General features: G+C 45.1%; 239 protein-coding genes and 2 pseudogenes (2 of these 241 running past the window's edge). 224 read left to right on the forward strand and 17 right to left on the reverse strand.

The genetic code is table 11. The annotated features are described in order from the left end of the window. The 13 genes from fabF to NST33_RS10820 all read left to right on the forward strand — a co-directional run. Positions 1–1,130, forward strand: partial view of a beta-ketoacyl-ACP synthase II gene (fabF, locus tag NST33_RS10760; protein ID WP_062833763.1) — the 3' portion only. It extends 109 nt beyond the left edge of the window; the window shows 1,130 of its 1,239 coding nt (coding positions 110–1,239); its start codon lies beyond the left edge, outside the window; it ends in the stop codon at positions 1,128–1,130. A gap of 13 nt (positions 1,131–1,143) precedes the next feature. Then, entirely contained in the window at positions 1,144–1,848 is a 705-nt protein-coding gene (rnc, locus tag NST33_RS10765) for a ribonuclease III (RefSeq protein WP_036670338.1), read from the forward strand. A gap of 409 nt (positions 1,849–2,257) precedes the next feature. Beyond that, positions 2,258–5,827, forward strand: a complete 3,570-nt coding sequence (gene smc, locus NST33_RS10770) for a chromosome segregation protein SMC (protein WP_221824201.1) — start codon at positions 2,258–2,260, stop codon at positions 5,825–5,827. Positions 5,828–5,935: 108 nt separating this feature from the next. Then, positions 5,936–6,949, forward strand: coding sequence for a signal recognition particle-docking protein FtsY (gene ftsY, locus NST33_RS10775; protein ID WP_221824200.1), 1,014 nt, complete (start codon positions 5,936–5,938; stop codon positions 6,947–6,949). A gap of 147 nt (positions 6,950–7,096) precedes the next feature. Beyond that, the gene (locus NST33_RS10780; protein WP_221824199.1) at positions 7,097–7,744 is read left to right on the forward strand and encodes a hemolysin III family protein; all 648 of its coding nucleotides are present in this window, start codon (positions 7,097–7,099) and stop codon (positions 7,742–7,744) included. A 261-nt stretch (positions 7,745–8,005) separates the two neighbouring features. After that, entirely contained in the window at positions 8,006–8,356 is a 351-nt protein-coding gene (ylxM, locus tag NST33_RS10785; RefSeq protein WP_017689221.1) for a YlxM family DNA-binding protein, read from the forward strand. A 64-nt stretch (positions 8,357–8,420) separates the two neighbouring features. Further along, on the forward strand, positions 8,421–9,797 hold the full coding sequence (gene ffh, locus NST33_RS10790) for a signal recognition particle protein (protein ID WP_221824198.1): 1,377 nt from the start codon (positions 8,421–8,423) through the stop codon (positions 9,795–9,797). 53 nt (positions 9,798–9,850) lie between these two features. Beyond that, positions 9,851–10,123 (forward strand): 30S ribosomal protein S16, encoded by a 273-nt coding sequence (gene rpsP, locus NST33_RS10795; RefSeq protein WP_017689219.1) that lies wholly within the window; start codon positions 9,851–9,853, stop codon positions 10,121–10,123. A gap of 23 nt (positions 10,124–10,146) precedes the next feature. Further along, a complete protein-coding gene (locus NST33_RS10800) occupies positions 10,147–10,377 on the forward strand; it encodes a KH domain-containing protein (RefSeq protein WP_017689218.1) in 231 nt (76 codons plus the stop codon). A 302-nt stretch (positions 10,378–10,679) separates the two neighbouring features. Further along, positions 10,680–11,192, forward strand: coding sequence for a ribosome maturation factor RimM (rimM, locus tag NST33_RS10805; protein ID WP_091031941.1), 513 nt, complete (start codon positions 10,680–10,682; stop codon positions 11,190–11,192). 1 nt (position 11,193) lies between these two features. After that, the gene (gene trmD / locus NST33_RS10810) at positions 11,194–11,961 is read left to right on the forward strand and encodes a tRNA (guanosine(37)-N1)-methyltransferase TrmD (RefSeq protein ID WP_221824197.1); all 768 of its coding nucleotides are present in this window, start codon (positions 11,194–11,196) and stop codon (positions 11,959–11,961) included. Between the two features lie 186 nt (positions 11,962–12,147). After that, the gene (locus tag NST33_RS10815) at positions 12,148–12,519 is read left to right on the forward strand and encodes a VOC family protein (protein WP_221824196.1); all 372 of its coding nucleotides are present in this window, start codon (positions 12,148–12,150) and stop codon (positions 12,517–12,519) included. A 152-nt stretch (positions 12,520–12,671) separates the two neighbouring features. Beyond that, positions 12,672–13,919, forward strand: coding sequence for a hypothetical protein (locus NST33_RS10820; protein WP_221824195.1), 1,248 nt, complete (start codon positions 12,672–12,674; stop codon positions 13,917–13,919). A gap of 3 nt (positions 13,920–13,922) precedes the next feature. Here NST33_RS10820 and NST33_RS10825 read toward each other — a convergent pair whose 3' ends face one another. Continuing rightward, complete coding sequence (locus NST33_RS10825) at positions 13,923–14,888, reverse strand: polysaccharide deacetylase family protein (protein ID WP_221824194.1); 966 nt, start codon at positions 14,886–14,888, stop codon at positions 13,923–13,925. Between the two features lie 352 nt (positions 14,889–15,240). Between NST33_RS10825 and rplS the strand changes: the two genes are divergently transcribed. From rplS to NST33_RS10875, 10 genes are all read left to right on the forward strand, one after another. Next, on the forward strand, positions 15,241–15,582 hold the full coding sequence (gene rplS / locus NST33_RS10830; protein WP_024630190.1) for a 50S ribosomal protein L19: 342 nt from the start codon (positions 15,241–15,243) through the stop codon (positions 15,580–15,582). A gap of 304 nt (positions 15,583–15,886) precedes the next feature. Beyond that, positions 15,887–16,507 (forward strand): signal peptidase I, encoded by a 621-nt coding sequence (gene lepB / locus NST33_RS10835; protein WP_017689211.1) that lies wholly within the window; start codon positions 15,887–15,889, stop codon positions 16,505–16,507. Between the two features lie 30 nt (positions 16,508–16,537). Further along, complete coding sequence (gene ylqF, locus NST33_RS10840; RefSeq protein ID WP_221824193.1) at positions 16,538–17,401, forward strand: ribosome biogenesis GTPase YlqF; 864 nt, start codon at positions 16,538–16,540, stop codon at positions 17,399–17,401. 464 nt (positions 17,402–17,865) lie between these two features. Beyond that, complete coding sequence (locus NST33_RS10845) at positions 17,866–18,567, forward strand: ribonuclease HII (protein ID WP_260632959.1); 702 nt, start codon at positions 17,866–17,868, stop codon at positions 18,565–18,567. 30 nt (positions 18,568–18,597) lie between these two features. Beyond that, positions 18,598–20,655 carry a DNA ligase gene (locus tag NST33_RS10850; protein ID WP_339307885.1) on the forward strand — a complete coding sequence of 686 codons (2,058 nt, stop codon included), beginning with the start codon at positions 18,598–18,600 and terminating at the stop codon, positions 20,653–20,655. Beyond that, positions 20,652–20,963 (forward strand): EscU/YscU/HrcU family type III secretion system export apparatus switch protein, encoded by a 312-nt coding sequence (locus NST33_RS10855; RefSeq protein ID WP_036609395.1) that lies wholly within the window; start codon positions 20,652–20,654, stop codon positions 20,961–20,963. The genes NST33_RS10850 and NST33_RS10855 overlap by 4 nt, the downstream gene beginning before the upstream one ends. Further along, a complete protein-coding gene (locus NST33_RS10860; RefSeq protein WP_339307887.1) occupies positions 20,957–21,355 on the forward strand; it encodes a YraN family protein in 399 nt (132 codons plus the stop codon). The genes NST33_RS10855 and NST33_RS10860 overlap by 7 nt, the downstream gene beginning before the upstream one ends. A gap of 322 nt (positions 21,356–21,677) precedes the next feature. Beyond that, positions 21,678–21,839 (forward strand): paeninodin family lasso peptide, encoded by a 162-nt coding sequence (locus tag NST33_RS10865; RefSeq protein WP_139331839.1) that lies wholly within the window; start codon positions 21,678–21,680, stop codon positions 21,837–21,839. Positions 21,840–21,898: 59 nt separating this feature from the next. After that, positions 21,899–23,089: a carboxypeptidase-like regulatory domain-containing protein gene (locus NST33_RS10870; RefSeq protein WP_339307889.1), complete on the forward strand. Its 1,191-nt coding sequence runs from the start codon at positions 21,899–21,901 to the stop codon at positions 23,087–23,089. Positions 23,090–23,378: 289 nt separating this feature from the next. Continuing rightward, entirely contained in the window at positions 23,379–23,930 is a 552-nt protein-coding gene (locus NST33_RS10875) for a nitroreductase (RefSeq protein WP_221824188.1), read from the forward strand. A 249-nt stretch (positions 23,931–24,179) separates the two neighbouring features. On the opposite strand, the gene NST33_RS10880 is transcribed toward NST33_RS10875, so the two are convergent. Continuing rightward, positions 24,180–25,790 carry a YifB family Mg chelatase-like AAA ATPase gene (locus NST33_RS10880; RefSeq protein WP_339307891.1) on the reverse strand — a complete coding sequence of 537 codons (1,611 nt, stop codon included), beginning with the start codon at positions 25,788–25,790 and terminating at the stop codon, positions 24,180–24,182. Positions 25,791–26,273: 483 nt separating this feature from the next. Here NST33_RS10880 and NST33_RS10885 point away from each other — a divergent pair, with 483 nt between their 5' ends. From NST33_RS10885 to NST33_RS11410, 106 genes are all read left to right on the forward strand, one after another. Then, entirely contained in the window at positions 26,274–26,729 is a 456-nt protein-coding gene (locus NST33_RS10885; RefSeq protein WP_076208912.1) for a MarR family transcriptional regulator, read from the forward strand. A 243-nt stretch (positions 26,730–26,972) separates the two neighbouring features. Further along, positions 26,973–28,133 carry an ADP-forming succinate--CoA ligase subunit beta gene (gene sucC / locus NST33_RS10890; protein ID WP_036609384.1) on the forward strand — a complete coding sequence of 387 codons (1,161 nt, stop codon included), beginning with the start codon at positions 26,973–26,975 and terminating at the stop codon, positions 28,131–28,133. Between the two features lie 63 nt (positions 28,134–28,196). Then, positions 28,197–29,126 (forward strand): succinate--CoA ligase subunit alpha, encoded by a 930-nt coding sequence (sucD, locus tag NST33_RS10895; protein WP_221824186.1) that lies wholly within the window; start codon positions 28,197–28,199, stop codon positions 29,124–29,126. Between the two features lie 244 nt (positions 29,127–29,370). Then, on the forward strand, positions 29,371–30,501 hold the full coding sequence (gene dprA / locus NST33_RS10900) for a DNA-processing protein DprA (protein WP_339307894.1): 1,131 nt from the start codon (positions 29,371–29,373) through the stop codon (positions 30,499–30,501). 116 nt (positions 30,502–30,617) lie between these two features. Further along, positions 30,618–32,717: a type I DNA topoisomerase gene (topA, locus tag NST33_RS10905; RefSeq protein WP_221824184.1), complete on the forward strand. Its 2,100-nt coding sequence runs from the start codon at positions 30,618–30,620 to the stop codon at positions 32,715–32,717. A 62-nt stretch (positions 32,718–32,779) separates the two neighbouring features. Further along, the gene (trmFO, locus tag NST33_RS10910; protein WP_076208908.1) at positions 32,780–34,117 is read left to right on the forward strand and encodes an FADH(2)-oxidizing methylenetetrahydrofolate--tRNA-(uracil(54)-C(5))-methyltransferase TrmFO; all 1,338 of its coding nucleotides are present in this window, start codon (positions 32,780–32,782) and stop codon (positions 34,115–34,117) included. A 26-nt stretch (positions 34,118–34,143) separates the two neighbouring features. After that, positions 34,144–34,686: an ATP-dependent protease subunit HslV gene (gene hslV / locus NST33_RS10915; RefSeq protein WP_062833786.1), complete on the forward strand. Its 543-nt coding sequence runs from the start codon at positions 34,144–34,146 to the stop codon at positions 34,684–34,686. A 116-nt stretch (positions 34,687–34,802) separates the two neighbouring features. Continuing rightward, the gene (hslU, locus tag NST33_RS10920; protein WP_076208906.1) at positions 34,803–36,203 is read left to right on the forward strand and encodes an ATP-dependent protease ATPase subunit HslU; all 1,401 of its coding nucleotides are present in this window, start codon (positions 34,803–34,805) and stop codon (positions 36,201–36,203) included. Positions 36,204–37,189: 986 nt separating this feature from the next. Then, positions 37,190–37,597, forward strand: a complete 408-nt coding sequence (flgB, locus tag NST33_RS10925; RefSeq protein WP_076208905.1) for a flagellar basal body rod protein FlgB — start codon at positions 37,190–37,192, stop codon at positions 37,595–37,597. Between the two features lie 6 nt (positions 37,598–37,603). Further along, positions 37,604–38,053 (forward strand): flagellar basal body rod protein FlgC, encoded by a 450-nt coding sequence (flgC, locus tag NST33_RS10930; RefSeq protein ID WP_017689191.1) that lies wholly within the window; start codon positions 37,604–37,606, stop codon positions 38,051–38,053. A gap of 57 nt (positions 38,054–38,110) precedes the next feature. Beyond that, complete coding sequence (gene fliE, locus NST33_RS10935) at positions 38,111–38,422, forward strand: flagellar hook-basal body complex protein FliE (RefSeq protein WP_017689190.1); 312 nt, start codon at positions 38,111–38,113, stop codon at positions 38,420–38,422. 137 nt (positions 38,423–38,559) lie between these two features. Next, complete coding sequence (gene fliF, locus NST33_RS10940; RefSeq protein ID WP_076208903.1) at positions 38,560–40,143, forward strand: flagellar basal-body MS-ring/collar protein FliF; 1,584 nt, start codon at positions 38,560–38,562, stop codon at positions 40,141–40,143. Positions 40,144–40,154: 11 nt separating this feature from the next. After that, entirely contained in the window at positions 40,155–41,171 is a 1,017-nt protein-coding gene (gene fliG, locus NST33_RS10945) for a flagellar motor switch protein FliG (RefSeq protein ID WP_047842476.1), read from the forward strand. Beyond that, positions 41,164–42,027, forward strand: a complete 864-nt coding sequence (locus NST33_RS10950) for a FliH/SctL family protein (RefSeq protein ID WP_221824183.1) — start codon at positions 41,164–41,166, stop codon at positions 42,025–42,027. The genes fliG and NST33_RS10950 overlap by 8 nt, the downstream gene beginning before the upstream one ends. Continuing rightward, complete coding sequence (gene fliI, locus NST33_RS10955; protein WP_221824182.1) at positions 42,014–43,333, forward strand: flagellar protein export ATPase FliI; 1,320 nt, start codon at positions 42,014–42,016, stop codon at positions 43,331–43,333. The genes NST33_RS10950 and fliI overlap by 14 nt, the downstream gene beginning before the upstream one ends. 11 nt (positions 43,334–43,344) lie before the next feature. Beyond that, positions 43,345–43,797 carry a flagellar export protein FliJ gene (gene fliJ / locus NST33_RS10960; RefSeq protein ID WP_076208901.1) on the forward strand — a complete coding sequence of 151 codons (453 nt, stop codon included), beginning with the start codon at positions 43,345–43,347 and terminating at the stop codon, positions 43,795–43,797. Positions 43,798–43,840: 43 nt separating this feature from the next. After that, positions 43,841–44,782 (forward strand): DUF4088 family protein, encoded by a 942-nt coding sequence (locus NST33_RS10965; protein WP_221824181.1) that lies wholly within the window; start codon positions 43,841–43,843, stop codon positions 44,780–44,782. A gap of 39 nt (positions 44,783–44,821) precedes the next feature. After that, positions 44,822–46,210, forward strand: a complete 1,389-nt coding sequence (locus tag NST33_RS10970; RefSeq protein WP_221824180.1) for a flagellar hook-length control protein FliK — start codon at positions 44,822–44,824, stop codon at positions 46,208–46,210. Positions 46,211–46,229: 19 nt separating this feature from the next. Then, the gene (locus NST33_RS10975) at positions 46,230–46,787 is read left to right on the forward strand and encodes a flagellar hook capping FlgD N-terminal domain-containing protein (protein WP_221824179.1); all 558 of its coding nucleotides are present in this window, start codon (positions 46,230–46,232) and stop codon (positions 46,785–46,787) included. Beyond that, the gene (locus NST33_RS10980; protein ID WP_221824178.1) at positions 46,784–47,167 is read left to right on the forward strand and encodes a TIGR02530 family flagellar biosynthesis protein; all 384 of its coding nucleotides are present in this window, start codon (positions 46,784–46,786) and stop codon (positions 47,165–47,167) included. The genes NST33_RS10975 and NST33_RS10980 overlap by 4 nt, the downstream gene beginning before the upstream one ends. Positions 47,168–47,248: 81 nt before the next feature. Continuing rightward, on the forward strand, positions 47,249–48,064 hold the full coding sequence (gene flgG, locus NST33_RS10985; RefSeq protein ID WP_047842482.1) for a flagellar basal body rod protein FlgG: 816 nt from the start codon (positions 47,249–47,251) through the stop codon (positions 48,062–48,064). A 68-nt stretch (positions 48,065–48,132) separates the two neighbouring features. Further along, a complete protein-coding gene (locus tag NST33_RS10990) occupies positions 48,133–48,354 on the forward strand; it encodes a flagellar FlbD family protein (protein ID WP_076208897.1) in 222 nt (73 codons plus the stop codon). After that, entirely contained in the window at positions 48,354–48,815 is a 462-nt protein-coding gene (locus tag NST33_RS10995) for a flagellar basal body-associated FliL family protein (RefSeq protein ID WP_221824177.1), read from the forward strand. Before NST33_RS10990 ends, NST33_RS10995 begins: the two co-directional genes overlap by 1 nt. A 39-nt stretch (positions 48,816–48,854) precedes the next feature. Further along, on the forward strand, positions 48,855–49,853 hold the full coding sequence (gene fliM, locus NST33_RS11000) for a flagellar motor switch protein FliM (protein ID WP_221824176.1): 999 nt from the start codon (positions 48,855–48,857) through the stop codon (positions 49,851–49,853). Then, positions 49,843–51,117 (forward strand): flagellar motor switch phosphatase FliY, encoded by a 1,275-nt coding sequence (gene fliY / locus NST33_RS11005; protein WP_150367668.1) that lies wholly within the window; start codon positions 49,843–49,845, stop codon positions 51,115–51,117. The genes fliM and fliY overlap by 11 nt, the downstream gene beginning before the upstream one ends. 28 nt (positions 51,118–51,145) lie before the next feature. Further along, positions 51,146–51,511, forward strand: a complete 366-nt coding sequence (locus tag NST33_RS11010; protein WP_017689175.1) for a response regulator — start codon at positions 51,146–51,148, stop codon at positions 51,509–51,511. Positions 51,512–51,522: 11 nt separating this feature from the next. After that, entirely contained in the window at positions 51,523–52,059 is a 537-nt protein-coding gene (locus tag NST33_RS11015; RefSeq protein WP_143760270.1) for a flagellar biosynthetic protein FliO, read from the forward strand. Then, positions 52,056–52,811: a flagellar type III secretion system pore protein FliP gene (gene fliP / locus NST33_RS11020; protein ID WP_017689173.1), complete on the forward strand. Its 756-nt coding sequence runs from the start codon at positions 52,056–52,058 to the stop codon at positions 52,809–52,811. Before NST33_RS11015 ends, fliP begins: the two co-directional genes overlap by 4 nt. Positions 52,812–52,836: 25 nt before the next feature. Next, positions 52,837–53,106, forward strand: coding sequence for a flagellar biosynthesis protein FliQ (fliQ, locus tag NST33_RS11025; RefSeq protein WP_047842485.1), 270 nt, complete (start codon positions 52,837–52,839; stop codon positions 53,104–53,106). Positions 53,107–53,116: 10 nt separating this feature from the next. Then, entirely contained in the window at positions 53,117–53,905 is a 789-nt protein-coding gene (fliR, locus tag NST33_RS11030; RefSeq protein WP_036609353.1) for a flagellar biosynthetic protein FliR, read from the forward strand. Between the two features lie 23 nt (positions 53,906–53,928). Further along, positions 53,929–55,011, forward strand: coding sequence for a flagellar biosynthesis protein FlhB (flhB, locus tag NST33_RS11035; protein WP_179088479.1), 1,083 nt, complete (start codon positions 53,929–53,931; stop codon positions 55,009–55,011). A gap of 25 nt (positions 55,012–55,036) precedes the next feature. Next, positions 55,037–57,070: a flagellar biosynthesis protein FlhA gene (gene flhA / locus NST33_RS11040; protein ID WP_091017288.1), complete on the forward strand. Its 2,034-nt coding sequence runs from the start codon at positions 55,037–55,039 to the stop codon at positions 57,068–57,070. After that, positions 57,067–58,419 (forward strand): flagellar biosynthesis protein FlhF, encoded by a 1,353-nt coding sequence (flhF, locus tag NST33_RS11045; protein WP_221824175.1) that lies wholly within the window; start codon positions 57,067–57,069, stop codon positions 58,417–58,419. The genes flhA and flhF overlap by 4 nt, the downstream gene beginning before the upstream one ends. Next, positions 58,416–59,303: a MinD/ParA family protein gene (locus NST33_RS11050; protein ID WP_076208891.1), complete on the forward strand. Its 888-nt coding sequence runs from the start codon at positions 58,416–58,418 to the stop codon at positions 59,301–59,303. Before flhF ends, NST33_RS11050 begins: the two co-directional genes overlap by 4 nt. 32 nt (positions 59,304–59,335) lie before the next feature. Further along, positions 59,336–60,778 carry a chemotaxis protein CheB gene (locus NST33_RS11055; RefSeq protein WP_221824173.1) on the forward strand — a complete coding sequence of 481 codons (1,443 nt, stop codon included), beginning with the start codon at positions 59,336–59,338 and terminating at the stop codon, positions 60,776–60,778. Between the two features lie 32 nt (positions 60,779–60,810). Continuing rightward, positions 60,811–62,883 (forward strand): chemotaxis protein CheA, encoded by a 2,073-nt coding sequence (locus NST33_RS11060; RefSeq protein ID WP_221824171.1) that lies wholly within the window; start codon positions 60,811–60,813, stop codon positions 62,881–62,883. Positions 62,884–62,924: 41 nt separating this feature from the next. Next, positions 62,925–63,386, forward strand: coding sequence for a chemotaxis protein CheW (locus NST33_RS11065; protein ID WP_036609340.1), 462 nt, complete (start codon positions 62,925–62,927; stop codon positions 63,384–63,386). A 10-nt stretch (positions 63,387–63,396) separates the two neighbouring features. After that, entirely contained in the window at positions 63,397–64,017 is a 621-nt protein-coding gene (locus NST33_RS11070; protein WP_091034987.1) for a chemotaxis protein CheC, read from the forward strand. Further along, on the forward strand, positions 64,010–64,507 hold the full coding sequence (locus NST33_RS11075; RefSeq protein WP_017689162.1) for a chemotaxis protein CheD: 498 nt from the start codon (positions 64,010–64,012) through the stop codon (positions 64,505–64,507). The genes NST33_RS11070 and NST33_RS11075 overlap by 8 nt, the downstream gene beginning before the upstream one ends. 4 nt (positions 64,508–64,511) lie before the next feature. Further along, positions 64,512–64,955 carry a hypothetical protein gene (locus NST33_RS11080; RefSeq protein ID WP_076208888.1) on the forward strand — a complete coding sequence of 148 codons (444 nt, stop codon included), beginning with the start codon at positions 64,512–64,514 and terminating at the stop codon, positions 64,953–64,955. A gap of 15 nt (positions 64,956–64,970) precedes the next feature. Further along, complete coding sequence (locus tag NST33_RS11085) at positions 64,971–65,759, forward strand: FliA/WhiG family RNA polymerase sigma factor (protein ID WP_017689160.1); 789 nt, start codon at positions 64,971–64,973, stop codon at positions 65,757–65,759. 62 nt (positions 65,760–65,821) lie between these two features. Continuing rightward, complete coding sequence (locus tag NST33_RS11090) at positions 65,822–67,231, forward strand: FapA family protein (RefSeq protein WP_221824169.1); 1,410 nt, start codon at positions 65,822–65,824, stop codon at positions 67,229–67,231. A 52-nt stretch (positions 67,232–67,283) separates the two neighbouring features. Then, complete coding sequence (locus NST33_RS11095; protein ID WP_076208886.1) at positions 67,284–67,598, forward strand: hypothetical protein; 315 nt, start codon at positions 67,284–67,286, stop codon at positions 67,596–67,598. 65 nt (positions 67,599–67,663) lie between these two features. Continuing rightward, positions 67,664–68,248 carry a hypothetical protein gene (locus NST33_RS11100; RefSeq protein ID WP_339307902.1) on the forward strand — a complete coding sequence of 195 codons (585 nt, stop codon included), beginning with the start codon at positions 67,664–67,666 and terminating at the stop codon, positions 68,246–68,248. A gap of 3 nt (positions 68,249–68,251) precedes the next feature. Continuing rightward, positions 68,252–68,878 carry a hypothetical protein gene (locus tag NST33_RS11105; protein ID WP_221824165.1) on the forward strand — a complete coding sequence of 209 codons (627 nt, stop codon included), beginning with the start codon at positions 68,252–68,254 and terminating at the stop codon, positions 68,876–68,878. Positions 68,879–69,174: 296 nt separating this feature from the next. After that, positions 69,175–69,873: a 30S ribosomal protein S2 gene (rpsB, locus tag NST33_RS11110; RefSeq protein ID WP_017689155.1), complete on the forward strand. Its 699-nt coding sequence runs from the start codon at positions 69,175–69,177 to the stop codon at positions 69,871–69,873. 115 nt (positions 69,874–69,988) lie between these two features. After that, the gene (gene tsf / locus NST33_RS11115) at positions 69,989–70,639 is read left to right on the forward strand and encodes a translation elongation factor Ts (protein ID WP_036609326.1); all 651 of its coding nucleotides are present in this window, start codon (positions 69,989–69,991) and stop codon (positions 70,637–70,639) included. 232 nt (positions 70,640–70,871) lie between these two features. After that, a complete protein-coding gene (gene pyrH, locus NST33_RS11120) occupies positions 70,872–71,600 on the forward strand; it encodes a UMP kinase (protein WP_076208883.1) in 729 nt (242 codons plus the stop codon). Beyond that, on the forward strand, positions 71,600–72,154 hold the full coding sequence (gene frr / locus NST33_RS11125) for a ribosome recycling factor (RefSeq protein ID WP_017689152.1): 555 nt from the start codon (positions 71,600–71,602) through the stop codon (positions 72,152–72,154). Before pyrH ends, frr begins: the two co-directional genes overlap by 1 nt. Positions 72,155–72,243: 89 nt before the next feature. Continuing rightward, positions 72,244–73,011 carry an isoprenyl transferase gene (locus tag NST33_RS11130; RefSeq protein ID WP_017689151.1) on the forward strand — a complete coding sequence of 256 codons (768 nt, stop codon included), beginning with the start codon at positions 72,244–72,246 and terminating at the stop codon, positions 73,009–73,011. A gap of 16 nt (positions 73,012–73,027) precedes the next feature. Then, positions 73,028–73,822, forward strand: a complete 795-nt coding sequence (locus NST33_RS11135) for a phosphatidate cytidylyltransferase (protein WP_339307905.1) — start codon at positions 73,028–73,030, stop codon at positions 73,820–73,822. A 69-nt stretch (positions 73,823–73,891) separates the two neighbouring features. Then, positions 73,892–75,031, forward strand: coding sequence for a 1-deoxy-D-xylulose-5-phosphate reductoisomerase (locus tag NST33_RS11140; RefSeq protein WP_221824161.1), 1,140 nt, complete (start codon positions 73,892–73,894; stop codon positions 75,029–75,031). Positions 75,032–75,144: 113 nt separating this feature from the next. Next, complete coding sequence (gene rseP / locus NST33_RS11145; RefSeq protein ID WP_221824159.1) at positions 75,145–76,416, forward strand: RIP metalloprotease RseP; 1,272 nt, start codon at positions 75,145–75,147, stop codon at positions 76,414–76,416. A 62-nt stretch (positions 76,417–76,478) separates the two neighbouring features. Further along, positions 76,479–77,933, forward strand: a complete 1,455-nt coding sequence (gene proS, locus NST33_RS11150; protein ID WP_091031854.1) for a proline--tRNA ligase — start codon at positions 76,479–76,481, stop codon at positions 77,931–77,933. 152 nt (positions 77,934–78,085) lie between these two features. Next, positions 78,086–82,405: a PolC-type DNA polymerase III gene (locus NST33_RS11155; protein WP_221824157.1), complete on the forward strand. Its 4,320-nt coding sequence runs from the start codon at positions 78,086–78,088 to the stop codon at positions 82,403–82,405. Positions 82,406–82,661: 256 nt separating this feature from the next. Then, a complete protein-coding gene (gene rimP / locus NST33_RS11160; RefSeq protein WP_047842499.1) occupies positions 82,662–83,123 on the forward strand; it encodes a ribosome maturation factor RimP in 462 nt (153 codons plus the stop codon). A gap of 123 nt (positions 83,124–83,246) precedes the next feature. Next, positions 83,247–84,344, forward strand: coding sequence for a transcription termination factor NusA (gene nusA / locus NST33_RS11165; protein WP_062833827.1), 1,098 nt, complete (start codon positions 83,247–83,249; stop codon positions 84,342–84,344). A gap of 25 nt (positions 84,345–84,369) precedes the next feature. Further along, positions 84,370–84,675 (forward strand): YlxR family protein, encoded by a 306-nt coding sequence (locus NST33_RS11170; protein ID WP_017689143.1) that lies wholly within the window; start codon positions 84,370–84,372, stop codon positions 84,673–84,675. Further along, the gene (locus NST33_RS11175) at positions 84,668–84,997 is read left to right on the forward strand and encodes a ribosomal L7Ae/L30e/S12e/Gadd45 family protein (RefSeq protein WP_017689142.1); all 330 of its coding nucleotides are present in this window, start codon (positions 84,668–84,670) and stop codon (positions 84,995–84,997) included. Before NST33_RS11170 ends, NST33_RS11175 begins: the two co-directional genes overlap by 8 nt. Beyond that, a complete protein-coding gene (gene infB, locus NST33_RS11180) occupies positions 84,990–87,575 on the forward strand; it encodes a translation initiation factor IF-2 (protein ID WP_221824155.1) in 2,586 nt (861 codons plus the stop codon). The genes NST33_RS11175 and infB overlap by 8 nt, the downstream gene beginning before the upstream one ends. A 25-nt stretch (positions 87,576–87,600) precedes the next feature. Next, complete coding sequence (gene rbfA, locus NST33_RS11185) at positions 87,601–87,960, forward strand: 30S ribosome-binding factor RbfA (protein WP_017689140.1); 360 nt, start codon at positions 87,601–87,603, stop codon at positions 87,958–87,960. A gap of 19 nt (positions 87,961–87,979) precedes the next feature. Next, positions 87,980–88,957, forward strand: coding sequence for a bifunctional oligoribonuclease/PAP phosphatase NrnA (locus tag NST33_RS11190; RefSeq protein WP_221824153.1), 978 nt, complete (start codon positions 87,980–87,982; stop codon positions 88,955–88,957). Beyond that, positions 88,951–89,874 carry a tRNA pseudouridine(55) synthase TruB gene (gene truB / locus NST33_RS11195; RefSeq protein ID WP_221824151.1) on the forward strand — a complete coding sequence of 308 codons (924 nt, stop codon included), beginning with the start codon at positions 88,951–88,953 and terminating at the stop codon, positions 89,872–89,874. The genes NST33_RS11190 and truB overlap by 7 nt, the downstream gene beginning before the upstream one ends. Before the next feature lie 82 nt (positions 89,875–89,956). Further along, the gene (locus NST33_RS11200; protein ID WP_221824289.1) at positions 89,957–90,883 is read left to right on the forward strand and encodes a bifunctional riboflavin kinase/FAD synthetase; all 927 of its coding nucleotides are present in this window, start codon (positions 89,957–89,959) and stop codon (positions 90,881–90,883) included. Positions 90,884–90,930: 47 nt separating this feature from the next. Continuing rightward, positions 90,931–91,065 (forward strand): hypothetical protein, encoded by a 135-nt coding sequence (locus NST33_RS11205; RefSeq protein WP_260632958.1) that lies wholly within the window; start codon positions 90,931–90,933, stop codon positions 91,063–91,065. Beyond that, entirely contained in the window at positions 91,043–91,312 is a 270-nt protein-coding gene (gene rpsO, locus NST33_RS11210) for a 30S ribosomal protein S15 (protein WP_056700672.1), read from the forward strand. The genes NST33_RS11205 and rpsO overlap by 23 nt, the downstream gene beginning before the upstream one ends. A gap of 259 nt (positions 91,313–91,571) precedes the next feature. After that, the gene (pnp, locus tag NST33_RS11215) at positions 91,572–93,674 is read left to right on the forward strand and encodes a polyribonucleotide nucleotidyltransferase (RefSeq protein WP_101313440.1); all 2,103 of its coding nucleotides are present in this window, start codon (positions 91,572–91,574) and stop codon (positions 93,672–93,674) included. 175 nt (positions 93,675–93,849) lie between these two features. Continuing rightward, on the forward strand, positions 93,850–94,845 hold the full coding sequence (locus tag NST33_RS11220) for a polysaccharide deacetylase family protein (protein WP_047842504.1): 996 nt from the start codon (positions 93,850–93,852) through the stop codon (positions 94,843–94,845). Between the two features lie 99 nt (positions 94,846–94,944). After that, on the forward strand, positions 94,945–96,228 hold the full coding sequence (locus NST33_RS11225) for a pitrilysin family protein (protein WP_062833834.1): 1,284 nt from the start codon (positions 94,945–94,947) through the stop codon (positions 96,226–96,228). After that, entirely contained in the window at positions 96,188–96,634 is a 447-nt protein-coding gene (gene dut, locus NST33_RS11230; RefSeq protein ID WP_221824149.1) for a dUTP diphosphatase, read from the forward strand. The genes NST33_RS11225 and dut overlap by 41 nt, the downstream gene beginning before the upstream one ends. A 157-nt stretch (positions 96,635–96,791) precedes the next feature. Further along, a complete protein-coding gene (dpsA, locus tag NST33_RS11235) occupies positions 96,792–97,691 on the forward strand; it encodes a dipicolinate synthase subunit DpsA (protein WP_076208873.1) in 900 nt (299 codons plus the stop codon). Beyond that, positions 97,688–98,284, forward strand: coding sequence for a dipicolinate synthase subunit B (locus tag NST33_RS11240; RefSeq protein ID WP_076208872.1), 597 nt, complete (start codon positions 97,688–97,690; stop codon positions 98,282–98,284). The genes dpsA and NST33_RS11240 overlap by 4 nt, the downstream gene beginning before the upstream one ends. A 303-nt stretch (positions 98,285–98,587) precedes the next feature. Further along, a complete protein-coding gene (gene dapG, locus NST33_RS11245; protein WP_017689129.1) occupies positions 98,588–99,805 on the forward strand; it encodes an aspartate kinase in 1,218 nt (405 codons plus the stop codon). Between the two features lie 47 nt (positions 99,806–99,852). Next, complete coding sequence (dapA, locus tag NST33_RS11250; protein WP_221824148.1) at positions 99,853–100,731, forward strand: 4-hydroxy-tetrahydrodipicolinate synthase; 879 nt, start codon at positions 99,853–99,855, stop codon at positions 100,729–100,731. Positions 100,732–101,207: 476 nt separating this feature from the next. Then, on the forward strand, positions 101,208–102,887 hold the full coding sequence (locus NST33_RS11255; protein WP_076208870.1) for a ribonuclease J: 1,680 nt from the start codon (positions 101,208–101,210) through the stop codon (positions 102,885–102,887). A 221-nt stretch (positions 102,888–103,108) separates the two neighbouring features. Next, on the forward strand, positions 103,109–103,882 hold the full coding sequence (locus NST33_RS11260) for an ATP-dependent Clp protease proteolytic subunit (RefSeq protein WP_223869123.1): 774 nt from the start codon (positions 103,109–103,111) through the stop codon (positions 103,880–103,882). Then, a complete protein-coding gene (locus tag NST33_RS11265; RefSeq protein ID WP_221824146.1) occupies positions 103,879–104,109 on the forward strand; it encodes a YlzJ-like family protein in 231 nt (76 codons plus the stop codon). Before NST33_RS11260 ends, NST33_RS11265 begins: the two co-directional genes overlap by 4 nt. Before the next feature lie 90 nt (positions 104,110–104,199). After that, entirely contained in the window at positions 104,200–106,938 is a 2,739-nt protein-coding gene (locus NST33_RS11270; RefSeq protein WP_339307911.1) for a DNA translocase FtsK, read from the forward strand. A 198-nt stretch (positions 106,939–107,136) separates the two neighbouring features. Next, positions 107,137–107,964 (forward strand): spore cortex-lytic enzyme, encoded by an 828-nt coding sequence (gene sleB, locus NST33_RS11275; protein WP_047842506.1) that lies wholly within the window; start codon positions 107,137–107,139, stop codon positions 107,962–107,964. A 126-nt stretch (positions 107,965–108,090) separates the two neighbouring features. Beyond that, on the forward strand, positions 108,091–109,371 hold the full coding sequence (locus NST33_RS11280; protein WP_221824142.1) for a pitrilysin family protein: 1,281 nt from the start codon (positions 108,091–108,093) through the stop codon (positions 109,369–109,371). A 3-nt stretch (positions 109,372–109,374) separates the two neighbouring features. Further along, positions 109,375–110,655, forward strand: coding sequence for a pitrilysin family protein (locus tag NST33_RS11285; RefSeq protein ID WP_221824140.1), 1,281 nt, complete (start codon positions 109,375–109,377; stop codon positions 110,653–110,655). Between the two features lies 1 nt (position 110,656). Further along, complete coding sequence (fabG, locus tag NST33_RS11290) at positions 110,657–111,427, forward strand: 3-oxoacyl-ACP reductase FabG (protein ID WP_076326809.1); 771 nt, start codon at positions 110,657–110,659, stop codon at positions 111,425–111,427. Positions 111,428–111,590: 163 nt separating this feature from the next. Beyond that, complete coding sequence (locus NST33_RS11295) at positions 111,591–111,854, forward strand: DUF3243 domain-containing protein (RefSeq protein ID WP_076208865.1); 264 nt, start codon at positions 111,591–111,593, stop codon at positions 111,852–111,854. Between the two features lie 197 nt (positions 111,855–112,051). After that, positions 112,052–112,819 carry a DUF3388 domain-containing protein gene (locus tag NST33_RS11300; protein WP_047842510.1) on the forward strand — a complete coding sequence of 256 codons (768 nt, stop codon included), beginning with the start codon at positions 112,052–112,054 and terminating at the stop codon, positions 112,817–112,819. A gap of 66 nt (positions 112,820–112,885) precedes the next feature. Then, positions 112,886–113,959: a RodZ domain-containing protein gene (locus NST33_RS11305; protein WP_221824138.1), complete on the forward strand. Its 1,074-nt coding sequence runs from the start codon at positions 112,886–112,888 to the stop codon at positions 113,957–113,959. A gap of 73 nt (positions 113,960–114,032) precedes the next feature. Further along, complete coding sequence (locus NST33_RS11310; RefSeq protein ID WP_167350848.1) at positions 114,033–114,197, forward strand: hypothetical protein; 165 nt, start codon at positions 114,033–114,035, stop codon at positions 114,195–114,197. A gap of 155 nt (positions 114,198–114,352) precedes the next feature. Further along, positions 114,353–114,844 carry a YajQ family cyclic di-GMP-binding protein gene (locus tag NST33_RS11315; RefSeq protein ID WP_017689115.1) on the forward strand — a complete coding sequence of 164 codons (492 nt, stop codon included), beginning with the start codon at positions 114,353–114,355 and terminating at the stop codon, positions 114,842–114,844. 320 nt (positions 114,845–115,164) lie between these two features. Then, on the forward strand, positions 115,165–115,752 hold the full coding sequence (gene pgsA, locus NST33_RS11320) for a CDP-diacylglycerol--glycerol-3-phosphate 3-phosphatidyltransferase (protein ID WP_221824136.1): 588 nt from the start codon (positions 115,165–115,167) through the stop codon (positions 115,750–115,752). A 107-nt stretch (positions 115,753–115,859) separates the two neighbouring features. Beyond that, positions 115,860–117,116, forward strand: coding sequence for a competence/damage-inducible protein A (locus NST33_RS11325; protein WP_036670416.1), 1,257 nt, complete (start codon positions 115,860–115,862; stop codon positions 117,114–117,116). 243 nt (positions 117,117–117,359) lie between these two features. After that, positions 117,360–118,424, forward strand: coding sequence for a recombinase RecA (recA, locus tag NST33_RS11330; protein ID WP_036609261.1), 1,065 nt, complete (start codon positions 117,360–117,362; stop codon positions 118,422–118,424). A gap of 281 nt (positions 118,425–118,705) precedes the next feature. Continuing rightward, entirely contained in the window at positions 118,706–119,443 is a 738-nt protein-coding gene (locus NST33_RS11335; protein ID WP_221824134.1) for a regulatory protein RecX, read from the forward strand. A 310-nt stretch (positions 119,444–119,753) separates the two neighbouring features. Next, on the forward strand, positions 119,754–121,295 hold the full coding sequence (gene rny, locus NST33_RS11340; protein ID WP_036670418.1) for a ribonuclease Y: 1,542 nt from the start codon (positions 119,754–119,756) through the stop codon (positions 121,293–121,295). A 154-nt stretch (positions 121,296–121,449) separates the two neighbouring features. Then, a complete protein-coding gene (locus NST33_RS11345; protein ID WP_036609256.1) occupies positions 121,450–122,244 on the forward strand; it encodes a TIGR00282 family metallophosphoesterase in 795 nt (264 codons plus the stop codon). 117 nt (positions 122,245–122,361) lie between these two features. Further along, positions 122,362–122,622 carry a stage V sporulation protein S gene (locus NST33_RS11350; RefSeq protein ID WP_007430104.1) on the forward strand — a complete coding sequence of 87 codons (261 nt, stop codon included), beginning with the start codon at positions 122,362–122,364 and terminating at the stop codon, positions 122,620–122,622. Between the two features lie 86 nt (positions 122,623–122,708). Next, complete coding sequence (locus NST33_RS11355) at positions 122,709–123,710, forward strand: dipeptidase (protein WP_260632957.1); 1,002 nt, start codon at positions 122,709–122,711, stop codon at positions 123,708–123,710. Positions 123,711–123,901: 191 nt separating this feature from the next. Further along, on the forward strand, positions 123,902–124,474 hold the full coding sequence (locus NST33_RS11360; RefSeq protein ID WP_221824132.1) for a phosphate propanoyltransferase: 573 nt from the start codon (positions 123,902–123,904) through the stop codon (positions 124,472–124,474). Between the two features lie 312 nt (positions 124,475–124,786). Further along, a complete protein-coding gene (gene miaB, locus NST33_RS11365; protein ID WP_221824130.1) occupies positions 124,787–126,343 on the forward strand; it encodes a tRNA (N6-isopentenyl adenosine(37)-C2)-methylthiotransferase MiaB in 1,557 nt (518 codons plus the stop codon). Positions 126,344–126,363: 20 nt separating this feature from the next. After that, on the forward strand, positions 126,364–126,549 hold the full coding sequence (locus tag NST33_RS11370) for a hypothetical protein (RefSeq protein ID WP_221824127.1): 186 nt from the start codon (positions 126,364–126,366) through the stop codon (positions 126,547–126,549). A 57-nt stretch (positions 126,550–126,606) separates the two neighbouring features. After that, on the forward strand, positions 126,607–127,056 hold the full coding sequence (locus tag NST33_RS11375) for a YlbF family regulator (protein WP_036609251.1): 450 nt from the start codon (positions 126,607–126,609) through the stop codon (positions 127,054–127,056). A gap of 209 nt (positions 127,057–127,265) precedes the next feature. Further along, on the forward strand, positions 127,266–127,670 hold the full coding sequence (locus tag NST33_RS11380; protein WP_221824125.1) for a PaaI family thioesterase: 405 nt from the start codon (positions 127,266–127,268) through the stop codon (positions 127,668–127,670). Positions 127,671–127,748: 78 nt separating this feature from the next. Continuing rightward, complete coding sequence (locus NST33_RS11385) at positions 127,749–128,552, forward strand: NUDIX domain-containing protein (protein ID WP_062833857.1); 804 nt, start codon at positions 127,749–127,751, stop codon at positions 128,550–128,552. Between the two features lie 63 nt (positions 128,553–128,615). Continuing rightward, positions 128,616–129,173 carry an isochorismatase family cysteine hydrolase gene (locus tag NST33_RS11390; RefSeq protein ID WP_221824123.1) on the forward strand — a complete coding sequence of 186 codons (558 nt, stop codon included), beginning with the start codon at positions 128,616–128,618 and terminating at the stop codon, positions 129,171–129,173. 197 nt (positions 129,174–129,370) lie between these two features. Beyond that, the gene (locus NST33_RS11395) at positions 129,371–130,825 is read left to right on the forward strand and encodes a nicotinate phosphoribosyltransferase (protein WP_221824121.1); all 1,455 of its coding nucleotides are present in this window, start codon (positions 129,371–129,373) and stop codon (positions 130,823–130,825) included. Between the two features lie 275 nt (positions 130,826–131,100). Continuing rightward, positions 131,101–131,754 carry a hypothetical protein gene (locus NST33_RS11400; RefSeq protein WP_221824119.1) on the forward strand — a complete coding sequence of 218 codons (654 nt, stop codon included), beginning with the start codon at positions 131,101–131,103 and terminating at the stop codon, positions 131,752–131,754. 109 nt (positions 131,755–131,863) lie between these two features. Next, on the forward strand, positions 131,864–132,883 hold the full coding sequence (locus NST33_RS11405; RefSeq protein ID WP_221824117.1) for an oxidoreductase: 1,020 nt from the start codon (positions 131,864–131,866) through the stop codon (positions 132,881–132,883). Positions 132,884–132,957: 74 nt separating this feature from the next. Continuing rightward, positions 132,958–133,512: a hypothetical protein gene (locus NST33_RS11410; RefSeq protein WP_221824116.1), complete on the forward strand. Its 555-nt coding sequence runs from the start codon at positions 132,958–132,960 to the stop codon at positions 133,510–133,512. Positions 133,513–133,587: 75 nt separating this feature from the next. On the opposite strand, the gene NST33_RS11415 is transcribed toward NST33_RS11410, so the two are convergent. Further along, on the reverse strand, positions 133,588–134,106 hold the full coding sequence (locus NST33_RS11415; RefSeq protein ID WP_221824113.1) for a MogA/MoaB family molybdenum cofactor biosynthesis protein: 519 nt from the start codon (positions 134,104–134,106) through the stop codon (positions 133,588–133,590). Between the two features lie 171 nt (positions 134,107–134,277). Between NST33_RS11415 and NST33_RS11420 the strand changes: the two genes are divergently transcribed. The 8 genes from NST33_RS11420 (at position 134,278) to NST33_RS11455 (ending at position 141,107) form a co-directional block, all read left to right on the forward strand. Then, positions 134,278–135,396, forward strand: coding sequence for a GTP-binding protein (locus NST33_RS11420; protein WP_221824111.1), 1,119 nt, complete (start codon positions 134,278–134,280; stop codon positions 135,394–135,396). Between the two features lie 73 nt (positions 135,397–135,469). Continuing rightward, on the forward strand, positions 135,470–135,805 hold the full coding sequence (locus tag NST33_RS11425; RefSeq protein WP_036609230.1) for a four-helix bundle copper-binding protein: 336 nt from the start codon (positions 135,470–135,472) through the stop codon (positions 135,803–135,805). 121 nt (positions 135,806–135,926) lie between these two features. Further along, positions 135,927–136,061 (forward strand): hypothetical protein, encoded by a 135-nt coding sequence (locus tag NST33_RS11430; protein ID WP_260632956.1) that lies wholly within the window; start codon positions 135,927–135,929, stop codon positions 136,059–136,061. Positions 136,062–136,339: 278 nt separating this feature from the next. Further along, the gene (gene argS, locus NST33_RS11435; RefSeq protein WP_339307918.1) at positions 136,340–138,070 is read left to right on the forward strand and encodes an arginine--tRNA ligase; all 1,731 of its coding nucleotides are present in this window, start codon (positions 136,340–136,342) and stop codon (positions 138,068–138,070) included. Between the two features lie 90 nt (positions 138,071–138,160). Next, positions 138,161–139,132 carry an ATP-binding cassette domain-containing protein gene (locus NST33_RS11440; protein ID WP_339307920.1) on the forward strand — a complete coding sequence of 324 codons (972 nt, stop codon included), beginning with the start codon at positions 138,161–138,163 and terminating at the stop codon, positions 139,130–139,132. Continuing rightward, positions 139,129–139,839 (forward strand): hypothetical protein, encoded by a 711-nt coding sequence (locus NST33_RS11445; RefSeq protein ID WP_221824105.1) that lies wholly within the window; start codon positions 139,129–139,131, stop codon positions 139,837–139,839. The genes NST33_RS11440 and NST33_RS11445 overlap by 4 nt, the downstream gene beginning before the upstream one ends. A 99-nt stretch (positions 139,840–139,938) precedes the next feature. Beyond that, the gene (locus tag NST33_RS11450) at positions 139,939–140,484 is read left to right on the forward strand and encodes a hypothetical protein (RefSeq protein ID WP_053061520.1); all 546 of its coding nucleotides are present in this window, start codon (positions 139,939–139,941) and stop codon (positions 140,482–140,484) included. Next, a complete protein-coding gene (locus NST33_RS11455) occupies positions 140,481–141,107 on the forward strand; it encodes a YdcF family protein (protein WP_221824103.1) in 627 nt (208 codons plus the stop codon). Before NST33_RS11450 ends, NST33_RS11455 begins: the two co-directional genes overlap by 4 nt. Before the next feature lie 188 nt (positions 141,108–141,295). Here NST33_RS11455 and NST33_RS11460 read toward each other — a convergent pair whose 3' ends face one another. Both NST33_RS11460 and NST33_RS11465 read right to left on the reverse strand, forming a co-directional pair. Continuing rightward, on the reverse strand, positions 141,296–143,383 hold the full coding sequence (locus NST33_RS11460; protein WP_221824101.1) for an ABC transporter ATP-binding protein: 2,088 nt from the start codon (positions 143,381–143,383) through the stop codon (positions 141,296–141,298). 12 nt (positions 143,384–143,395) lie between these two features. Continuing rightward, on the reverse strand, positions 143,396–145,141 hold the full coding sequence (locus tag NST33_RS11465) for an ABC transporter transmembrane domain-containing protein (RefSeq protein WP_221824099.1): 1,746 nt from the start codon (positions 145,139–145,141) through the stop codon (positions 143,396–143,398). 486 nt (positions 145,142–145,627) lie between these two features. Between NST33_RS11465 and NST33_RS11470 the strand changes: the two genes are divergently transcribed. Next, positions 145,628–145,924: a HesB/YadR/YfhF family protein gene (locus tag NST33_RS11470; protein ID WP_036609218.1), complete on the forward strand. Its 297-nt coding sequence runs from the start codon at positions 145,628–145,630 to the stop codon at positions 145,922–145,924. A gap of 99 nt (positions 145,925–146,023) precedes the next feature. Then, complete coding sequence (locus NST33_RS11475; protein WP_221824097.1) at positions 146,024–146,473, forward strand: NUDIX domain-containing protein; 450 nt, start codon at positions 146,024–146,026, stop codon at positions 146,471–146,473. Between the two features lie 102 nt (positions 146,474–146,575). Here the strand turns inward: NST33_RS11475 and NST33_RS11480 are convergent, their stop codons facing one another. The 3 genes from NST33_RS11480 to NST33_RS11490 form a co-directional block, all read right to left on the reverse strand. Beyond that, the gene (locus tag NST33_RS11480; protein WP_036609214.1) at positions 146,576–147,088 is read right to left on the reverse strand and encodes a hypothetical protein; all 513 of its coding nucleotides are present in this window, start codon (positions 147,086–147,088) and stop codon (positions 146,576–146,578) included. Positions 147,089–147,280: 192 nt separating this feature from the next. Further along, on the reverse strand, positions 147,281–147,724 hold the full coding sequence (locus NST33_RS11485) for a DUF441 domain-containing protein (RefSeq protein ID WP_036609212.1): 444 nt from the start codon (positions 147,722–147,724) through the stop codon (positions 147,281–147,283). Positions 147,725–147,729: 5 nt separating this feature from the next. Further along, positions 147,730–148,728, reverse strand: coding sequence for a YpdA family putative bacillithiol disulfide reductase (locus tag NST33_RS11490; RefSeq protein WP_221824095.1), 999 nt, complete (start codon positions 148,726–148,728; stop codon positions 147,730–147,732). 178 nt (positions 148,729–148,906) lie between these two features. On the opposite strand from NST33_RS11490, the gene NST33_RS11495 reads away from it, so the two are divergent. The 7 genes from NST33_RS11495 (at position 148,907) to NST33_RS11525 (ending at position 155,629) form a co-directional block, all read left to right on the forward strand. After that, on the forward strand, positions 148,907–149,500 hold the full coding sequence (locus NST33_RS11495; protein WP_221824285.1) for a metalloregulator ArsR/SmtB family transcription factor: 594 nt from the start codon (positions 148,907–148,909) through the stop codon (positions 149,498–149,500). A gap of 426 nt (positions 149,501–149,926) precedes the next feature. After that, entirely contained in the window at positions 149,927–151,060 is a 1,134-nt protein-coding gene (gene rsgA, locus NST33_RS11500) for a ribosome small subunit-dependent GTPase A (RefSeq protein WP_260632955.1), read from the forward strand. 56 nt (positions 151,061–151,116) lie between these two features. Beyond that, positions 151,117–151,455, forward strand: a complete 339-nt coding sequence (locus tag NST33_RS11505; protein ID WP_076249779.1) for a L,D-transpeptidase — start codon at positions 151,117–151,119, stop codon at positions 151,453–151,455. A gap of 92 nt (positions 151,456–151,547) precedes the next feature. Beyond that, positions 151,548–152,087, forward strand: a complete 540-nt coding sequence (locus NST33_RS11510) for a GNAT family N-acetyltransferase (protein ID WP_339307925.1) — start codon at positions 151,548–151,550, stop codon at positions 152,085–152,087. A gap of 170 nt (positions 152,088–152,257) precedes the next feature. Then, positions 152,258–153,733, forward strand: coding sequence for an aldehyde dehydrogenase family protein (locus NST33_RS11515; RefSeq protein WP_221824091.1), 1,476 nt, complete (start codon positions 152,258–152,260; stop codon positions 153,731–153,733). Between the two features lie 245 nt (positions 153,734–153,978). Beyond that, positions 153,979–154,131, forward strand: a complete 153-nt coding sequence (locus NST33_RS11520) for a hypothetical protein (protein ID WP_164783094.1) — start codon at positions 153,979–153,981, stop codon at positions 154,129–154,131. Between the two features lie 164 nt (positions 154,132–154,295). Next, positions 154,296–155,629, forward strand: a protein-coding gene (locus NST33_RS11525) for an IS3 family transposase (RefSeq protein WP_339183318.1) whose coding sequence is annotated in 2 segments (ribosomal slippage) — positions 154,296–154,698 and positions 154,698–155,629 — 1,335 coding nt in all. Because the reading frame shifts where the segments join, the coding sequence is not laid out codon by codon here. 94 nt (positions 155,630–155,723) lie between these two features. Here the strand turns inward: NST33_RS11525 and NST33_RS11530 are convergent. Continuing rightward, on the reverse strand, positions 155,724–155,963 hold the full coding sequence (locus NST33_RS11530) for a hypothetical protein (protein ID WP_074094612.1): 240 nt from the start codon (positions 155,961–155,963) through the stop codon (positions 155,724–155,726). A gap of 422 nt (positions 155,964–156,385) precedes the next feature. Between NST33_RS11530 and NST33_RS11535 the strand changes: the two genes are divergently transcribed. The 11 genes from NST33_RS11535 to NST33_RS11585 all read left to right on the forward strand — a co-directional run bounded on the left by NST33_RS11535 (position 156,386) and on the right by NST33_RS11585 (position 171,344). Beyond that, a complete protein-coding gene (locus NST33_RS11535) occupies positions 156,386–156,706 on the forward strand; it encodes a hypothetical protein (protein WP_221825192.1) in 321 nt (106 codons plus the stop codon). Between the two features lie 54 nt (positions 156,707–156,760). Beyond that, positions 156,761–160,765, forward strand: coding sequence for a type VII secretion protein EssC (essC, locus tag NST33_RS11540; protein ID WP_221825189.1), 4,005 nt, complete (start codon positions 156,761–156,763; stop codon positions 160,763–160,765). A 16-nt stretch (positions 160,766–160,781) separates the two neighbouring features. Further along, positions 160,782–161,612 (forward strand): hypothetical protein, encoded by an 831-nt coding sequence (locus NST33_RS11545; RefSeq protein ID WP_221825187.1) that lies wholly within the window; start codon positions 160,782–160,784, stop codon positions 161,610–161,612. A 6-nt stretch (positions 161,613–161,618) separates the two neighbouring features. Continuing rightward, entirely contained in the window at positions 161,619–162,167 is a 549-nt protein-coding gene (locus NST33_RS11550; protein ID WP_017689072.1) for a WXG100 family type VII secretion target, read from the forward strand. 188 nt (positions 162,168–162,355) lie between these two features. Further along, the gene (locus NST33_RS11555; RefSeq protein ID WP_017689071.1) at positions 162,356–162,631 is read left to right on the forward strand and encodes a WXG100 family type VII secretion target; all 276 of its coding nucleotides are present in this window, start codon (positions 162,356–162,358) and stop codon (positions 162,629–162,631) included. Between the two features lie 158 nt (positions 162,632–162,789). Next, on the forward strand, positions 162,790–164,865 hold the full coding sequence (locus NST33_RS11560; RefSeq protein ID WP_221825185.1) for a hypothetical protein: 2,076 nt from the start codon (positions 162,790–162,792) through the stop codon (positions 164,863–164,865). 255 nt (positions 164,866–165,120) lie between these two features. Next, the gene (locus NST33_RS11565) at positions 165,121–165,873 is read left to right on the forward strand and encodes a vWA domain-containing protein (protein WP_124114120.1); all 753 of its coding nucleotides are present in this window, start codon (positions 165,121–165,123) and stop codon (positions 165,871–165,873) included. A 10-nt stretch (positions 165,874–165,883) separates the two neighbouring features. Then, entirely contained in the window at positions 165,884–166,726 is an 843-nt protein-coding gene (locus NST33_RS11570; RefSeq protein WP_221825183.1) for a hypothetical protein, read from the forward strand. Between the two features lie 183 nt (positions 166,727–166,909). Next, positions 166,910–167,716: an SDR family NAD(P)-dependent oxidoreductase gene (locus NST33_RS11575; RefSeq protein WP_221825180.1), complete on the forward strand. Its 807-nt coding sequence runs from the start codon at positions 166,910–166,912 to the stop codon at positions 167,714–167,716. A 153-nt stretch (positions 167,717–167,869) separates the two neighbouring features. After that, complete coding sequence (hrpB, locus tag NST33_RS11580; protein ID WP_221825178.1) at positions 167,870–170,389, forward strand: ATP-dependent helicase HrpB; 2,520 nt, start codon at positions 167,870–167,872, stop codon at positions 170,387–170,389. Positions 170,390–170,738: 349 nt separating this feature from the next. Further along, positions 170,739–171,344 carry a general stress protein gene (locus tag NST33_RS11585; protein WP_221825175.1) on the forward strand — a complete coding sequence of 202 codons (606 nt, stop codon included), beginning with the start codon at positions 170,739–170,741 and terminating at the stop codon, positions 171,342–171,344. Positions 171,345–171,521: 177 nt separating this feature from the next. On the opposite strand, the gene NST33_RS11590 is transcribed toward NST33_RS11585, so the two are convergent. Continuing rightward, positions 171,522–171,914 (reverse strand): DUF202 domain-containing protein, encoded by a 393-nt coding sequence (locus tag NST33_RS11590; RefSeq protein ID WP_339307929.1) that lies wholly within the window; start codon positions 171,912–171,914, stop codon positions 171,522–171,524. A gap of 72 nt (positions 171,915–171,986) precedes the next feature. Here NST33_RS11590 and NST33_RS11595 point away from each other — a divergent pair, with 72 nt between their 5' ends. The 7 genes from NST33_RS11595 (at position 171,987) to NST33_RS11625 (ending at position 178,409) form a co-directional block, all read left to right on the forward strand. Next, positions 171,987–173,135, forward strand: a complete 1,149-nt coding sequence (locus NST33_RS11595; protein ID WP_221825173.1) for an acyltransferase — start codon at positions 171,987–171,989, stop codon at positions 173,133–173,135. 512 nt (positions 173,136–173,647) lie between these two features. Then, positions 173,648–174,022 (forward strand): helix-turn-helix transcriptional regulator, encoded by a 375-nt coding sequence (locus NST33_RS11600; protein ID WP_036609188.1) that lies wholly within the window; start codon positions 173,648–173,650, stop codon positions 174,020–174,022. 2 nt (positions 174,023–174,024) lie between these two features. Then, positions 174,025–175,032, forward strand: coding sequence for a Gfo/Idh/MocA family oxidoreductase (locus tag NST33_RS11605; protein WP_221825171.1), 1,008 nt, complete (start codon positions 174,025–174,027; stop codon positions 175,030–175,032). A gap of 269 nt (positions 175,033–175,301) precedes the next feature. Further along, positions 175,302–175,742: a ribonuclease gene (locus NST33_RS11610; protein ID WP_076318556.1), complete on the forward strand. Its 441-nt coding sequence runs from the start codon at positions 175,302–175,304 to the stop codon at positions 175,740–175,742. Between the two features lie 14 nt (positions 175,743–175,756). Continuing rightward, a complete protein-coding gene (locus NST33_RS11615) occupies positions 175,757–176,032 on the forward strand; it encodes a barstar family protein (RefSeq protein ID WP_221825169.1) in 276 nt (91 codons plus the stop codon). 261 nt (positions 176,033–176,293) lie between these two features. Continuing rightward, positions 176,294–177,583, forward strand: coding sequence for an MFS transporter (locus NST33_RS11620; RefSeq protein ID WP_221825168.1), 1,290 nt, complete (start codon positions 176,294–176,296; stop codon positions 177,581–177,583). A 133-nt stretch (positions 177,584–177,716) separates the two neighbouring features. Then, entirely contained in the window at positions 177,717–178,409 is a 693-nt protein-coding gene (locus tag NST33_RS11625) for a helix-turn-helix domain-containing protein (protein WP_221825167.1), read from the forward strand. A 189-nt stretch (positions 178,410–178,598) separates the two neighbouring features. On the opposite strand, the gene NST33_RS11630 is transcribed toward NST33_RS11625, so the two are convergent. Next, positions 178,599–179,165, reverse strand: a complete 567-nt coding sequence (locus NST33_RS11630) for a TraR/DksA C4-type zinc finger protein (protein WP_036609176.1) — start codon at positions 179,163–179,165, stop codon at positions 178,599–178,601. Between the two features lie 199 nt (positions 179,166–179,364). Here NST33_RS11630 and NST33_RS11635 point away from each other — a divergent pair, with 199 nt between their 5' ends. The 26 genes from NST33_RS11635 (at position 179,365) to NST33_RS11760 (ending at position 197,693) form a co-directional block, all read left to right on the forward strand. Next, positions 179,365–179,742, forward strand: a complete 378-nt coding sequence (locus NST33_RS11635) for a DivIVA domain-containing protein (RefSeq protein ID WP_017689054.1) — start codon at positions 179,365–179,367, stop codon at positions 179,740–179,742. A 42-nt stretch (positions 179,743–179,784) separates the two neighbouring features. Further along, complete coding sequence (locus NST33_RS11640) at positions 179,785–180,219, forward strand: Rrf2 family transcriptional regulator (RefSeq protein WP_017689053.1); 435 nt, start codon at positions 179,785–179,787, stop codon at positions 180,217–180,219. 34 nt (positions 180,220–180,253) lie between these two features. After that, complete coding sequence (locus tag NST33_RS11645; protein ID WP_221825166.1) at positions 180,254–180,751, forward strand: metallophosphoesterase; 498 nt, start codon at positions 180,254–180,256, stop codon at positions 180,749–180,751. 342 nt (positions 180,752–181,093) lie between these two features. Then, positions 181,094–182,008, forward strand: coding sequence for a sugar phosphate isomerase/epimerase family protein (locus NST33_RS11650; protein WP_339308672.1), 915 nt, complete (start codon positions 181,094–181,096; stop codon positions 182,006–182,008). After that, complete coding sequence (locus tag NST33_RS11655; RefSeq protein ID WP_221825164.1) at positions 182,005–183,177, forward strand: Gfo/Idh/MocA family oxidoreductase; 1,173 nt, start codon at positions 182,005–182,007, stop codon at positions 183,175–183,177. The genes NST33_RS11650 and NST33_RS11655 overlap by 4 nt, the downstream gene beginning before the upstream one ends. Before the next feature lie 58 nt (positions 183,178–183,235). Next, positions 183,236–184,333 (forward strand): Gfo/Idh/MocA family oxidoreductase, encoded by a 1,098-nt coding sequence (locus tag NST33_RS11660; protein ID WP_221825162.1) that lies wholly within the window; start codon positions 183,236–183,238, stop codon positions 184,331–184,333. A 283-nt stretch (positions 184,334–184,616) separates the two neighbouring features. Beyond that, positions 184,617–185,516 (forward strand): GIY-YIG nuclease family protein, encoded by a 900-nt coding sequence (locus NST33_RS11665; RefSeq protein ID WP_221825160.1) that lies wholly within the window; start codon positions 184,617–184,619, stop codon positions 185,514–185,516. Positions 185,517–185,769: 253 nt separating this feature from the next. Next, positions 185,770–186,396, forward strand: a complete 627-nt coding sequence (locus NST33_RS11670) for a Type 1 glutamine amidotransferase-like domain-containing protein (RefSeq protein ID WP_221825157.1) — start codon at positions 185,770–185,772, stop codon at positions 186,394–186,396. Positions 186,397–186,633: 237 nt separating this feature from the next. After that, positions 186,634–187,413 carry a Cof-type HAD-IIB family hydrolase gene (locus NST33_RS11675; RefSeq protein ID WP_221825154.1) on the forward strand — a complete coding sequence of 260 codons (780 nt, stop codon included), beginning with the start codon at positions 186,634–186,636 and terminating at the stop codon, positions 187,411–187,413. Between the two features lie 201 nt (positions 187,414–187,614). Beyond that, positions 187,615–188,382: a nucleotidyltransferase domain-containing protein gene (locus tag NST33_RS11680; protein ID WP_221825152.1), complete on the forward strand. Its 768-nt coding sequence runs from the start codon at positions 187,615–187,617 to the stop codon at positions 188,380–188,382. Positions 188,383–188,648: 266 nt separating this feature from the next. After that, a complete protein-coding gene (locus tag NST33_RS11685) occupies positions 188,649–188,972 on the forward strand; it encodes a hypothetical protein (protein ID WP_221825150.1) in 324 nt (107 codons plus the stop codon). Positions 188,973–189,171: 199 nt separating this feature from the next. After that, positions 189,172–189,672: a resolvase gene (locus NST33_RS11690; protein WP_260633028.1), complete on the forward strand. Its 501-nt coding sequence runs from the start codon at positions 189,172–189,174 to the stop codon at positions 189,670–189,672. 86 nt (positions 189,673–189,758) lie between these two features. Next, positions 189,759–190,160: a GNAT family N-acetyltransferase gene (locus NST33_RS11695; RefSeq protein WP_076249971.1), complete on the forward strand. Its 402-nt coding sequence runs from the start codon at positions 189,759–189,761 to the stop codon at positions 190,158–190,160. A gap of 102 nt (positions 190,161–190,262) precedes the next feature. Next, a complete protein-coding gene (locus NST33_RS11700; RefSeq protein WP_079346583.1) occupies positions 190,263–190,466 on the forward strand; it encodes a helix-turn-helix transcriptional regulator in 204 nt (67 codons plus the stop codon). A 199-nt stretch (positions 190,467–190,665) separates the two neighbouring features. After that, entirely contained in the window at positions 190,666–191,190 is a 525-nt protein-coding gene (locus NST33_RS11705) for a DNA topology modulation protein FlaR (RefSeq protein ID WP_221825149.1), read from the forward strand. Positions 191,191–191,495: 305 nt separating this feature from the next. Further along, positions 191,496–191,705, forward strand: a complete 210-nt coding sequence (locus NST33_RS11710; protein ID WP_339307936.1) for a hypothetical protein — start codon at positions 191,496–191,498, stop codon at positions 191,703–191,705. A gap of 53 nt (positions 191,706–191,758) precedes the next feature. Continuing rightward, complete coding sequence (locus NST33_RS11715; RefSeq protein WP_221825147.1) at positions 191,759–192,160, forward strand: NUDIX hydrolase; 402 nt, start codon at positions 191,759–191,761, stop codon at positions 192,158–192,160. A gap of 300 nt (positions 192,161–192,460) precedes the next feature. Further along, positions 192,461–192,988: a YfiT family bacillithiol transferase gene (locus NST33_RS11720; RefSeq protein WP_221825146.1), complete on the forward strand. Its 528-nt coding sequence runs from the start codon at positions 192,461–192,463 to the stop codon at positions 192,986–192,988. 182 nt (positions 192,989–193,170) lie between these two features. Then, entirely contained in the window at positions 193,171–193,725 is a 555-nt protein-coding gene (locus NST33_RS11725) for a helicase (RefSeq protein ID WP_221825145.1), read from the forward strand. A gap of 42 nt (positions 193,726–193,767) precedes the next feature. Further along, positions 193,768–194,424, forward strand: a complete 657-nt coding sequence (locus NST33_RS11730) for a DUF4367 domain-containing protein (protein ID WP_221825144.1) — start codon at positions 193,768–193,770, stop codon at positions 194,422–194,424. A 31-nt stretch (positions 194,425–194,455) separates the two neighbouring features. Beyond that, a complete protein-coding gene (locus tag NST33_RS11735) occupies positions 194,456–194,938 on the forward strand; it encodes a DinB family protein (RefSeq protein ID WP_221825143.1) in 483 nt (160 codons plus the stop codon). 53 nt (positions 194,939–194,991) lie between these two features. Further along, complete coding sequence (locus NST33_RS11740) at positions 194,992–195,531, forward strand: AAA family ATPase (protein ID WP_221825142.1); 540 nt, start codon at positions 194,992–194,994, stop codon at positions 195,529–195,531. A gap of 84 nt (positions 195,532–195,615) precedes the next feature. Beyond that, positions 195,616–196,404 carry an AAC(3) family N-acetyltransferase gene (locus NST33_RS11745; RefSeq protein ID WP_339307939.1) on the forward strand — a complete coding sequence of 263 codons (789 nt, stop codon included), beginning with the start codon at positions 195,616–195,618 and terminating at the stop codon, positions 196,402–196,404. Positions 196,405–196,439: 35 nt separating this feature from the next. Then, on the forward strand, positions 196,440–196,919 hold the full coding sequence (locus NST33_RS11750; RefSeq protein ID WP_339307941.1) for a DinB family protein: 480 nt from the start codon (positions 196,440–196,442) through the stop codon (positions 196,917–196,919). Positions 196,920–196,931: 12 nt separating this feature from the next. Beyond that, positions 196,932–197,066 carry a hypothetical protein gene (locus NST33_RS11755; protein WP_260633027.1) on the forward strand — a complete coding sequence of 45 codons (135 nt, stop codon included), beginning with the start codon at positions 196,932–196,934 and terminating at the stop codon, positions 197,064–197,066. A 45-nt stretch (positions 197,067–197,111) separates the two neighbouring features. Next, entirely contained in the window at positions 197,112–197,693 is a 582-nt protein-coding gene (locus NST33_RS11760; protein ID WP_339307943.1) for an HAD-IA family hydrolase, read from the forward strand. A 39-nt stretch (positions 197,694–197,732) separates the two neighbouring features. On the opposite strand, the gene NST33_RS11765 is transcribed toward NST33_RS11760, so the two are convergent. Continuing rightward, positions 197,733–198,182 (reverse strand): DUF1569 domain-containing protein, encoded by a 450-nt coding sequence (locus NST33_RS11765; RefSeq protein ID WP_339307945.1) that lies wholly within the window; start codon positions 198,180–198,182, stop codon positions 197,733–197,735. Positions 198,183–198,339: 157 nt separating this feature from the next. Here NST33_RS11765 and NST33_RS11770 point away from each other — a divergent pair, with 157 nt between their 5' ends. The 7 genes from NST33_RS11770 (at position 198,340) to NST33_RS11800 (ending at position 201,864) form a co-directional block, all read left to right on the forward strand. Then, entirely contained in the window at positions 198,340–198,510 is a 171-nt protein-coding gene (locus NST33_RS11770) for a hypothetical protein (protein WP_339307947.1), read from the forward strand. Positions 198,511–198,576: 66 nt separating this feature from the next. After that, positions 198,577–199,329, forward strand: a complete 753-nt coding sequence (locus NST33_RS11775) for a methyltransferase domain-containing protein (protein WP_339307949.1) — start codon at positions 198,577–198,579, stop codon at positions 199,327–199,329. A gap of 34 nt (positions 199,330–199,363) precedes the next feature. Then, positions 199,364–199,654 (forward strand): hypothetical protein, encoded by a 291-nt coding sequence (locus tag NST33_RS11780; RefSeq protein ID WP_339307951.1) that lies wholly within the window; start codon positions 199,364–199,366, stop codon positions 199,652–199,654. Between the two features lie 127 nt (positions 199,655–199,781). Beyond that, on the forward strand, positions 199,782–200,303 hold the full coding sequence (locus tag NST33_RS11785; protein ID WP_339307953.1) for a hypothetical protein: 522 nt from the start codon (positions 199,782–199,784) through the stop codon (positions 200,301–200,303). Positions 200,304–200,486: 183 nt separating this feature from the next. After that, positions 200,487–200,933, forward strand: a complete 447-nt coding sequence (locus NST33_RS11790) for a GNAT family N-acetyltransferase (RefSeq protein WP_339307955.1) — start codon at positions 200,487–200,489, stop codon at positions 200,931–200,933. A 45-nt stretch (positions 200,934–200,978) separates the two neighbouring features. Further along, positions 200,979–201,302 carry a hypothetical protein gene (locus tag NST33_RS11795; RefSeq protein ID WP_339307957.1) on the forward strand — a complete coding sequence of 108 codons (324 nt, stop codon included), beginning with the start codon at positions 200,979–200,981 and terminating at the stop codon, positions 201,300–201,302. 37 nt (positions 201,303–201,339) lie between these two features. Next, the gene (locus tag NST33_RS11800; protein WP_339307959.1) at positions 201,340–201,864 is read left to right on the forward strand and encodes a GNAT family protein; all 525 of its coding nucleotides are present in this window, start codon (positions 201,340–201,342) and stop codon (positions 201,862–201,864) included. Positions 201,865–201,998: 134 nt separating this feature from the next. Here the strand turns inward: NST33_RS11800 and NST33_RS11805 are convergent, their stop codons facing one another. Genes NST33_RS11805 through NST33_RS11815 form a run of 3 tightly spaced genes read right to left on the reverse strand, consistent with a single transcriptional unit; the run spans position 201,999 to position 206,363 of the window. Continuing rightward, positions 201,999–202,964 carry a substrate-binding domain-containing protein gene (locus tag NST33_RS11805; RefSeq protein WP_339307961.1) on the reverse strand — a complete coding sequence of 322 codons (966 nt, stop codon included), beginning with the start codon at positions 202,962–202,964 and terminating at the stop codon, positions 201,999–202,001. Next, positions 202,957–204,546 carry a response regulator gene (locus tag NST33_RS11810; RefSeq protein ID WP_313771521.1) on the reverse strand — a complete coding sequence of 530 codons (1,590 nt, stop codon included), beginning with the start codon at positions 204,544–204,546 and terminating at the stop codon, positions 202,957–202,959. Before NST33_RS11810 ends, NST33_RS11805 begins: the two co-directional genes overlap by 8 nt. 5 nt (positions 204,547–204,551) lie before the next feature. Continuing rightward, complete coding sequence (locus NST33_RS11815; protein ID WP_221825126.1) at positions 204,552–206,363, reverse strand: sensor histidine kinase; 1,812 nt, start codon at positions 206,361–206,363, stop codon at positions 204,552–204,554. A 243-nt stretch (positions 206,364–206,606) separates the two neighbouring features. Here NST33_RS11815 and NST33_RS11820 point away from each other — a divergent pair, with 243 nt between their 5' ends. From NST33_RS11820 to NST33_RS11860, 9 genes are all read left to right on the forward strand, one after another. Beyond that, entirely contained in the window at positions 206,607–207,629 is a 1,023-nt protein-coding gene (locus NST33_RS11820; protein ID WP_221825125.1) for an ABC transporter substrate-binding protein, read from the forward strand. An 85-nt stretch (positions 207,630–207,714) separates the two neighbouring features. Further along, complete coding sequence (locus NST33_RS11825; RefSeq protein ID WP_221825124.1) at positions 207,715–209,226, forward strand: sugar ABC transporter ATP-binding protein; 1,512 nt, start codon at positions 207,715–207,717, stop codon at positions 209,224–209,226. 4 nt (positions 209,227–209,230) lie between these two features. Continuing rightward, complete coding sequence (locus NST33_RS11830; protein ID WP_083657362.1) at positions 209,231–210,274, forward strand: ABC transporter permease; 1,044 nt, start codon at positions 209,231–209,233, stop codon at positions 210,272–210,274. Further along, positions 210,264–211,238 (forward strand): galactofuranose ABC transporter, permease protein YjfF, encoded by a 975-nt coding sequence (yjfF, locus tag NST33_RS11835; RefSeq protein WP_017689006.1) that lies wholly within the window; start codon positions 210,264–210,266, stop codon positions 211,236–211,238. Before NST33_RS11830 ends, yjfF begins: the two co-directional genes overlap by 11 nt. A 73-nt stretch (positions 211,239–211,311) precedes the next feature. Then, positions 211,312–212,364 (forward strand): ABC transporter substrate-binding protein, encoded by a 1,053-nt coding sequence (locus NST33_RS11840; RefSeq protein WP_221825122.1) that lies wholly within the window; start codon positions 211,312–211,314, stop codon positions 212,362–212,364. 220 nt (positions 212,365–212,584) lie between these two features. Continuing rightward, complete coding sequence (locus NST33_RS11845; RefSeq protein WP_339307965.1) at positions 212,585–213,649, forward strand: polysaccharide deacetylase family protein; 1,065 nt, start codon at positions 212,585–212,587, stop codon at positions 213,647–213,649. A 190-nt stretch (positions 213,650–213,839) separates the two neighbouring features. Beyond that, on the forward strand, positions 213,840–214,370 hold the full coding sequence (locus NST33_RS11850; protein WP_221825117.1) for an AAA family ATPase: 531 nt from the start codon (positions 213,840–213,842) through the stop codon (positions 214,368–214,370). 240 nt (positions 214,371–214,610) lie between these two features. Next, positions 214,611–215,096, forward strand: coding sequence for an N-acetyltransferase family protein (locus NST33_RS11855; protein WP_313771520.1), 486 nt, complete (start codon positions 214,611–214,613; stop codon positions 215,094–215,096). Between the two features lie 12 nt (positions 215,097–215,108). After that, positions 215,109–215,639 (forward strand): AAA family ATPase, encoded by a 531-nt coding sequence (locus NST33_RS11860; protein WP_221825111.1) that lies wholly within the window; start codon positions 215,109–215,111, stop codon positions 215,637–215,639. A 109-nt stretch (positions 215,640–215,748) separates the two neighbouring features. Here the strand turns inward: NST33_RS11860 and NST33_RS11865 are convergent, their stop codons facing one another. Then, positions 215,749–216,336, reverse strand: coding sequence for an SMI1/KNR4 family protein (locus tag NST33_RS11865; protein ID WP_221825108.1), 588 nt, complete (start codon positions 216,334–216,336; stop codon positions 215,749–215,751). Between the two features lie 290 nt (positions 216,337–216,626). Between NST33_RS11865 and NST33_RS11870 the strand changes: the two genes are divergently transcribed. The 18 genes and pseudogenes from NST33_RS11870 (at position 216,627) to NST33_RS11955 (ending at position 228,278) form a co-directional block, all read left to right on the forward strand. Further along, the gene (locus NST33_RS11870; protein WP_221825105.1) at positions 216,627–216,998 is read left to right on the forward strand and encodes a hypothetical protein; all 372 of its coding nucleotides are present in this window, start codon (positions 216,627–216,629) and stop codon (positions 216,996–216,998) included. Between the two features lie 125 nt (positions 216,999–217,123). Next, positions 217,124–217,480 carry an NIPSNAP family protein gene (locus tag NST33_RS11875; RefSeq protein WP_221825102.1) on the forward strand — a complete coding sequence of 119 codons (357 nt, stop codon included), beginning with the start codon at positions 217,124–217,126 and terminating at the stop codon, positions 217,478–217,480. 25 nt (positions 217,481–217,505) lie between these two features. Then, the gene (locus tag NST33_RS11880) at positions 217,506–218,006 is read left to right on the forward strand and encodes a GNAT family N-acetyltransferase (protein ID WP_260633026.1); all 501 of its coding nucleotides are present in this window, start codon (positions 217,506–217,508) and stop codon (positions 218,004–218,006) included. A gap of 2 nt (positions 218,007–218,008) precedes the next feature. Then, a pseudogene (locus NST33_RS11885) lies at positions 218,009–218,539 on the forward strand (GNAT family protein); the annotation flags it as partial. A gap of 575 nt (positions 218,540–219,114) precedes the next feature. Next, entirely contained in the window at positions 219,115–219,573 is a 459-nt protein-coding gene (locus tag NST33_RS11890) for a GNAT family N-acetyltransferase (protein WP_221825100.1), read from the forward strand. Between the two features lie 108 nt (positions 219,574–219,681). Continuing rightward, a complete protein-coding gene (locus tag NST33_RS11895; RefSeq protein WP_221825098.1) occupies positions 219,682–220,158 on the forward strand; it encodes a GNAT family N-acetyltransferase in 477 nt (158 codons plus the stop codon). Between the two features lie 82 nt (positions 220,159–220,240). Next, positions 220,241–220,741: a serine hydrolase gene (locus NST33_RS11900; RefSeq protein ID WP_260633025.1), complete on the forward strand. Its 501-nt coding sequence runs from the start codon at positions 220,241–220,243 to the stop codon at positions 220,739–220,741. Next, positions 220,738–221,082: a serine hydrolase gene (locus tag NST33_RS11905; RefSeq protein WP_260633024.1), complete on the forward strand. Its 345-nt coding sequence runs from the start codon at positions 220,738–220,740 to the stop codon at positions 221,080–221,082. Before NST33_RS11900 ends, NST33_RS11905 begins: the two co-directional genes overlap by 4 nt. Before the next feature lie 145 nt (positions 221,083–221,227). Beyond that, positions 221,228–221,584, forward strand: a pseudogene (locus NST33_RS11910) (NUDIX domain-containing protein); the annotation flags it as partial. 172 nt (positions 221,585–221,756) lie between these two features. Continuing rightward, positions 221,757–222,290, forward strand: a complete 534-nt coding sequence (locus NST33_RS11915) for a GNAT family N-acetyltransferase (RefSeq protein WP_221825096.1) — start codon at positions 221,757–221,759, stop codon at positions 222,288–222,290. Then, positions 222,287–222,922, forward strand: a complete 636-nt coding sequence (locus NST33_RS11920) for a hypothetical protein (RefSeq protein ID WP_221825094.1) — start codon at positions 222,287–222,289, stop codon at positions 222,920–222,922. Before NST33_RS11915 ends, NST33_RS11920 begins: the two co-directional genes overlap by 4 nt. 51 nt (positions 222,923–222,973) lie before the next feature. Beyond that, the gene (locus NST33_RS11925) at positions 222,974–224,002 is read left to right on the forward strand and encodes an alpha/beta hydrolase (protein ID WP_221825092.1); all 1,029 of its coding nucleotides are present in this window, start codon (positions 222,974–222,976) and stop codon (positions 224,000–224,002) included. Positions 224,003–224,028: 26 nt separating this feature from the next. Next, positions 224,029–224,445, forward strand: coding sequence for a hypothetical protein (locus NST33_RS11930; RefSeq protein WP_221825090.1), 417 nt, complete (start codon positions 224,029–224,031; stop codon positions 224,443–224,445). 207 nt (positions 224,446–224,652) lie between these two features. Continuing rightward, positions 224,653–225,840: a glycoside hydrolase family 5 protein gene (locus NST33_RS11935; protein ID WP_221825088.1), complete on the forward strand. Its 1,188-nt coding sequence runs from the start codon at positions 224,653–224,655 to the stop codon at positions 225,838–225,840. A 204-nt stretch (positions 225,841–226,044) separates the two neighbouring features. Continuing rightward, complete coding sequence (locus NST33_RS11940) at positions 226,045–226,584, forward strand: GNAT family protein (protein ID WP_221825084.1); 540 nt, start codon at positions 226,045–226,047, stop codon at positions 226,582–226,584. Positions 226,585–226,748: 164 nt separating this feature from the next. Then, positions 226,749–227,024: a hypothetical protein gene (locus tag NST33_RS11945; RefSeq protein WP_091031581.1), complete on the forward strand. Its 276-nt coding sequence runs from the start codon at positions 226,749–226,751 to the stop codon at positions 227,022–227,024. 11 nt (positions 227,025–227,035) lie between these two features. Continuing rightward, positions 227,036–227,836 (forward strand): aminoglycoside phosphotransferase family protein, encoded by an 801-nt coding sequence (locus tag NST33_RS11950; protein ID WP_339307974.1) that lies wholly within the window; start codon positions 227,036–227,038, stop codon positions 227,834–227,836. Positions 227,837–227,855: 19 nt separating this feature from the next. Further along, positions 227,856–228,278, forward strand: a complete 423-nt coding sequence (locus tag NST33_RS11955; protein ID WP_221825082.1) for a DUF1801 domain-containing protein — start codon at positions 227,856–227,858, stop codon at positions 228,276–228,278. Between the two features lie 243 nt (positions 228,279–228,521). On the opposite strand, the gene NST33_RS11960 is transcribed toward NST33_RS11955, so the two are convergent. Continuing rightward, a protein-coding gene (locus NST33_RS11960) for an FAD-dependent oxidoreductase (protein WP_339307976.1) crosses the window boundary here: on the reverse strand, positions 228,522–230,686 show its 3' portion. Its footprint extends 100 nt past the window's final position; 2,165 of the gene's 2,265 nt are visible here — the last part of the coding sequence; its start codon lies off the right edge, out of view; it ends in the stop codon at positions 228,522–228,524.

A 230,686-nucleotide genomic window follows, 5' to 3' on the forward strand; every position in this document is an offset into this window, starting at 1 on the left:
TTGAGGCGTTTGATGTTAGTGAATACACGACACAGATTGCAGCCGAGATCAAGGATTTCAACCCGGAAGAATATATGGATCGCAAGGATGCTCGCAAAATGGACCGTTTTGTACAGTTCGCTGTGGCAGCCGGCTTCAAAGCCGTTGAAGACAGTGGTCTGAAAATTAACGAGAATATTGATGCAGAGCGATTCGGTGTATCCATCGGATCAGGTATTGGTGGATTGGGTACGTGGGAGGACCAACATAACGCATTGTTGCAAAAAGGTCCAAAACGGGTAAGCCCATTCTTTATTCCCATGATGATCTCCAACATGGCTTCAGGCCAAATGTCCATTTCTCTTGGTGCCAAAGGTCCTAACATTAATGTTGTTACTGCTTGTGCAACAGGTACACACTCCATCGGAGATTCCTTCAAGCTGATTGCGAATGGTGATGCAGATGCCATGATCTGTGGTGGTGCGGAAGCAACAATCAGACCAACGGGTCTTGCAGGGTTCTGTGCGATGCGCGCAATGTCTACACGTAATGATGATCCTGCGAAGTCAAGTCGTCCTTTTGATACAGAACGTGATGGTTTTGTTATGGGCGAAGGCGCTGGTGTTCTGATTCTGGAATCCCTGGAGCATGCTCAAAAACGTGGTGCACGCATTTATGGTGAAGTGATCGGTTACGGTCTGACAGGTGATGCACATCACATGACAGAACCAGATCCGGACGGAGCAGCACGTTGCATGAAGATGGCACTTCGTAATGCGGGTATTGAGCCTGAAGAAGTAGACTACATTAATGCACACGGAACTTCGACGCCTGTAGGCGACAGATCCGAAACGCTTGCAATCAAAAAGGCGTTTGGTGATCATGCGTACAAGCTCGCCGTGAGTTCCACTAAATCCATGACGGGCCACATGCTTGGCGCTGCTGGTGGTGTAGAAGCGGTCATCTGCGGATTGTCACTGACACATCAGACACTGGCTCCAACGATTAACCTGGAAAATCAGGACCCAGAATGTGATCTGGATTATGTACCAAATGTTCCACGTCAAACCAAAGTTAATATTGCCATGTCCAATTCATTTGGATTCGGCGGTCACAATGCCACCATTATTCTCAAAAAATTTGAAGCATAAGGGGCTAGTTCGTTTGAGTGAAGATCTGAAGCAGTTACAACATAAACTTCAAATCAAATTTGACAACAGGCAGCTTTTAAAACAAGCGTTTACCCATGCTTCTTATGTAAACGAACACCGGTTCAGTCAGCATCAGGACAACGAGCGTCTGGAGTTTCTGGGCGATGCCGTGCTGGAACTGACTGTATCGGAGTACTTGTATCATTTGTATCCTAACCGTCCGGAAGGTGAATTAACTAAGCTGCGGGCATCCATTGTCTGTGAGCCTTCCCTCGTCAAATTTGCTGAAGCGTTGGGTTTTGGGCAGTATGTACTTCTTGGTAAAGGTGAGGAACTAACTGGAGGACGGACACGGCCGGCTCTGCTGGCAGATGTGTTTGAATCTTTCATTGGTGCATTGTATCTGGATCAGGGGCTTGCGCCTGTCCGGACATTTCTCGACCAGCATGTCTTCCCATTAATCGTATTGGGCAGCAAGCTGCAAATGAGTGATTACAAAACGGAACTGCAGGAACTTACTCAGCATCACAATATGGGAGCTTTGGAATACCGTATCGTTGAGGAACGGGGACCTGCCCATGAACGTGAGTTTGTCTCGGAGGTCCATATGGGTCAAGAACGGCTTGGCAGAGGTACAGGACGTTCCAAAAAGGAAGCGGAACAACAGGCTGCATCTGCAGCACTTGATCGACTGAAGCTTCCGGAAGCCGGAGCTTAACCGATAGCGCATAGACAAACGAAGAGCAAAGAGCAGCCCGCGGGTCCGCCCCGGCGGAAGTAATCGGCCGGACTGCTTTTTGCTCTTTTTTTTGTAAAGAGGTTCAGGGGGAGTTTGCCTGATCGTTAACTCATAAGTTGAATCTTATTTTACACAAAACGAAGAGTGCAGAACCAATCTGAAGAAGCGAAGCTAAAAGCTTTCTGAAAGAAAGCTACATCGGAAGCATATGCTCTGCATTTATCAACGGATTTTTCCCTTGGATAAGGGAATCAAGAAAATCTGGGGATAAGAGCGATCGGAGGATGGTACTGCAATTGGAGTGATCATGTGTAATGACAATTGTTCAATTTATTTAGCGCTTGAATGCAATACTTGAAATTTGCAAGAGGAGGTGACGAGAAACCCTATGTTTTTAAAACGGATTGAATTGGGTGGATTCAAGTCATTCGCCGACAAAACGGAGATGGAATTCGTTCGTGGCATTACGGCTGTTGTAGGTCCGAACGGAAGTGGCAAGAGTAATATATCGGACGGAATCCGTTGGGTTCTGGGGGAACAGAGTGCCAAGTCGCTGCGTGGTGGCAAGATGGAAGATATCATCTTTGCAGGCAGTGACGCACGGAAGGCCGTTAATTTCGGTGAGGTGTCGCTAACACTTGATAACGAGGATCACGCACTTGCATTGGATTTTGGTGAAGTGACGGTGACTCGTCGTGTACATCGCAGCGGAGATAGTGAATATTTTATTAACAAGCAATCTTGTCGTTTGAAGGATATTACGGAGTTGTTTATGGATACCGGCATCGGTAAGGAAGCCTACTCGATTATTGGACAGGGGCGAATCGAAGAGATTCTGAGTACCCGTTCAGAGGATCGCAGAGGCATCTTTGAAGAAGCTTCAGGTATCGTTAAATATAAATCCCGCAAGCGGGATGCGACGCGCAAACTGGATGAGACAGAGCAGAATTTGCTGCGGATTCATGATCTGGTGACTGAACTGGAAGATCAGATTGGACCGCTAAAGGAACAATCGGAGAAAGCGATCCATTATAAGGAACTTCGTTCACAGCTCAAATCACAGGAAATTTCCATGTATGTGTACCAGATCGAACAGATCCATGCGTCCTGGAGTAAGGCGAATGAGCGACTGCAATCCCTGAAGCAGGAAGAGGTTGGACTGGCAGCGATTGTCTCTACGCATGATGCCAAGCTGGAAAATGATCGGAATGCGCTGCGTATCCTGGAAACAGAGACAGAGCAACTGCAAGCCGCTTTATTGCAATTCAGTGAAGCGACTGAGAAAAGTGAAGGGCTTGGGGAATTGCTCAAGGAGCGCTCACACCATCTGCAAACGAATCAGGAGCAGCTCAAAGTAACGCTTGCCGCCAGTGAAGAGAGACATCGCGAACGGGAAACGGAGCTGCTTGCACTGCGTGAGAAGTTTGGCAAGCTTGAGCATGAACTGAATGATGTGAGAAATCAGTTGTCTCAGGAAGAAGCCAAACTCATCGGTGTTACAGGTGGCATTAGTCAACAGCAAGAGGAAAGCCTCAAAGGCAATTTGCTGGAACTGATGAATCAGATGGCTCAGACACGAAATGAAATTCGTTATGTGGATCAGCAGAAAGAAACGCTGGAGCGCAGGATGAATCGCGCGGCTGAAGAATCAGGCAAATGGGAAGATCAGAAAGAGACACTGGAAAGTCGCAAAGCGGACATTGAGAAAAAAGTTGTTCGTTTGGGCAAAGAAATCAGTGATCTGCGTGGTGGTTACATTACGGAAAGTGAACGACTTCAGTCGTTGCAGAAGCTGCTCGAAGAAAGTCGAGGCACGGTCCGTAAATGGGAACAGAAGCGTGAAGCTCAAGTCTCCCGCCGCGATACGATGAAAGAGATGCAGGATGATTTTGACGGATTCATGCTGGGTGTCAAGGAGGTCCTGAAGGCTTCACGTAAAGGTACGCTCAATGGTGTTCATGGAGCTGTGGCTGAACTTGTTAAAGTTCCCGAGAAGATCGAACTTGCCGTAGAGACTGCAATGGGAGCATCCTTGCAGCATGTGGTCATGGAAAATGAATCAGTTTCCAGACAGGCAATCGCTTTCCTGAAGCAACGCCAGTTGGGGCGTGCAACGTTCCTGCCTCTGGATGTCATTCGTCCTCGTGCCATTGGAGCGGCTGAACGTTCCATGATCGAAGGTATGGAGGGTTTTGTGGGGATCGGTGCTGATCTTGTACAATTCGAATCCAAGTACGCTTCGATCATTGGCAGCTTGCTCGGTAATGTTATTATTGCCGAAACGCTGGAGGTTGCCAATAAAATTGCGGCTCGTTGCCAGTATCGTTTCCGTGTCGTGACCCTTGAAGGTGATGTGGTCAATGCCGGTGGTTCCATGACGGGTGGTAGCCAGCACAAGAAAAATGTGAGTCTGCTCAGTCGGAAACGGCAGCTGGACCAGCTCGACCAGGATATTTTGGATACCGAAAATCAGATCGTGAAACTGCATCGCAGTGTGGATGATGTAAAAGTTCAACTGGAGCAGTGTCAGGACAAACTGGATGAACTTCGTCAGTCCGGTGACGATACCCGAAATGCAGAACAGCAGGCTTCGATGGAAATGAAGCAGGTAGAGCATGAGCTTCGCCATGTGCTTGAACAGGTTGCCGTTGCCGGGCAGGAGAAGAGCGGCTTCACCGAAGAGATCAAAGAGCTGGATACGGCTCGTATCGTCGCTGTGAAGAAGCTGGAGCAGCTTGAAGAGGAAGAAAAAGCGACCCATCGTGCCATTCATGCAGCTGAGTTTGCTCGGAAAGCCAATGAATCCGCGAAGGAAGAATTGCAGAGCCAACTCACCGAATTGAAAGTGCGCGAAGGCAAGCTTGATCAGGAGCGATTCTCCAATGGAGAACAATTGCGACGTTTGGAGCGGGAAGTGGAGTCGTTGGTGAAAGATCTTCGTCAGAATCGCACGTTGCTGGCTTCGATGGAAGCAGATCTCAAGAAAACACAGACCGAGAGTGTTAAGCAGATTGAAGATCTGAACCAGTACAAGCTGAAAAAAGCGGAAGCTTCCCAGGAGCTGGACTTCAAACGTGCTGCCCGAAGTGAGTTGTCGAAGAAGCTTGAGCTTGCCGAGAGCGAAACGAAGGAACAGCGCACGCAGTTAAAAGCTGTGGAAGAGCAGATGCGACAGACGGAAATTTCCGTGAACCGGCTGGATGTTGAGCTGGAAAATATACTTCGAAAACTGACGGATGAATACGAACTGGGCTATGAACTGGCCAAAGAGCGTTATCCTGTGCCGGAAGACGTGGAGCATACACAGGCAGAGGTACAGAAGCTGAAGCGCAGTATATCGGCCCTGGGTGATGTGAACCTGGGAGCGATTGAGGAGTTCCAGCGAGTCAATGAGCGATACGAGTTCCTGAGTGAACAGAAGAATGACCTGGTGGAAGCTAAAACAACGTTGTATCAGGTTATTCGGGAAATGGAAGACGAGATGGCGAAGCGATTCAAGATCACGTTTGATGCCATCCGCCGTGAGTTTGGTACCGTGTTTAGCAAGCTGTTTGGCGGGGGACGTGCTGACCTTGTTCTGATGGACCCGGAGCGCTTGCTTGAAACGGGAATAGATATTGTGGCTCAGCCACCAGGCAAGAAACTGCAAAACCTGCAACTGTTATCCGGTGGGGAGCGAGCTTTGACGGCGATGGCTTTATTATTTGCCATTCTGCATGTCAAACCTGTACCATTCTGCGTGCTGGATGAAGTAGAAGCAGCACTGGACGAAGCTAACGTGGTACGTTTTGCTCAGTACTTGCGTGAATTCTCCGAACAGACACAGTTTATCGTTGTTACCCATCGTAAAGGTACGATGGAAGAGGCAGATGTGCTGTACGGTGTTACAATGGAAGAGGGCGGAGTATCCAAGCTCGTTTCGGTTAAACTGGAAGATGAGGAAGCAGTAATTGCCTGATCTGATCCAAACCTGCGAGACAAATGAACTCATTGTAATCATTGAAAATCATTCAGATTGAGCATTTTTGCAAAAGCGCTTAGATTATGGACACGATGGAGGGGCTTTATGAGTTTTTTTAAAAAGCTGAGAGACAGCATTGCAAGCAAAACGGAGTCGGTCACCAAACAGTTCAAGGATGGATTGGAAAAGACACGTAAAGGGTTAGTGGAAAAAGTGTCGGATCTCGTAATCCGCCGCAAAAAAATCGATGAAGAGTTCTATGAAGAACTGGAAGAGATTTTGATCGGAGCAGACGTTGGCGTGAATACAGTCATGAATCTGATCGAAGACCTGCGCGTTGAGGTGAAAAAACGCAAAATTGAGGACGCGGCTGAGCTGCAGCCTGTATTGTCCGAGAAACTGACGGATCTTCTTCGCGGTGAACAGAATAACGAATTGAAAATGAACCCGGATGGCATTACCGTCATTTTGTTCGTTGGTGTTAACGGTGTTGGTAAAACAACAACGATTGGCAAGCTGGCACATCGATTTAAACAACAAGGTAAAAAAGTCATCATGGCTGCTGGAGATACGTTCCGTGCAGGAGCTATTGAACAGCTGGAAGTATGGGGACAACGTGCTGGTGTCGATGTTATCAAACAGCAATCTGGTTCTGATCCAGCAGCGGTTATGTATGATGCGGTACAAGCAGCGAAACAACGGGGTGCGGATGTTCTGCTCTGTGATACAGCAGGTCGTCTGCAAAACAAATCCAACCTGATGGACGAGCTTAACAAGATCTATCGTGTCATTCAGCGTGAGATTCCGGATGCTCCGCATGAAGTACTGATGGTACTGGATGCAACAACAGGTCAAAATGCTTTAAATCAGGCTAAACTTTTCGGTGAGAAAAGCGGTGTAACTGGCCTCGTATTGACGAAACTGGATGGAACAGCCAAAGGCGGGATCGTTGTTGCGATCCGTCAGGAGCTGGACTTGCCTGTGAAGCTTGTAGGACTGGGTGAGAAAATTGATGATCTGCAGCCGTTTGATTCGGAGCAATTTGTGCATGCTTTGTTCGCCGGATTGATCCAGGAACAGCCAGCTGAAAGTGTTGAAGAAGAGGAAGCAAATTCCTAGAACCATTAATAAGTAGGATGAATTAATAATGTTAACCGTATTGCCAGTGATATACGTGATAAGTGTCACGTGTAATGTCACTGGCAATACGTGTATAATGGAGGTATAAAGAAGGCAATGTTAAAGGGTTAGAAAGGACGGTTGAAAATGGCCAATACGTATACCTATTCTCGCCGTGAAGAAGTCGCCAATGCGGTGACACATGGAATCGGCGCTGCACTCAGTGTAGCTGCACTGGTGATATTGATTGTATTTTCAAGTATGAAAGGCACGGCCTGGCATGTGGTCAGTTTCACGATCTACGGGATCACCATGCTGCTGCTCTATACAAGCTCTACACTCGTGCATGCATGGAAAGATGGAAAAGTGAAAGATTTATTTGAGATTTTCGACCATTCTTCCATATATTTGTTTATTGCCGGATCATATACTCCGCTTTTGTTTATTGCTGTTCGCGGTACACTTGGATGGACCCTGTTCGGTATAATCTGGGGAATCGCATTATTCGGCGTGATCTTTAAGGCATTTTTTACGAAAAGGTTTCTATTCATGTCCACGATTTTCTATATTGCGATGGGCTGGCTCATCGTTATTGCCTGGCAACCGCTTATGGCTGCCATTCCTACAGGCGGCATTGTGCTGCTGGTTGCTGGAGGCCTGATGTATACACTGGGTACGCTCTTTTATGTATGGCGTGGATTTCCGTACCACCATGCGATTTGGCATCTCTTTGTGCTAGCAGGCAGTATTCTTCATTTCTTTATGGTACTGCTGTACCTGACGCCACTTCGTTAGAACACCATAAACGGATGCATCTCCACGGACTGAGACGCATTCGTTTTTTCTTCTACATAGAGGTGGGTCGCAGAGATACAGATTGGATTTGCTTGTTGTAAAAAGGGTATAAACCACCCGTTAAACATCGAAATAACATATCATCAGAGCTGTTTTTATTGTGACAAGTATTTTTGCTTGACAACCTGATTTGTTTTAGGTATTATTAGGAACGTTGCAAGAGTGTAAAGTGTTTTTCCTTGACGAAGGGAGTGCCCCGATGTGAGTCAAGAAAATCGGCTTGAGAAGACAAACCGGATTAACTTGCTGTTTGCTTTTTATGAATTGTTACTTACCGAGAAACAGCAGACTTTTCTAAAGTATTACTTTCATGACGATTTCTCACTTGGTGAAATTGCAGCCGAGTTTGAGATCAGCCGCCAGGCGGTATACGAGCATATCAAGCGTGCCGAACAAGTGCTGGAAAATTACGAAAGCAAGCTGGGCTTGCTGGAAAAGCATGAACGGCGTAATCGCAATCTTGAAGATTTGCAAAATGCATTGGAACGCGCAGGCGTCTCCATTGATAACAACAAACAAATACACGATATCGTTGCTCAGCTTAGTGAATGAAAAAACTGGCTGAGCGGAACGTATCGGTCTTGAAAACAGTATTAAAGCTTAAGGAGGTGGGATCATGGCATTTGAAGGATTAACGACCCGATTACAGAATGTGTTCAGCAAGCTGCGCGGCAAAGGCAAGGTGTCTGATGAAGATGTAGCCGAGGCTATGCGCGAGGTACGTCTGGCATTGCTCGAAGCGGATGTAAACTTCAAAGTGGTCAAGGAATTCATCGCCAAGGTGAAAGAGAAGGCTGTTGGCAAAGAAGTGATGGAGAGCTTCACGCCAGGAATGGTCATCATCGACATCGTTAACAAGGAACTAACGGATTTGATGGGTGGAAGCCAAGCGAAACTGGCTAAAGCGAACAAACCGCCTACGGTGCTGATGATGGTTGGTTTGCAGGGTGCTGGTAAAACAACCACATCCGGTAAACTGGCTAAAATGCTGCAAAAGCAAAACAGCAGACCATTGCTGGTTGCAGGAGATATTTATCGTCCGGCAGCGATCAAACAGTTGCAAGTACTTGGCGAGCAGATCAAAGCGCCGGTATTCTCACTGGGAGATCAGACAAGCCCTGTGGAGATCGCACGTCAAGGTCTCCAACATGCCAAAGATAACGGTAATGACTATGTCATTATCGATACAGCTGGACGTCTGCATGTTGATGAAGAACTGATGGAAGAACTTCGCCAGATTCACAGCGTAGTCAATCCGGATGAAGTACTGCTTGTCGTAGACAGCATGACAGGTCAGGATGCGGTTAACGTAGCAGAACACTTTAACCAGCAGCTTAATCTGACCGGGGTTGTCCTGACGAAACTGGATGGCGATACTCGTGGTGGTGCTGCACTTTCTGTCAAAGCAGTTACGGGTTGTCCAATCAAGTTTGCTTCCCTTGGAGAGAAACTTGACGCTTTGGAGCCGTTCCACCCGGAACGTATGGCTTCACGGATCCTCGGTATGGGTGATATGTTATCTCTGATTGAGAAAGCACAATTAAACATTGATACTGATAAAGCCAAGGAAATGGAACGGAAGATGCGTAATGCAGAATTCACGTTTGAAGATTTCCTGGAGCAGATGGATCAAGTGAAAAAGCTGGGACCAATCGATCAGATCATGGATATGATTCCTGGCATGGGCAAGATGAAACAAGCCAAGGATCTGAAGGTTGATGATAAACAGATGGGCCGGATTGAAGCGATCGTTTACTCAATGACGACCGAGGAGAAACGCAACCCGGACATGATCAACCATAGCCGCCGGAAGCGTATTGCTACCGGAAGCGGAACATCTCTGGCTGAAGTAAATCGTCTGATCAAGCAATTTGATGAGATGCGCCGCATGATGAAACAGTTCTCGGATATGATGGGACCTAAAGGCGGTAAAAATAAAGCGATGAAGCAGCTTAAAGGTATGGGTAAAGGAATGAAGTTTCCTTTCCGTTGATTTAAGCGAAGCTGGATCATATACAGATTTCATTGAAGGAGGTGAATTTTCAAATGGCAGTTCGTATTCGTCTGAAACGTATGGGTGCTCACAAAGCTCCTTTCTACCGCGTAGTGGTATCGGATTCCCGTTCCCCACGTGACGGTCGTTTTATCGAGGAGATCGGTTACTACAACCCGGTTGAACAACCGGCTGTTGTTAAGATCGATGAAGATAAAGCATTGGCATGGCTTCAAAACGGTGCACAAGCATCTGACACTGTCCGCAACTTGCTTAGCAAAGCGGGCGTGATGAAGAAGTTCCACGAGTCTAAATTATCTAAATAAAGTGCTGATTCGGAGGGTCATCTATGGAAGAATTAGTAAGCATAATTGCTAAGGCTTTAGTCGATCATCCGGAAGATGTGACGGTTCGGACGGTTGAGAAAGACCGGCTTGTCGTTTATGAATTAACCGTTCATCCTGACGATGTCGGGAAGGTAATTGGTAAACAGGGACGAATCGCGAAATCACTTCGTACGGTCGTCACATCAGCAGCAGTTAAGATGGATAAACGGGTTACCGTTGATATCATATCTTAAAGATATACGAAAGGGGGTTAGGATGCATGTCCTAGCCCCTTTTCGTGCATGCTGAACTTAATACGTTGGATTAGATATTGAATTAAAATATTTTTGGGTATGAGTGAGTTCGAAGCAGTGCAGGGGACGGGATCGATTCGGGAGAAGCGTTAGCGTTCGCCTTTATCACCTCATTTTCACCTTTTAAAGTAAGTTCGAAAAATGAGGGGGTAACAGCGATCGAAAGAACGAACCGTCGCCGGAACGACCGTACGAGAGTCGAAGTAGCTGCTTAGTTTGATTTAATTTCGTAGGAGGAACGTATGGCAGAGTTTATGAATGTAGGTAAAATCGTTAATACGCATGGAATTCGCGGTGAGGTGAGAATCATGCCTTTAACCGATTTCCCGGAAGTGCGTTTCGCGAAAAATGCAGAGTTGTTTTTCTTTACACCAGATAATCATCCAGTCATGGTTAACGTGGAGTCTTCACGTTTGCATAAAAATATGTATATTCTTCGTCTGAAAGAGTACGGCAATATTAATGAAGTAGAAAAGTTTAAAGGCGGCATGGCCAAAGTGTTAAAAGAGAACCTGGCAGAGCTGGACGAAGGTGAATACTACTTCCATCAAATCGTTGGGTGTTCGGTCATCACCGAAGAGGGTGAAACGCTTGGAACCATCTCTGAAATTTTGACTCCGGGTGCCAATGATGTATGGGTTGTCAAAACGCCAGCAGGTAAAGAAGTGCTGATTCCCGTTATTGATGATGTAGTGCTTGATGTGGACATCGAACAGAAGCAAGTGAAGATTCACCTGATGGAAGGGCTGCTGTAACATGAAAGTGGATGTATTAACGCTATTCCCGGAGATGTTTGACGGTGTATTTGGAGCAAGCATTTTGGGTAAAGCCCAAACGAAGGGGCTGGTGTCCCTCGGTGCAACCAACTTCCGTAATTATGCGACCAATAAACATAATACAGTAGATGATGCCCCTTATGGTGGAGGTGGAGGCATGGTGCTAAAACCAGATCCGATCTTTGCTGCTGTAGAAGATGTTCTGGAGCAACGCGGAGAAGCTGCGGCATCGATGAAACCTCCACGTATCATTCTAATGTGTCCGCAAGGTGAGACGTTTACACAGAAGAAAGCAGAAGAACTTGTGCAGGAAGATCATCTGATTTTTATATGTGGACATTATGAAGGTTACGATGAGCGCATCCGCGAATTTCTCGTGACGGATGAACTATCCATTGGTGATTACGTACTCACGGGTGGGGAGTTACCTGCTATGGTTGCGATCGACAGCATCGTACGTCTTATACCCGGTGTGCTTGGCAATGAGACAAGTGCCGTGACGGATTCCTTCAGCACTGGACTTTTGGAATACCCACATTACACACGTCCACCCGAGTTTAGAGGCATGAAAGTACCGGACATGCTGTTGTCAGGACATCACCTGAACATTGAGGCGTGGCGCAGAGAGCAATCTTTGCTTCGTACGCTGGAGCGCAGACCGGAGATGTTGGAAACAGCGGATTTGACGGACAAAGAACGTATTTGGTTGAAAAAGATACGCTCAAACCGTGAAAATGGCACAGAGTAAGTATAATGGTATAAACACGTAAATATTAAATATCCAGAGTTGCAAAAGGCCAACCTTGATACCCACAGGTTGGCTTTTTTTGTGTACATTGAAAAGAATACTGGATTTTTATTGGTATATTCTATAAGATAAAAATATAATTAATGAAACTAGGTTTCATTAAGTGAAACGAAAGGCGGTGTATGAATGTACAATATTATTGGTCTTGATCATATTCAGCTCGCAGCACCAGAAGATTGTGAAGTGCAGGCGCGTCATTTTTTCAATAAAGTACTGGGCTGGACGGAGATTCCTAAACCTGAAATTCTGAGAAAACGTGGTGGTGTATGGTTCGAGTGTGGCAGACACCAAGTGCATATTGGAGTACAAAGAGACTTTATTCCCGCCACAAAAGCTCATCCGGCATTTCATGTACAACATTTGGATCAGTTGCGTGAACATCTCATTCATAACCAAATTCATATTGTCGATGACGAAGCAAGGGCAGATGAAGGTGTAAGACGTTTCTATATAAATGATCCTTTTGGCAATCGCCTTGAGTTTTTAGAGTGGGTTTAAAATCATTCGTTTACATCGTTTAATTACGTAGGCACTTTTTTGCAGCTTTGAACTTTTTTGCATGATTCTAAATGGGGTTGTAAAAGAAAGGGATTTTCTTTATGGTGAACTCAGCTGGAATTCAATAATAAAGATAGCTGAGGAGGAAGGTTATGAATCATCAGCCTTATGAAATCGCCAGAGTAGATATTAGCCAAGCCGGAGAACGCTGCAAAATGCTTTTGGGAGATCTGAATGGGGACGGTAGACTTGAAATGTTGCTGGTACAGGCAGATGGGGGTATAGACGATCGGTATGTTCCGCATCAGGTATGTTGTTTGACTGTGTTTGATCTGGAAGGAACATTACTATGGCAGGTCGGAACTCCCGATCCCGATGCAGGTGGTCCGGGTTCAGACTATCCCGCTCAGGTCGCAGATTGGGATGGAGATGGAAATAATGAAGTATTGTGTGTGATGGACAAACAATTTCTCGTATTGGATGGCCGGACCGGAGAGATCAAAGAAACACGTGATCTGCCAGGTGATGAAGCACATGACTGTATTATTCTCGCCAATCTGACGGGTAACCAGCAGAGAATGGACATTATACTGAAAGACCGCTATAAGACGTTATGGGCACTTGACCATGATTTTAATTTGTTATGGAAGCATGAAGGGAATCCAGGACATTTTCCATGGGTATATGATATCGATGGAGATGGGAAAGATGAAGTGATGGCCGGATATGACATGTTGGATCATGATGGGACGTTATTATGGTCTTGTCTTAATCTCGATGATCATGCTGACTGTATATGGTTTGGAGACGTTGACGGTGATGGGGAAGTTGAGGTTGTTATCGGTGGCAGTGTTACGGTCATGATGGACCGCTATGGTAATGAGAAGTGGCGTTATGAAGATTCGATTGAATCACAGCATATTGCGTTAGGTCATTTTTGTACTGGAATGGAAGGTTTACAGATTGCAGGTCTGGACCGGATTGTCCGTGGGGATGAGAATGGTAAGGATGGAATGTTCATGCTGGATAGCGCAGGGAGAGAAATTTGGAAAGAAAATCGCACGACTCGTGGTTGGTTAACCATTATAGAGCCTGTTTGTAAATGGGATGAAGGTGGACTCGATTATATTTTGGCTTATCGCCGAGGTGGAGATGTGTTGCCTTCTTTGGTGGATGGAAATATGAAAACGGTTACTGAATTCCCGAAAGAGGGATATGTAGTACATGCAGATCTGGTTCAGACCGGACAGGAACAGATCATCATCTATGACGCAAAGGAAGCAGTGATTTATTCCAGTTCTCCGATGACATTATCACTTACCGATGCAAAAAGAGCCAAGCCACAGCTCAAAAGGCTGTATAGCTCGACTCTGTATCCAGGCGGTGAAGTTAAACTCTAGGTTTCACTGGTCATTCTCCGATGCAGGTAATTCGTTCTGCGGACTGGATTCGGGTTGAAGCAAGGACGCCAGATCAGTACCTGTCGAGACCGTCAAGCGAGGCAGCTTCATGGGATGATCTCCTGGATGCACAAATCCAGACTTTACGGTAAATGCCATGCGATATCCATGTTGTTGTAACTTGTAGATCATCTGTGTGCTGGTATAACCAAATGGATAGGCCAGATAAGGTGTGTCGATTCCGGTTTGCTTCATATGCTGGATATCATCATCCAGAAGGCTGGTGTCCAGACCGACAGGCACACTGTTACCACAGCGCATAAATCCCTTGTGATGCAGGTTATAGGTGTGGCTGTTAAATTCAAATACGTCAGTTGCCGCCTGCATCTCTGGCTTGGAGATGAAACTGTTAATGGCGGGCTCAAATTCCGAAGGTTGATCTTGAATTTTACTGCCTATGACAAACAGCGAGGCGTGAAAATTATATTTCTGAAGCACAGGGTAAGCTAATGTATAATTGTTCTGGTATCCGTCATCAAAGGTAATGACAATGGACTTCTGTGGTAGGGAAATTCTCCCGTTAACATATTGTTCAAGCTGATTCAGTGTAATCGTTTGGTAGCCTTCATCATGCAGGTATTTCATATTTTGCTCAAAATCCTCCAGATTAATGATGGATTTATTATCTGTCTCGTGATTATTCAATTTGGGCTCTATGTAATGATACATCAGTACAGGGACTTCTGTAGCCGTACCTTGTTCAATCTTGAAGGTAGAACGATCCAGCGCAGATTGGTTAGAGAAGTCAGTGTGTGACAGCTCGAATGCTTTGCGTTTGACTATGTCCCAGGATGTGCAGGCTTTGTGTGACAGTGCATTCGTGGGATGAGTTACGGCATATGCATATAGTGTAATGGAGCATGTGAGCATGGCAAGTAGGGCCAGTGTGATCTTATTCCAATATTTCATGAGTCTTTGGATTCTCCTTTTAAAGTGGTCAATAAGTTATATCATAGACGATATTGCTACACGGGAAGTTACAGTATTTTTTCCTGCATCAGGTTGACTTGCAGATGAGAACGTTGATTCATGATCCATATGAGAGAATGTATTTTAGAATGAGGTCAACATGAGATGGAGATGAGTATCAGCGTTGCTGATTGAACAATAGGCATTCTGTCTAATTTCTCTTGTGTTTTGATATGCTGCGTGATACAATAAGTCTGTTATGTGGAATACGGCGGTCCTCTATGGATAATGAAGGAGACAAGGTGATCTCTGGAAGAAGTATGAACGCCTGTACGGAAGGAGGGAGTCATAGATGAATATCGTTCAAGCGATTACACAAGAACAACTTCGTAAGGATATTCCGAGTTTTCGTCCTGGTGACACTTTGAAAGTGCACGTTAAGGTAATCGAGGGAACTCGTGAGCGTATCCAATTGTTCGAAGGTGTTGTGATTAAACGCCGTGGTGGTGGAATCAGTGAGACTTTTACAGTTCGTAAAATTTCTTACGGTGTAGGTGTGGAAAGAGCTTTCCCGCTTCATTCCCCAAAAATCGATAGAATCGAAGTGGCTCGCCGTGGTAAAGTTCGTCGTGCGAAGCTTTATTATCTTCGTGAACTACGCGGTAAAGCAGCGAGAATTAAAGAAATTCGTTAATATAACGGATACCGGGAAGGGCTTGGAGACAAGCCCTTTTCGTTTTTGTCCGGGAAAAGTTGAACCGGAGGTACACTTCCGAGTAAAATGGTATGGCAACGCATGCGGGAATAGTCCGGGAGGCTTGTAAAATCAGTTATTGGAAAACATTTGAATTGTGGATTAAATGTACTGTAATGCTTGGTGAAAGATTACATAACTGATGTGAATGTTTTGTATCCATCCATTGAGTTATTGGAACGATACAGAATGCTGGATGTGTGTACTGCTATAAACATGTACTGTGAAGAGAGGAAGATCTTGAATGGAACAAGAAGTTCAACATGACCGGGGCAATCCTGCCGAAGAGAAAAACAGTCGATCCAAAAAAGCCAAAAATGAAATTGTTGAATGGCTTAAAGCCATTGTTATCGCATTAGTTCTCGTCATTCTCATTCGGTGGTTGCTCTTCAAACCGTTTGTTGTGGACGGTCCGTCCATGCAGCCGAATTTTGAAACGGGTGAACGTGTGATCGTCAACGAGATCTTATATGATATCAGAGAACCAAAGCGCGGTGAAGTTATCGTCTTCCACGTACCATCCGAAGGTCGGGATTTCATTAAACGTGTTATTGCTGTAGAAGGTGATACCGTTGAGGTTCAGGACGATACCGTGATGGTTAACGGTAAAAAGGTTGATGAAACGTATATTCAAGGAGCCATTGATGCAGCTGAAGCAAATGGTGGAACCTATAACGTGAAGGATTTCCCGAATGAGCAGTTCCCTGATGGCAAAGTGCCTGCAGGTCATGTGTTTGTCATGGGAGATAACCGTCCAAATAGTACAGACAGCCGTATGATCGGTTATGTTTCGTTAAAAGATATTATTGGTCGTGCAGATGTGATTTTCTGGCCGATCGGTGAGATCAAGTGGATCAACCACTGAAATTGAAGTAAATAATGAGGTGAAGACAAGGTGACGATACAATGGTTTCCAGGTCATATGACTCGAGCCAGACGCCAGATTCAGGATAAGTTAAAGCTCATCGACGTGGTCATCGAACTATTGGATGCCCGTCTGCCTGTCTCCAGCCGTAATCCGATGATTGACGAAATATTGCTGGATAAACCCCGGATGATTTTGTTGAACAAATCGGATTTGGCAGATGCCAAAGTGACGCAAGAATGGATTGAATATTTCAAAAAAGAAGGAATTACTGCTTTTCCTGTAGATGCTTCGACAGGCACTAATGTTAAAGACATTCCGGTACAGGCGAAGCTTCTTCTTAAAGAAAAAATTGACCGTCAAATTGCTAAAGGGATTAATCCTCGTGCGGTTCGCGGGTTGATCGTAGGGATTCCCAATGTAGGAAAATCAACACTGATTAACCGACTGGCTGGACGGAGTATTGCGTTAACAGGAGATCGTCCTGGTGTGACGAAGGGGCAACAGTGGATTAAGGTAGGCAAAGAAATGGAGTTATTGGATACTCCAGGTATTCTTTGGCCTAAGTTCGAAGATCAAAATGTAGGTTATCGTCTTGCCGTAACTGGTGCGATCAAAGAAGAAATTCTGAATGCAGAGGATATCGCCTTTTTTGGAATCAGTTATCTGATGCGTTATTACTGGGACGCTTTGGAAGAGAGATACGGACTTCAGGAGTTCTCCAGGGATGCAGATGATTCGGACAGTGTTATTGCGATTATGGAACAAGTCGGCCGTATCCGTGGTTGCATTGTAAGCGGTGGACGCATTGATCTGGAAAAGGCATCACGAGCATTTCTGCGTGAACTGCGGGCGGGTAAAATGGGACGTTTTTCTATGGAAGCTCCCTATTAAAAAAATGGACTTTACACGATGAAGATCATTATCTTTATCTGTTCATTTCATATATACAAGTGCCGAAAGAAGCGGCCGTTACCGGATTACCGGGAGCGGTCGTTTTTTTGTGTATACCAACGTGGGAGTAGAGCTGGAACATACGTCGAAAACGATAAAATGGAAGAGGATTGAAGAACAGTGCGCTTTATGGAATTGGCAGACCTATATATCAGGTGCGTCAGAATCGTGCTATGATGAATGGTGGTGCAAATTAGAATACACGAGGTCTGATATATTCAATTTAAACCATCAAATACCGATAAATGAAGACATCACTATCTTTATATTGAAAACCCTCAAGGAAAAGTTTTGCTGTGAGAGACAGGTTGTACAGAACAAAAGACAGAGGATATACGTCTATATTATAAAAAATTGTAAGTGATACACATGCTGAAAAAGCGTGGGTAGAGGAGATGAACGTTATGGTTGAAAATAAAGAAGAGATCGGGTTGAATCTACTGGAGAACCCAATTGGACCAAAGAAGAAAAAAGAAGCCAGTGAACCTCGAGATCTGTTGCTCTATGAGCGGGAGTATTGGGACAGTGGATTTGAACGTATTGCTGGTATTGATGAGGTAGGACGGGGATGTTTGTTTGGGGATGTTGTCGCAGCTGCAGTTATTTTACCGAAGGATCTCATCCTGGAAGGTGTGAATGATTCCAAGAAATTAACGGAGAAAAAACGTGATGCATTATATGACGTCATTATGGAAAAAGCGCTGGCGGTAGGTATCGGGTACGCGGATGCCGAGACAATTGATCGGCTTAACATCAAGCAGGCTGCGAGACTTGCGATGAAACGAGCTGTTGAAGCATTGGGAGAAACTCCTGATTATATGCTGGTGGATGCCGAGAAGGTGGATGTGAATGTACCTCAACTGTCCATTATTAAAGGTGACGCCAATAGTCAATCGATCGCAGCGGCATCTATTATTGCCAAGGTAACGCGAGATCGGCTGTGCAAGGAAGAATGGGATACGTTATATCCGGAATATGGTTTGTCGATACATAAAGGATATGCAACAAAAGTTCATCGGGAGCAAATTATGGCATTGGGGGCAACCCCGATGCATCGGCGCAGTTTTCTGGGCAACCTGCTTGGAGAGCAGCAATCGTTGTTTTAACACAGGTTTAAAGAAAGGAGGGGGAGAGATTTGAATATCGGTTCCATGATAAAGGGGTTAATGGGAGATAGTAAACCCGGCAATGCCAAACCGCTTGAATTAAAGGAAGGTCAGGTGGTTCGTGGCTCCGTCGTTAGTGTATCCGATGATGGGGGAGAAGCAGTTCTGCAGATTCAAGGTGTGCAGGTGCGCGCCAAGTTGGAGACTCCACTCCGTCCGGGTGAGACCACGTTACTTCAAGTGCAGCCTTCAGGTGAAAATGGCATAACGGTAATGAAACCTATGTCCGGAACACTTGCTGAGCTGCCACAAGCTTCGCTGAACAACCTGCTTAAGGATGTAGGACTACCGGATACAAAAGGGAACCGGGAACTGTTACTTGCCATGCAGCGTAGCGGAGTGCCGCTAACGAAAGATAATGTGGCAATGGTTCAAAATATGATGACTGCCAAACCTGCACAGGTCCCTGTGGAAGAATGGGTGCAGGCGACAGGAATTGCTTTTCAGCGTGGCCTTCCGGTTACGGCGGAAACAGTAAAAGGATTACACCAGACGGTGTTTGGCCCCCCTCTGCATCAGTTATTAAGCGGGTTGGCTGACCAGTTGGAAACGATGCTGACACAAACAACAGGTAAACAGGTACTGACTGGAGAACAATCTGCTACGTTGAAACCAGCAGTCATGGCTGGTGCACCTGTAGTACCGAATGCATCACAGACAGAAGAAGGACTGGCTACATCAGGCAATGGTCGTCAGATGACTGGAACCGGAACACCTACTTTGTCAACGCAACAAGGACAAGCGGCATTGGCAGGATCTATATCCATGACTGATAGTGGGGCAGAGGATGCAGGTACTGCGGTGAAAGGAAACATGCAGACTGGCGGAGGTACAGGAAATGCTGAAGCCGGGGCAAAGGCAGTTGCCAGCAACGTTGAAACGGCTGGCAAAGGAGGTGCCGGTATTCCGTCTGGAACCGGAATACCTGGCGAGAGCCCGCGCGGGGCTGACGCGGGGCAAGCTGTGAGCCGCCCGGGAACCCCAGGCGCGGCTACAGAATCTGTGGCTGGCCGTGCAAGTGCAGGCCAGCCTGAAGCAGGCGCGGCCGGGCGAACTGACGGCCGCGCTGAAACGCCTGCTGCTGCGGGGACTCCGTCCGCAGCAGGCCAGGCGGCGCCAGCAGCGCCTACGGCAGCGCAGCTGGCGCCCAAGCTGCTGACGCTGCTGGACGCCCTGCGCAGCGCGTCCACTGCCGCACCGGCACAGCCTGGTGCGGCAGCACAGGCCGCCCCTGCATCGCAGGGCGGCCAGGCGGCTGTGGCTGCCGGAGGCGTGCCGCAGCCGTTGCCAGCCGGCGCTGATGCGCCGCCGGCTGGCGGTACTGCCGCAGCACCTGCGGGAGCTGCGGCAGTGCACGCGCCTGTCACCCACGAGGGGGACCCGTGGGTGGGGCGCGTGCTGAAGCTGCTCGGTGCGGAGCACGAGCAGCAGGCCGTTCACGGCGCGGTAGCGCAGCCGCGCGTAGGGGATGTGGCGAGTCCGGCGAATGCGGACACGCTGAAGGGCTTGCTGCTGCAGCTTGCCAGCAGCGAAGGTGCACCAGCAGCGCTTAAGGATGCCGCCGGACAGGCCGTGCAGTATCTGACAGGTCAGCAGTTATTGCTAACGACAGATCGCAGTGCTACTTTTGCACAGATGCACTGGTTTATTCCGATCACTGGACCGGACGGGGAAGAAACGGCGTCTGTTCAGATTCAGTCTCGCAGAGGTCAACGTGGAGAGCTGGATGCGTCCAACTGCCGTCTATGGTTTGATCTGGACATGAAAAGTCTTGGGCCTACTCTGGTAGATGTGCATGTGGTTAATAACATTGTCAGTCTGCGTGTATTGAATGATCGCGAAGGAATGGGACCGCTCCTGGAGAGTGGACGAGAGGTAATCCACCAGGCATTGGACAAGCTGGGCTATCAACTGCTGACCTTCAAGGCGGAACCGTGGCCTGCCGGCCAGGAGCCGGGCGCGGAACGAAAAACGAGGGCCTCGGACTATAGTCCTGAACGATACAAAGGGGTGGACTTGAAGGTATGAAAGACGAGTCGTCACAACCGGACCTGCTCTCCAAAAAGGCGGTTGCCCTAAAATATGTCCCTGGAGAGAGCGAAGCGCCTGTTGTTGTAGCCAAGGGGCGCGGCAAAGTGGCAGAAGCCATTCTGGATAAAGCCAGAGAAAACGGCGTGGCTGTTCAGGAGGATGCAGCACTTGTGGAGGTACTCTCCAAGTTGGATCTGGATGAACAGATTCCGGCAGAACTGTATCAACTGGTCGCAGAGGTGCTAACGTACGTCTACCGTGCAGATCGCATGGCCTCAGGACGTGAGGAAAATGAGTCATGGTAGAACGTAGATTGGGTCAGGAGCCAGGATTAAAGCTCACACGACAGCAGAAAGGCCGATTAGGTGAAGAGGCTGCCTGTCAATGGTTGCGAGAGCACGATTATCGGATCATTAGACAGAACTGGCGTTGCCGTAGCGGTGAGATTGACATCATTGCTTCCAGCGAGGGCCTGATTATCTTTGTGGAAGTAAGAAGCAGAAGTGGAGCCGCTCAGTACGGTACACCTCAGGAATCGGTTGATATGCGTAAAATGCAGCAGGTGCGTTCAACCGCATCCGTGTATTTGCAAATGACGGGAGAGACGGAACTTCAGATCCGTTTTGATGTAATTGCCGTAATGCTTGATCAAGCAGGAGAGATTGTCTCTCTGAATCATATTGTTAATGCTTTTTAAGAATTACACTCGAAGTTATTGCTGTATCAATAGATACGATTTGTATCATTTTAGTGTGAGTCGGTCAGTGATTTCGAAGTACAAGTTTAATTATGTCTTATCTTTGCATTGTTTTAGTTTTGAAATTAGTTAATATACTAAAGCCGCAATTCCTATTTATACAGGAACTGCGGCTTTTTTTGATTTAACTATGAAATCACAAAACGGAGAAAATAGAGCATTGATAATAAAATCATTGTATTTCAGAATTTTTAGATACAAATCGTATCATTTGTAATAAAATAAGAACGTTGAAAAATTTAAAGAGAGGTTGGTGGGATGTATGAAAGAGCTTCAGAATACTTCGAACAACACAGTAAAACAAGTATGGGAGTGCCCTCGGATGGAAGTGCTGGATATCAGCGAGACCATGAACGGTGGACAGGGGATTTGGCAATATGTTTGGGACGGAGAATTCTGGAAGCTTGAACTTATGGTCAGTTAATTTAAGAGGTTAAAGAGGAATGTTTGATCAATAAAATAAATGGTGAGGTGTAGTGGAAGATGCAGACAAGTATCAAATGGATCATTCGACTAAGTACACTATCTTTATGTTTCATTTTGTTTGGAATCATGTATTCCGGAGTTTCTTATGCTGCTGAATCTGACAATGCGGTTAGTGTGTCAGGTAAAGTGATTGATCGTCAGGGATTGCCTGTCAAGGACGCCACAGTCAAGTATTGGCTTGATTATGGGAATAAGGAACACAGCGTGGAGACAGATGAGAGTGGGAATTATCGTATTATTGAATCCGTTGAGAACTATACTGTATTTACCTTTTCAGTTGAAGCAGAGGGGTATGTGCCGTATCGACATCACACTTACTATAGTTTAAGGGGTGGAGAGCAAAAACAGCTTGATTTTCATATTTATGAACCTTCCACGATTGTAGGAACAGTCAAAGATCAGGCGGGCAGACCTGTTCCAGATGCTCGTATAAAAGTAACAAGTGTCTTTGATCGTATAGTGAAAACTGATCAGCAAGGTCGATATGCGGTTACAGGAATTGATTACGCCTATAATCCGAACATTGCAATATGGATAGATGCCGATGATTATATGCTATATGAACAGGATCGCTTGGGTGTCCGGGAGGGGGGAACCTTGAGAAAGGATGTTGTTTTGGCAGAGGCGGCACACGTGCGTGGAAAAGTAATAGATGAAGCGGGCAATCCGATAACTGGTGCTAAAGTTTATGCTGGCGGTTCGGCAACGACAGATGCTCAAGGCGATTATTTTATAAAGCGCGTACCAACAGGGGCCAGAACGATAACGGGAGAAGCAGCAGGATATCTAAAAACGAGCCTAAGCGTTACTCTTGTAAAAGGAGATCATAATACGTTTAATATCGTACTTAAGAAGGATGCAGATATTACACCTCCAGTAACCAAGTACAGATTAGTTCCTATTACAGATACTGTGAACGGGAAAATATACATCAAAGGATTTACATTCAGACTTCAGGCAACAGACGAAGTCAAAGGTTCGGGCGTAAAAACAACGCAATATCGAATCAATGGGGGAGAATGGAAGAACTATGAAGGACCCGTCAAGTTTTATGCCCCTGATGTCAAGGTGGTAGAGTACTATAGTACAGATGTTGCAGGTAACCAGGAGAAGTACAACAAAATGGATTTTGTTAATGGCACATTTGAAGGGAATGGCACGTTTGAAGGGGCGAGTTATGACGATTGATTACTTGTTGATAAGATATGTGAATGAATAACAACATGAGAATAAAAGACGGTTCTGACTTGATGATCCCTCGTGGTGAATCAAGATTCAGAGTCGTCTTTTCTGTTCGTAATGAACTTAACGGTAATGACCTCTGCCGCCCCTTTGAATCTCGTGATCAGATGGGTGTATAATCAAGAAGGTAAACTGGAATTTATTTTTTATGTCATAAAGAAATTATAATGAGTGTACTAGGCCGCGAATCACTATTGCGGTTGCAAATGATTTTATAATCAGGGAGGTACGGCCGATGAGTAAAGCTACGAAAACAACAAATGAAGTCAGAAATGCGATTCAAAACCGTCGTACGGTGAAAAAATTCAAAAAAGAAGCTGTTCCTACACAGCAGATTATAGAATTGCTGGATACGGCAGTCTGGGCTCCTAACCATAAACTGCGTGAACCTTGGAGATTTTTGTTGTTTACCGGAAATGGACGGAAGAAACTGGCCGAGGCTATTGATGCAGAAATGGGAGAAGACAACAAATTTTCACCCAATATTATGCAAGTTCCATCCGTTATGCTTGTCGTGCTGGAAGAAGATCCAAGACAGAATATCTGGGACGAAGACTTTGCTGCGGTCAGTGCATTGGTTCAGAACTTTATGCTTGCAGCCTGGAGTGAAGACATTGGAACGTTCTGGGTGACCAAGCCATTCTTGTACGCTCCCAAATTCCGCAAATCGCTTGGAATAGAGGCGGGAGAGAAGATTGTAGGTATGATTTATATGGGATACCCTGATGTTATTCCTTCTGCCAAAGAACGCACACCAGCTAAGGAGAAACTCACTCTTTTCGAATAAAAAATTATTAAAAACCTTAGCTACCTACGATCCCCGTATGTTTATGTTTCAGGAAACTCTACGTACAAGTACCTTTCTCCACAGAAGAGAAGGGCTTGTACGTTTTTTTGTCATGTTGGTGTATCCGGATTGTAGAATCTGCATAAAGAATCCTTCTCGATCTTCCTCTGTTGTTTACAGTTTCATGCCCATTTCACTACCTTTGGGTAAATCGGCCTGTTCTTTCCTCCATATGCTTCTAAAATAGCTTCAAAATAAATTAAGATCCAATTGACGATACTGGATGGCTTCAGCCACATGAGCTGTCACAATTTCACCTTCATGGTCCAGATCGGCAATTGTCTGTGCCATCTTGATAATTCGATCATGTGCACGCATGCTCAGGTTTAACGTTTGCAGCGTTTGCTCTAACAGTTGCTCTGCCTCTTGAGGGAGTTGGATTGTACGTCGCAAAAGCGTGCCCGAAAGCTGGCTATTCCAACGGACCGAACTTTGAGCATAACGTGAAGCCTGAATTTGATGAGCGTGGATTACTTTTGCCTGCATTTCTTCAGATGAAGGGGAAGCAGCAGACTTGCGCCACTCACCTGGTGGAGGAACCTCGACCTGAAGGTCAATGCGGTCCAGCAGTGGTCCTGAAATTTTGGCTCGGTACGCGGCAACACGGGCTGGACTACATATGCATCGTTGTTCCTCCGAATGAGCGGACAAATATCCGCAGGGACAGGGATTCATGGAACATGCAAGCATGAACTGGGCCGGAAAGGTGAATGCAGCGCGAGCCCGACTAATTGTCACTGTGCGATCCTCTAACGGCTGCCTTAATACCTCCAGCACTTGGCGCTGAAATTCAGGTAATTCATCCAGAAACAATATTCCCCGATGGGCAAGGCTCACTTCACCTGGTTTTGGGATACCACCGCCTCCAATCAGACCAGAGGAGGATATCGTGTGGTGAGGGGAGCGAAAAGGTCTGTCTGCAATCAGGCCTTGAGGCGCTTCTTTTAATTTGCCTGCAGCACTTAATACTTTGGTTACTTCCAACGCTTCATCTTCTGACAAAGGAGGAAGGATGGAGGGCAGACGTTTGATTAACATCGTTTTGCCCGTGCCTGGCGGTCCAACGAGCAGTATGTTATGCATGCCTGCTGCAGCAATCATAAGCGCGCGTTTTACATGGTGCTGCCCCAGAACATCGCTATAGTCGTCTGCAAATAATGGTGTTTGTCTCGGCTTCCTATCCGCCATCTTATGAGTCTTATCCGTTATAGGCGCAGCGAGGTGTGCATAATTTTTCAACACGACTGGTCCTGCATTCGAATTATTGGGTATTCCAACCGAACTTGCAGATTGATCTAAATTTTCCGGAGCAATATCCTGTAAATGTCGAATGCCAAACACCTGGATACCTCGAATCAGTGACGCTTCCTCTACGTTATCCAAAGGCAGGAGCACAGAAGTAAAGCCTTGTCGTTTGGCCAGGTCCACCATGGATAAAATGCCGGGCACGGACCTGATCGAACCGTCCAACGCCAGTTCGCCAACCACTAGTGTCCGTTCCTGGGGAGGCAGTACAAGCTGACCGCTTGTCATAAGTAAACCAATAGCAATGGCCAGATCAAAGGAAGATCCTTCCTTGCGCAGATCAGCGGGGGCCAGATTGATTGTGATCCGCTGTAAAGGGTACTGATATCCGCAATTTTTAATCGCTGCACGGACACGCTCAACGGCCTCACGAATAGCTGAATCCGGTAAACCGATGATGGATGTCTGTGGCAGACCATTGGATAAATCGGTTTCCACCTCGATCAGTACACCATCGATTCCGTACAAACACGCACTGTGTAATTTTCCATACATAACAAAGAAACACCTCACTCGATTCTTGACTCCGCAAAATACGGGCCAGTCTACGAATTAAGGTGCTTCCTCAGCTTCTATTAAGCATTTTATATAAAAGGAATCATGGAGTCAACCTGTCATTCTCATTGCTGTAGTCATCTTTCCTGATCCCTGAATTTTATTTTTGGAAGGAAATCATTAAATAGCTTTGGCGAAAATGGTTACGTATTAAACTTTCATTATGATTATCAAATTTGGCCCGAGAAAACGCGAATGTATTCCATGGACCTTATGTAATATTTTTATCGAATTATGAGATGTACTTACGGCTCATCTATTCGTTTTTTTATATTTCACACAATCTAATTTATCATAATTAAATTGAATAGTAAAATCATTTGTGCTCAATTATTCTGTTTTTTTTCTAATTTGTGATAAGATAGATTTATAGTTCCTTTTTTATAAGGAATAGAATGCACAATAGGCAGGTGAGAAAGATATATGCAGACTGACAGTTTGAAGCTGGATAACCAATTATGCTTTGCCATATATGCTTGTTCACGGGAGATTACGAAGATGTACCAGCCTTATCTCGAGGTGCTCGGCGTAACGTATTCACAGTATCTGGTTCTGATGGTATTGTGGGAACGTGAAGAATGTACGGTTAAGGAGATCGGGGAGGCACTCTATCTCGATTCGGGAACGTTGACACCACTTCTCAAACGGTTACAGTCAGCAGGACTTATTAATCGCGAACGCTCTGCTCAGGATGAACGAAAAGTATTAATTACATTAACCGACTCCGGCCGTGAGCTGCGGAACAAGGCATTATCCATACCTGAATCCATTCAGGGTGATGCGTGTTTGAACAGTACAGAGTTTGAAGCTTTGCTGGGTCAGTTCAAAGGGTTGCTGGAGAAAGTTCACCAAACCAACACGAACGCAGCCAAAAAATAAAATGTAGTTTTAGATCAAGGAAACCTTAGCTTTTAGCTGAGGTTTTTTCCATATATACCCAAGCATTCACAATATGGGATCATACTCATATCAAAATACTGTCTATTAACCATTAATTTTTTAAGGAAAGCGTTTTAAAAACGTGTTACAATGAATTGGGTTTAAGTGAAAATAGTCAACATTTGTCTTTTGTTAGTCTACCAACCCGCCTTGTTGCAGTCATGTTGATAGGAGGATTCGAGAATGAATATCCATGAATATCAAGGAAAAGAAGTACTGAAACAGTATGGAGTTACCGTTCCAAACGGAAAGGTTGCTTATACAGTCGATGAAGCGGTTGCGGCCGCAGAGGCACTGGGCAGTCCGGTGACTGTTGTTAAAGCGCAAATACACGCAGGTGGCCGGGGTAAAGCCGGCGGCGTAAAAGTGGCGAAGAGTACGGATGAAGTTCGTGCCTATGCTTCCGAAATTCTGGGCAAAGTATTGGTAACACACCAGACTGGACCAGAAGGCAAAGAAGTGAAACGTCTTCTGATTGAAGAAGGATGCGATATCCGCAAAGAGTATTATGTGGGTGTTGTTGTGGACCGTGCCACAGGCCGTGTAGTTATGATGGCTTCCGAAGAAGGCGGTACTGAGATTGAAGAAGTAGCTGAAGCTACACCTGAGAAAATTTTCAAAGAAATTATTGACCCTGCTATTGGATTGCAAGTGTTCCAGGCCCGTAAACTGGCTTACAGCATTAAGATTCCGAATGAACTGGTGAACAAAGCTGTTAAGTTCATGCTCGCGCTGTACACTGCATTTGTCGAAAAAGATTGCTCTATTGCCGAGATCAATCCTCTCGTTGTTACCGGAGATGGAAACGTTATCGCGCTAGATGCAAAATTGAACTTTGACTCCAACGCCCTGTTCCGTCACAAAGACATTTTGGAACTGCGTGATCTGGATGAAGAGGATGAAAAAGAAATCGAAGCTTCCAAATACGACCTCAGCTACATAGCACTTGATGGCAACATCGGCTGTATGGTCAATGGTGCGGGACTTGCGATGGCAACGATGGACATTATCAAATACTACGGTGGAGACCCGGCCAACTTCCTTGACGTTGGGGGCGGTGCGACAACGGAGAAGGTGACTGAAGCATTTAAGATCATCTTGTCCGATGCCAAAGTAGCTGGGATCTTTGTTAACATCTTCGGTGGCATCATGCGCTGTGATGTTATCGCCAATGGTGTTGTTGAAGCCGCGAAGCAGCTTGGCCTGACCAAACCGCTGGTTGTTCGTCTTGAAGGAACTAACGTGGAGCTTGGCAAACGTATTCTGGGTGAATCTGGCCTGAATATTGTTCCTGCTGATTCCATGGCCGATGGTGCACAGAAAATTGTTGCCCTCGTAAAATAAGTTCATTCCTTAGTACCGGAGCTGTCCGGGAATTGAAAAATAACCGTAAGGATGTGAAGCAACGTGAGTATTTTGATCGATAAAAATACAAAAGTCATTACGCAAGGCATTACGGGTTCAACGGGAATGTTCCACACGAAGGGCGCATTGGACTACGGAACCCAGATGGTAGGCGGAGTTACACCGGGTAAAGGCGGAACTAATGTGGATATCACGTTGGAAGACGGTACAGTAGCTAGTCTGCCGGTGTTCAACACTGTGGAGGAAGCGAAGGAAGCTACAGGCGCAACAGCGAGCGTCATTTACGTTCCTCCTGCATTTGCAGCAGATTCCATTATGGAAGCTGTTGATGCTGAGCTGGACCTCGTAATCTGTATTACAGAAGGTATTCCGGTTCTTGACATGATCAAGGTTGACCGCTTCATGGAAGGCAAAAATACCGTCCTGATCGGACCAAACTGTCCAGGTGTCATTACACCAGGAGAATGTAAAATTGGTATCATGCCTGGTTATATCCATATGGCGGGGCACGTAGGCGTTGTTTCCCGTAGTGGAACACTTACCTATGAAGCCGTTCATCAACTGACGACACGTGGCATTGGACAATCCTCTGCTGTAGGAATCGGGGGAGACCCTGTAAAAGGCTCCGAGTTCATTGATATCCTCAAACGGTTCAATGAAGATCCACAGACTCATGCGGTCATCATGATTGGTGAGATTGGTGGTACAGCTGAAGAGGATGCTGCAGATTGGGTACGTGAAAACATGACCAAACCGGTTGTTGGCTTTATCGGTGGCGTAACAGCGCCTCCAGGCAAACGGATGGGCCATGCTGGCGCTATTATCTCTGGTGGTAAAGGTACAGCCAAAGAGAAAATTGCGAAGCTGGAATCATGTGGAATCAAAGTAGCACCAACTCCTGCTGAGATGGGTTCGACTTTGGTGAGTGTACTTGAGGAACGCGGTATTTTGAATTTGTGCACGACACATTAATTCTTTTTCGTTATAATAGAAGAAACGGCTCGGAAATGATCTATTTCTGGTAGACCGACTATTATGGTTACGGAAAAGGTAAGCAACCTTTTGTCCTTAAACAGGGCGAAGGGTTGCTTTTTTGCGTTTTTTTTACGGCAAAAAGGGTAGGAATTGTCTCCCACCTGCGTAAACGCTTGCATTCCGTGGTCACTTAACACACAATATGAGGGAAGATCTCTTCCCGCTTTGGGAGGTTTATGGTATGGAAGAACGATGGATCTTGTTTGGGTTACATGAGATGGAGGGTATTGGCAAGAAAACGATCTCGAAACTGATTCTGGGACAACATGAATTACCCGATCTATTGAATTATGGGGAAAGCGACTGGGTCGCAGCAGGCTTGCGCAAAGATCAGGCTGCACGTTTGGCTAGCCAATTTACTATCGATTGGATTGAGAGTAAAAGAGAACACGTTTACAATCTGGGGATAGAGGTTATTACTTATCTGGATCAGAATTATCCCATATTAATGAAGGAAACCGTTCAGCCTCCCTGGGTAATGTATGCTCGAGGGGATGTTAGTTTGCTACACAATTCGTCTATTGCCATGGTGGGAACTCGTATGCCAACCGTGTATGGGCGCAAAGTTGGAGAGAAGCTGGCAGAACAATTATGCAATGCAGGACTGACGATTGTAAGCGGGCTTGCCCGCGGTATTGATAGCGTATGTCATGAGGTAGTACTACGTGCTAAAGGAAAAACGATTGCCGTATTCGGAACAGGGATTGATCATATATACCCACCCGAAAATACAAGCCTCGCAGAGCGAATCGCGGAGACAGGTCTGCTTTTGTCGGAATATCCACCAGGTACAAGAGCACGCCAGGGATTATTTCCGGAACGGAATCGAATCATTGCCGGTCTGACACTGGGAACATTGGTTGTTGAGGCTGACATTCGCAGCGGCTCACTCATTACAGCAGATGCTGCGCTTGAAGCAGGCAGGGATGTATTTGCAGTCCCTGGACCTATCACATCACCGAAAAGTCAGGGAGCACACAATCTTATCCGTCAAGGGGCCAAATTGGTCACTTGTGCAGCAGATGTATTGGAAGAGTATCGATTGGGCTTGCCAAATGCAGAACAACTTCCTTACAATAGAGGACGTTCGACCGAAACAACCGAGTCTTCCGGGCGAGGGATATTCGCTGAGGTTAAGCTCTCTCCAGATGAACAACGTGTGATTTATCTGTTGGAACAGGGAGAACAATCATTGGATCAACTAGTTGAGCTGCTTGGTTGGGATTTTGGACATTTGCATTCAGTTCTGTTATCTTTAATCATAAAAAAGCAGATTAGCCAATTACCAGGCACTAAATACGCGAGGGTATGACGAAGCTACAACCTACGCAGTGTGTGGAAATATATAATTAGCAGAAGTTATTAATTATGCATAAGCTTACAGAAACAGTTTCATGACAGTTTCATGACTGAGAGGAGGATGAACCTATGGCGGATGCACTCGTAATCGTGGAGTCGCCCTCAAAGGCGAAGACGATAGGCAAATATTTAGGCAGCAAGTTCATCGTAAAAGCTTCGATGGGGCATGTTCGCGATTTGCCAAAGAGTCAGATCGGCGTTGAGGTAGAGAATGATTTTAATCCGAAATATATTACGATCCGCGGCAAAGGTTCAATTTTGAAAGAACTGAAGGATGCACGGAAGAAAGTGAAAAAAGTGTATCTCGCAGCTGACCCGGATCGCGAAGGTGAGGCTATCGCATGGCATTTGGCCCATGCCCTTGAACTGGACGATACGGCAGATTGCCGGGTTGTATTTAATGAAATTACAAAACAGGCGGTCAAAGATGCGTTCAAAACGCCGCGGAAAATCAATATGGATTTGGTTAACGCGCAGCAGGCAAGACGTATTCTGGATCGACTCGTTGGATATAAAATTAGTCCGTTATTATGGAAGAAAGTGAAAAAAGGTTTGTCTGCAGGCCGGGTTCAGTCCGTGGCTGTAAAAATCATTTTAGATCGTGAAAATGAAATTGATGATTTTGAGCCGGAAGAATACTGGAGCATTACCGCTAAACTGACAGCAGACGGCAATCCGTTTGAAGCCAAGTTTCATAAACTGAACGGGGCCAAAACAGAGCTGGGTAGTGAAGCGGAAGTGCAAGCGATCTTGAAACAGATCGAAGGAGCCGACTTTACGATCAAGGAAGTTAAAGAGAAAGAACGGAGCCGTAACCCTTCCGCCCCGTTTACGACGAGTTCTCTGCAACAGGAAGCGGCGCGTAAATTGAATTTCAGAGCTTCCAAGACGATGTCGGTCGCCCAACAACTATATGAAGGTGTAGACCTTGGAAAAGAAGGCACAGTAGGTCTCATCACGTATATGCGTACGGACTCCACACGAATTGCGGCATCTGCACAAGAAGAAGCCAAAGAATATATCGTTGGTAAGTATGGTGAGCCATTTGCACCTGAGTCTCCACGAAACTATTCCAAAAAAGCAGCTAATGCTCAGGATGCGCATGAAGCAATTCGTCCAACTTCAATTCTGCGTGATCCTGACTCAATCAAGTCATTCATGAGTCGCGATCAGTTCCGCTTGTATAAACTGGTATGGGAACGTTTTGTAGCGAGCCAGATGTCTTCGGCTATCCTGGATACACTCTCTGTAGATATTGCTGCGGGGGACACCATTTTCCGTGCAGCAGGTTCGAAGGTGCGGTTCCAAGGTTTCATGAAGGTATATGTTGAAGGAAACGACGATGGTACAACCGATGAAGATCGTCTGCTGCCTCCGTTGAAAAGTGGAGATGTGCTTGATAAGCAGGAGATTGAGCCAAAACAGCATTTTACACAACCGCCACCCCGATATACGGAGGCAAGGTTGGTTAAGACGCTTGAGGAATTGGGTATAGGGCGTCCGAGTACATATGCGCCAACACTGGAGACCATTCAGAAGCGCGGATATGTTGCGATAGAGGAAAAGAAATTCATGCCAACCGAGCTTGGTGAACTGGTCATCGAACAGATGGAAGAGTTTTTCCCGGAAATCCTGAATGTAGAATTTACCGCAAACATGGAAGGTGATCTTGACCATGTTGAGGAAGGTTCCGAGGATTGGGTCAAAGTACTCGCAGAATTCTATGAATCTTTTGAGAAACGCCTTGAGTTTGCGGAAGAAGAAATGAAAGAAATCGAGATTGAAGACGAAGTATCAGATGAGATCTGTGAGAAGTGCGGCAAACCGCTGGTTTATAAACTCGGGCGTTTTGGCAAGTTTCTTGCGTGCTCTGGCTTCCCTGATTGCCGGAATACCAAACCGATTATCAAGGATATCGGCGTGACTTGTCCGAAGTGTAAGGAAGGTCATGTTGTTGAGCGTCGTAGCAAAAAAGGACGTATTTTCTACGGTTGTGACAAATATCCTGAATGTGATTTTGTCTCATGGGACAGACCTTCAGCCAAACCATGTCCAAGTTGCGGATCGCTAATGATTGAAAAGCGGAACAAAAAGGGAGCACGATTGCAGTGTACTTCATGTGATCATCAGGAGCCGGTGGATGAACCGGATGACGAATCAGCGGATTAGTATATATGTGAATCAATTCAATTATAGTGAAATATGAAATTGCTTTATGGGGGTAAATGATTTTGACAAATGAACAACAAGTAACCGTTATTGGTGCCGGGCTTGCAGGAACAGAAGCGGCCTGGCAGATTGCAAGTCGCGGCGTACGCGTAAAATTATACGAGATGAGACCTGTTGTGAAAACGCCAGCTCATCATACGGATAAATTTGCAGAGCTGGTATGTAGCAACTCGCTGCGTGCGAATGGATTGACCAATGCAGTGGGTGTGTTAAAAGAAGAAATGAGAATGCTCAATTCTCTTGTATTGTCAGCAGCAGACAAACATGCAGTTCCTGCAGGTGGGGCACTTGCTGTGGACCGGGATGGATTTTCAGGTGAGATTACATCCACGTTGCACCAGCATCCGCTCATCGAAGTGGTGAATGAGGAACTAACTTCTCTGCCGGAAGATGGCATCGTTGTTGTTGCAACGGGGCCGCTGACTTCACCCGCATTGTCTGAGCAAATCAAGGCACTAATGGGAGAAGAGTATTTCTACTTCTATGATGCAGCTGCACCGATTATCGAAAAAGATTCAATTGATATGAACAAGGTGTATCTGGCTTCCCGTTATGATAAAGGCGAAGCGGCATATCTGAACTGTCCCATGACAGAAGAAGAGTTTGATGTCTTCTATGAAGCTCTCATTACTGCTGAGGTTGCTCAATTAAAAGAGTTTGAGAAAGAAATCTACTTTGAAGGCTGTATGCCAATCGAAGTGATGATGAAACGCGGAAAACAGACAGCTCTGTTTGGTCCAATGAAACCGGTAGGTCTGGTTAACCCTCATACAGGAGAGTTACCACATGCGGTTGTTCAGCTTAGACAGGACAATGCAGCTGGAACCCTGTATAACTTGGTTGGCTTCCAGACGCATCTGAAATGGGGAGAACAGAAACGAGTCTTTTCCCTTATTCCTGGACTTGAAAATGCAGAGTTCGTTCGTTATGGCGTAATGCACCGTAATACATTTATTAATTCTCCTAAACTGCTTCTTCCGACGTATCAGTTTAAAGAGCGTCCTAACTTGTTCTTTGCAGGTCAGATGACGGGTGTAGAAGGTTATGTGGAATCTGCTGCATCAGGGCTTATTGCCGGCATGAACGCAGCCAAAGCAGCACTTGGGCAGGAACTGGTGGTATTGCCCGTAGAAACAACACTTGGGAGTATGGCTCAGTATATTACAACGGCTGACTTCAAGCACTTCCAACCAATGAACGCAAACTTTGGTTTGTTGCCGAAGCTTGAAACGAAGATTCGTAACAAAAAGGAAAAAAATGAAGCTCTTGCACAGCGTGCACTGGATGGCATCACGAGTTTTGCTGAGGCAGAAGGTCTAACTGTTCCGGAACGCGTATAAATTATTCGTGGGAGGATGCTGATATCATGGATATGTCATTTCATGCTACAACGATCTGTGCTGTTCGTCATAATGGTAAGGCTGCAATCGCAGGAGATGGTCAGGTGACCATGGGCCAAAGTGTTGTGATGAAGAATACAGCCAAGAAGGTAAGACGTTTGTACCGCGGACAGGTTGTTGCTGGCTTTGCTGGTTCTGTGGCGGATGCGATCACCCTGTTTGAGAAATTCGAAGGTAAGCTGGAGGAGCACCATGGTAACTTGCAGCGTGCTGCTGTAGAGCTTGCCAAGGATTGGCGTCAGGATCGGATCTTGCGCAAGCTTGAGGCGTTGTTGATTGTAATGGACAAAACAGGCATGTTGCTCATCTCAGGTGGCGGCGAAATTATTGAGCCTGATGATGACGTTATCGCTATCGGATCAGGTGGAAACTTTGCCTTATCTGCTGCGCGTGCGTTGAAACGTCATGCAGTAAACCTGGAAGCAAAAGATATTGCGCGTGAATCGCTTCAGATTGCCTCGGAGCTATGTGTATATACGAACAGTAATATTATTGTAGAAGAGTTATAAGCCAAAGAAATCTCCCGTAGTGGAGCATGATTCTGTAATCTGCTCCAGGACGTCTAGGGGATTCTTTGTCCTTGTTAGGTAAAATAAATTCAACATACTGGTAGGAGGGAAGCAATATGAATACTCAAGCGTTAACACCGAGACAGATTGTTGCAGAGCTTGACAAGTATATTGTAGGTCAAAAGAAAGCTAAAAAATCGGTAGCGGTAGCCCTTCGTAATCGTTATCGGCGTAGCCTTTTGCCTGAGCATACTCAGGACGACATTGTGCCTAAAAATATCTTGATGATTGGACCTACCGGTGTGGGTAAAACGGAAATCGCCCGTCGCCTCGCTAAACTGGTAGGTGCGCCATTTGTGAAAGTGGAAGCTACCAAGTTCACTGAAGTGGGTTACGTTGGCCGTGACGTTGAATCGATGGTACGTGATCTGATTGAGACATCACTGCGGATGGTGAAGCTGGAGCGCACTGAAAAAGTGAAGGACAAAGCTGAAGAAGCGGCCAATGAGAGAATTGTACATATTTTGGCTCCTTCACAGTCTAAGTCCAAGAATCAGCGTAATCCCTTTGAGATGATCTTTGGGAATAATGGCAACAACGTTCAGGAACAGGATGAGCCAGAACCGGATACCGGGGTTGCCGAACGCCGCCGTAAGATCAAGTTTGATCTGTTATCTGGCAAGTTGGAGGATGACATCATTGAAATTGATGTCGAAGACACTGCTCCTAACATGATGGACATGTTTGCTGGTCAAGGTAATGATCAGATGGGCATGAACATGCAGGAGATGTTTGGTAGCTTGTTGCCACGTCGTACAAAAAAACGTAAACTCGCTATTAAAGAAGCGCGTAAAGTGTTGATTCAGGAAGAAGCAGGGAAATTAATCGACATGGATGATGTTACCCAGGAGTCCATTCGCCGGGCGGAGCAGACAGGTATCATTTTCATCGATGAAATCGACAAGGTTGCCAGTCAAGGACGCGGTAGTGGACCCGATGTATCCCGTGAGGGTGTGCAACGTGACATTCTGCCTATCGTAGAGGGCTCTACAGTAATGACGAAATATGGCCCTGTCAAAACGGATTATATTCTGTTTATGGCAGCTGGCGCATTTCATGTCGCTAAACCCTCTGATCTCATTCCCGAGCTTCAGGGACGCTTCCCAATTCGTGTGGAACTAAGCAGTCTAACACTGGAGGAGTTTGTATCCATTCTGACTGAACCCCAAAATGCACTGACCAAGCAGTATGTGGATCTGTTGCGCACCGAGAATATTGAGATTGAGTTCTCGGATGAGGCCATTCGCGAGATTGCCAAATTGGCTGAATCCGTCAATCAAAATACAGAAAATATAGGTGCTCGTCGATTGCATACAATTCTTGAAAAGCTTTTGGAGGATTTATCCTTTGAGGCACCTGAGCTTACATTGGAACGTATGGTGATTACTCCGGAGTATGTCCGTGAGAAATTGAATGATATTGCACTTGATCGTGATTTAAGTCAGTATATCCTGTGATATAGGGTTGCAATGTAATTGCTAAAAGGTCGAATGAATGAACGATATGCACTGGACCGTAGAGAACACTTACGAGATCGACGAAGGATAATCATTCCTTAGACGAATCGTAAAAGGTTCTCTCTCCGACCGGTGACATATCGTTTATTTTTGTTTCTATCTAAAGGATTTCGATGAGATAGCCGATAAAAGATGTGTGGTTGTTGTCTGGATCGACAAAACCTAGGACTTGTGCCGCATGCAAAGCGTGTTAAAACCTATCGGAGTGGTAGTTATTTCTGATTTTTATATCCAGTCATTCCCATTAAAAGAATGTTTCTTATTCCAAGTCTGGGCATCGGTTTAGTTGACAGATTGGTAAATGTTGCGTAAATGCGCAAAAAAAGAATTTATAGAAGAGTGCGAAGTCACCAATTGTTTTCTGGGGATTAAAATACGTAAACCCTACTTAATTGTTAAGAAAGTGTTGTGTAGAATTGGTGAGAAATCTTAATTCGTGAAAGATAACTTGTCAATTGATTAATACACAGCTTCGTATGCATACCTATCATGTAGTCGCTAAACCCTTAATCTAACGGCAAAAAATTCTAACATTATCAACGATGAATATTTCGAAAATATACATAATTACAGGCTTTATACAGTGCTGCCGAGACGAGAAAGGTTTTTTTTATTTTAAGAATGTTTAAGAACAATCAGGGAGAGTATTAACATACTTTTGTTTTGGGCCTGAACATTTACGAAAAAATTCATAATTTGCAGAAAATACACAAAAAGCCCTGTCTTTCAGAAAAGATAGGGCTTTTTTCTTATTGTAATATATCCCAAACTCGAAGAAACTTATGTTATACGACAACATCAGAGTTAATTCTACTTAAGTCCTAGAAAACCGTGTAAAGACGAATGTTTTTGTCGAAAAAACATTAGGATTTTCAAGGAAGAAGATTCAATCTTTTTCCATAACTTCTAAAGAGAGGAGGGGGATTGTGAATCTTTTAAACGATATCAGTTTTAAAAGATTGCAAGGTGCACTCGATGCGTCCAATATCAGACAGCGAACAATTGCTGACAACATCGCGAACGCCGATACCCCGTATTTCAAGCGCTCGAACGTTTCTTTTGAAGAAATGTTACAAGGGCAAATGAATGGAGATATGCCTGTTCTTAAGGGTAAAGTAACTGATGCAAGGCATTTTGTCATAGGTCCTTCCTCTTCCGTACCAACGCCAGTAGTTAATATGGACCAGTCAACCTCCATGAATAACAACGAAAACAATGTCGACATAGACAGAGAAATGAGTCTTCTGGCGGAGAATCAGTTGCGTTATAACGCTTATATTCAGCAAGTGAACGAACAAATTAAAATCATGCGTGTTGGCGTGGAAGGGAGATAACCTAAATTGAACATTAGTAATAGTTTTAGTATCAGTAGCTCAGCTCTGACAGCCCAACGGTTGCGGATGGACGTTATATCTTCCAACATTGCCAACGCAGAGACGACGCGCGCGAGCGTATCCAATGGTGAAGCGGTCCCTTACAAACGTAAAATGGTTGTGCTTGAGCCGAATAAAACGTCATTTGGTACGATGCTGCAAAATCAGATGAGAGGTAGCGGTTCAGGAGATGGCGTGAGAGTAACGGAGATTCGCGAGGATCAGTCACCTTTGAAGCCTGTGTATGACCCTTCTCATCCGGATGCCAATGCAGAAGGATATGTATTTATGCCTAATGTGGATATTGCGAAAGAAATGGTCGACATGATCTCTGCTTCCCGTTCCTATGAAGCAAACGTAACAGCACTGAATTCAACCAAAGCAATGATCTCCAAAGCTTTGGAGATTGGAAGATAAGTTGCTTTGAAATGAAAATAAGAAAAATACAAACCAGGATGAAGGGGAGGGACATTAATGATTCAGAACAACATGTTTAGCACACAGGGGATACAACCGCTACAGATGAAGAGTGCAACCGAAAGTAAGCCTTCTACACCAGCCGAAACCATTCAGAGCTTCGGTACATACTTACAGAATGCATTAGGGTCCGTTGCAGCACAGGAGGCTCAATCTCATGAAATGTCGAATCAATTTTTGGTCGGCAAAGCGAATGTGGATCAAGTGATGATTGCTTCAGAACAGGCCTTGTTAAGCCTACAACTCACAACTCAAGTCCGAAACAAAGTGGTTGAAGCATACCAGGAAGTTATGCGAACGCAGTTATAAAACAACCTACTTGCGCTTCGATAGTAGCGCTGATCATTACAACAAAGCAGCTGCGATGCTGCTCCTGATCGTCAACCTATGAAACGGATGGGGTTGAGTAAGGACAGACTAAGCAAAGTTTCGGATGGGGTGACAGAGTGAATGAGAGAATCGCCCAGTACAGGGATAAGGCATCCCAGTATTGGAATAGTTTTAGCAAAAAGCAAAAAGTATTATTTATATCCACCTTCCTGTTTCTGATTTTGGCTGCAGTTGTGCTCACGATGCAGTTGTCCAAGACGGAATATGAAGTTGCTTTTACAGATTTGAATGCAAGTGATTCAGCGGGCGTGATCAGTTATCTAGATTCATCTAGCATTCCATACAAATTAAGTTCAGATGGCAAGACCATATCCGTACCGAGTACAAGTGTTGCAATCGCAAAGGTCAACGTTGGATCTCAAGGGATTATTCAAAATGGTTCATTAGGGTATAAGTCATTTGAGGAGTCATCATCACCTATCGGGATGACGGATAAAGAGTTTGATGTAAAGTACAACAACGCTATAAACGGAGAAGTTGAACAGTTACTTCAGCGGATGCAAGGGATACAGGATGCTAAAGTACTCGTTAATATGCCGAAAGATAACATTTTTGCTGGTTTAGAAGAACAAGACAAAGCATCAGCATCGGTAGCTCTCCAATTCAAACCGGGTTATCACCCAAATCAGGCAGCGGTAGATGGCTACTTTAACTTGGTTAAGACTGCAATTCCTAATCTGCCTGTTGAGAACATCACGATTACGAACACAGATGAAGCAGAATTGATTCCAACTGCCCGAGGTGGCAGTGGCGGGTTGTCTTCCGAAGTTCAAGAAAACATGGCTTTACAGAAAAAGTTTGAAAACGATGTCCGTAATAACGTAAAGCAATTCCTTTCCCAGATTGTAGGGGAAGACAAAGTTAATGTTTTGGTAGCCTCCAAGCTTAATTTTGACAAAGAAACACGTAAGGAAAATCTGGTCACACCTGTTGATGTAGATAATATGAAAGGCATCGAGATCAGTGTGCAGGAGATTCAAAAGAGCTACACTGGCGCAAGCAACCCAACAGGTGGTGTTGCTGGCACAGGACAAGAGGAAGTTCCGGGTTACCCATCATCTGATGCAACCGGTAATTCTACCTCTGAAGAATCATCAAGCACTATAAACTACGATGTTAATCGAATCGCCAAGGATATCATTTCCAGTCCATATACTGTAAAAGACTTAACCATTAACGTTGCAGTTGAACCACCAAATGGAGAAACAGAATTACAGGGACCGGTTCAGGACGCAATTGAAAACATTTTGGTTAACATTGTTCGTGCTTCACTGGCAGACTCAGGCACTGTAATAAGTGACGCCGATCTGACAAAGAAAGTTTCAGTCATGTCACAAGGATTCCAGTCTGCCTCTGCAGACAATACAGGTTTCCAGCTTTCCTCAACGATGATGTGGGGTGGAGGCGCACTCATAGCGGCATTGATCGCAGCGGTAGTTATTTTGTTAGTACGCCGTCGCCGCAAACAAAACGAAGTCGAAGAAGAAGAGATTCCTCTTCCAATAGCAACAGAGTTCCCGTCCATTACGCTGGACAGTGTAACGAACGAAAGTCAGGTGCGCAAACAATTGGAGAGTTTGGCCAAGAAAAAGCCAGACGAATTCGTCAATCTGCTGCGTACATGGCTGGCTGACGAATAGAGGTGAACGCATTGGCGAAGGCAAGCAGTCAAGGTTTGACTGGAAGACAAAAAGCAGCAATTTTGTTGATTACATTAGGTCCGGAAGTATCGGCTCAGATCTTCAAACATCTGCGTGATGAGGAGATTGAGCAACTTACGTTGGAGATTGCCAACGTTCGCAAGGTTGATTCTTCCGAAAAGGACATGATCATGGCCGAGTTTCACCAGATCTGTCTGGCGCAGGAATATATCTCTCAGGGCGGTATCAACTATGCGAGAGAAATCCTGGAGAAAGCTCTGGGTTCATCAAAAGCACTTGAAGTCATTAATCGTTTGACAGCTACGCTGCAAGTTAGACCATTTGACTTTGCGCGCAAAGCAGATCCGAATCAAATTTTGAACTTTATTCAGAATGAAAGCCCGCAAACGATTGCCCTGGTTCTGTCTTACCTGCAATTCGAACAGGCAGCAGCGATTCTATCATCCTTGCCACAAGAGAAACAGGCAGATGTCGCTCGCCGGGTGGCTGTTATGGATAGTACTTCGCCAGAAGTTATCTCTCAAGTGGAGCGGGTTCTGGAACAGAAGTTATCTTCTACCGTAACACAGGATTACACCAATGCGGGTGGTATCGAATCGATCGTTCAGATTCTGAACGGAGTCGATCGGGGTACAGAGCGTACCATTTTGGACTCGCTTGAAATTCAGGATCCAGAGCTTGCAGAGGAAATCAAAAAACGTATGTTTGTATTCGAAGATATCGTCAATGTGGATGATCGTTCGATCCAGCGTATTATCCGGGATATCGACAACGCAGATCTGCAACTCGCACTCAAGGTGGCAAGCGAAGAGGTTCGGGATGCTGTGTTCCGGAACATGTCGAAGCGGATGTCCGAAACATTCAAAGAAGAGATGGAGTTCATGGGGCCTGTGCGATTGCGTGATGTTGAGGAAGCTCAGACACGCATTGTAGGAACGATACGGAGATTGGAAGAAGCCGGTGAGATCATTATCGCACGCGGTGGAGGAGATGATATCATTGTCTAATTTGATTAAATCTTTCCAGTATGTACCGGTTGATGACCGCAAAAAACTTGAAAATCACCATCATTATGGTGGTGCTGAGGAGTCTGAAACGGAATTATACGGTGATAGTGCTGAAGGTTCTGAGGCAGAAACGCTTCAAGCACGCGTGGACGAAGAAACACAACGTCTTACCGCAGAAATGCTGGAAGATGCCAAGGAGTTTGCAGAAAAGCAAGTACGTGAAGCTTCAGAAGAGGCAGAACGCATGCTTCAAGAGGCCCGTGAACAGATCGACAGCTGGTGGCAGGAACAACGACAACAGGATGAACATCTGACCGAAGCGCTACGTTCACAAGGTTTTCAACAGGGTTTTGATGAAGGCAAAGTACAAGCTGAACTGGATCTCCAGGTGCAGATCGAAAAGATGATGATTGAAGCCCAGGAAGTGCTCAAGGAAGCTTATGTAGCTAAAGATCAGATCATTCAGGAAGCCGAACCGTTCCTCGTGGAGCTCGCTTGCGGGATCGCTGAGAAAGTCATTGATAAGCAACTTACCATTGAACCCGATCATACATTGGAACTGATTCGTCAGAGTTTGTCACGTAAACGGGAGCAGGGTTTGATCACACTCTGTGTGGCACCTGATCAGTTTACATTTGTACAGGCAGCTCGTGAAGAATTGTCTCTGTCTATTGACTCTCAGGCAGAATTGCAGATTTTGCCTGATTCAACGGTCAAAGATAAGGGATGTGTCATTCGTTCTTCGTTTGGAAGTGTAGATGCGAGAATTGATACACAGCTTGCTGAGATTAAAAAAGAACTGGTCCGCATAGCACTTGAGGATGAGGAGCGAAGAAATCAACATGAAGGTTCTTAGTTCACAGCGATATATGGAACATTTGCGCCAATTCGATCCTGTTCGTATTAACGGTAAAGTTACTCAGGTCATTGGTCTTATGGTGGAGTCAGAAGGGCCAGATGCAAGTATCGGTGACGTATGTTATATCTATCCTGGTAAATCGGCCAAGCCTCTTCAAGCCGAAGTTGTTGGGTTTCGAGATAACAAAGTGCTGCTTATGCCACTGGGTGAACTTCAATCCATCGGCCCTGGTTGTGATGTAGTAGGTACGGGTAAGCCACTTGGTGTTCAGGTAGGCTCCGAATTGCTCGGTAAAGTATTGGACGGACTTGGACAGCCGCTGGACGGTTCCCTCCTTCCATCCAGAATGCCGATGTATTCTACCTCCAATACTCCGGTCAATCCAATGGATCGTCCACGTGTACTTGAAACGATGGGTGTTGGTGTAAGGGCTATCGATGGATTGCTGACCGTAGGTAAGGGACAGCGTGTGGGTATTTTTGCCGGTTCTGGTGTTGGTAAGAGTACTTTGATGGGCATGATCGCTCGTAATACCGCGGCGGATGTCAATGTCATCGCGCTTGTAGGTGAGCGTGGACGTGAGGTTCGCGACTTTATTGAACGGGATCTGGGTCCGGAAGGATTGGAACGTTCCGTAGTCATTGTTGCAACATCAGATCAGCCTGCTCTGATTCGGATTAAGGGAGCAGTTATTGCAACTACCATTGCAGAGTATTTCCGAGATCGTGGAATGAACGTGATGCTTATGATGGATTCGGTTACTCGATATGCGATGGCTCAAAGGGAAGTCGGTTTGGCTGTAGGTGAACCTCCGGCAATGAGAGGATATACGCCATCGGTATTTGCGAGTTTACCCAAACTGCTTGAACGGGCAGGCACAGGGCCTACGGGTTCGATTACAGCCTTTTATACCGTTCTGGTTGATGGGGATGACATGAACGAACCGATCGCCGATGCGGTGAGGGGTATATTGGATGGCCACATTGTGTTAAACCGATCCATTGCGAATAAAGGTCATTTTCCAGCGATCGATGTACTAGCCAGTATAAGTCGTGTCATGAAGGATATTGCTCCGGAAGAGCAGCTGGAAGCCGTTAATAATATGAAACGTTTGATGGCTGTGTACAAAGAGTCGGAGGATTTGATCAATATTGGAGCTTACCAGCGGGGATCAAATGCAGCGATTGATGAATCCATAGACCAGATTGATAGTATATGGAACTTTACCAAGCAGAAAGTTGACGAGAAAGTCACCTTAAATGAAGTGCAGGAACGTTTGATTCTTGAATTTGCAAGGAGATGAATGGTTAAGCGATGAAATTTCGATATCATTTCCAGAAAGTTGTTGACCTGAAGAGTAATGAAAAAACACAGGCAGAGTGGATGTTATCCACAGCGATCGGTAAACTTCAGACGGAGGAAGAGCATCTGATACAACTTCTGAACGATAGAAATAATCTGGTCGGGATTATCCAATCTGCTACGGAAAATACAGCGTCTGTAAACAGTCTGCAGGAGATGCAGCGATATGTACATCATCTTGACGAGTGCATTTCACGTAAAAACAATGATGTTAAACATGCTCAGGTCAATGTGCAGCGGAATCAGACGTTTCTGAACGGTAAGATGGTTGATGAAAAAGTATGGCTTGGAGCGAGAGACAAGGCCAAGATCAAATTTCAGCAGGATATGCTCCTCCGGGAACAGAACGATCTGGACGAGATGGCTACTGTACGCTTCGCTGCCAAAGCCGGACGCGCGAATTGATGTGAGCCGGACGCGAAGTTGTCTCGTGAAGGAGGAATGAACGATGGCTGTTAAAGACGATAGCGACATGGAAAAAGAATCGGGAGGCGGCTGGGAAAAATTTCTCATGATTTCCATCCCGATTGTATTCACCGTAGTATTGCTGGGCGTATTGCTTACGCTTTTTAATGTAGATATTCGTAATAATTTGTTCGAATTCGCCAACAAGATCCCGGTAGTTAAGGAATGGGTACCTGATCCTGTGCTGGACCCTGAGAAAGATAAGCTGGAGAAAAGTGAGCAGCAGGTTGAAAGTGCTGAAGCCACAATCGAAAAGCTGAAATCCCAAGTAACTGCCAAAGAAACAGAACTTAAGGCAGCACAGGAAGCGACAACAACTGAAGCGAAGAAGGCCACGGACCTTCAGAAGAAGTTGGATGATGCGGAAAAAGCGGCTGAAACAGCTACGGCAGCAACGCCAGAAACGGAATCCGATTATCAAAAGCAAATCAAAGATTTAGCAAAAATGTATGCGGACATGAGCCCAAGCAAAGCTGCACCGATTTTGCAAAATATGACGAATGAGGAAATGGTATTGTTGTTGAATGCCATGCAGTCATCTGCTCGGACCAAGGTGCTTGAAAAGATGGACCCGAAAACAGCAGCCGATGTCACCATGATGATGAAGGATGCCAAACCGTCTGGGGATCTGGCGCTGGATGCGCTGCAATCCAGATTGAAGAAAGAAACCGCAGCAACTTCAACCGCATCCACAACCACAAGCAAAAACCTGGATAAAAACCAGCTTAGTCAAACATTTGCTTCGATGTCTGCTTCAAGTGGTGCCAAGCTATTATTGGAAACATACAAGCTAAGTCCTGACAAAACATTGACCATCCTGAATTCAGTAGATGATGCAACACGCTCTCAATTGCTTGAGAACATGTCTTCAGAGGACTCGGTTGAAACTGCAAAAATTTTGAACAAATTAATGGGCAACAAGTAGAACTGATTACACTGTAGAACCGAGAGGAGGTGAAAATAAATGTCGATTGTATATCAAATGGCATCCACAGCATCTGCAAAAGCAACAGGGGCAGTTCAGACAACCGGAGCACAATCGAAAGGTTCAGCTGCAGGTGCTAGCGGTGAATTTCTCCAAACTCTTGCACAATCGTTATCTGGAGGAAACACAGAAGGTGATAGTTCAAGCGCTACTGGAAGCTTAACTGCCAATCCGTTGGTCTTTTCCTTTGCTACAAGTGAAGAAGGAGAAGCGGCATCAATCACAGCTATACTGAATTCGTTGTTCACGGACTTGGATTCACTTGACGAAGCTTTGGAAAATGACCCAGCTCTACTTGCAGGTTTGCAAACTCTGATTCAACAGATGTATACACAATTAAGTAAACCTTCAGGTACTGATGCAGAAGGTTCCGACGAGTCTTCGAACGGAGCGGAAAGCGCAAAAACAGTACCCGCAATTGAACTGTCGCAGCATCCGGCAGCAGTACGTTTTGTTCTGCAAGATATGCTTACACAATTAGTAGCTGGAATGAATGATCCTGAGAGTAATGTTGCGAAGAACGCTCCTGAATTCAAACATCTGTTACAATCTCTGCAGAGTCAGCTTCAAGAGGCTGGAGTGGATACCACTAGTAACAAAGGATGGACTGAACTGAAATCCATACTGGATACATTGACTGCAGTTAAGGATCAGACTGCACAAGTCGCTACAAGTACTTCGCTTCAAACATCTAAACAGGATTCTGTTGTGCCACAAGTTATTGTTGCGGCAGTGGCGAATTCTGGAACCCAGGTGAAAGCTGAGGCTGAGACAACATCTGCTTCAAATGCAGGTGGAGAAGCGGAACACTCAACCATCATTACTGCAGGAGAGCTGTCTTTGCGTTCATCAGGTACAACAGCAGGAAAGCCGGCTGAACCTGTAATGCAAACATCACAGTTTGCCAAGGAAATGACACAGTTTGTTGTTAACAAGCTGGATATTGTCCAGCAAAAAGGATTTTCCGAGGCGACCATCTCACTTCGGCCTGAGCATTTAGGTAAGTTGGACGTTCAAATTACCATGCAGAACGGGCAGTTGGTTGCACGGTTTATGACTGAACATACGATGGCTAAAGACATGCTTGAACAACAAATGACGCAGCTACGTTCTTCACTTCAAGCCCAGGGAATTCAAGTGGAACGACTTGAGGTTACTCAGAACAGTTCAATCGGATCACAGATGTATCAGGACGGAGGCCGTCAGCCGGGAAGTAATTCTCAGCAACAACGCCGTTCGCGTGAGCGTGAGGAACAATCGGATGATGCTATAGCTACAGCAGGAATTCAAGAAGAATTGCGTAACTGGCGTAGCGAGCAAGTCGAAGGAAATGAATTACAGAGAGATACATTTAGTGCTAAGGCTTAAACAGAAATGAGGTGAGCAAATGGCTAATGAAATTGTTTCAACGAATAATACCTGGCCGAACTATTCGGCAGCCAATAAAGCAACTACAAGTGCTGCAACAAAAGAATTGGGTAAAGATCAGTTTCTAAAAATCCTGATTACCCAGCTGCAAAATCAAGACCCGATGCAGCCGATGGAGGATAAGGAATTTATCGCTCAAATGGCACAGTTCAGCTCAGTGGAACAACTGGTCAATATTTCTACCCAGCTCAAAACATTGAACCAGTCACTTGGTGCTGTATCCGGCATGATTGGCATGGAGGTAAGTTGGCTTTCTTCTAATAAAGATGATAACGGAACTCTTCGCCAGGGTATTGTAGATTCCATCATTGTAAGAGATAGCGTTCAATACGCAAAAGTGGGCAAAGACGAGATTAAGCTGGATGAGATCATTCAGGTGAATTATCCAAAACAGGCAGAAGAGAGTCAAACTCCGGTACAGAACGTTCAGGACGTAACCCCTGAAACGAACGAGAGCCAGCCAGTTGAATCATCCACTGAAACGGGTGACACGGAAGATAGCGGGAAAACGATATGAGTGATCGCATAACGGTTGGACAATTATACGCAGGCCCGATTACACCGAATATGCTTCAAAGACCCAAAACGGGAGAAGCTTCGGTCATACCCGAAAAACCTTTTGCAAAGGTGCTGGAAGATAATCTTCTGAAATTGAGCAATCATGCTGCCAAACGATTGGAACAGCGTGGTATTGAACTCAAGACCGAGCAAATGGAACAGATTGGTTCTGCTTTGGACAAAGCTGCTGCTAAAGGAGCCAAAGAGTCATTGATTTTAATGCAGGATATGGCTTTTATCGTCAATGTCAAAAATCGTACTGTGGTTACAGCTATGGATAGTGAGAGCATGAAGGATAATGTGTTCACTCAGATTGATAGTGCCGTAATCATTTCTTAACCGGCTGGCCCTTCTCGGGAGCCGGAATGCCGCTGACCGACTGATGCGGTAACCAAATGAAGACTGGGAGGATTTTTTAAAATGATAAAATCAATGTACTCAGGCGTTTCCGGGATGCGGGGTTTCCAAACAAAACTCGACGTAATAGGTAACAATATTGCGAACGTAAACACGGTTGGCTTCAAAGGCAGTCGGGTTATGTTCAAAGATATTATGAGCCAAACAACGGCAGGGGTAACTGCCCCTGGCGATGCAAGTGGTGGTGTCAATGCGAAACAAATCGGTCTTGGTGTAACGGTAGGTTCAATTGATACGCTGCATCTGGCAGGTAGCCCAATGACAACGAATAATCCAACAGATCTTCGGATTAATGGAGATGGATTCTTCTTGGTACGTTTGAGTGAAGATCAGGAAATACCTTACCTGACTCGTGCAGGGGATTTCCATGTGGATGCTGCACGTAACCTTTTGACTTCGGATGGATTGTTTGTTCTGGATAATGGTGGTGGAAATATTACGATACCGGATGATGTGGTTTCCTTCACGATAGGTCAGGATGGAACAATTAACCAAACCATGGCAGACGGAACCATCGAAGCAGGTCCACAGCTTGGAATAGGTAAAGTTGTCAATCCAGAAGGCCTTGAGAAAATTGGGGGCAACTTGTACCGTATGACAGCAAACGCGAATCCGGATGGGGCGCTGGAACCATTAACAGCGAACAGTGCTGAGGACGGAACAGGAGCAATCATTGCTGGACAGCTCGAGATGTCTAACGTGGATCTGACAGGAGAGTTTACTGAGATGATTGTAGCTCAACGTGGATTCCAGGCAAACTCCCGGATCATTACAACGTCGGATGAAATACTTCAGGAAGTTGTTAACCTGAAACGTTAATAGCTGATTAATGAATTTTTAAAACGTGGGGGAGCTTGCTCCTCCCACTCTGATCAAGGGGGCTTAGCATGATTTCGGTTACGCGGTTAAATGGTTCTCCCATGTGGTTAAATGCGCTGATGGTTGAAATTGTGGAAGAGACGCCGGATACGTATATTACTCTGGTAACTGGAAAGAGACTGATTGTGCTTGAAAAAGCCGATGACGTTATTTCCAAGATTAAAGATTACAACCGTGAAATCGGGGTTCAGGCAGCCACTATTAAAGTGCAGCAAACGGAGGAATCCTGATGAAAAAAATGATGCCCTGGCTTGCAACAATGTTGCTGGCGATAACACTCATTGTGGTGGTTGTGTTTGTATTTATGCAAGGACAGAACGGAAATAAGGACGACACACATACGGCGGCGGCTTCAGAAGCCAAGAAGATGACTGCGGATGAGATTGTAGAGGTTTCCTCTGAGCTTGGAGAAATTAAAACCAATTTGGCTGATACGGATCATGTTGTAGTTGTCAGCTTCTCATTCAAGTTGTCAGACAAAACAGCCAAAGAAGATTTCGAGAAAATCAAAGAAATTACAGTGAAGCCTATTATCATTCAGACGTTTGCGGATACAAAGTCTGAGGAGCTGGCTACAGCGAAGGGCCGCATACAATTTAATGAGAGATTGACGGGACTAATTAATGAAGCTTTACCTGAAGGTAAGTTGAGCAGCACCAGTTTTTCAGCTTTTGTAATGGCGCCAATGTAATGAACAGAACACGCTGTAGACCTGTAAGGGGGTGAGAACATGGTGGATGTATTATCACAAAATGAGATTGACGCCCTATTAGCAGCCCTTTCTTCTGGTGAAATGGACGCAGAAGAATTGAAGAAGGAAGAAACTCAGAAGAAAATTAGATCGTACGATTTTAAGCGGGCAGTGCGTTTTTCCAAAGACCATATCAGAAGCTTGACACGTATTCACGAAAACTTTGCACGCTTTCTCACCACTTATTTTTCAGCCCAACTGCGGACGTTCGTTCAAATCAATGTCGTTCAGGTCGAACAGTTGCCTTATGATGAGTTTATCCGTTCTATTCCTAAGATGACGATATTGAACATTTTTGAAGCGGAGCCACTACAGGGACGAATGGTGATGGAAGTCCATCCAAACGTGGGATATGCTATGTTGGATCGCCTTCTTGGTGGAACCGGGAGTGCTCCAACAAAGATTGCATCGATGACGGAGATTGAAACGACCATCATGGAACGAATATTCAGCCGTGCATTTGAAAGTTTGCAAGAAGCATGGAAGACCGTGTTGGATATTACCCCGAGGATGGAAGCGCTCGAGACCAATCCGCAATTTATGCAGATTGTATCTCCCAATGAGACCATTGCTCTGATCTCGCTCAGTACCAAAATTGGTGACACGACAGGCATGATCAATCTATGTATACCGCATGTCGTTCTTGAACCTATTATGTCACGGTTGTCAACTCATCAGTGGTTTGTTTCGGAGAAGAAAACGAGAGCTCCGGAGGAGTATGATGCTCTAAAAGAGCGTGTGAACAAAGCCAAGTTACCCATCGTTGCGGAATTGGGAGAATCCAGAATTTCAATTGCAGAATTTCTGGGTCTGTCGGTTGGCGATGTCATTACGTTGAACAAACCGGTTGATGAGGGACTTTCCATTAAAGTGGGTGACAAACTGAAATACATGGGCAGTCCGGGGACAATCAAGGACCGTGTGGCTGTGCAAATAGACGAGATTGTCACCGAAGGAGTTGAAGAATTTGACGAGTAAGGATTATTTATCCCAGGAAGAAATCGATGCTTTGCTCAGGCAATCGGAATCGATAAACAGCTCGGAACCCGCCGAAAAGACGGTTGATGATTTTTTGACCGAGCTGGAGCAGGATGCCTTGGGGGAGATTGGTAACATCACATTTGGTAGCGCGGCAACAGCCTTATCCACGCTATTAGGCCTCAAAGTAGATATTACAACACCTAAAGTTTCTATCATTAGTCGAACGCAGTTTGAAGAAGCTTTTCCTAAGCCGCATGTTGCCGTTCATGTGAATTACGTGGATGGATTCGAAGGCATTAACTCACTTGTTATCAAGAAGAGAGATGCTCAAGTCATCGCTGATTTGATGCTGGGTGGTGAAGGAAATCCGGTCGATGAAGAACTGAATGAAATCCATATTAGTGCGGTACAGGAAGCGATGAACCAGATGATGGGTTCCTCTGCAACCTCAATGTCCACGATTTTTAATCGTTTTGTGAATATTTCCCCTCCGGGTATCGATATTCTCAATCTGGAGAGTGGAGAGGGTGTAAGTAATCTTCCAGCAGATGAGACGCTCATCCAGGTTTCATTTCGCTTATTAATCGGGGATCTGATCGATTCCAATCTGATGCAGTTGCTACCAGTGCATTTTGCCAAAAACATGGTAGACATGCTGATTGGAGGCGCTCAGGAGTCAACTGCCAGCGCACCAGTGGCATCAACACCTGAACCTGCGCCAGCAGCTGTACCAGCAACGCCGCCACCGGTTGCAGAGCAGCCGCCCGTTCAACACCAACAGGCTCCACAGGCTCCACAACAGCCTGCTCAGGACTATAACGGATATGGACAGGCCCCGATGGGTATGCCTCAAGGAATGCCGCCACAGCAGCCGTATGGCATGCCCCCGCAGCAACCTTATGGTGCACCTCAACATTACGGTGGAATGCCAAATAGGAATGTTAACGTACAACCAGTTCAATTCGCCAATTTGCAAAACGGGGCGTATGGTCAGGTAGACGAAAACAATTTGAATTTATTGATGGACATTCCCCTTAAGGTCACCGTAGAATTAGGAAGGACCCAGAAGCAAATTAAAGATATTTTGGAACTGTCACAGGGTTCGATTGTCGAACTGGATAAGTTAGCCGGGGAACCTGTCGATATTTTGGTGAATAACAAACTGATCGCCAAGGGAGAAGTTGTCGTTATTGACGAAAACTTTGGTGTTCGTGTTATAGATATCGTTAGCCAATGGGACCGAATTCAGAAATTACAATAAGCACAATTTAGGGAGGACTTGAATCAAGATGGCAAACCGAATTTTAGTCGTAGACGACGCTGCATTTATGAGAATGATGATCCGGGACATTTTGTCCAAAAATGGATATGAGGTTGTTGGTGAGGCACAGGATGGCTCACAAGCAATTGAGAAATTTAAAGAGCTTCGTCCGGATCTGATCACAATGGATATTACGATGCCTGAGATGGATGGCATTGCAGCTTTGAAAGAAATCAAGAAGATTGATGCTAACGCTAAAGTAATTATGTGCTCCGCGATGGGGCAACAAGCGATGGTAATCGACGCTATTCAAGCAGGTGCCAAAGACTTTATCGTTAAACCGTTCCAATCGGACCGGGTTATCGAAGCGATCAGCAAGACACTGGGCGTTTAAGAGACATGATGATGGCTCAGGGTGATATTCCAGGAGGAGCTGGCGTGGGAACCAATTATTATTTACAGCTTGTATGGGTGATTGTTGTCCTGGCCGTCATCCTGGCCCTTATTGTTTATCTGATCCGTTTTTTAAACAAACGGAATCAGCAAATGTTCCGGCACGGCACAATTCGTACCCTGGGCGGGGTTGGACTGGGGCAAAACAAGTCGCTGCAAATTATTGAAATTGGTGGAAGTGTATATCTGCTTGGTGTAGGTGAAGACATTCAGTTGGTAGATAAGGTTTCAGATCTGGAAGAGGCGCAAAGAATCATTGATTCCTTCGAACGAGATGCTGCTGCACAACAAGGGAATCTCTCACCTCTCATTGCCAAGCTCACAAAACGTTTCCGTAGAGAAGAACCGCCGCGGGAAATGGAACTAGAGGACACAACTTCTTTTCACGAAATGTTTGAATCCAAACTTCGGCAGATGCCTAACCGTAAAGAGAAGATGGAAAAGCTCCTGGATAAAGACAATACTACAGATCGGTCGAGGGATTCATGAAGAAAAAGATTTGGTTAGCGTGTTGTTTATTAGGACTTATCAGTCTGGCATCTGTAACGGTTGCCTTTGCCGAACCCATTCCGAATATTGATATTCAGATTGGAAACGGTGATGGAGGGACACCAAGCACGAGTTCACTGTCCATCATTCTGTTAATTACGGTGCTTAGTATTGCTCCAGCAATGCTTGTACTGATGACCAGTTTTACTCGGATTGTGATTGTGCTCGGTTTTATACGTACATCTTTAGGTACACAACAAATGCCACCGAATCAGGTGCTGGTCGGTTTGGCGCTATTTCTGACACTTTTCATTATGTCGCCGACGTTGTCTTCCATAAATCAGGTAGCGCTTCAGCCCTATCTCCAGGGAGAGCTTACGCAAACCGAGGCACTTGAAAAAGCAGCTGATCCCATAAAGAAATTTATGTTTAGTCATACCAGAGAAAAAGATCTGTTACTGTTTATGAAGTACAATCAGACTGAACAACCAAAGACCTATCAGGATATCCCAATTACTGTTATGGTGCCGGCATATGTAATCAGTGAGTTGAAGACAGCATTCCAGATGGGGTTTATGATTTTTATTCCGTTTCTGGTTATAGACATTGTTGTCGCGAGTACACTCATGGCAATGGGGATGATGATGCTTCCGCCGGTCATGATCTCATTACCTTTCAAAATACTGCTCTTTGTCCTTGTAGACGGGTGGTATCTGGTTGTCAAGTCACTGTTACTGAGTTTTAATACTTGATCCGGAAAGTTAAAGGAGGACGGTCATGACTTCGGAATTTATTATCGGTCTGGCCGGGAAAGCGGTATACACGTCATTGCTGGCCAGCGCACCCATGCTTATACTAGCTCTGGTTGTAGGACTTGCAATCAGTATTTTTCAAGCGACAACTCAAATTCAGGAACAAACATTAGCTTTTGTGCCCAAGATTGTTGCCGTACTTCTGGCAGTACTTTTGTTTGGACCTTGGATCTTAAATATCTTGGTCGATTTTACGTTTAACATTCTCGATAATCTATACAGATACATAGGGTAGGCTTTAGCAGATGGAGACATTGTTGCAAAGTTTCCCTGTCGCTCTGCTTATGTTTTGTCGAATCACATCATTTTTTGTAACTGCACCAGTTTTTTCGGCTCGAAATGTGCCGGCTTCAGTTAAAATTGGTATCTCTGCATTTGTCACATTGTCTGTCTATCTGATCTATGGAATAGACCAGACCGTGCCTACAGACCTGAGCTATGTCTTATTGATCATCAGAGAGATTTTAATTGGCCTGCTTTTAGGTTTTGTGGCTTATCTGTTGATGACGGCTGTCCAGACTGCGGGGACCTTTATCGATCTACAGATCGGTTTTGGTATGGCTAATGTATATGATCCAATGACAGGTGCTTCAGCTCCACTTACGGGTAACTTGAAGTATGCATTTGCAATGCTTCTGTTTCTGACGATGAATGGACACCATTATTTGCTGGATGCGATAGTTTACAGTTACCGGTGGGTACCATTATCGAATGTGTTTTTCCTACGGTTGGCAGATGGAAGTATTGCTGAATTTTTGATTCAGACCTTAGGTCAATCATTTATGCTGGCTTTTCAGATGTCGGCTCCAATTGTAGTTGCGTTGTTTTTGACGGATGTTGGATTGGGTTTTTTGGCCAAAACTGCTCCTCAATTTAATGTATTTGCAGTTGGGTTGCCGCTTAAGTTACTCGTTGGTCTTGCTATTTTGCTTTTGCTGGTTCCCAGTTTCTCCTTTGTATTTAGTCAATTGTTCGAAGCGATTTTCAGATCGATGGAAAAATTGCTTGGAACCATTGGACAAAGGCCCGGCTGAGTGAAACGGAGGAAAAGACACGGATGAAACTTCAACTCGACCTCCAGTTGTTTTCAGGGGAGAAGACGGAGAAAGCTACCCCGAAAAAGAGACAGGATACACGAAAAAAAGGACAGGTTGTAAAAAGTGCTGAACTATCTGGCGCATCCATTCTCCTAATCGCGTTTTTGATCATGATGGTATTCAGCAATTTCTATAAAGAACGTATAGTTCGTCTGTTTACAGATATCTTTATCAATCGATTGAGTATGGATATCACCGGAGAGAATGTGATGGCGCTTATGATGCGCTATGGCATTGAAGTTTTGTTACTGATCGCTCCCGTTTTGCTGGGTGCGTTATTGGTTGCTTTGATCGTTAACTACATGCAAGTTGGTTTTCTTCTTGTAGGGGAAGGTTTGAAGCCAAAACTTGAGAAACTGGACCCGATTAAAGGTTTCAAAAATATATTCTCTCTCCGCTCATTAGTGGAATTTGCTAAATCCATTTTGAAAATGTCGATTATCGGTTATCTCGTTTACAGTACAATTAAGGGCTACCAGTCAGATATTGCTTCACTTTCTCATTTTTCATTGGATGCTATTTTACATTTCGCTGCGTCGATCACTTTAAGTCTTGGTATCAAGATTGCAGTGGCATTAATGATACTTGCGATATTTGATTACATGTATCAGAAGTATGACCATGAGAAGAAGATTCGCATGTCCAAGCAGGACATTAAGGATGAGTACAAGAAAATGGAAGGCGATCCGCTGATCAAAGGTAAAATCCGGGAACGTCAGCGTCGTATGGCTATGCAGCGTATGATGCAGGAAGTGCCGAATGCGGATGTAATCATCACGAACCCGACCCACTTCGCGGTTGCGCTAAAGTATGAAGGTTCCGAGATGGAGGCACCGCAGATTATTGCCAAAGGTCAGGATTATGTCGCCTTGCGTATTAAGGAAATTGCCAAAGAAAACGGTGTTATTACGATGGAAAACAAGCCGTTAGCACGAGCATTGTTCCAGAGAGCCGAGATTGGTGACGCTATACCGGCCGATTTGTTTCAAGCGGTAGCCGAAGTGCTGGCTTATGTATATAAACTAAAGGGCAGAACGAAATAAAAGGGGATCGGAGGCCGTACATTCATTGAAGATTAAAGATATAGCTGTCCTTGCGGGTATCATTGGCATTGTGTTGATGATGATTCTCCCGATCCCGCCCTGGCTGTTGGACTTGTTGCTGGTCGTGAATATTTCAATTGCTCTGATGATACTCCTTGTTGCCATGAACAGCAAAGAAGCGTTGCAGTTTTCTATTTTTCCAGCTTTGCTGTTGATCACTACACTATTCCGACTGGCACTGAACATTTCGACAACCAAGCTAATCCTTGGTGATGGGGATGCCGGAGCTGTAGTTGCTACCTTTGGTAGCTGGATTGCTGGTGGGCAAATTGCGATTGGATTTATCGTGTTTTTGATCCTCGTTGTCGTTCAGTTTATCGTTATTACAAAGGGGTCTGAGCGCGTAGCTGAAGTTGCTGCCCGATTCACCCTCGATGCGATGCCTGGTAAACAAATGAGTATTGATGCGGATCTGAATGCGGGTCTGATCAACGAGCAACAAGCTCGTGAGCGTCGTTCCAAAATTGAACGTGAAGCCGATTTCTATGGAGCGATGGATGGAGCAAGTAAATTCGTAAAAGGTGACGCAATTGCAAGTATTATCATCCTCCTGATCAATCTCATTGGTGGATTTATAATCGGTATGACTGTGCATGGGATGGCTTTTGCAGATGCAATGTCAACGTACTCTGTACTGACGATCGGAGATGGATTGGTAAGCCAAATCCCTGCTCTGCTTATTTCTACAGCAGCAGGACTTATCGTCACCAGAGCGTCATCCGAAGGAAACCTGGCAGATGATATTACAGGGCAACTGTTTACATATCCAATACTTATTTATATCGTAGCTTTCGTTATCGCCATGCTCGGTTTCTTCACACCCATTCATGTTATTACTACGCTTCCGTTGGCAGGTGTGTTGGCATATGCCGCGTGGCGTATGCAGAATAATCTGAATTTGAAACAAGTAGCGGAAGAACAGTTGGAAGAAGAACAGCAGATTGAAGAGGTTAGAAGTCCTGAAAGTGTAATTAACCTGCTTCAGGTGGACCCTATTGAGTTTGAATTTGGTTATGGTTTAATCCCGCTTGCTGATAATCAGCAGGGTGGGGACTTATTGGATCGGATCATTATGATTCGGAGGCAGTGTGCTCTTGAACTGGGGTTGGTCGTACCGGTCATACGGATTCGAGATAATATCCAGCTTAGACCCAATGAGTATGTTATCAAAATTAAGGGTAATGTGGTAGGCGGAGGAGAACTGTTGCTGAATCATTACCTTGCCATGAGTCCTGGCTATGATGAGGAGTCTGTGACAGGTATTGAAACGACGGAGCCTGCTTTTGGACTTCCGGCACTATGGATTGATGAAGTAACCAAAGACAGAGCTGAACTTGCAGGATATACGGTCGTTGATCCGCCTTCCGTTGTGGCTACACATCTGACTGAACTGATCAAGAAACATGCGCATGAGTTACTTGGAAGACAAGAGACAAAAGCACTTGTGGATAATCTCAGAGAGAACTATTCTGCCCTTGTGGATGAACTGATCCCTTCGCTACTTTCCATTGGTGATGTACAGAAAGTTCTTGCCAAGTTATTGCGTGAGAAAATATCTATTCGGGATATGGTTACCATCTTCGAGACACTGGCGGACTATGGTACGTATACGAAGGATCCTGATGTGCTGACTGAATACGTCAGACAATCCCTCTCACGTCAGATTACTCAGCAGTTCTCTCAAAAAGGTGAGACACTTCGAGTGATCACGGTTGGACCTGGTCTTGAGAAGAAAATTGCTGAAAGTGTGCAACAATCGGATCAAGGCAGTTATCTTGCGCTGGACCCTGTATCTACACAAAGTGTATATCAGAAGCTCAGTGAACAAGTGAACCGTTTGATTCAATCAGGTCAGCAACCTGTTGTATTAACTTCTCCAACCATTCGGATGTATCTGCGTCAGGTTATTGAACGTACTATGCAGGACATTCCTGTGCTTTCCTACAGCGAGTTGGAGCCGAATGTTGAAATTCAAAGTATCGGGGTGGTGAACTTATGAGAGTAAAACAATACGTTGTTGAGACCATGCCCGAAGCTATGCTTCAAATTCGCAAAGACCTGGGAAGTGATGCCGTTATTCTGTCCACCAAAGAGATTAAGGTGGGCGGTGTAATGGGAATGTTTCGCAAAAAACGGATCGAAGTTGTAGCTGCAGTGGATAAGGAAGAAAACAAGCAAACAACAAAGCCAGTACAAAATCAATTCACACCTGTACCTCGTGCATTTGTACCTGAGGCTTATCGGCAAACAGCTCGTTCGTTTGTTGCGGCTTCTGATGAGTCGGCGACAATGAGTACAGGTGATCAAAGTGCACAGGACCAATCTGCGGCTGCGCCGTCTGTGTTTGAATCGCGTAATATCGGTTCAGACATAGACAGCGGCTCTGGTTCTTCGAGCACGGATCATAAACCGCGACCGCAAGGGGCGGATTTTTCGGGTTCAGCAACTGGTCCGAAGCCAACAGGTTCAGACCTGCAGCAGGATAAGTTGATGACTGAATTGCAGGATCTTAAACAGATGGTAACCAGGCTTTCAAAGCAAGGTACTTCTGCGGATCCTGTGCCAGAGGAACTGCATACGATCCGAGAACGTTTGACAGAACAAGATGTTTGGCCTGAAGTATGGGAATCCTGGTTTGATTCAATTCAAGCAAAATGGTCTGAGGATGGATTGAAAGAACAGGATGTAGAGCAAATAGTGAAGCTTGAGGTTATGCACTTTTTGGAGCAACGTATTGAAGAAGGCATTCTTCCTACCACGCGAATCGTCTATGTAGCTGGACCAACCGGTGTAGGGAAAACAACGACAATTGCAAAATTGGCTGCTGAACAAATGTTCAAAAAACAGCGTAAAGTTGGATTCATTACATCAGATACGTATCGGATCTCGGCGGTAGAACAGCTTAGAACATATGCATCTATACTGAATGTTCCACTTGAGGTGGTACAATCACCCGGTGATACACAACGTGCCATTTCTCGATTAGAGAATTGTGATTTGATTTTTATGGATACAGCGGGTAGAAACTACAGAAATGAATTACTTGTTTCGGAATTGCAAAGTTTGCTTGCTCCTGTAGAGAATAGCGAAACCTTTCTGGTCATGAGTATGACTTCCAAAAGTGCTGATATGGTTCAGATTACGGAACATTTCAGTAAATATGGTCTAGATAAGGTGATTTTCACCAAAATGGATGAGACTGGGAGTTGCGGTCCGTTATTTAACTTGTTACACCGTTTTCCACTCAAGCTCGCATATGTGGCAAATGGACAAAATGTTCCGGACGATTTGTTGAAGCCGGATGCAGATTCGTTGTCCAAACAGTTGCTGGGAGAATGGTCACAATGAAGGATCAGGCAGCTGCACTTCGAAGTATGGTCTCCGCGCCATTGGAATTGGAAGGCATTGAGCGAGATATTCGATCCTCGAAAATCATTACTGTGGCCAGTGGTAAGGGAGGTGTTGGTAAATCCAATTTCACACTGAACTTTGCCTTGGCATTGCAGGCTTTGGGGCAAAAGGTACTTGTATTTGATGCTGATATTGGAATGGCTAATATTGATGTTCTTATGGGTACGTCTTCTTCCTATAATCTTTACCACCTGTTGTACCGACATAAATCCATAAGGGAAATCATACAACTGGGTGCCAGTGGCTTGCCTTACATTGCTGGGGGATCAGGCATGAAAGAGTTGTTCTCATTGTCTGATCGTGATCTGGAGTTTTTCGCCAGTCAAGTCGAGGATATTGCCCAGGAAATGGATTATGTCATCTTTGACACTGGGGCAGGACTCTCCAGAGAGAATATGAAGTTCATCGGTGCTGCTGATGAATGCCTGATTATAACTACACCTGAACCGACTTCAATAACCGATGCTTATGCTTTAGTCAAAGTTATGCACGGCCAGGAAAATGCTACGCCCTTTCGGATGATCGTTAACCGGGTGGAAGACGAACGAGAAGCGGAACGGGTGGCAGATAAAATAGCTGGAGTGGCGAGGCGGTTTTTGCAGACGGATATTCCGCTACTTGGGTATATTTCAGAAGACGCCCAGGTAGTCAAGGCGGTTAAAAGGCAAATGCCCTATAGTCTGGCTTATCCCAATGCCAAAGCCTCCAAAGATATAGAGAAACTTGCTCTTCGTTATCTGGCTGTACCTGCAACTCCGGGATCCGGAACCTTGACAGGAATCAGGGGATTTATGAATAAGTGGCTTAAACGAACAACATGATTTCTGAATAAAGGAAACAGGGGTGACACAACATGGCGGTGTATCAAGTATTGGTTGTCGATGATTCCGCTTTTATGCGTAAGATTGTTACGGATTTGATCCAAGCGGATCCGGAATTCAAGGTTACGGCAACGGCATCAAACGGTAGAGAAGCGATTCAAAAATCACTAGAATTGAAACCAGATATTATTACAATGGACGTTGAGATGCCCGAAATGAATGGGTTGGATGCTTTAAAATCAATTATGAAGGAATCTTTCGTTCCTGTGATTATGCTCTCTGGTATCAATGAACAAGGTATGAAAGAAACCATTATGGCGCTTGAAGCCGGGGCATTTGACTTCATTCGCAAACCATCTATTTCACATGACCAGGATATTGCTCAAGTCGGTAAAGCCTTGGTTGAGCGCATGCGTGCTGCGATGAATGAGATCAAAAGAAAAGCTGATCGTGAGTTATCCATGAAAAATAGAGACATGTTGCGAGGAGCAGTTGCTCCCCCAACTCAGCCAGTGCAGAAAGAACTGCCGGCTAGGGATCGAGCGGAACCTGTGAAAAAAACGATCGAACCTGTCCAGACGAGTCAACACTCTCTTCGAGAGCGGACTGAAGCTTTTCAGGCCAAGTCAAAGAAAACAATTGAACCATTGTCACCTTCAAAACCAAGTCGCGTAGAGAACAAATCAGAGCCTTTGCCGAAGGCTGAGCGTAATCTGGGGACGAAGGCAGAAAAAGCAGTGAGGTCAGCTAATACGGTACAGACTCCAAAGGAAGTTCGACTACCTAATGCAGCTAGAGTGGCAGCCGATCAAATAGCGGCAACTTCTGCCTCTGCAAAAGCCAAGGATGTAATCAAGCCTAATCCTGTCCCCAAAGGTGGAGGGGGGCTGGAAGGACCATTCAACAAACTTGTGGCAATAGGTTGTTCTACGGGTGGACCGAGGGCTCTCAAAACATTGCTTGAGCAGTTGCCTGCTGATTTGCCTGCACCGGTTATTATTGTGCAGCATATGCCGCCCAACTTCACACGTTCTCTGGCTCAACGATTAAATACATTCAGTCCACTGCATGTGGTTGAAGCTGAAGAGGGCATGGTTCTGAAAAAAGGAACTGCCTATATAGCACCCGGCGGATTCCATGTGAAAGTTAACAAAACAGCAGACGGGAAGTTTATCGTGAAGCTGACTGAAGATCAACCAGTGAATGGCCATAGACCTTCAGTGGATACGATGTTTGAGTCACTTCTGCCGTTTACATCTTTACAAAGGCATCTTGTTTTGCTCACGGGAATGGGAAGTGATGGAGCACGTATGATGAAGAGATTATACGAAGCTGGAGTTACATCAACCTTTGCCGAGAATGAAGAAACATGTGTTGTATATGGTATGCCGCGTTCTGCTGTAGAGCTGCAATGCGTTCGTCATCTTCTGCCATTGCAGGAGATTGCGTCTAAACTTGTTCAAGCAGTGAAATAACGGAGTGTAACTCACGGAGGAGGTGCCTCACAATGGACATGAACCAATATTTATCCATGTTTATTGATGAGTCTAATGATCATCTGCAATCGCTTAACGAAAACATGCTTCAACTCGAAGGCAATCCGGAAGACCTGGGCATAGTTCAGGTTATATTCCGCTCTGCTCATACCTTGAAGGGTATGGCAGCAACTATGGGCTTTGAAGATTTGGCATCACTGACACATAAAATGGAAAATGTGTTGGATCTGGTTCGTAATGAGAAGTTGAAAATGCAGGATTACATTTTTGATACCATGTTCAAGAGTCTGGACGCTTTGGAAACCATGGTTCAGGATATTACCGAAGGTGGACAAGGTAAAGCAGATGTGTCGGCAATCGTAGCTTCACTTCAGGCCATTGAAAATGGTGAAATGACAAACGGAGACGGACCTGCTACAGAAACAAACAAGCCAGCTAACGCTTCAATTTCTTCGGCTGTGGAGCTGGATGAATTCCAATATTCAGTGCTGGATCAGTCGATCGCCGAAGGTCATCGTGTGTTCTACGTGGATGTGCTTGTTAGCGAGCATAGCCAGTTAAAAGGTGTACGGGCTTATATGGTCTTTGATATGCTGGAACGTTCAGGTGAAGTCGTTAAGGCTTACCCATCCGTTCAGGATATTGAGCAGGAGAAGTTTGAGCGCAGTTTCTCGTTGTATTACATAACAACTAAAGAGGCGCACGAACTGGAAGAAGGCATCATGAGTATCTCTGAAATTGAAAGTGCGAAGCTCATTCAACTGGATCAGGAGACTCTTCAGCAGATGGCCAATCAGGTAGCAGCTACAGTTGAAGCGCCACCCGCACCAACAGCTGTAGCTGAGGTTGCTTCGCCGGATAAGAATTCTGTACCGAAAGAAGAAGCCACAACGGTACCAGCTAAAACAGCTGCACCGAAGCAAGCTGCTGCACCTTCACGTACCATTCGTGTGGATATTGAACGTCTCGACGTATTGATGAACCTGTTCAGCGAATTGTTGATTGACCGTTCACGTCTGGAGCAACTGGCCAGTGAAACAGGCAACAATGATTTATCCGATACAGTAGCTCATTTAAGTCGAGTTAGCACAGATTTGCAAAATATTGTACTGAAATTGCGGATGGTTCCGGTAGATACTGTATTTAATCGATTCCCGCGCATGATCCGTGATCTGGCTAAGACACTTGATAAAAAAATCGATCTGGTGATTACAGGTGCTGAGACGGAACTGGATCGTACGGTAATTGATGAGATTGGTGATCCGCTTGTGCATTTACTGCGTAACGCGGTTGACCATGGTGTGGAATCCATTGCAGAGCGTGTAGCTGCAGGTAAACCAGAGATGGGAACAGTAAACCTGCGTGCCTTCCACAGTGGGAATCACGTATTTATCGAGATTGAAGATGATGGTAAAGGTATCTATCGCGACAAGCTTTTGAAAACCGCGATCAAACGTGGTGTTGTAACCGAAGAACAAGGTGCCAAGATGAGTGACGATGAAGTAAATCAACTGTTGTTCGCACCTGGTTTTAGTACTGCTGATATTATCTCGGATATCTCTGGCCGTGGCGTTGGCTTGGATGTAGTAAAATCGAAGATCACTTCGCTTGGCGGTAATGTAACCATTCATTCAACTCCAGGCAAAGGCACGAACTTCTCTGTTCAGCTTCCATTGACTCTATCCATTATTGCTGCAATGCTTGTACGACTTGGTTCAGAGAAATACGCTGTTCCGTTGTCCTCCATTGTAGAGACGGCCATTGTACAACGTGAGCAAGTTCGTAATATTCACGGCAATAAAATGATCACGTTCCGTGAGTCACTGATTCCGTACTTGTCCTTGAGCGAAGTTTTCTCCGTACCGGATTTCAATGACGCTGATGAGCCGGAAACAGAAATTGTCGTGATTCGCAAAGGCGACCGTCTTGCAGCCGTAGCTGTTGAAGAATTTATTGGACAGAGTGAGATTGTTCTCAAATCAATGGGAACCTATCTTCCTGCTATTGAAGGAATCTCTGGAGCAACCATTCTCGGAGATGGACAAGTAGCCCTGATTCTTGATCCTAATGCATTTATTAAATAAGCATAGAGCTAAGTCTTACATTTAATAGGGAGGTTTTTTACATGGAAGAAGAGTTGAAAGTCATCGTCTTTAAATTGGGTTCCGAAGAGTATGGTATTGAGGTAGATAAGGTTCAGACGATTGAGCGCATGATGCCAATTACCCGTGTTCCCAAGACACTTTCCTTTGTAAAAGGAGTTATTAATCTACGCGGTGTTGTAATTCCGGTCATTGATCTACGCGGTCGTTTCTCCCTTCCGGAAACGGAATACACGGATCAGACTCGTATTGTTATCGTAGGTGTAGACGACATGCAAGTTGGCTTTATCGTAGATTCTGCCAATGATGTTATTGATATCAAGAGCAGTGCAATCGATAGCCCACCAGAAGTGGTTGGCGGCGTCAAAGCAAGATACCTGCGAGGTGTTGCTAAATTGGAGGATTCACGCTTGTTGATTATGCTCAACCTAAACGAAGTATTAAATAAAAGCGAGATTGTACAGCTGGAAAGTGTTGAGGGCTAGTACCGTGGAGATGTTCAACCGATTTGAGGTATTCCAGATGGATGTGCTCAAAGAGGTCGGTAACATTGGAGCAGGCAACGCCGCAACGGCGTTGTCTCAACTCCTCAACAGACCGATTGACATGGGTGTACCTACAGTACAAATGCTCCCTTTTGAAGAAGTTGCCGAAAAAGTGGGCGGAGATGAACGCATCGTGGTTACCGTGTTTCTTCGTGTAGAAGGCGAAGCACCGGGAAATCTTTTCTTTATGATGACACCAGAGGCTGCTAAAATGTTGTTGAATAGACTTGCCGGGTTTGATCTAAAAGAAGGACTCGCTTTTACAGATATGGAACAATCAGCGCTTTCCGAAATTGGAAATATTTTGGCTGGATCCTATCTTTCTTCTTTGGCAGATTTCACGAAGTTGTCTATGTATCCAACTGTTCCTGGACTTGCCATCGACATGGCGGGTGCCATTCTAAGTTATGGCTTGCTGCAATTTGGCGAGATGGGTGACGCTGCATTGTTGATTGACACATCTTTCTTTGAAGGTGAAGATCAAGTTGAGGGTCAGTTTTTCCTCATTCCGGATCCACCATCCTTTGCAAAGATATTTGAATCGCTAGGGGTGCCACTGAGCCATGATTGAGGACAAAAGCGTCGTTAAAGTCGGTATGGCGGATTTAAACATCGCTCATCTTCCTGGTGTAATCCGTACGACGGGCTTGGGCTCGTGTGTGGGATTAACAATGTATGACCCACATTTGAAGCTGGCTGGAATGGCGCATGTCATGCTTCCTACTTCAGAGATCGCCCGTGAAGGGAAACTGAACACTGCGAAATATGCGGATACGGCGTTGCCTGAGCTTTTGGAAAAGATGATAAAACTAGGCGCTTCTCACTCACGTATTGTGTCTAAAATGGCCGGGGGCTCTCAGATGTTTGCCTTTGCTGGCGCAGGAGATACAATGCGCATTGGACCAAGGAATGCAGATTCTTGTCGAGAGTGGCTTCAAAAACTCAATATCCCTCTTCTAGCAGAAGATACGGGTGGGAATTATGGACGAACGATTGAGATGGACTGTGAAACTGGACTTTTGACTATTCGAAGTGTACAAATGGGTGTAAAGGAATTATAAGACTATGATAGGAAACTACCGCATTAATCTTGGAGCAGGCATCGTTGGGTTTATTCTTACTTTTTTTGTAGCATACAGCAGCAATGTGCTGATGACCAGTTTAATTCGCGGATTGATCGGATTCGTAGCCTGGTTTGTCCTTGCATATGGTTTACGCTGGGGATTGGGATTGCTGCTGAACCCTCAGATCGAGGGAAATGGGTATGGTTATGATTCACCAAATGCTCAAGATCAAAGAGGTTCACAGGTGGACATTAAAATCGAAGACGATGGACAAGAGCTGAATGATTTGCTCAAGAGTGGACAGAACGCTTCATCTGGGGACGATCTTCCGCCATCTGAGACGAAAGCTCCAACGGGATTCGCCCCTTTGGATCCGCCTAAACTTGTCCGGACCAAGGATCCGGAGGAATTGGCGCAGGCCGTTCGTCACCTGACAGACAAATAAGGAGGGTGAAAGCAATTGAACGAGCGTAAAGCTTCACATTTGAACCATTCTGATCTGTGGGAAAAGTGGAAAGAACATGGAGATCTTGAAGCCAAGAAAACGTTGATTGAAAAGTATCTTCATATTGTAAATTATGTATCCGGTCGACTGGCTGTTGGTTTGCCCAAAAATGTTCCCAAGGATGACCTGGAGAGCAATGGCGTTATGGGGTTAATTGATGCATTGGAGAAGTTCGACTATGAACGTGGTCTGCAATTTGAAACTTATGCATCATGGAGGGTCCGCGGAGCCATTCTTGACGGTCTGCGTCAAGGTGATTGGGTTCCGCGTTCTGTGCGGGAGAAGGCCAAGCGAATTGAAGACGCCTACCAACAGCTGGAACAAAGTTATCTCAGGTCTGTTAGTGATGAGGAAATGAGCGAGTACCTGGACGTGTCCACTAAAGATTTTCAACATATGCTTCAGGAAGTGGCAGTCATGTCACTTTGCTCGCTGGAGGACCCAATTCGTGAGGAAGAGTCTGAGACTCGTCTGTCTTTGATGGTGGATGAGAAAGCCAAAAACCCGGATTATAAAGTGAATGAGTTTTATTTGAAGGAAGCTTTGGTGCAAGGGCTTGACAAGTTGACGGTAAAAGAGAGAACGGTTGTTTCACTCTTGTATTACGAAGATCTTTCTCTTAGTGAAATTGCTGAGGTTATGTCTCTTTCTCCGTCTCGTATATCCCAGTTACATTCCAAGGCAATATTACGATTACGCGGCACGTTGGACAAACAGAAAGATTTGTTGATGCGTAAAGATTAATAGAGAGAAGTAATATCATTGGAGTTTGGGGAGTGGAAAGTCTAAAAGGGGGAAGAATTGCAGTGACACAGCGGACTGCTTTGGAACAATGTTTAAACATTGTTTTATCGGACGACAAATGCACAGCCTACCTTGAATTTTCCAAAGAGGAAGAAGGCTTTGCCTGCACGATCGATGAACTTGAACAATTTGTGGCGAACAAGGGCATCAAACAAGGTGTATCGCGAGAGGCATTATTACTTTTTGTGAGCAACCCTGAAACCTACTTGAAAGATAAATACAAGATTGCAGAGGGTGTCGCTCCCATTCAAGGAACAGATGGCTTCATCAAGGTTCTGGTTGGAATGGACGATACGAATGAACGACGACCATTGGAATCGGAAGATGGAACCGTCGATTACAAAGAAGTGACCCGGTTAAACAATGTCCGTAGTGGTCAGATCATTGCAGAGCGGATCGCTCCTAGCGATGGCATACCAGGCAGGGCAGTAACAGGTGAGGAAATTCCTTATCGTCCGGGAAAAGAAGCTCGGTTTAAAGTTGGGAAAAACGTTGTGATTAACCCGGATGGTTCTGCGATGTATGCTGCACTGGATGGGCTGGTTACCAAAACGGACGGTAACAAACTGAATGTGTTTCCGGTCTATGAAGTCAATGGTGACGTTGACTACAATAACGGTAATATCGACTTTGTAGGCACAGTTGTCATACGAGGCAATGTACTTACCGGATTTAAAGTAAAAGCAGCAGGTGACATTCGTGTTGTCGGAGGTGTCGAAGGAGCTGAACTGGAAGCAGGCGGCTCAATCGAAATTACCGGTGGTATTATTGGTTATAACAAAGGACTGGTACAAGCAGGCCATAATGTTAAATGTACTTTCATTCAAGAAGGTAACGTAGATGCCGGTGAAGATGTTCTGGTTTCCCAAAGTATTATGCATTCCAATATTCGTGCTGGCCATGGTGTCATCTGTGCGGGCACCAAAGGTCTAATCGTAGGTGGCTCCATCCAGGCTGGTCAGAACGTCTCAGCGCGTGTTGTAGGCAACAGCATGTCCACGGTCACTTCCATTGAAGTTGGTGTGCTACCAAAGCTACGTAACGAACTCAATGATTTGCGCAAGGAAGTCAGAGAGCAGATGGATTCCTTGGATAAAACGAAGAAAGCTTTGACGTTGCTGGATCAATTAGCTGCCGCTGGACAACTCACTCCAGATAAGATGTCGATGCGAATCAAGCTGAATGCTACGCAGAAATCTGCTCTTCGTATAAGTGAAGAAACGAAAACGCGTATCTTTGAAATTGAAAAGGCACTTGAAGATACAAGTAAGGCTCGTGTTGATATTCTGAAGATGATTTATGGAGGCTCTAAAATAGTTATCGGCAGATACACGAAATTTATTAAAGATCCAGTGAGTCGAATTTCATTTTATTATCACGATGGTGATATTACGATGGTTCCATACGTTTAAGTACAGCATTCAGGCACAGGAAGAAATCCATTCGAAACCGTGAGGTGAGCGTATGAGTTTCAAAGCAGTGGAGTTGCAGATTGCGGTACCACGAACAAGTGAAGCGGGACGTTATCAAAGTGAAGCCCAGCAGCGACCGATTACGGATCAGAATCTTTTGGCAGAGCAAACATCGAAAGAAGCAAATGAAGCAAGGCAACGAAGTGAAGCAATGGACGAAACTTCACAGACTTCGGTGCGTGATGGTCATAACCATGATGGGGATCAGCAGAGTGGTTCCGATGGACAGGAGTCTGCTCAGGCTCAAGAAACTGTCAAACCTGCAGAGCACCCGTACAAGGGAAAACACATAGATCTGTCTTTATAATAAATGGTTGTTATGGATATGGAATCTTGCGCACCGATGGTTGAATCAGAAGGAGAGAACCCAATTTGTCACCATGGATCATTATTGTCATATTAGGGGCCTGCGCCATCGCCTATGCTTGTATTATGCCTCGGAAAAACAAGGCGCAAGAGCCTGGGCATCAACTGGTGCAGGAGATGGAATCTACGCTTGAACACTACATGACCGAGATCGAAAATGATAATGATGCTCTTATTCAACGTGTAGCTGAAATGAAGGGAGAAGCGACAGCAGCCGATCAACGTATGCAATTGCAACTTCAGGAATTACAGCAGCGGTTGGATCAGCTGGAACAGAGCAAAAAGAACGAACCTGTCGCTGCACCTGTTCCACACTCCGGTAATGTATCCGTACCATTTTCCGAAGGTTTGCAAGCACAAGCGCTCGTGAAAAGTGTACAAGCAGAGGCGGCCCAGCAGGCGTTAGAAGCAGACGAACAGACCAGTGAAGTCGAATCTTTGCCTGGGAGTGAGTCGATTAAAGATCGATATGCAGAACTCTTTAATCTACATGCTGAGGGTAAGTCGATGGATGCCATATCCAAGCAGACAGGCATTCAGCGTGGTGAGGTACAGTTAATACTGCAACTGGCAGAACGGGAGGAAAGCTAAGTCATGGACAAGCGATCCTTATGGATTGGTATAGGGAGCGGCTTGATTATTGGTGCGGTTTTGCTACAACTGGCCACAGTTGGACAAAATGCATTATCGGATAGTAATCTGGACCCTGAGCAGACCGCCAATATGACCAAAGAACAGCTTGAAACAGTCGCAAAAAGCCTGGATATGAAGGTGGTTGGTTCTGAAGAGGGATTGTTCACAGAAGCTGAGTGGGTAGAGAAGAAAAAGCAAGAAAGCAGTGAGTTGCAAGGGGAAACAGCAACACCGCCGGAGACAGTAACCTCTACGGAAACACCCGCAGAGCCTGAGAAGCCACAAGAGCCTGCTGCAAGTGAAGGTGAAGGGCAAAAAGAGATAACTGAGCCGAAGACAACAGAACCTGTAACGCCGAGCAATCCGAAAGGCGCAACAGTATCATTCAAGGTACGCTCAGGCAATAGTCTGGCGATCGTTGCAGCAAACCTAAAAACCGCGGGAATCGTAGATGATGCTCAAGCGTTCATCAAGGCTGGCAAAGCTGAGCGAATCAATACGAAAATCCAAGTGGGTACCTATGCGCTTGAAAAAGGCGAAAGTTTCAAATCCATTATCGCAAAAATTACGAAAGAACCGTCAAACTGAGCATGCTCGGACAGGACGGTTTTTGCGTATTAAACGGTGCATTTTCAAAGCTTGATAATAATTAGCGCCTGAGTTACATATCAAGTTTAAAATGATTCGATACTAGCAAAAAACGAAAAGTAGATTTTAGCTTTAAAGACTGTTGCATCGGACAGTCAATTATGCTATATTAGATAACGGTGTTAAAACACACGCATGTGCTAATTTTGTTGAGGGTGCTTTCCTTATGGAGAGTCTTGGCGAAAAATGATGCCGGCGGAGGACACAATAAAAACCATATTAGGAGGTGTGTGAAGATGGCAGTAATCTCCATGAAGCAGCTTCTCGAAGCTGGGGTACACTTCGGTCACCAGACTCGTCGTTGGAACCCAAAAATGGATCGTTATATCTTCACTGAAAGAAACGGAATTTATATCATCGACTTGCAAAAGACGGTGAAGAAAGTCGAAGAGGCTTACAACTTCGTTAAAGGAATCGCAGGAGAGAATGGTAAAATTCTTTTCGTGGGTACTAAGAAACAAGCTCAAGATTCCGTTAAAGAAGAAGCTGAACGTGCTGGTCAATTCTACATTAACCAACGCTGGCTTGGCGGTACCCTGACTAACTTCCAAACAATTCAAAAACGTATTGATCGTTTGAAACAGTTGGAAGCTTGGGAAGAAGACGGTACATTCGCTGTATTGCCTAAAAAAGAAGTTATCTTGCTTCGCAAAGAAAAAGATCGTCTGGAGAAATTCTTGGGCGGTATTAAAAATATGAAAGGCCTGCCAAGCGCCCTGTTCATCATCGATCCACGCAAAGAGCGTATCGCTGTTGCGGAAGCTCGCAAATTGGGTATCCCAATTGTAGGTATCGTTGATACTAACTGCGATCCGGACGAGATCGATTATGTTATCCCAGGTAATGACGACGCGATCCGCGCTGTTAAATTGCTGACAGGTAAAATGGCTGATGCAGTAATCGAAGCTAACCAAGGCGAAGAAACTTCCGCTTAATAGATTCGAACATATGTTATAAACTAAATGAAAAGGGTGGTTGGCAGGTGGATAACCTCTCACTGCCCTTTTTTTAGAGTGTACGTACAATACTTAATGTTGGAGGGAATTTATAATGGCAGTTAATGCGAGTGCGGTAAAAGAACTTCGCGAAAGAACGGGCGCTGGTATGCTCGATTGTAAAAAAGCACTGGAAGAAGCAAATGGTGATGTAACAAAAGCAGCTGAATTGTTGCGTGAGAAAGGTCTCTCTGCAGCAGCAAGCAAAGCAGGCCGTGCAGCCACTGAAGGCGTTGTAGAATCTTACATCCACGCTGGTGGACGCATTGGTGTCTTGGTTGAAGTTAACTGTGAAACTGACTTCGTTGGTAAAACGGATCAATTTAAGGATTTCGTTAAAGATGTAGCTATGCAAATCGCTGCAGCTAATCCTAAATTCGTTACACGCGAAGAAGTTCCTGCAGATGAGCTGGAAAAAGAAAAAGAAATCCTGAAAGCTCAAGCTCTTAATGAAGGCAAACCAGAGAAAATCATTGAAAAAATGGTTGAAGGCCGTATCGGTAAATACTACGAAGAGTACTGCCTGCTGGAACAAACTTTCGTAAAAGATCCAGACAAAACGATTTCTCAATTGTTGAACGAAAAAATCAGCCAAATTGGTGAAAACATCTCCATCCGTCGTTTCGTTCGTTACGAACTGGGTGAAGGTCTTGAGAAAAAAGTAGACAACTTCGTAGAAGAAGTAATGTCCCAAGTAAACAAATAAGACGGTTTCTATAAACCGGCGAGCAAAATTGATTTTCGAAGATATAAGAATGATGAAACTTCGAAGCGTAAACTCCCTTATATCTCAGAAAAACAGTGCCTTACCGGTTAAACGTTTTTCCTAAAAGAGCGGAACACAACTGTGTTCCTTTCTTTTTAAGCAGGAGGCCATGCGCGAGAAGTTTTGTTGGTTGAACACCAAGCGTGTTCAATTCAAAGTGGAGGGTGAATAATTGGAACAGCCAGTATTTAAACGTGTAGTCTTAAAGGTCAGCGGAGAGTCTCTTTCCGGTCAAAACGGCTACGGTATTGATGCAGATACGATCTCGTCGATTGCCCAACAGGTAAAAGAGGTTGTTGCACTTGGTGTACAGGTTGCTATTGTTTGTGGCGGCGGAAACATCTGGCGTGGAATTGCCGGTAGCGAAAAAGGCATCGATCGTGCAACTGCCGATTATATGGGTATGCTGGCGACAGTGATGAACTCGCTGGCACTGCAGGATGCTTTGGAACAGATTGAAGTGCCTACGCGTGTACAGACATCTATTGCAATGCAACAGATTGCAGAGCCTTATATTCGTCGTAGAGCTATTCGCCATCTGGAGAAAGGCCGGGTCGTTATTTTTGCAGCAGGTACAGGTAACCCGTTCTTTTCCACGGATACAACAGCAGCACTGCGCGCAGCGGAGATTGAAGCAGAAGTTATCTTGATGGCCAAAAATAAAGTTGATGGTGTATACTCAGCAGATCCGTTTAAGGACAGTACAGCTGTGAAATTTGATCAGTTGACTTACATGGATATTCTTAACAAAGACCTTGGTGTAATGGATTCAACGGCATCCTCGCTTTGTAAGGACAACAACATCCCGTTGATCGTATTTGCCATTACGGAACAAGGTAACATCAAACGTGTTGTTCTGGGCGAACGTATCGGAACAATCGTTAAAGGGAGTGTAGATTAATGCCACAAGCGGTTAAACAACATGCCGAAGAGCGTATGGAAAAAGCAATTCAAGCATTGCGTCGTGACCTGGCTACTTTGCGTGCAGGCCGTGCAACTCCAGCTCTTCTGGACCGAATCCAGGTAGAGTATTATGGAGCAATGACGCCATTGAATCAACTCGCTAATATCAGTACTCCGGATTCCCGTACACTGATGATTCAGCCTTGGGACAAATCCTCCATGGGTGACATCGAGCGTGCCATCATGAAATCGGATCTGGGTCTTACTCCAGCCAATGATGGTAGCATGATCCGTTTGTCTATTCCGGCATTGACGGAAGAACGTAGAGCGGAACTTGTTAAGCTGACGAAGAAATTCGGTGAAGAAGGTAAAGTAGCGATTCGTAACATTCGCCGTGATGCGAATGATGACATCAAGAAAATGGAAAAGTCAGATATTTCCGAGGATGAATCCCGGAGACATCAAGATGATATCCAAAAATCGACCGACAAGTTTATTGCTGAAGTCGATAAGGTACTCGCTGCCAAAGAAAAAGAAATCATGGAAGTGTAAGACAAGCGCAGCCCCTCCAATACGGTGGGGTTTTGTCTCTTTTTCCAAGCTTCAGATAAAGAAACTTCAGGGATTTTGGAGGAACAGGAATGATCAAACGGGTTCGGTCGTGGTGGAATGGGGCTGACAAGCAGGAAACGCTGACTATATCCGAGGACAATATCCCGCAGCACGTCGCCATCATCATGGACGGCAATGGACGATGGGCCAAACGTTTGGGACTCCCGCGTATAGCGGGGCACCAAAATGGCATGAAGGCGGTCAAACGTGCGACCATCGCGGCGGATGAACTGGGCATCAAATATCTGACGATGTACGCTTTTTCGACAGAAAACTGGACGCGTCCAAAAGAAGAAGTGGATTTTCTGATGCGACTTCCGCAAGAATTTCTAGCCATAGAGCTGGATGAACTTATAGAAAAAAATGTGCGCATTCGCATGATGGGTCAAGAGGAACATTTACCTTCTCATACCATTAATGCCTTGCGGGAAGCCATTCGTCTTACGGAACATAATACAGGTCTCGTTTTGAACTTTGCAATGAACTATGGAAGTCGTCGTGAAATGACGGACTGTGTTAAACAGATCGCTCTGCAGGTGAAATCGGGGGAACTATCGGCAGAGGACATAACACCTGAACTCATTGATAGACATATGCTGACGGTTGACATGCCCGATCCGGATCTGCTGATCCGGACGAGCGGAGAGTTGAGATTAAGCAACTTTATGCTCTGGCAGCTTGCATATAGTGAATTATGGTTTACGGATATATACTGGCCCGAATTTGGCAAAAAGCATTTGCTTGAAGCAGTAGCCGAATATCAGCGCAGAACAAGGCGTTACGGCGGTTTGAAATAGATGGAGGATGAAGCCGTTGAAACAGCGATTAACGACAGGAATCATAGCAGGTGTGTTGTTTTTAGGTTTTTGCATGCTGGGCGGACCCTGGTACCATGGTTTGGTATTGCTTATGGCTCTCATCGGTTATTATGAATATGTTAAAATGACCGGGGTGATGCCTTTTTCAGGTGTGGCCCTGATTGGATATGCTGGTGTTTTTGCCATTGTGTTTCCTTGGGAAATGCTTTGGGAGGCAAGACCGTTATCCTTATTTCAGGTCATCTGGATAGTAATGCTTGTGCTGATGACAGCTTCGGTTGTCACCAAAAATAAGCTTCCCGTGAATACAGTGGCGATGCTTTTCCTCGGCGTGTTGTATATAGGGATCGGTTTCTATTACATTGCAGAATCCAGACATCTGCATCATGGATTGTTCTGGACGTTCCTGTTGCTGGGTTCCATATGGGCCAGTGATGCAGGAGCTTATTTTGTAGGGAAACTCATTGGTAAAAACAAACTGTGGCCTTCCATCAGTCCAAACAAAACCGTGGAGGGTGCACTGGGTGGCATCGTGATTGCAATTGTTACTTCTGTTATTTTTGCATTAGTATCAGATGGTTTGCTTTCCTGGCAGAGAGCGATTGTGATCGGAATTGCCTGTGCAGTTGTAGGTCAGATGGGTGACTTGATCCAGTCTGCATACAAACGTGTATATAATATCAAGGATTCAGGCAGTCTTCTCCCAGGGCATGGAGGCATTCTTGATCGGTGCGACAGCTGGATTGTTGTTTTTCCATTCGTACATATACTAATGCTATTGCCCTACTAAAGAAGAACATGAGTCTGAGATAACAGCATTGTTCGTTGTAGGCATTGATAATTAAAGATGAGGTGCAGCATGAAAAAAATTGCGATTCTCGGGTCAACCGGTTCCATTGGAACCCAGACACTGGATGTAGTTGACATGCATCCAGAACTCTTTCAAGTGGAGGGACTGGCTGCCGGAGGCAATACAGACCTGCTGATCGAACAAACCAAACGTTACCGGCCGAAGAAAGTATCGGTGGGGTCCAAAGAATTGGCGGAGAAGGTAGCTCCACATTTGCCGGCAGGAACGCAACTGTTTTATGGCACTGAGGGACTCGTAGAAGTTGCGGCAGGAACCGATGCGCATACGGTTGTTACAGCGGTGGTGGGGAGTGTTGGATTGGAGTCAACGCTTGCTGCCATAGACGCAGGCAAACAGATCGGGCTGGCCAACAAGGAGACATTGGTTACGGCGGGGCATATTGTTACTACAAGAGCGGCTGCCAAAGGAATCTCTTTGCTACCCATCGATAGTGAGCACTCTGCGATATACCAATGCTTGAATGGTGAAAACAGAGAACGCTTGGCAGGCATTACGCTCACCGCATCAGGCGGATCATTCCGGGATCTTACACGTGAACAGTTGAAGAGCGTGACTATTGAGGATGCGCTTAAACATCCGAATTGGTCAATGGGGTCCAAAATTACGATAGACTCGGCAACGATGGTTAACAAGGGTCTCGAGGTCATTGAAGCACATTGGTTATTTGGTCTTCGATATGATCAGATTAATGTATTGCTTCACCCAGAGAGTGTTATTCATTCCTATGTGGAATTTGATGACACCAGCATCATCGCACAACTGGGGAATCCGGACATGCGAGTTCCCATTCAATATGCACTGACTTACCCTGACCGCTTGCCATCACCAGCACAGCGTCTGTCTCTTGCTCAAGCTGGAAAATTACATTTCCGTGAGATGGATATGGAACGGTTTCCGTGTTTAAGAATGGCGTATGAGTGTGGTAAAATGGGAGGAACCGCAACAACGGCGTTTAATGCAGCCAACGAGGTTGCTGTAGCCCGTTTCTTGCGTAAAGAGATTTCATTCCTTAAAATAGAAGATATTATTGCTTCTGTGCTGGAAGCACACCACAATGTGGACGAGCCTGATCTGCAGGAGATCGCGCGTTGTGATCAGGAGAGCCGTAAGCTTGCGGCCAGTCTGTAATCTCTTTTTTCATAACAAATTGGAAGAAGTGATTCTCTTGTGCGGCATCAGAGAATAATGATAATCTAGAGGGACAGACTGCGGTATGTGCCGTGAAGGAGGATGGATAGGGATTGGAAACCATACAAGTGGTATTTCTAACGGTGCTCATGTTCTTTGTCATCGTGACGGTTCATGAATGGGGGCATTATTATTTTGCCAAACGCGCCGGTATTCTTGTACGGGAGTTTGCGATCGGTTTTGGTCCCAAATTGTTCTCATATAAAAGAAACGAGACCCAGTTTACATTGCGTTTGTTGCCTTTTGGTGGATATGCACGAATGGCAGGGGAAGATCCGGAACTGGTAGAGATCCAGGAAGGACAGACCATCGCGGTAAGATCAGCGGATGACCAGGTGAAGATGATCTATCTGGATCAGTTGGATAACCGTAAAAATGTAATACGTGGTGAAGTCATCTCCATTGATATGGAGAACGCCCTGAAGCTTCAACTGGATGTAGATGGTGAGATTCAGGCGTATCGTATTCATCCTCAAGCAATGTTGGTAAGTCGTGGTAAACAAACGCAGATTGCACCGAAAGATCGTCAATTCGGCAGCAAAACCGTTGGACAGCGTGCATTAGCTATTTTTGCGGGCCCACTCATGAACTTTATCTTGGCCTTTGTGTTGTTTGCTGTATATGCGCAGATGGCAGGAGTTCCGGTGGAAAATCCAAAAAATCTTCAAATTGGTGAAGTGCTTGAAGGTGGGGCAGCCGATCAGGCGAACCTGCAAAAGGGCGATATTATCGAAACCATCAATGGTACTGCAATTGGTACGGATTCACAAAAAATGGTGTCGATGATTGCCGATTCCAAAGACAAGCCGATGGAATGGACGCTGCGCCGGGGTTCGGATACGTTTAATATAACGATTACTCCACGTGCTGTAGAAGGACAAGAGGGCGGTAAAGTGGGAATCGTACCTACGCTACCAACCCGATCTGTTGGATTTGTAGAGACATTTAAAGTCTCTGGCGTGGCCATGGTTGATACAACCAAGATAATATTTGAAGGTTTCAAACATCTGATCAATCAATTCAACATGGATGATATTGGTGGCCCAGTTCGTACATTTGAAGTGACAGGGCAAATTGCTAAACAAGGGATTGAGCAGTTAACGAGATGGGCAGCGATTTTGAGTCTATATCTTGGGATATTTAACTTGCTACCAATACCTGCACTGGACGGCAGCCGTCTGGTATTTTTGGGAATTGAAGCGCTGCGCGGCAGACCTGTTGATCCCAATCGCGAAGGCATGGTGCATTTTATCGGATTTGCGATGTTGTTTGTGTTGATGCTGGCAGTAACTTACAATGATATATTACGTTTAATTAACGGATAATTACGGTTGGACTACGCTCTGGAGATTCAGAGATAGTCGTTATGGGAGGACGCTGGAGTCTTATGTCAAAGGAAAATGATAAACAGTTCGTGACTGAAATCACACCACAGGGTGAGGATTTCTCACGCTGGTACATTGATGTTATCAAAAAAGCTGATCTCATGGACTATGCACCCGTACGCGGTTGTATTGTGTTCAAACCAGACGGCTTTGAAATCTGGGAACATATTAAGGATGAGTTGGATCGTCGTTTCCGGGAAACGGGTCATCGCAATGCGTACTTCCCGATGTTCATTCCTGAGAGCTTCTTTCAAAAGGAAAAAGAGCACGTGGAAGGTTTTAACCCTGAATTACCATGGGTTACTGAAGCTGGCGGAGAGAAGCTGGAAGAACGTCTGGCAATCCGTCCTACATCCGAAACGATTATCGGTCACATGTATTCAAAGTGGATTCAGTCTTATCGGGATCTTCCGGTACTGATCAACCAGTGGGCTAACGTAGTTCGTTGGGAAAAAAGAACGTTGCCGTTCCTTCGCACAAGTGAGTTCCTGTGGCAGGAAGGTCATACAGCGCATGAGACGGAAGAAGAAGCACGTGAAGAAACGATGAAAATGCTTGAAATTTATCGTGAAGTGGTTGAGGAATACTTGGCTATTCCTGTAATTGTGGGTCAGAAAACCAAATCCGAGAAGTTTGCGGGTGCGGTGGATACGTACTCGATCGAAGCCATGATGAAGGATGGACGTGCTGTACAAGCAGGTACATCTCACTATATGGGGACGAACTTTGCAAAAGCATTTGAAATCCAGTATCTTAGCCGCAATAATGTGCTGGAGCTGGCTTACACTACTTCATGGGGAGTAAGCACACGTTTGATCGGTGCATTAATTATGGTTCACGGAGATGACCGTGGTCTCGTACTTCCTCCTAAAGTGGCACCAACACAAGTGGTCATGATTCCAATTGGACCTCCGAAAACGCGTGATGCTGTTGTTGGGCGTGCAGATGAGTTGTTCACTGAGTTGAAAAAAGCTGGAGTCCGTGTGAAAATGGATGATCGCAGTGATGTTCGCCCAGGTTGGAAATTCAATGAATACGAGATGCGCGGTGTTCCGATTCGTCTGGAGATTGGTCCACGTGATATGGAAAATGGCGTTTGTGTACTCGTATCACGGATCACAGGTGAGAAGAAAGTGGTAGAACAAGCGAACCTGGTAGAGGAAATCCAGGCTATGCTGACACAGATCCAGGTAGATATGTTAGAGCGTGCTCGCACATTTATGTCGGATAACTTCTACTCCGTGGATACACTCGATGAGATGAAAGAACTGATGGAAAATAAACGCGGGTTTACACTGGCTGGATGGTGCGGTTCAGAAGCTTGCGAAGATAAAGTAAGAGAAGTTACAGGTGCAACAAGCCGTAACATTCCGTTCCAGCCTGCGGAAGAAAAGCATACGTGCCTGGCTTGTGGTGAACAGGCAGAACACACGGTTGTGTTTGCAAGAGCATACTAAGTCAGGATCACTTGACGAAAAGCACTTATTCACCGTTTAAGTAATGAATGGAGAGCTTCTGTCGGATAAAATGAGTCGGTGCGAGTTCGGATCGGTGACATTTTTGAATGCAGGGGCTTTTCATGCTTTAAGGGGGTACAAGGAGGAACACGATGAGCGGATTCGAGGAGAAGAGAAAACGGTTTGAGTTGCTGATGAAACAGGCAGAGCTTCCGGCTGGTCTGTTAGAGCCCTATTTTTTGGATGGATGGATTGAACAAGTAGAGACCAATCGAAGTAATCGGGAATGGAATATTCTGATTGCGAAGGATACGTTGGTACCAGCTCCAATCTATCGCACATTTTGCCTGCATATTCAAGAGAAGATGAATCATATCGCCAAAATTTCATTTGGCTTCAAATACACGGATCAAGTACAAAATGGTGATATCGTCAGTGAATATTGGAATCTGTTTCTGGAGTGGGTTACCCGTGAGATTCCATCTGTAAATGGTTGGATGAACCGGACAACCTTTGAATGTGAAGAGGATCTTCTACAACTGACAATGAGTGATGCAACGTCAATGGAGTTGGCTCGTAAGAAACAGATTGATCAGGCTATTACAAAATTCTATGATAAGTACTTTCATTTACCTCTTCGCATCAAGATGCAAGTGGGTGAAGTGGGAAGTAATAAAGAGGCCATGGAACAGTTCCAGGCCCAAAAACGTGTAGAGGAACTTGAGGTCATCGAGAAGATGATGAGTGAAGTGGACACAGAAATCCCGGTGGATGAGGAGCAGGGTGATCTGCGTTTGCAAATGGGTTACGATATTAAGGAGCCACCAGTACCCATGCAGGAAATCCAGGATGAAGAGAAAAAGGTCACGCTTCAAGGTTCTGTATTTGGTCTGGATCGCAAAGAATTGCGAAACGGAAATACGTTGTTTACCTTCTACCTGACCGACTTCACGGACTCCATGCAAATGAAGATGTTTGCCAAAACAAAAGAGGATGTTAAAATTCTCAGTTTGCTGGCTAACGGTAAATGGGTGAAAGTGCGTGGCCGTGTAGAGTATGACCGGTTTATGCAGATTCCTGAACTCGCCATGATCCCTTCAGATCTGATAGAAGTCAAAGCACCGCCGTCTCGCAAGGATAATGCACCAGAGAAACGGGTAGAGTTCCATTTGCATTCTACAATGAGCACGATGGATGCTGTAACTTCGATCGACAAATACGTGAAAATGGCAGCGGAGTGGGGACACAAGGCGATTGCTGTCAGTGATCATGGTGGGGTGCAGGTATATCCTGAGGCTTCCAAGGCTGCCAAGAAAAATGGGATTAAAATGATCTACGGCCTTGAGGCCAATGTCGTGAATGACTCTGTTGCCGTTGTAATGGCTCCTCAGCCATTGGATCTCCAAACAGCAACATACATCGTATTTGATATCGAGACCACAGGTTTGTCGGTAACACAGAACAAAATCATTGAGATTGCAGCAGTGAAGATGCAAGATGGTAAGGAAATCGATCGGTTTGCAACATTTGTGAATCCGCATGAACGCATTCCCTACAACATTCAGCAGTTGACCAATATTAATGATGACATGGTAAAAGACGCACCTGAGCTGGAGCCTGTTATCCGTGACTTTGTGCAGTTTGCTGGTGATGGTGTGCTTGTTGCGCATAATGCACGTTTTGACATGGGCTTTATCCAGGCTTCCCTGAAGCAAATTGGATTGCCAGAGCTTCCTAACCCGGTCCTTGATACATTGGAACTGGCGCGATTGTTATTTCCCAAAAATAAGAACCACCGTCTGAATACGATGGCGGATAAATATAAGGTTGGACTCGAAAGTCATCACCGTGCCATAGATGATACGGTTGCACTCGCGGGTATACTGATCGGATTATTAAATGATGCTGCTCAGATGAAAGGTTTAACAAGGCTTGATCGCTTGAATGATTATGTAGGTGTCGACTTGTCGAATACAAGACCTTTCCATTGTGGAATCTATGCATTGAATGATGTCGGCAAGAAAAATCTATATAAGCTGGTATCTCTCTCTCATACGGAACATTTCAAGCGGGTACCGTGCATTCCCAAATCGAAACTGATTAATTTGCGTGAAGGTCTTGTTATTATTTCGGGCTGTGAAAAAGGGGAATTTTTCGAAGCGGTGCTTAACAAATCGCTCGAAGAAGCAGAAGAGATCGCTGAGTTCTATGACATACTGGAGATCCAACCGCTTACCATGTATATGCATTTGGTGGATAAAGGGTTGGTGGCTACGCCCGAAGAAATCAAAACAGCGATCCGTAAAGTTATCGATATAGGTGCAAAACTGAATAAACCGGTCATAGCCACAGGTAACGTGCACTATTTGGAACCACGTGACAAGTTATATCGGGATATCACCATTCACGGAATTACAGGATTTAGTCCACTGAAAGATCAGCGTAAACCGGATGCACATTTTAGAACGACAGAGGAAATGCTGGAAGAGTTCCAGTTCCTGGGCCAAGATAAAGCTTACGAAGTCGTTGTTACAAATACGGTGGAGCTGTCTGATCGATTTGAGGAAATTAAGTTATTCCCGGACAAACTGTTTACTCCGATTCTGGAAGGTGCAGACGAAGAGATCCGTAATACCTGCTATGAAACTGCCAAGTCCATCTATGGCGAGGAGTTACCGGAAGTAATCGTGGCACGATTAGAGAAAGAACTCATTCCAATTATTAAATACGGTTTTTCTGCCAACTATCTGATCTCGGAGCGCTTGGTTAAAAAATCGAATCAGGATGGTTACCTCGTAGGTTCACGGGGATCAGTAGGCTCCTCTGTTGTTGCTACATTCCTGGGGATATCCGAGGTTAATCCACTACCTGCTCATTATATTTGTGTGAATTCGGAATGCAAACACAGCGAGTGGTTCCTGGACGGCAGTGTACGGAGTGGATTTGACCTTCCAGAGAAAGAGTGTCCGGATTGTGGTGGCACACTTAAAGGAGAAGGCCAGGATATTCCGTTTGAGACCTTCCTTGGATTTAAAGGAGATAAAGTTCCCGATATTGACTTGAATTTCTCTGGTGATTATCAGCCTCATGCCCATAACTATACGAAAGTACTCTTTAGTGAGAAGAGTGTTTTCCGTGCGGGGACCATTGGTACGGTGGCTGAGAAAACAGCATTTGGTTTTGCCAAGAAATATGAGGAAGAACATCACAAGAAATGGCGCGGAGCTGAATTGAATCGTTTGGCTTCGGGATGTACTGGGGTGAAACGGAGTACTGGACAGCACCCCGGCGGTATTGTCGTGGTACCTGATTATATCGAGGTGGAAGACGTTACACCTGTTCAGTTCCCAGCTGACGACGTTAATGCGGAGTGGAAAACCACACACTTTGATTATCATGCTTTTGAAGAAAACTTGCTGAAACTTGATATTCTGGGGCATGATGATCCAACTATGATGCGGATGTTGCAGGATTTGACAGGGGTCGATCCAACGAGCATTCCGATGAATGATCCCAAAGTCATGAGCATGTTTAACTCAACCGACGCTCTGGGTGTTACACCGGAACAGATTAGGTCGCCAGTCGCGACGTTTGGCGTACCAGAGATGGGAACGAAGTTTGTACGTCAGATGCTTGTCGAATCCCAGCCGACGTCTTTTGCCGATTTATTGCAGATTTCCGGACTCTCCCATGGTACAGGGGTATGGCTTGGAAACGCTCAGGATCTGATTAAGAACGGAACGTGTAACATTAAGACGGTAATCGGTTGTCGGGATGATATCATGTTATTCCTGATCTATAAAACGGGAATGGACGCAAGTCTGGCATTTAAGATTACCGAGAGTGTTCGTAAGGGACGGGGCCTGCCGCAGGAATGGATTGACGAGATGAAGAATTGTAAAGTGCCTCAATGGTACATTGATTCATGTCTCAAAATCCAGTACATGTTCCCGAAGGCACACGCGGCCGCTTATGTTATTTCGGCAGTACGTACGGCGTTCTTCAAGCTGTATCATCCGATTGAATATTACGCAACTTACTTTACCGTTCGGGCGGATGAGATTGATATCGAACTGATGTGTCAGGGATATGACGCGATCTATCGCAAAATTACGGAAATTGAGCAATTAGGTTTCCAGGCACCTCCAAAAGAGAAAAACATGTTACCTGTTCTGGAAATGGGTCTGGAAATGGCAGCACGCGGATTCTCGCTGAAATCCATTGACTTATACCGTTCGGAAGCGACAAAGTTCATCGTTGACGGAAAATCACTAATCCCTCCATTTTCGGCGTTGGCAGGAATCGGGGATAATGCTGCTCGCAACATTGCTGCAGCAAGAGATCATGGTGAGTTTCTATCGGTTGAGGACTTCCAGCAGAAGTCGAAAGCAAGTAAGACCATTGTTGAACTCCTGTCCAATATGGGATGTTTCCGTGGCTTGCCAGAGAGCAATCAGCTTTCTCTTTTCTAGGATTGAATTTGGATCTAAACATCGCGATTGCTGGGGGAACGTAATTTTTCCTTCATTAGTAAGTAAACTGCCAGAACCATCGCTTACTTGTCACTATTACCAGACTATGTTATAATTTTTGAAGTGAACGAGATAGTACGAATTTCTAAAGAGTGGGGAAACCCACTCTTTAGTCTTTGGTATACAAGAATCTTGGGTATTGAATAATCTGCCAGTGCTTTTTTGCTGGTGTAACCTAAGTTGGAGGTTATTGGTTTTGAGCACAACGAACATTAAATCTACCGTGGAAGAAATGATCCAACCCTACTTGAACGAACAAGGCTTCGAGCTGGTTGACATCGAATACGTCAAAGAAGGCAGCAACTGGTTTTTACGGGTGTATGTCGACAAAGAGGGTGGCATCGACATCGACGATTGCGTCTTGATCAGCGAAAAGCTGAGCGCCAAGCTGGATGAGAACGATCCGATTCCAACCATCTATTTCCTTGAAGTGTCTTCTCCCGGTGCGGAGCGTCCACTGAAAAAACCTGAGGACGTTACCAAAGCTGTAGGCAAAAATGTTTTTGTTACAACCTACGAGCCGGTGAACGGATTGAAGGAATTTGAAGGCAAGCTGCTTTCCTTTGATGACGAGGAACTCGTGATCGAAGCAGGCAAAAAACAGCATGCCATTTCTTATGATAAGGTTGCCAGTGCGCGCCTAGCTATTTTGTTTTAAGTGCCTTGTTCACTTTATTAATGAAAAAGACACATCTCACGATAACGGCAAGGTGCTCATGAGTTCAGAGCCTTTCGCCGTTTTACGTATGAGATGCCATGTTTGAAAGGGGGATCAACATTCATGAGTATGGATTTTATTGAAGCAATGAATGAATTGGAACGGGAAAAAGGGATCAGCAAGGATGTGCTGTTTGAAGCGATCGAGGCTGCACTAATTTCCAGCTACAAGCGGAATTTCAACACGGCCCAGAATGTGCGTGTTGACATGAACCGTAATACGGGAGTTATTCGAGTGTATGCCCGTAAATTGATCGTGGAAGAAGTCCTGGATTCACGTACCGAAATTTCATTGCCTGCTGCACGAGAAATCAACCCACACTTCCAGCTGGAAGATATTGCGGAGATTGAAGTTACGCCGCGTGATTTCGGACGTATCGCGGCACAAACTGCCAAACAGGTAGTGACCCAGCGGATTCGTGAAGCCGAACGCGGCCTGATCTACAACGCTTTCGTAGATAAGGAAGAAGATATCGTTACGGGAGTGGTGCAGCGTCAGGATTTGCGCAATATCTACATCGATCTGGGCAAAATCGAAGCGGCTTTACCGCTGACCGAATTGATGCCGAACGAGAAGTTTGTTCATGGTGACCGTATTAAGGCGTATATCACCAAGGTCGAGAATACGACGAAAGGGCCGCAAATCATTTTGTCCCGTACCCATCCGGGCCTCTTGAAACGTCTCTTTGAACTGGAAGTGCCTGAGATCTTTGACGGTGTAGTTGAAATTCGCTCCGTCGCTCGCGAAGCAGGGTTCCGCTCCAAGATTGCCGTACATTCCCGCAACGAGGAAGTTGATCCAGTTGGATCTTGTGTAGGTCCTAAGGGAATGCGCGTGCAGACCATTGTGGGTGAGCTGCGCGGTGAAAAAATCGACATTGTTCGTTTCTCCGATCAGGTAGACGAATATGTTGCTAATGCACTGAGTCCTTCCAAAGTATTGGAAGTTCATGTATTTGAGGAAGAAAAGATGGCTCGGGTTATCGTTCCGGACTATCAACTGTCGCTCGCAATTGGTATCAAAGGCCAAAATGCCAGATTGGCAGCCAAATTAACCGGCTGGAAAATCGACATTAAGAGCGAGAGCCAGGCGGAACAGGAATTCGGCAGAGAAAAAGATTCTTCTTCTGAAATGCATCAGGATTCCGTCTCCGTCGACTAAAGTAAAGTACGGGGGGCGCTGACGTATGAAACCAAAAAAAGTGCCGCTGCGCAAATGTGTGGCATGCCAAGAAATGATGCCCAAAAAGCAGCTGATTCGCATTGTTAAAACGCCAGAGGATGAAGTGCTGATCGATTTGACTGGCAAAAAATCCGGACGTGGTGCCTATTTATGCGGCAAAGAGTCCTGTTTTAAGCTCGCACTCAAAAACCGGGCTTTGGATCGGGCGTTGAAAGGCAAAGTCTCACCTGAAATTTACGAGCAATTAGCAGCTGACTTCATCGCGGTTGAGGATGAATTCAAAGCAGCACAGGAGCGTGAACATGACTAATATTAAAACGCTGTCTTATTTGGGACTCTCTATGCGTGCAGGTAAACTTGTAACAGGTGAAGAAATTGTACTTAAAGCGATCCGTTCTTCCGAAGCTAAAATGGTTATTGTTGCGGGTGACGCCTCAGCCAATACACAAAAGAAATTTCGCGATAAATGCGGAACTTATAAGGTTCCTCTGTTGATCGGATTTGACCGGGATAGTTTGGGTTCAAGTATCGGTAAAGACACGCGTGTTGTTCTTGCAGTAACGGATCGAGGGTTTGCAAAAATGATCTCCAAGCAAGTCGGTATAATGTCGGAGGTGGAGTATATTGAGTAAACAGGAAAACAAGGATAAATTGCGAGTTTATGAATATGCGAAGTCCCTTAATATGAGTAGTAAAGAAATTATAACCATTCTTAAAAAGCTGGAAATTCCCGTAAACAATCATATGAGTGTCATGGAGAATGGTTCAGTCGGTAAGGTGGAACAATTTTTTAAAGATATAAAATCCACTGCTGCTTCGAAACAAAGTAACGATGCAAAACCAGTTGCTACTTCGGCAGTGCGCAGTGACAAACCAGTGGACAGCAACAAGCCGGCCGGCGGAGTGAACACGCCGAAGAGCAGTAACCCATCCGGTAGTCCCGTACAAACAAAAATACAACAGGAAAAGCAGGTAGGTATGAACAATAGACCAAATTCCAACAATAACAATGGCACCCAAAGACCCAGCGGCCAAGACAGCCGCAACAGAACGAACTCTTCCCAAGGCTCAAGCCAAGGAGGACAATCAACTAACCGTCCAAGACCAGCTCAAGGTGGACAAAGCAGTACTGCATCCCGTCCGCAAGGATCGGGTCAACGTCCGAATAACAGCGGTGGCGGTCAGGTAAGAACTTCAGGACCTAACAGCGGTGGTAATACAGGTACTGCTGGCAACCGTAGCGGTGGCCAAGGTCAGAGCCAAGGACAAGGCCAACGTAGAAGCGGCCCAGGTGGCACTACTGGCAGCAACAACAATAGTGGTAACCGTTCGAACAGCGGTGGCGGTGGACGTCGTTATGATGACAACCGTGGCGGCAACTTCCGTGGTAACCGTGGTGGCAAGAACAACCGCAACAGAAATCAACAACAGTACCAACAACGTGAAAAAATTGATAACACACCTAAGAAAATCATCGTTCGTGGTGATATGACTGTTGGTGAAACAGCGAAGTTGCTCCATAAGGATGCTTCCGAAGTTATCAAAAAGCTCATCGCTATGGGCGTTATGGCAACAATCAACCAAGAGCTTGATATCGAAACGATCCTTCTGCTTTCAGGTGAATTCGGTGTTGAGGTTGAAGTGAAGATTGTGCTTGAAGATGACCGTTTCGAAACACTGGAAGAGAATGATGATGCTGCTGACTTGCAGGCTCGTCCACCAGTAGTTACGATCATGGGTCACGTTGACCATGGTAAAACTACTTTGCTGGATGCTATTCGTTCAACGAATGTATCCGATGGCGAAGCAGGCGGAATCACGCAACATATCGGTGCATATCAAGTTGAAATCAACAACAAAAAGATCACGTTCCTGGATACTCCGGGTCACGAAGCGTTTACAGCGATGCGTGCACGGGGCGCACAAGTTACGGATATGACGATTATTGTCGTAGCTGCGGATGACGGTGTTATGCCACAGACAATTGAGGCGATTAACCATGCCAAAGCTGCTGGGCTACCAATCATCGTGGCTGTCAATAAAATTGACAAGCCGGGTGCTGATCCAGACAAAGTGAAACAAGAACTAACTAGCTATGAACTCGTTCCTGAAGAGTGGGGCGGAGATACCATCTTTGTTAACGTGTCAGCGAAACAAAGAATGGGTCTGGAAGGTCTGCTTGAAATGATTCTGCTGGTTGCAGAAGTGAACGAATACAAAGCGAACCCGGACAAACGTGCCCGTGGTACAGTGATTGAAGCCGAGCTGGATAAAGGACGTGGCCCAGTTGCACGTATCCTCGTACAGCACGGTACATTGAAAGTCGGCGATGCTTTCGTAGCAGGTAACTGCTTCGGTCGTGTCCGTGCGATGGTCAATGACAAAGGTCGTCGTCTGAAAGAGGCTGGACCTTCAACACCTGTTGAAATCACAGGTTTGACTGAAGTTCCAGGTGCGGGAGATCCATTCATGGTGTTTGAAGATGAGCGCAAAGCGCGTTCCATCGCTGACAAACGTGCGATTACGCAACGTGAATCCGATCTGGGTACACATACTCGCGTAACGTTGGATGATCTGTTCCAACACATCAAAGATGGCGAGATCAAAGATCTGAACGTAATCATCAAAGGTGACGTACAAGGTTCGGTTGAAGCATTGAAAGGTTCCCTTGCGAAGATCGAAGTTGAAGGTGTACGCGTGAAAATCATTCATAGCGGCGCTGGTGCAATCACGGAGTCCGACATCATTTTGGCAGCAGCATCCAATGCCATCGTGATTGGTTTCAACGTTCGTCCTGATAACCAGGCGAAAGCAACTGCAGATCAAGAGCAAGTAGACATTCGTCTGCATCGCGTAATCTACAGTGTTATCGAAGAAATTGAACAAGCGATGAAAGGTATGCTTGATCCGATCTACAAAGAAAAAGTTATCGGTCATGCTGAAGTTCGGAGCACGTTCTCCATCAGTAAAGTGGGTACCATCGCTGGTTGTATGGTTACCTCGGGTAAAATTACGCGTTCTGCGGAAGCACGCCTGATTCGTGATGGCATTGTCCTTTACGAAGGTAAGCTGGATTCCCTGAAACGTTATAAAGATGATGCCAAAGAAGTAGCCCAAGGTTACGAGTGCGGTATTACACTGGATAAATATAATGATCTCAAAGAGGGCGACGTTATCGAAGCCTTCATTATGGAGACAGTACAACGATAAGCAAGGAAGCATGAGGTGAACAACGATGGCTAAGATTCGTACAGGTAGAGTGGGCGAGCAGATCAAGAAAGAAATCAGTCTGCTCATCCAGTCTGAACTGAAAGATCCACGTATCGGCTTTATTACGGTAACGGGAGTCGAAGTGACAGGAGACTTGTCGCAAGCCAAAGTTTATCTGAGTGTCTTCGGTGAGCAGGAACAAAAAGATAACACGCTCAAAGCTCTGGCAAAAGCAAATGGATTTTTGCGTTCCGAGCTGGGCAAACGTATCCGGTTCCGGCATGTTCCCGAGTTGATATTTAAGATTGACGAATCCATCGCTTATGGCAGCCGAATTGAGAAGCTGCTTGGCGATATTGGTTCCGACAAGAACGAATCCCAGTAACAGAATAGAGGAGACGGCAATGCACACTTATGAACAGGCGCTCCAGGCCGGAAAGCAATTTCTGCTGGAGCATGATGATTACCTGGTCGTGTCGCATGTACAGCCGGACGGTGACGCAGTCAGCTCGACGGTAACGGTGGGCTGGCTGCTGTCATGTCTGGGTAAGACATTCACGATGATTAATGAAGGCGAAATTCCCGGGCGTATGCATTTTTTGTGGGAAGCAGGCAACATTGTGAACATGACCGAACAACCACCGCAGCGAAAATATAAAGCTGTTATTTGTGTGGATTGTGCAGACTTTGCCAGAGTAGGTTTGACACGTCATTATTTCGAAGACGATGCTGTTATTTTGAATATTGATCATCACCCTACAAATGACGGTTATGGTACAGTCAACATCATTAAGTCAGATGCTGCTGCAACCGCTGAAATTTTGTTCGATTTTCTTAACCTGTTCCAAGTAACATGGGATAAAGATGTTGCGACGGCAGTTTATACAGGATTGCTTACGGATACAGGTGGCTTCCGCTATGCCAACACCAGCCCAAATGTAATGACAACGGCCTCCAGACTGCTTGAACATGGCGTGGATGGACCCTATCTTGCCCAGACCTTGTTGGAGCAGGTGACTCTTCCGCAAGTTCGGATTTTGAATCAGGCACTATCAAGCCTGCAGATGACGGATGATGGAAAGATAGCCTGGGTTGTTATTACACCAGATGATATGGTGGCTTGTGGAGCAGCTAATGAAGATCTTGAAGGGGTAGTGAATTATCCGCGTAACATTCAGGGCGTGGAAGTTGGTATCTTTTTCAAAGTCATCAACGAGAATGCGGTCAAGGTTTCTTTGCGTTCAGCTGGCAAGATTGATGTTGCTGCACTAGCCCAGACCTTTGGCGGAGGCGGGCATGTGCTTGCAGCCGGATGTCGTCTGGAAGGCAGACTTGATGATATTGTCACAAAAGTACTGAAGCAGGTGAACTCACAATGGTAAAGCCATTTGAAGGTGTACTTCCGGTATATAAACCGGCGGGATTTACTTCTCATGATGTTGTAGCCAAAATGCGTCGCATTCTCAAAATGAAGCGCATTGGGCATACGGGCACACTTGACCCACAAGTTACAGGCGTTCTGCCGCTCTGTCTTGGACGGGCGACACGTGTGGTGGAGTACATGCAGGAGCTTCCGAAGGAATATCTGGCTACGCTCAGATTGGGACTCTCTACTGACACAGAGGATATGACAGGGGAAGTCATTGAGCGGGCTGAAACGACTGTGGAAGTAACACAGGAACAGGTTCAACAGGTGCTAGAGCAGTTTCTGGGCACGATCTCTCAAGTACCACCCATGTATTCTGCGGTAAAGGTAGACGGCAAACGTCTTTATGAGCTTGCTCGTGAAGGTAAGACGGTAGAGCGTAAGAGTCGTGAGGTCACAATCTATGAGCTCGAACTTACAGGGATTGAGACTCAGGGTGAGACCACCGATATATCTTTCCGGGCTTTATGTTCAAAAGGTACCTATATTCGGACATTGTGTGTAGACATTGGCCGGCAACTCGGATATCCATCGACCATGGTTCAACTGGAGCGTACAATATCGGCAGGTATCTCTGCAGATCGTTGTCTTCGTATTGAAGAAGTGGAACAACTTATGGCTGACGGGACTTTAGCGGAGGCGCTGATTCCTGTTGACGAGGCTATTTCTTCAATTCCGGCCCACAAGGTTGGAGAAGAACAGACCAAAGGAGCACTTCAAGGTCAGAAACTGTCTGCACGTCTTCTGGAACCACCTGTAGAGCAACCTGGGTTAATGCGGTTGTATGCTCAGGATGGTACGTTTCTGGGGATATTTGAGCGGGATGAACTAAAACCAACGGTGAGGGCAGTTAAAGTCTTTTTGCCGGAATAAAGAGGTTTCGGGCTTGGAGTTGTGGTGATGCTCAAGCTTGGCCTATCTAGTGAAATGCAGGTGAATGATTGTGAAAACCGTAATGCTAACCTATCCGCAGACGTTACATTCGACTGAGCTGAGCACACTGCCCCAAGTGCTTGCGATTGGTCAATTCGACGGACTGCATCTCGGACATGCAAGTGTCATTTTATCAGCTGTCCGCATTGCGCGGGAAACGGGCATGCAGGCAGCGGTCATGACCTTTCATCCACATCCGAAGGAAGTTATGCGCAAAGGGGATTACGAGGGTTATTTAACTCCCTTGAGAGATAAAGAAGATATCTTGGCAGGAATGGGCGTTGATGTACTCTATGTGGTGGAGTTCAATGAAGATTTCTCACGGTTGACGCCGCAACAATTCGTACACGACCTGTTGATTCCTCTTCAGACACGAACAGCGGTGGTGGGTTTTGACTTCCGTTTTGGTCACAAGGGTGCAGGGGATGAACAACTTCTTCGTACTTTGGGAGAAGGAGAGATGACGGTGGAAACCGTTCCTCCGTTCTTGTTAAATGGTGAAAAAGTGAGCAGTTCTCTCATTCGTGGCCTGTTGAAGCGTGGGGAGATGGATGAGGCCAGTCAGTGGCTTGGTCGACCTTACAGCATCAGAGGAACCGTCATTCATGGGGAGAAGCGTGGACGAACGATTGGATTTCCTACAGCCAACCTTGAACTCACGGATCATTACGTTACCCCGTCGAAGGGTGTTTACGCTGTTCGTGTGCAGTATGGCAAACAGGAACTGCATGGCGTAATGAATCTTGGTGTGAAACCTACGTTTCACGAAAGCGGGATGAAACCTACGTTTGAAGTGCACCTGCTTGATTTTGATGGACACTTGTATGACCAGGAACTAAAGGTTGAGCTCGTTCACTATATTCGTGCAGAACGAAAGTTTGACTCCATTGATGCATTGATTAGCCAAATTCGTGAAGATGCATTAACTGCCGGCCGCCTGTTATCTTAAAGGTTCAGGATTAAATGCATGTTTACATTTACTTTAACTAGGCAATTATGATATACTATACTACGTTGTCGATTAAGACAACATTAACCTTGGCTTGGTTGCTTGCTCTCACCGGCGGTGACGAGGCTAATGGCGATTATATTGAAGGAGGTGAACAGGATGGCATTGACTCAAGAACGTAAACAACAACTGATCGACGAGCACAAAACTCACGAGTCCGATACAGGATCTCCAGAGGTGCAAGTTGCTATCCTTACGGAAAACATCAGAAGTTTGACAGACCACTTGCGTACGCATAAGAAAGACCACCACTCACGTCGTGGACTTTTGAAAATGGTAGGTCAACGTCGTAAGCTTTTGGCTTACGTGAAAAACAAAGATGTTAAACGTTACAGCGCACTGATCGAAAAACTCGGATTGCGTCGTTAATTATCGTACATGTTTTCAAAACCAACCTGGCTGTTATCCGTCATTCTTTTGTCTAAAAGGACAAGCGGAACCTACAGCCGGGTTGTTTTGTAGATGAACATGTTGCCATATATTTGTAGATGGGGCTCCGTGAGGAGCTTTTGTTGTGCAGGTTAGCATGTTGAAAGTTCCATACATAGCTAATGAATGCAGGACAAGCAGGAAATACTGTAAATATGCAGAATCCATTGAATTAGGAACGAATATAAGGAGGGGTTTCATGGAACAGCGTGTTGAAATGCAGCTTGGTGGAAGAAAGCTTACGCTTGAGACCGGGCGTTTGGCCAAGCAGGCTAATGCTGCCGTTAAGGTAACATACGGGGATACCGTGGTATTGTGTACCGTGACAGCATCAAGTGAGCCGAAAGATCTGGACTTTTTCCCATTAACGGTGAACTATGAAGAAAGATTGTACGCCGTAGGTAAAATCCCGGGAGGATTTATTAAACGTGAAGGCAGACCGAGTGAGAAAGCCATTCTTTCAAGCCGTCTGACAGACCGTCCAATTCGTCCTTTGTTCCCGGAAGGCTTCCGGAATGATGTACAAGTTCTGAATATCGTTATGAGTGTGGATCAGGATTGCGAACCGCAAATTGCTGCAATGATTGGTACATCGGCAGCATTGAGTATTTCGGATGTTCCATTCAGCGGACCGATTGGTGGCGTGAAAGTTGGACGTATTGATGGCGAGTTCATCATTAACCCAACGATTGCACAGCTTGAAGTCAGTGATATTGAACTGGTCGTTGCAGGAACCAAAGATGCCATCATGATGGTTGAGGCGGAAGCAAACGAAGTGCCGGAAGAAGTGATGCTCGAAGCAATCATGTTTGGACATGATGAGATCCAAAATATTATTGCTGTAATCGAACAACTTGTGCAAGTTGCTGGAAAAGAAAAAATGGCTGTTAAGTTGCGTACCGTTAATACTGAAGTTAACAGCAGCGTGCGTGAATTCGCCAGCGCTCGTCTGGTCGAAGCGGTTAAAATCGCCGAGAAACATGCTCGTCAAGATGCAATCGATGTAGTGAATGACGAAACCGTTGCTCACTTTGAAGAGAAATATATTGAAAGTCCGGAATTGTTCAAAGACGTGAAGGAAGTTCTGCACGATATCGTCAAAGAAGAAGTGCGTCGTCTGATTACGCATGATAAAGTTCGTCCGGATGGACGTGGACTTGCTGAAATTCGCCCAATTGAATGTGATACATCTCTGTTGCCACGTGCACATGGTACAGGACTGTTTACGCGCGGTCAAACGCAAGCACTTAGCGTTTGTACACTGGGTGCACTGGGTGATGTTCAGATTTTGGACGGAATCAGTCTTGAAGAAACGAAACGATTCATGCATCACTATAACTTCCCACCATTCAGCGTAGGTGAAGCTCGTCCATTACGTGCTCCAGGCCGTCGCGAAATCGGACATGGTGCTCTGGGTGAGCGCGCGCTTTCCAAAGTGATTCCTTCCGAAACGGATTTCCCATACACGATTCGTTTGGTATCTGAAGTTCTGGAATCCAACGGTTCATCATCTCAGGCAAGTATCTGTGCCAGCACTTTAGCTATGATGGATGCAGGTGTACCAATCAAAGCTCCAGTTGCGGGTGTAGCTATGGGTCTGATCAAAGATGGAGATCATGTATCCATTCTGAGTGATATTCAAGGTATGGAAGATCACCTCGGTGACATGGACTTTAAAGTAGCTGGAACACCTGAAGGTGTAACTGCAATCCAAATGGACATCAAAATTGCTGGTATTAATCGTCAAATTTTGTCTGATGCATTGGCGCAAGCCAAAGAAGGTCGTATGCACATTTTGGGCAAAATGAACGAAATTTTGAAAACTCCACGTGAGCAGTTATCACAATATGCACCTAAAATTACAACGATGCATATCAACCCGGACAAAATCCGTGATGTTATCGGTGCAGGTGGTAAAATTATCAATAAAATCATCGAAGAAACCGGTGTTAAAATTGATATTGAACAGGATGGACGTGTCTTTATCGCTTCTTCCAACCAGGAGATGAATGATAAAGCCAAAGCGATCATCGAAGGTATTGTGCGCGAAGTATTGGTCGGCGAGATTTATGTCGGCAAAGTAAAACGCGTAGAAAAATTCGGTGCATTTGTTGAAGTACTTCCGAACAAAGAAGGTCTGGTACACATCTCGCAACTGTCAACTGAACGTGTTGCCAAAGTGGAAGATGTTGTAGCTATCGGTGATTCCATTACGGTAAAAGTAACGGAAATTGACCCACAAGGTCGAATCAACTTGTCCCGTAAAGCAGTTTTGACTGCTGAAGCTCCGGCTCAATCCTAGGATACCGAAGCGACAGGTTATAAATGGATAGATTGAATGAAGAGACAGAATGTGAATTTCTGGCTCTTTTTTTAACGTTTAAATACGTAAAGCAAGGATGAAAACATGGCTTAGCATTCATATTCTTGCCCTTGTCCTCATATGATGGGGACAAAGACGGCGGGAGGATGGAGCTGTGGGAAACCAATCCAAAAAGCTGGCGGCTGTTCTGGCGGGTGTGACTGCGGTCATATTGATCGGACAAGTTGGCAGTGTACGTACATACATTACGGAGATCCGTGATGGGCCAGGTACGCAAAATGCTTTTGACATGTTTAAGGAAGCAACTGGAGAAGATGCGCTGTTGTCTGCGATTCGGGATAAAGCGGCTGAAACGAAAATTGCTCCGGTGAATGCCAGAGTGGATCGGGTATGGAAAGCAATTCCTGGTTATAATGGCATGGAGATTGATGTGGAAGCGACATACCGTAAGGCGCTGAGTGGAACGTTGAATACCAAAATAGCGTATGTCTACCGTCAGATTGAGCCGGAGATTCAGCTTAAAGATTTGGGTGCACATCCGATCTATCGGGGAAATGCAAACAAACCGATGGTTTCTTTTATGATTAATGTGGCCTGGGGGAACGAATACATTAAACCGATGCTGGATACGCTCGATGCCGAGAAAGTGAAGGCTACTTTTTTTCTGGATGGAAGTTGGTTAAGCAAAAACGTTGAACTGGCCAAAGAAATTCAGAAGCGTGGGCATGAGATGTCCAATCATGCGTATTCTCACCCGAATATGAGTCGATTGAGCGCAGAACGGGCCAAGCTGGAAATTAGCAAAACCCAGGATCTGCTCCATAAAACACTGGGTGTAGAGAATCGTTGGTTTGCTCCGCCTTCCGGTGACTTTAATCAGAAGACCGTTGACATTGCTTCATCCATGGGGCTGCAAACCGTGTTATGGACAGTAGATACTGTGGATTGGCGTAAGCCAAGCCCGGATGCCGTTGTTGCTAAAATTGCAAAAAATACCGAGGCAGGCACGTTAATTCTAATGCACCCTACAGCTGCTTCTTCGGGAGCTTTAAAGGGCATGATTCAATCCATACGGGCCAAAGGTCTGGTGCTCGGAACAGTAAGTGAGACGTTGTCTTCGGAACGTGTAAATACGTCTGCGGTTGAGTGAACGTTGTTTTTTTGTTAATATCAAACAGTTGGAACCAAATGTCGATTTCAATTTCAAGGTTGAGATCAAGGCAATTATAGAGATGTAGGAGGGCCAACCATGAAAAAAATTCAGCTGGGCAATGGCCTCAGAGTTGTCATGGAACAGATACCGACCTGCCGTTCTGTGTCTTTCGGAATATGGGTCAAGACAGGTTCGCGCAATGAGCAACCTGCAAGTAACGGAGTATCACATTTTATTGAACACATGTTGTTCAAAGGAACAGATCGTTATGATGCCAAGGCGATTGCAGAGCAGTTCGATGCGATTGGCGGTAATGTGAATGCGTTCACTTCCAAAGAATACACGTGTTATTATGCTAAAGTGTTGGATGAACATTTGCCGATTGCGGTTGATGTATTGTCTGATATGTTTTTCCGCTCCAAAATGGATGATGGTGAATTGATCAAGGAGAAAAACGTCATTCTGGAAGAAATCTCAATGTATGAAGATACGCCGGATGATATGGTTCATGATCTGATGGCCTTGGCCGCCTATGGTGAGCATCCACTCGCATACCCAATCCTGGGTACGGAAGAACGTCTCAAAGCGATGGATTCCAGTCATCTGCGTGCATATATGAAGGAGCACTACACGATTGAGAACACGGTCATTAGTATCGCGGGTAATATTGATGACAGTGTAATCGATCTGATGGAGAAGCATTTTGGTGCTTTTGATGTAAATGGGGTAACGGAAGCAGTCACGATGCCAGCCTTCCAAAGTGGACAGCTCTTTCACAAAAAGAAAACGGAACAGAATCATATCTGTATTTCGTTCCCGGGCTGTAAAATCGGAGATCCGCTGCAATTCGCTATGGTTGTTCTGAATAACGCCATTGGTGGAGGCATGAGCTCCAGACTGTTCCAGGAAATTCGTGAGAAACGGGGTCTTGCGTACTCCGTGTATTCCTATCATAGCTCTCATGCGGACAGTGGACTTTTCACGATATACGCGGGTACAGCACCGAAACAGACCAAAGAAGTGCTTGACCTGACCAAAGAGGTTCTGCGCGACCTGGCTGTAAACGGCTTGTCCGAAGATGAACTTCGTAAAGGAAAAGAACAGCTGAAAGGCAGCTTGATTCTGAGCTTGGAAAGCACAGGCAGTCGCATGAATCGTTTGGGTAAAAACGAACTCATGCTGGGCAGACACCATACGCTGGATGAGATGATCACCAAAATTGAACAAGTTACCATGGACGATATTAACGCGGTACTTGATCTGATGTTTGCTGAGCCTTTTGCACTTGCTATGGTTGGCGCTTCAGATAAGACGATCGCTGGATTGAGAAGGGATGATTTTGTTGCATTACGTTCAAATACAGAAACTGCCGGGCAATGAAGATATTAAACTGCCTCAAAAAATGTCGGAGCTGGCATCCGGCTTTGATGTAGTAGCTGCACTTCAGGAAGATGTTGTATTGCACCCGGGTCAGCGTACGCTGATTCCTACCGGACTTGCGATGGCAATGCCAGCTGGATTGGAAGCACAGATCCGTCCTCGGAGCGGACTGGCATTCAAACATGGCATTACCTGCCTTAACACACCGGGGACCATTGATGCGGATTATCGCGGAGAAGTTAAAGTGCTGTTGATTAATCTGGGTCAGGAACCGTTCACGATTGTACGGGGAGAGCGCATCGCACAGATTGTCTTCCAGACCGTGCCTGCGGTTGAATTGACGGAAGTGAATGAACTTTCGGAAACGGTACGTGGCGAAGGCGGATTTGGTCATACCGGGAAATAAGCAGCGTAAATATACCCATTCTTTAGAGTCGTCCCTGACAGGGGCGGCTCTTTTTTACATTCGAGAAACGGACGGTGGAATGCAATTATTGTTTTCACCCCCCTGTGGGCCCTTGCATACGATAAGGCATACATGTGGTGAAAGGAGTGACGTCCCGATGCTGACCGGAGTCCGGATTGTAGTCCTGGGCGGAGATGCGCGGCAGCTTGAAGTCATTCAAAAGTGCGCTGAGCTGGATGCAACGGTAAGTGTGGTGGGTTTCGATAAAATAGAGCGTTCCATTCCAGGGATTGAGCACCAGGAACTGGAGGACGAAGTGTTTGCTTCCGCAGATGTACTGGTACTGCCTGTCGTCGGTTGCGATGATCAGGGGAAAGTAAGTACTTCATTCAGTGACACACCGATCTATTTGAAAAAGGAACATATTGCAGCATTACCAGAGCATTGTATTGTGTTCACAGGTATGGCAAAGCCGTTCCTGCGCGAACTTTGTCTTGAAAATGGGCTGCGACTTGTTGAAGTACTTGATCGTGATGATATTGCACTTTACAACTCTATTCCAACAGCTGAGGGAGCCATCGCCATAGCTATTCGGGAGACGGACTTCACAATCCATGGTTCGGAATGCATTGTGCTTGGCATTGGTCGAACAGGATTCACAATGGCCAAAACATTGCAGGGACTTGGAGCAAATGTACGGGTGGGAATCAGGCGGGAAGAGGATGCTGCCCGCGCTACAATAATGGGCTGGAAGCCTTTCATGACAACGGATTTGGCCGCTCAAACCGGGGAAGTTGACTTGCTTTTTAATACGATACCGACTATGATAATCACAGCACAAATCCTGTCCAGAATGCCGCAAAAGGCTGTCATTATCGACCTCGCATCCGCTCCTGGCGGCTGTGATTTCAGGTATGCTGACAAACGCGGTATCAAAGCGCTACTTGCGCCTGGCCTCCCCGGCATTGTTGCTCCCAAAACGGCTGGCGGCATTATTGCCGACGCGTTGATCCGTTTGCTTTTGGAAGAACAGAACGCACGGGAGGTTAAATCATGAACTGGCAGGGAAAAACGGTAGGTTATGCAATTACGGGTTCTCATTGTACGTTTGAAGAGGTTATGCCGGTAATTAGCCGCTTCGTAGCTGAAGGTGCCAACGTCATTCCGATTATTTCGAATTCGGTTCTGACGACGGATACACGCTTTGGTACGGCGCAAAATTGGCAAAAACAGTTGAAAGATATAACAGGTAATGATATCATTTCTACAATTGTTGAAGCGGAGCCATTAGGGCCTTCCAAGTTGCTTGATGTGCTGGTGATTGCTCCATGCACAGGGAATACAACAAGCAAGCTGGCTAATGCGATGACCGACAGTCCAGTGCTAATGGCCGCCAAAGCGCAGATGCGCAATCAGCGTCCGCTTGTGCTCGCGATTTCCACGAATGACGGTCTGGGCTTGAATGCTGCGAATATCGCCAAATTGCTCGTGGCCAAATATTTGTATTTTGTGCCATTTGGGCAGGACGATCCAATGAAAAAACCAAACTCGTTAGTCGCCAAAATGGAATTGATTCCAGAGGCTTGCTGGAGTGCTCTTGAGGGCAAACAGTTGCAGCCGATGATTGTGGAGCGTTCTTCACAGGCTTGATGGAACAATGATTCGGTGACAACGTTTATGCGCTTGGAGAAATGAAGGGGTTCGAGAGACAAAGAAAATCATGGGGGACGATATGCTGGATTGAACAGCTACTATGTCCACGTTCCTGTATATAAGGCATTCCTGCTTGCGGGCAGTACAGGTTAAGCAAGCGGGAGAGGTCTATTGTGAATGTATGCGTCATGACCTCGTATAAAATGCTGAAATTATCGCATCAGAACGCTCCCTAGAGTGATCCATTTGTTGATTTGACCCGTGTCCAGTCTTCTTGCGTACACAAATGGAGGAATAAAGATGCGTATCATGGTACAGAAATTCGGAGGCACGTCTCTCTCCACTGTTCAGGCGAGAGAGCATGTGCTCCGTCACGTTAAACGTGAACTTGAAGCAGGATTGAGTCTGGTCATCGTTGTGTCTGCGATGGGCCGCCGCGGCGAGCCATATGCGACTGATACATTGCTGGACTGGGCTGCACAGAACGGAAACGCACTATCCGCACGCGAAAAGGATTTACTGCTGTGCTGTGGTGAAATCATATCTGCGACAACGTTGAGCAGTTTACTCGAACATGAAGGCATTCCAACTACAGTGCTGACCGGCGCACAAGCAGGTTTTGTGACGGACGACAATTTCGGGAATGCCCGGATATTGGATGTCCGTCCTGTTCGTGTGTTGGAGCAGCTTCAGCTCGGCCGTGTCGTTGTTGTAACCGGATTCCAGGGGCAGACAGAGAACGGAGACTTCACGACACTGGGTCGTGGGGGAAGTGATACGTCTGCTACAGCTCTCGGTGCAGCATTACGTGCTGAAATGGTGGATATCTACACAGATGTGAACGGGATACTTACCGCTGATCCGCGAATTGTTGAGGATGCACGTCCACTGACTGTTGTGAGTTATGCAGAGATCTGTAACATGGCCCACCACGGGGCCAAGGTAATCCATCCACGTGCGGTTGAGATTGCGATGCAATCCCAAATTCCAGTGCGGGTAAGATCTACTTTTGCAGACACGGAAGGAACGCTGGTTACGCATCCGGAAGGATTTCAGGATGTGCAGACAGGCATTGTTGACCGTTATGTAACAGGCATCGCCTACGTGAGCAATGTAACGCAAATTACGGTGGATGTGCCTGGTGGTGCAGATCGATTGCAACTTAAAGTGTTCAAAACCATGGCAGAGAATTCAATCAGTGTTGATTTTATTAATGTTACCCCCTCGGGAGTTGTCTATACGGTTTTTGACAGTGATTCCGAGAAAGCCATACAGGTATTGCAGGAGATAGGTCTCAAGCCACAAAGCTTGTCCGGTTGTGCCAAAGTGTCCGTCATTGGCGGAGGCATTAATGGTGTACCTGGAATTATGGCTCGAATCGTGGAGTCCTTGACACTGGCAGACATTCAGATCCTGCAATCGGCAGATTCGAATACAACGATCTGGGTACTCGTAAAAAAAGAAGATATGGTTCAGGCCCTGAGGGCACTTCACGCCTCATTCGAACTTCATTTGTAAATAACTGAAGTTAGAGGAGCCAAACCTGTTTTGAAGGAGGAATCGAATTGGACTTTGGAAGATTGATTACAGCAATGGTCACTCCGTTCAATGAACAAGGAGAGATTCATTGGGAGGAAACGGCACGTCTAATCGACTATCTGATTGCAGATCAAAAGTCGGAGACGCTTGTGGTTTCTGGAACAACAGGGGAGTCTCCAACACTTAGTGATACTGAGAAAGTTCAATTATTCGAATTTGCAGTGAAACATGCGGCCGGTCGGTGCAAAATTATAGCCGGAACGGGAAGCAATAACACGGCACATTCCATCCATTTGACACAGGAAGCTGAACGTGCCGGAGTGGATGGCATATTGTTGGTTGTTCCGTATTACAACAAACCTAGCCAAGAAGGTTTGTTCAAACATTTTGAAGCGATTGCAGGCTCCACCAAGCTGCCAATTATGCTCTACAACGTGCCTGGGCGTACTGTAACCAGCCTGTCAGCAGCGACAACACTTCGTCTTGCGCAGATACCTAATATCGTCGCTACGAAGGAATGTGCGTCTATGGAGCAGGTTACGCTGATTGCAGCAAGTGCTCCAGAGAATTTCAGAGTCTATTCCGGTGATGATGCTTCAGGCTTACCAGCGATTGCGGTTGGAGCACATGGAATTGTCAGTGTGGCCAGTCATGTCGTAGGGGCAGAAATGAAGAAAATGATTGACGCCTTCTATGGCGGAGCACCTCTTGAGGCTGCTCAGATTCATCAGCAGTTGTTCCCAGTGTTCAAAGGCCTGTTTGAGTGTCCACAGCCTCTACCAAACCCGGTAGCGGTGAAATATGCGCTGACATTGCGTGGTCTAGACGTTGGTTCTGTACGATTGCCCCTTATTCCACCAACGGAAGAGGAGCAGGTTTATATCAAAGGTTTGCTTAATTTGTAATCATTTTGGCTGCATAAGGACTATTTTATTAATCATGGGAATATTCTTCAGATCAGCAAAAGAACCGCTCCTCTTCGTCGAGGCTGCGGTTCTTTTTTTTACGAGTATTGTGAGGTTTCTTTTCGAATGCTAAGGGGAAACCTACAGGTTAACGAGAGAGTGACTTGTTTTTTTTGTTTTTAATCATGTATAATGATGTCAAGTGACTGGGTGCGGTATTTTTTTGAAATTGAAAGCGACATCGTTTCGTGGTGTAGCTTTGCGGTGAAAAAGGAAGGAACGGCTAAGAGGGAATTTCAAATCCAACTTGTTGGTCAAAGGGAATAACTTCGAAGAACTTCTTCCAAATATCGTGAATAAAGGTGTTCTTTTGCATTCATCCCGATAGGTGGGTATGTGATGTATGGACTACTTTTCTTAACTTACAATAAATAATAAGGTACGACGTCCAACTACCATAGGAGGTTTAGATTCATTTGTCTAAGAAAAATAATAACGATAAACTGATGATTTTTGCTTTGGGCGGCGTAGGCGAGATTGGTAAAAATATGTACGTCATCCAATACGCCAACGACATTGTAGTCGTAGATGCTGGTCTTAAATTCCCGGAAGAAGATATGCTTGGTATTGATATTGTCATCCCTGACATTTCTTACCTGACTGAGAACCGTGACAAAGTAAGAGGAATTATCCTTACTCACGGACATGAGGATCACATTGGTGGTCTGCCATATGTTCTCAAACATCTGAATGTTCCTGTATACGGAACAAGACTTACGCTTGGACTTGTAGAAAACAAGTTGAAAGAAGCGAATCTGCTGGGTGAAACAAAACGTATTCTGATTGATGCTGATTCCGAGATCCAACTTGGATCTGTTCTGAAAGCATCGTTCTTCGCTACTAACCATAGTATTCCGGATTCTGTTGGTGTATGTGTCGAAACACCGGAAGGTGCAGTTGTTCACACAGGTGACTTCAAATTCGACCATACTCCAGTCAATGGTCAATATGCAGATCTTCAGCGTATGGCACAGATCGGAACAAATGGCGTGTTAGCGCTGTTGTCCGACAGTACAAACGCTGAGAAACCTGGATTCACACCATCGGAGAAAAATGTGGGTATCGTTCTGGAAGATATCTTCCGTAAAGCTAGTCAACGTGTTGTTGTAGCGACATTTGCTTCCAACGTACACCGTATCCAACAAGTGATCAATGCAGCAGAAGTGACTGGACGTAAAGTTGCAGTTATCGGACGCAGCATGGTGAATGTGGTTGGTATTGCTTCAGAACTGGGTTATCTTGAGATTCCGGATGGCATGATCATTGAACCTGAAGAAGTAGGTAAGATGGCAGCTGATCGTGTCGTAATTCTCTGTACAGGAAGTCAAGGAGAGCCAATGTCAGCACTGACACGTATGGCTCGTTCCACACACCGTAAAGTGGACATCCTGCCAGGTGATACCGTTATTATCGCAGCAACACCAGTTCCAGGTAATGAAAAATATGTAGGCCGTACGATTGATGAACTGTTCCGTCTGGGTGCTAACGTGCATTACAGCGGTGCTAACAGTGGCGTCCACGTATCTGGTCATGGTAGCCAGGAAGAGCTGAAACTGATGCTCAACCTGATGAAACCGAAATTCTTCTTGCCAATTCACGGTGAATTCCGTATGCAGCGTCGCCACGCGGTTCTTGCTGAATCTGTAGGGGTAGAACCTGAGAACATTTTCATCACGGATATCGGTGAAGTGATTGAAATTCAAGGTGGAGCAGCACGTAGAGCGGGTAAAGTTACTGCAGGTAATGTGTTGATCGATGGCTTGGGTGTAGGCGATGTGGGTAACATTGTACTTCGTGACCGCAAATTGTTGTCACAAGATGGTATCCTTGTTGTTGTGGTAACCCTGAGCAAACAGGATGGAAAAATTGTTTCCGGTCCTGACATCATCTCTCGCGGATTTGTGTATGTACGTGAATCGGAAGGACTACTGGATGAGGCCAACCGGATCGTTAGCAGCACATTGCAGAAGTTGATGAGTGAGAACGTTAACGAGTGGGCTTCACTCAAAACGAATGTTAAAGATGCATTGGGACGCTTCCTGTATGAGCAAACTCGTCGTAGACCGATGATTTTGCCAATCATTATGGAAGTTTAAAATAAGCTAAACAAAAACATATATTCAGGCACACAGTCGCCCCTTCTCTACGAGTAATATTGGACGGTTCCTCGTAGAGAAGGGGCTTTTTTTGCGTTTTCAGGAAGATCTGCAATAGGGTCAATATGTGAAGCAATTTGATGTAGCGGGTATAAGGCGGTTGGAAAAATCCCCATACTAAGGAAATACATTAAATGTTTCTGGAGAAGGGGATTATTGAAATGAATGAACGTATGAATGGCAAACAGGCGTCAAGATCCAATCAACCGGAAGTTGAAGCGCCGGAGATTCCGATTCAGGAGGACAAGGCCATCTCTCCCGTGACAGAGACTATTCAGCAATTTGGGCAGACACAGTCGCCTGCAGGTGAGTCGAATATTTTCTGTATGACCATTATTGGACAGGTCGAAGGGCATTTGATTTTGCCGCCACAAAATAAAACAACAAAGTATGAGCATATCATTCCACAGCTGGTGGCTGCGGAACAGAATCAGCGCATTGAAGGTATACTGATCATTTTGAACACGGTAGGTGGGGATGTAGAGGCGGGTCTGGCCATTGCAGAGATGATTGCTTCTCTAAGCAAACCTACGGTTACTGTGGTCATTGGAGGTGGGCATAGCATTGGAGTACCGATTGCTGTTGCTTCAACATATTCCCTGATTGCGGGAAGTGCAACGATGACGATCCATCCGATTCGGATGAACGGCCTTGTCATTGGTGTACCTCAAACGTTTGAGTATATGGAGAAAATGCAGGAGCGGGTTGTTCGGTTCGTGACTTCGCATTCGAATATCTCTGAAGAGATGTTCAAAGAACTAATGTTTAAGACCGGTGAGTTAAATCGGGATATTGGTACAGCTGTAGGAAGCGCAGATGCAGTGAAATATGGATTGATGGATGCGGTAGGCGGAATTGGACAAGCCATTGCTCAGTTAAATCAGCTCATAGGAGACAAGAGACAGACTCTGCAAGCGGGAGGTTACACCCAATGACATTATATACCGTGATGCCCCCTGAACAATTATGGTCAGGCATGTGGAAAGAGAGTGAAGATACGAGAGAGATCAAGATGAATGGATTATTAATGCAGGTGAGACCTGTTAATGACAATGAAGCCGTTATTGTACGTTTGCTGGATTGTCCACTTGAAGCCTATCTGAATCCTGCTAATATGCCCGGTTCGACCATTCCGCTTTCGGGTAACTTGGGACCAGCATAACGCGACGAATTCAGACAAATTGAGCAGAAAAAGAACATATGTACGGATTATATTTGTATGGTATAATATTCTTCTGGGGGTGACCTGATTTTGGCCAGAAGAAAAAAGAGGAAAAAAAAGGGCGCTGGTTTTAGTGGCGTTTTAAAATATGAAATTTACGGGATTGTGCTTATTACCCTTGCTGTCATAGCATTATCGGGTGAAGCCACCGTTGGACGTTCGCTTTCCAAGATGTTCGGACTGATGCTTGGTAAGTTTTATTTTGCGATTCCACTTGTTGGTATTTATTATGGTCTCATGGTGATGATTCACCGGAAATGGCCGAGTGGCTGGACCACACGCAAGACAGGACTTGTTTTGCTGGTCTTTGCTTTAACTCTCATGAGTACTGTTTCTGCAATGCACCAGAAGCTCATTCCGGTTGGTGCGCTTGAGCCTGGTGCTGTGATTACGCAGGTACATAATGATATGCAAACCGAGTTGCTAACCCCTGCTGCGCCAGGTGAGAGGGACTCCATGCTGAACAAGGACATCAGCGGTGGTTATCTTGGAGCTGGGCAATTTGCTCTTTTCCTGTGGCTGTTCGGCAGTCTTGGGGCGAGACTCATCATGATTGTCATGTTTATCATCAGTTTTATGCTGATTACAAGTCTATCTTATGTGGATCTGATTCGAATATTCCGAACCAAGATTTGGGATGCCGGGAGTTCGATGTACAAGAAGCTGGAGTCGAGGCCCTCTGCACGTTCTGCTTCAGCATCTGATGGAAGGAAGAAAGGTAACGCTCGTAAAGTGGTGCCTGTTCCTGTTGAAGATGACGAAGACGAGTATGAGGATGAATTAGAGGAACAGCATCTGCCAAAACGAAAAGCGCCCATATTCTTCCAACTTTTCGGAAAATGGGGAGCTAAACGGGAACAGGCGACATCAGGACGTGAAATGGATGAGGTCGATTCGGCAGAAACAGAACAGATTGTGTACCGCGCCGAACAAGATCACAATGTAGAGGCGTGGCAGGATGCGACCGAAGACGTAGTGAACAAATCAGCTTCATCACGTGTTCCTGTTCAGGCTAAACCTAACTCAGCGCCGATCATTCGAGACTTTTTCGAGCACGTCAGAACAGAAGAGGCAAGCATTGAAGATGATCTGGACGATGCTTATCCTTTCCCGGATAATCTGGCCGATCCAAACGTAGTACAACAGGACGAGCATGCCATTAAAATAACGGATGAACTGGTAGAGACGGAGTGGTCTGCATCCGATGCGGGTACAAACGGGATGAATGCTGTGGATGAGATTCAGAGTGGAGAAGAAGTACCTAATGATGCAATGCAGGGAACAGATACTCCAACTCCTGAAGGGCAGGACACACAACCGGTGAAACCACCACCGCCACCTCCTAAGCCGTACAAGCTGCCATCATTCCGTCTCCTTGCCAAGCCAAACAATGGGGGCAAGGCGGGTGACCAGAAGGATTATATGCAGACAGCACGCAAGCTGGAAGCTACACTGGAGAGTTTTGGTGTTCGTGCCAAAGTGCTTGAAGTGGTACGGGGCCCTGCTGTTACAAGGTATGAAATTCAACCTGATATTGGTGTTAAAGTCAGCAGAATTGTCAGCCTAACTGATGATATCGCGTTGGCTCTGGCGGCAAAAGATATTCGGATGGAAGCACCGATTCCCGGAAAGTCTGCGATTGGTATCGAAGTACCTAATGGTGAAGTATCGGTTGTAACGATGCGTGAAGTAATGGAGACAGCAACGTTCCAGGATGCAGAATCCAAAGTGACCATTGCCTTTGGCCGAGATATCTCGGGACAGACGATTATTGGTAACTTGGCTCGTATGCCCCATTTGCTGGTCGCGGGTGCTACAGGTTCCGGTAAGTCGGTGTGTATTAACGGAATTATTACCAGCATATTGTACAAAGCCAAGCCGGATGAAGTGAAGTTTCTGATGGTCGATCCCAAGATGGTTGAGTTGAACGTATATAACGGAATTCCACATCTGATGGCACCAGTAGTAACTGATCCTAAACGAGCGTCACTTGCTCTTAAAAAGATTGTGGTTGAGATGGAGAAACGATATGAACTGTTCTCCAAATCAGGCACACGTAACGTCGAGGGTTACAATAATCTGATGAAAGATAATCCTGCGGCTGTTCTGCCTTATATCGTTGTCATTGTGGATGAGCTGGCAGATCTGATGATGGTTGCAGCCGGAGATGTAGAGGATGCCATTGCACGACTTGCTCAGATGGCTCGTGCAGCCGGAATCCATCTAATTATTGCCACACAACGTCCTTCTGTTGACGTTATTACCGGGGTAATCAAGGCTAACATTCCATCGCGGATTGCCTTCGGCGTATCCTCCCAAGTCGATTCCCGAACGATTCTGGATATGGGTGGGGCTGAGAAACTGTTGGGCCGTGGAGACATGTTGTTCATGCCAATGGGCGCATCAAAACCGGTTCGTGTACAAGGTGCATTTATGAGCGATGAAGAAGTCGAGAATATTGTAAACTACGTACGTGGTCAAGGTGAAGCACAGTATGATGAGTCCCTTGTACCTGAGGTGGATGACTCTATCCAGGCTGAAGATGAAGTACAGGACGAGTTATACGAAAAGGCAGTACAGATTATTCTGGAGGCCAAGCAAGCGTCTGTTTCTCTGCTACAACGTCGAATGCGAGTAGGATACACCCGTGCCGCACGTTTGATTGACTCCATGGAAACCCGGGGCGTTATTGGTCCTTACGAGGGTAGCAAACCAAGGGAAGTACTGATTTCACTTGAACAGTATCAGCAGAATAAAATAAGCTCGTAGTGTAACATGTAACATGGTTACAACGAATCGTTTAAGCCCTCAACCGTATTGGTTGAGGGCTTTTTGCTTGCTCAGTAGACTGAAGTTTTGCCATCTACTCCAAAGATCGGATGATTTGGTGCATAGGAAACAAGCAGGCTTGTCATAATAACCTTAGCGATTCTGTTAATCCCACAAGAGAAAGGTAGAGCACAGTCGATGCGAAAAATGAACCTATGGCTTTTCACTGCTATTTTGCTGATATCCGCATTGGGAATTCGTTATTTGCTTCCTGGGAATACAGCAACTGAAAGTTCAGCCGAGCGTACACCGCAGGTAGAAGAAAAGGCCTTGCCTACGTTTAGCAGCAATACAGTGAAATATGGAAGTTATGGTCAGGATGTATATGAGCTTCAGGGGCGTCTGAAGTACCTGGGATTTTACAATGGTAAAATCGACAGTAATTTTGGCAGCAGCACACTGAAATCCGTTAAATGGTTTCAATCCGAGTTTGGCATGAAGGCAGATGGTGTGGTTGGAGCTGAGACCAAGCTCAAGCTGTACAATGCGTCAACTAAATGGTCGCCAACAGAGCCGCCGCTACACAAGGAGTCCTCAGGTGGGGGTGGAGGCAGCAACAATACGGCAGATAAAGAGCAAGATAATATGGGATCTGCCAATGCCCTTGGTCTCTCAGAGAATGAACTCAAGATTATGGCTAACGCTGTATATGGTGAAGCCCGGGGTGAACCGTTTGAAGGTCAAGTCGCAGTAGCAGCAGTAATTTTGAATCGCGTAAATTCACCAAGTTTTCCAAGTACACCTTCTGGTGTAATTTTTCAACCAGGCGCATTTACGGCTGTAGCGGACGGACAGATCTATCTGGAACCGAACGCACAAGCCAAAAAGGCAGTTGAGCAAGCCCTGAATGGATGGGATCCGTCCGGTGGATGTCTCTATTATTTTAACCCGAAGACAGCAACATCCAAATGGATCTGGACCCGCCCGCAAGTGAAAACAATCGGACAGCATATCTTTTGTATGTGATGATGTTGGAAGCAACCAGAAGGCGTGACTTCGGTTGCTTCTTGCCTTTTGAATGGGTTAAAATGGTTGTTACGTTTAGCATAATACGATTGCATGATAAATGACGCCGTAAAGGGGTTTTGACATTTGAATACATCAGGATTCGAACGAGGTAACAAGAGAGAGTTTCGTATACATGTGCTTCCGACTAAACGTTTCAAAACGTTTGCTATATCGCTATATGCAGGAGTTCCCTTACGGGAAGATACAGTAACCAAAGTAGCGCTGACACCTTTTGTTCTGCGACGCGGCACGGAGTCCTATCCGGAAACAACGCAATTTCGTGAGCAACTGGAGCATCTGTATGGAGCAGGTTTTGGTTTTGATGTCTATAAACGCGGGGATTATCAGATTGTACAGTTCCGAATGGATACCATTAATGATTCCTTTGTTGGAGGGGATGAGCAGCTACTGGATCGTTCATTTGCCTTCCTTGGAGAGGTTCTTACACGACCTGCACAGGAGAATGGACATTTCAGGACGTCTTATGTACAAGCAGAGCGAGAGACTGTTCGTAAAAAGCTGGAGTCCATCGTGAATGATAAAATGCGCTATGCCGCTGAACGCAGTATTGAGGAAATGTGCAAGAACGAGCCGTACCGTCTTCACCCACTGGGTGAGCGAAAGGCTCTGCCCGGAATCGAGCCTGACACACTGACTGCGTCTTATCAGGAGTGGCTGCAAAAGGCGAGTATGGATCTATACGTGGTAGGGGATACGACACTGGAGGAGGTCGAGAACCTTGTTCAGCGTCATTTCAATGTAGATCGAACGTCCTCCTCTGATTATCAGACACAGGCAGCGGTTCGAGGAGATAAGGAAGTGGAGACCGTTGTGGAGCGACTGAATGTGAGTCAGGGAAAACTCAATATGGGACTCCGTACATCTATCACTTATGGAGATCCTCAGTATGCCGCAGCACTAATGTACAACGGGATTCTCGGTGGTTATCCTCATTCCAAACTGTTTGTCAATGTTCGTGAAAAAGAAAGTCTGGCGTATTACGCGTCTTCGCGTTATGACGGACATAAGGGTATTGCAACGATTCAATCCGGGATTGAAATCCCTAATTATGAGAAGGCTGTCACTATCATCAAGCAGCAGCTGGAAGAAATGAAAAGTGGTACAATCAGTGATCTGGAAATGTCCCAGACCAAAGCAATGATCCGTAACCTGCTTAAGGAAATGCAGGATTCTGCTTTTGAGATGATCGCTTATGACTTCAATCGACAGTTGTCCGGCAAAGAGAGAACGGCTGAAGAATTGTTGGCTCAGGTAGAACATATTAGCAAGGAAGATGTGCGTGAGGCGGCAGAACAATTCCGCCTGGATACGATTTATTTCTTGCGGGATGAGAAGGAGGAATAATCGGTGGAGAGCATTCGGTATGAGCATTTGCAGGAGACACTATATTACGAAGTAATGGATAACGGACTGCATGTCTATATTTTGCCTAAACCGGGATTCCAGAAAACGTATGCTACGTTTGCAACCAAGTATGGATCGGTGGATAATCATTTTCAGGTTGAAGGAAAGGAAGAAGTGAAGGTTCCGGATGGGATTGCTCATTTCCTCGAGCATAAAATGTTCGAAGAACCAACAGGAGATATTTTTGCCACGTTTGCGTCTCATGGTGCTTCAGCTAACGCATTTACGAGCTTTGATCAGACGGTTTATTTGTTTTCAGCGACTGAATATGTGAATGAAAATATACAAACATTAGTCGACTTTGTGCAAAATCCTTACTTCACGGATCAAAATGTTGAAAAGGAAAAAGGCATTATCGGACAGGAAATTGATATGTATGCTGACAATCCGGATTGGCGTGTTTATTTTGGATTGATTGAGGCCATGTATCAGAAACATCCAGTGCATATCGATATTGCAGGAACGGTGGAGTCCATCCGTACAATCACCAAAGAGATGTTATATGAGTGTTATAACACCTTCTATCACCCGAGTAACATGCTCTTGTTTGTGGTGGGTGGTGTAGATCCACAAGAAGTTATTGATATGGTTCGATCGAACCAGGAGCAGAAGGATTATAAGCCACAGGGGAGTATTCAACGTTTCTTCGAACCGGAGCCTGAGCAGGTAGGAGAAGCCAGACGGGAAGCAAAACTGGCTGTTTCACTGCCCAAATGTCTGTTTGGATTCAAGGAGACGGACGTTGGACTTACCGGGGAACAATTGTTACGGCGAGATATGACCACGCAGCTGATGATGGATCTTTTGTTTGGCTCAAGCACACGATTATTCCAGAAGCTCTACGATGAAGATCTGATCTCGGACAGCTTTGGACATGAGTATAACAGTTCGCCGCAATATGCGTTTTCAGCCATTGGTGGTGATACAAAAGACCCGGATCAACTGCTTGCGCGTATACGTGAAGAAGTGGATGCCATTGTAGAAAAAGGGTTCGAATCCACAGATTTTGAACGTGCACGCAAAAAGAAAATAGGCGGATATTTGCGTATGCTCAATTCTCCGGAGAACATTGCGCATGAATTTACACGTCAGCAATTCCGTGGCGGTGAGTTTTTCAATATGCTCCCGCTCTATGAATCGATTACACTGGAAGATGTAAATCTCAGACTGAGAGAGCATATTCGCTGGGATCAACTGGCTGTATCGCTAGTCGTGAGTCCTTGATATGGAGAGGGGAACAGGACAATTGAAGGCAATCGGGGAAATGACTGTACTGGTAACTGGCGCAAGCGGTGGTATTGGAGCGGCGATCGCAGAACGCTTCGCCAGAGTGGGAATGAATGTTGTTATACACTATATGAAATCGCATGAAGCAGCGAATGAAGCCGCTAGACGGTGCATGGAACAGGGCAGTGGAAAAATCATGACCGTGTCTGCGGATCTTCGCAGCCGTGAACAGATTGAGCGCATGCGTGAGAAGCTCGAGTCGCATAATCTTATGCCTGATATTCTTGTGAACAATGCAGGAATCTCACACTACGGAATGTTGGCTGATGTTACAGAGGAGATCTGGGATGAAGTGATGGCGATTAACCTCAAAGGCACGTTTATGTGTACACAGGAAATGATGCCTCACATGATCTCCCAAAGGTATGGCCGAATCATTAATGTATCGTCAATCTGGGGACTGTCTGGTGCTTCTTGTGAGGTGCTGTATTCCACAACCAAGGGTGGGGTGAATGCATTCACCAAAGCGCTTGCGAAAGAACTCGCACCTTCCGGAGTAACCGTAAATGCCGTTGCTCCTGGAGCCGTTCAGACATCCATGCTGAACCATCTGGATCAGAGTGAACTGAAGATGCTGGAAGAGGAAATTCCGGCAGGAAGGCTTGCTCAACCTGATGAAATCTCATCACTGGTTTATTTTCTGGCCCTCCCTGAATCGGGTTATATCAATGGGCAGATCATCAGTCCAAATGGCGGTTGGTTAACGTAAAAAAGCAAGAAAACTTGACTGGCTATGAACGAAACAGGTGAAGGTTGCCGAGAAGCGGCCGTCTTCCGGATTATTTTCAAATTGCTCGTATATAAAATGTCTCGAAAGCACATATTACAACTGTTGATTTTAAATCTCATGCGTCATCTAAGGAGGATTTATCATGTCAACAGAAAAAACAGTGCTCTCCAGTTTTGACACATGGAAGAAGTTCCTGGGTGACCGCGTACTGCAAGCAGAGAAGATGGGGATGAGTGAAGAAACCATCAACAAACTTGCGTATGAAATCGGCGACTTCCTTGATGAGAAAGTCGATCCGGCGAACCATTCCAACCGGGCATTGAAAGAGTTATGGGATGTCGGCGATGCAGATGAGCGTCGTACGATTGCGACCCTGATGGTCAAATTGGCCAAACAAAACGCATAAGATTACAGATGAAGAGCTCCCGCAAGGGGGCTTTTCTCTAATGATTACAAACGGATTACAGAGCTGTTCTTGTAATTCATTTTCATTTTATATATCATTAACGTGACCCATTTTTAGAAGATGTCTCAGATTGTTGTCCAGTGGACACGTTCTGTTGCTGTCGAATAATGTGGAATAATGCATTACGGGGTGTTGAAATGGAATCTAAACAATGGTACATGGAATATAAAATACATAAGAACAGACCTGGTTTGTTAGGCGATATTGCCTCTATGCTGGGGATGCTTGAAGTGAATATATTGACCATTAACGGTGTTGAAGGCAAAACTCGAGGCATGCTGCTTGAATCGGATGATGATGAAAAGATCCGTTTGCTTGGTGAAATGCTTGGCAAAGTAAACAGCATCACCGTCTCGGCTTTGCGTCAACCTAAATTGGTGGATATTCTGGCCGTGCGTCATGGCAGATACATTGACCGTGACTCGGATGATCGCAAGACATTTCGTTTCACACGAGATGAACTTGGGTTACTTGTGGACTTTTTGGGTGAAGTATTTAAGAGGGAAGGCAATCAGGTCATCGGTTTGCGCGGAATGCCTCGTGTTGGCAAAACGGAGTCTATTATTGCGGGCAGCGTATGTGCAATGAAGCGATGGACGTTTGTTTCCTCCACACTTCTTCGTCAGACGATAAGGAGTCAAATGTCCGAAGACGAATTGAACCCGAACAATGTGTTCATTATCGACGGAATTGTAAGTACGATTCGTTCAAGTGAGCGGCATTACAATTTGTTGCAGGATATTATGTCCATGCCTAGCACCAAAGTTATTGAACATCCGGATATTTTTGTTCAGGAATCCGAATATGATTTTAATGATTTTGATATTATAATTGAACTTCGCAACAATCCGAATGAAGAAATTATTTATGATACGTTTACGGCTAGCTACACCGATGAATTGTAAGGAACCGTACGGAATCATGGAATAGATTAGCAACAACTCAAGAGATAAACATAAGGAGGAGATGGCATGTCTGAACTGGGTCAGCAGTTAAGGGAGGCCCGGCTGCAAAAAGGGATGAGTCTTGACGATGTACAGGAAATGACAAAAATTCGCAAGAGGTATCTGGAGGCCATAGAAGCAGGAGACTATAAAGTGCTGCCGGGCAGCTTCTATGTGCGTGCTTTCATCAAAACCTATGCGGAGACTGTGGGACTGAACCCTGATGAGCTGCTGGAGGGACACAAAAAAGACGTACCCGCAGAAGAGACGGAAGCAACGATGGAACCGGTTATTCAGAAGCGTTCCAGCCGTCCGGTTGAGCGAAGTAATCGGTGGATGTCTGTTGCGCTGATGTGGACATTCCCTGTTTTGATCGTAGTGCTGTTGTATGTATACGTGGTGTATAACAATGGTGATGAATCAGATAATCAGGGGCTTGATTCAGTCAAAATTACAGACAGTCAACAACAGCCTGAAGATAAACCGGATCAACCTGCCGACAACGGACAGGCATCTAATCCGCCTGCGACAGATTCAGGTACTGACGGTACTGGTGAAGGCGACGCTGGCGGTAACGGTGGCGGTACTGACACAGAAGGACAGACGGACGGTCAAACTGATGGCCAAACTGATGGTCAAACTGATGGTCAAACGGACGGACAGACGGATGAAACTGAGGAAAAACCAACTGACAATTCACCGTCTAATGTGACTGTTGCAGAAGATGGGAAATCAGGGAATATTACGAACTTTAAAGTTAACGGTAGTGCAGGGCAACCTGTAACGGTTACGATCAAAGCAACAGGTAATAGCTGGCTGGAAGTGTATAAAGGCGAAAACTCCAGTGGAGAGAAGTTGGAGTATGGTAACACAGCCGAAGGTGACAGCTATACCTTTGAGTTGGATAGTGTAGGCATGTATATTAAGTCTGGTTACGCTGCAGCGACCACGATTGAAGTTGGCGGGCAAGTTGTTACGGATGGCAAGGCGACCAATCGGATCCGTTTGAAGCTTGGTGAAGACAGTAGTAGCACTACTTCTTCCACAGGTGTTGAAAATGGATCAACGGATGCTACAGGGGGTACCACGGGTAGCGAATAACCCGGTCAACTGCAGGAGACAATAATCGTGTCTTAACTTGCAGTTAACTTTTGGTGAAGTGAGGTGGATGGCTGTGACAGTCAGCTGGATCGTAACAGGTTTAGGGATCATTGTCAGCCTCCTGGGTTATTACCTGACTCCAAGTGCTTGGGGTTACGGAATATTGGGTTTTGGACTTGCACATGTACTTTTGGGTGTGCTCGATATGTTCAGACAGCCCAACCGCAGCCGCTATTAGTTGGAAGCTGGACCAGCAAAGCATTTTTGGCAGCCACTTCAAGTGGAAGCCAAAAATGCTTTTTTTCTTTGTGTAAACAGCTTGAAATTAGACTTTTGCTTAAGGTATCCTCTATAATGTTACAGAACATACGATTAACTGAAAGGGTGACTGGTTTGAGCTCAGAAAATTCATTTGATATCGTGTCCAAAATGGACTTGCAAGAACTGACAAATGCCGTTACACAAACCGAGAAGGAAATTGGCACTCGTTATGACTTCAAGGGCAGCAAGAGCAGCCTGAAACTGGATAAGGATGCGTTAACGATCGTATCTGATGATGAGACCAAACTCAAGGCTGTCATTGACGTGCTGCAATCCAAAATGGCGAAGCGTGGTCTACCATTGAAAAACATCGATTACGCAAAGGTAGAGCCAGCGTCTTCTGGTACAGTCCGCCAGCGTCTGAATTTTAAACAGGGGATTGATCAGGACATCGCCAAGAAAATCAATATCCTGATTCGGGATTCCAAGATGAAGGTGAAGAGTCAGATTCAGGGAGACCAACTCCGGGTAACTGGTAAGAGTAAAAATGATTTGCAAGCTGTCATGCAGCTGTTAAATGGTGCTAACCTGCCTCTGGATTTGCAATATACAAATTTCAAATAATATGGCCTTTCTGTAGCCAACGTGTTTTTTGACACGGTATTGGGCGTATATTATACTAAGTGTGCATTGCTGGCAGTCAAGCATCAAGTCCAGTCCTCATCGTTTGCTGACTTTGTGAAAAGCAGTACATCTTCTGGAAGTCACCGGAACGTTTAAAGCGTTTTGCTTTTGAGCGGTTGACTTTATTTTTTGCGTTTCTACATAGTGGGATCATGTTAATATGGATTGACATTGAAACTTGTACATTTCATGTTCCGGATGATGATAACGGGATTATGATGATTGTTTGGAGTAATGGAGGATATGAGGGAGGGCGTCTTGTGAATTTACCCAACCGGATTACGCTTGCACGAATTTGCTTAATCCCTTTTTTGATGGTGTTCCTGCTCGTGGATTTTCCATTTTATCCAGAGCCGTTGCAGCTTGGAAGCTTGTCGCTTCCGTATAATCAACTGATTGCTGCTGTTATTTTTATCATCGCCGCAAGCACAGATGGAATTGACGGATACCTTGCGCGGAAAAATAACATGGTTACCAATCTGGGGAAACTGCTCGATCCACTCGCAGACAAGCTGCTGGTTACTGCAGTTTTGATCTCGCTTGTGGAGATGGGCAAGCTGGATTCCTGGATTGCAGTTGTGATTATTAGTCGTGAATTTGCAGTTACCGGCTTGCGTCAAATTGCATTGCTGGATGGTTCGGTTGTTGCCGCCAGTGCTTGGGGCAAGCTGAAGACTGTAGTGCAGATTGTGGCGATTGTGCTGTTGCTGTTGAACAATTTCCCGTTTTCATACACGGGTATTCACGTCGATATTATCGCGGTATGGGCAGCAGCGCTTATTACCATCTGGTCGGGTATCGATTACTTTATCAAAAACAAAAACCTGCTTCATTTTACAAAAGCATAATGGTTTGTTCTTAAATGGGTAATCATGAAGGAAGCATTGGGTCAGGGGCAATAGGAAATTATCCTATTGCCCTTTGATCACTCACCACGTGTACAGGAGGATGCTCAATGAAGGCAGAAATCATTGCAGTTGGCACAGAGCTACTGCTTGGACAAATCGTCAATACCAATGCCAGATACCTATCCCGTGAATTGGCTGCGATGGGGATCGATGTATATTTCCAAACGGTGGTTGGGGATAACCTGAACCGGCTTAGTGAAGCTATTCGCATTGCGCAGAGCCGTGCAGACGTTATTTTATTTTCCGGTGGCATCGGACCTACCCAAGATGATCTGACCAAGGATGCGCTCGCAGCTGTTCTTAACCGGAAACTGCATACAGATCGAATGGCTATGGACAAAATTGAGAGCTTTTTCAGAGATCGTAATGTGGACATGACAGAGAATAACCGACGTCAGGCGATCGTTATTGATGGCGGAACACCTCTGGCCAACGAAACAGGCCTTGCGGCAGGAAATGCGATTTCTGACAATGACAAATATTATGTTGTGATGCCTGGACCACCTAAAGAGCTGATTCCAATGTTTGAACAGGAAGTCAAACCTTGGCTGTTCCAGCATGTACTCACAGAAGAGATGCCGATCTATTCCCGAATGCTCAAATTCGCAGGTATTGGTGAATCTGCTCTTGAAGATCGACTTCTGGATCTGATTGACGCGCAGACAGACCCTACGATTGCTCCTTACGCGAGCGAAGGCGAAGTTACGGTACGTGTCTCCACAAAGGCTGCGAGTGAGGGAGAGGCGAAGCTGAAGCTGGATGCGATGGAGGTTCAGATTCGGGAGCGTTTGACAGAACATCTCTACGCGAACGAGGATGTGCCTATAGAGTACACGATTGTAACCATGATGTCTGACATGGGGCTGACGCTCAGCGCTGCTGAGAGCTGTACAGGAGGGCTTGTCATGCAAAGTCTGACCTCTGTACCCGGAAGTGCGTCAATGCTCAAAGGTGGAATTGTTTGTTACTCCAATGAAATTAAAGAAAAGCTGCTGAATGTGCCTCATGATTATCTGGAAGGTGAAGATGCACCTGGGGCGGTAAGTCCTGAGGTTGCAAAAGTACTTGCTGAGCAGATCCGCATGATTGGCGATGCTGATTTTGGCCTGGCTGTTACCGGTGTAGCTGGACCGGGATATTCGGAACGCAAACCACCCGGACTTGTCTTCATCGCTCTTGCCGAACGTGGAAAAGAGACGGAAATTCATGAGCTGCGTATTAATGGTAATCGTGAGACGGTTCGCATTCGTTCAGCCAAAGCGATTCTCTATCGCTTATGGCAAAAACTTGTGGCGATGGATTGATTAGTTAATAGCTTCAATTGCATTTACAGTTCCAAGCAAGTATAATTAAGGAAGACGGAAGAACCGTAGAATTAGGCTTTAAAGCCTTGTTTACGGTTCTTTTTTCTGTTTAATGGAAAGTTTCCTTGAGGAAGAGGCGCCTCGGCCTTTACAAAAAAAACGAATGTATGTTCGAAAAAAAGCTTGGCAAACGTGTTAAAACAAGGTATTATTATCTTATAAACAGTAAAGGGTGTGAGCTTATTGTCAGACCGTCGTGCCGCGCTTGATATGGCGCTCCGTCAAATAGAGAAGCAATTTGGTAAAGGATCCATCATGAAACTGGGTGAGTCCACTCATATGAATGTGGAAATTATTCCCAGCGGTTCCTTGGCTTTGGATATTGCATTAGGAACAGGCGGCTTGCCTAAAGGCCGTATTGTTGAAATATATGGACCCGAATCCTCTGGTAAAACAACCGTAGCATTGCATGCTATCGCTGAAGTACAAAGAGCGGGTGGACAAGCTGCATTTATCGATGCCGAGCATGCTCTTGACCCACAATACGCAAGCAAACTTGGTGTTAATATTGATGAATTGCTTCTGTCTCAGCCAGATACGGGTGAGCAAGGGCTGGAAATTGCAGAAGCTCTTGTACGCAGTGGTGCAGTAGATATCGTCGTTATTGACTCTGTAGCCGCATTGGTTCCAAAAGCAGAGATTGAAGGCGAAATGGGTGATTCACACGTTGGTTTGCAAGCGCGTTTGATGTCTCAGGCGCTGCGTAAACTGTCTGGTGCAATCAGCAAATCCAAAACAATCGCAATCTTCATTAACCAGCTTCGTGAGAAAGTCGGCGTTATGTTTGGTAACCCGGAAACAACACCTGGTGGTCGTGCTCTGAAGTTTTATTCCACAGTACGTCTGGATGTGCGTCGTATTGAGAGTATCAAATCAGGCAATGACATGATTGGTAACCGTACTCGTATTAAAGTTGTGAAAAACAAAGTGGCACCTCCGTTTAAACAAGCGGAAGTGGATATCATGTATGGCGAGGGTATTTCGAGAGAAGGCAGTATCATTGACATTGGTACAGAGCTGGACATCGTTAATAAAAGTGGTGCATGGTACTCCTACGAAGGCGAGCGTTTAGGACAAGGTCGTGAGAACGCCAAGCAGTTCATGAAAGAGCATAAAGATATTGCTGACATCATTGAACAAAAAATTCGTGTAGCCAGTAACTTGGTTACTGCAGTTCCTGCGCCAACGAGTGAAGAGCAACAAAAAGAAGCAGCAGAAGAACAAGAATTGTTTGAAATCAACGAGTAATCTCTCAAAACCTCCCTTGTAGGGAGGATCCTGAGGGTGTTCCCCACTGGACTCCGTAAACTTATCTGATTGAGCTTGGATCAATCTGGATAATGGATTGTAGTGGGGTACTCGTGCTGTCCAACAGCCCCTGTCCCAATGGACAGGGGCTGTTGGCACGCTAACTGTGGAGTAAAGGCCGGGCAGAGTTCCCGGTCTTTTGTATTATTAGTGTTCTATGTCTTATGTGAAGATGTGCTTGGCGTAGTCAGAATGAAAATGTTATGAAAGGGGAGACCAGAATGGATCAACATGACGAGGATTTATATGAAGAAGCAGAACAGGACGGCCTATCCCAATTTCCGGACAACGAAGAACTGATTATTACACGTGTAGAACGAACGAAGAGCAGGCAAGCTCGTTATCGAATCACTTTTGGCAACCACTCCATTACGGTTCTTGAAGATGTGATGATTAAATACAGGATGACTCAAGGTAATACGTTTATGAAGAAGGATCTGGAGGAAATCATTGTAGCTGATGAGCGACAGCGGACGTATGCACAGTCTCTGCGTTTTTTGGAACATAAGCCACGTACGCGCCATGAATTAAGTCAGAAACTTCGTCAGAAGGAGTTTGCTGCACCTTTGATTGAAGAGGCGCTGGATCGGCTTGAGCGGGAGAACCTGGTGGATGACGATCTATTTGCGAAGGAATGGACAAGACAGCGTATGGAGGGCAAGCGGAAGGGAAAACTGTGGATAAGGCAAGAGCTGCGTCAAAAGGGCATTGCCAATGATCTCATTGTTGAGGCACTAGAAGGGATCAGTACAGATGCGGAATTTGAGACTGCCTTGAGTGCAGGACGCAAAAAATGGAATCAGGTCAAAGGGGACGTCAAAGAGAAGAAAAATAAAACGCTTCCCTTCCTAATGAGACGTGGTTTTTCAATGGATATGGTGCGCAAGGTCGTGAATTGTTTAATTGAAGAAGATGAGGCTGGGGACCCTGAAGATGACGAAGCGTTGTTATGGGATTAGCAGACTAGAGTCTCTATACTGCATTCTCTTGACAATTTCTTTCGTCAAATACTAAAATGGACATGAGTCTGTAAGAAATGGACAACCCTTTTTCCTTCCAAAAAAGCGGTTTCGGTTTCTTAAGATTTATACCATTCTTAATTATGGGTTCGCTGGAAACAGTGAATAGTACGTGGAAACATGTACATGTGAAATGAAAATCGGCGGGGGATCGCCGTGAGTATTCGTTATTCCCAAACATATGTAAGGTTTGAAAACTGCAAATTGACCCAAGGAATGCCTTGGAGGAACCAACGAGGAGGTGAACAGTATGGAAATTGCAATCACGATCGCTCTCGTTGCAGCCGCGCTATTCATTGGGTTCGGAGTAGGATATTTTATTCGCAAATCTCTTGCAGAGGCTAAAATCTCTAGTGCGGAACAAGCTGCCGTACAAATCGTGGAGAACGCGAAGAAAGAGGCAGAAGCACTGAAGAAAGAAACGGTGCTGGAGGCGAAGGACGAAATCCATCGCATTCGCGCTGAAGCTGAAAAAGACACTCGTGAACGTCGGAATGAAATTCAACGACAAGAAAGACGATTGTTGCAAAAAGAAGAGTCGCTGGATAAAAAATTGGAATCACTCGAACGTAAAGAAGAGCAAGTGGCTAACAAAGAGAAACGAATTGATGAGACTCAGCAGCAGATCGAAATGATTTACAAAAACCAGGTGACAGAGTTGGAACGTATATCCAACCTCACCATGGAAGACGCACGCAGTATCATACTGTCCAACGTAGAACAGGAAGTTCGTCATGAGACGGCTCAAATGATCAAGGACATTGAACAACAAGCGAAGGAAGAAGCGGACAAAAAGTCCCGCGAGATTATTACACTCGCCATCCAACGTTGTGCGGCTGACCACGTAGCGGAAACAACGGTATCTGTTGTTACCCTGCCAAATGAAGAAATGAAAGGCCGGATTATCGGTCGTGAAGGACGTAACATCCGTGCGCTTGAAACCCTTACAGGGATTGACCTCATTATCGATGATACGCCAGAAGCTGTTATTCTGTCGGGCTTTGACCCGATTCGCCGTGAGATCGCCCGTACTGCCCTGGAGAAACTGGTGGCTGATGGACGTATTCACCCGGCACGGATTGAAGAGATGGTTGAGAAATCCCGCAAAGAAGTGGATGAGCGCATCCGTGAATACGGTGAGCAAGCTACCTTTGAAGTGGGCGTGCATGGTCTGCATCCGGATCTGATCAAAATTTTGGGCCGGTTGAAGTTCCGTACAAGTTACGGTCAGAACGTCTTGAAACATTCCATGGAAGTCGCTTATCTGGCTGGATTGATGGCTGGCGAACTCGGAGAAGACGTAACTCTGGCAAGACGTGCAGGTCTATTGCATGACATCGGTAAAGCGCTGGATCACGAAGTGGAAGGATCACACGTCGAAATTGGCGTGGAACTGGCGAAGAAATACAAAGAACATCCGGTTGTAATCAACAGTATCGCGTCCCATCACGGAGATTGCGAAGCGACTTCGGTCATTGCCATGTTGGTTGGCGCAGCAGATGCGCTCTCCGCAGCAAGACCAGGCGCACGCCGCGAAACGCTGGAAACGTATATCAAACGACTGGAGAAGCTGGAAGAAATCTCAGAGTCCTTCGAAGGTGTCGAGAAATCGTACGCCATTCAGGCCGGACGCGAAGTTCGCGTTATGGTACAGCCTGAGAAGATCGATGATGCTGAAGCCTTCCGCTTAGCCCGTGACATCACGAAGATGATTGAGAATGAACTCGACTATCCGGGTCACATCAAAGTCACCGTCATCCGGGAAACCCGTGCGGTTGAATACGCAAAATAGAGCATTACGGAAAAGTGGCCGCAGTAGTGGGCCACTTTTCCTGTTGATAGCCTGTTAAAAGGCAACTATACATCATGGAGCATGAGATAGAGTCCTGCAAAGGTTCCACATTTGAAGTAAGAGGACTTTGCAGGAATTGAGGAGGCAGTAATCAATGAAAGTTTTGTTTATTGGTGACATTGTAGGTAACGTGGGACGTAAGGCATTAAAGGAAAATTTACCTTACCTGAAATCGAAGTATAAGCCACATGTGGTGATTGTGAATGGTGAAAATGCGGCAGCAGGTCGTGGCATTACCGGTGCAATTGCAAATGAGTTTTTCAACTGGGGAGTACATGGTATTACACTTGGTAATCATACTTGGGACAATAAGGATATTTTTGATTTTATAGATGATGAGCCCCGCATGATTCGTCCAGCGAACTTTCCACCAGGAACACCAGGACGAGGGTACACGGTTGTCAAAGGCGAAGGGAAAGAGCTAGCGATTGTCAATCTTCAAGGAAGAACGTTCCTGCCTGCTCTGGATTGTCCATTCCGTGTAGCTGATGAAATTGTAGATGAGCTGCGCCAAGACCATAAATGTATTTTGGTCGATATGCATGCTGAAGCGACGTCAGAAAAGATTGCCATGGGATGGCATCTGGATGGACGTGCGTCTCTCGTTGTAGGTACACATACGCATGTACAAAGTAATGATGATCGGATTTTGCCTGGAGGAACAGCTTACTTGACGGATGCAGGCATGGTAGGGCCTCGTGACGGTATATTGGGTATGGAGCGTGAGGCCGTGCTGCGTAAGTTCTACACCCAGCTACCTGTACGTTTTGTTGTGGATGATGGCAAATGGCACTTCCATGGTGTTTTTGTTGAAATTGATGAAGCCACAGGTGCGGCAACACGCATTGAAAAAATTCGCCTGACGGAGGACGAGTGGCGCATGGAATAGGGGGATTGTCCCTTTTTGCAGGGAAACCCGTCTAAAAAGAAGGAATTTTTTTGCCTCCCGCGAATAACATCTAGTAAGTGGAAACAAACTTTCAACATTCCCAGGGAGGTACTTACCATGGATGTATTAAAAGTTTCAGCAAAGTCCAATCCTAATTCTGTAGCCGGCGCTCTTGCAGGGGTTCTTCGTGAACGTGGAAATGCTGAACTGCAGGCAATTGGAGCAGGAGCACTGAACCAAGCCATTAAAGCGGTAGCGATAGCCCGGGGATTTGTAGCACCAAGCGGAGTTGACCTGATTTGTATTCCAGCTTTTACAGACATTGTGATTGACGGCGAGGACCGAACGGCCATTAAGCTGATTGTGGAGCCCAGATAATACATGCAGTATGCATTGAACCTGTTTACGATGTAGACAGGTTTTTTTGCGTTTTTTTTGCAATAACATATGGAGGAGGGTTTAAGATGTCCATGTCTGATTGGCGTGTAGCTGATTTTCACTGTGATGCACTGAGCAAAATTTTGATGCAGCCTGCTCTTTCATTCCAAGATGCTCCACAACTGGATGTGAACTTGCAACGTTTGAAAGAGGGGAATGTAGGGTTGCAGGCGTTCGCCATCTATTTACCCGAAGTGCTGGGCAGAGGCAAGTTTGAACATGTGATGGGACAGTTGGAGATTTATCGTAGACGTGTAGAGGGAAGTCAGGAGCGGCCTGACGGCACACAGACGTTGTTATGGCGTGAACAGGTGGCTCAGGTGGGGCAAACAGAGGGTCCGTGGGGATTAATCACACTGGAGGGTGTGGATGGCCTGGAGGGCAACCTGTTCTATCTGGAGTTATGTTATCAGATGGGCGTTCGAATTATTGGACTAACGTGGAATTATGCCAATTGGGCGGCTGACGGAGTAATGGAGAAACGTGGAGCAGGTCTGACCGAGAAAGGGAAGCAGCTGGTGCACCAGTGTAATGAAATCGGAATGCTGCTCGACGTGTCACATCTGACAGAGAAAGGTTTCTGGGAACTGGCTGATTTGAGCAAACGTCCTTTTATCGCCTCCCATTCCAACAGTTATAGCGTGTGTCCCCATGTGCGTAATCTGAAAGATGATCAGATTCAGGCTATCATTGCCCGGGAAGGGCGGATCGGACTGACGTTTGTACCCTGGTTTGTAAAGCAGGAGGGGGAAGTACGTATAGAAGATCTGCTGCCTCATATTGAGCAATTCTGTTCTCTCGGCGGGCAGGATCATCTGATGATGGGGTCCGATTTTGATGGGATCTCAACATATATTCAGAGACTTGAACATTCAGGACATTATCCGAGACTGACGGAAATCCTGCTCAAACATTATGATGAACATCTGGTTCGTGGCTGGTTGTGGGGGAATGCAATGAGTTATCTGGGGGAACACTTGCCAGAGAGCAATCCGAAGATGCAGATGAAGGGCAATTCCATGAAATAGTGAACTGGTGTGTGTTAAATGTGTTGAATTGAAACTGGTTTTCCAAATAAAGGAGGGGAATGATGGCGAAATAAGTGTATTTCATGAATTTTCACCACTTCGTTTTCATTTCACTCCAAAAAGGGGTATAATACCATTGGATTGTTAAGAGCCTGAGTACAGGCCATAGATAAACAAGGAGTGAATTTACAATGAGTAAAACAGTACCTGTGGGCGTATCTGCCCGTCACATTCATGTATCCCAAGAGCACGTTGAAATTTTGTTTGGCAAAGGTTATGAACTGACTGAATTTAAACCTCTGTCCCAGCCTGGCCAATACGCTGCTAACGAAACTGTAGCGGTAATTGGTTCGAAAGGACAGTTTGATAAAGTGCGTATCCTTGGACCTGTTCGCCCTGAAACGCAACTGGAGATCTCCATGACAGATTCATTTGCGATTGGTGTTAAAGCACCTGTACGTGAATCTGGAAGCATTGAAGGTACACCAGGAATCACAATTAAAGGTCCTGCTGGCGAAGTAACAATTGAAAAAGGTGTTATCGTTGCTGCTCGTCACATTCACTTCCATACTTCTGATGCTGCTAAATGGGGTATCGAGGACAAACAAATGTTGAAAGTTCGCCTTGGCGGAGATCGCGGTCTTGTACTGGAAAATGTACTTGCTCGTGTATCCGATTCTTTTGCACTGGACATGCATATTGATACAGATGAAGCTAACGCTGCTGGCGCTCGTAATGGCGACACTGCTGAAATCATCGATTAATTACATGTAATAGCTTCAGCCGCCAATTGGGGCGGTCTGAATAACATATAAACCTGAGCACAGCCAACAGGGGCCGGTTAATTCCAGCCCTGATGGCAAGGCTCAGGTTTTTGTGTTTTCTGAGTGTTCTTCTGCGCATGGCATGTTTCGGATTAGACGAAGGGACATACGGTTTGGATGTGGAACTACAGCCCAATTCATGCTATAATTTGCTGTAATGCTCTTTTAATGTTCCACGCAAGAAATTCATGTGGAACAGGGATGAATGTACGATTTTTTATTAATAGAGGCTGTAAGGAGTGACCGAAGGAAATGGCTAAAGACTCAAAAAAGGATTACTCCCAATATTTTGATTTCTCGGATGCCAAAGTAATTTCGCAAGATGAATTCAGCAAAAAGATAAGAATCCGGGGCCGTGAGATTAACATCAAATCGGAACCCAATCATCGTCAGGAGAAACAGCGGGGCAAGGAAGACGTCCAGGTGCTTTACGAAAATGCCGTTCCCGATGAACTGAAAAACATAGGGAACGGCAAACATTATATTGTATATACGTATGGATGTCAGATGAACGAGCATGACTCGGAGACCATCAAAGGACTGCTTGAGTCTATGGGATATCAGGCTACAGAGAATCGCAAAGAAGCTGATGTTATTCTGCTCAATACGTGTGCCATACGGGAAAATGCGGAAGATAAAGTATTTGGTGAGCTTGGTCACTTGAAAACGCTAAAACTCGAACGTCCGGGATTGTTACTTGGCGTATGCGGTTGTATGTCCCAAGAAGAAGGCGTCGTCAACCGAATTATGCAGAAGCATGGATTTGTGGATATGATCTTTGGTACACATAATGTGCATCGACTGCCACATCTAATCCAGGAAGCGCTGTTCAGCAAAGAAATGGTTGTTGAGGTATGGTCCAAGGAAGGCGACATTATCGAGAACCTGCCGAAGAAACGTGAGGGTATGCGCGGCTGGGTGAACATTATGTATGGCTGCGACAAGTTCTGTACATATTGCATCGTTCCGTTCACACGGGGCAAAGAACGCAGCCGTCGTCCTGAAGATGTCATTGCCGAGGTTAGGGATTTGGCACGACAAGGCTTTAAGGAGATCACGTTGCTTGGTCAAAATGTGAATGCGTACGGCAAGGATTTCACCGACCTGAACTACAGCTTTGGTGACTTGATGGATGCCATTCGCCAGATTGATATTCCAAGAGTACGGTTTACAACCAGTCACCCACGTGACTTCGATGATCGCTTGATTGAAGTGCTGGCGAAGGGTGGAAACCTGGTGGAGCACATTCATCTTCCGGTGCAATCTGGCAGTTCGGAAGTACTCAAACGTATGAGCCGCAAGTATAGCCGGGAACACTATCTGAAGCTGGCTGACAAAATTAAAAAGGCCATCCCGGATGTTGTGTTGACAACGGATATTATTGTTGGTTTTCCGGGGGAAACGGAAGAACAGTTTGAAGATACACTTTCCCTTGTCCGTGAAGTAGGGTATGATTTTGCCTATACCTTTATTTATTCCCCACGGGAAGGTACACCGGCTGCGGTGATGGAAGACAACGTACCGATGGAAGTGAAGAAGGAACGTTTGAAGCGCTTGAACGAAACGATCAACGAATACAGCCACCGAAGCAATGAACAGCAACGCGGCAAAATCGTTGAAGTGCTCGTTGAAGGCGAGAGCAAGCGGAATTCCGAAGTTCTGGCAGGACGTACGCGCAGCAACAAGCTGGTGCATTTTGAAGGACCTAAAGAATTGATCGGTACTTTTGTACAAGTGGAAATCACCGATCCGATGACTTTTTATATTCGGGGCAACCTGCTCTCTGAGCCGGTAGCTGCCAATCAGTAATACACACACCAATAAGATGAATGATTTTTGCACTTGGCGGGGTTACGGTTGAGCGTAGCGAAGGTGACGGAATCGATTCTGTAGAAGCGAAGCGTTCGCCTTTGTCTCCAAATTTTAACCTTGAACATTTCAATCGAAAAAATTCGGAGACAACAGCGATCAAAAGAACGATCCGACACCGCAGCGGTCACTCAGCAGTCAGCTGAACTTAGAGCAACAGTGAGTATTCATCTTATATCATCTCATAGAATGGAGCGATTTCAGTGGCGCAGGAAGAAGTGCAGTACAACCATTATGGAATGCCAACCTACGATACGCGCAATCTGGTCATACGCGACGACATTATGGGAAAAGCCAAAGAATTGGCTGATATGCTCGGAACGAGTGAGGAAGTTAGACAGTTTCAACAGGCTGAAACCAAAATTCGGGATCATGAGCGCATCCAGCAGTTGATTGCAACGATCAAGAAAAAACAAAAAGAGATTGTTGCTTTTGAAAGCTTCAAAAATGTGGAGATGGTCAGCAAAATTGAACAGGAAATTGAAGATCTGCAAAGCGAACTGGACAGTATTCCATTGGTTACGGAATTCCAGCAGAGCCAGAGTGACATCAACTACTTGCTTCAACTAGTGATCTCCGTAATCCGGGATACGGTTTCTGAAAAAGTAAACGTGGAGGCTGGAACGGATTCACCTCCGACCAGTTGCGGTTAAATGACGGAAGGGTGCGGACGCTGTCCGCGCCTTTTTTGACATTACATAACCGTTAACGTGGAGTGGCTATCGCCAAGTACTCGGAATATAATTCCAAGCAAAGCTCCACGCTGTGGGGTTATTTTGTGTGGCGCAGCTGATTTTTAATGATAAAGGCACATGACATCAAGAGAGCTTGATACGTACAGTGAATAAAGGAGAAATGAATAATGAGTATTTTGGACAAAATGGTGGAAGACGGAGACGGACGATTCTGGGGATTTCTCGGCTGTCGTTATATTAAAGGAGACGGCAAAGAAGTACAGATCGCGTTGACAGCAGGTAAACATCATACCAACTCCATGGGGATTATACATGGGGGTGTATTAACTTCACTGATGGACCAGGCGATGGGTATGGTTGCAACAGCAGCAATGGAAGTGGACGGCTGTGTGACAACGAATCTGAACGTACATTTTCTCGCACCAATGAAACAAGGGGAATTAATGGTGACAGCTACGGTACTGCATCAAGCTGGACGCAGTGTTACGACTCATTCGGAGGTTCGTGATGAATCGGGTACGTTGGGATGCATGGCTACGGCGACATTCCGCATAGCACGCCCTAGAACGTAACGCACGAATCCTGCGGTTGACAAAAGATATTATTATGTCATAATGAAATTATCAAAATGAAAATAGTCGGTGGTGCCCATGAGCGAAAACTACGAACACTTCAATGCAGAGAGCGACGAACAAGCAGCACGTGCTTATAGTTCCAAAAAATATCGTACCCCCGATGGTGTTCCTGCGGATATCGTTATGTTCACCTTAACCAAGCGGGAGCGCAAGACGGTGACGAAGACACTTCCCATTCGGGAACTGAAAGTGATGCTGATCAAGCGCAAAGGCTGGCCTTTTGCAGGCAGATGGGCATTACCCGGTGGATTTTGTCAGGAGAATGAATCCATCTATGGTGCAGCTAAGCGTGAGCTGATGGAAGAGACAGGTGTAGACGGTGGACATCTGGAGTACTTGAATGTATACAGTCAGCCAGGTCGTGACCCGAGGGGCTGGATTATCTCTCACGCATTTTTCGCGCTTGTGGAAGAATGGATGCTGGATCAACGCCAAGCAGCAGATGATGCTGAGGATGTTGGATTGTTCACCATCCAGGAGGCGCTGCAAGAACTGGAACTGGCTTTTGATCACAGAACAATCATTGAAGATGCTTATCGACGTATTCAACAGCAGATGCTGGAAACGACGATTGCTCGTCAGTTTCTGCCACGTGATTTTACATTAAGTGAATTATATCAGGTTATTCAAAGTGTTGTGCCGGATTTTGAAGAACCAAACTTCATTCGCAAGATTACGTCTACCCGCAGCCGTAAAGGCATTGTGGAAGAAGTACGGGATGAAGAGGGGAACCTGGTGAGTTCCAACCAGTACTCGCAGCGTCCGGCGCAGCTATATCGTTTTACAGAACTCGTACCACGCCTTTCCATCTATACGTAATAAGGTGTAGATGTGTCAATCTGAATCAGGATCAACCATTTCTGGGCTAAGGGAGTGTTGACGATGAAAGCACTGATTGTCATTGATTTTACGAAGGATTTTGTGACAGGTTCTTTGCCAGTAGGTCAGCCGGCAATAGAGATCGAAGAGACGATTGCGGCTGTAACTGAAGCCTATTGTAAGAATAAACATGAAGTGATTATGGCTGTGGACCTGCACGAAGAGAATGATCCGTATCACCCGGAGACTGTACTTTTCCCACCTCATAACATCCGTAATACGGAGGGAAGACAGTTATATGGTCGTCTTGCCCAAGTGATGGAAGAACGGAAAACGGATATACAGTGGATGGATAAGACGAGATATAGTGCATTCTGTGGGACCGATCTGGAACTCAGACTGCGTGCACGTGGTATTACGGATATTGCACTGATTGGGGTATGCACGGATATTTGTATATTGCATACCGCAGTGGACGCTTACAATAAGGGTTTTCATATTACGGTATATGAAGATGCTGTTGCCAGCTTCAATCCGGCAGGGCATGAGTGGGCACTTGGACATTTTCGTTCCAGCCTTGGTGCTTCGGTGGTTAAGGCGAGCGAGACAGTCTTGGCCTAATCTACTCCATAGTCATGTTTGGTTGACCTCACGTTAGGAACCGGATGAATGTGGTGAATGGTGTATAGAGTTTTTTACGGGAGACTTGTTTGTTTAATACGGATGAACAGAATCATGAAGAATAAGTCTCCATATGTTAACCCGTGTCCACAGATGAATTCTGGGGGCACGAGCGGAAGTCAGAGAGGATGAGACAAATGCAGACAACTAGCCTGGCTTTACATACGGATAAATATCAGATCAATATGATGTACGCCCATTGGGTGAATGGTACTCACAAGCGGAAGGCGGTATTTGAAGCCTATTTCCGCAAACTTCCTTTTGGCAACGGATATGCAGTATTTGCCGGATTGGAACGTATTGTGAACTATATCAGCCAGCTTCGGTTCACGATGGACGACATCAAATTTTTATCCAAACAAGAGGAAAATTACGATCCGGTCTTTCTGGAAGAGTTGCTCCAGTTTTCATTTCAGGGAACGATTCATTCCATGAAGGAGGGTGCAATTGTTTTCCCTGACGAACCGCTCATTCGGGTAGAAGGCTCCATTATGGAGACTCAATTGGTGGAGACGGCGATACTTAACTTCATGAATTATCAGACGTTGATTGCAACCAAGGCTTCGCGGATCAAACAGGTAGCGCAGCAGGATATTTTGCTCGAATTCGGCACACGGCGTGCGCAGGAAGCGGATGCTGCCATCTGGGGCGCACGTGCCTCGTATGTGGCAGGCTTCCATGCAACGTCTAATATGCTGGCCGGAGAGCGCTTCGGGATCCCAACAGCAGGTACACATGCCCATTCCTGGGTACAGAGCTTTATGAGCGAACAGGAGGCGTTTGACGTGTATGCCAAAGTGTTGCCTGATCAGGTTACGCTGCTGGTTGATACCTTTGACACGTTGAACAGTGGAGTACCTCACGCCATCAAGACAGCCAAGAAGCTGGAGAGCCAAGGCAAAAAGATGAATGCCATTCGTCTCGACAGTGGTGACCTAGCGTACTTGTCGATTCAGGCACGTCAGATGCTGGATGAGGCTGGCCTGGATTATGTGAAAATTGTTGCATCCAATGATTTGGATGAAAATACGATTTTCAACCTGAAGGCTCAAGGAGCACGGATTGATACATGGGGTGTTGGTACACAGTTGATTACCGCTTCTGACCAGCCATCTTTGGGTGGAGTGTACAAACTGGTGGAGCGTGAAGTGGACGGTGCCATGTTGCCTACGATCAAAATATCTGCCAATCCTGAAAAGGTGTCCACTCCAGGTAAAAAGGAAGTGTTCCGGATCATTGATCCGAAACATGGCAAAGCGATTGCAGATTATATCTGCTATCCAGATGAAGAGCAGCCGCTACAGGGCGGACCGCTCAAGCTGTTCAACCCGCTACACCCTTACCTGAAAAAGACGGTTACCCGCTACGAAGCGGTAAATATGCTGGAGCCGATCTTTGTGAACGGACGCAAAGTGTATGAACTGCCTAATTTGGATGAGATTCGTGCGTATCATCGAGAGCAGATGGACCTTTTCTGGCCTGAATACCAGCGGAAGCTCAACCCGGAGATCTACCGTGTGAACATCAGCCCTGCGGCATGGAATATGAAGCAGAAGCTCATTGCGGAACATGTGAAATCCACAGAGGAATGATCTACTCATAAGAATTACAGAGAGGCATAACCAGTGAGGAATACTGGCTTATGCCTTTTTAATATGATCCCGATGAGATGGACCAGTGATGTAAGAAATCTCATGGACAGACTGCCGAGGTAACAGGCTATACTGGAAATAGTCATGCCCAATTCAAGAGGTTGTAGGGGGAAAGCAGTAATTATTTCTCGGGAAAGCGCAGGAGACGCCAAATTCTGCATCGCATTGTTTCAATCCCGTAGCTGTAGGGGATGAAAGTAAGAGGAGGTGCAGACATGAGATGGATATTAGGACTGGTCTGGATCGCTTTTATTGCCTATGCATTGTTGGTGGCACCGGGGCAGTCACCTGGAAGTGATCCGATATTCAAAGAACTGATCACAATGCAAAACAAAGAACCTTGGTTACTTACGGTGTTTTCGTGGTTAGGTATTTTCCCGGCGGTTTATGCCTGTATGCTGTTAAGAACATCTGTGAAAGAACGAGGTGGCCGTGTACCGGCTTGGCCTTTTGTTATACTTTCTTTCGGACTGGGTGCTTTTGCGCTGCTTCCCTATTATGCATGGTTATCACCCGCAAATAGAGCTTCGGGTTACGCAAGCTTAGATTTTGGTCGTCAGCGGGAGTCGGGAATTGGACGGGGAGCAGCCCACAAGCTGACGCATGTAGTGCTTCTGCTATTGACGCTGGGGACGGCACTTTATGCCGTGACGCAAGGCCATCCGGATGTATATATGGAAGCATTCAATCAATCTGCCTTTGTACATATCATGACGATTGATTTTGTACTGCTGACCTTACTTTCGATGATTGGGATATACAGGGATACTGAAGTGAGTCGACGTTCAGCAGCTTGGGCAGCGGCAGGGATCTTCCCTATTGTGGGTCCACTAATCTATCTGTTGACGCTCAGAAGAGACATAGCCTGATCATTAACATCTGAAGAATGCAGAAGTAAAAGGTAGCCCTTAAGCCTGAATGCGAACAATTCATGTGCTTAATGGAAAAATATAAAATCCAAAGAAGGAGTGGCTATCGATGAAAAATCATTTTAACGCATATGTAGTCCGCAAAGAAGACCAGGGGGGAGTAAAAGTAGCTATAGAGCAACTGAAGAAGGAAGATCTGCCAAATGGAGATGTAACGGTACAGGTGCAGTATTCCAGTGTCAATTATAAAGACGGGCTCGCTACCCTTGAGAAGGGTGGTGTCGTTCGTGAATACCCCATGGTACCGGGGATTGATCTGGCAGGAACGGTAGAGGAATCGGTAAGCGGACGTTTTGCACCGGGAGATCGGGTGATCAGTACAGGATTTGAACCTGGCGTATCCCATTACGGAGGGTACAGCGAGTATGCTCGTCTGCGCAGTGAATGGCTGGTGCCTCTGCCACCGGGTCTCAGTGAGAAAGAAGCCATGGCAATTGGAACCGCAGGATTTACGGCTGCACTTTCGGTTGAGGCGCTGTTACAGGCTGGAGTGACACCGGAGATGGGCAAGGTTCTGGTTACGGGTGCAACGGGTGGTGTTGGCAGTATGGCAGTTGCCATTCTGGCGAAACTGGGCTTCGAAGTAACAGCCAGTACAGGCAAGAAAGATCAGGAGGAGTCATTGCTCCGAAACTTGGGGGCCTCAGAGGTTATTACTCGTGAAGAAGCTGATGCTCCAGCTAAAGGAGCCATGGGGAAACAGCTATGGGCGGGAGTTGTTGATCCAACAGGAGGACCAGCTCTTGCGGAGCGATTGAAACAGATTCAATACGGAGGTGCGTTAGCGGTATCCGGCTTAACCGGAGGCACAGCTTTTGAGTCCACGGTACTTCCGTTTATTTTGCGTGGCATCCAGCTTATAGGTATAGACTCTGTATATTGTCCAATGGAACGTCGGGAACGATTGTGGAAACTGCTCGGTGGAGAATGGAAACCGGAGCGCGCACTGGAACTGGGAATCCGGGAGATTTCTCTAGACCAATTACCTCATACACTGGAGACGATACTCCAAGGTGGTGCAGTAGGTCGTACGGTGGTCAATACAATATCAGATCTGCCATCCGCATAAGATTCTAAGTCCTTAGACATGCTAATTCTACCTGATTGGGTCACAGTACACGTGGCTGGAAAGGAAGGATTGGCATGTGGTTTGGTAGAAAAGGGCGAGGTCTGGTTGGAAAAACAATGAAGTCGGTACTTGTAAGTGGCGTGTTGATCACAAGTATCTGGTCCCTGGTGGCTTGTTCGGCATCATCCATTGAACAGGAGCGGAAGGTCTATACCCGCGAAGCGACAGATGAAGGAAATATGCGGGCACAGAATCAAGGACACGGATTAAACGGTGAATTGGTGAGTGAGATCAGTAAGAGTTTTGAATCAAAAGGCATTCAGCTGATGAATAATATGTCTGCCGATGACGGCCATGGTGGGATCTCTTATATGTATTTGTTGAATGGAAGTGGCAGACACATCGTGAAAGTTCATATTTTCAGTGATAAGGCTGCACGAGCTGCCAGCATGAAACAAATGTATAGTGAGGATCGGGATGAGGCTGTCTTGGAGAATGCGCTTGGACGGACAACGATTCGCAGCAAAGGATATGTATCACTCGTTTATACAGCTTCTGGTGGAGAAAAGGATAAGTATGAACAGGATGTTATGCAGGTATTCCAACATGTGTTGGAGCAATTAAGGTAGGAGAAGATGGGAGCACAGAAAACTTTCAATCCTTACCGTACAGCTGAAAATAAACCCTAAAACCCGTCTGATCTTTCAGACGGGTTTATATATTTCACGCATCACATGCCGTAGCTCGGGCAAAATGAGTTTTTCCATGGCCAATTTGACAGCTCCTTTGGAACCTGGCATGGAGAATACAGCTGTGCGTCCAATCGTTCCAGCGACGGCTCTGCTCAGGATGGCAGCGGAACCGATATCTTCGGTGTAACTGAGAAAACGGAAGATCTCACCAAAGCCCGGGAGTTCCTTGTCCAGTAGTGAGGACACCGCTTCGTAGGTTGTATCTCGGGGTGCAATCCCTGTTCCGCCGCTAAGCAGCACGGCTTCAATATCATCACGAACGGCTGCATCTTGCAGGATGGTTCGAATGCTCTCCGTTTCATCTGGTGTAATGATGTATTCAACAATCTGATAACCGGCTTCATTCAGAAGCTGGTGCATGAGCTGGCCACTGGTGTCAGTGTCTTTAGTGCGTGTGTCCGACACCGTAACAATCATGCACGATACCGTGTCAGGGGCTTCCTGGCGATGTTGTTCCACTGAATTAGTCATGAAACTTCCTCCTTCAATCAACATGTCCTCATAGCATAGACCATCCGTTAGAATCAGGCAATGTACTGGAGAAGAGTTGAACGTTATTGCACAACGAATGCGGGATGGTGTACACTCGCTAGATATAGAAAGATCAGGTTACAAGAAGGACAATCAGAGAGGTGTATACGCATGAATGAAACGATTTTAAAAGAACAATCCATACCTGTATATATACTGTCAGGTTTTTTGGGGAGTGGCAAAACAACACTGCTTGTTCAGTTGATTGAACATTGGCAACAGCAGGGTTTGCGTCCCGCAGTGGTTATGAATGAGTTAGGCGAAGTCAATCTGGATGGTCAGATTGTGGATTCCACCGTTCCGATGACAGAGATGTTAGGTGGATGCATCTGTTGTACCGTACGTGGTGACTTGGGGTTGCAACTTGCTGATCTCGTTCAAGAGGAATCACCGGATGTGATCATTATAGAAGCCACCGGTGCCGCGAACCCAATGGAGATTTTGGATGCGGTAACGGAGACCTCACTCTACATGCGACTGGAACTGAAAAGTCTCATTACCGTTGTGGATGCAGCACATCTATCTGGTCTGTATCAGGAGCAGAAGGGGCAGACGTTCAAACTGATGCAGGAGCAGATTCGTTGTGCGTCTGTGCTTCTCTTGAACAAAACGGATCGGGTGAGTGCACAGGAACTGCAAGATCTGGAACAGCTTTTGGCAAAATGGAATGGCTTCGCACCTGTAATTCCTACAGTGAAATGTGAGGTGGAGATGGATCTGCTGCTTCGCAGCGGGGCAGACGTGCATGTACGTGATTCAGCTTCTGAAGCAGGCAAGCCGGCTCACCAAGAGCATCATGTGCATACAGAAGCCTGTGGTACACATGGATGCAGTCATGGTCATGAACATACAGATCATACAGTTCAAGGCGATGATACGAATACTGACGCATCCCATAGCCATGTCCATGCCCACAGTCACGAGCATTCCGCGCCTCATGCATCACACGAACATGTTATGGTATATACGCATTATTTCAGTCATCCGGTGAACAGCGAAGCATTTGAACAATTTGTATCTGCTTTGCCACGGGATGTGTATCGGGCAAAAGGCATTTTATCGTTTAGTGATACGGCGAGCCGTTTCTGGTTCCAGTATGCCTACCGCGAATCGGACTACATGAAGATCACACCTCAGGGAGATGTCCCTAATGTTGCAGTGTTTATAGGTGAACATTTTGACCAAACTGTCATTCGTGACCAATTACTGGAATTGGAAGCGATAAAGTAGGTTAGATGATTCAAAATTCCTCCGAACTGGGTATTAAGATGCATAGCAAACTTTGCCTGGGAGGTAACTTTAAATGACACAACAACAATATCAACAATGTATCGATGCTTGCCTGGAGTGCATGAATGCTTGCAACGTATGTTACATATCGAGTCTGAAAGAATATGATCTGGCGATGCTGCGTGATTGTATTCGTTTGAATCGGGAATGTGCGGAGATCTGCAGTTTTGCTGCACAAGCGATGACACGTGGAAGTGATTTCATTGCTGAAATATGCGAATTGTGTGTGAAAGCTTGTGAAGCTTGCGCCGCAGAGTGTGGCAAACACCACCATGATCACTGCCAAGCATGTGCAGAGGCTTGCCGCAGATGTGCAGAAGCTTGCCGGTTAATGGCAGCAGTGGCGTAAATATTATTTCACTGGAATATATAATTAAAACCGATAATGACGTTATCCCCTAAGTGAAGGCAGTGAACACAGGCATTTGAGACGATGTGCCTCTGTGTTGCCTTTCAATAGGGGATTTTTAATGCAGGTTGCCAAGTCTGATCGTGGTATGTATAATGATGGCAATGAATTGAAACGAAGAACATCAACGATCGGGAGAGTAGCCAGATCCATACATGACAGCGAGCCGGGAGAGGTGGAAGCCGGTATGACATGACCTGAGTGAACCGCACCCGTGAGATGGTTATCCGAAAAGATGAATTTATCCCGATTGGGGATAGGTCATATCTGTCTGAGGGTAATTCGGCTTGCGACCGTTATACGCATCGAGCGGAACAGGTTCTACAGGTATGCATGTTGATGTATATTAGGAGTAGCTGTTCACCTAGAGTGGTACCGCGGGAACTGTTAAGTCAGCTCTCGTCTCTTATTTAGAGACGAGAGCTTTTTTGTGTTTATTTTCAGCCAATCATGAATGGATAAGGAGTGTTTGACATGTTGATGAAGAAGGCTGCGGCCGATATTGCCCCTTTAACGGGATTGAATGAACAAGAGGTTCTGAGATTACTGGAAGTCCCACCACAGGCAGAGATGGGGGATGCAGCATTCCCTTGTTTTGCATTAGCGAAGTCATTAAAAAAAGCACCGGCAGTCATTGCGACCGAGCTCGCAACAAGTCTGCAGGCATCTGGAATTGAAGCGACTCCCGCTGGGCCGTATGTAAATATCCGATTCAATCGGGAGAAGCTTGCGCCGAATCTGCTGAAAGAACTGGGGGATGCCGCATTTGGTAAGCTTCAGATTGGCGAAGGCTCACGTGTTGTGATTGATATGTCTTCCCCTAACATCGCAAAACCCTTCGGAATTGGACATTTGCGTTCTACTGTAATCGGTGCAGCACTGTATCGGTTGTATAACGAAGCGGGTTATACCTCTGTAAGTGTGAATCATCTGGGAGACTGGGGAACCCAGTTTGGCAAGCAGATCGCAGCGTATAAACGGTGGGGCAATGATGAAGCGTTGCAGGCAGACCCGATCCGTACGTCTCTTGAGCTGTATGTGCGTTTCCACGATGAGGCGGAGAATGATCCTTCTCTGGAGATTGAGGCACGGGATTGGTTCCGCAAACTGGAGCAGGGAGATGATGAAGCACAGCGGTTATGGGCGTTCTTTGTGGAAGTTAGCATGAAGGAATTCAACCGGATGTATGAACGTCTGAATGTACAGTTCGACCATACGCTGGGAGAAAGCTTTTACAATGACAAGATGGGTGCAGTGGTTGAAGAACTGAAGGCAAAAGGTTTACTTGAAGAGAGTGATGGAGCACTCGTGGTACGTCTGGAGGATGAGAACATGCCCCCGTGCCTGATTATCAAAAAAGATGGAACAACAATCTATCCTACACGGGATTTAGCTACGGCGGTTTATCGTCATGAGGTGATGAAGGCAGATCGGTTGTTATACGTGGTCGGAGGTGAGCAGAAGTTACATTTCCGACAGGTATTTGCGGTCCTATCCCGGATGGGTCATGAATGGTCTGCGAAGTGTGAACATATTTCGTTTGGATTAATGCGTTTTGAGGGACGGAAAATGTCTACCCGCCGGGGTAAAGTCGTATTTTTGCAGGAAGTATTGGATGAGGCAGTCGCTCGTGCTTTGCAGATTATCCAGGAGAAAAACCCGAATCTGGAGGACCCTCAGAAGGTGGCTGAGGCGGTTGGTGTAGGTGCCATTGTCTTCGGTGATCTGCGTAATAGTCGGTTAAACGATGTGGACTTCTCCTTGGAGGATGCGGTGAGTTTTGAAGGAGAGACCGGACCTTATGTGCAGTATACCCATGCCCGGATTCAAAGTGTGCTTGCCAAGGCAGAAGAGGCGATCCGCGTGGAAAATGAAAACCCTCTGTCTAACCCCAGTCTTGCGGATGGTGAGATTGACACAGTGACCACTCCATCCTGTATCGGAGATACCTCATGGGCATTGCTGAAACTGCTTGGTGAATATCCCGAGTATCTGGAAAAAGCAATTCATCGGAATGAGCCTTCGGTCATTGCCAAATATACAATAGATGTCGCTCAAGCGTTCAACCGCTTCTATCACGCCGAACGGATTGCAGATGCGTCATCTGATGTAAGATCCTTCAGGGTGGCATTGGCCAAACGGACTGCCGAACGCCTCGCGTACAGTTTACATTTGCTAGGTGTGCAAGCTCCAGAGCGGATGTGATCCCAGGTGATATGGAGTACACGTGGACTTTTCAAGAAAGCCAATCAAGATGTACCAGACTCATTAGGTCGAGGTATGTTGCTTCAACGAGTGAGCAAGCGATTAGGTAATGCTCAAGTACTTGATGAAATTAACCTGGAAGTGAAGCAGGGAGAATGTGCTGTACTTGTTGGCAGAAACGGTTCTGGCAAAAGTACGTTGCTACGTATGTTGGCAGGTATTTTGTTACCCGATACAGGATCGATACAGCGCACAATGAAGGGTTCTGATGGGTATGCAGTAGATGGCTTGCCACGTTTACCCTTTACTTCTGGAGAGTACTTGTGGGACATGGGACGGATTCGGGGCATTCGCCCCGAAATACTGCGTGAGCGGATTAGAGAACTTAGTGAACTTTTATATCTGGATACCGCGATCGATCAGAAGTTACCCCTATTATCCAAGGGCACATTGCAAAAAGTGAATTTGATTCAGGCCCTGTTACCTGGACCGGGTGGACTTTTGCTGCTGGATGAACCTTTATCAGGCTTGGATATTCCAGCTCAAGAGGGCATTGTATCCTTATTGGGGCAATGGAAGGATGAAGGGACATCCATCGTTACAGCTTGTCATGAACCGTTGCTTATTGAACGTTTGGCAGACCAGGTAATTGTGTTGAAAAAAGGCAGCGTGCTCCGCTACTGGAGTCGTGAAGATATACTTCAAGCTGGCGAACCCGTTGTACGTATTCAAAGTCTGATGGAAGCTGGAGAGGATCTGGCTGACGATCCATCCATTTTACAACAACGGGGAGTCCTGTCTTTAGTCCGTAATACGAGCTTGGAGAAATCCAATGCTTGGTTGTGGGATTGGAAAGTAGTTCAACAATCAACAGATGATGTCCTCAGAATGATTCTGGCATCCGGAGGTTCGGTTGTGTCTGTACAACAGGAAGAAAGTCAATTACATATGGAAAGTCTGCTGGAAGGACAACATCCAGCTGTACATGCGAGTCGTGGAAGTGTCACAGGATCTGTGGACTTTAGCTCTTCCATGGATGATGCGGGGGGAGAAGCCGAATGATCTATCTGACCCGATATTTGTTAAGGCATCACATTCGCTCACAGAAATATTTTGCACCGGTTATCTTTTATATCATCGCCATGCTGCTGATCTATTCCTACAAACCCAACCCTATTGCGGACAGTTACAGTGTCACGGCTATGCTGTTATTTCTGGCAGCTGCTTGGCTCGGAGTAATGGTGATGAATACCGAACCTGCTAAGCAGTATCAATTACTCGTCCTTCATACAGGAAGCAGGCGTAAGGTTGTAATAAGTCAACTCATCTGTGCCTGGATAATGCAATTCATGCTCACCGTAATCACTGTGCTGTATCCCGTGTTCGCGGGAATGTTCGAGAGACAACCTACAGGTGAGGAGTGGATGATGACTTGGTTAGGACATCTGGGATTATCACTGCTGGGATTAGGCATCAGTGTATTTTTTCAAAAATCGTACATTCCCTTGCTTAGTCGCAGTATGCCTGCTCTCATTATTGTATTATTACTATCGTTTATCCAAGGTTCCTTAAGTGAACGTTTGCCTGAATCGTTAGAATGGCTTGGCCGCATTCTTCCACCAGCCTTTTATCTGGTTCGTGAGATGATGTTATTTGATGAATCAAAGATGGACTCTTTTGTCTCGGTTATGCTGTGGACTGTGCTCTATGCATTAGGGTTACTAATCATCCATGTGTGGCTGTCCGGAAGAAGAGATCTGCGGAGTTAGGAGACGCGCTTCCCGATAACTTGAATGTTGCTCTTGGTTTGGTTAGGATAGAGGGACATGGAATGGTTAACATTGTACGGTTGAAGGGGGCGCTCGCATATGCAAAATACAGATATCCAGAATGGTGACATGCTGGACAGCGAACACTCCAGGGAATTGTTTGCCTATTACGGATTGGCAGTGTACTACGGGCAGGCGCTTGAACAGCAGCTGGTCAATCTGATTTTATTAATGAAAATGTCTCAGGGCAAAGCCGTGTCTGAAGAGGATCTGGAAGATCTGTACGAACGAAAGATGAGCAGTTCACTGGGGCAGCTCATTCACGAAGTGCGCCATCATTTTACATTCTCTGAGGAAGAGACTCGCCAGTTGAATGAATTATGGCAACAACGTAACCGTATTGTACATCATTATTTCAAGGAACGAATTCACGAGACATTCAGTCCGGAAGGACGTTCACGCATGATTAAGGAATTGGAGGATTTCAAAGACCGTGCACAGGAGTTGGAGATCCGACTTCAGCAATATACGGGTGCCTGGATCGCAGAGCTTGGTCTGGATGCCGAATCCGCAGCAGCTCTGCAAACGCTGGAGCGGATGCATACCGAGAGTATGCAAGCAAGGGCTTTGGAAGAGGATGAATGACAAGCAAACGGATAACGAAACGCTGGATATTAATGACGGCTCTGGCTATAGTATTAGTTGGAATCCTGTGGACTGTAGTTACGGCAGTACGTATATCAGCCTATACGAATGAGGACTCATCCAGGGTATCGGATGCAGCGATCATTCTGGGCGCAGCCGTGGCGGGGGATGACCCTTCACCTGTATTTCGCGAACGTATTGAACACGCGATTGAATTATACCGTCAGGGTACCGTTCGTAATCTGCTTTTTACAGGCGGGTCAGGTGATGATGGAGAACATACGGAGGCTGAAGTTGGTCAGAAGTATGCCATTGAACATGGAGTAGATCCAGCGGACATTCGTGTAGAGATCAAATCCAGAATCACCGAGGAGAATCTGATCAATTCAATTCCAATAGGAGAACAGGCCGGATATCAAACCTATACGATTGTGAGTGATCCGTTACATATGAAACGGGCCATGAAGCTGGCTACCGGACTGGGTATGGATGCCGTACCATCTCCGACACGAACTACGGCGTATCGAACCTGGCGCAGCAAGTTTCCTTTTCTCGCAAGAGAGACCGTGATGTACATGGGATATACGATCAAAGGATGGATAGACAATCCGCAGCAGCCATGAGGTTGCACGCGGATTTTTTTTTGTCTGGCCGAAATCGAAATAAACAGTATCGGAACCTGAATCCCGATGAAAATACAAAAAACCGATTTACACCGCAAACCCTGAGGTAGCTGTGTAGATCGGTTTTTGTGTTGCCGTCGAGTACATCATTTTGATTGGTTACTTAAAGAGCTTTCTGTTTTACTCTGTTATGCATTGCCTCCGGCAAAGGAGGTTGAGATTGGAATGATCTCGCCCGACGGATTCTCGCTAGTTGCACCCGCTGCTTGCGCACCTTGCTGAAGCTGATACATCTTAAAATAGCGGCCTTTAAGCTCCATCAGTTCATCATGTGCACCTTGCTCAACGATACGCCCGCGATGCAGAACCAGAATCTGATCTGCTGAACGAATGGTGGAGAGACGGTGAGCAATGATGAAGGTGGTACGTCCTTTTTTGAGGACTTCGAGTGCGTTCTGAATCAATGCTTCCGTTTCCGTATCAATATTGGCTGTCGCTTCATCCAAAATGAGGATGGCAGGATCAAACGCCAGTGCACGAGCAAAGGAGATCAATTGACGCTGTCCAGCGGATAATGTGCTTCCTTTTTCGATGACAGGTTCGTCAAAGCCTTGAGGCAAATGAGCCAGTATACGTTCAGCGCCTACATCACGCAGCGCCTGTTCAATTCGTTCACGGGAGATCTTCTCATCGCCGAGACTGACGTTGGAAGCAATGGTGCCTGTGAAGAGATACGGGTCCTGCAATACAATCCCCATATGCTCGCGAATCCACTGTTTAGGCAGATCTTTGACGTTCTGACCGTCAATCGTGATCTTGCCTTTTTGCGGGTCATAGAACCGGAACAGCAGGTTGATAATTGAGCTTTTACCTGAACCGGTGTGACCGACCAGAGCGACGGTCTGACCTTGGGATGCTTTAAACGAGATATTGTTAAGCACATAATCCTTTTTATAGGCAAAGGATACATCGTCGAAGACAACATTCCCCTTGTATCTTGGCATGGAGCCATCCGTTACAGCTTCTCCCTTTTCATCCATCAGCTCAAAGACGCGACCAGCAGATACGAGGGAGGAGTCCAGGTTGGCGAGCTGATTCACCATGCCCGTAATTGGCTGGAACAAGCGCCCCAGAACATCAACGAAGGCATATAGAACACCCAGTGAGATAATACTTGTGCCATCCAGCACACTGGAACCGAAGTACCACAGGACCACCGCAAAGGCGATATTCCGTAATACGTTAACCAGGTTGTGTGAGGTGAAGGCATTCAGGTTCAGCATTTTGTTCTGGTGTTTCATATAGTCATCATTCAGATCTTCGAATTCCTGTTTGGTTTGTTTCTGATGGCGGAATACGCGGATAATGGACATCCCCTGAATGGACTCGTTAATGATTGCATTGATCTCACTCAGTCGTGATCGAATGATCGTGTTGTAACGAGTGGCGAATTTGCGATAGAGCACAATCCATGTAATGAGCATCGGCACAACGAATAATGAGATTAGACCCAGGCGAACATCAAGCAGGAAGAGTGCGACATACACACCTGTAATCGTGATGATTCCTGAGAAAAAGTTCGAAAGAACGGCAACGAACAGATCCTTGACGGCTTCTGTGTCGTTCGTGACCCGAGATACAACTTTACCTGCGGGCAGGTTATCAAAAAAGTGCACCGGCAGTCGCTGAATATGGGCATACACATCGTTACGCAGTCTTTGAATGACCTTGTTGGCCGAGGACTGCAGCCAGAATGTTTTACCAAACTCCATAATGACCGAGATCACGAGGAAGATCATGTAATACACAATTAATTGATAGATGCTGGGCATCTCCGGTTTGTAAAAAGCAAACAGTTCACCAGCGGACAGCGGTGTTGCCGCATATTGGCCTGTCACTTCACCTGCGCGTGTAACCGTGAGGGTTCCATCCGTATATGTGCGGTCCCCGTCAGGTGCGCTTACCGGTTCGTTTACAAAATAAAAACTTCTGCCGGCTTGTAAAACCCGCACTTCCGAACCTTTGTTTTCATCCGGTTCGAACAAACCTTCGCGTTTGTAGTTCTTACCGTTGTATACTGCGGCTTCATCTGAAGCTGTTGTCTCATAGAAAGGCTGCTCAATCGCGAGCAAGTGATTGTCGATCATGGATTTGGCGATGAACGGCCCGGCAAGCTCGGCCGCAACACCAATGGTAAGCATAATTAATGCAGCGATAAATGTTCCTTTGGCTTTCAAGGCGTAATCAAGCAGCCTTTTGCCTGTATTAGACTTCAATGAATTGACCTCCTACGTGGACAGATTGGACTCGACCTGTTGCCGTTCATACTGTTCACGGTACCAGCCGTTCATGGCTAACAGTTCCTGGTGAGTGCCTTCTTCCGTAATTTTCCCGTGCTCCAGTACGATGATTCGGTCAGCATGTTCAATAGCAGACAGGCGATGAGTCGAGATCAGCGTGGTTTTGCCCGAGCGTTTGTTGCGTATATTTTCAATGATTTTGGCTTCAGTACGTGCATCGACAGCAGATAAGGCATCATCCAGGATCAGAATATCAGGATTAGCAATAAAGGCACGCGCCAGCGATACCCGCTGTTTCTGTCCACCGGACAGAGAGATTCCTTTTTCACCAACGAGTGTATCCAGTCCATCGGACAAGGTTCCCAGATCACCGTCAAAAGCGGCGGTACGAATGGCTTCCATGATAACTTCATCACTGGCCCCAGGTTTACCAAATTGAATGTTCTGACGAACTGATTTGGAGAACAAAACTTGTTCCTGTGGTACGTACCCAATCCAGCTGTGCAAGTCATCTTTGGCGATATCCTGAATTGGATGACCCGAGATGCTTAATGTGCCCGAACCGGCAGGGTATTCATGAAGCAGTTGTTTGAGCAAAGTAGACTTACCGCTACCCGTACGACCCACAACACCTAATGTTTGACCCCGTCGCAACGAAAAGCTGATGTGACTGAGATTGTCCACAGTGGAACTTGGGTAACGGAATGTAACATCCTGCATCGCAATTTCTGCTGGATTCGTAACGTGAGCAGGTTGATCAACATCTTGTACGGCAGGTTCTACCGATAAAGTCTCGTTGACCCGATCAAGCGAAGCGCTACCACGTTGCATCAGGTTAATTAATTCGCCGATGGCAAACATGGGCCAGATCATCATCCCCAGGTACATATTGAACGATACGAGATCTCCCAGGGTAATTTCATTATGAAATACAAGATATATGCCGTAGGCAAGTGCAATCACATAACTGAGTCCAACGAAGAGGCGGATGGTAGGTTCAAATAGGGCATCCATTCTGGCAACAGCCAAATTTTTGCGATACACATCTTCGGTCACATCGGCGAACCGTTTCTCGTCCAGACGTTCCTGCACATAGGCACGCACGACGCGAATACCGGCGATGGATTCCAGTACCTGGTCGTTCATATCTCCGAATGCATCCTGTGCCAGGGTGTAACGTTGATGTACAGCTTTACCATAGATCATCATGGCAATGGCGATAAAAGGTAATGGCAGAATTGCCGCCAGGGTCAGTTTCCAACTAACCAGGAACCCCATGGCGAACAATACGGTGGCCAGAAAGGCTGTAGAGTCTGTTAAAGTCAGCATGCCGAAGCCTGCTGTAGTAGCAATGGAACGAAGATCATTGGTGGCCCGAGCCATCAGATCTCCTGTTCGGTTTTTCTCAAAAAAGGGAGGAGTCATCCGTAACAAGTGGTCCATAAAGCGTGAACGAAGCAGCCGCTCAACCAGGTTGGCACCACCAAACAGTTTGTGCATCCAAACGTATGTAACCAGATAGATAATGATGACCGTTCCCAGAATAAGCAAAATATAACGGGTAAGTGAGGTGCCGGTAATGGAACCGCGCACAATCTCGTCGATGGCATTGCCAAGAAGACGGGGAGGCAGCAGTTCAGCAATGCCCACCAGAATAAGCAAAATGACACCGGTTAGGTATCGTTTGCGTTCCAGCCGGAAGAACCAGGCCAGGTTTTTAAGTACAGAGAACAAGTGTTATCCCTTCCTTTCGATGTCCGAGAAATGCAAATTCCGTTCATGTATGCCGAAATGTACCCACAAAAAAAGACATACCGCACGCAGGCGGTATGTCTTCATATAATCATACGGCAGCATGGCTCAGAGAACAGAGCCGTCACCATATATAAGTTCGATTGTGAGTATACATCACAGAGGTTCTAATGAAAGAACGCCTTGTCATGCCGACTTATGAACGGAATAATGATTTCGGGTGTGCTCCGGTATTTAGTTGTGTGCTGAATTGACCAATCATATGTTTGTTAAACACCGTAATCACCCTTTCTTTTTTTGGAAATAAATACAATGTAGACCTCGTATGTTTGCATCTTAACACCAGCTTTTACAATCTGTCAAACATTTTTCACAACTTAATTTGTCTTTATATGCTCTCTCGGGTTTGTATTCAAGTCCCTGTCGAGATATGATGGAACATATATATACAGAAGGAGCTGACACCAAATGAGTACCATACATGTATCCGATCAAGCTGCTCGCTGGTACAAGGAAGAACTGAATTTGAACGAGGGGGACAGCATCCGTTTTTTTGCCCGTTATAGCTCTGGCGGAGGTCTTCATCCTGGATTTTCGTTAGGTATTGCTGTGGAGAAACCAAGACATCCTGCGGATCAAACCGAAGTGTCGGGAATTCAGTTCTTTATGGAAGATCACGATTATTGGTATCTGAAAGGGCACCAACTGCATGTGGATATCGTTGATGAAGGTCAGGATATCGAATACCGTTATACGGAAGTCTAGGGCGATTTTGAGACATACCCTAATCCTTGAAGTATTCTGCTAAGTAATAGATGGATTACAGGTCGCCACCGGCTTCCGAGTAGGAGGAGGGGATAAGCAGTGAATCTGCCAGCACGAGATTTGGCCCAGTATATCGCAAAACGCTCTCATATTGTTGTAAAGGCGGCTGTGCGGGCTGAGAACGAACAAGGTGAATTACTGCTGATTCAGCATGCTGAACACGGTCACTGGCGGTTGCCAGCAGGTGAGATGCGCCCGGGTGAGGCCATTGAAGATGCTGCACATCGGGAGTTATGGGAAGAGACAGGTTGGACTGCTGATACCATGACACTGGAAGGTCTCTATTCGGGGCCTGAACTTCGGTATCTGCATTCAAGCGGAGATGAAGAGTATTATGTCATTGCTCTGTTCCGGACAGTGATCATTCAGGATGACCTTGTAGAGTCGCGTGTAAATAGTGATGCAGGTCTGAAGTTTTTTGCGCTGGAGTCGTTACCACCTCTTAATCAGATTAGCCGAATCCTGTTAGCGCGGGATATTGCAGAATAAAATAAGTGTTGACCGCAAAAAAAAAATGACCTTGGCATGCACGATAAAGTGGATGCCAAGGTCATTTTTTTAAAAAACCAATTCAGGTGCTCAGAGCATGAACTACACTTGATCCAGTGGTTCATCATCCATCGCAAAATCAAAATCATCAATATCAAATACCTGTACAGGCGATTCAGACTCAATTATGCGTGCAATCAGTTCAACCTGATCGGTGAGAATCGGGATACTCAGGCGCTGAGATGTCAGCAGCAGTTCGGTCTCAATGGGATCGAAATACTCCCCGTACTGTGCCGTATCTATTGCATTGATAATGGCAATGGATACTTGGTCACCAAATAAAATGGAGGGGCTTTTGGCCCATGGAACAAGTAACGCACGCTCTATTTTTTTCTTATTCAGCGGTTCCTCGAAATAAGAAATCATTTCATTGATTTTGGATTTCACATGCTGATCATCTGCCGGGTTATCCATCATGGGATCAGGACTGGTCTGGAATTCATATAGCTCAAGGATGGTGGTATAAGGAACAATATATTCAACAGGCGCGGGCGGCGCTAACAATTGACCGTAAATGGCCACCATCACGGCTTCTGTAATAAACTGACGTGACATGGTTCCTGAATCCTCCTGCGCCATTAATAGTTGCAAAGTGAATCTATATTTCATGCAACAGCATAACCTCAATATGCATTATTCTGCTGTAGACTCGTGTACATGATTTGCATGAATAGAAGTATATCACACAACGGTGGGAAATACAGCCAATCTGCATAGCATGTCAGGTCACAACCTTCACAACTTCAATCAGGATTTGCCCAGTAGCAATGATAAAATTCCCGCCGCAATCAATGGACCCACAGGTACACCCTTGAACAGGGCAACCCCAAGTACCGTTCCGATTAACAGCCCTGCAACGACAGTTGGCTGTGTACCCATCAGCGTAGCGCCACGTCCTCCAAGATATGCCACCAATAATCCTACGCCAATGGCGAGCAGTGACTTCCAGTGCAGGAAAGACTCGCCGATCGTCTGCAGACTCATCTTGCCACTGGCAAGAGGTGCCATCACGCCAATGGTCAGAATGATAATGCCCAGTGTAAGTCCGTATTTTTCAAGCCATGGAAAAGCCTGATTCAGGTTCAGGACTCGTAGCAACAACAGAAATACCATCGCTACGGTCACAGGTGTGTTGCTGCTGATAATCCCGAGAGCCGCAAATACGAGCAACAGCAGGGAAGTCATATCCATTGTTTTCATTTCCCTTCAGTCTGTCCACGTTGTTTGCTAACGATATGTTCCGCAATATAACGTCCATGCCAGCGCCCGGATTCAATAAAGACTTCATTGGCATTACGACCCGAAGCGATGACTCCGCCTACATATACACCAGGTACGCTGCTTTCCATCGTTTGTGCATCAAATAGAGGTTTATCCATATCATCAGACATCTCCACACCTACCGAAGTGAGTAGTTGACGATCCGGGCGGAAGCCGGTCATTGCCAGTACGAAGTCATTATCCAGCTCCCGAGTGGAACCATCCGTGTGTATCAGACGAATCGAATCATCCAGTATTTCATTCACGCGTGATTCCAGGTGCAGTGTGATACGACCTTTTGTCACCATGCTCTCGAATAGCGGACGTACCCATGGTTTAATATGCTGGGACAGACCACTGCCGCGATAAACCATATCGATATGTGCTCCGACCCGAACCAGTTCCATGGCTGCATCCACAGCTGAGTTGCTTCCGCCAATAATGGCGACACGTGTACGGGTATAAGGGTGGGCTTCCCGGAAGTAGTGGGTTACTTTATCTTTATCTTCTCCAGGGATGCCCAGATAGTTAGGATGGTCAAAATAACCGGTAGCTACAACGACATTGCGTCCAACGTGTACGATGGCCTCCCCGCGGCGATTGAGCGTATGTACCTCAAACGTACCATCATCCTTGCGTTTAATTTCACGGGCTTCCTCATAGTTATGAACACGCAGACCAAAATGTTCGGCTACCCTGCGATAATAGGCAAGTGCTTCATAACGAAACGGTTTATCATTAGGTGTGCTGAACGGAACGTTTCCGATCTCAAGCAATGGGGCTGTGCTGAAAAACTGCATATGGGTTGGATACAGATAAATAGATTGAACGATATTGTATTTCTCAACGATCACAGCGGACAGTCCCAGCCGCTCACATTCAATGGCAGCAGACAGACCGCATGGGCCTCCGCCGATAATAATGACATCTTCCATGTTCTTAATCCTCCTTATTTCAAGCAATATAATCCTACCGTAAATAACGAGCCAATGCCAGTTCAAGCGTGTAGTTTAATTAGACAAGCTTACTTGAAACCAAAGGAGTTGACGTGCAGAGAAGAAAAGACTAATATCAAATTAGATGTATATCTAAATGAAAGTGAGACGAACGATGATGCAACTGGAGAAAATTGTGGCTTATCATAAAGCGTTGGCTGACCCGACCCGGCTTCGCATGCTGCTGTTGTTGGCACAGGGTGAACTGCACGGACAGGCACTTGCCGAGCGGCTGAATCTGTCACAGCCAACCGTGACACATCATGCATCCAAGCTGAGAGAGGCGGCGCTGATTAAGGAACGACGGGAGAAAAATACAGTGTATTTCACACTCAATCCTTCCTTTATCCGCGAGAATGCACAGGCTTCGGTTGATTTTATCTTTAACCGAGAGGAGGTTACGGATATGAGTGATGTGAACGAAACATTGAAAGCGTCGGTCATGAGAAATTTTTTCTCCAAAGATGGACGACTGCGTCAGATTCCGGCTCAATACAAGAAAAAACTGATTGTACTTGGTCATCTGGTCGAGCAGCTTGAATTTGGTCGGAAGTATACGGAAAAAGAAATCAATACATTTATAAAGCAATACCATGAAGACTTTGCCACGATTCGGCGGGAATTTATCATGCATCAGTTCATGTATCGGGAAGAGGATATCTATGAATTGAATCCGAAGGAAATGTGGACACGCTGGGATCAGGTCAAATAAAGTGGGCTGGTGGTAAAAATAATTTGGGCTTGACAACTGTAAAGCTCAGTGTGTAACATAATGGATAATTCTACAAGGGAGGCGATTGTTTATGACAAACTTAAATGCAGTATACGTTAATTTGAATATGAACAGCGTCTCCGGAACGGATCAAAGCATGTAATTTTGCGTTAGCTGGATAGCAATATCCATTGTAACGTGAAGTATCACATGCTCAGATGAAGCCACGGGTGACGCACCCGTGGCTTTTTTGTTTGCCGATAAAAGGGTGTTCCTGAATGGTTTATATCGGATGCTTAAGTATTCTGTCCGTTAGATCTGCAAGAAGGGATGATCTTGATTCGGCTAACTACTTATTGCCGCGGGTGTATTTCTACTCGTGGTTTTTTTGTTTTGATCTGAACCGGAGATGATTGTTCACTCGGCTTGAACGAAGTAAACAAACTTATTTTGGGAGGAATTTTTATTTTAGATAACCATATTGAGAAGTACGGCTGGTCTGCAAAGTGGCAGGAACTGTGGCAAGAGACAGGGATGGAAGAGCAGGAGAGAAAACCAGCCAGAATTATCGCAGACCATGGACATCTGCAACGTTTGATTACAGAAGAGGGCGAATGCTGGGGAAGGATTTCGGGTCGACTGCGTCATGATAGTCTGGAGACCAGCTTGGTTCCAGCGGTTGGCGATTGGGTGGCGATTACAGGTCAGGCAGGTGAAGAAGCTATTATTCACAATCTGGTGCCACGTCGGAGCAGGGTATCGAGACAGGCGGCAGGTCCAGTGACCAAGGAACAATTAATCGCCGCAAACGTAGATACACTGTTAATCGTGGCTGCACTTAATCATGATTTCAACCTTAGACGACTCGAAAGATACGTGATGATGGCTTGGAATGGTGGCGTGAGGCCAGTCATTGTCTTGAGCAAAAGTGATCTGTGCAACAATGTGGAAGAACAGATCCGAAGTGTAGAAGGAATTGCTCCAGGCGTTGAAGTGCTTGCGATATCTGCAGTGGAGGGTCAAGGGAAATCCTTACTGGAAAGATATTTGCACCCAGGGTTGACTGTTGCGCTCACAGGATCTTCTGGCAGTGGCAAGTCTACGCTGGTGAACTGGATGATGGGTGAGGATCTGCAGCTTACGCAATCCGTCCGCGAGGGAGACAGCCGTGGGAGACATACGACAACACACCGGGAGATGTTTGTACTTCCACAGGGCGCCGTATTAATCGATACTCCAGGAATGCGCGAGCTTAATCTCTGGGATGAGGGCAATGATGGACTGTCGCATGCGTTTGGAGAAATTGAAGAACTTGCCGCCACGTGCAGATTTCTGGATTGCAGTCATACACGGGAAGCTGGATGTGCAGTGAAAGAGGCCATACAGGACGGTTCATTGGATGAAAAAAGGCTGAATAATTATCTGAAAATGCAGAAGGAATTGCAATATCAGCAGCGCAAGGAAGAAGTGGCATCCAGAAGGCGTACCGCCTCCAGCAAACCGGCCAATAGTCGCAAACCCAAGCACTCCCGTAGTGTGAAAGAGTGGGAGGAAGCATGAAATCAGGCGGGCATCATCCAGTATCTTGCATAAGATAGGTCAGGAGGGATGTCATTATGCCAGATTACAGGATTATTGTAGATCTGTCTGACCACATGTTATATCTTCTGGATGGCAATCAGGTGATTAAAGGTTATCCCGTAGCCACCGGCAAGATGCTCACGCAGACTCCAAACGGGGAGTTCACTATTATTAACAAACAATCTAATCCAGGTGGGCCATTTGGCGTGTTCTGGATGGGACTGTCTGCTCCCCATTATGGGATACACGGAACCAATGAGCCTTGGTCTATTGGCAAATCCGTCTCCCATGGTTGTATACGCATGTACAACTCGGATGTATTGGATCTGTCTTCCAAGGTATCTGTAGGCACGAGAGTAACGATCCGGCCGTAGGGCCGGATTTTACTTTATAAGAGTTAGTTCAGTGGATGAGTTTGGAATTATAGAAAGATGAATATATAATATGGTAAATTTGAGTGATAGCTATGCTGATCAGGCGGGCGCGTGAAGGGGATGCGCAAGGAATAGCCCATGTACATACAGAGAGTTGGAAAACAACGTATCGGGGAATTGTGCCTGACGATTTTTTGGATCATTTGACTATAGAATCAAGATTGTCCCAGTGGGAGAAGACCATTCGTTCTGGCGAAAAGGATCAGATCTTGGTAGTAGCTGAACAGCATGATGGGAACATTGTCGGATTTGCCTGTGGGGGTAGGGAGCGTGAAGGCAAATTAGCTTATGATGGAGAGTTGTACGCCATATATTTGCTGAAGAAAGTACAACAAACGGGGATAGGTCAGCAACTGGCGACACATGTCGTTCATCATCTGCAGACCCACAATATGAAACGTATGATCATATGGGCTTTGGAGCGTAATCCAGCTTGTCGCTTCTATGAAAAGATGGGAGGTACTCCAGTCCAAACACAGTCCATCCGCATTGGTGGTCAAGATCTGATCGAAGTTGGCTACGGATGGGAAGACTTGAGCCTCTTTGGAGAGAAGAACCTGCCCGACTGTTGAAAGACGTCCAGATGGCGACAGAATAGTGTGAAATGTATTGTTTCCCTTAAGCTTAAAGAATGGAATAGCTAATTCAGGTCTGCACGTTTGCGTAATTCTGAACAAGGTTAATGATGTATTACACCGTTGTGCAGGTGCGACATTTTATCTTGATCAGGAGGCGTATTCACATGACTTTAATGGACACTGAACATACAACATGGACGAAACAATATATTAATGGCCAATGGGTAGATGGCTCCGGTGAGAAAACAATGGAGAATATCAATCCTTATACGGGAGAAGTTATTGCCACATGGCGCTCTTCCAATAAAAAAGACATAGATAAGGCTTATGAGTCAGCTCAGAAAAATTCGGTTGAATGGGCGAAGTCATTACCTGCTGCGAAAGAAGAGGTGTTGCGTAAAGTTTCATCCCTGATGACAGAGCGAAAAGAGGAGATCATTCAACTGTTGATCACGGAATCCGGGAGTACCCGAATCAAATCGGAGGCGGAATTTGCAGCGGCTAAACGCATTGTGGACGAAGCAGCATCTTTTCCTTATCGCATGAAGGGTGAGATCATCCCGTCCAATACCCCTGGCAAAGAGAACCGTGTGGTTCGTGAGCCGAAGGGAGTAATTGGTGTTATCGGGCCATGGAACTTCCCTTTGCATCTATGCCTGAGATCTGTAGCTCCAGCGATTGCTCTTGGTAATGGTGTGGTGATTAAACCGGCATCAGACACTCCGATTACGGCAGGTTGGCTCATTGCCGATTTGTTTGAACAGGCTGGTCTGCCTGAGGGCGTGCTGAATGTCGTTGCCGGAAGTGGCAGCGAGATCGGGGATTACTTTGTCGCTCATCCGGTTCCCAAAGTAATTTCATTTACGGGTTCCACAGAAGTTGGACAAGGGATCGGTAAACTGGCGGGTGAACATTTAAAAGAAACAGCACTGGAACTAGGCGGCAACAACGCCATGGTTGTGCTGGAAGATGCGGATATTGAACGTGCTGCCGAAGCGGCGGTCTTTGGCAAGTTTCTGCATCAGGGACAGATCTGCATGGCTCTGAATCGTATCATTGTGCATGCCGATATTTACGACCAATTCGTCGAATCATTTGTTGCCAAAACGAAGAATGTCCAGGCAGGTGATCCAACGGATGCCAACACACTTGTGGGTCCTCTCATTCGGGAAAAAGAGGTAGAACGACTGCTGGAGCTTGTGAACAAAACCAAGGCCGAGGGCGCACGGTTAATGCTCGGGGGGACCAGTAAAGGCAGTGTGCTGTCTCCTACTGTACTTGCCGATGTTAAACCTGAACAGGATATCGTGCAGCAGGAATTGTTTGGCCCAGTAGCAGTGATCATGAAGGCTCATGATGAGCAGGAAGCTGTACGTTTGGCGAATGATACGCCTTATGGACTTAGTGGTTCCGTATTTACCAGAGATCTGAATCGAGGATATCAGGTTGCCCAGCGCATTGAATCTGGTATGGTGCATGTAAATGATCAGTCTGTGAACGATGAAGCGCATGTGATGTTTGGCGGTGAAAAAGCTTCAGGGATTGGACGTTTCGGTGGGGATTGGGCGATTGAGAAGTTTACACGTACTCGTTGGATCAGCATTCAGCACCAATATCGGGAATATCCGGGAGTGAAATAAGTCGAAAAAGGGTGAACTAGCAGGGGCATTTATGAATGATTAGAGTGGGTTACAAAAAGATCGACAATTCATGCGAAAGTCCGTCTCCAGCTTGGTGAGACGGGCTTTTTGCACAATTTTACACCTCGGCAAAATATGGCTTAACATAAGAGTGGAAAAGCTGTTTGGGGCTGACGCTATCTGGTTATTTATGGATACACGGAGGAATCGATCCGTAAATCCAATGGCAAAGGGGCTTTAAATTCATGTCCATTGACCGCTTTATTCTGAGGAAACTGAATACCTGTCAGGAAGAACATACACGTGCCAATTTGGTTCGGCTGTTTGTCATTCGTATTCGTAAAGCCGAGATTGCGGAAGAACATGATGCCGCCTATGTCCTGAGCAAACTGCACTGAGTGATGGCTGATAATAATTGCGATCCGCTGTTAACGTGTATACAACTCAAAAAAGGAAGCTTGTCTATATAAACTGTACCCTATAGAGTAGATACTTTAAAAAAGTCTCTCTATGGGGTATTTTTGTTATATACCATGTACGAGACAAGGACGGAGAACGATTAATGAGTAAGAAAACATTTACAACAAGCGAACTAGAGCAACTTGCTACAAATCCCTATGTGAAGTCTGTTTCGACCAAGGGAATCACTTATACGGACGAGTTCAAACAACTCTTTATTACATTAAATCAGCAAGAAAGGCTGCCTAGAGAGATCTTTGAGACTTGTGGATTTGACGTTCAGATCATTGGAATGACTCGGGTCAAAGCCGCAGCCGACCGATGGAGAGCCAGTTACAACGAGCAAGGGGCTATAGGCTTACAAGATACACGAGGCAAACATTCAGGAGAGTCTCTAAAACGAGAGTTAACCTTGGCAGAAAAGAACGCGAAACTCGAAGCGCAGATTCACCTGCTCCAAGCAGAGAATGAACTCTTAAAAAAGATTCGCCTGGCCGAACGGGGGTGGAACCACGAGTAAAACTAACGCCTAGCCTTCGATACAGGTTAATCCGAACCGTGATTGAGAAATACCATCTTCAGCGAATGGTAAGTGTTCTGTGTGAGACTGCTGGGGTCTCCAAAAGCGGATATTACCGATACTGGAGCACTTCAGCCATTCACAGACGCACGAAGAAGGAACAGGTTGATGAGGAAATAGGTGTGTACATTCGTCAAGCCTTCCAGTTTAAGAAACGTAACAAGGGCGCTCGTTCCATTAAGATGACGCTGCAAGGACAATTTCAGATCATTTGGAATCTCAAGCGCATCCGAAGAATCATGAAAAAATACGATATTGTATGCCCTCATCGACGAGCTAATCCCTACAAACGAATGATGAAGGCAACCCATGAACATCGAACCATGCCTAACCTGTTACAACGCAACTTCAAACAAGGCATCCCGGGCAAAGTACTTCTAACAGATATTACATACTTAAGTTACGGCCAAGGGAAACGCGCCTATCTGTCCACCATTAAGGATAGTTCCACCAATGAAATTTTGGCTTATCATGTGTCGGAGCGAATGACGATGGATCTGGCGACAAACACGTTGCTTCACTTACAGAAAAATCGCAAATTCAAGAAGAGTCGTAATGCCTTCATTCATTCCGATCAAGGTACGCATTACACTCATCCGGATTTTCAGAAGAAAGTGAAACGGATGGGGCTTGGACAATCCATGTCAAGACGAGGAAATTGTTGGGATAACGCACCGCAGGAGTCGTTTTTTGGTCATTTTAAGGATGAAACTTCCTTAAAGAGCTATGCCACGTTAGACGAAGTCAAACGTGAAGTTAAAGCCTATATGACCTACTATAATCACTATAGATACCAGTGGAACCTAAAAAGGATGACCCCTGTACAATACAGAGATCATCTTCTTGAAGCCATATAGTTTTTTTTAGAAATGTCCTTTACATAGGGTACAGTTTAATAACGACAGCTTCCTTTTTCATGTCTTGTACTGACTGTGTCTTGTTTGACTCCTTTTAATATAAGGATAAAGCAAGGGAGTCGTTTTCACTTCGACTGTGGAGAATGGCTTCTCCATTAACAATCTCAATACTAATTAAAGAATGCAGACATTTTTGAATGGCGCGTTTACCGTTGCTAATTTTATGCTCAAGAGCACTGCTAAGCAATCTTAATGTCTTCTGCATAGGTTGTTTGTTTTCTTGATTAAAATATACAGGGATTGATTTGTTTTGAAAGGTTATTAGGGTTCTCACTTGAAATCACCTCACGGTTGTTATTTCATACAGCTAATATTAAATTCCAATGCTTAAAATTACCTTAAAATCAGCTTATGAAAACATAAAGGTGGGTAATGTTTGAAAAGTGTTCACAATTCAATTGTGAGCGAAGGAATAAAAGTCCTGAAATACGTAACTTAATTACCATTTAAATGGAACAAAAAACGATAATTTTCGTATCCTCGCAATATTTAATTGCATAACTGCCACGAAAGTTCTGAGTCGAACGTACGATATTTTAATATATACGTGGGTCATATGTAACAAAATTACAGGTGGTACATTGCAAACAGGGTGTTTATGTAAGAAAATAGGGTTGATATAACGATTCATTCTCTTTTTTTTGATTTAATCTGACATTAGGACAATTTACATATGAGACCATGGGAGGGATTCGGATGATTCTAACCGTGTATTCCGGCCGCGAGGAAGGAGAATGGTTCGACATCGATGTTCCGGACGAATGTACCATCGAACATTTGAAGACATTACTCGGCGTTCGCATTTTTGGACAGGCACCGGGCGACGGCATTCAGTACATCCTTGAAGCCAAGTTTCCGGAAGGTCTGTGGTTCTCTCCACAGAACGCGCAGCAGTTAATGGAAACCGGGTTGCGGCAAGGCAGTTGCGTACGTGTCCAGCGGGCATTTTCAACGACTTCAGAAGAAGCGCCTGTATATGGAAGACGTTCATTGTTTCAGCAGGACAGCAACAAATAGGGCTTTTGAACGTATACATTCATTATTGAACTAACTAAAGGAGGTCTTCTCTTCGTGAATGTGTTATATCAGCGTTCTCCAAGAATGACACCGGTTCTCAAGGAAGAGAGACTCGAAATACTCAGGCCTCCAACAGAACCGAGCAAACCCACGTTTTCCATGATATCCATTATTGTGCCGATCATGATGACCATGGTCAGCATTGGTTTCTACGTATATATCAATATGACCGGCAAAATGAATAACAGTAATTATATGATGTTTCAGATGATGACGGTCATGATGATGCTTACTTCTTACACCATTCCATTCTTCGTGTATCTGAGCAACAAGAAATCATATCGCAAAAAATTGGAAGAACGAAAAATAATGTATCTTGCCCAACTGGACAAACACCGGGAAGAACTGAAAGAAGCTCAGGCGGAGCAAGTGAAGAGCCTGTACGAAATTCATGGTGATCCGGGTGTGTGTCTTCAAGTGGTGAAGAACCGGAACAGTTCCTTGTGGGAGCGTTCACCAGAGGATGATGATTTCCTTCAGGTGCGCATTGGTACGGGAGAGATTCCATTCCGCATCAAACTTCAGGTTCCGCGGATTGATGGTTATGAGAAGGATGAGCTGATTGAAGCGGCCCATGAACTTGCGGCTGAATTCCAGACGGTACCGGATGCTTCCATTACATTGCCTTTGTTCCAATCGAAGGTTATGGGACTTGTCGGTGATCGGGAGGAAGTGCTTGCTTCCCTGCGAGTCATCATCTCACAACTGACGGTACGCCATTCCCCGGATGAACTGAAGCTTGCTGCTTTTTATGAAGAGAAGGACAGCAAGGAATGGGACTGGCTTCGCTGGATGCCCCATATCTGGGATGAAGACCAAGGACAACGCTATATGGCCGACAGGCACAGCGGTGCGCATCAATTAGCGGACAGCTTGTTTTCCGTGTTGAACCGGCGCCGTAACAATAAGGAAGACCGCTACAAGAAAAGCATACAAACGCCATGTTACGTTGTGATTCTCTCCGATACACAATTGATTGAAGAAGAACCGTTACTTCCGCTGCTGCTGGAGTCGGCTCAAGACATTGATGTATGCACCATCATACTGGCTAATCGCAAGGAGTCTCTACCGATGCATTGTCAGTTGATTATGGATGCCTCCAAAGGCAAAGGGGTGTATATCAAAAAAACGGAAGATGCGGATGTTATTCAGCAAACGTACAAGCCTGATGTAATCTCGAAGGAGATGGCAGAGGCACTTTCCCGATATATGTCACCGATTCGTTTGAAGCGTTCATCTGCGTCGGATATCCCGCAACTGCTCCCGTTATTCGATATGCTGAGCACATCACGTGTGGAGGAACTGGATGTGGTGTCCAGGTGGGGACAGACAAGATATCCTGACACACTTCCCGTTCCTATGGGCGTAAGAGCTGGTGGCAAAAAAATTGCTCTTAACCTGCATGATAAAATCGAACGTCAGGGTCATGGTCCCCATGGTCTGATTGCAGGTACAACTGGTTCAGGTAAAAGTGAAGTCATCCAGTCCATCGTAGCTTCACTGGCTGCTGAATTCCATCCACATGATCTGGCGTTTATGTTGATTGACTATAAAGGTGGCGGTATGTCCAACACATTTGTCGATCTGCCTCATGTGGTAGGGACGATCACCAATCTGGATGGGAATCTGATCGAGCGGGCGAATATCTCACTTCGTGCCGAACTGGTCAGAAGGCAAAAGATATTAAATGATGCGGGAAATCTCCAGCATATTGATGAATATTATAAAATTCTGCGTTCCAGACATGAACAGCCACTGCCACATCTGGTTATTATCATTGACGAGTTTGCTCAATTGAAACGGGATCAGCCGGAGTTCATGGATGAATTGATCAGTATCGCGGCCATTGGCCGGACACTAGGGGTTCATCTAATTCTGGCAACCCAAAAGCCTGCTGGTGTTGTGGACGATAAAATATGGAGTAATTCGCGCTTCCGGATCTGCCTTCGCGTACAGAGTGAGGGAGATAGCAGGGACATGATCAAGATTCCAAATGCTGCCTGGATTACAAAGCCTGGTCGTGGATATTTCCAGGTTGGTAGTGATGAAGTGTTTGAAGAAATGCAATTTGCCTGGAGTGGTGCACCATATAACCAGCAGGAGGATTCAACGACGGTATTGCCTGTTATGGAAGTGCGCCTGAACGGTAAGCGGGAGCCTCTGTTAACTGGTGAGCGCAGAGCCGTTCTCAAAGGGGAAGATGTTCCGAAACAGCTTCAGGTATTTATTGATTATGTTGCACAGTCTGCAGCGGATGCGGGTATCCGTCGTTTGCCAGGACCATGGTTGCCACCTTTACCAGAGACACTGGAATGGGAAGGTCTTCAGGACTGGCAGGAAGAAGAGAATCGGGATTTGCTGCTTGATGGCGGAGCGAGTGGTTTGAAACCACTGGTGGGTTTGCTGGATGATCTCCCGAATCAACGCCAGCAGCCGCTCGCATTGCCTGTGGATCAAGGACATCTGGTCGTGTACGGCATGCCAGGACTGGGCAAAACAACATTTGTTCAGACCTTGCTTATGTCCCTGGCACGTTCCCATAGAACGGAGCCTTGGCATGGTTACATTATCGACATGGGCCGTATGATGAAGGATTTTGCAGCACTACCTCAGATCGGTGGCGTGATGATGGCTGAAGAGGAAGACCGGATCAAGCGATTATTCCGCTATATTCTCAAGCTGTCAGCACAACGTAAAGATATCATCTCGGAGGCGGGTGTTAAAACGATTTCGGCGTACCGCCGTTCAGCTCACGCCGCAGTCCCGCAGGTTGTGGTCGTTATTGATGGTTATCTTTCATTCCGCAATGCCTATCCGGAAGAAAATGAACTTCTGGAGACGATCCTGCGTGAAGGCGGAAGTCTGGGTATCACCTTTGTGCTTACTGCGAATCGGGTAACAGATGTATTTGAAAAATTCAGAAGCAATATTCCCAATGCGGTTTCATTTGAGTTATCCGATCCAAGCGATTATTATTATGCCGTGGGAAGACCTTCCAAGGCGCCAAGTCAACTTCCGCCAGGAAGAGGTCTGGTCAAAGGGCAAGTGCCTCCGTTAATGTTCCAGGCGGCATTACCTTCTTCCGGGGCAGATGAGGGCAAGCGTTCATCTGCACTGCGCCGTACGATTGCTGAGATTCGCCAAGGCTGGACAGGCGAAGAAGCGCCGCAGATTGCTCCACTTCCGGAAGAGATCAAACTGAAAGATCTGCTCATTCAGACAGGATCTTATGGTCAGGCTTGGGATACATCGTCTGTAACTGTTCCTGTGGGACTGCTTACGGATGATCTGGAACCATTCGAGCTTAATCTGCGTGAAGGTCCGCATTTCATGGTAACGAGTCCGATGGAAGGCGGCAAAACGACATTTTTATTGACATGGATGTTATCACTGGCTTATCATGCTTCTCCGGAAGATGTGCAAATATACACAGTAGATATGCGTTATGGCTCAGGTGGGCTGGGGGAAATCAGCAGTTTGCCCCATGTCCGTGGACATGTATCGCGAGAAGAACAGCTTGCACCTGTGATTCAACAGTTGTACGATGAAGTTCTGAAAAGAGGCGAGATTTCCGGTGGACCGGAACTTGTGCTCGTTATCGACGATGCGGACACCTTGTCCAAGCAGCTAAACGATTTTAATGTAAAAGATCAATTGGGAGCGATTGTTCGTCAAGGAAGGGATCGCGGTGTACACGTGATTCTGTCCGGGGTTCCGGCAGACTTCCCAACCTTTGGTTCTGACTGGGTAACGGATGTGAAGGCTTCCCAGAGCGGAATGCTGTTCGGGACTTTAGACCCTAACGATCTCTCGTTCTTCCGTATACCTTATTCCGAATCTGGAGGTAGTACAGGTGGGCTGAAGGTACTGCCTCCGGGTCAAGGTTATTATGTAAAACGTAAATATTCCAGGGTTAAAGGTGCAGTTCCATGTGATGACAGCTGGAAAATGACCGATTGGATTTCTGAAATTCGTGACCGATGGCATGTTGTAGTTTGAGGGGAGGTGGCTCATAATGTTGACGGTTCATGATTCTAAGCAAAAGGTAGTCACGTTGCAAACAAAGGAACTTTTTTTCCTGGCTGGTATTCTCGGTTCAGACCGACTGCTTGGTGTGGAAGATCCGTTTCGCGGCTATATGGCGGAGGATATCGCGATGGAGTGGGAGCGTGTCAAAACCTCCCTGCTGGACAAAGGATATCTGATTCGGGATCAGGATACCGATGAGCTGATCATGACACCGACCGTTTTCTCCAGGGTAGCCATTGCCGGATTGTCCGACAGAGCTTGTTGGATTCGCTACACGATCAACGGAAAGTCGTATGAGAGTTATATCCATTGCACGGATGAGCGGGTCGTTGAAGTTTCCCGTGTTGACGACGTACCGGACTCGTTCCGGCTCAGCGATCTGGGAAGTGTTCGTGAAGCCATTGATGTTCTGATAGAGCGGATGAAATGGAGCGGCCATTCTCCTGCGGAGAAACCGGCCCTAATGTGCTCCAAGAAAAAATTTTATGATGTCATGAATGAGCTCGAAAACAGCGGGATACAGACCGTAGCAAAGGAGCTCGAGCAGGAGACAAGTGATCCTGAGGGCTCACTTGCACTGGCACGCTGTCTGGTGGGTAAGGAGTCAGACGGGGAGCTTAGGTTGCTTGTATGGAATGAAGATGGGTGGAAATCACAGTCGGCAGCATTTGCTGCAAGTGCGGTCTCCAACTGGTTGTTCCGGATGAGCACTGCGGCTTCAGATGATTGGCTTGTTGCAGCACTGACGACTAGAGAACAGTTTCACGAGATGCTGCTGGACTGGCTTAAACAGCCTGCAGGGGAAGAGGAAAGGTGATGGTAAATGCGCATTCGTGTGGAACCGGATGTGCTTCGGGCACTGAGCAAGCAGATTCAGTATGCAGCGGAGCAAATACAGCAAAAGATGACAGTGTTGGATCAGGCGATTCATTCGCTGGAGTGGGAGGTTGAATCCCGCGCAGCGGTGATGAATGAATGGAATCACAGTAAACGACTGGGCGAGGATGCGCTGCGTCGATTAATGGACTTAAGCGTACAGCTGGGACGCAAAGCGTTGTTATTCCAGCAGGCAGACATGGAGTATCGTTCCGTGCTGAGTCATGTGAACACAGCCTATGGTAATGCGGTCAATATGCTGAATGTTCTTCAGAACAATCGTACAGGAGAAATCATGCCTGCACATTCTGCAACTGTAGCTGTAGTATCCGATCCCCTTTCCGCAATGGCGGCCGTATATCGTGTACAGGATGCCGCTCCGCCTGATGGCTCCCCGGCTACACTGGTGCAGGCTATGCAGCCTGAGCCTGTAGCATGGAGATTCACAGATCCTTCCTTTCGGGGGAGAAGAGGGACCGAGCCTGTGGTTTCCTGAGCAAAGTAAATGAAAGTAACAGCAGAAAGTGAATTTTTTTTTTGTAAATAGGCTGTTAGGAGAAGTTTCAAATGCTGAAAATGGGGTAAATAGGATTAGGTCCTTCGGCTTTTGTCCGATCGATCCTGGTATAGTACAATTTGAACAAGCTAAAAATTTAATTGCACAAACCAAGGAGGAATTTACAAATGGCAGGACGTATTTTAGTTACCCCAGAGCAGCTTGATCAGGTTTCCAACCAATTTAAACAAAGCGGTGAGCAAAGTCAGCAAATCGTATCTACATTGACTCAATCCATCACAAGCATGGAAGGACAATGGGAAGGTATGACAAAGCAACGCTTCTTCCAGGAGTTCCAGGAAGCTAGCAAACAAATGCAATCATTCGTTCAAACGCTGAACAGTATCAGCGCTGAACTTACAGCTATTGCTAACAAATTCCGTACAGCTGACCAAGCTCGTTAATCTGCTTTACATAGATCAGGCCGATGTGAAGTCTGAATTCGTCCTGAATTATAGGTGGATAGCAAGCTGAAGATGTACAACTACAGCAAAAACCGGGCGTTTTCACAACACCCGGTTTTTGTTGCAACTATGACACTAGGACAGAGAGAGGGATAAGCATGTCTTTTCAACCAAATCCCGGGGATGAAGTGGTGATTAACGACATTGCCTATACGATTGGGCAACATCCGGCTGCGCCGGGTCTGGCTTATGCCCAAGCCGGAAGGCAGGGGATTGTTTATCAGTTGATACCCCGTAATGGTTCCATTCATGGGTCCAAAGCACTAAAAGTCTTTTTTCCTAAATTCCGTATTCCGGCTATGGTATATCAGTCTGAACATATGGAGTCTTATAGTGAACTGCCAGGTTTGCAGGTATGCAAGCGTGATGTGCTCACTCCGGAAAGAAACGGAGCGCTCATTGGAAAACATCCCGATCTGTTATATGCGGTGTTGATGCCATGGGTGCAAGGTCAGACCTGGTTCGATGTGATCAGTGATCAGAGACAGTTGACGGCTGAGGAGAGCCTGAAGCTGGCTAGAGCGCTTGCTGGAACGGGTTCGGCTATGGAACAACGTGGACTGGCTCATTGTGATATGTCCGCTCCCAATGTAATGATTCCGTTTTTTTCCGAAGTGGAGAACCTGGGGAAGGCGTCTGCGGTAGAACTTGTGGATGTCGAGCAGATGTACGGTTCCAAGATGGATCGTCCGGATGCCCTGCTTGCCGGGTCACCCGGTTATGCAGCCCATCGAACAGTGCACAGCGGTTTGTGGAGTTCATATGCTGACCGATTTGCCGGAGCTGTTATCATTGCTGAAATGTTAAGCTGGTCGGACCCTGTGATTGTAGAGAAAGCGTGGGGCGAAAGTTATTTTGACCAGCATGAAATGCAAACGGTGAGTGAACGCTATTATGCGATGCGGGAGTCCCTTGAGAAGCGTTGGGGTTCCAAACTGTCCGATCTGTTCATTCGAGCTTGGGAAAGTCACGATCTGAGCAGCTGCCCGACGTTTGGTGAGTGGTATGTTGCATTGGCTGCGGTAGACGTGAATCAGGCCAATGCGGCTGCTGCTGCGACATCGGAAGAAGAAGCTGCCAATCCGTCCGAAGCTGATGTGAATCTGAAAAAGAGCTCAGAACCAGTAATTGAACCGGTGAATACGCAAGACGGGAACCGTCCTCAAACGCCGCACTCTCCCGATCAGGAAGCGGTTGTGAACCGTCTGTTCCTGCAAGCAAGAGCCCTGGAGGATGAAGATAAACCGGCTGCAGCACTGGAAGTGTACCGCTCGCTTTATCATTTTATTCCTCATAACAGCGCGATGCAGATGGAAGTGGAGGCTGCAATCAAGGAACTGGATGCCAAGCTTAATCCAAAAGAAGACACAGACAAACCTGTACCTGTGCCATTCTACAGATCCAAAAAGTTCATGATATCCTCTGCTGTGCTTATTGTATTGCTGGCAGGTGGCGTGCCAACGGTCAAAATACTCGCCGATCAGGCAGAGGTGAAGCAGAAAGAACAGCAGGAAGCCACACGACTGGCAGATATCAAAGCTGCGGAAGAGGCTGAAGCAGCAAAGGCAGCTGCGCTCAAACAACAGGAAGAACAAGAGAAGCAAAAGGCCGCAGATGCTGCAAAACTGGACGCAGAGGAAAAGAAAAAGCTCGCTGAAGCCAAGCAGAAGGAAGCTGAAGCAAAGAAAAAGGAAGAAGAACGTAAGGCGTTACAGGCCAAGTACGACAAACAGGCGAAATATGAGGCCTTTCTGGTGAAGCAGGAACAGCAGAAGAAAGAAGCCGCTAAGAGAGCGCAGCAGGAGAAGTACGATAAACAGGCGAAATACGAAGCTTATCTGGTCTGGAAAAAAGAGAATGATGCGAAGCTTGCAAAACAGGAAGCGGAGCGTAAAGCGGCAGCTGAAGTTAAACGTCAACAGGAAATTGCTCAAAAAGCAGCTCTGAAGAAAAAACGTGCCCAGAATGTGGTCACGCTGATTGCTCATTACAATAAGACGTATAACGCGCAAAAAGGCAGAAAAATTGAAAATGCGGAAGCATATGCCCGTGATTTCAAAAATCTCTACAATACCGATGCTTCCTATTTCAAAGGTGTCGGCAAAGTGGCTGCTCGAATGAGTGCCATTAACAAATTCCTGAGCAACAACAGCTACACGTTGCCTAACTTATAATACGTGTTCAAAAAGGGCGGTTTTCAGTACCGAGAAGATGGGATGAAGCTAGAAATGGAGTAGCGGAGCGTAGGAAGAACTACGTGAGCAACTAAAATGTTTCCGAAAGAAACATACTTCGTAAGCATAAGCTTATTCGCTGAATTTCATATTCGATGCTGATGATGCCTACAGGCATCCATCGTAATCAAAAGAGGACTTTTTGAACAACTTCTTATAAAATAACACGTGAATGATGGAGGTGACTCATCCTAGATGAACTACACGATTCAAGCATCACAGCGTACACCTGCACTTATTATATATTTAATTGATATTAGCGCCTCCATGAACATGGTTCTGGAAAATCGTCGACGGATTGACGTCGTCTATGATGCCTTATCTCTCGCGATCCGGCAAATGGTATTTCGGTCTACTAAGGGAAATCGTCTGACACCGCGCTATCGTATAGCCATATTGGCTTACAGTGATGATGTATATGACTTGTTGAACGGAATCAAAGGGATTGACGAAATTGCTGCAGTTGGTTCTTTGCCTGACCTGACACCGAGACGGTTTTCAGATTCTGCGAAGGCTTTCCTGCAGGCGGAAAAGATTCTACAGGCCGAGATTCCGAATATGCAGGACTGTCCTGCGCCACTTGTATGCCACATGACCGATGGGGTGGCTACAGGTGAAGATCCCGAACCGATTGCCAAGAGAATCATGGGCATGAGTGTGCCGGACGGCAATGTGTTGGTCGAGAATATTTTTATATCGGATCATCTGCTGGATGGGCCAATTGCTGAACCTCGAAGATGGAAGGGAATCTCTTCGGAAACGAATCTACAGGATGAGCATGGAGAGAAGCTGCGGAATATGTCATCCGTCCTGCCCGAAAGTTATCGGGAAATGCTTGTTGAAGCTGATTATTTGCTTGCTCCCGGTGCACTCATGATGCTGCCAGGTACCTGTGCAGAATTGGTATCGATCGGGTTCCAGATGTCCGCTGCTACGCCTGTTAGATAGGAGGGGAATCATGAGAGCGATACGATTGGCAACATTGTCTGCTGGTGATAAGGGGGGCCATGTCGAGCAACGGCATGGCAACTTTCGGTATGTGAGTGTGCAGACCGGAGAACAGCCATTAACTCGTTATCAAGGTGCATTCAAGTGCAGATATGGTTACGGCAGAGCCGCAGAGACGGTTAATCAGGGTGATTCCGGACAGGATTTTGCTGCGGTCCGCATGAATGGGAATGTCTGCAATTTTGTATTATGTGATGGAGTAGGCATGAGTTATCTGGGCGACTTTGCAGCACGGTTTCTGGGAAATGCTTTGCTGGATTGGCTGGAAACGACGCAGCATCCGACGGTTGAGGCCGTGGAACGTCTTCTTCATGATCTGACCCTTCCTGCATCCGAGCAACTGGAGAAATTACAACCACTGGAAAGTTCCCCTCTGTTACTGCGTGAAGTATTAATGGAAAAACGAAGCCGTGGGAGCCAGGCCATGTATGTCTGTGGGCGGATTGAGCTCACGGGAGGAGGACGCAAAAGCCGTGTGTGGTTAGCGTGGCAAGGAGATTCACGTATTCGCCTTTGGCGCAATAATCAGGAACAGTCTGACATGTTCCAGGCACATTGCAAAACGAATGAGCGTTGGTCTACACTTGATGGTCCCGTGGGTGGCAAGCCGCACATCTATGAGACAAAAGGTTCAGCAGGCGATTCGCTGCGGCTCCAGTTATATACGGATGGACTGAACGACCTGGATGCCATTCAAGCCTATGTCCCGGATGAACACATTCAGGTACTGCTGGATGCTACACATACGGGCGGACTTGAAGATGATGCCGCTTTCATTGAGCTGGAATGGTGAGTGCCGGTTATAAAGTTGTGGACTGATCCTGAAGTTGCTGTGACGTTGGTGTAGATCAACGGTGAAAAAACTTGCTGGTGTTGATTTAAAAGACACTCTTTTTGGGTAATCTTGTGAAGAATTGATTTTGAGCTTGAACGTACATTCTTACATAATTGCTAAATCAAAGGAGTGGAATGGATAATGACACAACATAACGGCAAGTCACGGTTTCAAGGGAAGGTTGCAATTATTACCGGAGCAGGCTCCGGGATTGGGAAGGCCACTGCAGTCAAGCTGGCTAAAGAGGGTGCACATGTTGCATTGTTTGATCTGGTGAATGATCGGATCTCGGAAACGGAAGCAGAGATTAATGCGCTGCACCCTGGTGCGGCAAGAGCATTTGATGTAGACATTGCCGACCCGGCACGTGTGGAAAAGGCTGTACTGGAAACCGTTGAGTTATTCGGCGGTTTGGATATTGTTTTTGCCAATGCGGGCATTAATGGGGTATCGGCACCCATTGAAGAGATTCAGGTTGAAGATTGGCAGCAGATTATTACAACCAACCTGGATGGCACATTTTTCACCGTTAAATATGCATTGCCTCACTTGAAAAAACGGGGTGGCGGCAGCATTATCATTACAAGTTCGATTAACGGCAATCAACGCTTCTCAAGCTTTGGTATGTCGGCGTACAGCACATCCAAGGCAGGGCAGGTTGCTTTTGCGAAGATGGCGGCGCTTGAGCTCGCGAAGTTCAAGATACGTGTTAACGTGATCTGTCCGGGAGCAATTGCGACCAATATCGATCAAAGTACGGTCAAAACGGATGATCTGCAACAGATCATTATTCCAATGGAGTTCCCGGAAGGCCAGCAGCCACTTGCAGATGGACCTGGTCAGCCGGAACATGTTGCGGATCTGGTAAGCTTCCTCGCTTCGTCTGAATCCAGACATATTACCGGAGCAGAGATCGTCATTGATGGTGCCGAATCATTGCTCAGCTAAGTGAGCATTCTGGATAAATTCCATTTTACTTAAGTCGTGTCTTAGGATATGTCTGCGATAGTCGTTCCTCTGGAACGGCTTTTTTTGTTATAATGCTAACATTCGAATAGAGATACTGAAGAGCAGTAGGGTACATTCATTAGGAGCGATTATATGCATATAGAGTTACCGATACAAGAGGTTATTCCTGAATTAAGACAGTTATTTCGGAATCAAGATACAGGTGTGTTAATTGCAGAGCCAGGAGCGGGAAAAACGACGGTTGTACCGCTGGCTTTGCTGGAGGAGCCGTGGGTCGCGGGACGGAAAATCATTATGCTGGAACCCCGAAGGTTGGCTGCGCGTTCGGCTGCATCGAGACTGGCGGCTACGCTAGGGGAAAAGGCGGGGCAGACGGTAGGATATCGTGTACGCATGGATACCCGGGTGAGTCAGGTGACACGGATTGAAGTTGTGACGGAAGGGGTATTGACCCGGATGTTGCAGCAGGACCAGGGTCTTGAGGATACGGCGATGATTATATTTGATGAATTCCATGAGCGGCATTTACATGGGGATTTGGGTCTGGCTCTGGCCTTGGAATCGCGAGCGATGTTACGTCCGGATCTGAAACTGTTGATCATGTCGGCAACCCTTGATCCTGTTCCGGTCTGTGCATTGCTTGGTGAAGGCACAAGATCAATTCATTGTCCGGGCCGTACGTTTCCGGTGGAAACACGATATGTACCGAAACCAACAGCCATGCCACTGGAACAATTCACGGCTCAGACGGTGAACAGGGCATTAGCCGAACAGGAGGGGGACGTGCTTGTTTTCCTTCCTGGCGCAAGAGAGATACACCGTACAGAACGGGAGTTATCAAATGGATCTCTTCCTGGACATGTGAATGTTCATTCCCTGTATGGCAGTATGCCGGTGGAACAACAGGATGAGGCCATACGGCCGGCCCCTGAGGGCGCGCGCAAAGTGGTGTTGTCCACCTCCATTGCGGAATCCAGCCTCACACTCGCTGGAGTTAAGATTGTGGTGGACGCAGGGCTGAGTCGTGCATCGGCATTCTCGCCGCGCACCGGCATGAGCCGACTCGTCACCCTGCCGGTGTCCAAGGCGTCAGCCGATCAACGGCGGGGGCGTGCAGGGCGAATTGCCCCGGGGGTGTGTTATCGGCTATGGAGCGAAGAGGTTCACGGGGGACTGCCTGAGGCAGCACGCCCGGAGATCACCTCCGCGGATCTTGCGCCGCTGGCGCTGGAGCTTGCCGTCTGGGGTGTCCAGTCCCCAGCAGAGCTGCAATGGCTGGACACCCCGCCTGACGGCGCCTACGGCCAGGCACAGGCGCTGCTGCGCCAGCTGGGCGGCCTGGACGACGCAGGCCGCATCACGCCCTTCGGGCGGCGGATGAACACGCTTGGCGTGCATCCGCGACTGGCCAGCATGTTGCTCCGCGCAGCGGAGCTTGGGCTGGCCAGCTACGCCAGCATGCTGGCGGCACTGCTGCAGGAGCCTGCGGGCCTTCGCAGCAGTGGCAGTGCAGGCGCGGGCACGGACCTCCGCCCGCGCGTAGAGGCGCTGCTGACCGCGGACAGCAGCGGCATGTCTCAAGCGGCCGCGGCTGTCGCAGACGGCGCGGCCGTGCGGCGCATGCTCCAGGAGAGCCGCCAGCTGCGCTCGGCGCTCGGCCCGGCGGCCGATCCGGTGCGGCCGGATGAGGACAGCTGCGGATTGCTGCTGTCCTTCGCCTATCCGGACCGGATCGGGCAACGCCGGGAGGACGGCCGCTATCTGCTGAGCAGCGGCCGCGGCGTACGGCTCGCAGCGACAGAATCGCTGAGCCGTTCAGCGTATCTGGTCGCAGCCGAGGCAGACGACCAGGGCGCAGATGCTCGCATCCTGCTGGCTGCGCCGCTGCAGGAGCAGACATTGGTGCAGGCAGGGCAGCACTTGCTGCACAATGAAGTACAAGTGGCCTGGGATTCCAATACCCGCAGCGTTCGCGCACATAAGAGACTTCGTATTGGAGCCCTTGTGATTAAAGAGAGCAGTATTGCACAGCCACCTGAAGATCAGGTGCTGGAAGCACTGTTAACCGGAATACGGATGGAAGGGCTTGATTGTTTGCCCTGGACAAAAACATCCAGACAACTTGCGGACAGGCTGCGGTTCCTGCATCTCCATCTACCTGAGTGGCCCGACCTGATCGAAGATAATCTAACAGAAGAGTTGGCAGAACATCTTACCCCTTATCTGATAGGCATGCGATCGGCAGCCGACCTGAAGAGATTGTCGATGCAGGATGTATTACTGGGTGGATTGAGCTGGACGCAACGACAACAACTGGACGATGAAGCGCCGACGCATATACAGGTGCCCAGTGGTTCTCGTATTCCCGTGGACTACAGTCGTCCAGAGGACCCGGCGCTGGCGGTAAGATTACAGGAGATGTTTGGACAACAGGAGACACCGCGTATAGCGGGTGGGCGAGTCCCGTTGACCATCCACCTATTATCACCGGCTCAGCGACCTGTACAGGTCACACGAGACTTGGCGAATTTCTGGCGAGAGACGTACTTTGACGTCAAAAAAGACCTGAAAGGTCGTTATCCGAAGCACTACTGGCCGGATAATCCACTTGAAGCGGTCGCCACGAATCGAGCCAAACCACGGGGCAAGTAGATGAATTACTTCATTCTTTAAGACATCAACGATTCCATATAAACTAAAATGAAGACCCAAAGGCTAATAAGCCGTCCCCGGTTCCTTAGAATATCGTCTGGACAATTCACCAGGATCAGCCAGTCTGGACTTCAAGATGATTTGGACGCCCACGTCCTTCAACGTAGAGCATGCCTGACAACGTATCATATGCCTGAGTTTGAAGGCACACCATGATGAGGAATAAAAGGAATGAACCTCAGCAATTATTTGCTATCAACACATAGTATATTGACTTGCGAGCGTTTAAAAGAAACTTAGGCGGGTAATAACATAGCGAACCACTCAATAATATGAGGAGGAATTCACTATGCAGAAGAAAATCGTAGGTGTGTTTAATACAGAACGTGAAGCATCGCAGGCTATCGAGGGTCTGAAAGCACAAGGATTCACTTCAGACGAAATCTCCGTTGTTACACAGGATCGGGATGAACTGAAGGCTATTCGGGAAGAGACAGGTACCAAAGCCCCTGAAGGTGTGGCTGCTGGTGCAGCAACAGGTGGTGTCCTTGGTGGCGTAGCCGGTCTGCTCGCAGGTATCGGTGCACTAGCCATACCTGGCATAGGTCCCATTCTGGCCGCAGGCCCTATTGCAGCAGCATTTACCGGTGCAGCCGTAGGTGCGGGAGCTGGCGGACTGGTGGGTGGACTGGTAGGTCTTGGTATTCCGGAAGAGGACGCTAAACAGTATGAGGAGTATGTACAGAATGGTAAAATCCTGCTGCTCGTAGATTCTACGGATCGGGACTCCGATGTGTACGATGTGTTCAGTGGCAACAGCCAGCTTAACCGGGACAGAGCCGAAGCAGCTCATCGCGGAGATGTGCCAGCCGAACGTCCGGATCTGGATATGGAAGAACGCAGATTGGAAGCCCAAACCAAGGCAACGCGATTGGGTAACAATACATTCCTGTAATTTTGCCGCGAATTCGGTTGATATGAAATAAAACCCAATGACTTAATATCTGTAAAATGGAGTGACATATATGATCCACCAGATGGTCATTAGCCGGTTTCCTTAAGGGAAGCCGGCTTTTGTCCCTGTGTTGCATATGGGTGGGTGTCAATAATGTCGGATGGTGTTTTTACCCAGTCAAGCAGGGAATAACAATACATATAACAGTACAGCCAAAGCGAGTCCAATCACCAGTAGCATCATGGTAAGGAACCGGATTAATCCGGTCGATGCCTGAAACGTCTGTTCATTGATTTGTGTACGCTTCCGATGATAGGCTGCTGCCGAATATACAATGATGGATATGCCGCCAATCAGAGAAGTGATACCGGTAATAATCGCCGCAATATGTGCAAGCCGATCATACGCCGATGAATTGAAACCAAATCCGGCAGCAAGAAAGCCAATGCCCGCCATGGCAATACCTGTGCGTACCCAGGCCAGAAAAGTTCGCTCGTTAGCCAGATGTTGCTGGACATACTTGGAATCGGTAGTGGTTACATCTTTGTCTGTGAAAGAAATGTGAATCAACTCCGTTCATTAAATATACGGCTTCATTGTACTTTGTTTGTATCGCAAAACCAAGAAAGGATGGCTGAATGTATGCCTCGCAAAGAACGAATTACAGAAATAGAGAGCTTAAGGGGAATTGCCTTTGGAGCAGTGGTTCTCCAGCATTCCATCGCACATTACTCTCTGGTCCCGGAAACGAGACTGGAGGATGGGGTGTTACTGGCCATACTGCTGATGCTCTCCAAATTTGCAGTTCCTTTATTCATATTCATAACAGGGATGGTGCTTTTTTATAACACGGGAGACAAGCTGAATTATGGCCAGTTCATGAGAAAAAGAGTAAACGACGTGATCGTGCCTTATCTGATCTGGTCACTCATTTATTTTACACTAGCACCGCGTGGTTGGACCGGATTTGGATTGAATGACATCCCAGATCTAAGCTTGAAGTTGCTTACGGGCAAAACGACATCACACTTTTGGTACATCATTATGCTGATCCAGTTTTATCTGTTATTTCCGCTCTTCTTGCGGGCCATTCGTTATGTATATAACCGATATGAGGCCAAGGGACGCTTGATCGCATTATTGATTTCTGGTGTGGTGTATCTGGTACTTGCGGATCAATTAAGAAACATCGCCAAATTCATGGAACGACTAAATATACCGGTGCTGACAGATGCTTTTACAACGTATGCAGACCGCAATTTCCTCTATTTTTTTATTTATTTTGTGCTAGGTGCAGCCGCGGGGTTATCCGTCCAGCACTGGAATGAATGGATTCATCGATTGCGCTGGATATACTGGACAGTGTTTATTGTTCTGGGTCTGCGGTTTACTTATTTATTAATGCTGGAGTTTCAGAAGCCGGAAGGAATCAAAATTACATTTTACACAGTCAGCTTGATCCGCCCTGATATGGCACTCTTTCTGATCGCTTCCATTATGGTCATGTACCAGCTGGCCGGGAAACTGCATAACCTCAGGGCTACACGATTGCTGGGATGGATTGGTGGTGTATCGTATGGCGGTTATCTGATGCATATGTTGATGCTGCGGTATAGCTACATTCCAGATGAGTTGTTTTACGTTGCTATGGGCTGGAACCCTGTCGTCCGAATGATCATCACCTGGTTGTTGGCTCTTACATTATCCTGTGTACTGACATGGCTTATCTCGCGTGTAAGCTGGGGCAAATGGATTGTGGGGTCTGTACCCAAGCCTGCCCGCAATAGATGAATATATCAACATATGAAAAATTCACAACAAAATCACACCTGTACAGGATTGTTCAGGTGTACGAGAGTATACGATCACAAGATACAGAAGCACAGGTAGTACAGCTTTTACAGCTTTTGCACAGACTTTCTTGTCATTAAAATTCGATCTCACGACTCCCTGAGCCCTGAAATAAACAATTTTTGAACTAATTTCATAACTCACTAAAATGAATTTCTGTAACTGGATATAGACAAATTGAACGGTTTCGATCTATATCCAGCCTTGATTGAAGCAGCTAAAGGTATTATGAAATTAATTCTTTTGAATAAAAATTAAAATTTCATTACCTGAAAAATTCACAACAGAAAACCTTTTTCCGTGCTTCCCTCAGATTAACGCGAATTCACACGATTTCTTGCTCGTCCTCCTTGAAGATAGATAAAAGGGAGGCAAAGCGGAGAAAGATGGCAGAACACGAACATAAGTTTTATAATACTAGATATATAGGTTCTGACAGGAGGGGAATGAACGTGGCTTTTATGATTGCACAGCGGGCATTTATCAAGCTGTATCTGATTACGATGGTTGAACAGCACAGGGGGTATGGTTACGAGATGCTGGAGGCGATGAAGCAGGAATTCAAAGACTACGGTTATGTACCACCCCAGAGCGAGGTATATCGGGCACTGCATGAATTGGTACAGCAAGGTGTTTTTTATCGGACAAAGAAACTTAAAGGCAATGATCCAAAGGTCGATTTTCAGGAAATCGTTTTATATCATTTTACAGATGATGGTGCGGAAAAAGCTGAGTTATACAAAAAACAGGTCAAAACGGATCTGGATCGTTGTCTCGGCATGTTACACAAGGCAGAAGAGGACAATTACGGTACGAAAGGAAGATGAGCATGAACAGACAGTTACAGTGGGGAGTACTCGGTACGTCAACCATTGCCAAAAATGCAGTCATTCCGGCGATCCAGCAGTCTGAACGTGGTGAGGTGTTGGCGATTGCCAGCCGCAGCAAAGAAAAGGCGGAAATCCTTGCCGAAGAACTCGGCATTGCCAGATCGTATGGCAGTTATGAAGAGCTCATCGCTGATCCGGACATCGAAGCCGTCTATATTCCTTTGCCTAACCATATGCACAAAGAATGGACCATCAAAGCGGCACAGGCTGGCAAACACGTGTTGTGTGAGAAACCTGCTGCCTTGAATGCAGATGAATCGGCAGAAATGATCGAGGCGTGTGAGCAGCATGGTGTTCTTTTTGCAGAAGCGATTATGTATCGATATCATCCCAAGCACAGACGTGTGCTAGAGATTATAGCTAGTGGAGAAATAGGCATCGTCAGAGCCATCCATGGTAACTTTACCTGTAATACCGCTGATGACAAGGAGAATGTAAGGTTCAAAAGAGAGATGGGCGGCGGATCATTATTCGATCTTGGCGTGTATCCGATCTCGGCAGCCCGGATGTATCTGGGACAGGAACCGGAAGCGGTGACAGTACACGCTCTATTCTCGGACGAGCATGATGGCGTGGATATGATGGCGTCGGGACTGGTAGAATTTCCGAATTCAGTAGCTTTAACTTTTGACTGTGGCATGTGGGCTTCAGGACGAGCGGAGATGGAGATTCTTGGGACGGAAGGGCGGATTGAACTGCCAAAAGTGTTTGGCTGGGAGAACAGTGATATTCCACCTCAGATTATTGTGCACACGGATTCGGTCAGCCGTGAGGAGCGTGTATCGGTGTCGAATTCCTATGTGCTTCAGGTGGAGACGTTTGCAACGGCTGTGCTTGAAGGTGAAGCCCTACCATTTAGTCCGGAAAATACCATTCAAAACATGCGCGTTATTGATGCATGCCTGGAATCGGCTCGAACTCGTCAACGTGTGCAATTGATCGATTAGATTAGGTCAGCTCAGTTTAAACATACTAGAAAAGTAGACTCCATCTTCAGGGATGAGAGTCTTTTTTTCTGTCTTAAAATGTTAGAATTATAATATTTTACAAATTAAACGTCTTCATTTGATATTTCTACCAAAATGATGTGATATAAATAGTCATGAGATGACTTGTTTACTATAATCTAGCAGAACATACAACTAGACCGTTACAGCTTGCAGAACGCATATCGTGACAACGTTCATCTACTTTGAGGGATCGGGAGGCCGGATTGATGAAAAAGTTGATATCCACCGCATTACTGGCATTGTTGTTAACGTTTGTTTTCCTCACAGGTTCACAGTTCACTCCAGTCGGACAGCAGAAGGCATCTGCTGCAACATGTACCATCATCAATACGTTTACAGGTGTAGCAAACTATTTAAGTGCAAACGGAACGTTGCCATGTAACTTTATTACCAAATCACAGGCAACAGGACTTGGCTGGGTAGCGTCAAAAGGAAACTTGGCTGTAGTTGCTCCTGGCAAAAGCATCGGTGGGGATACATTTGGCAATCGGGAGGGGCTGCTGCCTTCGGCCAGCGGACGTACATGGCGCGAAGCGGATATTAACTATACTTCCGGCTTCCGTAATTCGGATCGAATTGTGTACTCCAATGATGGGCTCATCTACAAAACGACAGATCACTATGCATCATTTACACGTTTGAAATAGAGGAAGGAGCAGCCATGAATACCGTGATTCTGGATGGAGAAGACTTTACGAGTAGCACTGAACTTCATCAACAATTAAAGGATAAGCTGAAGCTGCCGGATTTTTATGGCGGTAATCTTGATGCATTGTGGGATTGTCTGACGGGTACGATTGAACTTCCACTTGAGCTGAAATGGACCAACTACCTAATCAGCGAAGAACGCCTGGGGAATGAAGCAGACCGGGTACGTGATTTGATGTTGGAGGTACAGGCTGAGCAAGCTGGATTTCAATTGCGTCTTGAGAAGTAGGCAGCAAATGAAGGCAGTTCAAATATAATCCGTCAAGCCGAGCAGACCACATGTGGTCTGTTTTTTTGTGTTATAGGAGGTTGTTCAAAAAGGTTGTCCCAAAAATCTTTGTGTTGATTACGAATCATCTGAAAGAAGAACGAGATTTTACTTTTCTTCCTTGTCGTTAAAATTATTTTCACGGAAGTATTGATTTCTGCATAACTTACGTTAAAATAAAATTAACATGAAAAATATTTTAACGTTGAGGAGTGAAAAGGGATGAGCGATAACACAGCAGTTGGCAAGCAAGGTATGGGTGAGTTAATACGAATCAGACCGTACATGCAATTTATGCTTAGTAAAGTTGTATCCAGATTTGGTGATTCGATTGACTCGATTGCTTACAGTTGGATGGTGTACATTCTAACCGGTTCGAAAGTGCTGATGGGTACGTTGCTGGCGGTGAATTTTTTGCCCAATATCCTTCTGGGTCTGTTCGCCGGGGCTTTGGTTGATCGCATGTCTCCCAAAAAAGTGATTGTGATTACGAATACCGGTCGCGGGTTGTTGGTGGGGATTACAGCTCTGCTGTTTGGATTGGGCCAACTTGAAGTCTGGCATCTGTTTGTTATTACAATTCTGAATTCTTTGCTGGAATGCTTCACTAGTCCTGCGGAAGTGTCCAGTGTCCCCCGATTGCTTCCCCAATCGATGCTGCTTTCGGGTAATGCCATGTCCTCTTCCGCAACCAGAGTGGCCGAACTCGCAGGACTTGCAGTGGCGGGTGCCCTTATTGCTACAATAGGCATTGCCTGGACGATCTTGATTGATGCGGGGTTGTTTGCGCTAAGTGCTTTGATTATGAGCCGAGTAGGCTACCCTGAAGCCTTAACATCTGTTAACAATGAAGATAAAACATCAATTGAAATAAATTCTCTTCCATCCGACAAAAGTAGTATATTCTCCGAAATGGCGGAAGCTTTTCATTTTCTCCGTAAACATGCCTTATTGTTAATTGTCTCCATCCTGTTTGCCTTCGTTAATTTCTGCCTGATGCCGTTTAATGTTCTCCGTATACCCTATGTCATTGAAACGCTGCATGCTGGCGCTGGGGGATTAAGTCTGCTTAGTGGGCTGATGGTGGGAGGCATGCTGCTCAGTGGTGTATGGTTGACACAAAGGGGAGCGAATTATCGTAAAAGTGTGCTGGTCATCAGCGGTATTGTCATGTTGGGTCTCAGTTATGCGATGACGGCACTACCCGCTTATATGACTTCCTTCCAACTGCCGGTTGCAGCGGCCTTTTGTCTACTGATGGGTATGGGGATTCCGCTGGCTACAACACCGCTGGCCACCTATCTTATGGAAGTTACCCCTTCGGAGATGCTGGGCAGAGTGTATGCCCTTCAGGGTATGCTCGTCTTGAGTGTTTCACCCCTTGGGAGTCTGGCTTCGGGAGCACTTGCAGATTGGATGACCATGCCTGTTCTGTTTATCGTTTCTGGTATTATGCTTGCCATGTCCGCAGGTATGCTGTTATTTAGCAAAAGTTTTCGAAGTGCTCTGTGAAGATATTCAGAAGTGATCCTTAGCCGATTTTCTGTATCAAGTCATTTCTGGCTCGTTTTGACCGAAGTCCTGACGCAGCGGTATAATAGAGACATCGATGGACAACAGGTACCCCGGAAATGAGGATACAGGGATGGAGCACAAGGTTCTTTCAACAATTGAAGAAATTAAAATCTACTCCGATCCGTATCGGATTCAGATTATGAATATGTTTAACAAGCAGGGCAGACCATCCACTGTCAAAGAGATCGCCGACCAGATGGGTGAGGTGCCAGCCAAAGTTCACTATCATGTAAAAAAGCTGGAGAAAATCGGTCTGCTGACCATCGTTTCCACACGTGAGATTAATGGGATTATCGCAAAATACTACGAACCATTCACCGGAGAGATCCATCTCCGTCACGAAGATGAAGATAAGGAAAACTCTCCATTGAAACAGGTGTTTCGATCCGAGACGCTCAAATTATTAAATGAGATGTTCGAACAAAGTCGTCAGCGATTCATGCATCAGGCGGAAAACGAAGATCGGATGTTTCTCTCGGACATCACGCTGTATGCAACCCGTGAGGAAGTAGAGCAGTTGTATAAAAACATCATAAAACTCTGTGAACCCTATACTACAAAAGAGAATCGACAAGGGGAACAGGAGGTTTTTCAGTTATTCTCTGCTCTCTCCAAACCTATAGTGAAAATACCTGCTTCTAAGACAAATGCAAAAGAGAAAAAGAATGCTACGTCTGATAAGGACAAAGCAACTCCGAAAACGTCTCGATCTGTGTCTAAGCGACAGGAATCTGCATCATCTGGTAGTGAGTCGGAAGAATAAACGGATGGAATACATGGGTTCAGCCTTATCGCTGGAAGCAAGTAACCGCAAACGTGAGAGGCTGCTTTGGAGAAAACTAGAAAAAGCCGCCCAATGGCGGCTTTTTAATGCGTGATAAGGAAGGCTAATGGTGGAGCAGCCTATGGAATCAATTAATTTTGATGCCTACCGTTTCAGTTCATAACGAAGTTACATGTTCTCATCGTAGCCCTTCACATCACGTTTGGCTGCGGTTGCGGGGGAGTTGGATGTGCCATATTCTTCAACTGCTTCCCAGGCATCTGCGTTGTCGAACTTGCCCGCTCGCTGCTGTCTTCCTTCTCCAGCACCACTTGGAGGCATGGTCATCACTTCTTCTTCAACGGGCCGATCGTTGCTGATCTCCCGATTAGGTGTGTCGTCAATACAGTAAGCGGTATAAGGGATAGCCTCAAGTCGTTCGAAAGGAATATCTTCTCCGCACGTTACACAGGTTCCGTATGTACCTTGTTCCATACGTTCCAATGCGTCGTTCACTTGATTGAATTCGTCTGTTAATGTATCGTCAATCGCCAGATCACGGCTGCGTTCAAATGTTTCTGTACCGGCATCTGCCGGATGATTATCGTAGGAGGACAGCTCACCGGTTGAATCTTTCAGCGACTCGACTGGAGCACCGTCTTCCATGCTGGATTCAAAATGACGCTGCAAGTTTTCACGTTGCTCCAAAAGGGCGTTTTTCAGTATTTGATGTTGATCTTTAGTTAATGTACTCATAAGGACATGCTCCTTTCCCGTTGTGGGGTGTAGTGTGTCTTTACCCGAATTGGAAGAAAAGCAATCATTTTCGTGAGGAATAGGGCTGTATCGTTTTATATCTGACGGATTATGTGTTATAAAAAATAGAGAGAGAAATTGCCGTGTGTTCTTCCCAGGAAATAGAACTACGGCTTGGCTTATAATGGAGGTTGTCAATATGGATGAACATATGAAACGAAGATTGGATAAACAAAGACAATTGTTCAAACAATTGGGTGTGCAGCTAGATGCGTTATCGATACATGAAAAACAATTTAATTATAAACTTCGTGGTTATGATCCGGATGAGGTAGATGCTTATCTTGATCTGGTCATCAAAGATTACGAACGTTTCTATGCCAATATTGCAGATCTAATGGACAAATGGCAAGAACAGCAGTTAACGATCCGCGATCTCAAGTCGTCCGCGAAACCGGTGGAAGATCCAACCAAGATTGATCGCAAACAGCTGGATGATATTGTGAAACAACTGGAATACAGTGTGCGACAGCTCAAGATCAGAGCACGTCCCGAAAAGGATCTGTTCTCTGAATAAGGTCGGCATGTCCTGGATTATATTAAATAAAGGTGGTTAATCATGAGTACTCATTTTTCGGTCAGTGTGCATTGTTTGTTGTTATTGTCACTCAGCGCGCCTGAACGAATCACGTCTGCACATATTGCAGGTAGCGTGAATACCAACCCTGTCGTCGTCAGACGTATTCTGGGCGGGCTGAAAAAGGCAGGATTAGTGAACTCCTCTCCTGGAACAAGAGGTTTCTACTTAGCGAAGCCATCAAGTGAAATCACATTAGCCATGATCTATCAGGCTGCCAAGGACGAAGGTCCATTGTTCCCGATTCACGGCAATTGTAACCCGGATTGTGAAGTGGGCTTGCATATAGACAGCTTGCTGACCAATCTGTATCAGGTTGCCGAGGCGAAGGTGGAGCAGTTCTTTGCATCCATTACACTCGAAGATATGGAACGTTCCTGTACTCAGATGCAAGCTGTTCCATCACAGACAGAGTAGATTGCAACAAGACGAAGGAAAGGTGGGTTGTTATATGAAAATTGTAGTCATCTCTGACACGCATTGTTCACGTAAATCACGGAAGTTACCGACTAGGCTCCTGGATGTATTGCCGAGTGCAGATCTCATTCTTCATGCCGGTGACTGGTCGGATTGGAGTGTATACCCATTGCTTAGTGAGTATGCACCAGTTGAAGGTGTAGCGGGTAATACGGACCCGTCCGAAATCGCTGAAAAACTGGGATATTCCCGTATTGTTGAAGTGGAAGGGCTTCGTCTGGGTCTTGTGCACGGTCATCTGGGATCAAAGGGTACGGAGCAGAATGCGATTCATACCTTTGCAGGCCAGCATGTGGATGCTGTAATCTACGGACACTCACACATCCCGGTGATGCATACCGTCGATAACACGCTGGTATTTAATCCGGGGTCGCCTACGGATCGGCGTTTTCAGAAACAATACTCATTTGGCATCATGACAATAGATCAGGGGAAAATACAGGCTGAACATGTATTCTTTGATCGGGATTAGAGAGATAATGCGCGGGTTGCAAGTTGGACGAGTACAAGAACCAGAACCAGCTACTGAAGTGGCGACTGGATAACTGATAGGGAACCTTTTCCTTAAATTTCATCTTATATATATGATTATTGTACAAGGCATCTTTGAGCAGAATTCAAATCTGTTCCAGGGATGTCTTTTTTGATTTTTGATCACATCATTCTCTTGGAAGTTATCTCTGAATGGGGAATGTGCTCTGTTCGTTATCTGTCATTCATCTGTTGGCGTTTTTCCCTATGGTGACGTTCAGTGGAGTGATACAATGCCTTTACGACATGAAATGAATACGTTTACATAAGGAGATGGATCATGATGAAACTGTCTGTATTCACGGTGGCTACCCCTGAACTGAATGCAGAAGAATTGGCATCGGCTGCGGCAGCAGCAGGGATTGATGGAATTGAGTGGAGATTCCGTGGAATTCCTGAAGATGCTATGTCTGAAGAGCCTTCTTACTGGAGAAATAATCGATGTTCTGTAGATCCGAGTCGCTGGGAGGAACAGGTTCCTGTTTTTCGTGAAGCAGCGTTAGGGCAAGGTAGGAAATCCATTGCACTTGTGCCGTATCTGAACTGTGGAGATCTGTCTGCCACTGAGCAGGCGTTTCAGGCTGCTGCTGGTTTAGGAGCTTCAATGATGCGTGTGGGTGTTCCTGGATATGATCGCAAGACCAGTTATCCTGAGTTGTATCGTAAAGCTGTTGATTACCTGAGTGAAGTACAGGATATGGCCAAACAGTACAACATCAAGGCGATTGTAGAGACACATCATCAGACGATAGCACCGACGGCATCGCTGGCCTATCGGCTTGTGCAATCACTCGACCCGCAGCATGTGGGTGTATTGTACGATCCAGGCAATATGGTACATGAAGGATATGAGAATCATCGTATGGGACTTGAGTTGCTGGGGCCTTATCTGGCTCATGTACATGTAAAAAATGCCGGGTGGTTTGAAGCAGAAGGGAAAGATTCGCAAAAGGCTAATGTGACTGAGAAAAGCAGCAGAGTGGCTCTGAATACAGCCTGGAAATGTCAGTGGACACCGCTGACTAAAGGCATGGTCGATTGGGTACAGATGGTGCGAGATCTTCGTGCCGTTGGGTATGACGGTTACTACGGAATTGAGGACTTTAGTGGTGCCTTGGAATCCAAGGCGATGTTACAGCATTTTGCAGACGTTTTCGCCGAAATCGAGCGTCGTGTGGACGAGGAGGAGCAGTCATGAGTATCGTACGAGTAGCGGTGATTGGCATTGGAAACATGGGAGCAGCACATGCCAGAACGTTGGTGGCTGGAGAAGTACCCGGTGCAGAGCTGGTCGCCGTATGTGATGTAAGAAGAGAGATGGAGAGCTGGGTATCCAGTCATCTTCCGGCAACGGTAACCTATTGGCAGGATGCAGAGCAGATGATGGCTTCGGGTACGATTGATGCAGTCATTATTGCAACGCCGCACTATGATCATCCGGAACAGGCCATTCAGGCGTTCCAGCATGGCTTGCATGTCATGATTGAGAAGCCAGCAGGTGTGTATACAAAACAGGTACGCAAGATGAATGAAGCGGCCGCAGCCAGCGGTAAAGTCTTTTCCATGATGTACAACCAGCGGACCAACCCACTCTATATTAAACTGAGAGACTTGATTGCTTCAGGGGAACTGGGAGAGGTACGGCGTACCAACTGGATTATTACGAACTGGTATCGATCCCAAAGTTACTATGATTCCGGCGGCTGGCGGGCAACATGGGCAGGTGAAGGGGGCGGTGTACTGATTAACCAAGACCCCCATCAACTGGATCTGTGGCAGTGGACCATCGGCATGATGCCGGTACGAATGCGTGCTTTCTGTTCGTTTGGCAAGTATCGGAACATTGAAGTGGAAGATGATGTAACGGCTTATGTGGAGTATGAAAATGGAGCAACAGGTGTCTTTGTAACGACCACTGGCGAAGCACCGGGTACCAATCGATTCGAGGTCAACGGAGACCGAGGTAAAATCGTGATCGAAGATGGAAAACTTACGTTCTGGCGACTTCGGGAATCTGAGCCTGAATTCAATCAGCGGTTTACCGGAGGTTTTGGACAGCCAGAATGCTGGAAATGTGAAATCCCGATTACAGGTGTGGAAACGGGTCACCCGGGTCTGATTCGTAACTGGGTTGATGCGATTCTTACAGGCGCACCACTTATTGCTCCCGGTGAGGATGGTATACACGGATTGACGTTATCCAACGCTATGCTGCTGTCTACCTGGACGGATAACTGGGTCGATCTGCCGATCGATGAGGATCTGTTCTACGAGCATCTGCAGGAACGCATTGCTGGTTCAACGACGAAGAAAGACAAGGCATTCAGTGGCAGTCAACCTGCTGATTTGAGTCAGACGTTTAAATGAAGATGATATATAAGACGAGTTCATTGTAATCAACATTTTATAATAAGGATGGGATGACATGGCTAAAGATGGGATGTTTTATGCACCAAAAAGCGTTACAAAAGAGGTCGTATGTGGTCCGGGTGAGTTCACGATTGCTGCTGTTGCGCTGGATCATGGACACATCTACGGCATGGTTGGGGCATTGTTGGAGGCTGGAGCTACTCTCAAGTGGGTGTATGATCCGGACCCGGCGAAGGTGGAGGCATTTCGGAAGCAGTTCCCACAGGCTCAAGTCGCTGGATCTGAAGCGGAGGTGCTTGCAGACGATGAGGTGTTATTGGTGGCAAGTGCAGCGATCCCTTCAGATCGTGCGCCGCTTGGCATGAGAGTATTGGCCGCAGGCAAGGATTATTTTACAGACAAAGCCCCATTTACCACGCTGGAGCAATTAAAGCTTGCACGAGAAGAAGTGAAGCGAACGGGCAAAAAGTATATGGTGTATTACAGTGAACGACTGCATGTAGAAAGTGCGATCTATGCGGGGCAGCTCATCGAACAAGGGGCAATCGGCAAAGTAGTGCAAGTTATGGGTACAGGCCCGCATCGCCTGAATGCTGGAGGAAGACCCGACTGGTTCTTCAAGCATGAGCAGTATGGCGGTATTCTCTGTGATATCGGGAGTCACCAGATCGAACAATTTCTGACGTTTGCATCATGTACGGACGCTGAGGTAGGGTTCAGTCGTGTGCATAACTTCAATCACCCACAGTTCCCGGAACTGGAGGACTTCGGCGAAGCTTCTCTGATTGGTGATAACGGAGCTTCCGGTTACTTCCGAGTGGACTGGTTCACACCGGATGGTCTGGGCACATGGGGTGATGGGCGTACAGTTATTCTGGGAACGGACGGTTATATCGAGCTGCGGAAGTATATCGATGTAGCGAGAGAACCGGAAGGAGATCAGGTCTATCTGGTAAACCATGAAGGCGAGTTTCGCTACAGCGTGAAGGGCAAGGTCGGTTATCCGTTCTTTGGTCAACTGATTCGCGATTGTCTGGATCGCACCGAGACAGCCATGACACAAGAACATGCATTCAAAGCGGCAGAACTCTGCCTGATTGCACAACATAAAGCGATGAGCGAACGCGTGGTGTGGAGTAGCGGAGCGAAGTAAATGTTTTAGGTGAAGGGGAGCAAAGGTTGATTACTGAAGGTTATGAGTAAAGTTGAGCGAAGAAAGAGCAGCCCAAATGTAAAACTGCATCCAACAGGTTAGTCTTTTCTAACAAATGGAGCAGTTCGCACTGGGGCTGCTTTTTTTGAGTATGTTCGTGACTTCGCAGATGGATTAATATGGGTTATATTATATGTAGTTCGGATATTGTTTGATAAGAGAGATATTTACGAAGTTCGTAGATATGATGTTATGAGAAATCAAATTAAAGGGGAAACCAAGAGTGGGAAAAAAACTAACTATATTTCTTGTGGATGGGTCAGAAACAGGGCCTAGAACAATTGAAATCGGTAATTGGTCAGGTAAGGCTTTATATTCACAGCGTTCTTCTTTGCCTAAAATCATAGAGCGACCCGAATTTAATAGACCAGGAGTCTACATTCTAAAATCTTTACCTAACAACGAAAACTATAATGAACGCATATACATAGGTGAAGCAGAGAATCTTAAAAAGAGATTAAAGCAACACTTAGCGGATTCAGATAAGGATTTTATCGAAATTGTAGCCTTTATAAGCAAGGATGGAATGCTTACTAAATCTCATATCAAGTATTTAGAATCTCGAATTATTTCTTTATCTAAGGATGCGAAAACAGCCGAAATTGATAATGCTGTACAGCCTGAGTTAACAACTCTCCCTGAAGCTGATATTTCAGATATGGAATACTTTTTAGAGCAGATGAAGTTGATTTTTCCAGTAGTTAATTTTATGTTCTTGGTTCCTTCTACCCTTAAACAATCAAATGATAATGTAATTTCATCACCTCCGGTTAGTAGTGATATCATATACACGCTAAAAAGCAAAAGAGCTTCTGCTAAATTGATAGAAACTGAAAAAGGCTATGTAGTTCTATCTGGATCTCAAAGCTGTAAACAGACGTCAAGTTCAATTTCCGAGGGATGGATCAAGCAGAGAAACAAATTGATAGAAACTGGAGTTCTGATTGATGGCGGGGAATTTTATATATTTAATGAGAATGCGATTTTCTCCAGTATCAGTGCAGCGACTGCTGTAGTATTAGGCCGTCAAGCAGCAGGCCCTGTAGAGTGGATAGATGTTAACGGAAGAACGTTTAAGCAAAATCAAGAAAAGAAATTTGAAAGTGAAAGCAATGAAGAGTAATTTGACATCTCATAACATAATATTCTAGCAGCGGCTCCTGATGGAGCCTAGCTCTGCGGGAAGGATATCGAAGAGGGATTTCAGCAGACAACCACTGCTACGGTTACCCCTTGGTCAAAATGATGTTTTTGGCAGGGGAGTTGATTTATGTGACAACTTGCTGCGTAAGTTTGTGAACACAAAAAAGTTAGCAAAAATCAGGGGAATGCTTAATTAAAAGATTGATAACTATTAGTTAAGGACGGGGATTAAAATGAGTAGCTTGTTACTAACCTCTTGTGGTTTTTATACTGAAGATATTAAAAATCAATTTCTGGATTTTATTGATGGAGATATTTCTCAATTAAAAGTCTCAATTATTACAACAGCATCCCCTAGAAAAGAAACTAATAGATATGCACAAAGTGCGATGCAAGAGTTTAAGGACATGGGATTTCAACATATCAATTTTGTAGATATTGAATTTGATGACCCGCAAATTCTCTTACATAGAGATGTTATATATATCAATGGTGGAAATCCATTTACTTTATTGTATTACGCTAAGAAAAGTGGTGCTGATAAAATTATTAAAACACTGGCCGCACAGAATGTAATTATAGTTGGAGTAAGTGCTGGAACGTTATTACTGGGGCCGAATATTAACATTGTCGATTTCTTTACTCCACAGATGAACACAATGGATTTAACGGATTTTAAGGCATTAGGTGTAACCGACAAGCTTATTTTCCCTCACTATGACAGAGAGGACGTATTTAAAGATAGTTCTAATAAAACAATTGAAGAGAGAATATTAGAATTTGAATGCAATGAGAAATGTAAGGTGACAAGGCTTAAAGATGAAGAATATATCTCAATCTTAATGAACCAAGCACATTGAAAGTCGTAAATTCATTGAAAGTAGCTCGAAGAAGCCCCTAAAATCTTGCCAACACCGTATTCACACTGCGGGGCTAAGCCCCTTGGTCTGTCAGTGGGGTTTCGAGGAAGTAGTATCCAGTAGACAACTCCTGTGAGGCTAAGTCTTCGACCTAGTCGCTCCTTTAAGTCTCTCGGGTTCGTGAATACAACAACGGTAAATAAAATAACGAAGTAGTTTATATTGGGAGTTGATTCATTGAAGTATTCAACTGTAGTTCTTGACTTGGACGGAACATTATTAAATTCAAAAAAAGAAGTATCTAAGAGAAACGCAGATGTGGTCTTATCTTGTTATCAGAAAGGAATAAGAATAATATTTGCAACAGCTCGACCGCCGAGGGCGGTTAATTGGTTGCTTCCACAAGGATTAGTAGATATCGGGGCTTTTGTATATTACAACGGAGCTCAAGTGATATGTAAGGAAACCAAGATAGAAATTAATGAATCAATCCCTGCTAATGTAACTACAGAAATTCTTGATTACTGTTTGAAGTGTGGCCCTCAAGTTGAGTTGACTATGGAAGTGAAGGATGAGTGGTTTAGTTTAAGAGAGCTTGATTATATTAGCTCAATGAACACACAATCAAACCCCATAGTAAAACCCTTAAAAGAATTAAAGCAATATGATGCTACGAAGATACTTCTGACTGGCAATAATCACAATCCTGGATTGTTTGAAAAATTCGAGGGTAGAGTGAATATACTAATTACGGATAATAATAAATTAGTACAAATCATGCCTCTTCTGGCATCTAAGGAAATGGCAATTACTAAACTCTGTGAATTATATAATGTAGAATGGGATTCCGTTATTGTATTTGGTGATGATCATAATGATGTAGGCCTCTTTAAGATGGCGGGATATTCTATTGCTATGGGAAATGCGATTAGGGAATTGAAGGAAATCGCTGATGAAATAACCGTTAATAATGATGAAAACGGTGTTGCTGTAAGTCTAGAAAGATTTTGTGGGTAACTCAAGGTTACTTTATCTCACAGTACATTCATACACCGTCGCACTTGCTCCTCGGTCGCCAAGAAGGATATCGGAGAAGTTGATTAAGGCGACACATTCAATCAGCTAAGTCTATTGACTCGTTCCCTACGGTAAGCTGCTTGAACGTCAGGAATACAACAACGTTAGCCGAAACAAGTTCTTATTTTAGGAGGAGTCTATATGATATTAGAAAAAGTTATAAATAGAATTACAATACAAAGTGAATATAAGGATTTGGTTGATAAGTATATAGATCATATACTTAACGAATTTAAAGGTAAGATTCATAGCATTTATATGTGTGGCTCGATTCCAAAAGGAACAGCTCAACCTTTTAAGTCAGATGCAGACTTTACTATTGTATGTGCAAATCCCGAAGATATTGATTACGAAAGATTGTCAATGATTAAAGACAGGCTTTTGGAAGAATATCCATTCGTTACTAAGATGGATACGATCATTTGCTCGATTGATGATGTATTAAGTAGACCGAATGATTGGGGTTTTTGGATTAAGATCATTTGTGTTTGTATACATGGGGAGGACATTGGTGAAAAAGTACCCCCGATCAACATTTCTCAAGAATTCATTTTAGACTTAAATACAGATACCAAGGAGGAAGTAGATCGTGTACATCGATCACTTTCTAATGTTAGTGATCACGCAATGAAAACTAGATATATTAAAGGTTACTCTAAGAGATTAATTCGTGCATTATACTCTTTGGTTTTAGAAGATACAGGGGTATGGGAAGATGAAATCATTAAGATGAAGAATGCCATATTAAACTATTGTGAGATTAACTCCGCTTTAGTTGAGTATCTGTATGCTTGTTACTTGGATAGCGATGTATCTGCTGAACAGTTTCTGGAAATCGCAGATGAAGTATATCGCTATTTTGAGAACGCTTTAAATACAATGGCTGCTTCTAGAAATTCATTTGGCTAACAATATATTGAAGAGTTTTAGAATGTAATTCAATGATGCCGGCAACAGCGGATAACATTGTTTTCACCCATCGTACTCCAATACTGTCCTTCGGTCACCAGAAGGTAAGGAACCAGGAAGCGGTGTCAGGCGATCACCCCTGCACTGGCAAAGTGGCGGAGCCACTCGGCCTACCTACCTTAAGCCATTGAGGCGTCGTGAATGCACGAACGTTATGCGAAAGGCCGAAGAACGTATAAACCATGAAAATTTAAAGGATGAAAGAAATGAGTAAGAAGACATATCTTGTGAATATAGCTTATCTAATTGACTTAACTGACGAAGAATATAAAGAAATCGATGGGGATTTGACTCCTGTACTAGAAAATGAAATTACAATAAGGAGAGATTTGAAATTACATTGGGAGAGCAGTTCCTCTGTATATCTCGATCCAGAAGCAATGAATTGCGGAAGATGCGCAAAATGTAATTCATGGGCAACTGATAGAGAAAAGCCAAATCATATTGATGAACTCAATAACGGAGCTGTTGTTGAAGGGCAATTACTTTGTGATGAGTGTTTGCCAGAGGAGCATAGATGGGCCTTCTAAAAATGGATAATGGTTAGTAATTCGCAGAAGTCTGATCCATCTCACTCTTCGAGTCATTCGGAGCTCGGTCCGGCCAAAGTAAGATGAGGATTCGGAGAAGTATTTGGTAGCTGCAGGGAAGTGGAATCAGCTGTACACATCCGCACCGACTAAGCGCATCACGCCCAGCGACTTCGTCTCTTAAAGTCGGTGGGACGTCGTGAATACAAGAACATTAGCAAAAACCTCTGTTAAGAACTGTGTTAAAGAACAGAATCAAATACAAAAATTTTCAGACTTGCGTCATCGTAATTCAAAGACAGTTTATACAGAGGAGTGGGGATTCATGATTAGAAAATCGGAGGAATTTTTAAAGATAATGTTAAATTTCTTCCCTTCCACTAGTACTGATTATAAAAAATCAATTGAGAATCACGGTATGGTATTAGAAACTGTCATAATTGAGGGAATATTCATGCCGGAGATTATTAAGTTATTAAGCGAGAATAGAAATAACAAGCTTCTAGAAAGTATTTTTGATTATTTTGAAGAAGTATCTAATTGCAAAGATGATTACTTAATTGATAGCATTTTTTCAGTTACGGTATCGGAAATATTGGGTAACGACGAAAAGATTCTTAGGGCTGCACAAGAGTATATGGGACCTAAAACCATGCAACTTCAATTAGAGGCTGATAGAGGATTAGGTAGGATTAGATAGAAGCTGATTAACGTGGCGGGACATCGTGGATATAAGAACGGTTATCCAATACTACCAATCAAAACAACAAGCATAGGAGCAATATTATGACAATTATTTTCAAAGAAATAAAAGACATTGATACACAGGCAATTCAAGAACTGTTTCATTCGGTGGACTGGAAATCAGGAGATTTCCCAGAAGATCTTAGACAAGCAATAAATAACTCGCATACGGTTATTACTGCATGGGATGATAACAAATTAGTTGGTTTAATAAATGCATTGTCTGACGGCGTGATGACAGTATATTTTCATTACATGTTAGTACACAAAGAATATCAATCATTAGGAATTGGAAAGAGAATGATGGAACAAATGCTTAGTCGATATTCTAATATCAAGACAAAAGTGCTTATATCTTATGATAGTGCAGAAAAATTCTATGGATTATTTGGATTTAAGCCAGAAGAAGGAACTAAAGCCATGTTTATTTCAGATATGGTATAGCATTGAAGTAAAGATTCCGATCAGATGAGAATTGATTATAGATGAATTTGTTTTTGAGAAGGTCCTATATAAAGCTTGAATTCGGATATGAAGGGATACCAGATGATAAGTTATAAACCATTTCAAAAATTATTGATTGACAGGGAGATTAAGAAGCAGGATTTATTGAAAATGACGGGGATTTCATCGGCAACGATGGCAAAACTTAATACGAATGAGTATGTATCGTTAGAAGTAATCGATAAATTATGTACGGCATTGGGATGCCAGCCTGGAGATCTATTGGAGCATATAGCAGATCAATGATGGGATGATAACATCTGCTGGTTACTCAAAGTTGAGATTCCGTCGTATGACATAAAGCAACGGCTCCTAACGGAGCCTAGGTCTGCTAAGTGGATTTCGAAGTTGATATTATGGTAGACGCCTCCGAGTTTGTTGAACTGCATAAAAACAGGAAGGTGATTAGAAATCACTGCAATAAATTAAAGAGGAGAAGCTAATTATGTCTAGACCTTTAAGAATTCATATTATAGGTTCAACCGGTAGCGGGAAAACATATCTTGGTCAAGTTTTATCAGAGAAATTAAATATAAAATATTACGAACTGGATACAGTCATGTGGAGCAGTAGAGTGGAATTTTCAGGAAAGAACCCTCCAGACATGAGAGATAAATTACTACATAAAATAATTGATAATGATAGTTGGATTGTAGAGGGAGTATATTATAAATGGCTTTCTGATAGCTTTTCAAGAGCAGATGTAATTTATTACCTAGACACTAATGTATTGATTCGACATTTTAGAATTATCATGAGATTTGTTAAACAAAGAATAGGCGCAGAAAGATCTATATACAAGCAAACATTAAGAGGACTAATTGAAATGCTTATTTGGAATCATAAATTCAATAGTACAAATCGGAAAGAAATCTGTAGTTTCTTGTCCCCTTATAAAGACAAAGTGATAATCTTAAAAACCAACAGGCAAATGATAAGTTTACTCAATGAAGGCAGTGAAATCACATAACTCCGCATTCACACACCCAGCATACGCTGGGTCTTATATACAGAAAAGTATGTGAAATCGACGAAACTATTTAATGAGGGTGAACGATGAAGATAATAAGAGATAGGGAAGAACTTGAAGGAACTGGTTAAATTGAAGTTTTACCCGGGAAGTACCTAGGGCAATGTTGGAATGAGAACTCAATTTACTTTGATGAAGAAGTATTCGGCTATATAGAGAAATCAATAGAAAATATATTTTCTGGATATGATCATTATGCATTTAACGAAATACATCGGAAAACGTGGGAGGTGATCCTTGAGGATTTGAAAACGTTTGCTAATCTCCTTGATGAAAAAGTAACAATGGAATTAATAAATGAACATGTATATTTCTTCTTTGGCAGTTCTAAAGATGAGTTTCAACAAGATTTTCTCAATAATGTTCAGAGACTTCGTGAATTAATCATAGAGTTTGTTGTATGGATTAAAGAGCAATTAACAACAAAAGATTATGTTTCAGTTCTAGGAATTTAGCTATAGCTATTAGAGGACGAGTGGTTATTTAAACCAACATAGGAGGAATTAGAATGAAATTTATCGTTTCTGCAAGTGTAATCGTTCTCAATGAACATAATGAGATTTTACTTATGAAAGGTCGAAGAGGTTGGGAAATGCCTCAAGGTTGTGTTGAAGAAGGAGAGACTATTAGGCAGGCAGCAGTTCGAGAAGTGAAAGAGGAAACAGGAATTGACATCGAATTAATTAAATTTTGTGGTTTGTATCAGAACATAACGCGTGGCGTATGCAACAATATATTTACTGGAAAACCGATTGGTGGAGCTTTAACTACCAGTGATGAAAGTGAAGAGGTGGGCTACTTTACTTTAGAAGAAGTTGGGCAAATGATAACATGGGGAAATTTCTATGACAGAATTCATAATGCACTTGATGAGAAAAGCCATCCTTTTTTGATTGAATTTTCAGAATAAGATCACTCATTATGGTAGACTCCACCTTAAAGTCGCTCCTCTCTTGCTTGGTGATGTTCTGGACAAGCACCATTCTACCCAAGATAGGGGCGCTTCTTATATAATTGTACCTTCGTAACTCAGGTTTAATTGTGCTAGTTTTCTAATCCAAATACAGATATGAGAGTAGTGTAATATAAGGAGCAGCCCGAGAATAAAGGTTGCTTCTTTTTTGCTTTTATACTTCGCAAATGGAACATTGTGGGTTATATTGGATATGATTTGGTTCTATAGTAGAGAAATGGAGAGAGGTGGTCAACCTTGGATGAAAATATACGCTTTCCGATAGGACACTTTGAGCCAAATCTTAAACTCTCTAATGAGGAAAGAATCCACATCATTGATCAAATTCCCGGAATTACGAAGACCATAAGAGAGGTTACAGAACATCTCAATGATGATCAACTTTGTACTCCTTATCGTGATGGCGGTTGGACGATTACACAGATTGTGCACCACCTTGCGGACAATGACATGAACGCTTATATCAGATTTAAGAGAGCGTTAACTGAGGATGAACCGATGGCAAGCTCATATCGAGAGGATTTATGGGCATCATTACATCATTACAGGAATACGCCCATCGAAGATTCAATTTTGCTGATGGAGATACTGCACAAGCGATTTCTCACGCTGTTGTATAGTTTACATCTCGATCAGTTTAGACGAAAACTCCGAACAGAAGTGTTAGGTACAATTTCATTGGATATCGCCCTTCAAAGATTTGTATGGCACGGGCAGCATCATATTGCTCAAATTAAATCTTGTATAACATCGCAGAGGTGGTAGGGTTTTATACATCTCAAGTGTGGAGGTAACATAATGGGAAATTGTGAATTGAATTTCTGAGGAGCCTTGGGCTGCTGCTATCAATTACCTAGGATTAGTATGTAAACGGATTCAGAACTAGATGAGTGACTGCGTTTTAAATATAAAGTCAAATAGAAGTAATCTTGATTAGGGGGATACGGATGTTGATTGAAGATGAAAAAGTATACCCTGATTGCGCAGTTGAAATAAGAATAGTAGACGTTGGCGGATTAACAAAACCACAGCTTATACAGAAACTGGACCAACACTCTATTTTATTGAATAAATATGGAGAACAGTTGTTAAATGATGAGAGATTTATAGTTTCCAGTACAAAGCGAAGCTTGCAAACGGTTGAGTTGACCGTCAGACAACTTGGATTTTCGGATGGTGCTACGACTTTTCAGCTCTTTCGAAGAGCAAATGATCTTGGGTTGGAATGTTGTCCGGTTGAGTTAGGTCCTTATCTAAGAATGCAATATTTAGATCAGCCTGAGATATGTTCTACCAATATTTCAGAGGGTAACAAAGCTCCGTCCGGCTCCATTACGATAGCATCTGCAACCCTTACGGAGGATAATGAATTTCCAAAAGGTTTTTATCTCAGACGAATAAACGACAAGTTATGGTTACGAGGATATCTTGCCGACGATTTGCATATTTGGAGTCCTCATGATCGTTTTATCTTCTGTAGGTCTCAGCTTTCTATAGCATGAAGATCAGAAAGGTATTTTTGAAAACAAAGGAGTGAAAGAACAATGGATATCAAAAACAAAAGCGGAGATGTGCTTGGAAAGATTCAAATTGAATCCTTACGCAATGATCATGCGATTGACCGAATCGTCATTGACTTAAAGCCTGGTGACGGGAAGGCGATTTACACCGCAGATGTTATAGAGAATCAATTCACGCAACAGACCAATTATGCAGCCATTCCATGGGAAGATGGTCTGGAGCTATTGCAACGGCATTACTCTCCATGGCAGCCGAAATTTCCGATTGATTCTGATATAGATGCCATTCATGTATTTTATGGATTTGATAATTTAACTTCGCAAGAAATCGATGAAATGATTGAAGAAAGTAACAGGTCAGGCAGAAATGTAGTGATACGAGAATTGAAGCCCAATAAGAAGGTTGTGGGCATCAGCATCACGTATAAAGAATACGGTGGTTATAAACTTAATATTTTCGGGACAACAAAGAGCCGGATCGCATTGTCTGATCATGATGGTACTAAGGTTAAACAGGTAGCCATACGTGGCGTCCAAGCATTTTATATTTTCAATAACGAAACTTCCCAATTGATATGGATCGAAGAGGATGTGCATGGGAAGGCGTTGCAATACGAGATCATTGGCAGAAATATGTCAGAAGATCTTGTGATGAAGATTGCGAAGTCAATGAACGGATAAATGATGATATTAATCTGAGTGAGGTGCAACGATGAGTTACAAAACTATTCTCATAGACCAATTAAACGCTTGTTATCATGACAAGAGCTGGTTTATACCGCTTCATGATATTTTGACAGACCTCAATGCGGCGGAAGCCTCTTATGTAAAGAATGAGGGAGAGCATTCCATTTGGGCGATCGTCAATCATCTTATTTTCTGGAATGAGAAGTGGCTTGAGAGATATATTGCCGAACAGGTCAACGGGCAGAATTCAGTGAATAATGAGGATACATTCGACATAGATACGTCTAACCTGAATGATGTGGAGTGGCGCAAGACATTACATAGACTGAAAACCGTGTTTAGTGATTGGAACAGGGCACTCGAAGATAGTGAAGAACATAAATTGACCCGTGAAATCCCTGCCTATTTCAACGCGCCATGGTGGGGAGTTGTATCAAATCTATGTATTCATAATGCCTATCATATTGGCCAGATCATGCTGCTCAAAAAATCAATGAAACACACGTAGTACATGCTGTATTACGTTTATAAAATTATACTTAAGCAAGGAAGATGACTATCATGGAAAAAGGCAAAATTATATTTTTGAACGGTGTAACCAGTTCTGGTAAAACTTCAATTGTAGAGGCGATGCAATCATACGATGATCCGTTTTTCTATGTTGTGGCTAATGATTTATTTGAAAATACGATTGGTGATAAACATCTTCAGACGGATTACTGGAAGTATCTGAGTGAAGCGATTGTAATGATGTATCATACGGCAAAAGTATTTTCATACCATGGAAAGCATGTTCTGATTGATGGCATTCTTGTGGAAAGACCGGAGCTCGCGCCGCATTATGAACAAGTCAAACAGATTTTTGAAGGGTATCCACTGGATATCGTTGAACTGCACTGTCCTCTCGATATCTGTCGTCAGCGTAACATTGAGCGTGGTGATCGCAGAGAAGAGCAATCGGATGAGCAACATCAAATTATGGCCCAAAACATCAACTATAGCTATTCGATTGATACAAGTATGAACACACCGGAAGAATGTGCAGAGAAGATTATTGCAGCGCTGTTCAAGCCCCATCATGAACCATTGAAAAATATGTAAAAATTATATTACGAAGCTGTAGCGGAATCGATATCTAGTGACAACTTTGTCTGCTTTGGTCTGGAGGATTAAATGAGGATTTCAATGGAGTTACAAACAAGAAAAAGTGTAGTTAATGATTTAAAGGCAATGGGGATAAGGAAGGGCATGACGATAATCGTTCATGCCTCCTTCAAAGCAATAGGTAAGGTTATAGGCGGCCCGGTAAGTGTTATTTTAGCTCTGGAAGAAGCCGTTGGAACCAATGGAACCATTGTCATGCCCACTCAAACAGAACATCTTTGTGAACCTTCAGAGCATGACGCGAACCTGTCCTCAGCGGAAATTGAGTTCATCAAAGACAATATGCCTATTTATTATCCTGATTTAACCCCAACCTCGTATATGGGTATCATTCCTGAGGTGTTTCGGAAGCAAGATGGTGTGTTTCGAAGCTCACATCCGCACATGTCTTTTGCTGCCTGGGGGAAAGAGGCAAAACGGATAATGGAAGATCACAACTTGCATTATGCATTAAATGAGAAATCTCCGTTAGGAAAAATCTATGATTTGAGTGGATACATTCTGTTACTTGGTGCGCCTACAAATAGTAACACCTCCTTGCACCTGGCTGAATATAAACAGCAGAATTCATTTGTTAAGCAAAAAATCTGGGGAGTAAAAATGCTGGTGGATGGACTTGAGCAATGGACTACATACCATGATATTAACAATGAATCAGATGATTTTGAATTGATTTTTAATGAGTTTAAGATCCAAACTAACGCTGTTACCGAAGGAATGGTAGGGGAAGCTGTGAGTTATCTGATACCCCAAAGAGAGATGGTTGATTATGCTTTGGGATGGATGAATCGGAACCGAAGAGAGCAGTGAATCATCTCAAAAAGAAAGAAGGGGGAAATGTAATCATGACCAAAGAAATTGAACATTTGCTTCAAACTTTTGAAGAATGGGCGTTGTTTGTCAAGACGATGAATCATCTCAAGGAGAAGACCTGGAATTCCAGCATGGAAGAAGGGAAGTGGACGATTAAATCCATCGTCAACCACATGATGTTATGGGATCGATATTTTTACAAAGAAGCGATTGAGAAGATTGCTCTGAAGCAGGCAGTTACGTTGAAACATATGAATTTTGAAGAGTTTAATCGCAAAGCTATTGAGTACGGTAACCGCACTGAGACGTCTGAAATCGTAAATAAGGCTATCACGTACCGCCATAAAATTATGAATGACATTCGAGGGTTATCGGAAGAACAGCTTCATCAGACGTATTTGGACGCAGAGGATAACGTATTTTATATTCCCCAATACCTTAAAGATTTTATATGGCATGACCAGCATCATATGGAACCGTTGAAGAAATATCTTGCCAACCTTGAAGCGTAAAGGATTAAGCAGATGGGTGAGTTGTACGGACTAGATCGAGTGGAAGCGATTGCACTTGGAAGCGCGGTAATTGACCTGCGTATCACCCAAATTGTGAATGGCGTGAAGGGTGTGCATGCTGTCCTTCCGCATGATGCTTTTAAGTAACTTAAGGCCTGTTATACGTTGTATTAGAACTTGGGGGTCGATAAAATGAAAGGCAGACCACAGATCGTTTTAGATATCGCAGGGGTTTTGTTAAGTAATATGTCGTTGACGTGCTGGAAAGATATGAGTGAGGAAACCAACCTATCGGCAGAATCTTTGAAAGTACATTTTGCAGGAATCAAACGAAAGCTCTGGACAGGAATGATGAGGGAAGAAGAGTTCTGGCAATCGTTGAAGGAGATGTATCCCGAATTATCAATAAGCCGAGCGAAGGACATCTTATACAATTCAATCGGTCCCTTACCAGCCGCTCAATACCTTGAGCGATGGAGTGAGTCCGCCGATATCCATCTACTCAGCAATCATTGTAAGGAATGGATTGAGCCGAATCTGAGCTGTTTAAGCTCATTTACCAAAAGTGTAACCATCTCTAATCAAGTGGGTTTATGCAAACCTGAGATTGAGATATACCAACGGGTCAAAACCCTCCTGGCAGCTGGAGAAGAGGTTCTATTTATAGATGATCAAGAGAAAAATTTACATTCTGCTAAGCTACTTGGTTGGAGGACTTTACTGGCTGACGAAGAAGGAGATTGGGTTAATGAAGTTGAGTCATTGCTAATTTAGAATGTAATCCAGAAACCAATCAGTTCCGAATATTACCTGCTAAACTCCAAATTGTTTTAGATGATGATCTAAATGCTTGTATATGCCTTTACCCCATTGCTCGGCTGTTAATTTTCCGAAGAAGGGATGGGGGTGGCGGGAGAATTTTTCTGAAGCACCTTGTTGAAAGATATTAATCTGCTGCTCAAGCTTTTCTTTTTCTGCCATAAACTGTCGTTGGTCATCAATAATGATTGTCGGGATCGTAGACATATTATGGGGCAAGGGCTTGTCATTATAAAACATTGGTTTTGCGAACCGTCCTATAAGTCTCCCAAGTAATCCTCTAGGTGGAAAAGCATTTCCTAAGGGAATATCATGAAATGCTGAACAGTGAGCCAGCATTTGAGAGACCTGCATCGTGCCCCATTCAGGGATGGAGTTTTCACTAAGTTGAGCCATGCGCTCTGTAATTTCAGCAGCATTGATCGTATCAAATATGCTTTTCACAAGAACACCTCAGTCCTCTAGGATATAAAATTTGAACTTAAACTATCATCATTCTCTTATTGAAAGGTTTATCCTCTTACTATCAAGAATAATAAGATATGGTAAGTTTAGTCAATGTATTATAGGAAAACCACAATTGAAATCGGAGGATGCGAACTTGGAAAATAAGGAAACGTTTAATCTCGTAGCAGATGAATATGAACGATATAGACCCGTCTATCCGAGTGAAATGTTTGATGATATTTTTACATACCTGAATCTTAATAAAGAGGATTCCATTCTTGAGATTGGTTGTGGGACAAGCCACAGGGGAACAATTGAATCATAAGGATGTTCAACATACAGTATCCAAACGGCAGTTTTAAGTTTACAAGAGGAATTAGAGAGGTTAAAGATGCAGGCGATAATGGGGTGGTCCAAAGAGTTCCGAAATCTAGAATGGTATGGTTTGAAAAATGGAATCCGTGTATTGGAGGTTGGAAGCGGACCAGGTTACATTACAGAGCAATTATTGAACAGTCTGCCGGACAGCGAGCTTACCTCACTTGAGATTGATCATTCACTGCAAGCACAAGCCAAAGAACGGCTGAAAGATATTCCTTCCACACGATTACAATTTGTAGAGTCTTCCATCTACCAGATGGATCTGCCTGATGATTCTTTTGATTTTGTCGTGGCAAGACTGATCTTTCTTCACTTGAACAATCCAAACGAAGCTGCAAAAGAGATATATCGTGTACTGAAGCCTGGCGGCCGTCTTGCCATTATTGATGTGGATGACGGCGTTTTTGGAGCAGTGAATCCTGATGTTCCTGCTTTGCATACGGTATTAATGAAAATTTCGGACTATGTGGCACAACACGGCGGTAACCGTTTAATTGGTAGAAGTCTGCCGCGTCTCCTTTCTGAGAGCGGATACATCAATGTTGACATTGATTCCGTCCTTCAACATAGTGATCTGTTAGGCATAGAAGGCTTTAAGCAGCAGTTTAATCTTAATCGTTTTGTACATTTTGCTGAAAAAGGTGTGATCAGTTCGGAGGAATTTGCTCAGCTGCAACACGCTTCTGAAGCGATAAATCATTCGCCGGAAGCCTATGCCATGATGAATTTCATTACAGCTTGCGGCACGAAGCCATTGACATAGCTGGGTTGAAACTAATTAGGGACGGAGGATGGAAATGAATATCGTTCATTCTTTTCAGGAATTAGTAGTTCGAGGGGATCATCAGGGTATGATTGAGTTACTGAAAAACTACGAACAATCCAGAAAATTGTCTGTCCATGAACAGGGCTGGGTCTACTGGAATATTTCAGATGGTTATGCCTTGTTAAGAGAGCCGGAACCGCTTTATGCCAATCACCAGGAATTCTTCAAATGGGGAAAAGAAAAATCTCGCCCCGGAGCAGTTACACTGGATCGTTTCGGATTCGACACAAGCGTTGTCATTATCTCTGGGGAACTACTTTGATCATTGGATGGACTGGTACCAATATGCTTGCGATCATGCTCCGAAGTTGGATACCAACCGAGGTGTTCGATTCGAGAGCCATCGGGCTTTGGGTGGTTCGCTTTGGGTTTTGGAGAGATACAGTGAAATGGACAGTGTGCTTGAAAATATGAACCAGCTTATACAAGAAGATGAGACATGGTCCAATATTCTTTTTGCCCGAATTACATACAACAAACAGCGTCTGGTCTATCTGTATCATGCCGGGGATTTGGCGGGCGTCGAAGCTCTTGTAAACGAAACGATGGACTGGATTGATGAAATGAATGATGGAGCACTACGGATTTCAAGAAAAGATAAAGTGGTCGGCAGCTGGGAGGATTTTAATGTCTCCAGAAATTCGCAGAGAGATATCAACATTGCGTTAAACAATTTGGCATGTATTTTAACGGATATCGAAAAGTATGAGGAAAGTGTGAAATTGTTTATGCAGATAGAGGAACGTGGTCACCACATGAAGGCACATGGCTTTTCCAAATGGATATATTCGATCTGGAAGACAAGAGGGGCTGAGACAGTTAAAGATGCATTAGCAGATAATGCATCTTATGAAATAGCGGACCTTGTGAAACATACTCCTAAATTATCAGAAATCAAAGGTTTAGCATGAGGTGATTTAAGTCGCAAGAGGCCTGCACAACAACGTGAGAGGAGTGATGTGATATGAGAAACATTACAAATCCGAGTAGAAGAAATGAAGTTCAAGAGGTGTTTTTGTCTAGCGCAGAGGACCCCCAAGGAAGGGTTCGGAGGGATTCCTCTGTGTAATTTTCACGAGGAGGAATTTCAATATATGATTCATTTAAAACGTGTATTGGTGGATAATTGGTATGCATGTACTCAACTGAATGTAACGGAAGAACAGAAAAAAAGTTTTCCCGCGCCAGTTGTATATTGGATTGCTGAATCCAAAGTAGTGGAAGACTTTCAACCCATGGCCATCTATTTTGATTCGGATCTGGTTGGATTTGCTGTATACTCAGATAAGCCGGATCATGAGGATAACTACTGGCTTCTTGCTTTAATGGTAGATACAAAATATCAGGGCAGAGGTTATGGAAGAGAAGCGCTTAGGAAGTTGATTGATCTAATGAAAGAATCGCTGAATTGCAAACGCATCATGATTGGACACAGGCCGGAAAATGGTATCGCCGGAAATCTGTATGAATCACTTGGTTTTCACAGCGTAAGTGAGGGATTGATTGATGGCGAAGTCGTTCGGCTTCTAAGATGCAAGTAGTGCCAAAACACACGCGATGTGGATTGTAAAGGAGGTAGCTTGTCTTTGAAGCGTGTACACATTATTTTCTCATTACTCTTTATCATGTTAGGAATTGTGATTATTACGATCTCGAAAATGATTGAAGAGGTGATTCCCAAGCTGGGGTATGCAGCATTCCAGTCAGCAGCAGCTGGCAGTTATACTCCGACTGATTATCAAGTAAATTTTGAGCTGAATTATTGGATAGGCGCGATATGCATTTTGGGTGGAGTTATCTGTTTGATTAGTACAATGAATGTTGTCCGAAACTACATTCGTGAAATGAATATAAGAAACAAAGCGTTTGATGAAACTCGTAACTATGACGATACAAGAGAACTGAAATAGGATATGATATGACATAAAAAAAGAAGGGGCGGTATACATGATTACATTCCAATACTTTGAACCGGAAGATTTTGAACAACTGATCGAATGGAGTGGGGATGAAGCATTTTTGCTCCAGTGGGCCGGCCCTCAGTTCCATTATCCACTTTCCAGAGAGCAGCTGTCGGATTATTTGCAGGGTGCCAATGATAAGAACACTTCAAATAAGTTCATTTATAAAGTGATGGATGAATCAACTCAGGAGATTGTAGGCCATATTGCTCTTGGCGGTATCGATCGATATAATCGTTCAGGACGTATCGGTAAGGTGCTTGTTGGCAAGCCATACCAAGGTAAAGGTTATGGGAAGCAAATGATCGATGAGGCACTTCGCATTGGATTTGAAGAGGAGAAGTTACACCGGATCAGTCTGGGCGTATTTGATTTTAATGTCTCAGCCATCGGATGTTATGAAAAAGCGGGCTTTGTACAAGAAGGACTTATTCGTGATGCGAGAAGATACGAAGATACCTTCTGGAATCTTATCGAGATGAGCATATTAGAAAACGAATGGAAAAAATGACTTCTCAAAAAGGATCATCATACTTGAGAGTCATCTTTCTTGAGAAACACTTCCATGAACGGATGTAATAACTACGTGTACGAAAATTTAAAAGGGGAGGTCCTACTGTCATCAGAATGACAGTAGGACCTCCCTTAATTACTACCTTCCTTGTTTATTTCAATGATCCCCGTATCAATAAATTCCTCCACAGGCACACCGTCGCTAGTGAGTAACAGGGTCTCCATCATTTTGGCACCCCAGACTCCTTCATTCTGCGAAATAACGGCAGACAATTGACCGTTGAGCAACCCGTTTTCACTGGTCGGGCTATCACCGAACGCAATTAAATGCCGGTTAAGGCCTTTTGCTTTCCAGATCAGGGTAGAGGCAGAGACAGAAACAAAATCGAGCCCGATAATCGCATTGAAGTGAGGGTGAGCTTGAATCATGTTCTCCATATCGGACATGGCTTGATCTTCATTCCCTTGATGATAACGAACTTCCAAGATTTCGATGTCTGTTTCACTGCGGATATAATCAATGAATCCATTAAGCCGCTGCTGCAAACCTTGCATCTCCTCCAAACCATTCTCGACAAGAATCATGCCTTGATTATGCAGAAGTCTTGTAGTCGTCATCGCGAACTGCTGGCCAGTGCGATAGTTATCGGCGCCCACATAAGCGATTCGATGACTGGATGGGACATCTGACTCAAATGTAATGACAGGAATACCTGCAGCTTGGGCTGCATCAATAACGGGTGTAAGTGCAGCAGCATCCACAGGAGATATAGCTATCCCGTCCACATGTTGTTTGATCATATTCTCCATGATACGGATCTGTTGTTCGGTATTGGCTTCATCAGGGGCGTTTACAATTAATGTAATATTGTGTTTCCCTGCATACTCCGTTGCATCCTTCGTGATCATCTCATAGGTTGGATACGTCATTGGATAGATAATACCGAAAGTTTTGCTCGCTGCAGATTTCTCTACAGGTGAAGTCGCAGGAAGTGTTGCAGCCATCTGCTGTGGGCGAATGTGTGCCGAACCGGATGAAATGATCATCGGGAACAGAAGTATTAGTGTAAGTAAAAGTGCAAATCTGGCTTTATTCATACATGGACTCTTTTCTCATATCTGATGGTCTGGCCTGCGATTCCTCGGTTCCTTGAGTTCGATATTCTCTTGGCGTAAAACCTGTTGTTTTCTTGAATATATTAGAAAAATAGTGAGAATCGTTGTAACCGACTTTGTAAGCAATTTCAAAGGTTTTGTTACTGGTTGTTTTCAACAGCTCCTTGGCTTTACCGATTCGAATCTGGGTTAGATGCTCCGTTATCGTTTGACCGGTTTCCTGACTGAAAATCTTGCTTAGATGACTTGGACTGATTCTGACGTGTGCAGAAATCATCTTCAACGAGACCTGTTCGTTATTGTATTCACGGGATACATAAGCTTTCACCTGATCAATGACATCACTGTATTTTCCGGAGCACGCTGCTCTTCTCTGCCATAACAGGTTAAGGAGGGAACAGAGGTATTGGGTGCAATCCTCCCAGCACGTAATCTTCCGAATCGTCTGTTGCAGGGAAGTAATGTTCTCATCCGAATGGTCACTCATGCGGAACAACTGATTCGCGAGCCGAAAAGACTCCAGCGTAAGATCATTCAACAGATAGAAGCCATACGAGGAGGACTTCCAGTCGAAGGACTGTAAAGGAGCGGCAAACTCCTGCACAAAATGGTCACGCAGGTTGGGGGTGCCGATTTTGAGAAATTCAAGAAACGAATTCCTGTCAAGAAAAAGAGTCGTTTGCTCATCCAGGTTAATTTCATGTAGAGAAGCTCTGTTCTGAAGAGTGAGTCGATTAATATATTTATCCTCCTCCGCTTCCAGATAAGAGACGTGAATTCCTTGCAGACGTTCCTGCTGACTGCCAATGCCCAGAATAATATTACATTTGAACGTATGCTCAAGTTCCATACGAACCCGCCCGCGAAGCTGCTCGAGATAGACGGATATGCTGTCATCGGAGTGATACTTGAGCAGGAGCACCAACTCGGTCCGGCTTCGAATATAAGGAAGAAGTTCAACGTGGGGATCGCGAGTTTCCTCCAGTATGGGAAGCAGCTTCTTCATCAGGGATTCCGGGTCCCGGGAATCATCTGTTAATCGAACATCGATAATGACAATTGTATAATACCTGGCCGAGAGAGGAAGTGAGAGTTGTTTGGCTGATTCAATCGCATCGGTTGTACCGATGAGTCCTCCGCACAGATCGGCTAGCAGTTTTTCTTTGGTGATCGTCCGGTTTGTCATACGTTGATGTTCTTCATCCATTTGTTTGCTGACCTTATGAAGCATTTGGATTAGCTCTGCTGCGCTAATGGGCTTTAGACAGTACTCGATCACACCAAGTCGGATTGCCTCCTGGGCATAGCTGAATTCATCATGACCACTCATAATAATGATTTTGATATCAGGTTGTTGAGTGCGAACAATGGAGGTCAGTTCCAATCCGTTCATAAATGGCATTTTGATATCTGTAATCAGAATATCCGGAGCCCATTCATGAATTAGTGGTAACGCAAGTTCGCCGTCGGGTGCATCCCCGCAATAGTGAAAACCTTCCTTTTCCCAATCAATGCAGCTGCGTATATTCTCCCGAATTCCAATTTCGTCATCCACAATCATCACCTTTTTCAACGGTTAACCTCCTTGCTTTTGGGGATACGAATCATAAATGTGCTGCCTTCCATATACGTACTTTCCATTTCAACACCATAAGATGGTCCGAAATAGAGCCGAATCCGGTGATGTACATTGAGTAGACCGAATCCGCCTTCCTGCTCGTTATCTTGGGGTGAATGTGAACCGGCCGGCTTCTCCAGCTCTTCACGTAATTGTGCCAATCGATCCGCAGACATGCCAATTCCGTTGTCTTGTACGGTGAGAATGATGCTATTGTCCTCTACATATCCGTGTATGGATATCAGTCCTTGACCGCGTTTGTTCTTGATCCCATGGTAGAGCGCGTTTTCAATCAGGGGCTGCAGCGTCATTTTCAAAATGGGATAATCCTGAAGCTCACGATCAACGCTGATCTCGTAGGTGAGAATATCGTGGTACCTCATCTGTTGAATAACCAAGTAACTCCGCGCATGTTCAAGCTCGGTTTGAATGGATACCCAGTCGAATCCTTTGTTCAGACTCAAACGAAAGAACTTCGAGAGGGCCTGCACAAGTTTGATTACATTTTCTTTTTTCTCTGCTTCAGCCATCCATAGGATGGATTCCAACGTGTTATACAGGAAATGAGGGTTGATCTGAGCTTGTAGCGTACGTAGTTCAGCTATTTTCACCTGTTCATTCTCTCGAATGCTCTTTTCGATTGACATTTTGAGTTTATCCAGCATCACATTGAAACTTTTGCCCAGATCAGCAATTTCGTCCGAGCCGTGTGGTGTGACTTTGGCTTCCAAGTAACCGTTTGCAGCTTTACGCATCTTGTTCATCAGAATTTGGATGGGAAGAATCAGTCGATTATTCAGGAAAAAATATAACGATATCGCAAAGAAAGCACTTAACAAAACCGTAATGATGATCAATTGGCGAATGCTATTGGCCTCTGCAATGATTTCCTGATAAGGAGCTACCCCGATCATTTTCCATCCGGTCTGTTTTGAGGTGCTGTATACAACAAATTGGGGCTTGGATCCTGCAGACAGGATAAAGCTATCGTGCTGTAGATGTAAAGGGACCGATCGGATCTGATCCATCATGGTTATGGATGCCGGGGTGGCATCCGGCCTGAAGAGTGTATTTCCGTATTGATCACTAATATAGAAAAAACCGGAATCCTTAATAGGGGTATTCGTCAAAAAATCATCAATGAACGAATCATTCAAATCAATCACTATGAACCCGATGACCTCATGTGTAATTCGCTCTTTGACCGTAGTTATAATTGAAAGCGCATTCTGTTTAGGGTAAGCAAACCCATCCAGCCTGTTATATTCGGCATAGGCTGCAGAATGAGGGATGCGCAGAATCGCATCCGGATACTGTATCAGATACTTGAAGTACGGGTTACGTAGCGGATTTCGTTCCAGCTTGAACACGCCTTTTCGTTCACTTATGCCTTTTCCATAGAAATTCACGAACGAGATATTAAGTACCTTGTCATACTTGTAGGTTTCGCGATAAAGATTGTATGTCTGAAGGATGGCTTTGGCTTCCGGGTAGGACTCCGATTGAGAATACAGGTATTGAAGCACTTGCGGGTTCTTGCCCAGTTCAAGCAGCCGTTCCGTATCCTCAAACAAGATGTCAATGTTCCTGGCAAGCTGGTCGGCAACCAGCTGTGTCGAGGCCTTGTTATGATTGGATACGACCGTATAGGATTTGTGGTAAGAAATCAATCCAACCACGATCAGTGGTACTGAACTGAGGATGATAAACATGCTGAGTAGTTTAAGCCTGAGGCTTGAAGCAATCCATTGAATGAGTTTCAACGTATTCCACTCCATCTGAAGGGATCAAAAATGTATCATTAGTATAACATGATTTTCTAATATGTAAGAGAATCGCTAAATACTACACAATTAAACAAAGAAATTACACGTTCTAAACTCCATTTTTTGAAATTACTAAATTATTACATAAATAAAGTATGAGACTCCATATAAGCTCGGAATGAAAGCGTTCTATAATGTGGTCACACCACAAGGTGAAACGAAAAAAGGGAGGATCACAACATGCGAACCAAAAAAAAGTGGGGACTTGCCATAACATTGGCTATGGTGATGCTGGTCAGCACGGCATGTAGCAGTACCAATGGAGGAGCAGGCTCCGATAAAGAAACTTCAACGAGTGGGAATGGCAGTACACCTGCCAGCGCCAAAACAATTACGCTTGGTTTTTCGCAGGTTGGTGCGGAGAGTGGTTGGCGTTCGGCGAATACCAAGTCGATTCAGGATTCAGCCAAAGAAGCGGGTTATGATTTGAAATTCTCCGATGCGCAGCAGAAGCAGGAAAATCAAATTAAAGCTTTGCGATCCTTCATACAACAGAAGGTGACGGTGATTGCTTTTTCCCCTGTTGTGGAATCGGGTTGGGACACCGTATTGAAGGAAGCGAAGGATGCAGGCATTCCCGTGATTTTGACGGACCGTGCTGTGGATTCGCCGGATAAAACCCTCTACAAAACCTTTATTGGCTCCGACTTTGTAGAAGAAGGACGCAAAGCAGGTCAGTGGCTTAGTGACCAATACAAGGACACACAAGACGAGATCAATATCGTTGAGCTGCAGGGTACAACAGGCTCTGCACCAGCGAATGACCGTCAAGAGGGCTTTATGGAATTGATTGCTTCCAATTCGAAGCTTAAAGTGATTGCTTCACAATCGGGTGACTTTACACGTGCCAAAGGCAAAGAAGTCATGCAAGCTTTCCTCAAAGCACATAAAAAAATAGATGTTCTCTATGCACATAATGACGATATGGCACTTGGTGCAATTCAGGCCATTGAAGCGGCAGGATTGAAACCAGGCGTAGATATTACCATTATCTCTGTGGATGCCGTGAAGGATGGGATGCAGGCTGCTGCTGATGGCAAAATCAACTTTATCGTTGAATGTAATCCGTTGTTGGGACCTCAATTAATGGAAGCGGTTCAATCGGTAGTGGACGGGAAAGACATCGAACCCCGAATCGTTACGGATGAGACGACCTTCACATCAGAGCAAGCCAAAGAAGCATTGCCATCACGCGAATATTAAAAGCAGATTCGTATAACACCGAAAAGTCATTTTTCGACCAGGCTGTCGCTAAATGACTTTTTTCCATAACAAAGGAGAGGGTTATATGGCTGAGCAAGCACCCATTTTGCAAATGTCAGGCATCACCAAACAATTTCCCGGGGTTAAAGCGCTATCCAGCGTCAGCTTTCGCTTGTTTCCGGGCGAGATTCATGCCTTGATGGGTGAGAACGGAGCGGGGAAGTCGACGCTTATTAAAGTTCTGACCGGCGTTTATTCCATTGACGAAGGAACGGTAACCATGGATAACCGTGATCTCTCGATCTCCGGTCCGCTTGAAGCGCAAAAGGCGGGAATCAGTACCGTTTACCAAGAGGTCAATCTCTGTCCAAACTTAACGGTTGCTGAGAATATTTTCATCGGGCGGGAACCGATGCGATTTGGCAAAATCAATTGGAAGCAAATGAACAAAGATGCGGAGAACCTTCTGCGAGACAGATTACATCTGTCCATCGACGTTAAGGCTCCTTTACAGACCTATTCGGTCGCGATGCAACAACTGATTGCAATTGCAAGAGCACTCAGCATCTCGGCAAAAGTGCTCATATTGGATGAACCCACATCCAGTCTGGACAAAAACGAGGTTCAGCAACTGTTTCGTATTATGCACAAATTAAAGAGTGAAGGTCTCGCAATTCTTTTTGTCACTCATTTTCTTGATCAGGTATACGAAATGTCGGATCGTCTAACGGTGCTCCGTAACGGGGAATTGGAAGGAGAGTACATAGCCGCAGAACTTCCACGCATGGAACTGGTGCTCAAGATGATCGGCAAGGAGCTCGAGGTCCTTGAGGAGCTTCCGAAGGAAGCGGATGCTGCCCAGGCGGAGTCGGGAGAACTGTTAATTACCGCTAAGGCACTTGGACGCAAAGGAGCAATTGAGCCGTTCGATCTGGACATTCGCAAAGGAGAAGTCGTGGGCTTGGCTGGGTTATTGGGGTCTGGTCGTACCGAGATCGCTCGCCTTTTCTTTGGTGCAGATCGTTCAGATGTAGGCAAGCTGCTCGTTGTAGATACAGGAAGTACGGTCAAGTCGCCGCGTCATGCAATTGATCAGAATATTGCTTTTTGCTCCGAGAACCGTAAAACCGAAGGCATAATCGATGATTTGACCATTCGGGAGAACATTATTCTGGCTTTACAAGCGACACGAGGCTGGTCCAAACCAATCTCACGCAAGAAACAGGATGAGATCGCCGAAAAGTACATCAACCTGTTAAATATCCATCCGAAAAACCCGGAGCATTTAATTAAAAATCTGAGCGGCGGTAATCAGCAAAAGGTGTTGCTTGCACGGTGGCTGCTGATGAACCCCGATCTGTTGATTCTCGATGAACCTACGCGTGGAATTGATATCGGTGCAAAGACTGAGATACAGAAGCTGGTGCTCTCTCTGTCGAAGCAGGGCATGGCCGTGCTGTTCATTTCGTCCGAGCTGGAAGAAGTGATTCGTGTCAGCCACCGGATTGCCGTAATCCGGGACCGCAAAAAAGTGCAAGAACTTAGCGGGGATCAGATCCATCAACAGCAAATCATGAAAGCAATGGCAGGAGGTTAAAGAGATGGCGGGCAAGATGCGTAAACATCATTTGTTTTGGCCGTTATGTATGCTTGGTTTACTTTTAATCTTTAATTTGCTGTACTCTCCGGATTTCTTCTCCCTCGTCATGCGTGAAGGGAATCTGTATGGCAGCTTGATTGATATTCTCAATTTTGGAGCGCCCTTAATTCTGGTATCGATCGGCATGACACTGGTGATTGCAACCGGAGGTATCGATTTGTCCGTGGGCTCTATTGTAGCGATCTCCGGTGCCGTGGCTTGTATGAGCATCAGCAGAGGAGTGGATCAGAGTTCGCTCTGGCTTGTGTTGGGTGCACTTGGATTATCTATAGGTCTCTCACTGATCTTGGGCATATGGAATGGGGCGCTGGTTTCGGTCGCCCGAATCCAACCCATTATTGCAACGCTTATTCTGATGGTAGCTGGACGTGGGATTGCGCAATTGATTACGAGTGGACAGATTATTACTGTATCCAACGCGAACTACGCCTATATCGGTGCAGGTTCGCTTGCAGCATTACCTTTTTCCATCTTCATCGTATTAACTGTGCTGCTTGTTGCCTCATTGCTGACGAGAAAAACGGCACTTGGACTGTTTATTGAATCGGTTGGAAGTAACGCAAACGCGAGCCAACTGGCAGGTATTCGTTCAAAAACGGTTATTCTCACGGTATATGTCTTCTGTGGTCTGTGTGCCGGCATTGCCGGGCTTATTCTCAGCTCGAATGTATCCAGTGCGGATGGCAATAACGCAGGTCTGTGGTATGAACTTGATGCCATTCTTGCTGTAGTCATCGGGGGTACTTCGCTCAATGGTGGTCGTTTCTATCTAATGGGTACCGTCGTTGGAGCACTCATTATCCAAACCTTAACAACGACGATCTATATGATCGGAGTCCCGCCAGAAGTTACGTTGGTTGTCAAAGCCTTTGTTGTACTGGCCGTATGTTTGATTCAATCCGATTCATTCCGCAATTCTATGGTGATCCGTTGGAAAAAACGGAAGTTTCCAGCCGAACAGGGGGTTAACCGCCATGTTTCTTAATCGTAAGTATCTCCCGGTCTTTGTCACTTTCGGCTTGCTGGCCGTGATGTTTGCCATAGGCTCTTTTCGGTATACGGGGTTCTTCTCCACACAGGTACTGCTTAATCTTCTCATTGATAACGCATTTCTGATTATCACGGCGATTGGCATGACTTTTGTGATTGTATCGGGAGGAATCGACCTGTCGGTAGGTTCTGTAATTGCGCTAACGACCATCATTAGCGCAAGTCTGGTCGAGAAGCAAGGGTGGTCGCCTGCGATTGTTATACCTATGGTGCTTGTCATGGGTGCGTTGTTTGGCACAGTCATGGGGGCGATCATCCACTATTTCAAAATCCAGCCTTTCATCGTGACACTGGCAGGCATGTTTTTGGCGCGGGGGCTGTGTTATGTCATCAGTCTCGATACCATTACCATTACGAATCCATTTTACACACAGGTTGCGCAGGCGAAAATTTCCCTGCCAGGGGGCAGTTTTGTCTCCATTAATGTGATTATTGCTCTGGTTATTGTACTGCTCGCAATCTACCTGGCACATTACACTCGGTTCGGGCGCAACGTTTACGCCATCGGCGGAAGCGAGCAATCCGCGCTGCTTATGGGACTGCCGGTTGCACGTACCAAAATCCTGGTGTACACGTTCAGCGGTTTGTGCTCCGCGCTTGCCGGTGTTGTCTTTACCTTCTATATGTTATCCGGTTATGGATTACACGCCATGGGTCTTGAACTCGATACCATCGCCGCTGTTGTAATAGGAGGCACCTTGTTAACAGGTGGTGTAGGGTATGTGGCGGGAACCTTTATTGGTGTATTGATCCAAGGGGCTATCCAAACTATAATTAGCTTCGAAGGTACGCTCAGCTCATGGTGGACCAAGATTGTGATTGGCCTGATGCTGTTTGTTTTTATTTTGTTCCAACGACTTCTTAGCGGGCGGCGAGTATCCTCGAAATCACTGCATTAAGTTGATCGAATTTAAATGATATTGAACACGGATACCGAAACAATGATATAACAATGAGATGGGGGATGCGTGAGTGAGAAGACATGTGAACGGGTTGTGTTTGTTCATTCTACTGCTGCTTGTCGGCTGCACAACCCCTGAGTCTGAATCTGTTCCTCCTCCCATCTCGTCTAACAACTTGGAAACTCTTCCCTCCGTTGAGGAATGGATGGAATCAGCGGTAGCAAGGGATACCTCTACGAAACCGATTGTTTTGGGTTTTTCCCAACTGGGCAGAGAGAGTGCCTGGCGTCTGGCAAACTCCACGTCTATCCGGAATGCTGCGGCTGAATCGGGAATCTCCCTTGTAATAAAAAATGCAGAACAGTCTCAGACGAAACAGTTCGAGGCTGTTCGGTCGTTCATCAGGCAAAAGGTGGATGTCATTGCCATTGCACCGGTCGTGGAATCGGGCTGGGATGGTATTCTTCAGGAGGCCAGGGATGCAGGTATACCCGTGATTATCGTAGACCGGTCAGTTGATGTCAAAGACACTTCACTTTTTGTAACAACGATTGGATCGGACTTTTATGAGGAAGGTGTGAAGGCCGGGAAGTACATTCAGGATCGGATGCGAAATCATCCGGGTTCGATACGAATTGCCGAACTGCAAGGCACGAGTGGTTCTACACCTTCCATCCAGCGTGGCGAAGGCTTTAGAAGCATTTTCGACACCAGAGCAGATATCATATTCTCACAAAGTGCTCCTGCCGATTTTACGGAGGACAATGGGAAACAAGTGATGAAAGAATTCCTTCAGGTCCCGGAAGACGAACGGCCGATGGTTCTTTTTGCCCATAATGATGAAATGGCTTTTGGCGCCATACAAGCGATAGAAGAAGTTGGGCTGAAGCCGGGAGAGGACATTATCATTGTCTCGGTGGACGGCTCCCGCAAAGCACTTGAAATTTTGGCGAGTGGGAAAATCAACGCTGTGGTGGAATGTAACCCGCTGCTTGGTCCTCAGCTTATGCAGGCTACAAAAGAAATTATTGCAGGGCGTACACTCCCGAAGCGCATGGTGCCCCCGGAGGATATTTTTACAAAGGAGAGTGCTGGACGGGAGATGTACAACAGGCGATTCTAGAATTCGTGATAAATTAGAACATTTTGGATAAAATTCAATTTACTTTAAATAGAGGTATCGTTTATACTGAACTCACCTTGAACTAAAAGCTCTTCTCTATGAGAAAGGACGTAGCGGATTACATACTTTTGAAAGCGCTTTTTTGAGGGGTGAGAGTTCGATAAAGAGAGGGAGTGTAGAAGGTATTATGCTGTGAATATAATATGAGGGAGGTAATTTTATGTTCAAAGTAAAGCTGGCAAAGGCGGTAATATCTCTCGCACTTTTCGGTACCTTGTTTTCTATTCCGGGGGTGCCCGATGCTCGTGCTGCAGATGCAAGTTGTCCGAATGGTTATGTAGGTCTGACGTTTGATGATGGCCCATCTGGAAATACAACAAACATGCTTAACGCGTTGAAGCAGGCGGGCTTACGGGCAACGATGTTCAATGTTGGACAAAATGCGCAAAATAATAAATCTCTGGTTTCTGCACAAGTAGCAGCTGGTATGTGGATTGGCAATCATTCCTATACACATCCAAACATGACTACATTAAACAGTTCTCAGATGTCGTCAGAGATTACTCGGACACAGCAGACGATCCAGTCCATTACCGGAAGTTCACCTAAACTATTCAGACCTCCTTACGGTGCGACAAATGCGACCTTGAAATCCGTTGTGAGCCAAAACGGTCTGAAGGAAGTACTGTGGAACGTAGATTCCCAAGACTGGAATGGTGCCAGCGCAGCTCAGATCGTAGCAGCTGTGAATACGATGAAAAGTGGTGACGTCATTCTAATGCATGATCAGTACCAGACGACACTTCAGGCCATTCCGCAGATTGCACAAAATCTGAAGAATCGTGGCCTTTGCTCCGGCATGATCTCATCAACGACCGGTCGGGCAGTCGCACCCGATAGTAGCACTACGAATCCCCCAAGTAACGGAACAAAAGTGGAATCTGAGAACATGACCAAAGGTGGACAATACACCGGCAATATCAGTTCTCCTTTCAATGGTGTGGTCCTTTATGCCAACAATGATTTGGTTAAATACACTCAGAATTTTGCAACGAGCACTCATAATTTCTCGCTTCGTGGAGCTTCAAACAATGCCAACATGGCTAGAGTTGATTTGAAGATTGGCGGACAGACGAAGGGAACCTTTTACTTTGGCGGAAGCGCTCCAGCGGTTTATACCCTGAATAATATCAGCCACGGAACGGGAAATCAGGTCATTGAGTTGGTTGTAACAGCCGATGACGGGACATGGGATATATACATCGATTACTTGGAAATACATTAACAAGCTCAAGGTTGATTGGAAAATAATGCACTATGATGAAATCCCGTTGGGTTGACCCAATGGGATTTCATCATGTTTTGGCCATTTTGTAACACAAAAGTGGAAGGAAAACATTTATAATGGATGAAATTGTATGTAAAGAATCTGGTTTCTATTGAAAAATTTTATTGAATAGGAGTGAAAGAATTAAATGATTATTATGATTAATGGAGCGTTTGGTTCGGGAAAAACTTCTGCAGCAGAAGCACTTCAGCCCTTAATTGCAAACAGCATGATCTACGATCCTGAAGAAATAGGTTATATGCTCAGAAAACTTCTTCCGGAGAATTGTAGAGAGGAAAGGGAACGTACGGATGATTTTCAAGATATCGATCTATGGAAAATTCTAACCGTAAAGACGGCTAAAGAAGTAAAGCAGAAATACAACAAACACTTAATTATCCCCATGACCATTTATAAAGAGGAAAATTTTAATTACATCTATAACGGGTTGAAAGAGATCGATCAGGACATTCATCATTTTTGCCTTACGGCTAAAGAAGAGACAATTTATCATCGTTTGGCTAAACGCGGAGATGAATATGGAGGCTGGCAGTATCAACAAGCACCAAAGTGTGTTGAAGCTTTTAAGGATGAACAATTTCAAACTTGCATTATTACCGATCATCTGGTGACTAGTGAAATCATAGAACTCATATTGAAAAAGGTCCTATCCAAATAATTATCATTTTTTTAATAGGAGGGTTTTATGATGATGATGATTGTACATGTGCTCTCGAGAAAAGAATGGGAAGCCGCGTTGATCAATGGGATTCTAAAATAAAGTCAGAAGTTATATGGGAAGATCTGTATAATGAAGGCAGGGAATATCCTCATATTTCCGGTGAATTAAATCTAGACGCGGTATTTCATACATATGATGAAGAAATGAACAGAAGAGGATGGAACCTAATTGACGACTGTGACTTTTGAAGAGGTAACCGAACAACACCTCCCTGAAATTAGAGAGATTTATAACTATTATGTAATGAATACAACGATTTCGTTTCATACGGAGGAATTAGATCTTGATCAGATTAAATCCTCTGTAATGAACAAGGATACACGGTATAAAACTTATATAATTCTTGAAAACAATCAAATGATGGGCTATGTTCTGATCACCCAGTATAAGAGTAAACAGGCATATGACATTTGCGGTGAAGTCACCATATATTTAAAGCCCGATATTTTGGGAAAAGGCTTGGGGAAACAAGCATTAAGTTTTATTGAGAAGATTGCAAAAGAACAAGGGTTCCATACCTTAATTGCGACGATTTGCATGGAGAATACAAGAAGTAAATCATTATTTGAGAGAAATGGTTATGAACAATGTGCTCTGTTTAAAGAGATTGGATATAAATTCGATAGAAAACTGGATATTGGAAGTTTCCAAAAGATATTGTAAGGAGAATACGAAATGAGTAGAAACCTATATATTATATCTGGACCCCCTGGAGTAGGGAAATCTACAACTTCCAAGCTGCTGGTTCAGACTTTAGATAAAAGTGCCTACATTTCTGGAGATGCGGTTAGTCACTTTCCGGTCAAAGGGCGAGGTAAACCCTGGCTTGATAAGGATACAAACGACTTAACTTGGAAAAATATATCTAGTCTAGTGAAAAACTTATTGGATTATAAATACGATGTAGTGCTGGACTATGTGGCCTTTCCGGAAGACATTGATGAATTAATGACAGAATTGGCAGACTATAATGTTCGCATAATCTATGTTGTACTCATGGTTGATCGTCAAACGATTATTCGTAGAGACCGTCTAAGAGCAGAAGAATATCAAATGAAAGAAAGAAGTATAATTCTGCTGGATGAGTTTGAAAATCATCTGGATTTGAGAGTAGACAACAAGCTCTATACTAATCATTTTACAGAAGCACAATTACCTGAAATAGTAAGTGAAATTATAAATAATGAGAAATATCGAGTGAAATAATCCTTCACTCTTCACTTGGTATACTTGATTATAAAAGAGACAGCGAAAAAGCTGTCTCTTTTATTCTTCTAAACCAATTTATGTACAACTTTATACAAACCTATCGAAGTTACTCTTCTTCATTTAGAAAAACAAAATCACTGTCAATAAGCCCCTGTAAATACTCGTCAAAGCTGTTTGCAATCACTACGTATTCGTCAGGATCGTGCAAAAAGCGAACAATTTGACCGTGTACACCTTCATCAGTAGGGTTAAAATCAATATAAAGTCTCGATGTTCCACCATTATTCATACAGTCTGAAAAGTGAATGTATTTCCCTGGAAGAAGCCCCTCACGATTGATCTTAGAGTCAACGGCATACTCTTCATCTTCGTATACTAAAAGATAAGAGACGTCTTCTTCATTTTTTGAACTTTCGAGCATTTGTTGGGTAGAGAGTAAGTAATATGGATATCTGCCTTCTTCAACATCTGAGCCAAGAATACAAACCGTAATTTCTTTTCCTCCGTACTTCCTCCAATATGTACCATCAATATTTTCTAGTAAACCGATGAGTGATTCTGGACAATTTGGATATTTTGATCTTAAAGTAGTTATATCTTCTTTTGTAGCACCGCTCGCTGTATTCAGTTCCTCAAGTTCTTCTGGTGATAATGCTGCTCTTAATCCATTTAAAAATTTGTTTACCAAATCCATTATGATGACCTCCCAATCATAAAATATAAAGCAAATATACGCAGATAAAGTAAAGGTACTGCGTTGGTGTGAAAAATCTTTCCCCCTACAATATGTTCTGTATACTAAGATCAGTTTATCATTTTTCTCTAGTTTATTGGCAACTACAAGTATTAACTGTCTGTCTGGTGATAAAGGTGCATGGGATTAACTGCTAAGGTTAGATAGACCCTCCCATGCTTTCGTAGTACAATTATGTAAGTAATTGGAATCCTTGGTTTTATAGTAACGATATAGAGGAGCGGAATACATTGTCATTACATATGTTTTTAGGAATTGGCCTAGCTTTATCATTATTGTCCCCCACAAATTCAGTTAATGCACCCTCGTCCGTTCAACTCATCCATTCTACAAATCATAGTAGTTATGCTTCTTATGAAAAGACCTTTACAATGGACCCTGATAACGGTGAAGATGCGCATCTGTGGATTGAAAATACCAGTAAGAGCAATCTTTATATGAAAATTTCCGTGGGCAATAACACTTCACTTGAAGTTCCTATTGATAAAGGAACTCAAAAAAAAGTGAATTTGGCTGTGGGGGTAACAACCGACTTCAAAGTTTATGTTTTCAGCAGTACAGGACATAAAGTTGATATAACGATCAGTGCACGGCAATTTTAATAAATATGATAGGCGTTTTATGAGAGTTTTGCTCACTAGCTCCATAACCAGGATGTGAGTGAGTGGAAATCTCCTATAATATTTGATATTTATGAATACGATTACATCATATGAAGGGGAAGATAATGATATATCGGAGAAAAACCTATACTATTGCGACTTCTTTTGTAGAAGAATTTAACGCTTTATTTAATGATATTTTGCTGCCATCACAGTTGAAATACGGATCAAGACTGATTGGGAGATGGCACACGCCTATCGATGATGAAACCAGTGAAATTTTTGCGATGTGGGAATACGATACCCTTGAACAATACGAAGAGATTGAGAAAAAGATACAATCAGATACAGAACACGTAAAGCGAGTTCAAGCGCGTTTTGATCAGATTGGAAGACATCGGTATAAAGAAGTATTTCGAGAAGAGATTAGACAAGCGTTTTTCACATCGACAGTAGATCGAGAACAAACGATTTTGAAGTGAAGTAAATGCATAAGGAGCTGAGAGAATGATGGAGACAGAAAGACTCATATTTCGGAAATATACCAAAAATGATTTCGATTTACTTTTTGATATGACAAGTGAGCCGAATATGATGAAATTTATAAGACATGGAGGACCTTGGACGAAGGAAGAAACCATGCAAAGTCTGGAAAAGTTCATCAACTGGAATAAAGACGATAAAGGGCTGTTCCTCGCATTCAATAAAGAGGATAACAAGTTAATTGGAACCTCTGGACTGATTCCTCAAATCATTGAAGGCGCTGATGAGCTAGAAGTTGGTTACTGGGTTGTAGAGCAATACTGGGGAATGGGTTACGGATATGAACAAGCAAAAGCGTGGAAAGAATATGGAATGGATCACTTGAAGCAGAAAAGATTAATATCGTTGATTCAACATGGCAATGTGGGTTCTATGAAAGTCGCGCAAAAGAATGGCATGAAACACGAGAAGGACGTAGATATAATTGGGAAAAATGTAGCAGTATACTCGATTGAGGTGAAGTGAATATGACTCGATTTCCTGAGCTAGAAACCAAAAGATTGCTGTTAAGAGAGATTAAACAGAGTGATTCCCAAGACATATTTCATATTTTTTCTTCAGATGAAGTTACAAGATTCTACGATGTAGAAAGTTTCACAACTATAAAACAAGCAGAAGAACTTATACAAAGGAGGAAAGAACGATTCGAAAATGGTCAGGTGATCCGCTGGGGAATTGCTTTGAAATCGGACAACAGAATTATTGGAACATGCGGATTTCATGGTTGGATGAAACAACATTATAAAGCTGTGATGGGATATGAGTTAGCACCGAAGTTCTGGCGGCAGGGTTACATGACCGAGGTAACTCGGAAAATCGTTGAATATGGATTCAAGAACCTTGAATTAAACAGAATTGAAGCATTTGTAGAGCCAGAGAACGCGGGATCAAGAAAGTTGCTTGAGAAAATTGGTTTCAGTGAAGAAGGCATATTGAAAGAACATTATTATTGGAAAAATCGATTTGTTGATAATGTCATCTATGCATTTTTTGAAGAAAGAATATGTATGAGAATACGAATTATTGGATCTTGCGGCAGTGGGAAATCAACATTAGCCAAAGGATTGTCGGATAAATATGGTATTCCTTCCTATGAATTAGACAATCTCACATGGGACAGAAGTGCAGAAAATCTGAGATATCCTGAAAGTGTTAGGGATGAATTGGTCCAATCTATTGTCAGTTCAGAAGCTTGGATCATAGAAGGAGTACAGTGCAAAGATTGGACAATAAAGTCCATCCAGGAAGCGGATTTGATTTTTGTATTAGCTCCAAATGTTTTCATTAGAGATTATCGGATTATAAAGAGGTTTGTATTGTCCAGAGTGGGCTTGCGACCGTGGAATTACAAGCAGTCATTCAAGAACTTATGCAAGATGATTGTGAAATGGAACCATCAATATAATATAGAAGAAGTTATGTGTACAATTAACAAAAACCATAAGACTGCAACAATCACGAAGAATAAAAAACAAGCGATACAGTTGATTGAACATCATTTGGAAGTGGTTGTAAGTGAAAGTGAAAAGAACGTTAGAATGAATTAAGGAATGTCGAAAGAGGAGATACAGTGGTGAATATAAAAATACAACCAGTCACACGAGAGAATTGGGAAGAGGCGCTGAAGATCTCTTTGTATAAACACCAAGCGTCATTAGTTCCATCTGTTATTGAGGGGATAGCTTACGCCTATATAAAACCGTGGGATGAAGCATTTGATCCTTACGTACTTGAGATCGATGGGAAGGTTTTTGGTTTCTTTTATCTAAGTTACACTCCCAATAGTACAGATAATTACTGGATTGGTGGTTTTCAAATCGATCAATTCTATCAAGGCAAAGGAATGGGAAAGCGCGCTATAAGAGCCATTCTAGATTACATTACAAAACAGCATCCGGTATGCAAGGTTATTTCATTAACGGTTGAACGGGATAACGAAATAGCACAGAACTTGTACAAGGGCATGTCCTTCATTAGTGAGAATAGAACCAATTCAGATGATGAAATGATCTACAGGTTGGAAATAAAATGATAGACTCAACATTTCAGAGGGCAATATATCTATATGAAGAAGGCTATAGAGCATTTGGTAAAATAGATGAATATCTGGCTGAACAAAACACAACTAGGAAGTGATAAGATGATTAGTTTGAGAAAAATTACGTTGGATAATCGTCGTGCAATATTTAATCTGGAGGTCTCGGATGATCAACGGCAATTCGTGGCCTCCAATCTGTCGAGTGTAGCTTCATGTTATGTTCTTTCGCAAAATGGAGGTCATCCATTTCCTTTTGCTATATATATGGACGATCAACCGATAGGATTTGTGATGATTACCTATGGCATTACTGGATATGATCTACCCTCTATCGCGGATAATAGTTATTGCATTCTGAGACTGATGATTGATCATCAATATCAGAACCGCCGATATGGACGACAAGCTATGGTAGAAGTTTTGGAATTTGTTCGTACATACCCAGCTGGACCTGCACAATATTGCTGGATTTCCTATAGTCCCGAAAATGTCAGCGCGAAAAAATTATATGAAAGCTTTGGTTTCGTAGACAACGGCGAAATCTGTCATGATGAGTTAATAACCGTACTGGAGCTTTGAATCACAGGAGAAGGGAGTGTTATATATCACTGAATTTAATGATCTCGAAAGAGAGATCAAAAGAAATAAAGCGTAGAGTTGCATGATATACCGAGAAAACTCAATTCAATATGAATACTATCGAAATCAAAAAACGAAAGAAAAACAACATAAAGTGAATTCAATTACAAAAAGTGTGCTCTCCGCATTGGTGGGAATAGCTATAGAACAGGGATACATTGAGAATGAGGATATTCCAATTGTGAACTATTTTAACGATCTGGATGATAGCAAAAAGGGGATTACCATTAAGCATCTATTAACAATGTCCTTGGGCCTACACTATTCGGGGAATGAAGCGATGATTCCATCTAAGAATTGGACGAAATTTGTTCTTGAGCAGCCTGTTGAATTCGAACCTGGAATTCAAATGAAATATAGTTGTGGGAGTTCGCATATACTTAGCGCCATATTGCAGAAGGCGACTGGTATGAACACTTCGGAATTTGCAAAAAAGTACTTATTTGCACCTCTGGTATTAACGATTTTCACTGGTATCAAGATACACAAGGGATTTCGATCGGTGGTTTTGGTTTGCGAATGAAGATCGAAGATATGCTGAAGTTTGGAGTGTTATACGCTCAGAATGGGGAGTGGAATTCGAAACAACTCATCTCTGCTGAATGGATCGCTAGATCAATACATAATATCCCAAATATAGAGTCTCAGTATGGATATCAGTGGTGGATAATGAAAAGCAACAAGGAAGAAGACGCTGAAAATAAAACGTTTTATGCTATGGGTATGGGCGGTGGAAGAGGGCAATACATATTTGTTAACCAAGAGCTACCATTGGTTGCGGTATTCACTACAATTATATCCAATGATAGCTTGTTATCACTTCATTGGTTTAACAATTTTATGTTGAAGAATAGTTGTTTATAGGAGAGATAACATGAGCCACTGGTTTGATCTAGATGAACTCGATCCGGAGTTAATCAAATTTGCAGTTATGATCGCGAAATACAACAATAAATTCATCATTATAAAAAATAGGAAAATAGGAAAATAGGAAAAGAGGAAAAGAGGAGGTTGGGAGATCCCAGGAGGCAACAAAGAAATAGGGGAAACCATTTTACACACGGCGAGTCGAGAACTCTATGAAGAGACAGGGGCAGTACGCTTCGAATTAACTCCTTATGGAGTATATGAATGGAATGGGAGCTTTGGTATGGTTTCTTATGCTGAGGTTAAATCGCTGGAGAGCTTACCGGAGTCTGAAATCGATGAAATAAAGCTTGTGGATGTATTACCTGAAGGGATGAACTTCGGAGATATGTTATATCGTTTCTCAGACAGATGGGATGGACTTGAGAACCATAAGCTTAAGAAATACACTATCGAAATAAATCATTTGAATGAGTTACCTGAAATTAAAATAAGCTGATTTAAGTATCACGAACGAACAATAGCCGTTCCAATGGATATGTCAAAACTAATTGAAGAGAACAAGGAATACACTATTTTGTACGATAAAAGAGTCTTTGATAAATACAGACTTCGATCAATAAAGCCATAGGATCTTAGAAATAACATGGGAAGGAGAGCTGGCAACGACCATGATAGCGTATAGAACGTTGACCCTTGATGATGTGAATCAGCTGCAGGAAATAGATCGCTCGGAACATATTGATCTCATCTATGAAATGAGAGAGAACCGATTGGTTGAGCTTGAACAAAATCATGAATGCTCAAACTGGGATGAGATGCTTTTGAAAGAGATTCAAAATCGATATGTGTACGAATTAGAACAAGGTGGCATGGCATATGGTGCGTTTGCTGACGATCAATTAATCGGATTTGGTGTGCTGGCACATCAATATAGAGGAAAAGAACGAAATCAATTACAAGTTGACTTGATGTATGTCTCACGCGGGTACAGAAGACAAGGTATTGGTAAACGTATTCTAAACGAGTTAGGTGAAGAGGCTAAGAAACGTGGTGCACAGTATCTGTATATCTCCTCCACAGAGACGAAATCAGCGGTATCCTTTTATAAAAGTCAGGGCAGCCAGATTGCAAGCGAGATTGATCAAGAACTTTATGACAAAGAGCCGAACGATATACATATGATAAAGGAGCTGGGCACATGACAACGGTTGGGATACTTGGCACCATTCATAATCCTGAACTCAGGGAGCGATATCATTGTTCCCTTTCTCTTTACAAGGATGTGATTACTGAGTTTAAACCAGATCTCATTTGTGGTGAAGTTCATCCGCAGAGTTGGATGAGGTATCTGAAGGACAAACATGATAGAGGATACTGGGGAGAACCAGCCAGTGAGTATTGGGAATTGGTCTTCCCTTTATGCGAGGAGCATAACATCCCATTTGTCCCTATTGACTGGTTTGAATTGGATGTGTGGAATGCTTTTGATCCATTCAACGGTTATTCGGACGTGGAACGCAAAGAACTTGAACAACGGGATGATCACTGGTTTGCAGAGCAAATGGAGACGTATCAGTTTGGCGAGATTCCTTTTAATTCAAAGGAGTTCGATCGTGTAACCAGACAAAAATATGAATGGTTGCATCAGGTAAACGCGAAGGCACAGAACTTTCGATGGGTGGTCCGCAATCAGATTATGGTTCAAAGAGTCAAAAATACAATTGAAGCTCATCCAGAAAAACGAATCCTCTGTATCGTTGGAGCCGATCACAATTACATCTTCCAACAAGAGCTGATGATAGAACCCGTTGAATTGTTGTATCCGTTACGATAAAGGAATCGCTGGTAGAATTACAAATGAAACTTATTATTTAAGGAGCATTACATGCGCAAAAAAATACGTAAAACACTCAAATACAGCATACTTAGTATTATTTTAATGGTTATAGTAGCTCTGATATTTCCCACATGGACACCCAAAATTAAAGGTGAAAACAGCATCAGCATGTTAGAGCAGGTCGAAATTAACGGTACAGGACATGAAGTCATGATCAGGGGTGTTGATCGGACTAACCCTATCCTGATTTTTGTGCATGGCGGGCCGGGATGCTCGGAGATTCCATACGTAAGGAAGTATCAGAAAGAGCTTGAGCAACACTTCACGGTGGTGCATTACGATCAACGTGGGAGTGGGAAGTCCTATCACTTTTTTGAGGATTACTCGAATCTCACAACAGATGTATTAGTAGATGATTTGTTAGCGTTAAGGAATTATGTATCTAAGGAGTTAGGTCAAGAGAAGGTTATATTAATTGGTCATTCATTTGGTACATACATCGGGATGAAAGCTGCGGCTAAAGCACCCACTCAGTTTCACGCTTATATAGGCATTGGACAGATGGCTAATACAATTCAGAGCGAACTGGAAAGTTTGGAGTACACGTACGGGCAAGCGAAACAAGCCGGTAATGCAGAGGATGTTAAAAAACTGGAGCTAATTCGCAGCTCGATCGAGCAAGGAAAGGAACTTACACCTAGAATGTTGTTGCAAAAGTACGGTGGTGCAGCCAGGCTCATCCATGAGAATAGAGATTATATTTCAGGATTCCTTTTAAATCCTGAATACAATGGACTGGATATGATTCGCTTTTATTCAGGGATGTTTAGTTCACAAGACATCTTACTGAAGGAAGCATTTGATCAAAATTTACCTGATATTGTTGATCATCTGGAGATTCCTACCTATTTTGTAATGGGTAAATATGATTATATGACCACTGCGAATGCAGCACGTGATTATTTTGACGTATTGGATGCACCGATCAAAGACTTCATTGTATTCAACGAGTCAGCGCATTACCCACAGTTTGAAGAGAAAGAAAAATTCGTAAAGTGGTTAAATGGGCTATTATAATATGCATTGAGAGGAGTAAGATCATATTGTTAAGTGAATTCATTGAGCTTGAAGAAGAGAGTGATGAGAGTTACCGGTGTTACACTCTGCAAAATACAGTGCAAATATTCAAACATTGCATACAGGATGAGGATTTAAATGACGTCCGAATATATGTGTCCACAAATACACCGTTAGATTCAATTGTTCATAAAATAGAAGACTACATTAAGTGGTTTTCAACTTGTGAGACTGTCTTTCGAGATTATTATGAGAATGAACTTCAGGAAAAAGTACATCAAAATTGGTTGAATGAGATTGAAGTCTATCGTGTGGATATCACATTTAACAGTATAACCGACTACGGCGCAACAATATCTTGCGGAGATCATATTTTGCGCGATCACATCATGATTATTGATTTTGATAGAGAACAAATTCAAGCAATCCACTTAAATGGATAGATGGATTATTTTGTAGTAAATAGTCACAAAAAACAATAAAGATATCGCTTTATTTTCCATAAATGTGTTATTATGTTGGTGTCGGACGAAGAATTCATTTGTTTGATCGATAGAGAGAGGAGGCACGTATTCTCGAATCATTCAATCTGTATGCATAGATTAACTGCACTGCTTGTTAAAAATAATAGAATAAGCGGAGGTATGGTTATGTTCAAAAAATGGAAGAAATTTGGCATCAGCAGCTTGGCACTGGTATTAGTGGCTGCGGTAGCTTTTACCGGATGGAGCGCTAAAGCATCAGCAGCGGACGCTTCGCAAATAGTGTCTGAGATGGGTGCAGGATGGAATCTCGGCAATCAGCTGGAAGCAGCGGTGAACGGTACACCGAATGAGACAGCTTGGGGCAATCCTACGGTAACTCCAGAGTTAATCAAAAAGGTAAAAGCGGCAGGCTTCAAATCCATTCGTATTCCCGTTTCCTATTTGAACAACATTGGAAGCGCTCCCAATTATACAATTAATGCGGCATGGCTGAATCGAATTCAGCAAGTCGTGGACTATGCGTACAATGAAGGTCTGTATGTGATCATCAATATTCATGGTGATGGGTATAATTCCGTACAGGGTGGATGGCTGCTGGTGAATGGTGGCAATCAGACTGCCATTAAGGAAAAATATAAGAAGGTTTGGCAGCAGATTGCCACCAAGTTTAGCAACTACAATGATCGCCTTATTTTCGAATCCATGAACGAAGTTTTTGATGGTAACTATGGCAATCCAAACTCGGCCTATTACACCAATCTGAACGCATACAACCAAATCTTCGTGGATACGGTTCGTCAGACTGGAGGTAACAACAATGCCAGATGGTTGCTAGTTCCAGGCTGGAACACCAACATTGACTACACTGTTGGTAATTATGGCTTTACTCTTCCGACAGATAATTACAGATCCTCGGCTATTCCTAGTTCGCAGAAGAGAATCATGATCTCGGCACACTATTACTCTCCGTGGGATTTTGCAGGTGAGGAAAACGGCAATATCACACAGTGGGGTGCAACTTCTACGAATCCTGCCAAAAAGTCTACTTGGGGACAAGAGGATTATCTTGAATCGCAATTCAAGTCCATGTACGACAAATTTGTGACTCAGGGCTATCCTGTAGTGATTGGTGAGTTCGGTTCCATTGATAAAACGTCTTACGATTCCAGCAACAATGTTTATCGTGCTGCATATGCCAAAGCAGTTACAGCAAAAGCCAAGAAATACAAAATGGTTCCTGTGTATTGGGATAACGGGCACAATGGTCAACATGGATTCGCATTATTTAACCGTTCAAATAATACCGTGACTCAGCAAAATATCATTAATGCGATCATGCAAGGTATGCAATAATTTACTGTCTATCTGCATCCGTGCAAACGGCGTGTTCCTCCAAAAGGGACATGCCGTTTTTTGTGCTACCCGGAGATAAAGTTGAACAACATTTACCAATGCATTTTACATAAGCCACATACAGAATTCATTAAATCCCACACTACCTTTTATATACTTAATTTGCTTGATATAGCGAACTAAAAGGACTAGGTGGTAGACAGAATGTTAAAAAAGCGTGATTTGCAGGAATGCCTTCCACTGTACAGTTTAATGATGGACCCCGCAGTTTCTCCTTACGTTCGTTATGCATGCCAATCGTATGAGGAATATCTATTCCTGACGAAACAATTGATGGCTGAAGAAGAACAAAAGACAGTGATATCCCGAACGATTTTGAATGAAACAGGGCAGCCTATTGGAACCATTGATCTATATCATATTGAGCATCAAACCGGTTTTTTAGCCACTTGGATTGGATCACCTTTTTTTGGAAATGGGTATAGCCAAAGAGCCAAATCAGCCTTTTTTGTTGAATTGTTTCTGGAACATGGGATTGAAACGGTATTTATGAAGATACGCAAGCAGAATATAAGATCCAGAAAAGCCGTACAAAAACTGCCTTATGTGAAATTAGCCAATGATGTGTATCCAGATGTATATCAACGGATCAATATGAATGAACAGATGTACGATCTGTATTATGTTGAACGGTCAGCCTTTTTCCAAAATAGTATGGATCTGCACCAAGTGTTAGCTACGTAACTTATTCAGAGAGCGTTAACAGCGGCGTCAGTGATGACGCCGCTATTTGATATGATATAGGAACGGACCGTTAATATAAAATGCAGGAATATGGACTAGAGAATCGAAAGACATTAAGTAGATAACCTCATAAAATAGTGGACGGCTCAAGAAGGAGGCATTAAATGAATAATATTAACAAGATTTTGGGTGTAGTCCTCATGCTTGGCAGTGTGTTCATTTCGACAATGGAGAGAATTTCAATCCGAGTATCTGTCGCTATAGTAGAAGCAGGATATGCTTCAGGAGGGACTAACGTACCCCAGTTTGCTCAGACGAACGAGCATCCAACAGGTTTACTCGTATACTTCATGTTCTTTGTTGGATTCATACTATTGGTTGCGGGATTCCCGGGGAGTTATAAGAAAAATCGTAATCATGGGCATAGCAAGGAAGTTTAGCTTGAGGAGGGATGAAAGTGTCCGAACAGGAGGAAGCGTTATCGGGAGGTAATGTGAATCAGGTTGTCAGAATAGGTGAGACGGTTCGCCGGTATGCCAAACCAAATCCATACGTGATTGAATTGCTTTTACATCTCGAAAAAGTGGGTTATGATCATGCCCCTCGATTTTTGGGAATAGATGAACTGGGGCGAGAAATACTTTCTTACCTCAAAGGCATCGTTCCAGGCAATGACTACCCTGATCTAGAAGAGTATATGTGGTCAGACGAATCTTTGATTGAAGTCGCAAAACTGTTGAGAAGTTACCATGATGCGACCGTTGGATTTACAACAACATCAGTATCAACGAACAGATATCCAGGCATAACTGAAGATGAAGTTGTATGTCATAATGATTTTGCGCCGTATAATATGGTGTTCAGGGACGGCCGTCCTCAAGGAATGATTGATTTTGATATGGCAGGTCCGGGTCCTCGTCTGTGGGATATCGCCTATGCCTTGTACACGTCCGTTCCACTCGCAGATTTCTCACCAATGATGGATGGAAAGGGTGTTATGCCTTACTCTAGCCAGGCACATGGATCTGTGCGAAAAGAACGCATTACATTATTTATGAGCAAGTATGGACTGAGTGTGCCCACAGACCTGAAGGAATGGGTTATATCACGCATTCGTTTTATGTGTAAAACACTATCAGATCGCGCAGCTGCTGGGGAACATGCTTTTATGAAAATGGTAGAGGAAGGTCATCTCGCACACTATGAGAAAGAGCTTGTCTTTCTAGAAAAGCATTTTGAGGATTGGACTTAATTAAGGAGTGATCACTTCAATGTACAAACTTAAAACAATAATAACAGACCAAAGTGTCATTGAATTTATTGAACAGATCGAGCATGCAAAGAAACGTGAAGACGCTTATCAATTATTGGATATCTTCACGGAGACGACAGGTTATGATGCGAAAATGTGGGGACCGAGTATAATTGGATTCGGTGCATATCATTACAGATATGAATCGGGTCACGAAGGAGATGCACCACTAGTGGGCTTCTCGCCACGAAAGGCGAAGATCAGTTTGTATTTTGCCACAGGGGATAGCGAGCGAGAAAATCTATTAAAGGACTTTGGAAAACATACAACAGGGAAAGCATGTGTATACATCAACAAGGTCGCGGACATTCATGTGGATGTGTTGAAAGCGCTAATCGTGCAGTCTGTTGAGTTCTTAAAAGAAACTTATCCGAATCAATAAATCTGCACGCTCAACAAGTACTGAATCACTAGAGAACATAAAACGCTTCTATCTATCACATAAACGTTATAACGCATAAACAGGCTGTTTTGAAGATCAAGACAACCTGTTTATTGCCAGCAGTTCTCGTTCAGGAGTGGAGAATCTTATACATATGACATGTTTAATTCGTACCGTAAATATCCAACGTATATGTTGAGCAGGACCATAATCAGTTAACAAAATGAATACGCTCAGAGTCCTCTACCGTGTAGCTTGCCCGTAAGTCCGAATCTCGATCAATTCCGCATACCTGCTGCCATTAGTAGCATCAATGATTACTCTAAGCGCTTGCACATACACAGGTGTATCCAAGGAATGGATGACTTTTCTTCTGCGGTTTTCCGATACGTTTATAATCTCGATCCACTCATCAGACGGATTCAATACTTCCACTCGATAATCGCGTACAAGTTCAGGCATGACGCGGAATGTGGTGTGATGGTGATGTAAATTAACCAGATCCTCGTTCACATCATCATTAAACGTCAAGTGCAACTCAGCCAAGGTTTGTGGCTCTTCCCATGTCAGTTGTACCCATTCTGGCTTGCCAGACTGCATCGGCTGTGACATCCACTGCTGCGGACCACCAAAGGGGCGATGGTAACCGTTGATCGTGTTGTCCGCTGTATAGGCCGTGGTCTCAGAGAGGGTACGACAGCAGAAGGGCTGACGCGCCAACCCTTGCATGGACCATAATACGACAGGCTGATCTGTGGCGTGGTCCTCCAGATTTTTGGACACGTGGTTTTCTTCTGTTTTGAAGAAGATCAGCACGCCGCTGTGTGCTTCTGTCGAATGGTAGAGTGAGACGGCTTTGTTGGAGCGGATGATAATAAAAGCATTCTGCGGTTCTTCCGGTCGCCATTCGAGCGGCAGCTTCACCCACTGCGCAGTTCCTGTTGTAACGTTAACAGTCGCCGTAACTTGTAACAAATGCGGGACGTAGTTCTCCTTACGCCTCGTATCCCACAGCTCTACCGTCAATGCGGTATCGCTGGATGCATCCAGCAGCAGCTCCAGGCCGCTGAGCATTGGATGCACAGGCAGCAGCAGTGCAACATCCGTACCCAGTGGGTACGTCTCGCCAGGCTGCTCCAGAGCGATGCCCGTCAGCGTGCTGGAGGCTGTAACCTTGGCACGCCGGGCCAGATCCAGCTCATCGTGGCTGCGCACCCCAATGATGGAAGCGTCCTGCCGCAGCAACGTCTGCTGCAGCACCGCCAGATGCCTCGCGTGCAGCTCGCGCGGCGATACCCCCATGGCCGCGCAGAGCGCTGCGCCCGTACCCGCGGCTTCGCCGATGACCGCGCATGTTGCCATGACGCGCGTTGTGCCGAAGGCGACATGTGATGCACTGATGTCGCGTCCGGCCATGAGCATATTCCGCACATTTGCGGAATACAACGAGCGGAACGGCACGTGATACACGCCATCGGCATGCATATGCTTCGAGCCGCTCGCTTCGGCATACATGCCCTGCGGAGGATGCAGGTCAATGGACCAGCCGCCAAAGGCAACGGCATCCGGGAACTCCCGCTGGCTGATAATATCGTTCTGGGTGAGCACATAGTCACCCGTGAAGCGGCGGTACTCCCTTTTGCCAGGCAGAGAACCAATCCACTCTAGCGTCATATGGTCGGCATCAAACTTGCCGGAATTCTTGATATAGTCCCAGATCCCGTAGATCACGGACCACAGTTCATCACGGATCAGCTCATTGTCATGAACGGTGTCATGTTCACCGCCCCATTCAATCCACCAGTAATGACAACCGGAATCCCCGCTGCGAATGACCCGGCGAATCGGAATGCTGGTCTGTGTAATATCCTTGGCAAAAGAAGGCGGGATATAACGGACAGGCGCACCAGCATCCTTGGTATAAAAGAGAAGTGTACTGCCCAGCGTGATCTGATCAGCTACCTCTGGTGCCCACTCTTCGCCATATTCGCTGCGGGCTTCCCGGCCGAGTGCAAACTTGGCACCTGCCAGAAAGCCAACCAATCCATCGCCCGTACAGTCCAGATAGATCTGACTTTCGAATCGGATTTTGCGCTCAGATCCCATCATCCACCCGGTAACGGAGGTGATCATGCGTTCATCTCCATCCCCAGTGGCCTCGACTTCATGTACATCCGTGTTCAGGTACAGGCTGATGTTGGATTCAGCCCGAACGGCCTCCAGAATGATCAAGTCCCAGAGATAAGGATTGCCCTCTGGATTACGATACTGATTCTCTACAAATAGTTCCCCCATGATGCCCGTCTCGCGGGCATAGCGGTTAATTCCGTGGGCGGTAGCGCCGCAGACCCACACGCGTACTTCACTGCTGGAATTGCCACCGAGTACAGGACGATTCTGTACCAGAG

Source organism: Paenibacillus sp. FSL L8-0435 (genome assembly GCF_037965655.1).
Lineage (GTDB): Bacteria > Bacillota > Bacilli > Paenibacillales > Paenibacillaceae > Paenibacillus.

Excerpts from the sequence above, each read along its gene's own strand:
- NST33_RS11050 (WP_076208891.1), top strand. The coding sequence starts at position 58,416 with ATGAAGGATCAGGCAGCTGCACTTCGAAGTATGGTCTCCGCGCCATTG.
- NST33_RS11555 (WP_017689071.1), top strand. The coding sequence starts at position 162,356 with ATGGCAGGACGTATTTTAGTTACCCCAGAGCAGCTTGATCAGGTTTCC.
- NST33_RS11560 (WP_221825185.1), top strand. The coding sequence starts at position 162,790 with ATGTCTTTTCAACCAAATCCCGGGGATGAAGTGGTGATTAACGACATT.
- NST33_RS11925 (WP_221825092.1), top strand. The coding sequence starts at position 222,974 with ATGCGCAAAAAAATACGTAAAACACTCAAATACAGCATACTTAGTATT.
- NST33_RS11805 (WP_339307961.1), bottom strand. The coding sequence starts at position 202,964 with ATGAATAAAGCCAGATTTGCACTTTTACTTACACTAATACTTCTGTTC.
- NST33_RS10870 (WP_339307889.1), top strand. The coding sequence starts at position 21,899 with ATGCAGACAAGTATCAAATGGATCATTCGACTAAGTACACTATCTTTA.
- NST33_RS11385 (WP_062833857.1), top strand. The coding sequence starts at position 127,749 with ATGAGCGAAAACTACGAACACTTCAATGCAGAGAGCGACGAACAAGCA.
- NST33_RS11410 (WP_221824116.1), top strand. The coding sequence starts at position 132,958 with ATGTGGTTTGGTAGAAAAGGGCGAGGTCTGGTTGGAAAAACAATGAAG.
- NST33_RS11575 (WP_221825180.1), top strand. The coding sequence starts at position 166,910 with ATGACACAACATAACGGCAAGTCACGGTTTCAAGGGAAGGTTGCAATT.
- NST33_RS11740 (WP_221825142.1), top strand. The coding sequence starts at position 194,992 with ATGGAAAAAGGCAAAATTATATTTTTGAACGGTGTAACCAGTTCTGGT.
- dpsA (WP_076208873.1), top strand. The coding sequence starts at position 96,792 with ATGCTGACCGGAGTCCGGATTGTAGTCCTGGGCGGAGATGCGCGGCAG.
- NST33_RS11635 (WP_017689054.1), top strand. The coding sequence starts at position 179,365 with ATGGATGAACATATGAAACGAAGATTGGATAAACAAAGACAATTGTTC.
- NST33_RS10980 (WP_221824178.1), top strand. The coding sequence starts at position 46,784 with ATGAGTGATCGCATAACGGTTGGACAATTATACGCAGGCCCGATTACA.
- rbfA (WP_017689140.1), top strand. The coding sequence starts at position 87,601 with ATGGCTAAGATTCGTACAGGTAGAGTGGGCGAGCAGATCAAGAAAGAA.
- NST33_RS10855 (WP_036609395.1), top strand. The coding sequence starts at position 20,652 with ATGAAAGACGAGTCGTCACAACCGGACCTGCTCTCCAAAAAGGCGGTT.
- NST33_RS11010 (WP_017689175.1), top strand. The coding sequence starts at position 51,146 with ATGGCAAACCGAATTTTAGTCGTAGACGACGCTGCATTTATGAGAATG.
- NST33_RS11400 (WP_221824119.1), top strand. The coding sequence starts at position 131,101 with ATGAGATGGATATTAGGACTGGTCTGGATCGCTTTTATTGCCTATGCA.
- NST33_RS11300 (WP_047842510.1), top strand. The coding sequence starts at position 112,052 with ATGGAATCTAAACAATGGTACATGGAATATAAAATACATAAGAACAGA.
- rplS (WP_024630190.1), top strand. The coding sequence starts at position 15,241 with ATGAATATCGTTCAAGCGATTACACAAGAACAACTTCGTAAGGATATT.
- flgG (WP_047842482.1), top strand. The coding sequence starts at position 47,249 with ATGATAAAATCAATGTACTCAGGCGTTTCCGGGATGCGGGGTTTCCAA.
- NST33_RS11130 (WP_017689151.1), top strand. The coding sequence starts at position 72,244 with ATGATCAAACGGGTTCGGTCGTGGTGGAATGGGGCTGACAAGCAGGAA.
- ftsY (WP_221824200.1), top strand. The coding sequence starts at position 5,936 with ATGAGTTTTTTTAAAAAGCTGAGAGACAGCATTGCAAGCAAAACGGAG.
- NST33_RS11075 (WP_017689162.1), top strand. The coding sequence starts at position 64,010 with ATGATTGAGGACAAAAGCGTCGTTAAAGTCGGTATGGCGGATTTAAAC.
- NST33_RS11520 (WP_164783094.1), top strand. The coding sequence starts at position 153,979 with ATGTCCATTGACCGCTTTATTCTGAGGAAACTGAATACCTGTCAGGAA.
- NST33_RS11335 (WP_221824134.1), top strand. The coding sequence starts at position 118,706 with ATGGATCAACATGACGAGGATTTATATGAAGAAGCAGAACAGGACGGC.
- NST33_RS10885 (WP_076208912.1), top strand. The coding sequence starts at position 26,274 with ATGCAGACTGACAGTTTGAAGCTGGATAACCAATTATGCTTTGCCATA.
- rpsO (WP_056700672.1), top strand. The coding sequence starts at position 91,043 with ATGGCATTGACTCAAGAACGTAAACAACAACTGATCGACGAGCACAAA.
- NST33_RS11785 (WP_339307953.1), top strand. The coding sequence starts at position 199,782 with ATGGACAGTGTGCTTGAAAATATGAACCAGCTTATACAAGAAGATGAG.
- yjfF (WP_017689006.1), top strand. The coding sequence starts at position 210,264 with ATGTTTCTTAATCGTAAGTATCTCCCGGTCTTTGTCACTTTCGGCTTG.
- NST33_RS11200 (WP_221824289.1), top strand. The coding sequence starts at position 89,957 with ATGCTAACCTATCCGCAGACGTTACATTCGACTGAGCTGAGCACACTG.
- NST33_RS11355 (WP_260632957.1), top strand. The coding sequence starts at position 122,709 with ATGTCCATGTCTGATTGGCGTGTAGCTGATTTTCACTGTGATGCACTG.
- NST33_RS11655 (WP_221825164.1), top strand. The coding sequence starts at position 182,005 with ATGAGTATCGTACGAGTAGCGGTGATTGGCATTGGAAACATGGGAGCA.
- NST33_RS11470 (WP_036609218.1), top strand. The coding sequence starts at position 145,628 with ATGAGTACCATACATGTATCCGATCAAGCTGCTCGCTGGTACAAGGAA.
- NST33_RS11715 (WP_221825147.1), top strand. The coding sequence starts at position 191,759 with ATGAAATTTATCGTTTCTGCAAGTGTAATCGTTCTCAATGAACATAAT.
- flhF (WP_221824175.1), top strand. The coding sequence starts at position 57,067 with ATGAGAGTAAAACAATACGTTGTTGAGACCATGCCCGAAGCTATGCTT.
- NST33_RS11780 (WP_339307951.1), top strand. The coding sequence starts at position 199,364 with ATGAATATCGTTCATTCTTTTCAGGAATTAGTAGTTCGAGGGGATCAT.
- NST33_RS11455 (WP_221824103.1), top strand. The coding sequence starts at position 140,481 with ATGACAAGCAAACGGATAACGAAACGCTGGATATTAATGACGGCTCTG.
- sucC (WP_036609384.1), top strand. The coding sequence starts at position 26,973 with ATGAATATCCATGAATATCAAGGAAAAGAAGTACTGAAACAGTATGGA.
- NST33_RS11065 (WP_036609340.1), top strand. The coding sequence starts at position 62,925 with ATGGAAGAAGAGTTGAAAGTCATCGTCTTTAAATTGGGTTCCGAAGAG.
- NST33_RS11495 (WP_221824285.1), top strand. The coding sequence starts at position 148,907 with ATGCAACTGGAGAAAATTGTGGCTTATCATAAAGCGTTGGCTGACCCG.
- fliI (WP_221824182.1), top strand. The coding sequence starts at position 42,014 with ATGAAGGTTCTTAGTTCACAGCGATATATGGAACATTTGCGCCAATTC.
- NST33_RS11545 (WP_221825187.1), top strand. The coding sequence starts at position 160,782 with ATGTTGACGGTTCATGATTCTAAGCAAAAGGTAGTCACGTTGCAAACA.
- miaB (WP_221824130.1), top strand. The coding sequence starts at position 124,787 with ATGGCTAAAGACTCAAAAAAGGATTACTCCCAATATTTTGATTTCTCG.
- NST33_RS11950 (WP_339307974.1), top strand. The coding sequence starts at position 227,036 with ATGAAAGTGTCCGAACAGGAGGAAGCGTTATCGGGAGGTAATGTGAAT.
- NST33_RS11680 (WP_221825152.1), top strand. The coding sequence starts at position 187,615 with ATGATATTAGAAAAAGTTATAAATAGAATTACAATACAAAGTGAATAT.
- NST33_RS11480 (WP_036609214.1), bottom strand. The coding sequence starts at position 147,088 with ATGTCACGTCAGTTTATTACAGAAGCCGTGATGGTGGCCATTTACGGT.
- NST33_RS11880 (WP_260633026.1), top strand. The coding sequence starts at position 217,506 with ATGATGGAGACAGAAAGACTCATATTTCGGAAATATACCAAAAATGAT.
- NST33_RS11240 (WP_076208872.1), top strand. The coding sequence starts at position 97,688 with ATGAACTGGCAGGGAAAAACGGTAGGTTATGCAATTACGGGTTCTCAT.
- NST33_RS11350 (WP_007430104.1), top strand. The coding sequence starts at position 122,362 with ATGGATGTATTAAAAGTTTCAGCAAAGTCCAATCCTAATTCTGTAGCC.
- smc (WP_221824201.1), top strand. The coding sequence starts at position 2,258 with ATGTTTTTAAAACGGATTGAATTGGGTGGATTCAAGTCATTCGCCGAC.
- NST33_RS11945 (WP_091031581.1), top strand. The coding sequence starts at position 226,749 with ATGAATAATATTAACAAGATTTTGGGTGTAGTCCTCATGCTTGGCAGT.
- NST33_RS11850 (WP_221825117.1), top strand. The coding sequence starts at position 213,840 with ATGATTATTATGATTAATGGAGCGTTTGGTTCGGGAAAAACTTCTGCA.
- NST33_RS11380 (WP_221824125.1), top strand. The coding sequence starts at position 127,266 with ATGAGTATTTTGGACAAAATGGTGGAAGACGGAGACGGACGATTCTGG.
- NST33_RS11820 (WP_221825125.1), top strand. The coding sequence starts at position 206,607 with ATGCGAACCAAAAAAAAGTGGGGACTTGCCATAACATTGGCTATGGTG.
- NST33_RS11700 (WP_079346583.1), top strand. The coding sequence starts at position 190,263 with ATGATAAGTTATAAACCATTTCAAAAATTATTGATTGACAGGGAGATT.
- NST33_RS11825 (WP_221825124.1), top strand. The coding sequence starts at position 207,715 with ATGGCTGAGCAAGCACCCATTTTGCAAATGTCAGGCATCACCAAACAA.
- topA (WP_221824184.1), top strand. The coding sequence starts at position 30,618 with ATGGCGGATGCACTCGTAATCGTGGAGTCGCCCTCAAAGGCGAAGACG.
- NST33_RS11745 (WP_339307939.1), top strand. The coding sequence starts at position 195,616 with ATGGAGTTACAAACAAGAAAAAGTGTAGTTAATGATTTAAAGGCAATG.
- NST33_RS11515 (WP_221824091.1), top strand. The coding sequence starts at position 152,258 with ATGACTTTAATGGACACTGAACATACAACATGGACGAAACAATATATT.
- NST33_RS11595 (WP_221825173.1), top strand. The coding sequence starts at position 171,987 with ATGCCTCGCAAAGAACGAATTACAGAAATAGAGAGCTTAAGGGGAATT.
- NST33_RS11920 (WP_221825094.1), top strand. The coding sequence starts at position 222,287 with ATGACAACGGTTGGGATACTTGGCACCATTCATAATCCTGAACTCAGG.
- NST33_RS11755 (WP_260633027.1), top strand. The coding sequence starts at position 196,932 with ATGGGTGAGTTGTACGGACTAGATCGAGTGGAAGCGATTGCACTTGGA.
- NST33_RS11015 (WP_143760270.1), top strand. The coding sequence starts at position 51,523 with ATGGCTCAGGGTGATATTCCAGGAGGAGCTGGCGTGGGAACCAATTAT.
- sleB (WP_047842506.1), top strand. The coding sequence starts at position 107,137 with ATGCGAAAAATGAACCTATGGCTTTTCACTGCTATTTTGCTGATATCC.
- NST33_RS10975 (WP_221824179.1), top strand. The coding sequence starts at position 46,230 with ATGGCTAATGAAATTGTTTCAACGAATAATACCTGGCCGAACTATTCG.
- rpsP (WP_017689219.1), top strand. The coding sequence starts at position 9,851 with ATGGCAGTTCGTATTCGTCTGAAACGTATGGGTGCTCACAAAGCTCCT.
- NST33_RS11420 (WP_221824111.1), top strand. The coding sequence starts at position 134,278 with ATGAATGAAACGATTTTAAAAGAACAATCCATACCTGTATATATACTG.
- NST33_RS11055 (WP_221824173.1), top strand. The coding sequence starts at position 59,336 with ATGGCGGTGTATCAAGTATTGGTTGTCGATGATTCCGCTTTTATGCGT.
- NST33_RS11265 (WP_221824146.1), top strand. The coding sequence starts at position 103,879 with ATGACATTATATACCGTGATGCCCCCTGAACAATTATGGTCAGGCATG.
- NST33_RS11790 (WP_339307955.1), top strand. The coding sequence starts at position 200,487 with ATGATTCATTTAAAACGTGTATTGGTGGATAATTGGTATGCATGTACT.
- NST33_RS11615 (WP_221825169.1), top strand. The coding sequence starts at position 175,757 with ATGAATACCGTGATTCTGGATGGAGAAGACTTTACGAGTAGCACTGAA.
- NST33_RS11750 (WP_339307941.1), top strand. The coding sequence starts at position 196,440 with ATGACCAAAGAAATTGAACATTTGCTTCAAACTTTTGAAGAATGGGCG.
- NST33_RS10860 (WP_339307887.1), top strand. The coding sequence starts at position 20,957 with ATGGTAGAACGTAGATTGGGTCAGGAGCCAGGATTAAAGCTCACACGA.
- NST33_RS11895 (WP_221825098.1), top strand. The coding sequence starts at position 219,682 with ATGATTAGTTTGAGAAAAATTACGTTGGATAATCGTCGTGCAATATTT.
- NST33_RS11370 (WP_221824127.1), top strand. The coding sequence starts at position 126,364 with ATGATTTTTGCACTTGGCGGGGTTACGGTTGAGCGTAGCGAAGGTGAC.
- NST33_RS11295 (WP_076208865.1), top strand. The coding sequence starts at position 111,591 with ATGTCAACAGAAAAAACAGTGCTCTCCAGTTTTGACACATGGAAGAAG.
- NST33_RS11170 (WP_017689143.1), top strand. The coding sequence starts at position 84,370 with ATGAAACCAAAAAAAGTGCCGCTGCGCAAATGTGTGGCATGCCAAGAA.
- NST33_RS11485 (WP_036609212.1), bottom strand. The coding sequence starts at position 147,724 with ATGGATATGACTTCCCTGCTGTTGCTCGTATTTGCGGCTCTCGGGATT.
- NST33_RS11490 (WP_221824095.1), bottom strand. The coding sequence starts at position 148,728 with ATGGAAGATGTCATTATTATCGGCGGAGGCCCATGCGGTCTGTCTGCT.
- NST33_RS11225 (WP_062833834.1), top strand. The coding sequence starts at position 94,945 with ATGAAAAAAATTCAGCTGGGCAATGGCCTCAGAGTTGTCATGGAACAG.
- NST33_RS11660 (WP_221825162.1), top strand. The coding sequence starts at position 183,236 with ATGGCTAAAGATGGGATGTTTTATGCACCAAAAAGCGTTACAAAAGAG.
- NST33_RS10990 (WP_076208897.1), top strand. The coding sequence starts at position 48,133 with ATGATTTCGGTTACGCGGTTAAATGGTTCTCCCATGTGGTTAAATGCG.
- NST33_RS11305 (WP_221824138.1), top strand. The coding sequence starts at position 112,886 with ATGTCTGAACTGGGTCAGCAGTTAAGGGAGGCCCGGCTGCAAAAAGGG.
- NST33_RS11550 (WP_017689072.1), top strand. The coding sequence starts at position 161,619 with ATGCGCATTCGTGTGGAACCGGATGTGCTTCGGGCACTGAGCAAGCAG.
- NST33_RS11325 (WP_036670416.1), top strand. The coding sequence starts at position 115,860 with ATGAAGGCAGAAATCATTGCAGTTGGCACAGAGCTACTGCTTGGACAA.
- NST33_RS11430 (WP_260632956.1), top strand. The coding sequence starts at position 135,927 with ATGCAGGTTGCCAAGTCTGATCGTGGTATGTATAATGATGGCAATGAA.
- NST33_RS11260 (WP_223869123.1), top strand. The coding sequence starts at position 103,109 with ATGAATGAACGTATGAATGGCAAACAGGCGTCAAGATCCAATCAACCG.
- NST33_RS10825 (WP_221824194.1), bottom strand. The coding sequence starts at position 14,888 with ATGAAATATTGGAATAAGATCACACTGGCCCTACTTGCCATGCTCACA.
- NST33_RS11875 (WP_221825102.1), top strand. The coding sequence starts at position 217,124 with ATGATATATCGGAGAAAAACCTATACTATTGCGACTTCTTTTGTAGAA.
- NST33_RS11845 (WP_339307965.1), top strand. The coding sequence starts at position 212,585 with ATGTTCAAAGTAAAGCTGGCAAAGGCGGTAATATCTCTCGCACTTTTC.
- nusA (WP_062833827.1), top strand. The coding sequence starts at position 83,247 with ATGAGTATGGATTTTATTGAAGCAATGAATGAATTGGAACGGGAAAAA.
- NST33_RS11570 (WP_221825183.1), top strand. The coding sequence starts at position 165,884 with ATGAGAGCGATACGATTGGCAACATTGTCTGCTGGTGATAAGGGGGGC.
- NST33_RS10780 (WP_221824199.1), top strand. The coding sequence starts at position 7,097 with ATGGCCAATACGTATACCTATTCTCGCCGTGAAGAAGTCGCCAATGCG.
- NST33_RS11535 (WP_221825192.1), top strand. The coding sequence starts at position 156,386 with ATGATTCTAACCGTGTATTCCGGCCGCGAGGAAGGAGAATGGTTCGAC.
- NST33_RS11620 (WP_221825168.1), top strand. The coding sequence starts at position 176,294 with ATGAGCGATAACACAGCAGTTGGCAAGCAAGGTATGGGTGAGTTAATA.
- NST33_RS11800 (WP_339307959.1), top strand. The coding sequence starts at position 201,340 with ATGATTACATTCCAATACTTTGAACCGGAAGATTTTGAACAACTGATC.
- rimM (WP_091031941.1), top strand. The coding sequence starts at position 10,680 with ATGGCAGAGTTTATGAATGTAGGTAAAATCGTTAATACGCATGGAATT.
- NST33_RS10970 (WP_221824180.1), top strand. The coding sequence starts at position 44,822 with ATGTCGATTGTATATCAAATGGCATCCACAGCATCTGCAAAAGCAACA.
- NST33_RS11095 (WP_076208886.1), top strand. The coding sequence starts at position 67,284 with ATGAGTTTCAAAGCAGTGGAGTTGCAGATTGCGGTACCACGAACAAGT.
- NST33_RS11775 (WP_339307949.1), top strand. The coding sequence starts at position 198,577 with ATGCAGGCGATAATGGGGTGGTCCAAAGAGTTCCGAAATCTAGAATGG.
- NST33_RS11205 (WP_260632958.1), top strand. The coding sequence starts at position 90,931 with ATGATATACTATACTACGTTGTCGATTAAGACAACATTAACCTTGGCT.
- NST33_RS10995 (WP_221824177.1), top strand. The coding sequence starts at position 48,354 with ATGAAAAAAATGATGCCCTGGCTTGCAACAATGTTGCTGGCGATAACA.
- NST33_RS10800 (WP_017689218.1), top strand. The coding sequence starts at position 10,147 with ATGGAAGAATTAGTAAGCATAATTGCTAAGGCTTTAGTCGATCATCCG.
- NST33_RS11175 (WP_017689142.1), top strand. The coding sequence starts at position 84,668 with ATGACTAATATTAAAACGCTGTCTTATTTGGGACTCTCTATGCGTGCA.
- dprA (WP_339307894.1), top strand. The coding sequence starts at position 29,371 with ATGGAAGAACGATGGATCTTGTTTGGGTTACATGAGATGGAGGGTATT.
- NST33_RS11670 (WP_221825157.1), top strand. The coding sequence starts at position 185,770 with ATGAGTAGCTTGTTACTAACCTCTTGTGGTTTTTATACTGAAGATATT.
- NST33_RS11940 (WP_221825084.1), top strand. The coding sequence starts at position 226,045 with ATGTTAAAAAAGCGTGATTTGCAGGAATGCCTTCCACTGTACAGTTTA.
- flhB (WP_179088479.1), top strand. The coding sequence starts at position 53,929 with ATGAAACTTCAACTCGACCTCCAGTTGTTTTCAGGGGAGAAGACGGAG.
- NST33_RS11585 (WP_221825175.1), top strand. The coding sequence starts at position 170,739 with ATGCAGAAGAAAATCGTAGGTGTGTTTAATACAGAACGTGAAGCATCG.
- NST33_RS11425 (WP_036609230.1), top strand. The coding sequence starts at position 135,470 with ATGACACAACAACAATATCAACAATGTATCGATGCTTGCCTGGAGTGC.
- NST33_RS10815 (WP_221824196.1), top strand. The coding sequence starts at position 12,148 with ATGTACAATATTATTGGTCTTGATCATATTCAGCTCGCAGCACCAGAA.
- NST33_RS11105 (WP_221824165.1), top strand. The coding sequence starts at position 68,252 with ATGGACAAGCGATCCTTATGGATTGGTATAGGGAGCGGCTTGATTATT.
- NST33_RS11140 (WP_221824161.1), top strand. The coding sequence starts at position 73,892 with ATGAAAAAAATTGCGATTCTCGGGTCAACCGGTTCCATTGGAACCCAG.
- NST33_RS11905 (WP_260633024.1), top strand. The coding sequence starts at position 220,738 with ATGAAGATCGAAGATATGCTGAAGTTTGGAGTGTTATACGCTCAGAAT.
- rny (WP_036670418.1), top strand. The coding sequence starts at position 119,754 with ATGGAAATTGCAATCACGATCGCTCTCGTTGCAGCCGCGCTATTCATT.
- dapG (WP_017689129.1), top strand. The coding sequence starts at position 98,588 with ATGCGTATCATGGTACAGAAATTCGGAGGCACGTCTCTCTCCACTGTT.
- rpsB (WP_017689155.1), top strand. The coding sequence starts at position 69,175 with ATGGCAGTAATCTCCATGAAGCAGCTTCTCGAAGCTGGGGTACACTTC.
- lepB (WP_017689211.1), top strand. The coding sequence starts at position 15,887 with ATGGAACAAGAAGTTCAACATGACCGGGGCAATCCTGCCGAAGAGAAA.
- proS (WP_091031854.1), top strand. The coding sequence starts at position 76,479 with ATGTCAAAGGAAAATGATAAACAGTTCGTGACTGAAATCACACCACAG.
- NST33_RS11505 (WP_076249779.1), top strand. The coding sequence starts at position 151,117 with ATGCCAGATTACAGGATTATTGTAGATCTGTCTGACCACATGTTATAT.
- NST33_RS11630 (WP_036609176.1), bottom strand. The coding sequence starts at position 179,165 with ATGAGTACATTAACTAAAGATCAACATCAAATACTGAAAAACGCCCTT.
- NST33_RS11080 (WP_076208888.1), top strand. The coding sequence starts at position 64,512 with ATGATAGGAAACTACCGCATTAATCTTGGAGCAGGCATCGTTGGGTTT.
- NST33_RS11730 (WP_221825144.1), top strand. The coding sequence starts at position 193,768 with ATGGATATCAAAAACAAAAGCGGAGATGTGCTTGGAAAGATTCAAATT.
- fliE (WP_017689190.1), top strand. The coding sequence starts at position 38,111 with ATGATTCAGAACAACATGTTTAGCACACAGGGGATACAACCGCTACAG.
- NST33_RS10965 (WP_221824181.1), top strand. The coding sequence starts at position 43,841 with ATGGCTGTTAAAGACGATAGCGACATGGAAAAAGAATCGGGAGGCGGC.
- NST33_RS11705 (WP_221825149.1), top strand. The coding sequence starts at position 190,666 with ATGTCTAGACCTTTAAGAATTCATATTATAGGTTCAACCGGTAGCGGG.
- fliP (WP_017689173.1), top strand. The coding sequence starts at position 52,056 with ATGAAGAAAAAGATTTGGTTAGCGTGTTGTTTATTAGGACTTATCAGT.
- NST33_RS10865 (WP_139331839.1), top strand. The coding sequence starts at position 21,678 with ATGAAAGAGCTTCAGAATACTTCGAACAACACAGTAAAACAAGTATGG.
- NST33_RS11360 (WP_221824132.1), top strand. The coding sequence starts at position 123,902 with ATGAGTAAAACAGTACCTGTGGGCGTATCTGCCCGTCACATTCATGTA.
- NST33_RS11395 (WP_221824121.1), top strand. The coding sequence starts at position 129,371 with ATGCAGACAACTAGCCTGGCTTTACATACGGATAAATATCAGATCAAT.
- hslU (WP_076208906.1), top strand. The coding sequence starts at position 34,803 with ATGAATACTCAAGCGTTAACACCGAGACAGATTGTTGCAGAGCTTGAC.
- fliJ (WP_076208901.1), top strand. The coding sequence starts at position 43,345 with ATGAAATTTCGATATCATTTCCAGAAAGTTGTTGACCTGAAGAGTAAT.
- pnp (WP_101313440.1), top strand. The coding sequence starts at position 91,572 with ATGGAACAGCGTGTTGAAATGCAGCTTGGTGGAAGAAAGCTTACGCTT.
- NST33_RS11625 (WP_221825167.1), top strand. The coding sequence starts at position 177,717 with ATGGAGCACAAGGTTCTTTCAACAATTGAAGAAATTAAAATCTACTCC.
- NST33_RS11605 (WP_221825171.1), top strand. The coding sequence starts at position 174,025 with ATGAACAGACAGTTACAGTGGGGAGTACTCGGTACGTCAACCATTGCC.
- NST33_RS11450 (WP_053061520.1), top strand. The coding sequence starts at position 139,939 with ATGCAAAATACAGATATCCAGAATGGTGACATGCTGGACAGCGAACAC.
- NST33_RS11510 (WP_339307925.1), top strand. The coding sequence starts at position 151,548 with ATGCTGATCAGGCGGGCGCGTGAAGGGGATGCGCAAGGAATAGCCCAT.
- NST33_RS11565 (WP_124114120.1), top strand. The coding sequence starts at position 165,121 with ATGAACTACACGATTCAAGCATCACAGCGTACACCTGCACTTATTATA.
- fliQ (WP_047842485.1), top strand. The coding sequence starts at position 52,837 with ATGACTTCGGAATTTATTATCGGTCTGGCCGGGAAAGCGGTATACACG.
- truB (WP_221824151.1), top strand. The coding sequence starts at position 88,951 with ATGGTAAAGCCATTTGAAGGTGTACTTCCGGTATATAAACCGGCGGGA.
- NST33_RS11645 (WP_221825166.1), top strand. The coding sequence starts at position 180,254 with ATGAAAATTGTAGTCATCTCTGACACGCATTGTTCACGTAAATCACGG.
- NST33_RS11695 (WP_076249971.1), top strand. The coding sequence starts at position 189,759 with ATGACAATTATTTTCAAAGAAATAAAAGACATTGATACACAGGCAATT.
- NST33_RS10845 (WP_260632959.1), top strand. The coding sequence starts at position 17,866 with ATGGTTGAAAATAAAGAAGAGATCGGGTTGAATCTACTGGAGAACCCA.
- NST33_RS11830 (WP_083657362.1), top strand. The coding sequence starts at position 209,231 with ATGGCGGGCAAGATGCGTAAACATCATTTGTTTTGGCCGTTATGTATG.
- argS (WP_339307918.1), top strand. The coding sequence starts at position 136,340 with ATGTTGATGAAGAAGGCTGCGGCCGATATTGCCCCTTTAACGGGATTG.
- NST33_RS11860 (WP_221825111.1), top strand. The coding sequence starts at position 215,109 with ATGAGTAGAAACCTATATATTATATCTGGACCCCCTGGAGTAGGGAAA.
- NST33_RS11650 (WP_339308672.1), top strand. The coding sequence starts at position 181,094 with ATGAAACTGTCTGTATTCACGGTGGCTACCCCTGAACTGAATGCAGAA.
- NST33_RS11915 (WP_221825096.1), top strand. The coding sequence starts at position 221,757 with ATGATAGCGTATAGAACGTTGACCCTTGATGATGTGAATCAGCTGCAG.
- hslV (WP_062833786.1), top strand. The coding sequence starts at position 34,144 with ATGGATATGTCATTTCATGCTACAACGATCTGTGCTGTTCGTCATAAT.
- NST33_RS11725 (WP_221825145.1), top strand. The coding sequence starts at position 193,171 with ATGTTGATTGAAGATGAAAAAGTATACCCTGATTGCGCAGTTGAAATA.
- fliR (WP_036609353.1), top strand. The coding sequence starts at position 53,117 with ATGGAGACATTGTTGCAAAGTTTCCCTGTCGCTCTGCTTATGTTTTGT.
- ffh (WP_221824198.1), top strand. The coding sequence starts at position 8,421 with ATGGCATTTGAAGGATTAACGACCCGATTACAGAATGTGTTCAGCAAG.
- NST33_RS11640 (WP_017689053.1), top strand. The coding sequence starts at position 179,785 with ATGAGTACTCATTTTTCGGTCAGTGTGCATTGTTTGTTGTTATTGTCA.
- NST33_RS11405 (WP_221824117.1), top strand. The coding sequence starts at position 131,864 with ATGAAAAATCATTTTAACGCATATGTAGTCCGCAAAGAAGACCAGGGG.
- NST33_RS10880 (WP_339307891.1), bottom strand. The coding sequence starts at position 25,790 with ATGTATGGAAAATTACACAGTGCGTGTTTGTACGGAATCGATGGTGTA.
- NST33_RS11610 (WP_076318556.1), top strand. The coding sequence starts at position 175,302 with ATGAAAAAGTTGATATCCACCGCATTACTGGCATTGTTGTTAACGTTT.
- NST33_RS11390 (WP_221824123.1), top strand. The coding sequence starts at position 128,616 with ATGAAAGCACTGATTGTCATTGATTTTACGAAGGATTTTGTGACAGGT.
- trmD (WP_221824197.1), top strand. The coding sequence starts at position 11,194 with ATGAAAGTGGATGTATTAACGCTATTCCCGGAGATGTTTGACGGTGTA.
- frr (WP_017689152.1), top strand. The coding sequence starts at position 71,600 with ATGCCACAAGCGGTTAAACAACATGCCGAAGAGCGTATGGAAAAAGCA.
- NST33_RS11155 (WP_221824157.1), top strand. The coding sequence starts at position 78,086 with ATGAGCGGATTCGAGGAGAAGAGAAAACGGTTTGAGTTGCTGATGAAA.
- hrpB (WP_221825178.1), top strand. The coding sequence starts at position 167,870 with ATGCATATAGAGTTACCGATACAAGAGGTTATTCCTGAATTAAGACAG.
- NST33_RS11865 (WP_221825108.1), bottom strand. The coding sequence starts at position 216,336 with ATGGATTTGGTAAACAAATTTTTAAATGGATTAAGAGCAGCATTATCA.
- NST33_RS11070 (WP_091034987.1), top strand. The coding sequence starts at position 63,397 with ATGTTCAACCGATTTGAGGTATTCCAGATGGATGTGCTCAAAGAGGTC.
- NST33_RS11955 (WP_221825082.1), top strand. The coding sequence starts at position 227,856 with ATGTACAAACTTAAAACAATAATAACAGACCAAAGTGTCATTGAATTT.
- NST33_RS11415 (WP_221824113.1), bottom strand. The coding sequence starts at position 134,106 with ATGACTAATTCAGTGGAACAACATCGCCAGGAAGCCCCTGACACGGTA.
- tsf (WP_036609326.1), top strand. The coding sequence starts at position 69,989 with ATGGCAGTTAATGCGAGTGCGGTAAAAGAACTTCGCGAAAGAACGGGC.
- NST33_RS10820 (WP_221824195.1), top strand. The coding sequence starts at position 12,672 with ATGAATCATCAGCCTTATGAAATCGCCAGAGTAGATATTAGCCAAGCC.
- fabG (WP_076326809.1), top strand. The coding sequence starts at position 110,657 with ATGGAGAGGGGAACAGGACAATTGAAGGCAATCGGGGAAATGACTGTA.
- NST33_RS11060 (WP_221824171.1), top strand. The coding sequence starts at position 60,811 with ATGGACATGAACCAATATTTATCCATGTTTATTGATGAGTCTAATGAT.
- NST33_RS11935 (WP_221825088.1), top strand. The coding sequence starts at position 224,653 with ATGTTCAAAAAATGGAAGAAATTTGGCATCAGCAGCTTGGCACTGGTA.
- NST33_RS11345 (WP_036609256.1), top strand. The coding sequence starts at position 121,450 with ATGAAAGTTTTGTTTATTGGTGACATTGTAGGTAACGTGGGACGTAAG.
- NST33_RS11445 (WP_221824105.1), top strand. The coding sequence starts at position 139,129 with ATGATCTATCTGACCCGATATTTGTTAAGGCATCACATTCGCTCACAG.
- fliM (WP_221824176.1), top strand. The coding sequence starts at position 48,855 with ATGGTGGATGTATTATCACAAAATGAGATTGACGCCCTATTAGCAGCC.
- NST33_RS11900 (WP_260633025.1), top strand. The coding sequence starts at position 220,241 with ATGATATACCGAGAAAACTCAATTCAATATGAATACTATCGAAATCAA.
- NST33_RS11735 (WP_221825143.1), top strand. The coding sequence starts at position 194,456 with ATGAGTTACAAAACTATTCTCATAGACCAATTAAACGCTTGTTATCAT.
- NST33_RS10875 (WP_221824188.1), top strand. The coding sequence starts at position 23,379 with ATGAGTAAAGCTACGAAAACAACAAATGAAGTCAGAAATGCGATTCAA.
- NST33_RS11190 (WP_221824153.1), top strand. The coding sequence starts at position 87,980 with ATGCACACTTATGAACAGGCGCTCCAGGCCGGAAAGCAATTTCTGCTG.
- NST33_RS11760 (WP_339307943.1), top strand. The coding sequence starts at position 197,112 with ATGAAAGGCAGACCACAGATCGTTTTAGATATCGCAGGGGTTTTGTTA.
- NST33_RS11685 (WP_221825150.1), top strand. The coding sequence starts at position 188,649 with ATGAGTAAGAAGACATATCTTGTGAATATAGCTTATCTAATTGACTTA.